Origin of the sequence: Aeromonas sp. s10, assembly GCF_040907975.1 — a bacterium.
Classification (GTDB): Bacteria; Pseudomonadota; Gammaproteobacteria; order Enterobacterales; family Aeromonadaceae; genus Aeromonas; species Aeromonas caviae.
Genome location: NZ_JBFOCV010000011.1, coordinates 1 through 178442 on the forward strand (window position 1 = coordinate 1; position 178442 = coordinate 178442).

Sequence of the window (178442 nt, forward strand, 5' to 3'; positions counted from 1 at the left end):
CCATCGCCCGAGCCAAGGCCAAGAAAGCCGCCCTGGCGCAAGGTGACGCACCGCTGGACGCGGATAAGACATCCGTGAACACAACCGATAACGCCATTGAGGCCCCGGCTGCCGCATCCGAGCCCGCCGCAGAGGTGGACCCCAAGAAGGCGGCCATCGCCGCCGCCATCGCCCGGGCCAAAGCCAAGAAGCTGGCGGCCGAGGCTGCCTCCTCCCCTTCGACCGACAAGAGCCACTGATCCATGTTCAATATCGCGAGTGCGCCTTTTGCCCACAACCGCAAACAGACCCAGACCCTGATGGTGCTGGTGATCCTGGCCTGCCTGCCCGGCTTCCTGGCACAGACCTGGTTCTTCGGCTGGGGGACCCTGATCCAGATCCTGCTGGCGCTGGTCACGGCCCTGGGTTCGGAGGCCCTGGTCCTTCGCCTGCGTGGCCGCCCCGTCAAACCGGCCCTGCTGGATGGTAGCGCGGCGCTCACCGCCGTGCTCATCGGTCTCTCCCTGCCCCCCCTGCTGCCCTGGTGGATGCTGGTGCTGGGCACGGCGTTCGCCATCATCATCGCCAAGCATCTCTATGGCGGGCTCGGTCAGAACCTGTTCAATCCTGCCATGGTGGCCTATGTGCTGCTGCTGGTCTCCTTCCCGGTCCAGATGACCAGCTGGCTGCCCCCCTCCAGCATCGCCGCCTACGACATCGGCTTCGCCGATGCGGCCTCGGTGATCTTCACCGGCTTCAGCCTCGACGGCTACAGCATGCTGCAGCTCAAGCAGGGGGTGGATGGCCTGACCATGGCCACGCCGCTGGATACCTTAAAGACCGGGCTGACCCAGGGGCTGACCGCCACCGAAGTGATGACCCACAAGGTCTTCGAGGGCTGGGGTGGCATCGGCTGGAGCTGGGTCAACCTCGGCTACCTGCTGGGAGGCCTCTTCCTGCTCCAGCAGAAAGTGATCAACTGGCGCATTCCGACTGCCGTGCTGGGCGCATTGCTGCTCGCTGCCACCCTGGGCTATCTGGCCACCCCGGATGCCACCGCCACCCCCATGCTGCACCTGTTCAGCGGTGCCACCATGCTCGGGGCCTTCTTCATCGCCACCGATCCGGTGAGTGCCAGCACCACCGCAAAGGGGCGCCTCGTCTACGGTGTGCTCATCGGCGTGCTGGTCTATGTCATCCGCCGTTTTGGCGGCTATCCGGATGCCTTCGCCTTCGCCGTGTTGCTGGCCAACCTGTGCGTTCCCCTGATTGACAGTCTGACCCGCCCCAAGGTCTATGGAGCCCGTCGCAAATGAACCCCCATCTGAATTGTCGCAGACGCGAGACAGGGAGCCTCCCATGTTGAAAAGCATGCGCAAGAATGGCCTGACCCTGGCCCTCTTTGCCCTCGGCTGCACCGCCATGGTGGTGCTGACCAACGAACTGACCCGGGATCGCATCGCCCACCAGCAAGAGCTTGAGAAGCTGCGCACCCTGCAGGCCCTGCTGCCCGAGGGGAGTTATGACAACGATCTGGTGGCCAGTTGCAAGCTGGTCAGCAGCCGGGAATACCTGGGCAGCGATGAGCCCATGCCCCTCTATACCGCCACCCTCAAGGGGGTGCATACCGGCTACGCGCTGGAAACCGTTGCCCCCGATGGTTACAGTGGAGCCATTCGCATGGTGGTCGGCACCGATGCCAAGGGGGCCGTTAGCGCGGTCAGGGTGCTGGCCCACAAGGAAACCCCGGGGCTTGGTGACAAGATAGAGCTGAAGAAATCCAGCTGGATCGAAAGCTTCACCGGCAAGTCCCTCACGGCCGACAACGACGCCACCTGGGCGGTAAAGAAGGATGGCGGCGAATTCGACGCCTTCACCGGAGCCACCATCACCCCGCGGGCCGTGGTCAAGGCGGTTAAAAATTTGCTGAGGCTGCAACAGGAGCACCCCGAACTGCTGCACGATGCCCCCTCCTGCCATACCAACCCCTAACGCCGGAGCACACGCTATGGAACAAGTCGACGTGATTGACACGGCCAGCCAACCCGCCGGGGAAAGTGGCCGCCGCGAAGAGCTCAAGGAGCTGATACTGCAGGGACTGTGGAAGAACAACCCCTCCCTGGTGCAGGTGCTGGGACTCTGCCCCACCCTGGCGGTCTCCTCCACCTTTACCAATGCGTTGGGGCTCGGCCTTGCCACCATGGTGGTACTGGTCTGCTCCAACCTCGCCGTCTCCCTGGTGCGCAACTGGGTGCCCAAGGATATCCGCATCCCGGTCTACGTGATGATTATCGCGGCCCTGGTGACCAGCGTGCAGCTGTTGATGAACGCCTACACCTACGGCCTCTATCAGGCGCTCGGCATCTTCATCGCTCTCATCGTCACCAACTGCGTCATCATCGGCCGCGCCGAAGCCTATGCCTCCAAGAACCCGCCCCTGCTTGCCGCCCTCGACGGCTTCATGATGGGGCTGGGCTTTACCCTGGTGCTGCTGGTACTGGGGGGCCTTCGCGAGATCATCGGCATGGGCACCCTGTTTGACGGTGCCGAGCTGCTGCTGGGTGACTGGGCCAAGTCATTGCGCGTCGAGCTGTTCCACGCCGACGCCAGCCTGCTGCTGGCGATCCTGCCCCCCGGCGGCTTCATCGGCCTCGGTTTGATGATCGCCGGCAAAAACGCCATCAACGACTGGATGGGCCGCAAGCAGAGTGCCGAGAAGGCCCACTGCACCGTGCCGGCGGCGGGCGCCCGCACTACCCAGCTCTGAGACAAGAGAGAGCCATGAACAACCAGAAACGCAGGCTGATCCTGGAGCGGTTGCGCGATGACAACCCCCATCCCACCACAGAGCTCAACTTCACCACGCCGTTCGAGCTGCTCATCGCCGTGCTGCTCTCGGCCCAGGCCACCGACGTGAGCGTCAACAAGGCCACCGACAAGCTCTATCCGGTGGCCAACACCCCCCAGGCCATGCTGGATCTGGGGGTGGACGGGGTCAAGGAGTACATCAAGACCATCGGCCTCTTCAACACCAAGGCCGAGAACGTCATCAAGACCTGCGCCATTCTGCTGGAGCGCCACGGCGGCGAGGTGCCGGAGAATCGCGAGGCCCTCGAGGCCCTGCCCGGCGTCGGCCGCAAGACGGCCAACGTGGTGCTCAACACCGCCTTCGGCTGGCCCACCATCGCCGTCGACACCCATATCTTCCGGGTCTCCAACCGCACCGGCTTTGCCGTGGGCAAGAACGTCGATCAGGTGGAGGAGAAGCTGCTCAAGGTGGTCCCCGCCGAGTTCAAGCTGGACGTGCACCACTGGCTCATCCTGCACGGGCGTTACACCTGTCTCGCCCGCAAGCCCCGCTGCGGCTCCTGCATCATCGAAGATTTGTGCGAATACAAAGAGAAGGTCTATCCCGAGAGTTGATCTGCAGGCCTCTGCGGATCCGGTCTCGGGCCATGGATTCAAGGCAGTACCAATCCACCAACCCGGAGAATTGAGCAATGAGAATTCTGCATACCATGTTGCGCGTCGGCGATCTGCAACGTTCCATCGACTTCTACACCCGAGTGCTGGGCATGACACTGCTGCGCAAGAGCGAGAACAGCGAATACAAATACACCCTGGCCTTCGTCGGCTACGGCGACGAGAAGGATGAATCCGTCATCGAGCTCACCTACAACTGGGGCGTGAGCGAATACGAGCTCGGTTCCGCCTATGGTCACATCGCCCTGGAAGCGGACGACATCTATGCCACCTGCGAGGCGCTGCGCGCCGCCGGCGCCAAGATCACCCGCGAACCGGGCCCTGTGAAGGGCGGCACCACCGTCATCGCCTTCGTGGAAGACCCGGACGGCTACAAGATTGAGCTGATTGCCAAGAAAGACGCAGGTACCGGCCTGGGCGCCTGAGCCCACGCCGCCTGGCGGTGAGAAAAACAACGGGGCCCAGGGCCCCGTTTTCATTGGCTGCGGCCACCGTCAGGCCAGGCGGAAGCGCCCCATGCTCTGGCGCAGACCCGCCGCCAGCTGGCTCAGCTCCAGACAGGCTTTGGCGGTGTGATCCGCGCCGGTCGCGACCTCGTTGGAGGAGTCGTTGATGCGCGCCACGTTGCGGCCCAGCTCATCGGAGACCGCATCCTGCTCGCCACAGGCACTGGCAATCTGGATCGCCATGTCGGCTATCTGGGCCACCGCCTCTTCAATCTGACGAATGCCCGCGCTGGTGCGTTCGCTCTGGCTCACGCACTGGCGGATCATCTCGCAACTCTGGCCGGTCACCGACTTCGCCCGGTTGGCACGGGCCTGCAGGGTCTCGATGATGGCGACGATTTCGCCGGTGGAGGCCTGGGTACGCCCCGCCAGGGTGCGCACCTCGTCGGCCACCACCGCAAAGCCGCGCCCCTGCTCACCGGCACGGGCCGCCTCGATGGCGGCATTGAGTGCCAGCAGGTTGGTCTGGTCGGCAATGCCGCGAATGACATCCACCACCAGGTTGATCTGGGCGGACTCTTTCTCCAGTTCACTCACCAGGTTGCCCGCCTGCTCCATCTCACCAGCCACCCGGGTGATGGCATCCAGGGCCCCCTGCACATCCTGACTGCCGCGACGAGCCAGGGCATTGGCAGAGCTTGCCGACTCCGAGGCCACCTCGGTGTTGCCCGCCACATCTGCTACCGTTGCCTTCATCTGGGCCATGGCGGTGGCGACCAGGGCTATCTCCTGCTGCTGGCTCTGGATCCCCTGGGATGATTGCTCCGAGACCGCGCTCACCTCCTCGATGGCGGCCCCCAGCTGGGTCACGGCGGCGGCCACCTCCTCGATGAGCCCACGCAGGTTGTCCTGCATCTTGAGGGAGGCGCTGGCCAGCATCCCCAGTTCGTCCTGCCCGATGTGCTGGCGATCCAGCCGATGGGTCAGATCCCCCAGGGCGATGGCATTGGCCTGGGCCACCACGGCTTGCAGGGGCAGGCAGATCTGGCGGGTGAGGAACCAGGTCATGACCCCCATAAAGATCAGCAGGGTCGCGATGCTCACCACGGCAAAGGTCATCACCATGGTGACGCTGCCAAGCAGGCTGCCACGGTTCTCTTCCACAAAGCCAAGATTCACCTTCACCAGGGCACGCACCGCCAGCTCCAGCTCGGTGTAGAGCCCGTTCGAGCGAAACAGCGCCTCCCTGGCCTCATCCCTGCTGCCCTGGAACAACAGGGCATCCACCTGGTTGACTGCCCCCAGATATTGCAGCCACTGCTGCTTGACGCGGTTGAAGGCCTGGCGTTCATGCTCGGCCCCCACGGTTGCCTCGTAGGCATCCATGACCTGCTGCACCTTGCCCAGGCTCTCCTGGATGCGGGCGCGGCGAACCTGCCTGTCGACGGCATCTTCCACCATCAGCAGGGCAAACTGGGCACGGCGCACATAGGAGACGTCGTAGAGCAGGTTGTCCACCGAGAGCACGCTTGGCAGGGTGGAGTCGGTGAAGTTCAATACCCGATCCCGAATGTCCCGCAGTTCGGTGGCGAGAAACAGGCCGAAGACGGCGTTGATGACGGCAATGACCGCAAAGACGGCGGCAATCTTCTTGCCGATGGAGAGATGCTTGTAAGACATGTTGGCTGGTGATCCTCGACTGCAGATGTGCAGTGACACAATGATCACATCCGTGTTAGCGGTGACCCGAGACTCCTGACGGGAAATGACGATGGGAGCGAAGAGAGGGGATCCCTTGCTTCCCGCTCGCCCCACGCCGGGCCTTGTGCCCGCCACGAGGCTGCCAGCACAGGAGCGACCAGCTCGACGCAAAACTTGAGCCGATTGCCACAATCGGTCCGCCGTCATGGACAAAGCAGGGGCCAGGTTATGTAATGGCCGCTCGTCTCTCCCCATTCCTGTCTTCAGAGGCCCCATGGACAACGTATCGACCCTCTCCCCTTCCTGGTCTGTCCAACTGCGCGAGCAGATAGCGGATCGCCCCCTCATCGCCCTGGGGCTGCTGCTCGCCCTGGTCGCCGTGCTGCTGCTCCTGGTGCAGAGTCTCGTCATGCTGGCCGCAGGGGAGATAACGCCCGGGGTACGCTATGGCCTCATCGGCGGCGCTGCGGGTTTTGCCGCCACGGCGCTGGGCGCCCTGCCTGCCCTGTTCCTGCGCGCCGTTCCCCAACGGGTGGAAGATGCCATGCTGGGGTTCGCCGCCGGCATGATGCTGGCGGCGAGCGCCTTCTCCCTGCTGCTGCCGGGGCTCGAGGCCGCCGAGGGGATCACGGGTGACGGCTTCCTCGCCGCCGCCGTGGTGGTGGCCGGTATGACCCTCGGGGTGCTGCTGATGCTGGGACTGGATCAATTCACCCCTCACGAGCACGACAAGACCGGCCCCTGTGGTCCCGGCCATGAGAGCTGCTCACGGGTCTGGCTGTTCGTCTTCGCCATCGCCCTGCACAACCTGCCCGAAGGCATGGCCATCGGGGTCAGCTTCTCCCAGGGGGACATGACGGTGGGACTGCCCCTCACGACCGCCATTGCCCTGCAGGACATTCCCGAAGGACTGGCTGTAGCGCTGGCCATGTGCGCAGCCGGTTTTCGCCCGCCGGTGGCCGTGCTGGTCGCCATCGGCAGCGGCCTGCTGGAACCGCTCGGCGCCCTGCTCGGGGTAGGACTCGCCAGCGGCATGGCCATCGCCTACCCCATCGGCCTCGGGCTCGCGGCTGGTGCCATGCTGTTTGTGGTCTCCCACGAGGTGATCCCGGAAACCCATCGCAACGGCCACCAGACCCACGCCACCCTGGGTCTCATGGCGGGCTTCGCCCTGATGATGACGCTGGATACAGCCCTGGGGTGAGACGCCGATGCCCCATGCAACCCGTGGTCTCCCACGAAGTGATCCCGGAAACCCATCGTAACGGCCACCAGACCCACGCCACCCTGGGGCTCATGGCAGGCTTCGCTCTGATGATGACACTGGATACAGCCCTGGGATGAAACGCCGATGCCCCATGCAACTCGTGGTCTCCCACGAGGTGACCCCGGACACCCATCGCAACGGCCACCAGACCCACGCCACCCTGGGCCTGATGGCAGGCTTCGCTCTGATGATGACCCTCGACACCGCACTCGGCTGATCACCCCCCTCAAGCCCCGTGCGCCTAGTGACGACAGCGCGAACCCCTTGAAATAAGAGGGGGAAATCGCCTAATGTTGAGCCCCCGGCGCCCTTTGACTGGTTGATGTACGGCGCCTGAATCCCATCGGAAGCCTGCCCGGATGACCCTCAGGATAATCCTGCTGCTGTGTCTGCTTGTCCTCACCGCCAGGGCCATTGGCGCCACCGAGGTCTTTCATACGGCCGCGCAGCAGGCGTCGTCCCCCAAGTACGTGACGCTCCCCGACGGGCATGTCGGCGGGATCTGCGTCGATCTCTTCCGGCTCATGGAAGCAAGGGAGCCAGCCCTTCGCATTGAGGGAGATCAGCGCTTCCTGCCGCTGCGACGGCTGGAAAAGAAGGTGCAGCACGGTCAGCTGGACTTCATCTGCGGCGTGGGGGAGAGCCCGGCCAGGCGGGATCACTTCATCGTCCTGACTCCCGCCATCTTCACGGTGCGCTACCACCTGGCGGTGCGCCGTGACGATCCCGTCGAGATACGCAGCTGGCAGGATGTCAGGGCCCTCGGCCAGGCGGGCATCATCCTCATCAACCATGGCAGCGGCGCCATCGCCCGGCTCCAGGATATCGGCGGCCTCATCATCGACAGCGGCGGGATCAGCAACCAGGCCAACTACGAGAAGTTGTTGATGAAGCGCGGCCGTTTCGTCTACTACCGCTCCCCGGGGTTTGAGTCCGACTTGCGCGAACAGGGGCTGGCCGACAAGATCCGCATCCTCCCCACCGTGATGGAAGAGACTCCCTTCTACATCCTGTTCCATCGCCACAGTGCCCCCGAGCGCCTGACCCTGTTCGCCAACACCCTGCAACGGCTCGCAGACAGTGGTGAACTGGCCGCCCTGGCCAGACGCTACCCCTGACCCCCCATCCGCGCCATCGCAATGCTCGGCGCCACCGCCAAGTTTTGCTATCATCCACGCCAACTTTTTCGGCCCAGCGGCCATCGAGACGAGGTAGATGATGAAAGTAGGTATTATCGGCGCCATGGAGCAGGAAGTAGCCCTCCTGCGCAGCCAGCTGAGCGAGCCCACCACCCTGCAACTGGGCGGCTGCGAGTTCTATCAGGGCAAGCTGGCCGGTAAAGAGGTGATCCTGACCCGCTCCGGCATCGGCAAGGTCGCCGCCAGCGTCGCCACCAGCCTGCTGCTGGAGAAGTTCGCTCCCGATTGCGTCATCAACACCGGTTCCGCCGGCGGCTTCGCCCAGGATCTGCACATCGGTGACGTGGTCATCGCGAGCGAGATGCGCTTCCACGACGTGGACGTGACCGCCTTCGGTTACGAGATGGGCCAGATGGCCCAGCAGCCCGCCGCCTTCCCCTGCGACGAAAGACTCATCGCCCTGGCACAAGCCTGCATTGCCGAGCAAGGCAAGCACCAGACCAAGGTCGGGCTCATCTGCACCGGCGATCAGTTCATGTGCAAGCCGGACGCCATCGCGAAAGCCCGTGCCGACTTCCCGCAGATGCTGGCGGTGGAGATGGAAGGGGCCGCCATCGGCCAGGTATGCCACATGTTCAAAGTGCCCTATTTGGTGGTACGGGCCATGTCGGACATCGCCGGCAAGGAGCAGGTGGAATCCTTCGATGCCTTCATCGAGGTGGCGGGTCAACACTCCGCCGAAGTGATCATCGCGCTGCTCGGCAAGCTGTGATCAACGCCCCCTCCTGGGATGTCCTGATGACCGCCCTCGCCTCCACGACGGCGGGCATCATGGTGGGGGCCGCCCTGCTGGAGGCCCTGCTGCCCTGGCCCGCACGCTTTCGACCCGGCGCAGCAGTGCCTCTGCTCACCCGCCTCGGCCAGAAGGTCTATCGCCCCGACGGCACGCCACGCCAGCAGAGCCAGGCCGGGCTCCTTGCCCTGCTGGTGGTCTGGGTGCCCTGCGCTGCCGGTCTCTGGGCGGTGCGCAATCTCTCCCTTTCCGAGCCCCTGTTCGACCTCCTGTTCCTGCTGCTGATGCTCGAATCCCGCCCCTTGCGGGAACTCGCCCGGGGGAGCCGCGCTCTGGCAACCCAGGAGACGCTGGTCGTGGCGAGGCTGCAGGTCGCCCCCTGGCTCAAGCGGGAGACCGGCAAGCTCTCGGTGATGGGGTTGAACAAGGCGGTGAGCGAGACCTGCGTACTGCGCCTCGTCGGTCAGTGGGCCGCCCCCCTGCTGGGCTTCGCCCTGGCCGGGGTACAAGGTGCCCTGCTGGTGCGGCTCGCCCAGTTGACCCATCTGGCGTGGAACCCCAAGCAAAGCGCGTTCGTCCACTTCGGCCGCCCGGCTGCGGCGCTCTATCAGGGTTTCTGCGCCCCCGCCATCCTGCTGCTGGCGCTCCCCCTGTGCCTGACCCAGGTGCGCGGGCTGGGCAACAGAGTTCGGCCTGCGCTGCATTGGCCCCATCCCGCCATGGGGGTCCTGCTCGCGCTGCTGGCCCGGGCGACGGGCAGCCGACTCGGCGGCCCCCGCTACTATCAGGGCCAGCTGGTGCGCTTTCCGGTATTTGATGAGGGGAGCGAACCCGATGCCAACCTGCCCCTGCGCCTGCTGCAGCGTCTGCAACTGACCGGCTGGGGCTGGCTCGGGCTCTCGCAGCTCCTGACATGGATGGCGCTCAATCATGGCTGATCGCGTTTCCCTTCGTGCCCTGGGCCTGTTTGTCTGCCTGCTGGGCACCTCACTGTGCGCCATGGCCACCCCGCCGCAGCGCATCGTGAGCCTCACTCCCCATCTGACGGAACTGCTGTTCGATATCGGCGCCGGGGATCGCGTGGTCGCCACCGACGATGCCTCCGATTACCCCGCCGAGGTGGCCAACCTCCCCCGGGTGGCCAACTATCGCAGCATCAACCTCGAGGCGCTGCTGGCCCAGAAGCCGGATCTGGTAGTGGCCTGGCGCTCCGCCCAGGCCCTCATGCTGGGCCCGGTCGAGCGCCTCGGCATCCCCGTCTTCTACTCGGAGCCCACCGACTTTGCCTCCCTGGCCACCGAGATGCGCAGCCTGGGGCACCTGCTCGGGCTCACGCCCAGAGCCGACGAGCAAGCCCGCGCCTATCTGACCCGGCTCGACGCCCTGGCGGCGCGCTACGGCGAGCCCAAGCCCCTGTCTGTCTTCTATCAGCTCTGGTACCCGCCGCTCACCAGCGTCAATAATTCGACCTGGCCGGGGCAGGCCATCACCCTCTGCGGCGGACGCAACATCATGGCGAATACGGGAGCAGCCTACCCCCAGGTCGGGCTGGAGCAGGTGATCAAGGCCAATCCCGGGCTCATCCTGGCTGGCGGCCGGGATCCTTCCGTGCTGGATCACTGGCGGCAGTGGCCCATGCTGGACGCCGTCAAACACCAGCGGCTCGCCCTTATCAACGCCGATGAACTGCACCGCTTCACCCCCCGCGCCCTCAACGCGGTGGAGCAGATATGCGAGGCGATCGAGATTAAAGGCATCAGAGACCTCCAACAGCATCCCCAAAAAGACCTGATATTTATACCGCAGGACAGACGCTCTAAAGAAACAGAAACAAAGCACCATCTTGGTCAGTGACAGGTGATTACTGTATTACTAAAGCGGTTTAAACGCTTTTGCAGACGACACTTTATTTTTTGAATAGTACAATAACTTCATTGTCTATCATATCGACACTATCGAGAGCTCTTGGATACATTTTTTTTGCTTCAGCTAAAAACTCTAGCCATAAGTCAATTGCTGGCTTCATAAAATGTAGAGCTTTGTCTTCGTCTTCAATCGAATAAAGAATTGTACTAAGTAAGGTAAACACATAATTCATAGAGCCGATCATGACTTGTGATATGTGCCGCTGATTGGTAGAGGAAATTTGCGAAAGATAATTAAAATTGCGCAACATCAATTGATTTATTTGATTGCGGGACGAGAATACTTCTTGCCACTCCCCCATGATTTTATCTACAAAATAGTTAAAATAGTCAACATCTATAAGAGGTTCAAAATTTTGTTTTGACAACGGGATGGGGGAAAACAATCTAGTTATTTCATCAAGTATGATGTGTTTATTAATAGGATGAAATAATTTCACCTCACTGGCTGGCAATGCTTTAGCCCCTTCAATTTTCACACCGTCACTACAGTTGAAACATTGTACATTTTCATTTGTAGAAAGAACCTGTTCGACAACCCTACGAGAGGTATCAAACATAATATTACTAATTATCTCACCACCAAAATTCCCCTCACGAGACCACTGTTTATCACTATACATTAGATTACCAAGAGCCTTAGCATTATCTTCATTGTTATAGTATGAACTATATCTAGAATGATGATGCCCTTTATTTTTATAACCATTATCTAAACCAAACAGATAAAGGTTTGTAAAACCAAGATAAATTGGCGCACTAACTCCAATATTTCCTACCAGAGGATTCACTCCACCAATTACAGCGTAGTGAGGTAATGTAGGGAAATTGGTTTGATAGACAGAAGACCCGGGCTCACCGGCTTTAAAAATCAAAGCCGATTGCTTAAACAAGGTAGAGCAATCTGGATGAATAACATCAGTACTCAAGAAAATAATATCATGAAGATATTCTGGGTCGTTTAGATTAAGTAAAAAGTCATAAACTATCTTTGTGCGCTCTGTCGCAACATATATATCTGGCTTTATACCTATTTTGTGTAAAGCTGAAATTGCACTACCACAAGCGACCAATATGGCATTATCTTTGTGTTCCTTTATTACATCCAATGCCTCATCTAAAGAAGGTCCATTTCCAATAACAAAGACAGGGGCCCTCTGATATTTCGAGGAGATCTTCTCTCCTTTTCGTAAGAAAGGAACCGAACGCTCAATATTGGTAATGCTATGGGATAAGGCTATCAGGTTATCATCAAAAAAACCCCAGCCCATCACCAATAAATAATACTCTTGTTGTACTTTTTCGATCAAAGCCCTTATCTTGTCATTTTGGTAGCCCCACATAATAAAGGAGTTAGCTGCCAAAAATGATCCTCGTCTATGAATCGCTGACGAAAAATCCTTCACTATTGTTTGTTCATCCTGCCCCAATAGAATATGAACACCTAGGTTTTCTTGATGCAGGTAATCAAGTAAAGGCGCCCAATCGAAGCAATATAATGAGGCGTAAAATAGGTCCAGGTCCGGCTCGAAGAGGAACAGAGTCCCAATCTTGCACCTTTCATAGAGATAACCAAGGTGGTATCCGAGACCAACGCCAAACACGAGGGCACTGGGGACCTCACTGGGGACATACCCAAGCAACGTCTCATTTTCACATATCTCGTCAAGATAAATATTCAATTTATTTAGATACTCAACGTGCATAAAGCCAAGAGGATTTGTCTCTTGGCTAAATGACAACTTTGATAGAGCACCCTTTTCTATAAACTCCTTCACCAACGTTTCACAAATAAGATAGGGTTCAGCACCATAAACGGCAACACTCTCATCAACCCACATCAGGTTGGGTTGACCATTTTCAGTACAAAATATTTTGAAAGGACGGGTAGGCTGATAAGCCTCATAGATGTCTGCAATATTGGGGATATATTGACGAAAGGCCCCCATATTCTGTTCAAAGCGCAATGGTAGTGCTATCGCCATGGCAGCTTCCTGCTCAGCTTGCTGTTGCAGTCGCTGCGCATCATGCTCGGCTTTACTCAAAGCTACATCTATATTGAGTGACATCAGTACTCCTTGCTATTCACACGATAGGCTTGGCCAGCTTTACTGGCTCTTCCAAACAGGGCCAATTGTTCGAAAATGGCATGATGATGAGTGGCGGCCAAGTTTCTCATGGCCTCTTCCTGAACGGACAATCTGACGGCCATAACTGCAGCAGCCTGTTGCTGTGCATCATCGCTACTAGCCAGCACAACCAGCTTCTCAATCAAGACAAGCCTGTCATCCATACATTGCAAGGCATCATCATATTGCTGCTGCTGCAACAACATTTCTATGAGACCAGCATTCTCGTTCAGTGCATTTTCGAGCTCGGCAAGCCTAGTGCTCATAGCTCACCCAACTGCTGTCTCATCTGATAGCCTTGGTTTTTTTCGGTCTCAGGCAGTTGATCCCAGCCTGACTTGATGGTCAGCATGAGTGTCATCACCTCTTCAAGAGGCTCCGTATCCCGATTCAAGCTGGCATCCCAGACACGCTCATCCATATAGGCATAAAGCCCATACAGATCCTCCGCCATGCGTCCCTGGCTCATGTCCAACGCATCCTGCAAACCATGAAGCAACCCTTGGGCCTTGGAGATTGCGATGGATTTTGCCTCCATATCGTTGCGCTCTATAGCACCCTTGGCTTGGGCCAAACGTTCCAAGCAGCCCTGCATCATTAGCTGAATAACGCGATGGGGGTCTGCAGTGGCCAGATCGGCCGCCAAATTACCCGCTGTATATGCTTTGATATTGCGCTTGTACATAATTTAACACTCTCGATCTATCAAGACTTCTGATAACTCGTCTGCAATGTTGCCAATGCAGAAGCAGAACTGTTCATCTTGACCAACAAGGCATCTAGACTGCCGTACTGGGCGCGCAATGCCGCTTCATACTTCGTCAACTGGGCATTGGCCGTCGCCGTTTTTTGGGTCAGCGCACGCAAATCCGAATTCAGGACATCTTCTCGTTGCGCAAGCATGCCGCCGCTCTTGGTATATTCTTTCAGGCCGGAATTAAGGGTAGATGCCAGCCCCTTCTCTCCCCCAAACAGGGCCACCACCTGATCGAAGTTCTTGTCGACAGCTTCCCCGAACTTCGTCTTGTCGAGGGACAGTTTTCCCTTGTTGTCCATCTTGATGCCAATCTCAAAGACGGTGGAATAAGTACCGCTGTTCTGAGAAGGGCTGACCAGCAGGTTGCTCATGAAAGACTCGATCGCTCGGGTGGTGGAATCCCCGGCCAGAGCCCCGCCATCGTCCTGCTTCACACCACCCACGAAGGTGTTGCGTTTGCCCAGGGAATTCATCTTGTCTTGCAGAGTGTTGTAACCATCCACGAACTGCTGGACAAGCTCCTGAATGGAGGTCTTATCGGTCGTGATATCGACCTTGTTTGCCTTGAGATCCCCCGCACTGTCTTTATCCGAAACGCGAAGTACCGTCACCTTGAGATCCTGAATGGAATCATCAAAGGTGTTTGTATCACTCTTGAGGACGTTGCCATCCACGTTAATCTCGGCACTGCTGGCTGCCCGGGTCTGGCTCATCACACCGCCACCGGCTTCGAAGACCCCTAGCTCGGCGTTATCGCCGGTGATGGTCAAATCCTTGCCGTCTCCCGAGATACCGGAGTCGATCACCAGCTTGGCCTTGCCATCAGCCGTGTTTACGATGTTGACACTCAGGCCGAAGTTATCGCCATTGCTGTTGATGCTTTTACGGATATCTTGCAGGGTGTCCCCAGCCTTCACATCAACCTTGAACGTCTTGTCACCCGCCTTGAAGGTCAGTTGCCCATCCTGAGTCGCCAGAGGGGTGGTCGAACTGTCGAAGATCCCCTCCTGGCGGCTCGTTTCCGCCAACTTATTGACGATGATGTTGTATTGACCGTTGGAAGCACCAGACTTGCCCTCCACCTTCAAAATGGGGTCATCTTTGCTCTGGGTGATGTTGATGGCGCGTTTGTTGAACGCACCTGGCGCACTCAATTTATCAAGAATGTCGGTAAAGGCAGAGATGGAGGATTTCAGCTGACCGATGCCGGACAAGGTGATCTGGGTGCTGTTCTGCTTGGTGATGATCGGCTGTTGCAACTGGGCCTTCTTGGCTGACACACTCGCCGAAATCACACTCTCAAGATCGATTCCAGACCCTGCTCCCGCTGAAGTAATTGCCATCACATCCTCCTGTCTATCGACTTAACATATCAGGTCACACTAGGCCATCGAACAACAACCCGGAGAGACTTGGCAAGTTGTTCCCAGCTTGTTCCATTGCCTGCAACCTCTTGTTCATCAAGAGCATTTCTTCACTCGGGATCTGTCGAATAACCTGCTTGGTATCCACATCAATGACCTTGATGACCGGCTGCTCCAGCTCGGGAACCAAGCTGAAGTTGATCGTCCATCCCTTCATCTTGCTCAGGTTGTCCAATCGTTCTTGCAATTCTTGGGCCTGTTTTTCTATATAGGCCTTATCAATGCTCGGCTCGGCTGCCCTGATGTGTGCTAGTGGTTCCTGCGATGCCTTGGCTGCCGACTCGACGCCTTTCTGTTCGACTACATCATATCCATCCGCAACGGATACGGATGAAGAAGCGGACATGGCGGCCTGAAGGCCGCCATGTTGAGTTAGCGTCGAAGTAACAGAAGGCATGGCTATCATTTCATTGGCCATCTGCTGCTCCTCATATCAATGATGTTGACGTTAAGGCCCGCTTAACCCAGCAGCTGCAGTGCAGACTGGGGACGCTGGTTGGCCTGGGCCAGGATGCTGGAAGCCGCCTGTTGCAGGATGTTCTGCTTGGTCATGTTGGCGGTTTCTGTCGCAAAGTCTGCATCGCGGATACGGGAACGTGCTGCGCTCACGTTTTCCGAGATATTGGCCTGGTTGCGAATGGTTGAGTCCAGACGGTTCTGCACCGCCCCCAGCTCAGCACGCTTGCCATCAACTACTTCCAACATAGCATCAGCTGCGGCCAGAACGGCTTGGGCCTTGCTCTGAGTACTAATACTGATGCCACCTGCACTACCGCTAACGAAGATTAGAGATATACCAGTCGCAGTTGTCACACTACCTGCAGGGCCAGATACGATATCAATCGTAGTCCCCGCAGCTTTTGCAATCCCAGAAATGCTGAACCCTCCGGCTTGAGACAAGCTAAACCCAATGGTCTGATTGGCATCAGCCCCGACTTGGAATTTACCGCTGTAGTTACCATCCAGCAGCTTGGTGCCGGCGAAGGTGGTGTCCTTGGAGATACGGTTGATTTCGGCCCCGAGCTGGTTTACTTCCTTCTGCAATGCAGCTCTGTCCTTATCAGAGTTGGAACCGTTGGCTGATTGTTGTGCCAAGGTACGCATACGCTGCAGCATACCGGTCACTTCATCCATAGCCCCTTCTGCAGTCTGCGCCAGGGAGATACCGTCGTTGGCGTTGCGGTTGCCCTGGTCCAGACCGTTGATTTGGGAGGTCAGACGGTTGGAGATCTGCAAACCCGCGGCATCATCTTTAGCGCTATTGATACGCAGGCCAGAAGCCAGACGAGTGTAGGAAGTATCCATCGACTTGCTGGTATTCATCAAATTACGCTGAGCGTTCAGTGATGAAGTATTGGTATTGATATACATGGCCATAAAAAATTTCTCCTGATGAACAAGAAACTGCGGGCCCTGCAGATGTCATAGACAACTAGGTTCCCACCGTTCAGATGGACAGCTTGAACGAGTCTGCCTCATCTGGCGGGCCCTCTGTTTGAACAGACACAGGACCCGCAGTTGCGCAAATGCTGGATTTCCGAACACCCCTCAATTTGCTTCATACTCTGTAACGGCATTCCCACCAGAAGCTTTAGGAAATTTATTGCCGCCTTCATAGATAAAGAGGCAAGAGCTCTCCGCTTACAAGAAAGTTGCTATAGAACGAAAGAGCATAGCCTCCTTTATGACACTGTTTAGTGCCGTAGCTATGTGTGAAATACCAAAACTGCAGAAAGTTGGCACAACCTGTGCTAAGTATGAAGTGACGTCGCTTCTCTGACGCCCATAAAAAAGGCCGACAATGTCGGCCAAAGAAGAGCTTACGCTCAGGAGAACAACCTCGAGGGTGACAGAGTGAACGATCTGCGCAACACTCGAGGGGTATACCAATAAGAGAACTTCTCTTTCGATAGAACAAGGCGTAAATCCGAACACCCCATTGTTCCATCTTGTTTACCAGGGCGGCCTGAACAACCGCCCTTTTCTTTTTCTCGGCTTCAGAACCTTAGTTCTGCAGCAGGGAGAGCGCAGACTGCGGACGCTGATTGGCCTGGGCCAGGATGCTGGAAGCGGCCTGTTGCAGGATATTCTGCTTGGTCATATTGGCGGTCTCGGTTGCAAAATCTGCATCGCGGATACGAGAACGGGCTGCGCTTACGTTTTCCGAGATATTGGCCTGGTTGCGAATGGTGGAATCCAGACGGTTCTGCACCGCACCCAGTTCTGCTCGCTTGCTATCTACGACTTCCAACATAGCATCAGCAGCAGCCAAAACGGCTTGGGCCTTACTCTGAGTGCTAATACTGATCCCACCTGCACTGCCGCCAGTGAAAATAAGGGAGATACCGGTCGCTGTTGTTACACTCCCTGCTGGACCAGACACAATATCAATCGTAGTTCCTGCAGCTTTTGCGATCCCAGAGATACTAAACCCCCCTGTTTGCGCCAAACTAAACCCGATTGTTTGGTTGGCATCAGCACCTACTTGGAAAGTACCGCTAAATGAACCATCAAGCAGCTTGGTCCCTGCAAAGGTGGTTGCAGTGGAGATACGGTTGATCTCGGCACCCAGCTGATCCACTTCTTTTTGCAGGGCTTCACGATCCTTGGCGGAGTTGGAACCGTTGGCGGATTGTTGAGCCAGGGTACGCATGCGTTGCAGCATACCGGTCACTTCATCCATCGCCCCTTCAGCAGTCTGAGCAAGGGAGATGCCGTCGTTGGCGTTGCGGTTGCCCTGGTCCAGACCGTTGATCTGAGAGGTCAGACGGTTGGAAATCTGCAGACCTGCCGCATCGTCCTTGGCGCTGTTGATGCGCAGGCCGGAGGCCAGACGGGTGTAGGAGGTATCCAGGGATTTGGTGCTGTTCATCATGTTACGCTGAGCGTTGAGCGATGAAACGTTGGTATTGATATACAGACTCATGATTTTTCTCCTAAGCTATTAAAATTTAACTTTAATTCACTCAGGCTTTATTGTGTTTTGTGCCTGATATGTTTAGTTAACGGCGCCTTTTCACAAGACTTTAATTTCTTTTTTCTGCCTTTCTGGCAGTAATCGCCGCCTAACCTATATATCGGCCTCTATTCCTCACCCTTGAGAAAAAAATCGGGATTTTTTGTCACCTGACAGCCCGCCCCCCGGGCCATAGTGGCCACAGCCCGCATCAGACAAGGCGGGAGCGTGATCTTCACCCAGCCTTCAGAAACCGGCGCTGGCTCCCACTTTTGCACGCCAGCATTGCTCATCCCCACACCTTGCCCCTAAAATCGCCGCCCCATCATCTATTGGACGTGAGTTGTTCTCCATGCAGACACTGGTTGAGCAGATTGTTTACATCAGCGACATGTTTGGTACTGCGGTATTCGCGTTTTCGGGCGTACTGGTGGCCGGCCGTCTCAGGATGGACGGTTTCGGTGTCATGGTGCTGGCGGCAGTCACCGCCATCGGGGGTGGCACCATCCGCGACATGATCCTGGGGGCCACCCCCGTCTTCTGGGTGCGCGACCCCCTCTATATCTGGGTGGTCATTGCCACGGCGCTCATCGGCATGTGGATGGTCAAACTGCCCCGCCGCATGCCCTGGTATGTGCTGCCGGTGGCGGACGCCTTCGGGTTGGCGCTCTTTACCGTGATCGGGGCACAAAAAGCCCTCAACTTTGGTACATCGGGGCTTATCGCCGTATTGATGGGCACCATGACGGGGGTTGCGGGCGGCATGATCCGTGACGTGCTGGCCCGGGAAGTGCCCATGGTGCTGCAAAAGGAGATCTACGCCACCGCCTGCATTCTGGGCGGCATCCTCTATACCTTGTCGCTGGAGGTCGGGGTGGACAGGGTCAGCGCCATGCTCATCAGCATGCTCGGGGTATTTGGTCTGCGGGTGGCGGCCATCTACTGGCACCTCTCCCTGCCCACCTTCTCGCTGCAGCGCAACTGAGAAGCCTCAGAGTGGGCGAGATCCCATCCCGGCAGGGACAAGATTGAACCAAGCCGGCTTTTCTGTTGTCATACAGGGGTCGTTTCAAGCCGGAAAACCTCATGCAAAAACTTGGGCTCATTACCACACTTGTTCTGATGATGGTGGCAGCGGCTCATGCGGGGGCACAGGCCCTGTTCGGGCGTCTGGCATCCACCCCAGTGCAGCAGTTCAACCAGCAGATCCGTCAGGCGAGCAGCAGTCAGCAAGGCTGGGTCAACGACTATCGCGAAGTGGCTCGCCGCTTCGTCGGCCATAAAGATGTACCCACCCGTATCCATGCTCAACAGCTGGACAACGATCTGGTGCTCTCGGTGGCCCTTGATGGCCAGCGTAGCGACATGCTCTACATCCTGACCCTGTTTCGCAGCAACAACCTGTGGCAGATGCGTCAGGCCGAGATGGGCTGGCGCTGTCAGGGTCAGGAAACCTTCACCCCGGTCCCCTGCCCCTGAGCATCTACCTTCATCCGAGTGAAATAAAAAATCCGGCGCCTTGGCCGGATTTTTTATACGCGTCTTGCCGTCACATCACGGACGGTAGACCTTGACGTTGGCAAAGCCCTTCTCTTTCAGGTAAAGCGCCTGCAGCTTGCTCATCACGCCGCGATCGCAATAGAGCAGGTAGGTCTTCTCTTTCGGCAGATCACCAAAGGCGGTGGCCAGCTTGAAGAAGGGGATATGCATGATCTCGCGCCCTTCCACCACCAGCGGCTTGTCGTCATGCTCCTCCATGGAGCGAATGTCCAGGATCACCTCGTCGTCACCGCTCTCGGCGGTGGTCTCCACCTCCTGCACCTCGGCGGCGGTCTCTTCACCGATGCGACGAATGTCGAGGTAACGGGCCTCGGCCACCACCTTGTCCAGAATGGCAAAGTCGAAGTTCTCCTCTTCCGCCTCGATGCGGGAGAGCTCGGCCTTCACGGTCGGCTTCTTGGAAATCACGCCGCAATACTCCGGCATGGTCTCCGCGAACTCCAGGGTGCCGATGCGGCGGGCTTCGCTGATGATGTCCGGCTTGTCCCAGGTGATGAGCGGGCGCAGGATCACCTTGTCGGTCACCCGGTCGATGACGTTCAGATTGGTGAGGGTCTGGCTGGAAACCTGGCCAACGCACTCGCCGGTCACCAGGGCCGGGATCTGGAACTCGTCGGCCACCTTGGCAGCGGCACGCATCATCATCCGCTTGAGCACCACCCCCATCTGGCCGTTGTCGATTTTCTCGAGGATCTCGGCCACCACGGGCTCGAAGTCCACCGCGGTGAAGCGCACCCGGTGGGAGGAGCCGAAACGGTTCCACAGGTGATAGGCCACCTGCTTGACGCCGATCTCGTGAGCCGCCCCACCCAGATTGAAGAAGCAGTAGTGCACCCGGCAGCCGCGCTTGATGAACTGGAAGGAGGCGACACCCGAGTCAAACCCGCCGGAGAGCAAGCTCAGCACATCTTCCTGGGTGGCGATGGGCATGCCACTCAGCCCTTGGTGGATGGCGCTGACGATGAAGAGCTCCTCGCCATCGATCTCGAGGTTGATCTTCACATCCGGGTTCTTGAGGCGCACGCCGTTGCTCACGCAGTGCTGGTTCAGACCGCCGCCCACGTAGCGTTCAATCTCCAGCGAGGAGAATTCGTGCTTGCCGTGGCGCTTGGCACGCACGCAGAAGGTCTTGCCCTGGAGCTGATCACCCCAGACGGCTTTCACCTGCTCGAAGATGTCGTGCAGGTCGGTAAACTTGCTGGCCTGCACCTCGAGGAAGGCCTGAATGCCGGGGATGCAGGCCAGGGCTTCGATGGCTTGCTCGCGGAACTGGTCATTGCGGGAGCTCACGATCAGCTTGTCCCAATCCATCCGCACCCGGGCATCGTCGTCGAAGCGGCGCAGGACATTGCGGATATTGCCCTGCAGGATCTTGATGAAGCGCTGGCGAACCGACTTGCTCTTGATGGTGATTTCAGGGAACAGCTTGATAATGAACTTCATGGTAATGACTCGGGTGGCCTTGATTTAAGGGCGCGAATTATATCAGAACTTTGTGAGCAGCGCCTACTGCATGAGCGGCCGCTCACATTCCCCCACGCAAAGTTTGCCGCATCCGGGCAATCATGCGTATATTCCCACCCCTGCATCCTGGCAACACAGCATTCATGAAAACCCATATCTACTACCCCGGCATGGAGGTACGCGACGAGCTCTGGCTCAAGTTTGCCCTGCTCTATCTGGAACGGCTCGCCTTCGTCTTCACCGTTAGTGAGAAGAGCGGTCTCACCGCCCTGCTGGAGACCCTGCGCCAGCAAACCGACCTGCTGGCCGAGCCGCCACAACCCGCCTTCTTCGCCCATATCACGCCCCAGGTCGAGAGCCAGATTGCCGGCCTGGTCGCCCCCGATTTTGTCCGCCACAAGGTGTTTGGCAACAGGGAGCTCATCGCCCGCTGGCGTTCAGCCCCCAACCACGACTGCTTCTGCCCGGCTCAGGCGGGACTGGAGCGGCTACACGGGTTTTGTCTGACCCACGGCTTTGCGACGCAGGATGAAGGGGGGATCAGAATGGCGCGCCGCTTTGCCAACCTGCTCTCCATGCGCCTCGCCCGTGAGTGGGCACTCGCCAATGACGGGGCGCTGATTACCGATCACGACTATCTCGACCGCCTGCTTCACCTGCTCGAATCCCGCTACCACAATCGCGGCGGTCAGGATTGCTTCCACCTCGAGATCCCGCTGCAAGTGCCCACTCACCTGGCCGACATCCCGTTTGCAGAGCTCATTGCCCTGCGGGGGCGAAGCGGCTTTCGTCAGCAGCTCGCCGAGTTCCATCAGGCCCTCGATGCCCTGCTCGCCATGCTGGGCAGCGGCTACGCCGAACCCGCCGTGTTGACCCGCTTCGAGCAGGCCCAGCAGGGGTTCACACCCTTGCTGGGACCCGAGACCGTCACCCTGCCGCTCACCACGCTCGTCAGTACTGGCTTACCGGCCATGGCGATGATCCACCACCTCAAGGGGAGTCACCCACAGAGCGACCTGGTGTTTCATCCCATCAAGAAGAGCCACTTCCACCAGCGCAAGAGCCGGCATTTCTTCACCCGGCTGGGGCAGGTCAAGCCCTGACTCCCCGCCTCTGCCGGGGAATCGACAATCAACTGACGGCATCGGGACCATCACCGATGCCGTCAATATTCTGGCGCTCACCACGCCCTCAGGAGGGGTTTTCCAGCCGAAACTCGATGCGATCGCTGTTTCCCGCCTCATCCACCACCACCAGCTGATAGCGGCCCGCCTTGCTCACTACTTGATCCCCGTCCCAGCGCAGCCGCTGGCCGTTGAGAAACCAGGCCGGCTTGCCGACACCGCCCAGCACCCTGGGCTGCAACCGATAGCGTTGACTGCGGATAAGGTTGCCCTCCCCCAGCGCCAGGATGCGGATGGGGGCCTGCTGCTCGGCGCTCAGCCCCTCCCCCGCGCAGCCCCTGGCAAGCAGCGCCTGACGCCGCTCGCCCGGTGAGCGCCACGGCTCCAGCGACAGCGGCCAGAGCGCTCTAAAAGCGGATTGTGCCGCATCGTGGCAGCGGGTCAGCGTCGGCTTGCCGTCGACAGTGAGCGCAACCTGGCGCAGCGGCGAGGGCCAGTCCATGGGGTCCGGCAAGGTGGGAGGATCGCGCCCTTCCAGCAACCAGGCGCTCTGATGCTGCAAACAGGCCTCTGGCAGGGTCGCGCTCCCCTTGCGCCCCAAGGGCCAGCAGATCTCCGCTTCGCTCACCGTGTTGGGTTGTGCTGGCAGAGGGCTGTTGTCCGAGAGCCGCGAGTAGACCGAAAGCAGCAGCGGCACCGCCGCGCTCTGGCCGTAAAAGCCGGGCATGGGGGTGCCGTCGGGGCGCCCCAGCCAGACGCCGATGGTCCAGCGACCGGAGACCCCCATGGCCCAGCTGTCGCGATAGCCATAGCTGGTGCCGGTCTTCCAGGCCAGTCGGTTGACCCGGCCGGTCGCCTCACTGGCAAAAGGTTGATCTGCCCGTCCCTGGGCACTCAAAATTTGCCAGATGATCCAGGCCGCTCCCTGGCTCAGCAAGGGGCGTGACACCGCCTGCTGCCCCGCCAGCCAGACCGGCATCGCCACCTGCCCCTGCCGGGTCAGCGAGCTGTAGAGCGCCACCAGCTGCTCAAGCCGAATGCCCGCCGCCCCCAGCGCGATGGCCGGATTGGGTTTGTCGGAAAGGGCCAGCCTCACCCCGGCGTTGTCGAGACGGCTGACCAGTTTGTCGGCCCCGAGCGCCTCCAGCACCTGCACCGCCGGCACGTTGAGGGATTGCTGCAGCGCCTGGGTCAGGGTTACCGGCCCCTGAAAGGCACCGGAGAAATTGGCGGGGCGATAGTCCGAGCCCAGCCTTGGCGCATCGGAGAGCAGAGAGGCCGAGTGCACCAGCCCCTCGTCCATCGCCAGACCGTAGATGAAGGGCTTCAGCGTAGAGCCGGGAGAGCGGATCGCCTGCACCATGTCGAGGTAACCGTGGCGGCGCAAATTGCCATACTCGGCACTTCCCACGTAGGCGCGCACCGCCATGGTCCTGTTGTCGACCAGGAGCAACGCCGCTGAGGTCTGCTCGGGGAAGCGGCGGATATAGCTCGCCACCCGCCCCTCCAGCCAACGCTGCAGATCGCCGTCGATGGTGGTATGCACCAGGGCCCCGGCCTGATGGTCGGCGGCGAGGCGGGCAAACAGCGGCGCCTCCATCGGCGTGAAGTGACCGCGAGCCAGCACCGGCTCGATACGCCCCTCCAGCCATACCTGTTCGGGCCAGACGCCTTGCGCTACCAGCCGCTGCATCACCTTGTCACGGGCGGTGCGGGCCCGTTCGGGATGCCTGTCCGGCCGGTTGCGGCTGGGAGCCTGCGGCAACACCGCCAACAACGCCGCCTCGGCATAGGTCAACTTGGCCGCACTCTTGCCGAGATAGGCAAAACTTGCCGCCTGCACCCCCTCCAGGTTGCCGCCAAACGGCGCCCGATTGAGGTAGACGGTGAGCAGGGTGCGCTTGTCGTAGTGCCACTCCAGCTGCAGCGCACGGGCCATCTGGCGCAGCTTGCCGGGCACGCTCCTGTGGTAGGGCTCGATAAGGCGCGCCACCTGCATGGTGAGGGTCGAGCCCCCCGACACGGCGCGCCCATAGCGCAGCCACTGCCAGACCCCGCGCACCATGGCCACCGGATTGACTCCGGGATGACGCCAGAAGTAGCGATCCTCGTAGCCCAGCAGCGCCTCGATATAGCGGGGGGAGACCTGCTCCAGGGTCACGGGGTAGCGCCACACGCCGCTGGTATCGGCAAAGGCGCGCAGCGGTCGCCCCTTCATGTCGAGCACCACCCGTGCGTAGGCAGGGTCGAGCGGTGGCGGCGGGAATAGTCGATCCAGCGCCAGCAATGACAGGAGCAGTGCTACAACGCCCAGCACCGAAAAGCGCAGCCAGCGTGGCAAACGACCAAGCCAGCTCCAGCCAGCGCGGCCAGTGCGACCCAGGCTCAGCCAGCCACGCTGCCAGAAAGTGAGCGGGCGAACCCGCTCAAGGGAGGGTTTGTTACTCAGAGATACGCACCTCGTGGATATCCTCACCCACAGCCCGGATCTCGGGTCGGTACATATCCTCCACCTGGGTCGGCGGCACCTGATAGCGACCCGGCGTCACCGCCCGCATCAGGTAGACCAGTTGCTGGTTGCTCCCCTCGCTCAGATCCAGCGCTGCCGTGTAGCGGTCATCGCGAAACTCCTGATGCTTGAGATAGTCGTTCCATTCGCTCTGCCACGCCGGTTTCCCCTCGATGGAGAGCTCTTCGAGCTTGATGCTGTTGCCAAGGGCCGGGTTCTCCAGCTCGAAGCCGGCGGGCACCATCTCCACCAGCAGGGCATCGGGCACCGCCGATTCACTGCTGACATTGAGCCGCACCACCACCAGATCGCCGACCTTCACCTTGGCGGGATCAAACGGCTGACCGTCGCTGTTGAACCAGCTGCGGGTCACGCTCATCCCCTTGCTGATCCGTGCAGGTGCCTGTTCGGGGTAACCGACCAGAGTGCGCTGCACATAGAGGGATCCCTTGCCCTCGTTGGTGACGGAGCTCACGGCCAGTGCCTCGGGGGTGCCCTGCTGCAGCGGAGCCGAACCGCTCAGGGATCCACTGCCAAGAGAGGAAGTTACCCTGGCCTGCCAGTCGACGGCCGGATCGAAGCGGGCCAGTCGCAGCAGGGCGAGCCGCTCCTGAGTGCTGAGCCACTGACGGTGAGCCAGGGTATCGGCCACCTTGGCACTGAGGGCCGGCCAGCGCTCCACAGCCAGCTTGTGCTGGCGCAGCAAGGAGAGCTCAAGAGCTTCATCGCGCAGCGGTGAGCCGTAATCCCCCAGATAGTCATCACCGCGCTCGGTCGCCAATGCCCGGCTGAGGGCCTTGGCGGCGTTCTGCTCATCCCCCATGGCCGAGAGGGCCAGCGAGAGGTGGAGCAGCGGCAAACCGGAACGGGCGTGATCGGCCTGCTGCTCCCAGATAAGACGCAGGGTAGCGAGCGGTGCCTTGCCAACCCGGGCCAGCACATAGGCACTGTAGGCCTGATAGGCCAGCCGGCTGTGCTCGGGGGCACTGCTCCAGCGCTCGCCGTACTGACTGTCGGTGAGATAGCTTTGCAGCCGGTTCAAAGCCTGATTGAGCATCGCCTCCGGCACGGCATCGCCCGCCTCCTTGCGCGCCAGCAGATAGTCAGCGGCATAGGCGGTGAGCCACTGCTCCTCGTCGGAGCGAGCATCCCAGAGGCCAAAGCCACCGCTTGGCAGTTGCAACCGCTGCAGCCGTTGCAGCAGGGCGCGCTGCACGTCTGCCTCGCTCGCCGCTTTCTTGCCCTCTGCGGGTTTGCTCCAGAAAGCCCGCTCATCGGCCGTGGTCAGCAAGTAGGGCCAGGCACGGGACAAGGTCTGCTCCAGACAGGCGTAGGGGTAGTCGGCCAGCGCCTGCCACTGGGCTGCCGGATCCCAGGGGGGAGTGCCGGAGAGGCTGAGCAGCCCCTGCAGATTGGCACGATCCAGCCCGGCCAGCTCAGCTGGCGCAAAGCTCATCTCTTGGCCGGGAGCCAGCATCTGGTAGCGCTGGCGAGTCTCGGCCGGCCAGGGGGATCGCAGCGGCAAAGTCCAGTCGCGGCTGATGGCAAAATCCTTGCCGCTGGCCGCCAACTGCAGGCTTGCCACACCGCTCGCCCCGGTCACGGTGAGCGGCAGGGTCAGCCACTGCTCCTCGCCATTTTTAAGGGAAAGGGTGCCGGGCAGCTCGCCGTTTGCTTTCAGCCCGCCGTTGAGGGTCCAGACAAGGGAGAGGGTCTGATCCTCGCCGCTCATGTTGCGCAGCTGCACCAACGCCCGGGTCTCATCCCCTCTGGCGCCAAAGCGCGGCCAGCCGATCTCGGCCACCAGGGGCGCCACTACCTTGACGGCGCGCTCGGCCTCCCCGACTTGCTGTTCGTTCCAGGCCAGCGCCATCAGCGCCAGCTCGCCGTTGAAGTTGGGCAGATCGAGCGGGATCACCGCCTTGCCCTGCTCGTCAAAACTCACCTCGCCGCTCCAGAGCGCAGCTATCTCGACCCGGCTCTCCAGCGCGCCGCCCTTTTTCAGCGGCGCCCGGTCACCCCCGTAGTTGAGGCGGGCCAGCTTGCCATCCTGTGGCGGGATCACCTGACCGTAGTTGTCGAACAAATCTTGGGCGAAGCGCTTGCGACCAAAGAAGATCTCGAACGGGTCGAGGGGCTGATAATCGCTGATGTTGAGCACGCCCCGATCCACCGCCGCCAGCACCACCCGCCCCTGACTGTTGGGGGTAGAGGTGGCGGTCACCTCCAGCCGGGTAAGCGGCACCGCTTTGTCCGGCGCGCTCAGGGTAAGCGGAAGACGGCGCGCTTCCCGATCCAGGGTGAGCGGCACCAGACCGACCGAGCGCAGGCTCTGCACACTCTTTTGGCTCACCGGCTTTGAGTCACTGTCTGGCGCGGCGATCTGGGCCGAGATATGCAGGTCATGGCGCTGCCACTCGGGGCTGACCGGGATCTCGAACTCGCCGCGGGCATCCTTGGCATCGCCGCCGGCGCCCTTGAGCTCGATGCGCTGCCACCAGCGCAGGCCGTCGCCATCTTCCACCAGCAGCAACCCCTTGCCGGGGCGCGGGGCCACCAGGGTCACTTTGGCCTTCTCCCCGGCCTGATAGGCGCGCTTGTCGAGGGTGATGGCGATCTTGTCAGGCCGTGCCTGCTCGCCACCACCGCCCCAGGCGTAGCTGCCTATCTCCACCCGCAGGCTCGATTGATGGCCCTGACTGTTCTCCACTTCCAATCGATACCAGCCCGCCGCCAGTTGCAGCGTGAGCGGGGTCGGCCCCTTGCCATCCAGCTGCAGGGTCTGCTCCTGTTCCAGATAGGGCTGGCTGTTGAATTCGTACTTCCACCCCTCCCCATCGGCGTAGTGCCAGTAGTAGTCGCGGTACTCGTTGATAAGGCGCACCTTCACCGCCCCCGCCACCGGATGACCCTTGTCATCGAGGTTGAGGATCTGGAAGGGGAGCGGCTTGCCCCCTTCTACCCGATCGACCACGAAGTCGGCCTTGAGCGCCGGCCACTGGCTGCCCGCGGGCCAGCCATACTGGGTGCGGCTGCGATTGACTGCGCGGCCACCGGGCTCGGCGAGCGACACCCGATAGGCCACCTCCAGCGGCCCGAGGGCGCGCACCCCATCGAGCTCATCAGCCAGCGAAAAAGTCCCCTGCCCCTGCGCATCCAGGGTGAGATTCAGCGCCTCGAGATCCTTGGCCTGCTCGGCGAGCAGCACATCACCCAGAGTGAACTCCTGCCACTGGGTAAAGGGCATGGTGGCGCGGCTTAACTTCACCTCCGCCTTGGCCTTGGTGGCGCTCGCTGGCGCACCGTAGAGATAGTCCCCTTGCAGTGGCAGCGTCAGGGCGGCGTCCAGATCCATGACTTCCCCATCCTGCCCCTTGCCAAGCTGCAGTTTCAGCCGCTCCGGCAGAAACTCCTCCACCAGGAAAGGCCACTCGAAGCGGCTACCGGCAGCGGTCTTGAGATTGATGGTCCAGCGCCCGAGCGGCGCATCGTCCGGCAGACGCAAGCCGTAGTGGGCCGCGCCCAAATTGTCCGGCAGCAGGCGCTTTTGTTCGAGCAGCTGGCCGTCCGGCTGTTTCACCTCCAGATCCACCGCCATGCCCGGCAGCAGCTGACCATCTTGTCCTTTAAGCAGGATTTCGCTGTCGAGCCGCTCGCCGGGGCGATAGAGGTCGCGTCCGCTGAACAGATAGAGCTGCTGGGCCTGCCAGGGCTGGGTGCCGAGATCGAAGGTGGAGAGATCGAGGGCCGCGCCATCGAGGCGCAGCACCGCCAGATGCTTGCCCTGCTCGGCCAGCAGCAGGCGAGCACCCTGCACCTGATCGAAGCGGCGATGACCTTGGGGGTCGGTGGTTTGCACCTGCAGCCGGTTGCCCTTCTCGTCGAGCAAGGAGAGCTGCACATCCTTGAGGGGGTCGGCGCTGGCCAGGGAGCTCACGAACACCTCCAGCTCATCGCGGTAACGGCGGGCACTGAGCCCCATGTCGCTCACCGCAAAGTAGGTGGTCTCCTTGCGCCAGTCGTAGTTGCCAAGGGGGGACATTACCGCAAAGTAGACGCCAGCCTCCGCCAGCTGCGGCTCCTTCACATTGATGAGGCGGGTCTCGCGCCGGTTGGCATCGAGCTCCAGCGCGTAACGGCCGCTGAACACCCGCTTGGCCCGCTTGGTGATCTGCTCAAGCTCCCAGTTGCCCATGCCGGCACCGGGGCGATACTCGGCCAGGAAACGGGGCAGATACTCCGCATCGACCCGGAAGAAGTCGATATTGATCTCGTCCACGTTGACCGCGCTGATGGGCAGGCGCAGCTCGTCGCGCAGCGGCAACACCATGCCGCTCGCGGTAAACGACGCCCCCGCCTCCAGCGGCCGGGTCTTGAGGGTCCAGCGCTGGGGGGATGGGCCCAGCCCCGCCTTGAGGCTCACCTCGTAGCTTTTGTCGGGTTGCACGTTCGGGAAATAGAGGGTGCGACCATCGTCGGCCAGGATCCACTCCCCCTGCACCTGCTTGCCCCCTTCACTCACAGAAAGCCAGCTCTGCCAGTTTGCTTTGGGCGCCACTGGGCCGGAGAAGACCAGCGCCAGCGCCGGGGCATCCCGATATTGACGGGCATTGGCCTGCACTACAGAAGTTGGCGCCCCGGCCTCCTGCCGGGCCATCGGGTCAGTCGTCGGCACCTGGCTGGCAGGTTTGTCGGGGCCGCAACCGGCCAGCAGCAGCGCCGCCAGCCAGGCCACACGGGGAAGACGAGTCACGGGGCAGGAGAGAGAGAGGAGCATGGTGTTCATCCCGGGTTGGATCGCCGCAGCGCAGGAGCCAATAGAATAAAGCGTCGCTCCCGGGAACACCAACTGCCATGTCGGGCGGCATCGGCCAACAGAGATGCCTACATCGCCACGGACGCGGGCACGACGCCCTGTGAAGCGCGAGGTTTATTCGAGGCCCCGTATGCGATCTCCTGTTCCAGGAAAGGGGATTGTCGTGATTTTCTGAACCCGGGCTAAACCGGGCACCACTGTTCACTTGTGCGCGATCGGGCCATTCATTATGCTCGGCCCCGCTCAACGCAGGCCTTCCAATCAACGACATATCAAGCAGATAAATATTTCTTAAGCCTTGAACACCTGTGCCATACATAACGTGCAGGTGCGCTCGATGTATGCCTCAACCATTGAAAACAGACTTGTCAATTGCCCATCGACCAGAATGCCGACCTTGAGTTCACACGGGGTCAGCGGGGTCGTGCATCCATCCCTCGCTGGAGTCATATCAGAATGGAAAATAACGATCTGTCCCTCGTTGAAAAGAGAGTGGTCGCCAGATTTCTGGACATGTTCATCAAATTTGGCCTTATTCTGGCGCTAGGCTCGTTCTGCTTCACCGTCTTCTCCCCCTTCATGAACATGATGCTGTGGGCCCTGATCCTAGCGGTCACCCTCTACCCCCTCCATCAGCGCCTCGCCGCCCGTCTCGGGGGGAAACAGGGGCGTGCCGCCACTCTGCTGATCCTGCTGAGCATCCTGCTCATCGTGGCCCCCACCGCCGCCATGCTGGGCTCCCTGGGCGACAGCGTCAGCGCCCTGGTCGACAAGGTGGAGAACCACACCCTGGTGATCCCGCCCCCCTCCGCCGGGATTGCCGACATCCCCCTCGTTGGTACCAAGATCCATGGCCTCTGGATGAAGGCATCGGTGGACTTGCCCGGCCTCCTCATCAGCTACAAGCCGCAGCTCGGCGACATGGCCAAGCAGACTGTCGCCATGCTCGCCAGCATGGGGGGAGGCCTGCTGGGCTTCGTCGCCTCCTTCATCGTGGCCGGCATCATCATGGCCTGGGGGGAGCCGGGCGCCATCAGCGCCGATCGCATCGCCATACGCATCACCGATGAGCGCAAGGGCCTAGCCCTGACCAAGCTGTGCACCAGCACCATCCGGGCCGTGGCCATGGGGGTTATCGGGGTCGCCTTCATCCAGGCCCTGCTGGCCGGGGTCATCATGTCCCTCGCCGGGATCCCGGCGGTCGGCATCTTCTTCGTCCTGGCGCTGATCCTGGGCATCGCCCAGATCCCTGTCATCCTGGTCACGGGACCGGCCATCGCCTTCATGTGGATGGCGGGGGATCACGGCACCCTGCTCAACGTGCTCTATACCGTGCTGCTGATCGTGGCCGGCATGGCCGACAACGTGCTCAAGCCCCTGCTGCTGGGCCGTGGTGTCGATGCCCCCATGCCGGTAGTGCTGCTGGGGGCCCTGGGCGGCATGGCTACCAACGGCATCCTCGGCATGTTCATCGGGGCGACCCTGCTCTCCATCGGCTATCGCATCTTCATGGCATGGGTCGACGACGGTCTGGCCAACGCGGAAAAATAACCCCATGGCCGACGCACTTTCTCTCCTTCGCCCCCTGTTTGCAGGGGGCACCTGCCTGCTGCTCGGTGCCTGTACTCTGCTCGGGCCAGATTATCAGGCCCCCGGTGTCGAGGAGATGACCAACTGGCACAGCGCCAGCGAGGGTAAGCAGGCGGTGACGGTGACCGACTACCGACGATGGTGGGACAACTTGCACGATCCCGTGCTGAGCGCCCTGGTGGAGGAGGCCTTCCTCAATAATCCGGACGTGCGGATCGCCGGCCTGCGGATCCTCGAGGCCCAGGCCCAGCTTGGCATCGCCGAGAGCCTGCTCGGCCCCCAGGCGACGGTGGGAACGGCAGAATTCCTCCAGGCAGGTCAGACCCGGGGCGGCCACAGCAGCGCGGGCAGCAGCTACGGCGCCGGCTTCAACCTCGGCTGGGAACTCGACTTCTGGGGCAAGTTCCAGCGCGGAGTCGAGGCGGCGGATGCCAGCTATTTCTCGACCCTGGCCCAGTATGACGACATCCAGGTGTTAATGGCCGCCCAGGTGGCCCAGCTCTATGTGAGCATCCGTACCCTGGAGGCCAGGCTCCAGATCGCCCGGGAGAATGCCCGCATCCAGCGGCGCAGCCTGGAGATCACCGAGCGACTGTTCAAGAGCGGCAACAGCGCCGAGCTGGACGTGCAGCAGGCCAGGACCCAGTACCTGGGCACCCTGTCCGGCATTCCCCAGCTCGAGACCAGCCTGCGCCAAAGCCAGAACGCCCTCTCCACCCTGCTCGCCCGCGCCCCGGGTCCCCTGCCCGAGATGACCACCAACACCGGCAGGATCCCCCAGGGCGAGCTGGCCCTGGTCACCGAGATGCCCGCGGATCTGCTGCGCCGCCGTCCTGACGTGCGGGTGGCCGAGCGTCAGCTGGCCGCCCAGTCGGCCCTCATAGGGGTGGCCGAGAGCGAGCTCTACCCCTCCATCACCCTGCTCGGCACCCTGGGAGTCAATGCCAGCGGCGGGGAAAGTGGCACCTTCTCCTGGGGCGTCGGGCCGTCGCTGAGCTGGAACCTGCTGGATCAGGGACGGCTCGGCAACCAGATCCTGGTGCAGGACGCCCGCTTCCAGCAGCTTCACGAACGCTATCGCGACAGCGTGTTCAAGGCGGCCCGCGAGGTGGATGACGCGGCCGTGGCCTATGCCAACGGCCAGGAGGAGATCGCCCTGCTGACCCAGACCGGCGAAGCCGCCCGCCGCTCCCTCGAAATCGCCAACACCCAGTACCGCGAGGGGATGGCGGACTTCCAGCGGGTGCTCGACTCCCAGCGTGCCCTGTTCAACCAGCAGGAGCGCCTGGTCAACAGCCGTGGTGCGCGGATGCGCGACCTCATCACCCTCTACAAGGCACTGGGTGGCGGTTGGGAACAGGGGCGCGAACGTCCCCTGGTGACCCCCAAGGTGGAGGCTCAACTGCGCACGCGCGCCGACTGGGCCCCCCTGCTCGACGCAGCCCACTCCCCCATGACACAGAAGGCAAACTCCCATGACTGACACAGCCTCTCCCGGCCAGGCCAGCCGCCGCGCCACCCTCGGGCTGCTGGCCGCGATCCTCCTCCTGCTCATCTGGTATCTGCTGGCGGACAGGTTGACCCCCTACAGCTCCCAGGCCCGGGTGCAGGCCTTCGTGGTCCCCGTCGCCGCCGAGGTGGCAGGCCAGATCAAGCGGGTCTATGTCCACGACAATCAGGACGTGGAGGCTGGCGCCCCCCTGTTCGAGATCGATCCCGAGCCTTATGACATCGCCCTGGCCAAGGCCAGATCCGACTACCAGACGGTGCTGAGCGGCGTCAAGGCGAATACCGAAGGGGTCAAGGCGGCCGAGGCTTCCCTGATGGCCATGCGCGCTGCCTACGACAACGCGGCCAAGGATGCTGAGCGCCAGGAGCGGCTCTATCGGGAAGATCCGGGGGCCATTTCGGTGCGTCGCCTGGAGGTGGCCCAGGCCAGCCGCGAGACCGCCAAGAGTCAGGTGGCGGCAGCCGAAGCCGACGTTCGCCGCACCATCGAGGCCGCCGGGGCGAGCGGCGATGACAACTCCCAGCTGCTCAGTGCCCGCTCGGCGGTGCACAAGGCCGAGCTGGATCGCCAGAACACCCGCGTGGTGGCGCCGGGTCGGGGGCTCATCACCGACCTCAGCACGGATGCAGGCCAGTTCATCGGGGCAGGTGCACCGGCCATGACCCTGATCGCCATCCACGACGTCTGGGTATCGGCGGATCTGACGGAGAACAACCTCGGCAACATTCGACCAGGGGACAAGGTCGCCATCCTGCTCGACAGCCTGCCTGGACAGCTGTTCGAGGGGAAGATCCGCAGCGTCGGCTACGGGGTGGGCGATGGCAAGAACCAGCCCGCCGGTACCCTTCCCACGGTGGACAACAACCGCGACTGGCTGCGCCAGGCCCAGCGTTTCCCGGTCAAGGTCGCCTTCAAGGGCGACGACTTTCCACCGGTCGAGGCGCTGCGGATCGGTGGTCAGGCCGACGTGCTGGTCTACACCGGCGAGAGCGGGGTGATGCACCTCCTGGGGACGCTCTATATCCGCCTGATGAGCCTCTTCTCCTTCCTCTATTGAGACGCCAGATGCATAACGCCGACAGGGCTGTACTGCGCATTGGCACGGGCATCGGGCTCGCGACGGGGATCTGTTACGGCCTGGCGCTACCCATGCCCCACCTCGGGGTCATCATGGCCTGGGTGGTGTTGTGCCGACCCGGCGAGCCGCTCAGCCTTGGCAAAGGGTTGCTGGGTGGCGCTCTGCTGCTGGCCATGATGGTCGGCGGCGTGCTGCTGGTGCCCCTGCTGACCCACTATGCCCTGGCGGCCGTGCTGCTCGTCGCCCTGCTGCTCTACCTGCTGATGCAGCAGGCGATGGCCGGCAAGGGGGCCGCCGCCATGCTGCTCATCATGGCCATCACGGTGATCCCAGTGGCCGGTCTCATCGAGCAGTCCCTTGCCATCGCCCTTGCCCAGATGATGGGACTGGGGATCCTGATAGGCACCCTGGTCAACCGCCTGGCCCACGCGCTCTTCCCTCCCCTGCCGGTGGCCGGGGCGGCGGCAAGGCCCGTGCCATTGCCCCCCGAACACCCCGAGCGGCTGGCGCTGCGCGCCGTCGCCATGGTGCTGCCGGTGTGGCTGATGGCCCTCGGCAATCCGGCGTTCTACATTCCGGCGGTGATGAAGACGGTGACCCTGGCCCAGCAGAGTACCTCCCTCAACGCCAGACAGGCGGGCCAGGAGCTGGTGCTCTCGACCCTGATGGGCGCCCTGCTGGCGTTCGCACTCTGGCTCGGGCTCAGCCTCTGGCCCTCGCTCCTGATGCTGGTGCTGATGCTGGCCCTGATGACCCTCTGGCTGGCGCGGCGCCTGGTGCGGCTGGTGGCGGGGCGTTTCCCGCCATCCTTCTGGAGCAACGCCTGGATCACGGCGCTCATCCTGTTTGGCCCGGCCATCGAGGACAGCGCCACCGGCAAGGATGTGTGGTTGGCGGCCGCCATGCGTTGCGGCCTCTATCTGGTGGTGGCCGGCTATGGCTGGCTCTGTATCTTGCTGCTCGAACAGTGGTGGCCAGTCGGCCGCCCACTGGCAGAAGCCAAGCTAGGAGATTGATATGTTAACGATTTTTTTGGTCGGCATCCCGGTGATCCTGGTCAACATGCTGCTGCAATCCCTGGTATCCGTCTGGTGCATCCGCTTCTACGTCAAGCGATTCAATCGACGCGAGGGGGCCCTGGCCGGCATGCTGGCTTTGTTTGGCATCATCACTCTGGTGATGCTGGGCAACCTGGCCCAGATCGGCGTCTGGGGCGGGCTCTTCCTGTGGCTCGGGGAGTTCGATACCCTGCAGGAGGCCGTCTATCACTCCGGGGTCAACTTCGCCACTCTGGGCTATGGCGACATCGTCATGAGCCCGCAGTGGAAGCTGCTCGGCCCCCTGGAGGCGGTCAACGGTGCCCTGATGATAGGCCTCTCCGGCGCCTCCATGCTCGCGGTCTTGCAGCACCACATTCGCAATCAGCTCGCTGACAGCCCCCCCTGAGAGCGAGGGGCCACCTGCGGCAACCCCGTTTGCATACAGAGTGATCAATCGGGCCATTTCAGCCACAGGATCTACTCGGCGATCACCGTCTGCCAGGTCTTGAAACCGCCGGAGAGGTTCTTGACCCGAAAACCGTGCTGGCTCAGCAGGCGGCAGGCCACGTGACCCCGCAGTCCCACCTGGCAGCTGATGAGCAGCTCTTTATCCTTGGGCAACTCATCAAGACGGCTGCGCAGCTCGTCCAGAGGAATGTGCAGCGCCCCCGGAATGCGCCCCAGCTTGTCGAGTTCGGGGCCGTTTCGCACATCCACCACCTGCTGATGGGGGTGGCGAGCCTGCACCTCGGCTGCGTGGCAGAGGATGCTGTCCCCCTTCAAGTGGTTGCTCGCCACGAAGCCCGCCATGTTGATCACATCCTTGGCCGAGCCGAAGGGCGGCGCATAGGTAAGCTCCAGATCCTGCAGATCAAAGACGGTGAGACCGGCGCGCTGGGCCACCGCCAGCACGTCGATGCGCTTGTCGATACCATCCTTGCCGATGGCCTGGGCGCCGTAGATCTTGCCATCGGGGGCAAACAGCAGCTTGAGGCTGACCGGGTGGGCACCGGGGTAGTAGCCGGCGTGGCTGCCCGGGTGGACATAGACCTTCTCGAACGGCAGCCCCAGCTGCACCAGCCGCTTCTCGTTCAGCCCCGTGCTCGCCACCGCCAGATCGAACAGCTTGCAGATGGCGGTCCCTTGCGTCTTCTTGTAGGTTTCGCTTCGCCCCAGCATGTTGTCGGCGGCAATGCGCCCCTGCCGGTTGGCCGGGCCCGCCAGGGGAATGAGCACGGATTCGCCGGTGACGAAGTCGGTCTCCTCCACCGCGTCCCCCACCGCGAAGATGAAGGGATCCGAGGTGCGCATGCCCGCATCCACCTTGATGCCGCCCCGCGGTCCCAGCACCAGCCCCGCCTTGGCGGCGAGCAGAGTCTCGGGCTTGACGCCGATGGCGAGGATCAGCAGGCCGGTGTCGAGATGAGAGCCGTCGCTCAGGGTCAGGCGCAGTCCACCCCGCTGGGCGGTCGCCACGGCGGCGGTCTTCTCGGCAGGCACCTCCAGGCTTTCGATGGCAGCAAGGCCGGTACGCAGGCGAAGATCGACCCCCTCCTCCCGGATGCGGGCGTGGAGCAGGTTGGCCATCTCCTTGTCCACCGGCGCCATCACCTGATCGGAGAGCTCAAGCAGGGTGACATCCAGCTTGCGCTGGTGCAGCGCCTCCATCATCTCCAGCCCGATGAAACCGCCCCCCACCACGGTGACGTGGCGGGGCTTGTCGTGCGCCAGCGCCGCCAGGATGCGATCCATGTCGGGAATGCTCCGCAGGGTGTGTACCCCCGGGCTCTCGATGCCGGGGAAGGGAGGCCGGATGGGGGCGGCGCCCGGGCTCAGCAGTAGCACGTCGTAGGCTTCGCGCCGCTCTTCGCCGGTCAGCAGGTTGCGCACCAGCAGGCTCTTGCCGGCCCTGTCTATCTCGATGACGTCGTGAAACACCCGCACATCCACGTTGAAGCGGCGCTTGAAGCTTTGCGGTGTCTGCAGCAGCAGGGCATCCCGATCCGGGATATCCCCCCCGATGTGATAAGGCAGACCGCAATTGGCGAAGCTCACGAACTCGCCCCGCTCGAACATCACGATCTCCGCCTCTTCGCTCAAACGGCGGGCACGGGCGGCGGCGGACGCCCCCCCGGCCACACCACCCACAATCAGGATCCGTTTCATCTGCAAGACTCCACTCAACAGGAAATGACCAATAAATTAGACTTGTCTAATTTAGAATTCAATGAAATTTTGTTTGCCACGGATTTGCAGTATTCTTGCCCTCCGACAATTGCTCAACAGGATAGTGTCAGTTCATGTCGTCTACCGCGCTCAGCCATCTTCCGACCGCCAGCCAGGCGCCCCTGTTTTTCCGCCTGGATACCCGTAGTCAACGGCTGGTCGCCCTGACCGATGTGATGCAGACGCCGCTCCACTGGCTCGACGAGCCCCGCAGTGCCTGGCCGGCCCAATTGCCGGACGCCCTGCGCCAGCCCATCGAGCAGCGGCTGGCCAGCGGCAAGGGGGGCAAGCTGGTGCTGCGCTTTGACGCCCTCCTCTGGCACATTTCCCTCTCCCACGAGCAGGACGCCTTCTGGCTCATCTGCCTGCAGACCCAGTCCCAGGAGAGCGCCGCCAGCCTGTCCCTGCAACTGCCGCGCCTGAGCCAGATGGCCAGCCAGCAGCAGTATGACGCCATGCTGGAGAGCCTCAAGGAGTGCCTGGGGGCCGATCGCCTGATCCTCTGGCACTACCAGGCCCATGGCGCCCTTGGCGGCGAGCAGCTGACCCCGGTGTTCACCCTGGGGGTGGACGCGCTCGGTGCCATTCGCGGAGACAGCCGCTACATCCGAGCCCTGCGTGCCCGGGGCGCCCTGAGCTTCTCGGAGGCGGCCCACCAGCCCATGTTGAGCCAGCACTACTACCTGGCCGATGCCAATGTCTGCTCCCGCCTGGACGGCGCCTTGCTGGAGCAGGAGAAGCTCATCGGCGTGCTCAGCCTGGAGTATGCCGAGAGCACCCTCATCAGCGATGACACCCTGCAACTGGTGCGTCATTGCGCCCGTTTGCTCGGCCACTGGCAGCCGGACCCCGTGGCGACCGACACCCCGGACCTCGCGCCTCCCCCGGGGCTGGCCAACCTGACCGGCAACGATTACTGCCGCGCCCTGCTGCGCTGGGCCATGGGCCTGAGTGGTGCCCACAGGGGCTGGATCGGCGAGTTTCAGCCTCGCGGCCAGGATCTCTGGCTCATTCCCCGCTGCGTGGTGGAGGGGGATGCCTTCGCCGTCGTCAAACCCATGCCCATGGACATCGGCCCTGGCCGGGAGATCTTCCAGCACGGGCAGAGTCTCTACGTGGAAGATCTGGCCCTGCGCTATCCCCAGTCCAGCCAGCTGCTGGCCCTCGACGCCAAGGCCTATGTCGGCATCCCCTTCCCGGGGCCAAACGGTCTCCCCCTGGGGCAGCTCACCCTGCTGCTCGCCACCCCTCTGGCCGATCCCGCGCCCCTGCTGGACGTCCTCTACGAACAGCGCGAGCGGGCCGCCAGCGAGTTGCAGCGCCTGGCCAATGACGATGCCCTGCGCCTGGCCGAAGTGGCCTTCAACACCCACGACGGCCTGCTGGTGATGGATCACGGGGGCATCATCCTCAAGGTCAATGCCTCCTTCAGCCGCATCACCGGCTTTGCCAGCGAGGAGATGCTGGGCCTGCACATCGACGCCCTGAGGCCCACTTACTATGGCGACACCCTCAAGGAGGAGGTGATCGCGGCGGTCAACCGGCAGGGATACTGGCTCGGGGAGGAACAATGCCTGCACAGGGAAGGACACCTCTTCCCGGTGCGGCTCATGGTGAGCGGGGTCAAGGACGAGGAGGAGGAGATCAGCCACTTCGTCTGCAGCTTCCACGACATCACCCAGGAGAAGGAGACCGCCCGCCACATCGAGCGCCTCGCCTACTACGACGACCTGTGCGATCTCTACAACAGGCGCAGCCTGACCGACATCATGCAGCGCACCCTGCAGACCCCGAGCGGCCAGTGGGGGGCCCTGCTGCTGCTGGATCTGGACAACTTCAAATCCATCAACGACTCCCTTGGTCACGCCTGCGGCGATCTGCTGCTCCAGGCCGTGGTGGTGCGACTCAAGTCCCTGCCCCAGGAGAACCTGGTGCTCGCCCGCACCTCGGGTGACGAATTTGCCCTGCTCTTCACGGCACTGGGCCAGGGCTATATCACCGCCAAGATCCTGGCGGAGCACTTTGCCCGGGAGCTGATGGGGATCTTCCGTGCCCCCTTCGACATCGGCGATCACAAGCTGCACTGCAGCGCCTCCGTGGGGATCAGCCTGTTCAGCGATGACGACAAGGATCACCTTGTCCTGATGCAGCAGGCCGATACCGCCGTCCACATGGCCAAGCGCGCGGGCCAGGGCAACCATATCTTCTTCAGTGAAGCCATGGCGGAAAAAGAGAAGAGCAAGCTTTCTCTCAACAACCAGCTGCGCGATGCCCTGCGCAACAACGAGCTGGTGCTGCACTACCAGCCCCAATACCGGGTCGACAACGGCACGCTCTCGGGCATAGAGGCGCTGCTGCGCTGGCAGAAGGCCGACGGCACCATGGTGCCACCCGGGGAGTTCATCCCCATCGCCGAGGAGACCACCCTGATCCAGGAGATCGGCTACTGGGTGATGAAGACCGCCTGCGCCCAGTACAGCTTCTGGCTCAACAACGGCCTCGCCATCCCCCATCTGTCGGTCAACGTCAGCGCCCGCCAGTTCCACACCGCCGGTTTCGTGCAGCAGGTGGAGTACATTCTGCGGGACACCGGGGTGCCCCCGTCGCGCCTGCTGCTGGAGATCACCGAGTCCGTGGTGCTGGAAAACCGGCTGGAGAGTATCGCCAGGATCCGCCAGCTCAAGGCCCTCGGCCTGCTCATCTCCATCGACGACTTCGGCACGGGCTACTCGTCCCTGGCCTATCTGCGGGATCTGCCCGCCGACGAGGTGAAGCTCGACAGAAGCTTCATCCAGACCCTGGTCCACAGCGAACAGGACAAGGCCATCGTCAAGGCCATCCTGGATCTCGCCCGGGTGTTTCGTTTCACCGTCACCGCAGAAGGGGTGGAGGAAGAGGAGCAGCTCGCCGTGCTCAAGGCCCTGGGATGCCAGCATTATCAAGGCTTCCTCACCAGCCGGCCGCTCCCCGTCAAGGCACTGGAGAGCCTGCTGGGTGCCACCCCTGCGGGCTAAACTGGTAGGATTTATAGGGCTTTCTGTCATAAAATAACGACCGCTCGAACCTTGTCCGCACCATTGGAGTCGTCTATGTCAGTCATTAACCGGATCCCCGCCGTTGAATCCAAGGGACCTGCCACCCCCGGCACGCAGCGGATCCCGACCGTTGAAGCCAGCGACACCGGCACTACCGACATCATTGGCCGGATCCACTCCGTCGAGACCTGCGGGACCGTCGACGGCCCCGGCATCCGCTTCATCGTGTTCATGCAGGGCTGCCTGATGCGCTGCAAGTATTGTCACAACCGGGACACCTGGGACACCCAGGGCGGCCGCGAGGTCACCGTGCCCGAGCTGATGAAGGATCTCACCAGCTATCGCCACTTCATGAATGCCTCCGGCGGTGGCGTGACCGCCTCCGGCGGCGAGGCCATGCTGCAGCAGGAGTTCATCGCCGAACTGTTCACCGCCTGCAAGGCCCAGGGGATCCACACCTGCCTCGACACCAACGGTTTCGTGCGTCACTACGACGAGCTGCTCGACCGGGTGCTGGACAACACCGATCTGGTGCTGCTCGACATCAAGCAGATCAACGACGAGAAGCACATTCCCCTCACCCACGTCAGTAACAAGTACACCCTGGAGTTCGCCCGCTACCTGGCCTCCCGCGGTCAGACCATGTGGATCCGCTACGTGGTGGTACCCACCTGGTCCGACGATGACGAAAGCGCAGAAGGACTCGGCCAGTTCATCGCCGAGCTGGGGGAGTGCGTCGAGAAGGTGGAGCTGCTGCCCTACCACGAACTTGGCAAGCACAAGTGGGACGTGCTGGGAGATACCTATGATCTGGTCGGCATCAAGCCCCCCAGCAAGGAGACCATGGACAGGGTCCAGGGCATCCTTGGCAAGTATCACCCCAACGTGAAGTATTGAGACAGGAGGCCGCCCGGCAGAGGGCGGCCTCTTTTCACTGCGCCGGCGTTCGCCACGGCGCCATCACCGACAGCCGCATCCGGGGGAACCGCTCATGAGTGAAGGACAAGTTGCCGCCCTCCTGCTCTGGCTGGTGCTGCTCGCCTTCAGTCTGAACGCCTCCCTGCTGCGCACCCTTGGCGCCCACCCGCTCTATCAGCATCTTTGCCTCGGCGGCGCCATCGTGCTGGTACCGCTGTGGACCTTGCGGGCCGGGTTGCACGAGGGGCTCGAGATCCACTTTCTCGGCCTCACCAGCCTGACCCTGTTGCTGGGCTGGCGCCTCGCCCTGCTCGCCCCCTGCCTCACCCTGCTGCTCCTCGCTTACTTCGGGGTCATCCCCCTGGCCGACATCGGCTGGCAGGCCCTCATCGGCGTTGCCCTGCCGGTGGCCACCAGCTGGCTGCTGTTTCTGGGGAGCTGGGCCTGGCTGCCTCGCCACCTCTTCGTCTACCTGTTCGTGGCGGCATTTCTCGGGGGGGCGCTGAGCATCTCGGCCAAGGTGCTCGCCAGCGCCCTGCTGATGGGGGTGAGCGGCACCTACTCCTGGCACACCATCAGCGCCGACTACCTCTCCATCTGGCCGCTGCTGCTCTTCCCCGAGGCGCTCCTCAACGGCATGACCATGACCCTGCTCGCCGTCTATCGCCCCCACTGGGTCAACACCTTCTTCGACAGGGAGTACCTGGGGCGCTGAACCTGCCCGTAGTCCATAAAAAAAGCCCGCAGTTGCGGGCTTTTTCTCTGCTGGCAGTCAGACGCTGCGCGGGCGCAGGTGGGCATGCCAGCGGGCTTCCCACTTCTTGAACAACCAGACGATGACGAAGGTGAGCAGCATGTAGAGCAGACCTGCGGTCAGGAACGCCTCGAACGGGCTGTAGTAGCGGGAGTTGATGATCCGCGCGGCCCCCGTCAGATCGACGATGGTGATGATGCCTGCCACCGCCGACCCCTGCAGCATGAAGATCACCTCGTTGCTGTAGGCCGGCAGCGCACGGCGAAACGAGTTGGGCAGGATGATGCGGGTGAGGGTCTGCCAGCGGGTCATGCCAAAGGCGCTTGCCGCTTCTATCTGCCCCTTGGGCATGTTCATCACGGCGCCGCGCACTATCTCGGCGGTGTAGGCACCGGTGTTGAGAGTGAACGCCAGCAGGGCACAGAACCAGGCTTCCGAGAAGAGGGACCAGGCCGCACTGTTCTTGAGCCACTCCCACTGGGCGGCACCGTAGTAGATGATGAAAAGCTGCACCAGAAGCGGGGTGCCACGGAAGAAGTAGATATAGGCCCAGATTGGCCCCTTTATCAACCAGTTGCGGCTGTTGCGCAGTATGCCCATGGGCACCGCCAGCATGAGCCCCAGCATGAGCGAGGCGGCCACCAGCCAGATGGTGGTATAGAGACCCTCCCAGTAGGTGGGCCACTCCTTGAGAATGATCGAGAAATCCATGGCTTACCTCGTCTTGATGGCGTAGTGACGCTCGGCCCACTTGAGCGCCGAGGTAGAGACTGCGGTGAAGACCAGGAAGATCAGCGCCACCGCCATGTAGAAGGTGAAAGGCTGCTGGGTCGAGCCCGCCGCGAGCGACGCCTTTCGCACCATGTCATCGAGCCCGATGATGGAGACCAGGGCCGTGGTTTTCAGCAGCACCAGCCAGTTGTTGCCAAACCCGGGCAGGGCGTGGCGCATCATCTGGGGAAAGAGGATCCGCACAAAGACCTGGCTTGCCCGCATGCCGAAGGCACGGGCCGCCTCGAGCTCCCCCTTGTCCACCGCCAGGATGGCGCCGCGGAAGGTCTCGGTCATGTAGGCGCCGAAGATGAAGCCGATGGTGGCGACCCCGGCCGCAAACGGGCTGATGTCGATGTAATCGGGCAGCAGGGAGACCCACTCCTGGTTCGGGTTGCTCGCCAGCAGGTGGTTGTTGTAGGCCTCGTTGACCCAGGTACAGATCCCGTTGATGAGCACCTGGCCGCCGAAGAAGAGCAGCATCATCAGCACCAGATCCGGGATGCCGCGAATGACGGTGGTGTAGGCCGCCGCGATGCCGCGTGCCCACTTGTAGGGAGAGAGCTTGGCCAGGGCCCCCAGCATGCCGAGCACCAGGGCCAGCAGCAGGGAGGCGAGCGCCACCTCCAGGGTGATCCAGGCCCCCTCCAGCAGAGAGGTTTCGTATCCTTTCAAATCAAACATATGCAATGCAGCTCCATCGCAATCGGGCCCGTCACTCCCAGCGGAAGGCAACGGGCCCGATGACTACTGACGGGATCAACCTGTCGTTGTTCGCCTGACGTCGGCTTACTCGCCGTACACGTCGAAGTCGAAGTACTTGTCGTTGATTTCCTTGTACTTGCCATTGGCACGCAGGGCCAGGATGGCGGCATTGAATTTCTCTTTCAGATCCTTGTCGGCCTTGCGCACCGCGATGCCGGCACCCTCGCCAAACCACTTGGGATCGGTCAGTTTCGGGCCGATGAACTCGAAGGCATCGCCCCCTTCCTTCTTCAGCAGGCCGTCGCTGATGGCGGCGGAGTCGGCCATCACGTAGTCGACACGGCCGGATTTCAGATCGAGGTAGGCTTCATCCGCAGTGCCGTAGCGCTTGATGGTGGCGTTGGGGAAGTTGTCGGTGATGTAGGTGTCCATGGAGGTGGCACGCTGCACGGCGATGGTCTTGCCGTCCATGAAGGCCTTGTCGAGCTGGATTTCGGTCCCTTTCTTGGCGGCGAAGCGCGCCGGGATGTGCTGGTACTTCTGGGTGAAGTCCACCTTCTTCTTGCGCTCTTCGGTGATGTCCATGGTGGCGATGATGGCGTCATACTTGCGCGACAGCAGCGCCGGAATGATGCCGTCCCAGTCCTGCTTGATCAGGGTGCACTTCACCTTCATCTCTTCGCACAGGGCGTTGGCGATGTCGATGTCGAAGCCTTTCACCTCGCCGCTCGGCTCGGTCCAGGAGAAGGGGGGATAGGCCCCTTCCACCCCGATCCGGACCTCTTTCCACTCCTTGGCCATCAGGCTACCGGAACACAGGGCCGTCATCACGGCAGTCGCCAGCATCAGCTTGTTCATGTATCTCTCCTTGATAAACACGTCGATCGTTGAAAGTACGGATGGTTGAAATTGAATCCCGTCCATCAATAGATGGACGAGATGAATTGCTTGAATCGCTCCGACTTGGGATGGGCGAAGATCTCCTTGGGATTGCCCTCCTCCTCCACGCGCCCCTGGTGCAGGAACATCACCTTGTTCGACACGTCGCGGGCGAAGGACATCTCGTGGGTCACCACCATCATGGTACGCCCCTCTTCCGCCAGCTCGCGCATCAGGCCAAGGACCTCCCCCACCAGTTCAGGGTCGAGGGCCGAGGTAGGCTCGTCAAACAGCATCACCTCGGGTTCCACCGCCAGCGCCCGGGCGATGGCGGCCCGCTGCTGCTGACCGCCGGAGAGGTGACCGGGATAATAGTCGCGACGCTCCCACAGCCCCACCCGGTTGAGCAGGTGCTCCGCCTTGGCGATGGCCTCGGCACGGGGCACCTTGAGTACCTGGATGGGCACTTCGATGATGTTCTGCATGATGGTCATGTGGGACCAGAGATTGAAGCTTTGAAACACCATGGCCAGTCGGCTGCGGATACGCTCCACCTGGCGCATGTCTTCCGGCAGGCGTTCGCCGGAACGGCTGGTTTTCATCCGGATCAGCTCCCCATGGAGGGAGACGCTGCCCGATGAGGGGGTTTCAAGCAGATTGATACAGCGTAGAAAGGTCGACTTCCCCGAACCCGAGGAGCCGATGAGGGAGATCACATCCCCCTTGTGGGCCGTCATATCGATGCCCTTGAGCACTTCGTGGGTGCCAAAATACTTGTGCAGATCACGAACTTCCAGTGCGGCAACGTCGCTCATCCATTACAACCTTGTCTGTCCCTAGACGCCGCTTCGGCGTGACTCCACCATCGTCCATTTAACAAAACGTTAACCGATGGCAACCTTCAGCGAAAATATCATTGAGGTAGTGAAAAAACAATACAGAACCGAGGTATTTGGTGTTTTATCTGTATTTTTATTGGCCTATTGAGTATTTTTCAGCACTTTGTCTGCATAAAATCCATTTTTTGTCGCACCTTCCCTACCGCTCTTTTATACCCGCAGCTCACTGGTAGCAAGCATATTTCACCATATCCGCCAGATGTCACCCAAAAGGACTTTATTCACCCGGGCAGATTCCCCTTCTCTCGTCATTTCATGGGGATGAAATTGATTTTTCAGGTGATGTGGCCCTCTTTCCCCGTTTGCGTACAGAGCCGACTGTCATCAAAAAACACAACAATATGATAAAAAAGTCCCGTATGGGCCATGCTGATGCACAGATCCGTGACACAGGTGCAACAAGTCGTGATAAGGTGCCGTTTTTCCACGTTTTGTGATCGAGGCCCCGATGTTGCTCAATGTGTTGCTGATCCTGCTGCCGCTCGTGATCGGCTATCTGGTTCCCCTCTCTTCCGCCCGTCTGATCAAGCTGGTCAACCAGTCCCTGGGCAAGATGGTCTACCTCATCCTGTTCCTGATGGGGCTGGGACTGGCCTATGTGGAGAACCTGGGCAGCAACCTGGCAGTGATCTTCAAGGTGGCAGGGGTGATGCTCGCCGCCATTACCCTCTGCAACCTGCTGGCCCTGTGGTGGCTGGACAAACGCAGCCCCCCCACCCACGAGGCCAGCGACGGCAAGATGCCGAGCAAGCTGCACCTGTTGTGGGAATCCCTCCAGCTCTGTTTCGTGGTGCTGGGGGGCGTCTTGCTGGGGCTGGTGGTGGACCTGCGCGCCCTGCCCATCGACAAGTGGAGCGAGTGGGCCCTGATGCTGCTGCTCTTGCTCATCGGCATCCAGATGCGCAACTCCGGCATGCGCCTGCGCCAGATCCTGCTCAACCCCTGGGGCATGAAGATCGCGCTCACCGTCATCCTCAGCAGCTGGCTCGGCAGCCTGCTGGCCGCCCAGCTGCTCGGCATGCCCTTTGCCCATGGCCTCGCGATGAGCTCCAGTTTTGGCTGGTATTCGCTCTCCGGCATCCTGGTAGCGGACAAGCTGGGCCCGGTGCTGGGCTCCGCCGCCTTCATCAACGATCTGGGGCGCGAGCTTATCGCCATCCTCATCATCCCCGTGCTGATGCGCCGCCACCCCAGCGCCGCCATCGGCTACGGCGGCGCGACGGCGCTTGACTTCACCCTGCCTGTCATCCAGAAATCCGGCGGCATCCAGGTGGTGCCGGTGGCCATCGTCTCCGGCTTTATCCTGAGCCTGCTCGGCCCCATTCTGATCCTGGGGTTTCTCGCCATCTGAACCCCATGGCACGACAAAGCCCGGCACTGCTGCCGGGCTTTTTGTTGATGAACTGAGCGGGCTGGATGACAGACGCCGGTATTCAGGTGCGCCACCGGCCCCCACTCATCACCCGCTCGATAGCGAACGTATCAGGATCGATCAGCAGCAGATCCGCATCCTGCCCTACCCCCAGGGTACCCTTGCTCGCAAGCCCCAGCGCCCTGGCCGGATTGGCCGTCACTACCGCCAGAGCCGTCTCCAGTGCCACCCCCTTGCCGCAGGCCGCCACCACCTCCTGCCACAGGCTCCCTATCTGGCCACAGCGCAGCTCGATGAGACGCCCCTCGCCGTCAAAGCGCGGCAGACTGGCGTTGGCGTCCGAGCTGAAGCTGATGCGATCCACGGGCACGCCGGCCGCCAGCAACGCCACCAGGGCGTCGGCCGCGAGCCGCTCCCCGTCATCCAGCAGGTCCGGGAAGCTCGACGTGGTGAGGTCGACCCAGCCGCCTGCCCGACCCCACTCGATGGCCTCGGCAAAGAGCCAGGGATTGCGGTTGCAGTGAGTGGGGTAGAGCTGGCGAAGCGGGATGTCGGTGTCATCGCGCAGGGCCCGCAGGGGCGCCAGCGCCCCGCGGCCATCTCCCAGGTGAAAGAAGCTGACGCCACTTTTGCCCGACAACAGCCCGGCCACCCGCGCCTCGCTCGCCAGGCGCGCCAGCTCGTCGTGGGTGGGGGCGCTGGACCTGTGATCGCTGATGGCCACCTCCCCCACCCCCAGCACTTCGGGGATCAGCATGATGTCCGACTCCACCGTGCCGGTGAGGGTCTTGACCGGCAGGTGGTAGGAGCCGGTGTACATGAAGGCGCTCACCCCGGCGGCGCGAAACTCGCGTACCTTGCCGAGCACCTGGGCCGGGCTGCGGGTCAGGCTGTCGGTGCCGAGCGCCGCCACGAGTGTGGTGACCCCCGCCGCCAGAGCTTCCCTTGCCGAGAGCTCCGGCGTGCGAAAGCCGAAGCCTCCCTCGCCGCCCCCTCCCGTGATATGGGCGAGCGGGTCTACCAGTCCGGGCACCAGATAGCGGCCGCCAGCGTCCACCCGCGTCAGTGGCCAGTCGGCCGGAACCGTCAGTCCCTTGCCCATCCAGGCGATGCGGCCATCCGCCACCAGCAGGTCCTGCTGGCCGAGCGGGGCCGGACTATGGATCTGCGCACCCTCGATCAGGGTCAACATGGGGTCTCTCCTTGCTGCATGAAAAAGGAGGGAGCAGGCTCCCTCCGACTGTTACCCATCAACCGCCATAGATATCGTACTTGAAGTACTTCCGGTTGATCTCCTGATACTTGCCGTTGGCGCGCAGGGCCTTGATGGCGTCGTTCAGCCTGGCCCTGAGATCCTGATCCCCCTTGCGCACCGCGATCCCCATGCCGTCGCCAAACCATTGACGGTCGGTCAGGGCCGGCCCCACATAGTCGAACTTGTCGCCCCCTTCCTTGCCAAGCAACCCCTGTTCGATGGCCGAGGCGTCTGCCAGCAGGGCCAGCACCCGTCCCGCCTTCAGGTCGAGGTAGGCTTCATCGGCACTGCCGTAACGCACTATGGTGACGCTGGAGCCGAAGTTGTCGGTCAGGTACTTGTCGTGGGTGGTGGCCCGCTGCACGCCGATGCGCTTGCCCGCCATCCCTTCCGGCGTCAGCGTCAGTTCGGTGCCCCTGGCCGCCACGAAGCGGTTGGGAATGTGGGCATATTTCTCGGTGAAGTCGACCTTCTTGCGCCGCTCGTCGGTGATCGACATGGCGGCGATGATGGCGTCGTACTTGCGCGACAGCAGGGCCGGGATCATGCCGTCCCAATCCTGGGCCACCAGTTCGCACCTGACGGCCATCTGCTGGCACAGGGCGTTGGCAAGATCGATGTCAAATCCCTTGATCTCTCCGGACGCATCGGTCCATGAGAAGGGTGGATAGGCCCCCTCCACGCCAAAGCGTACCGTCTTCCACTCCTTGGCGGTGACGGGGGCGGCGAGCAGACAGGCAGCAACAAGGGCTGACAGGGTCAGTGTGGTCTTCATCGTGAGTACTCCATTACATAAAAAGCGCACAGGCGCGGTCAAGGCATCGCAGGCAGAGGCAAGCGATGGCCAACAAACGGCAAATTGCAGATGAGCGGGATTACGCCGCCATGGGCGTCAATGAACTGCTCCGGGGCCTCGACCTATTCGTCGAACCACTCGGAGAGATAGAAAGGCTTGAAGTAGAAGGCCAGAAAAAAGCCTCTGGCTTTGCGCATCATGGTGATTTGTCGCGTCCTGTGACAAAGATGGCAATCACCTTACCACGCCTCAAATTTGCCCGGCAAGGGGACTTGGGGATGAAACATCCTGCCCATGGTCAATCCGGCCACGATTCGTTAGGCTCGGATCACCCGTTCACGCCCAGGCACGCGAGCCCCATCCCATGAATTTTCTCGCCCACCTCCATCTGGCGGCCCATACCGGCAGCTCCCTCACCGGCAACCTGCTGGGGGACTTCATCAAGGGCCCGCTGCCGACGGGTCTGGCTGACCACTTCGACGAGGGGATCTGGCTGCACCGCAAGATAGACGCCTTCACCGATGCCCACCCGGCCCATCGGGCCGCCGTGGCGAGCTTCGAGGCCCCCTGGCGCCGATTCGGCGGCATTGTGGTGGACATGCTCTACGATCACTGGCTCAGCCAGCACTGGCAGAGGTTCAGCGCAGCCCCCCTGCCCCGCTTTCTGGCGCAGAGCTATGGTCAACTTCTCCTGGATCATCACAGCCTGCCACAGGGCCTGCCGATGGCCCTGCGGCACATGGCCGAGCAGGACTGGCTGGCCTCCTACCTGTACCGGGAAGGGGTGGGAGCGGCCCTCAACGGCATCGGTCGTCGGCTGCGCCGCCCCGTGCCGCTCGGGGAGGCGCTCCACGCCCTGGATCAGGCTCGCTGGACTGAGGCCGAGCACGCCTTCCTGCACTTCTACCCGGAGCTGATGCGCTTTTGCGAGGCGCAGATCGCCGCCCACCGCACGGCCACCTCATCCCCACCATAAAAAAACGCCCCGAGCGGGGCGTTGTCATCGGGGGAATGCTCAGGCCTTGGGGCTGGCCGGCAGGAAGCGAAACGCCTTGGCCGGGACGAATTTCTCCGCCGTCTCCCCCGCATAGAGCTGCTGCTCGGTCAGGGGCAACTTGCGCACCGGGGCCCCCGCGGTGAGATCCAGCTTGTCCATGCTCACCCAGAAGGTGTTGGGCAGATGGGTCAGCTCGAAGAAATAGCGGCGATGCTGCTGATCCGCCACGCTGCGCCACAGGGTGGTGGAGATGTTGGGCTGATCCGGGGTGCTGATCCCCATGGGTACCGAGACGTTGCGCATCACGCTCATCACCCCGGCCACCGCCTCGTTGGCCTGGTCGGTCTTTGGCAGGGTCTTGATGTAGAAGGAGGCGCGGGCAAAACGGTCCGCCGAGCGGTTGGTGCCGGGCAGCATGGTGAGACCGCCAATCTCCTCCCAGTAGTCGTTGAGAGCCAGTTGCTTGTCAAAGGTCGGCGAGTTGGTCATCACCTGATAACTGCGGTCGTGGTAGATCTGCAGCTTGCCCCCCACGTACTGGAAGATGGCGGAATCGCCGCTCGCATCGGAGAGGGAGAGGTGCAGCTGGCCCGGCTTGCCATCCGGGGTCAGGGTGGTCACCACATAGAACTCGTCCTTCGACAGGGCGGCGACCGCATCGGCCACGGTGGCGAAGTTGTCCAGCGCGTACTGGGCCCAGAGCGAGATGGAGAGAGTCTTGCGCGGATCCTTGTCGCTCGGGGTCACATACTCGGACTCGGTCAGATAGAGGAGGTTGGCCACCAGCCCCTTCTCGTTCATGCCGTCGGCGGTGCCCGCATCGAAACCTGCCGCCACCACGGAGCCGTAGCGCGACGTCCACGTCATGGAGTGCGCACCAGCCTCCCCTTCCCGCGCGATGCCACGGGGCAGCGCCCAGAGATTGGTCGGCATGGCGCTGCGCCAGTCCATGGTACGACCGGTCACCACCAGCGCTCCCTCCCCCTGATAGACGGCGCGGGTACAGGCATCGGCGAGGGAACTGACGGAGAGGGAGACGGTCAGGGCCAGCAGGGTCTTGTGCAACAGGGGGGAACGCAGGATTTTCATATGGATCACTCGAGTCTGGTGAAAACACAAGCATACCCCTTTTTGCATAACAGGGGCTGACTGAGGCTGGCAAACCAGGTGGCAGATCTGTCAACAGAGGTACTGCCCTGCCAATCAGCGATCAATATCCATAAATTAATCAAAGAGATAAGCAAGCCACTTCGGGGCGATACCGCCAGATGCCATTCGCTGGCTTGCGTCGGTTTCAGACACATTCCCTGCCCGCCAGCAGGCGGACAGGGAGGGGCTCAGCCTTCCTTCTTGCGGATACTCAGCCCCAGCTCGCGGCCGCGCAGGCGGGCATAATAGATGGTGCCCACAAACGCCAGGGTGGTGAGCACCAGCTCCACCACCGCCAACCACCGCTCCCCCTCATCCGTGGTGATCAGGGTCAGGGCGTGCAGGAAGTAGGGCATCAGCACGAAGTTGCCCCAGGCGTGGGTGTAGGGATTGCCCTGCACTATGCCCTTGAGGGGGAAGAGCAGCGGCACCGTCCAGATCACCGGCAACAGCCAGGGGGCGAGATCCGGGTGGGGCGAGAGCCACAGATGCCAGAGCAGCACCCAGGCCAGCAGGCCGAAAAAACCGGCCAGGGTCAGCAGGCGGGCGAAGCGGGTGGTCACTTGAGGATCTCCAGCACCTGCTCGGGCGGACGACCGATGCGGGCCTGCCCGTTCTTGATGACGATGGGGCGCTCGATGAGCTTGGGGTGCTGGTGCATGGCACGAATGAGATCATCGCCGCTCACCTCGCCGAGCCCCAGCTCCTTGTAGAGATCTTCCTTGGTGCGCATCAGCTGTCGGGGATCCGTGAAGCCAAGCTGACTCAGGAGGGTGCGGATCTGTGCCTCGCTCGGTGCCTGCTCCAGATAGAGCACCACCTCGGGGGCGACCCCGTGCTGTTCCAGCAAGGCCAGGGTTTCACGGCTCTTGGAGCAGCGCGGATTGTGGTAGATTTGGGTCTCGCTCATGATAACTCCCTGATTAATCGCAAGATGGGACAAGAAATGGCGCTATTGTAGGGGAAACGGATGGTCAGGGTAAGCGGGAAGGCTATGGAAATGAAACGGATCTGTTGGCTGATTGTGGCAACCCTGCTGGGGGCCTGCAGCCCGGCACCCGACTTCACCGACGGCGCGGGAAAGAAGGTCAGCCTCGCGGATCTCGGTGGCAAACCGCTGCTGGTCAACTACTTCGCTCCCTGGTGCGCCCCCTGCCTGCGGGAGATGCCCCTGCTGGCAACATTGCACCAGGAAGGTCAGATCCGGGTGATCGCCATCAACTATGATCCCGCCTCCCCCGCCGAACTGACCGAGCTGGCAAGGCGCCACGCCATCAGGGTTCCCCTGATGATCCCGGATGACGACGCCCGCCTCCCGTTCCCAAGGCCCGGGGCGCTGCCCACCAGCTATCTGCTCGATGCCAGGGGCACGCTGCTGGAGACCCTGGTGGGGGAGCTGGACGAGCAGAAGATAGGCGAGATAAAACGCCGCGTGGCGAGCGCCCCATAGCAGAGCCATCCATCATTCTCATTTCTTCATCATCAAGATGCGCTGAAACCGATGAAAGGCCCTATTTTAGCCTGCAAAACAAGGCGGGGTGCCCCCAAAGGAGCACCCCGCCTGCCATCAACCCGCTCCGGACTCAGCCCTTGAGGCTGTCCAGATCCTTCTTGGCCCGCTCCAGCTGGGTGATGCGCGCCTCGATGCGGGCCAGGGTCAGCTTGTCACTGGTGGTGCCCCGGGCCACGATCAGTTCGTCGATGGCCGCCTGATAGTCCCCGCGCAGGGAGAGGGTCTCCGCCCGCGCCATGTGCAGGTCCGTCATCCTGCCCGCCTTGCGGTAGGCGTCCGACAGCAGGCTCCAGGCCAGGCTGTTCTCGTCGTGCTCACGGGCATAAGGGTCCAGGATGGCGATGGACTTCTTGTAGTTGCCCCCCTCCAGATAGGCGTTGCCGAGGTTCACCACCACCACCTCGTTGTCCGGCATCCGGGTGCGGAAGCGCTCCAGTCTGGCGATGGCCTGGGCGCTGCGCCCCTTGGCGAGATCGATGTCGGTCAGGGCATCCACCACGAAGAGATCCTCCGGGTGACGGGTCGCCAGCTCCTGCATCAGGGTATCGGCCTCGTCGGTGCGCTTGAGCTGCAACAGGGCCAGCGCCTTGCCATAGATGGCGGCATCCTTGAGGGGGTAATCTCCCTTCTGCAGGCGGCTGTCGAAGTAGGTGAGCAGCGCCTGGGGCGTCTCGGTGCCATAGCGCACCTGGATGCGTACCTTGGCCAGCCAGAAGTCCAGGCTCGGCGGCAGGGCGCGCGCGCCATAGCTCCCTGCCCGGGCTCGGGCTTCGCTGATCCGGGTCTCCGGCAGGGGGTGAGTCAGCAGCATCTCCGGCGGCTTGCTGGCATAGCGGTACTCCGCCGCCAGCTTCTGGAAGAAGTTGGCCATGCCCATGGGATCGAATCCGGCGTCATACAGCGTCTTCATGCCGATGCGATCCGCCTCGTATTCGTTGTCCCGGGTGTAGTTGATGGCCGACTGCATCGACAAGCCAAGCGTGGTCTGCAAGGCCGCGATGCCGGCGGTGGGGTTGATCACCGCGAGTGCAATGGAGCCCACCAGGCCGGCCAGGGTCATGGCGGAGCTGCTCGCCTGTGCCTCCATGTAACGGGCAATGTGACGCTGGGTCACGTGGGTGATTTCGTGGGCCAGTACCGAGGCCAGCTCGCTCTCGCTCTCGGCGTAGAGGAAGAGGCCGGTGTGCACCTTGACCCGGCCACCGAGGAAGGCCGCCGCGTTGATACTGGGATCGTTGATGAGGAAGAAGGTGAACGGGAAGCGCACCCCGTCGGCATTGGTCAGCAGCCGCTGGCCCAGATCGTCGATGTATTCGTTGAGCACGGGGTCATCGATGATAGGCAGGCCCGCCCGGGCAAAACGCATGAAGGCGTTGCCGTAGCGCACCTCCTGCTCGATGGGCAGTGCGGCGACCCCGGCGGTACCGATGTCGGGCAACTGGTTGCTCCCCTGGGCGTGGAAGGTCGCCCCCATCAGGGTGACCAACAGGGGAAGCGATGCTATCAGGGGGGAAAAACGTGCCACGTTATCTCTATCTCCAATCAGACCCCAGCGGGCATCGGCAGAATACCCTTGCCATTCAAGGCCCACAAGCGTTGTTTCATCCTCTCATCACGGCCATAATGACCGCCACGCACGCGATGGAGTTCTCATGGAACAGCTCGACCTGACCCCCTGGCGTTGTCCCGAGCCCCTCATCCGGCTCAAGCTCTGGTTGCGCCAGGCCCGGCCCGGTCAATCCGTGTGCATCCAGCTCGGGGATGCTGGCTCCCGGCAGGATATTCCCGCCTATCTGCGCCGTCAGGGTCACCATGTCCAGACCCGGGAAGAGTCAGCTGCCCGCCTCTCCCTGCTGCTCGTCGTTGCCCGTCCCCCCCGGGACGCCCTGCTCGCCCCCGAGCCCATGCCACCCACCCCGTGAGCCGCCATTCAAGGAAGCCTCGATGTTAGATGTATTGAAGCGCTGGTATCAGACCCGTTTTTCCGACCCCGATGCCGTCACCCTCTTCCTGCTGCTGGTCTTCTGCTTTGCCGTGCTCTGGCTGTTTGGGGATCTGCTGGCACCGCTGCTGGTGGCCCTGGTGATGGCCTATCTGCTGGAGTGGCCGGTGAGTCGCCTGCAACGGGGCGGCCTCTCTCGCACCGTCGCTACCAGCCTGATCCTGCTGTTGTTCATCACGGTGACGACCCTGATGCTGCTGGGCCTCATCCCGACGCTGGTGAGCCAGGGGGTCAACCTGGCCAAGGAGGCCCCCGCCATGCTGGCCCATGCCCAGGACTATGTGCGCACCCTGCCGGAAAAATACCCCGAGATCATCGACGTCAGCCTGGTGGAAACCATCATCGACAACATTCGCCAGCGCATCCTGACCGGCGGCGAACAACTGGTGAGCGCCTCTTTGAGCTCCCTCATCAACGTGGTGGCCATCCTCATCTACGCCATCCTGGTGCCCCTGATGGTCTTCTTCATGCTCAAGGACAAACAGGTGCTGATGGGCGGCCTGCGCCGCTTCCTGCCCCGCAACCGCACCCTGGTGAACCGGGTCTGGGTGGAGATGAACGACCAGATCATCAACTACATCCGCGGCAAAGTGATCGAGATCGTCATCGTCGGCATCGCCACCTATGTGCCCTTCGCCCTGATGGGATTGCGCTACTCCGCCCTGCTGGCGGTGGCGGTCGGCTTCTCGGTGCTGATCCCCTACATAGGCGCCGCCGCGGTGACCGTGCCGGTGGCCATGGTGGCCCTGTTCCAGTGGGGGCTGACCCCCGACTTCGCCTGGCTGATGGTGGCCTATTTCGTGATCCAGGCCCTCGACGGCAACCTGCTGGTCCCCCTGCTCTTCTCCGAGGCGGTCAACCTGCACCCGGTGGCCATCATCATCGCCGTGCTGGTGTTTGGCGGTTTGTGGGGCTTTTGGGGCGTCTTCTTCGCCATTCCCCTCGCCACACTGGTCAAAGCGGTGCTCAACGCCTGGCCCAAGCGGGAAGATCTCCCCCGCCCCGCCCCCTGACCCTGGCAAGGGGCGAGGCCGGGTCTCGCCCCTTCCAGATATCGGCCACCAGCAGCACCTCCGTGACGCTGGCTCATGCTTGCCTTGTCGGGTTTAATTGAAAACCGACATCCGTTTGACTTGCTACGCCGGTCTGATTCGTTCCCACTGCCCACCCACCGACAAGGATCTGTCATGTCCCCAGTCCCTGCCCTGCGCCATGCCTCTTTGGGTGCCTTTCTGGCACTGCTGTTCTGTTCTCCCGTCCGGGCAGACCTCGATATCGGGGCCCTCAGCGCCTTCTCCAGCGACAGCCCTGACAGCCCCATTCCCAAGGGGCTGGTGCTGGGCGGGGCCGTCATCGGCGGTCAGGCCCGTTACCAGCACCAGGACGATACCCTGATGCCCATCCCGGGAGCCCTCTATTTTGGTGACAACCTGATGTATCTGGGGGATCGGGCCCGCTACTACCTGAGCCGCAATGGCAACCTCTCGACCTATGCCTTCGGCCGGATGCGCTTTGGCAACCTGGACCCGGACGACGATCCCTTCCTCCATGGCATGGAGAAGCGCAAGGGGCAGTTCGAAGCGGGGTTCGGGGCCGATCTCATCACTCCCTACGCCCTCTGGAGCGTGCGGGCCACCACGGATGTGACCGGCACCAGCAACGGTCAGGAGCTGATGCTGTGGGCCAACTTCCCCATCATCCGCGGTCCCCTGCTGCTGATGCCGGGAGCCGGCGTCATGCTGCGCAGCCACAACCTCGCCAACTACTACTTCGGCGGTGTCTCGCAAGACGAAGCGAGGGCGGACAGGCCGGCGTGGAACACGGGCACCACCCTCTCCCCCATGGTCTCCCTCATCGGCAGCTATCGCTTCAGCGCCAACTGGATTGGCGGCTTTGGCATCAACTACGAGCGCTACGACGACGACATCGCGGACAGCCCCATCGTCCAGCATCAGGGAGAACTCTATGCAGGCTTCGGGGTGGGCTACATCTGGTAGCCCCATCCGGGCTCGACAACAAAAAAGGAGCCCATGGCTCCTTTTTTACCGCTATCCGGCGCAGCGTCACCCTGCCACTTCGGCGAGAAATTCGGCGAGCGCCCGGTTGATGAACGCGGGGTTCTCCAAGGTCGAGATGTGACCGGCCCCCGGGATCTCCCTGAACGGGCACCCCAGCACCTCGGCCATCAGATACCCCTCCAGCACAGGGCGAGCCTTGTCCTCGCACCCCGTCATCACCAGTGCGGGCAGCCTCATCTCTTCGAGCCAGTCGATGCGATCCTCCCGGGTCACGAAGCTGCGCCCCACCGCCACCAGGCTCGCCACCTTGTCGGCGGGCCATTGGGCCAGCCGTGCCTTGAAACCGGCCATCAGGGCCGCGTCCGGTTGATGGGCGAAGAAGAGCGGCGCCACCTGATCGGCGATGGGCGCAGGCACGGCGCCGACCTGTTCGATCATCGCCAGCATGCCGAGATAGCGCTCGCAGGTGATCTGGGGTTCAAGGCCGACGAAGCTGTCCATCAGCACCAGGCCCTTGAGGCGAGCAGGCGCCATGCGCGCCAGCTCCACGCCCCACATGCCACCGATGGAGAGCCCCACCAGCACGCACTCGTCGATGCCGAGGGCATCGAGCAGCGCCAGGTGATCCCGGGCCAGGGTCGCCAGGGTGCAGGGCCCCTCGGGCAGCACATCGGAATCCCCGTGCCCCCAAAGCTCGGGCACGATGCAGCGATACTGCTCCTTGAGGGCCTCGATTTGCGGTGCCCACATGGCACTGTCCCACAGGTAGCTGTGGCCAAAGAGCAGTGCCGGACCCTGCCCCTCGTCCAGATAGGCCATGCGGCGACCCGCTATCTCCATAAACTGCTTCATGTTTTCTCCTGTTGCCAGCGGCGATGAAACTGGCTTTCCTATTTTTCTATTGCCAGCGGCTGATGAGGCGGCAGTGTAACACGCCACCCTTGGCAGGGGTGCCCGCCTGGTGCAAGCTGGAGAGACTCACATCGAGGAGTCACCAAGGAGAGGATGATGGCCAAGGAAAAGAGCAAGAAACGCCCCCGTCTGGACAAGAAGACCTACGAACATCACCTGGCCCACCTGCAGGAGGAGCTGGTCAAGTTGCAGGAGTGGGTCAAGCAGGAGGGGCTCAAAGTGGTGGTGCTGTTCGAGGGGCGCGACGCCGCGGGCAAGGGGGGCGTCATCAAGGCGATCACCGAACCCCTCAACCCCCGGGTCTGCCGGGTCACCGCCCTGCCCGCCCCCTCGGATCGGGAGCGTACCCAGTGGTACTTCCAGCGCTACGTGGCGCACCTGCCCTCGGCGGGCGAGATGGTGCTGTTTGACCGCTCCTGGTACAACCGGGCCGGGGTCGAACGGGTGATGGGCTTTTGCAGCGACGACGAGTATCGCGAATTCCTGCGCGCCTGCCCCGAATTCGAGCGGATGTTGATCCGCTCCGGCATCACCCTCATCAAATACTGGTTCTCGGTCAGCGACGAAGAGCAGGAGAAACGCTTCAAGGAGCGCATCAACACTCCCATCAAGCGCTGGAAATTCAGCCCCATGGATCTGCAATCCCGCTCCCGCTGGGTCGAGTATTCCCGCGCCAAGGATGACATGTTCACCTACACGGATACCGAGGATTGCCCCTGGTTCGTGGTGGACGCCGACGACAAGCGCCGCGCCCGCCTCAACTGCATCTCCCACCTCCTTGGCAAGGTGCCCTACGAGGCGATCCACTACGAGCCCATCACCCTGCCTCCCATCAAGACCGAAGGGTATGAGCGCCCTCCGCTCACCAGCCAGCACTTCGTGCCGGACGTCACCGCCGCCCTCGAGTCAGACAAGCACGGGCAGTGACGGGCCCCGGCCAGCCGCACCCGCTGGCCGGAACCCGGGCTTCGGATGACGGGCAATAAAAAGCCGGTCTTGCGACCGGCAAAAGGCATTGAACGTATAGAAAGGAAAACCTGGCACTCTCGCCCTCTCAGGCGCGGATATATTTGGCCGTGCGCGGGAACGCCTGCTCTTTGGCATCGAACAGGTAGCAGGCTTCGGCCGGGATGCCGATGCTGTACTCCTGGCCGGTGGCCACGTCGATGTCGGAGCTCGCCTTGACGGTGAAGTCATGACCATCCACGTCCATGTAGACGAAGGACTCGGCCCCCAGGTGTTCGGCTACCTGCACCACGCCGCTCACGCGGCTGTCGGCATGGGCATGACCCAGCGGCACCAGGTGCTCGGGGCGAATGCCCAGCTCCACCTTGTCGCCCACCGCGCCGCGACGGGCATCCACCCGGGCACGCACGGTATCGCCGGAGGTGAGCTTGACCACGCACTCCTGCTCGCCGATCTCCACCAGTTCGCCCGCCAGGAAGTTCATCTTGGGGGAGCCAATGAAGCCCGCCACGAACTTGTTGTCCGGGTTGTGGTAGAGCTCGAGGGGGGTGCCGAACTGCTCCAGGTTGGTGGCCGCCTCGCCCTTGAGCGGGCTCAGCACCACGATGCGGTTGGCCAGCGTCATGGCCTCCACCTGGTCGTGGGTCACGTAGATGATGGTGGAGTTGAGCTCCTTGTGCAGCTTGGCGATCTCGATGCGCATCTTGACCCGCAGGGCGGCGTCGAGGTTCGACAGGGGTTCGTCAAACAGGAACACCTGCGGCTGCTGCACGATGGAGCGGCCGATGGCCACCCGCTGACGCTGACCGCCAGAAAGGGCCTTGGGCTTTCTGTCCAGCAAAGGCTCGAGACCCAGGATCTCGGCGGCGCGCATCACCCGCTTGTGGATGTTCTCCTTGTCCATCTTCTTGAGCTTGAGGCCAAAAGCCATGTTCTCGTAGATGTTCATGTGCGGGTAGAGGGCGTAGGACTGGAACACCATGCCCACGTTGCGCTCCACCGGCGGCACGTCGTTCATGTAGCGCCCGCCGATGGTCAGCTCGCCGCTGGTGATGTCTTCCAGACCCGCGATCATCCGAAGCAGGGTGGACTTGCCGCAGCCGGACGGGCCGACGAAGACGATGAACTCCCCTTCCTTGATGTCGAGGTTGATGCTGCGCAGGGTGTCCTTGTGGACAGCCGGGTCGTAATTTTTGCGAACGTTGTTGAGTACTACTTCAGCCATGTCGAGCTCCGCTCTTGAATCTTTGCAAATCGTGATGACGGGGGGAGCCAGCTCCCCCGGCCATGAACCGTTAACCTTTCACGCCGCCTGCGGTCAGACCGCCCACCAGCCAGCGCTGGGCGAGCAGGAAGACGACCGTGATGGGGAAGCCTGACAGCACGGCGGCTGCGGCGAAGTCACCCCACAGGTAGTTCTGCGGATAGAGGTACTGCTGGGCCCCGACCGCCAGGGTCAGATTGTTCACATCCTGCAACAGGATGGAGGCCATGGGCACCTCGGTGATGGAGCCGATGAAGGCCAGGATGAACACCACCGCCAGAATAGGCACCGACAGGGGCAGCAGGATCAGGCGGAACGCCTGCCACGGAGTAGCGCCATCGATGGCCGCCGCCTCCTCCAGGGAGGAGTCGATGGTCTCGAAGTAGCCCTTGATGGTCCAGACGTGCAGGGCGATGCCCCCCATGTAGGCCAGGATCAGGCCGCCGTGGGTGTTGAGACCCAGCCAGGGGATGTAGTCACCGATCTTGTTGAAGAGCGCGTAGATGGCCACCAGTGCCAGCACCGCAGGGAACATCTGGAAGATCAGCATGCCCTGCAGGATGGTGGACTTGCCACGGAACCGCAGACGGGCGAAGGCGTAGGCACAGGTGGTGGAGAGCACCACTATCATCAGGGCGGTGATGCCCGCCACCTTGATGGAGTTCCACAGCCAGGTCAGCACCGGGAACGGCGGCGGCGTGATGCTGCCGTCGGCGTTGGTGATGGACATGCCGAGCGCCAGCTTCCAGTGATCCAGGGTCGGATTGGTGGGGATGATCTCCCCCACCGAGAAGTTGCCGTTACGGAACGAGATGGCGATGACCATGATCAGCGGGAAGATGATCAGTGCCAGGAAGCCCCACATCACCAGGTGGGTTGCCCACACCCGGTATTTGACTGATTTGGGTTGTACGATTGCCATGTTGAAGCCTCCTTACAGTTGCTTGTCGGCTTTGGACAATTTCAGGTTGAGCAAGGCCAGCGCACCCACGATGAGGAAGATGGCGGTGGCGATGGCACTGGCCAGACCGTAGTCCTGACCACCCGAGCCCTGGAACGCGATCCGGTAGGTGTAGCTCACCAGCAAGTCGGTGGTCCCGGCCGGCGTGGTGGCCCCGATGATGTCCGGCGCCCCGTTCGTCAACAACTGGATAAGCACGAAGTTGTTGAAGTTGAAGGCAAAGGATGCAATCAACAGCGGTGTCAGCGGCTTCATCAAGAGCGGTACGGTGATCTTGAAGAAGTTCTGTACCGGCCCCGCCCCATCCATGGCAGACGCCTCGTAGAGATCTTCCGGAATGGCCTTGAGCAGGCCCATGCAGAGGATCATCATGTAGGGGTAACCGAGCCAGGTGTTGACGATGAGGATCATCACCTTGGCCAGGAAGGGATTGGTGTACCAGTCCGGCTTGATGCCGAAGGCCGCCTCCAGGAACAGGTTGATTTCACCGAAGTTCTGGTTGAACAAGCCCTTGAACACCAGGATGGAGATGAACGCCGGTATCGCATAGGGCAGGATCAGCATGACCCGGTAGAAACCACGCCCCCTGAGCTGCTCCCACTGCACCAGACACGCCAGCACCATGCCGATCGCCAGGGTGAACGCCACCGAACAGGCGGAGAAGATCACGGTCCAGACGAAGATCTGCATGAAGGGACTCTGGATACCCGGGTCCGTCATGATGCGCATGAAGTTTTTCCAACCCACGCTCACCACGAAACCGGGGGCAACGCCCTTGCCGACGAAGTGACCTTCCGCATCGATGTACTGGTAGAAGCCGGTGTCACCGTTGGGCAGCATCAGCTCGCCGCTCTGGTTGTCACGTAGCAGGTTGCTGTCCTTGATCATGACGCCGGACTTGAGCACGGCGCCGTCGACCAGCTGGGTATAGAGCTGTTTCTGGGCGGCGAACTTGCGCAGGCTGCTCAGGGTCAGATGGATATTGCCTTCCGGCAGTACCACATCCAGGGCACTCAGGTGGGTGCGGTGATCGACGATGGCACGAATGGGTGCCGCCTCGCCGACCGTGGCCCCGCCCAGAGGCTGCAACTGAACAACCTGGGGCTCGTCACGGACCCGTCCTTCACGGACGGCCAGGGTACGCGCCTTGTTGTTCAGCAAGGTAAGGGGTTGACTGATAAAGGATTGGTCGTCCTGTTTCAGCAGCAGCTGAAACTGATTGTTCTCACCACCCAGGAGGGTGAAATCGAATTCACCGCCGGTCACCTTGTAGGTTTTTTTCAGATGGTAATCCCGAGCCTGCTCAAGGGAGAGCAAGTTGGATCCCGAATAGTTGGTGAAGGCGATGCCGATCGTGTAGGCAAGAGGGAAGATGATAAAAACAACCATGCCTGCCACACCGGGGAAAATATAACGGTGGGCATAGGTCTTCTTGTTCATGAAGACATAGAGACCGACGGATACGACCACCAGATCGAGCAGGGCAAATACCCACTCGCCGCTGGCATACATCATCACGGCCGCATAACCATTAAGCACTGCGATCAGTGCCGCCATGGTCCATTTCAGCCAGACGTACTTGTCTTTCTTCGGACCGGCATAGGATTCGATAGAAGGTACTACTTCCATGCCAATTAACCTTTATTGCGCCAAGAGAGATTGAGAGAGTGGGAGGCCCGAAGGCCTCCCGGGTAGTGCATGCTTACTGGACGATACGCTTGGCAGCGGTATCCAGGGCTTCGTCAACACCCTGACGGCCAGAGGTGACGTTCTTGAGGGCGGTTTCGAAGGAGGACCAGAAACGGCTCATCTCGGGCACGGACGGCATCGGTTCGCCGTTCTGGGCGTTCAGCATGGTGGCCTTGATGTTGGGGTCGGCTTCCAGGGTCTTCTGGAAGGACTTCAGGGCCACGGCACCCAGCGGCTTGTCGGCGTTCATCGGCGCCAGACCGGCATCGGTCAGCAGGTAGTTCTCGAGGAACTCGATGGCCAGATCCTTGTTCGGGCTGGCGGCGTTGATGGTGGCACCCAGTACGCCAACGAAGGCCTTGGCCGGCTTGCCTTTCAGGGTCGGCAGCTGGGCTACGCCATACTTGATGCCGCTCTTGTCCAGGTTGCTCCAGGCCCAGGGGCCGTTGATCATCATGGCCACTTCGCCCTTGTTGAACTTGGCGTCCATCACACCGTAGTCGATGCCCTTCTCCAGGTGACCGGATTTGATCATCTCGGAGATGTAGCCGACGCCGGCCTTGGCACCTGCGTTGTTCACGCCGGTGTCTTTGACGTCATAGCCGGTGGCGGTCTTCTTGAAGGCATAACCACCGTTGGCAGCCACCAGGGGGTAGCTGAAGTAGGGGGTGTCATAGGCCCACATGATGGCGCGCTTGCCATTTTTCTTCAGGTCTTCGTCGATCTTGGCGATCTCTTCGAAGGTCTTCGGCGGGTTGGGCAACAGATCCTTGTTGTAAATCAGGCTGACGGCTTCTACCGCGACCGGGTAGCCGTAGGTCTTGCCATCGACGGTCATGGCATCCCAGGCGAATTGCTCGAACTTGGCCTTGGTGGCGGCATTCGGGGTCACGGGAACCAGCAGACCGGACTTGACCCACTCACCGTAACGGTCGTGAGCCCAGAAGAAGATGTCCGGGCCGTTGCCGGTGGCGGCGGCTTGCTGGAATTTGACTTCCACCTGATCCGGGTGGGCGACGGTGACCTTGATGCCGGTTTCGGCTTCAAACTTCTTGCCGACTTCGGCCAGGCCGTTGTAGCCCTTGTCACCGTTGATCCAGATGGTCAGCTGACCTTCATCAATGGCAGCAGTGGCAGAGCAGGCCACGCCCAGGGTAGCCAGACCGATCAGGGATGACAGCAATTTCTTTTTCATGAGCCTTTCCTTGTATTAGTTCCGCGCTGTAAGAGCATTGTGTGCAGATGAATATTATCCCAAGCAGTCAATGCCTCACATGACACGCCTCGCATTTTTGAAATGCAATTACGTATTTTCTTCCAGAAAGTTATGAAAACATTTTCTTATTTCAGCGGCTTAGGAAGGGATATCCCCATATTTTTGCCAAGATATGGAAATTAAATTACAGAAAGGAAATTAATTTACGTCATTGAAAGGGATTTCACCCCACTGAAAACCCTTTCATTCCCGATATTTTGTTCAATGTGTTAACAAAAGTACTGAGGTGGTTTCCATCTACATCACCCCCTTAAATAAAAAGGCACCGGAGCGGACTCCGGTGCCTTTTTGCAAGAAATGACGGCTGGATCACATTACGACTGGCGCAGCAATTGATCCTTGAGATTGGGCGGGACTCCCCTGATGGTCAGGGTGTCGGTCTGGGGATCGTAAAAGACCCGGCTGTTGAGCAGCTTCTGCTCGAAGCTCAGAGTCAGGCCGCCACCGGAGCCCACAAACTTGGTCAAGCCCCGCAGGGTGGAACGGTCCGCCGGGAAGCGCTCCTCCAGCTCGTACTCCTGACCGATGAAGCTGTAAAAATCGAGGTCCCCATCACCGGGCAATTCCGCCGACAGCTCCTTGATCTCGATCTCCTCGCCGGCGCTGGCCTGCTCGGTGCAATATTTGAAGACCTGCTTCTTGTAGTCATTGCGCTCGGCCGGTTCGAGCTGGCGGCTGTCGCAATAATCGTCCACCGCTTGCAGCAACCCCTTGTTCTGGATCTTGGCATCCATACCCTCCCGGGCCCCCAGCAGATCCATGAAGAAATCCCCCAGCTTGCGACCGACCCGGCCCTTGCTGAAGGTGATATAACGACGCGAATCCCCCTGGGTTTTCCACTCGGTGAGATCGATGCGGGCCACCAGATTGAGTTTGCCGATATCCAGATACTGGATGTGGCGCAGCTCCAGCGCCTCGCTCACGGTGACGCTCTCCTTGCCTTCCAGCAGGGCGATCATCAGGTAATCCACCCCCACATAGTTGTACTTGGCAATCAGCAACACCCCCTGCTCGTCCAGGGCATGCTCCACCAGCTGCTTGACCAGCATCTGGGTCAGGTTGACGGAAAAGGGGACGAACTCGGTCTGCTCCGCCAGCAGCTGCTCCAGGGCGATGCGAAAGGCGGGGGAAGGCTGCTTGGGGGCGTCTTCCCCCTCCGCCAGCTCGGCGACGGCGGCCTCGGGATCGGCAAAGAAGCCAAAGCCCTTTCCCCCCTTGCCGTTGTAGATGCGATGCAGCTCCGCCATCAGCCCTTGTACCGCCTCGTCGGCAGGCAGGGTCTGGCTGCGGGTATCGGCGTGGGGCTGGCCATCGTTGCCCGCCCGCAGGGAGTGAAGAATGATCTTGTCGATATCGAGACTCATGTCACAAAGCCATAGTGTTAGCCGAAAGGGTGAAGTATTATAAGGCGCTTTGAACCGAGGTGAACCCAAGATTATGCCCATCGTATCAAAGTACAATAACGAGCAGTTTGACGCCCTGATGAACGACCTGATCACCGCCCTGGAGAAACACAAGGCACCGGTGGATCTCAGTCTGATGGTCCTTGGCAACCTGACCACCAACATCATCAACGGCATGGCCCCGGCCCAGCGCCAGGCGATCACCGAGAAGTTCATCCAGGCACTCACCGCCTCGGTGGGCCATCGCCACGATGCGCACTGAGTTTCTTCGCATTCTTTGATGTTTTTCAAGCAGATGGATCATTATGGTCGAAACCGGCAACCCCTATCGCGATAATGTCTCTCGCCTGATCACCTGGGGGCATTGGTTCTCCTTCTTCAACATCATCCTGGCCATGCTGATCTCGACCCGTTACCTGGGCGCCATCAGCTGGCCGTCGACCACGCTCGGCGTGACCTATCTCGTCATCAGCTGGATAGGTCATTTCTCGTTCCTGAGCTTCGTCACCTATCTGCTGACCATCTTCCCCTTGAGCTTCATCCTGCCCAGGGAGAAGCCGCTGCGCTTCATTTCATCCATCATCGCCACCCTGGCGCTGGTGCTGCTGCTTATCGACACCCAGGTGTTCCAGCTGTTCAAGTTCCACTTGAATGGCCAGGTGTGGCAACTGCTGCTGGATCAGGCGCAGACCGAAGAGGGCTCTATCTGGAGCATCATCTTCGTGGCGGTGCCCGCCATCTTCCTGCTGCAACTGCTGCTGTCGGCCTATGTGTGGCGCAAGATCAACAAGCGCAAACGCCGCCAGTACGGCAATCAGGTGGGACTGGCCCTGCTGGTCTGCTTCATCCTGACCCATCTGGTCAACAGCTGGGCGGATGCGACCCTGTATCAACCCATCACCATGCAGCGGGCCAACTTCCCCCTCTCCTACCCCATGACCGCCAGGAGCTTCCTGGCCAAGCATGGCTGGCTCGACCTCGAGCAGTATGAGAAGAAGGCCGAAGATCAGGGAAGCGCTGAGCACCGTCTGCTCTATCCCTTGCGCCCCCTCAGCGTGAGCGCACCCAGCGATCACAAGAACCTGCTGGTGGTGGTGGTCGACTCCCTGCGAGCCGACATGCTCAACAACATCAACATGCCCAATCTGCAACGCTACGCGGACAACCACTTCAATTTCCGCCAGCACATGAGTGGTGGCAATGATGAAGCCATGGGGATGTTCAGCCTCTTCTACGGGCTGCCCGGCCACTATTACGGGGACATCCGAGCCGACAAGCGCCCCCCCGTGCTGTTCGACGAGATGCTGCGTCAGGACTACCAGTTCGGCCTATTCGGTGCACTGGAAGATGCAAAACAGTATCGCCAGAGTCTGCTTGCGGGTCTGCGCAAGCAGGTCTTCGTCTCCCGCCAGACCGATGACCGCAGGCTCATCGACGACTGGCAGCAGTGGCTTGGCACGCGCACCGCGGACAGACCCTGGTTCTCTCTGGTCTATCTCTCTAGCCCGGGGGATTATCAGGTGCCCGCCAGCATCAAGGGCCCCTTCCAGCCCGAGTTGACCCGCTTCAACCCGGCCACTGCCTATCGGCCCGAGAACCTGCAGAAGCTGGAGAACCGCTACAAGAACGCGGTCTTCTATACCGATCAACTGCTGGAGCAGATGCTGACCCAACTGCAATTGCAGGGGCTTGATGATCAGACCATCGTCGTGATCACCTCCAACCACGGTCAGGAGTTCAACGAGACCCAGAGCAACAGCTGGGGCTATGGCAGCAATTACTCGACCTATCAGGTGCAGGTCCCTCTGGTGCTGGCCTGGCCTGGTGCCGAACCTGCGCCCCAGGCGCAGGCGAGCAGCCACCTGGATCTGGTACCGACCCTGATGAAGAACATGCTGGGTGTACGCAACCCCTATCGTGACTACAGCACGGGGCGCAACCTGTTCGAAGCCAGTACACGCACCTGGCTGCTGGCGGGGGATCAGAATGACTTCGCCATCTATCAGGGCAACACCATCACCCAGTTCAACAAGCAGGGGGACTTCGAGCTGCTGGACCGCGACACCTATCGCCCCATCAAGCACGGCACCCCGGACATGGGCACCCTGATCCAGGTGATGAACGAGCTCAATCGCTTCTATCGCGCCCCCTGATCAGCGCCAGCCCACCTCCTTGAGCCCGCCCCTATGGCGGGCTTTTTCTTGCCCGCACCCCACCCGTCCTCCCGTTTCTCATGGCGTCATTCGCAAACGTATGCCACCACCTTACTGACTTATCTCTCAAAAAATTCAATTCGATCAATATCATAAAAACAAAATGATAATGATTGTCATTTATTGATCTGCTTGACTCCCTCTGCAATAATCCGCGCCCTTCAGGTTTAAATAATAATTATTCTCAAATATGAAAATTCGACTTCTTCACTACTGGCCCATGCTGCTGTCCGGTACGGCGCTGGCTGCCAGCGATCCCACCGGGGTCGACACAACGGACATGCCCCCCGAACTCAAGGGGCGGGAAACCATCGTGGTCAAGGGACAGCGTATCGAGCAGAAGCTCTCCGACGTGTCGGGTTCCATCACCGTCATCACGGAGGAGGATCTGGATCGCCAGGTTGCCACCGAGCTCACCGATGTGTTCAAGAACGAACCCGGCGTCTCGGTGACCGGCTCCGCCGGCCGCCCCCAGAACATCATCATCCGCGGCATGGGCGGCAACCGGGTGCTCATCATCAAGGACGGGGTGCGGGTCAGCGACGGCTTTGGCGCCGACGACCTCAACGACAAGGTGGGCCGCTTCAGCTTCGATCTCGACGACGTCAAACAGATAGAGGTGGCCAAGGGAGCCGGTTCCTCCCTCCATGGCTCCGATGCCATCGGCGGCACCATCGTCATCAGCACCAAGCAGCCGGAAGATTACCTTCAGGGCCAGGATGCCTATCTCAGCAGCAAGGTGCTGCACGATGGCAGCAGTGACAAGCAGAAGCTGAGCGCCACCGGCGCCGCCCGGATACGGGATACCGAACACCTGCTGCGCCTCTCCGGCTGGCAGGGACATGAGACCGCCAACTACGACGAGAGCCGCATCCCGGCGGATCTGGATGGCCTCAGCGCCTCCACCAGCTCTCGCATCCAGCTGAACGAACATCATCTGCTGCGCCTCGAACTCGACTACTTCGAGGACAACGCCGAGCGGGATCAGGGGCCGCGCGAAGTACCCCAGCCCGATGGCAAGTGGCAGGTGCGCCAGTACCACGAGCAGGGCAGCCAACGCACCCAGGGGGGCAAGCTGGCCTGGGAGGCGAGCAACCTCGACACAATACTGGCCGACAGTCTCACCTGGAGTGCCTACGGCAATCACTCGAAAAACACCGCCAACAAGCGCAGCCTGCTGCAAAACGATCTGCTGAGCGGTTATCCGCGCTATCGCAGCGAACGGGAGCTCGCCACCTTCACCGAAGACAGGATCGGTACCGAGCTGGATGTGCGCCGGGATCTCGCCACCGGCCATCTCGCCCATCAACTCAGTTACGGCATTGAGCTGGAGCGCACCACCCACGAGCGGCCGGTGGAGAAGCTGAGTCTGGAGGCCGGCATTCCCCAACCCGGCCAGTCCGCCCCCTTCAGCCGCGCCCGTACCGACAGGGCCGGAGTCTGGCTCGGCGACGTGGCCAGCCTGGGCCAGTGGCAGTTCACCCCCACCCTGCGCATGGATCACCAGTGGCTCACGCCGCTGGACGGCAGCCACGACAGCAACCACAGCTGGCACCTCTCCCCGAGCCTGGCCACCAGCTACCGCTTCAACGACCAGTGGCGCAGCTGGCTCAGCTATGCCAACGGGTTCCGGGCGCCTTCCTACGACAAGGTGTACGGCAACATCCCCCACTACTTCGCCCTGCCGCCCTTCGAGATCATCGCCAACACAGGGCTCAAGGAGGAAACCAGCCACAGCATAGAGTGGGGGCTGAGTGGCGAGGGGGACAACTGGAGCATCAAGCCAGCGCTCTTCTACAACCGCTACTACAACTTCATCGACTGGCGCGAGGTGGGGCTGCGCCTGAGCGATGGCGTCATCCTGCGCCAATATCGCAACGTCGCCAAGGCCGAAACCTGGGGGGCCGAACTCGCCGCCAGCTACTGGCTGACCCAGGAGTGGGAGCTCGCCACCAAGCTCGGCTGGGTCGATGGCGAGGACAACAAAGGTGAAGCGCTGCGCACCCTGACGCCTCTCGAGGGCAACACCCGTCTGAGCTATCAGGCCAATGAGTGGAGTCTGGGTATTCAGGCGGACTATGCCGCCGCCATGAGCCGGGTGCCCACCTGCGGCAACAGCCTGACCGGCCGCCAGGGGGACTGCCTCGAAAGTGCCGGCTGGCTCAGTTTCGCCCTGACGGCCGACTGGCTGGTCACCGACGCCCTCAAGGTCAACCTCAAGCTCGACAACCTGTTCGACACCCGCTACACCCGCTATCAGGATGTGGCCGGGCTGGAAGCAGGGACCGATGCTTCCCTCTTCACCCAGAGCGGCCGCACCCTGAGTGCCAGCCTGCGCTACACCTTCGTGGGGATCTGATGCACAGCTTACTGATCCTGGCCAGCCTGCTGGCCACGCCGGCCCCCGCCTCTCCCCTGCCTGAGGCAACCCTGGAGGCCGAGCCCCTCATCCCCGAACGCCCGCAACTGATGAAGGGGGAGATAGCCCGTCTAGATCCCTATGGTGGCTGGCGTGATGACAGCCGCCAGGATCCCGCCCTCCTGACGCTGCTGCGCGAGCAGAACCGCTGGACCGAGCAGCAGCTCGCCGGCCAGGCGCCACTGGTGCAGCGCCTGCAGACGGAGTGGCAGGGCCGGGAGCGGGGCGAACCAGTGCCGGACGACTGGCTGAGCCAGGCTGGCAGCCAGTGGCGCATGGAGGCGGACGGCAGCCTGTGGCAACGCCGCGACGCCAATGACGCTCCCCGAAAGCGGCTGGCTCCCCGCCAACCTGCCGAGGGGTATTACGAGCTCGCCGCCTGGGCCCTGCACCCGGACGGGCACCTGCTTGCCCTGGCCGAAGACCGCAGGGGAGATCGGGACTACCGCATCACCCTGCTGGATCTGGCGAGTGGCGAGACTCTGGCCTCTTTGCCTCACCGCGCCGGCGATCTGCTCTGGAGTCTGGATGGCAAGACCCTCTACACCCTCACCAACGAGCGCCAGACCCTGCGCCCCTGGCAACTGCTGGCCTGGCAGAATGGCAAGGAGACCCTGGTGTATGAGGAGCGCGATCCCGCCTGGCTGCTCGGCCTCTATCGCACCACAGATCGCCGCCACCTGGTGCTGCAAAGCAACAACCACGACAGCTCCGAGCAATACCTGCTGGACGCGGGTCGGGCCGACCTGCTCAAGGGGCGCGAGCGCGGCCTCGAGTACTACCTGGATACCCAGGGGGACAGGGTGCTGCTCAAGAGCAACCGGGACGGCGCCCTCGGCCTCTATCAGGTGGCCGACTTGAGCCTGGTGGCGAAGGGAGAGTGGCAACGGCTCTGGTCCGGCGAGGGCCGGGAACTCGAGAAGTGGCGCCTCTTTGCCCGGCACACCGTGCTGCAATACCGCAAGGAAGGGGATGACTGGCTCGATGTGCTGGATGCCAAGGGTGCGTTGACCCACAGCCTGCCGCTCACCGATGGCGCAGGCACGGCCTGGATCCAGGGCAGCCAGCAACCGGCCAGCGACAAGGTGCTCATTCGCCGCCAGGGTATGGCCGAGCCACCTCACCAGCGCTGGCTGGATCTCGCCTCCGGCGCCTGGGAGGGGATACCCGAGACCAGGGACACCTCCCCCTATCAGAGCGAGCGACGCTGGATCGCGGGCAAGGATGGGGTCAAGGTGCCTGTCTCCCTGGTCTGGCGCAAGGGCATTACCCACCCCAGGGCACTGCTGCTCTACGGCTATGGGGCTTACGGCACCCCCATGCGTCCCTACTACCAGCCCCGGGTGCTGAGCCTGCTGGATCGCGGCTTTGTCTACGCCATCGCCCATGTGCGCGGGGGCGGTCTGCTCGGCGAATCCTGGTACCGGGAGGGTCGTGGCCGGGACAAACAGCACAGCGTGGATGATTTTCTCGCCGTGGCCGATGCCCTGGCACGGGATCCCGCCATCGATCCCGCCCGGCTGTTTGCCATGGGCGGCAGCGCCGGCGGCCTGCTGGTGGCAGCGGCACTCAACCAGGCGCCCACCCGTTTCGCCGGGGCCGTGCTGCAAGTTCCCTTCGTCGACCTGCTGGGCACCATGCAGGATCCCGAGCTGCCCCTCACCCGGCAGGAGTACGCCGAGTGGGGCAATCCGGCCATCCCGGGTGACTATGCCGCGATGCGCCGCCTGAGCCCCTACGACAACCTGCACAAGGCCCCTTATCCCCCCGTCTATGTGACGGGCGGCCTGCACGACAGTCAGGTGCCCTACTGGGAACCCCTCAAGTGGATAGCCCGCCTGCGATCCCATAGCACGGGAACAGGCCCCTATCTGCTGCGCACCGAACTCGACGGCGGCCACCTGGGCGCCCCCCGAACGGCGGCGCTGCGTGCGGCGCAGGAGTTTGCCTTCCTGCTCACCCTGGCGGGCGTCAACCACTGACCCCTTGTCCTCTTTTTCTGGAGTGAACCATGAAACCCTCTTCCCTGGCCCTCTGGCTGGCGGCAACCCTGATCTCATCGCCACTGCTGGCGGCCGATCTGCAGTTTGTCGATGAACCACCCCTGACCACGACGCCGAAGCGCTGGCTCGAGCAGCGCCTCGGTGTGCTCCTCGCCCCCGATTACGACAGGGCCAGCCTGCTCGGCCACCATTACAGCTTTCGCCAGCTGGTGAACGGCCTGCCGGTGGCCGCCACCCAGGCCGCCGTCAGTGTCGACGGGGACGGCCGCCCCTGGCGCCTCTACCACAACCTGCGCCCCTTGCAGAGCACAGCGCCCGGCTGCGATGCCAGCGGCACCCTGGATCCCCTGCTCGCCACCCTGCGCACCGACGGCAACCAGATAGAGACGCTGGGGCCGGTCGAAGCCTGGTACTGGCGAGACGGCGATACCCTGGTGCCTGCCCTGCGCCAGCGGGTGCGCGAGCACAAGGCAGGCAATGCCAAGGCAAGCCAGGTGCAGCTGTTTGCCCGTTGCGACGGGGAGCAGGAGCTTGGCCGTCTCGGGGATCAGGCAACTACCCGCCCTCTGCATGTCGCCGACGCAGGCGATATGCAGGTTCAGGCCCGGGTGTTCGACCCCGATCCCCGCACCCGCCTGCAGGACGCCAGCCTGGTCTGGCACGATGAGCTGGTACTGGCAGAGGCCGCCTACCAGGATCCGGTTCCCCTGCCGGTGAGCCTGCAAGCCGGGCAGTATCGCCTGAGCGGCCCCCATGCCAGGGTGGTGGATGTCATGGCCCCCGAATCGGCCCCCTACAGCAGCAGTGACGTGCAGGGTTTTCGCCTGACCCGGGACGATCGCGGCTTTGCGGACATCAACGCCTACTACCATCTGGATCTCGCCCAGCGCCACCTCAAGGCGCTCGGCTTCACCGATCTCATCCCCGGGGCGCTCGACATCGACACGGACGCGGGCTATCAGGACAACTCCCTCTACGATCCGTTCGAACGCAGGCTGGAGCTGGGTCGCAGCGGCGTGCCCGATGCCGAGGATCCCATGGTCATCTGGCACGAGTTCGGCCACGGGGTGCAGCACCACATCCTGCCGGATCTCGGGGAAGAGGGAGACTGGGGGGCCATTGGCGAGGGCTTTGGCGACTACCTAGCCGCCAGTCATCGCCAGCGCAGCGAAGCCAGTCGCCAGTTCGAACCCGCCATGGTGTTCAACTGGGATGCCCGCTTCACCGACCGCACCCCGCGCCAGCTCGACGATCTGCGCGCCCGCTACCATCCGGACTACCGCTACCCCGCCCACCGCACCATCAACGGCAGCAACGGGGATCAGCTCTGGGGCACCCCGCTGTTCCAGGCCCTGCTGACGGCGGTGGCCGAGCACGGTGAGGCAGCCAGGGACGAGTTTGATCGCGTCATCATCGAATCCCACTTCGGCCTGGGGCCGGCCATTCGCATGCCGCAACTGGCCCGGATCACCGTGGATACCGCCGCCCGTCTCTATCCGACGCGAGCCTATGCCCGTCTGCTGGAGCAGGCATTTCGCCAGCACGGGCTGCTGCAAGCTCCCGTCAATATCGCCCTCGCCGAGGGGAGCGCCATCCCGCTGGGGCAGCGCCAGTCGGTGCAGCTGACTCTCAGCAACCCGGGCAAAGGGGAAGTGACCCTCAACGAGCTGGCCCTCACCCTGCCAACCGGGTTGCAGGCCGATCCTGACAACTGGCAACCAGCGACCCTGGCCGCCGGTGCCAGCATGACCACCACCCTGCGCATGCTGGCCCAGAGCCCGCTCGCCTGCGGCGACGAGGCGAGCCTCTCGGTGAATCTCGCCATGAGCGGTACCAGCCCCACCGAGCGCCAGTGGCAGCAATCCCTGACCCTGCCCATCGGCACCCCCGTCATCAGCCGGGCCAGTGGTCGGTCGCAGCGACTGAACGATGCCCAGAGCGAGGAGGTGCGCGGCCTGAGCGAAACCAGCCTGCTGCTGGAGAAGAGCGATGCCCGTGTGAGCGACAGGCTGCAACTGAGCCTGGATCTGCAGCACGAGGCGCTGGATGAGCTGGAGATCTGGCTCAGCTCCCCCGCCGGCACCCGGGTCCAGATCTGGGACAAGGGTTACAGCCCCCTGCCGAGCCTGAAAGGGGTCTTCCCCACCGAGTTGCAGTCTCTGCAACCCTTCAGCGCCTTCGAAGGAGAACCCCTGGCCGGTCGCTGGACCCTGGAGGTGGTGGACAGCAAACCGGGCAATCAGGGTCTCCTGAACGGGTGGAGCATCAGTCAGCGTACCGGCGCCCAGTGCGGCAACACCGTGCCCGTGCCGGATGACGGCATCATCCGCTTCGATACCTCGGACAGCAGTGGTGGGGGGGCCTTCCCCCTGCTCTGGCTGCTGCCGCTGGCCCTGTGGCGCCGTCTGCGTCGCCTCTGACTCTCCCTATATAAAGAAGAGAGGGGCCAAGGCCCCTCCAAGGACACACCATGACCATGAGAATGACCCCGATCGTCTGCCTGCTGGCCCCCCTGCTCAGCGCCTGTGGCGGCGGTTCGGACGAGGCTCCCCTGACCGCGCCGGACTACCGCCTGACGGTCAGCCTGCCCGCTGCGGGCACCCTGTGCATCAACCTGAACCAGAACGACGGCTGCGAAGCCAATGAGCCCGCCGTCAGCGGCAAGGCCGGTGCCCACTCCCTGACCCGGCGCCACCCTGATCTGCTCACCACTCCTCTGCTGTTCATTCCGGCGGATTCCGCCGCCCTGCCCCTGGCCCACCCGGCGGCGCGCCAGGACAACCAGCACCTCACCCCCAGCCCCCTCAGCACCCTGCTGCAAACGCGTATCTCGGACGGGCTGCCACCGGCTCAGGCCCTGACGGACGTGCTGCTCGCCCTGGCGCCCCTTCACCCCAGCCCAGATCTGGCGGCACTGGCGCAGCTGGGCGACTTCAACCGCGCCCTCGCCGAGCTGGCCCTCACCGCCTTCGATGACGAGGCCACCCTGCCCACCTTTGCCGCCAGCGAACGCCGCCTGCAGATCTGGCAGGGGCTGGTCACCCTGCTGCCCGAGCTCGCCCGGCACTTTGCCGCCAGCCCCGAGCTCCTGAGCCAGCAGGACAGACTCGCCGCCGTGCTGATGCAGCAGCAACCCCGGGCCTTGGTGACCGCCAGCGGCGTCACCACCTACACGGACGGGGTGGATTACCTGCTGACCCAGGAGCCTGCGGATCACCCGGGCCAGGAGGCGAGCCTGGGCCTGGCGCCCCTGCGCTATCGCAAGCTGGACGGCAAGGGGCAACCCCTGGCGGACAATGCCGACGAGTGGGAGTGCGTGGAGGATCTCAATACCGGCCTCGTCTGGGAGAAGAAGCTGGCGGATCCGGACAGTCCGAGGGATCTGCACCGCACCTTCGCCTGGGAGTTCGACAACTATCACCCGACCCAGGAGGAGCGGGATTACGCCTGCCCCGAAGGGGAGGCCATCTGCACCACGGAGCAGTACCGTCAGTGGCTCAATGCACAGCAACTGTGCGGCATCACCCACTGGCGCCTGCCCCACGCCCGTGAGCTGATGAATTTGCAGCACTACGGATCCCTCGCCCGCCAGGATGGCCAGCTCGTCACCCTGGATGTGCGCTACTTCCCCGATGTCGGTACCACCACCACAGACTTCAGCGGCTACTACTGGAGCCAGACCCTGACCCCGTCCCGTCGGCTGGAGAGCGCGCCTCTGAGCGCCATCGCCCACATCTTCCTCGGCGAGGACGCCGGTGCCGACTATCCCACCCCAGTTCAAAACAGCAATGACGCCAACGGTCTGCAACTGCGCCTGGTGGCCGAGGTAACCCGATGAACAAGTATCTTCTGACCCTGCTGCTCACCCTGTGCAGCCCCCTGGCACTGGCCATCGCCATCTGCGACGACGCCCTGCCCCGTACCAGCCCCACCGCCCGTTTCCAGGATCACGGCAACGGCACCGTCACCGACAGGGGCACCGGTCTGACCTGGATGCGCTGCCAGCTCGGCCAGACCTGGCGCAACCAGAGCTGCGAGGGGGAGCCCACCCGCCTCTACTGGCAACAGGCACTGCAGACGGCGGAACGGATCCGCACCGAACCGAGCCATGCCCTGTATGGCTTTGGTGGTCATCACGACTGGCGCCTGCCCACCATCAAGGAGCTCGCCAGCATTCTGGAGTCCGCCTGTTACAAACCGGCATTGAACGAAACCATCTTCCCCCGCGCCATGGCCGGGGATGGCAAGGAGGTGAACGACGGCTATGTCTATCTCTGGTCTTCTACCCCGGTGCCGGCCCTTCAGGGCGTCGCTTACCTGGACATCACCAGCGGCTCCGTCGCCCAACGCGCCCCCCGCTCTTGGGCGAAACAGGTTCTGCTGGTGAGGTGACAGCCTGGCCATGGGGGCCACCCGGCCCCCTGTTTGACACGAGGCAAGAAGCGCCAGGGTGACCCTGGCCGTCAAAAAAGCATCAAATTGCGTCATGTGATGCCTGTTCAGGGCGGTTTTGCACGCCGCAGCGCTGGCATGAAACCGGCAGAGCGGTTAGTCTAGCGGCGTTGAACCAATCCCAAGAGGTACAGATGAAAACCGTGTTGCGTTTTAGCCTGCTGGGCGCCTTGTTATTGGGTGGCCATGCCTTCGCCGCCGAACCGAAAAAATTTGATATCAGCATGTTCCCCGCCGCCGAAGTGAACCAGGAACGTGTCGTGATCCGTCTGCCGGAAGTCGAGAACGAAGCCGACATGATGGTCGAGCTGCAAGTCGGCAAGAAGATGCTGGTCGACTGCAACCTGCCCCGCTTTGCGGGCAATCTGGAACAGCACAGCGTCAAGGGCTGGGGTTACAACTACCTGACCCTGGGCCAGGTCACCGGCCCCGTCAGCACCCTGATGGCCTGTCCGGACGGCCAGAAAAAGGAGAGTTTCGTCCAGATCTACGGTCAGGGCTTCTTCGTGAACTACAACTCCAAGCTGCCCTTCGTCATCTATGTGCCCCAGGAGTACGAGGTGCGCTATCGTCTGTGGCGTGCCGACAACCTGGCACAGCCCGCCATGATTGAGTGAGTGCCGCGCACTCGGGTTCAGCTCAGTCATGATGACAAAAAGGCGCCATACGGCGCCTTATTTTTAGCTTCCGAGCCCGTTTTTGAGCGGTTTTTCCTGTACAAAATCTGACATAACTCCACTATTTTTCAGGCTTTTTTGTGCAGCGCACCGCAAAATGCCCCCTCGGGATGCGACAAACCCTGTTCGATAAAAGATATTTATTAACATAGTAAGAAAATTGATTTTGCACTCTGCGACGGCCTGATGATACTTGCCCGCAAAGGTCAAACTAACCAGAACAAGAGCACTATGAGCTTCGAATCAGACAAGCGTTTCAACGACTTCAAACATTTTCCCCGTGGCCTGCGTCGCAGTGGCGAATTCACCGTGGCCGAAGCGGACAGTCTGGAAAAATATGGCACCGTGATGCTGGCGCTCTATCAGGGCAACCTGGCCCCGCGCGATGACGTAGAAAGTGCCTTTATCGAACAGGTCAAATCCGGCGCAGCCGGCAACAACCCCCACGCCAAGGTGTGGTTCAAATACCTGAAGGTGATTGGTCCCAAGCGCGTGCACCGTCTGTGCACCGTCGCTGGCGGCGCCAATGAAGATGCTGGTGGCAGCTTTGAAGGCGGCGGTGGCGGCAGCGACGAGTCCCTCGATTAATGGATACCGAGCTGCTTCGGACCTTCATCGAGGTCAGCAAGACCCGGCACTTTGGCCGGGCGGCTGAAAATCTCTACCTGACCCAGTCGGCGGTGAGCTTCCGGATCCGCCAGCTCGAGCAGCAACTCGGGGTCAGCCTGTTTGCCCGTCATCGCAACAACATCCGCCTGACTGCCTCCGGTGAGCGTCTGCTGCCCTACGCAGACGCCATTCTGCATACTTTGGGGCGCGCCAAGCAGGACGTGGCCCTCTCCCCCGGTTTCAGCCAGCAGCTTGCCATCGGCGCACCCGCCGTCTTCTGGGAGCTCGACTTCAACGACTGGCTGAACCATGTCTATGCCCTGGCCCCCGGCCTCGCGGTGCGCCTCGAAACGGCCTCCCGCGAGCACCTCTGTCGCCAGTTGCTGGAGCGCTCCCTCGATCTCGCCCTGCTCTCCGAGCCGACCAAGATCGACGAGATTGCCCTGCACCCCATCGGCGAGCTGGTGTTCGAACTGGTGAGCCGGGAGCCGGCCGCAAACGCCGACAGCCTGATGCAGATGCCCCACATTCATCTCGACTGGGGCACCAGCTTCGAACCGCCATCGAGCCGGTTGCAGAGCCTGCAGAAGACCCCAGTTCTGCATTCAAGCTCCGCCAGCATGGCCCTGCAATTCGTGCTGGCCAACGGCGGCGCCGCCTACCTGCCAAGGCGCATGGTGAGCCCCTTCCTGGAGCAGGGGCAGCTTCATCTGGTGGAAGGGGGCCAATCCCTTAGCCGCCCGCTCTACCTCGCCTATCTGGAGAAATCCGACCGCCGGGAGCTGATCGATCAGCTGCTCACCCTGCCGCTGGGCTGGCATGACGCCGACTTGCGTCAACCGCCTGCCGAATGAAAGAGGGCGATTTCACGCCCAGACCTGTGTTTTCATCTACCGTGGTTATCGGTGCAGCACAAACAACATGAAAAAGGGGCCATCAGGCCCCTTTTGTATGGATGTCTTTGTGCATCAGCCATGATGGCGACGGTCGTTGGCCTGAGCCAGCAGGGTACGGCTCTCGCGCAGGAACTCCTCCGCCCGCTCGCCGAAGAAGCCGGAAACCTGGCTGAAGGCCTCGATGAAGCCCTCTCTGTCGCCCCGCTCCAGCAACCCAAGCGCCTCGCCGAAGTTCTGGTAGTAGCGGCGGATCATCGCGAGGTTCTGGGGCGACGACAATATGATGTCGGCGTAGAGATGGGGATCCTGGGCAAACAGCCGTCCCACCATGGCCAGCTCCAGCCGGTAGATGGGAGAGCTTAAGGCAAGCAGGCGGTCGATGTTGGCCTGCTCGCGGGAGAGGTGCCAGCCGTAGGCGAAGGTGGCAAAGTGGCGCAGCGCCTGAATGAAGGTCATTGCCTCGTCGTGGGCCCTGGCCTCCACCTGCTGCAAACGCGCCCCCCAGATGGTCATCTGCTCCAGCAGCCACTGGCTGGCGGCGGGCTCGCGCCCCTGACAGCAGACGATCACCTGCTTGGCGAGGCTCGCCACGTCCGGCCCGAACATGGGGTGCAGCCCCAGCACCGGCCCCTGGTGTACCGCCAGCATATGGGCAAGCGGTTCACTCTTGACGCTGGTCACGTCCACCAGCAGGCAGTCCGCCGGCAGGTTGCTGAGCCGGTCGATCACCTGGCAGGTGACGTCGATGGGCACCGCCACCATCACCAGCCCGGCGCCGTGCAGGATCTCGTCGGCGCGCGGCCAATCGGCCTGACCCAGGGTTTCGACCCGGTAGCCAGAGAGGCTGAACAGGTTGCCGAACAGGCGCCCAAGCTGCCCCTGGCCACCGATGATCACCACCTTGCCGAGCTCAGGCTTCATGCACTTGAAATGGTGCTCCTTGTCGCTGGCGGACTCCAGAATATAGGACTCGCGCATCACCCGGCGCAGCACATCCTCGATAAGGTCCCCCGGCACCCCCAGTACCTCGGCCTCGGCGCGGCGGCGGGCCAGCATGCTCGCCTCCCGATCCGGCGCATAGATGGGCAAGCCGTGCCGGCTCTTCACTTCCCCCACTTCCCCCACCAGGGCGAGACGGGCAGCCAGCAGATCAATCAGCTGCTTGTCCACCGCATCGATTTTGTCCCTGAGGGCATTCAACTCTTCCGCCATGTCCAGTCCCTGCTGGCGCCGCCCGCAGCGACGCCCTGTCATTCAAGAGGCAACAAGGTATCACTGCGTGGGCAGTGATACCTCGATGGTTCAATCAGTTACAACAAGATACCACGGCTTATGCCGATGTTCTGGCCAAAAGTGGTGCCGCCAGCTGGCTGTGGCAGCGGGCCAGCAGCGCATCCGTAGTCTCCCAGTCGATGCAGGCATCGGTGATGGAGACGCCGTAGCGCATCTCGCACTTGGGCTGCTCGCTGGACTGGTTGCCTTCGAACAGGTTGGATTCGAGCATCACCCCGATGATGGAACGGTTGCCCTCCTGGATCTGGTGGATCACGTTGTCGGCCACCTTGGGCTGCAGCCGGTGATCCTTGCTGGAGTTGCCATGGCTGCAATCCACCACCAGACCGGGCAGCAGACCCGCCTTCTCCAGCGCCTCTTCCGCCAGCGACACATTGACGGAATCGTAATTCGGGTGCTTGCCGCCGCGCAGGATCACGTGGCCGTCCGGGTTGCCCTGGGTCTGCAGCAGCGCGACCTGACCCTGCTGGTTGATCCCCATGAAGGCGTGGGGGCTGGAAGCGGCCTGCAGCGCATTGATGGCGGTGCCGAGGTTGCCGTCGGTGCCGTTCTTGAAGCCGACCGGCATGGAGAGGCCGGAGGCCATCTCCCTGTGGGTCTGGGATTCGGTGGTGCGGGCACCGATGGCCGACCAGGAGAAGAGCTCCGCCAGGTACTGCGGGCTGATGGGGTCGAGCGCCTCGGTCGCCAGCGGCAACTCCAGCTCGGCCAGCCAGCAGAGCAGCTCGCGGGCGCGGTGCAGACCCAGTTCCACGTCAAAGGTGCCGTCCAGGTTCGGATCGTTGATAAAGCCCTTCCAGCCGACCGTGGTGCGCGGCTTCTCAAAGTAGACCCGCATGACAATGTAGAGAGAGTCCTGATAGGCGTCATGAAGCGCTTTGAGTCTGGTTGCGTACTCTTTGGCAGCGTCCATGTCGTGGATGGAGCAGGGACCACAGATCACCAGCAAGCGGTGATCGCGACGGTGGATGATGTCGGCGATGGTATTGCGGGCCCCTTGCACGAATGCCAGCGCGCGATCGGAGATGGGCAGTTTCTCCTTGAGCTGGGCAGGCGTGATCATCACTTGTTCGGACTGGATATGGATGTTGTTCAGGGGATCTCTTTGCATCTTCTCATTCTCTCTACTGTTTCAAGCCAAGGGCACTGACCGTTCACTTTTGTTTACACAAGTCAGTACTTTGTTACGCAACCGCCCCCACCTTACCAAGGAAAAACAAACAATCAAGTGAAACTAGCGTATTTGCACGCTGACAGATGGATAAATGACCAAGAATGCAGAGTGAAACAACTCAAAAGTAGCGACACGCGAGGCCAAATCAGCCCCAAATCGTAAACATTTTATTACACTCATCCATTTCAATATCATCTCTCTGCCCCCTCTCATGACCCCTTATCCGGCCCCTCATCCCGGCGATAATGCCGGGCACAAAAAAGCGGGGCACCTGGCCCCGCTTGCATTCCCGTGTTGCTCTTCTTTTATTATTTGCCGTGGGCCTTGATAGCCTCGACCGCCTTGTCGGGGAAGTCGCTGAATACCCCATCCACATCGGCCTGGTAGAGGAAGATGTTGAGCAGGTCGGTGAAGTCTTTCGCATAGGCCGGGATCTGCCCCTCATCCTGACGGAAGGTATAAGGATGCACCTTGAGACCGGCCGCGTGGGCCTCTTTCACCATGCCGGTGAAGACCGGCTTGCCGGGAGTGCCCGGCTCGGTCACAACCATGGGTTTCCAGGGACCGATCCCCTCGGCATAGGTGGCGATGGTCTTCATGGCCCCCGGCTTGAACATCCAGTCATAGCTGTAGGGGGTCGCCTTGCCCTTGGCATCGTAGACCATGGTCTCGTTCCAGTCGGTCTCAGCCATCAGCTGCACCAACTTCAAGTCCATACCCATGGCGGGCATCAGTTCGCTGTTGATGCGCTTGAGCTCGTTGGCATCGAAACACTGCAGATAGACCTTGTCGTTCTTGCTGGTGTAGCCGTACTCCTTCAGTACCTTGAGCACCGCCCTGGAGATGTCCTTGCCTTCGTGGCGGAACAGCCAGGGAGCCTTTATCTCCGGGTAGATACCGATGTGCTTGCCGGTGCTCTTGTTGAGCCCCTGGATCATCTCGATCTCTTCCTGGAAGGTGTGGATCCTGAAGCTGGACTTCCACAACGGGAAGCGCGCCGGATAGACCGGCACCTGCTTGCCGTCCACCAGTTGGAACGGCTCGGTCATGCGCAGGGAACGCACCTCGTCCAGGGTGAAATCCACCACATAGTAGCGACCGTCCGGGCGGGCCCGGCCGGGGAAGCGCTCGGCCACGTCCGTGATGCCATCGAGGAAGTGATCGTGCATCACCACCAGCTGGTCATCCTTGGTCATCACCAGGTCCTGCTCCAGATAGTCGGCGCCCATGCCATAGGCCAGGGCCTTGGATTCCAGGGTGTGTTCCGGCAGGTAACCCGAGGCACCACGGTGGGCGATCACGATTTTGCCTTCGTCGGCCGCCAGTGCGGGCAGCGCCAGGGCAGCCCCGAGGCCAAGGGCTATCAGGGTACGGTGAGGTTGCTTCATCAAGAGGTCTCGTTGTTATGGTGTGTAGGATGCAGGTAATTGTTATAGCAGGGGTTTATTGCAGTTTGACGGCGGACGGCAAAGGCCGCCCGCCATGGGTCATCAGCAGGCTTCGGGCAGGGCGTGGTGGTGCTCGAGCAGCCAGGCACCGAGCTGCTGCTGTTCGGATTCCGACAGGCGCAGCCCCAGCTTGCTGCGGCGCCACAGGATGTCTTCCAGGGAGTGGGCCCATTCGCGCGCGATGAGATAGCGTACTTCGGATTCATACAGCCCGGCGCCAAAGTGCTGGCCGCGCTCCTCCTTCAGCCAGAGGCGGGCATGGGCGCCATAGGATTCGGCGATGCGCAGGGCGCTGCGATCGTCGAGCCAGTCGAATTCCAGCGCAAAGGCACGCGCCAGTTCACGCACCGAGCAGTCGAACTCGCCACCGGGCAGCCGGCAGGAAGCGGTCCAGTCCTCTCCCATCTGGCTGAACCAGGGCTTGAGCTTGTTGCAGGCGGCCTGGGCCAGCTTGCGATAGGTGGTGAGCTTGCCGCCAAACACCGACAACAGCGGCGCGCCGTCGGATTCACCACTGAGCTCGAGCGTGTAGTCCCGGGTCACCGCCTGGGGTGAATCGGACTCGTCGTCACACAGGGGGCGCACCCCGGCATAGGTCCACACCACGTCTGCCGGGCTTATCTGCCTTGTGAAGTGGGCATTGACCACCTTGCACAGATAGTTGATCTCGGCATCGCTGATCTTGGCTTCGCGCGGGCTGCCTTTGTGCTCCACGTCCGTGGTGCCGATGAGGGAATAGTCCTGCTGGTAGGGGATGACGAAGACGATGCGGTTGTCCTCGTTTTGCAGGATGTAGGCCTCTTCGCGCTCATGGATGCGCGGCACTATCATGTGGCTCCCCTTGATGAGGCGAATGCCGCGGGGGGATTTCTCGCTCAGGCTCTCGTCATAGAAGGTCTTGACCCAGGGGCCCGCCGCATTGACCAGACCACGGCAGCTGACGGTGAATTGCTCGCCCCCTTCCCGCTCCAGCGTCAGGGTCCAGTGCTTGGATCCGCGCACCGCCTTGACGCAGCGGGTACGGGTCTGCACGTCAGCGCCCTTGTCCCGCGCCAGCATGGCATTGAGCACCACCAGCCGGGCGTCGTCGACCCAGGCGTCCGAGTATTCAAAGCCCTTGTTGATGCCGCTCTTGAGACCGTCCTGTGGCAGGAAGCGCAGACCGCAACTCCCCTTGAGCTTGTCCCGCTTGGCCAGGTTGTCATAAAGGAAGAGACCGGCTCGGATCATCCAGGCCGGACGCAGGTGCGGGCGATGGGGCAGACGAAAACGCATGGGACGGGCGATGTGGGGAGCCATGCCGAGCAGGACCTCCCGCTCCGCCAGCGCCTCTTTCACCAGCCGGAATTCGTAATGTTCGAGGTAGCGCAGGCCGCCGTGGATCAGCTTGCTGGAGTTGGACGAGGTGGCAGAGGCGAGATCGCTCGCCTCGAACAGCGCCACCTTCAGCCCCCGCCCCGCCGCATCTGCCGCGATGCCGACCCCGTTGATGCCGCCGCCGACGACGACCAGATCATAATGTTCGCTCATGTTCACCTACTTTCTTATTTTGTGTTTGCCATGACAGCAATGTTTGATTTCGCTCATATTAGAACATGAAAAACCAATAAACGAACATTTCGTGAGAGAAATGTGATCGCGATTGTTTTCACAATGCTAAAAATGCTGCCAGTCGGTGACGGCCTGGCAAGGCTAAGGTCTGCCGGAAACAACCATTTCGGGCAGGGAGGAGAGCAAAGAGTCACGGATGGGGAGGCCATGAGGCAAGGCGGTGAGCGCGATGGCGTGAATCCCTCGCAGGCGCCTAGCGTCGGTGCAAACCTGGCGCCCGAGTGCGGGGGCAACATCAGGGGATCAAAGAAAGAGTATCAGCGCCAGGAACTGGCCTCTTAGGCGCCGCAAGGGAGATGCCGCAGGCCTGGAGGGGGCAGGAAAAAAAGCGGCCGCCCCGAGGCGGCCTGATGCCTGTGCGGGGAAGCTCAGCAGATATGGCAGGCGATCTGATGCTGGGACATCAGTCGCATCAGCTTCTCCGGCGGCTCCTGATCCGTGAACAGGGCGTGGATCTGGTTGAGGTTGCCGAGGTTGACCATGGCGTTGCGGCCAAACTTGGTGTGGTCGGCGGCCAGGAACACCTGGCGGGAGTGGGCGATGATGGCCTGGGCGATCTTCACCTCGTGATAGTCGAAATCGAGCAGGGAGCCGTCGCTGTCGATGCCCGAGATGCCGATGACGCCGTAGTCCATGCGAAACTGGCCGATGAAGTCGCGGGTCGCCTCCCCGACGATGCCGCCATCCCGGTTGCGAATTTCGCCGCCGGCGATGATGACGGTGAAGTCATCCTTGGCGGTCAGGATGCTGGCGACGTTCAGGTTGTTGGTGACCACACGCAGCTCCCGGTGGTCGAGCAGGGCCCGGGCGATGGCCTCGGTGGTGGTGCCGATGTCGATAAAGAGCGACGAGCCGTCGGGGATGTTGGCGGCCACTTCCCGGGCGATGCGCTCCTTCTCCTTGAGCTGCATCACCTTGCGGGCACTGTAGGCGGTGTTGACGGTGCTCGAATGCAGTGAGGCCCCGCCGTGATGGCGCCGGATCTTGTTCTGTTCGGCGAGATCGTTGAGATCCCGGCGAATGGTCTGGGGGCTGACGTCAAAATGGGTCACCAGATCGTCGGTCGAGACGAAACCCTGCCGGGTCAGGACGTCCAGGATCTCCAGATGTCGTTGGGTTTGCTTCACGCTTGCACTCCGCAGATGAGACGAAAAAAGGCCCCGGCAGGTGCGGGGCCTTTGGCAGTGTACCTGATCCCTTTTCCAATCGATAAGGGCAGGATCACGTTTTATGCCTTATGGGCAGCCGCCTTGGCGGCAATCGACTCGTTCTCGTGCTTGAGGGTCATGGCCAGCAGGATGATGGAGAGCACGCAGGAGACGGTGAGCACCATGAAGCCGCCGTCCCAGCCGAAGTGGTCAACGGTGTAGCCCAGCATGGCGTTGGCCGCGACCGCGCCACCCAGATAACCGAACAGGCCGGTGAAGCCCGCCGCGGTACCGGCCGCCTTCTTGGGCGCCAGCTCCAGGGCGTAGAGGCCGATCAGCATGACGGGGCCATAGATGAGGAAGCCGATGGCGACCAGGGCCATCATGTCGATGGTCGGGTTGCCCGCCGGGTTGAACCAGTAGACCAGCACGGAGAGGGTCACCAGCACCATGAACAGGATGCCTGCCGGGGCACGGCGGCCGTTGAACATCTTGTCGGAGATCCAGCCGCACAGCAGGGTGCCCGGGATCCCCGCCCACTCATAGAGGAAGTAGGCCCAGGAGGAGTGATCCACGCTGAAGTCCTTGGCCTCTTTCAGATAGGTGGGCGCCCAGTCCAGCACGCCGTAACGGATGAGGTAGACGAAGGCGTTGGCGATGGCGATGTACCAGAGCAGCTTGTTGTGCAGCACGTACTTCATGAAGATCTCCTTGGCGGAGAACTCCTGCTCGTGGCTTTCGTTGTAATCCTTCGGATAGTCGTTCTTGTACTCCTCGATGGGGGGCAGACCGACCGATTGCGGGGTATCGCGCATCACGAAGAAGGCGATCACCGCGATGGCCGCCGCCGCCGCCGCAGGCACATAGAAGGCGCTGCGCCAGTCGTTGAACCAGCCCATGCCGAGGATGAACAGGGGGCCTATCATGCCGCCGCCCACGTTGTGGGCCACGTTCCAGACCGAGACGATCTCACCCCGCTCCTTCTGCGACCACCAGTGCACCATGGTGCGACCGCAGGGGGGCCAGCCCATGCCCTGTGCCCAGCCGTTCAGGAACAGGAGCACGAACATGATGCCAATGCTGGAGGTAGCCCAGTGCATGGTCCCCATCATGAACATGATGCCTGCCGAGAGCAGCAGACCGGCGGAGAGGAAGTAGCGCGCGTTGGATCTGTCCGACACGTTCCCCATCAGGAATTTGGAGAGACCGTAGGCGATGGAGACGCCGGAGAGGGCCAGACCCAGATCCCCGCGGGAGAAGCCCTGCTCGATGAGGTAGGGCATCGCCAGACTGAAGTTTTTCCGTACCAGGTAGTAACCCGCATACCCGAAGAAGATCCCGAAGAACACCTGCCAACGCATGCGTTTGTAGAAGGGATCCACCTTGTCGGCCGGCAGCCGGTCGATATGGGGTGCAGGCCTGAAGAGACTAAGCATGTTCTGCTTCCTTTTATTGTTGTTCTGGGCGGTTGAGGACGCCCCGCTCATGCCGGCGATCAGACGCGTCTTGATTCGCAAGCGAGCCTATTGTGCTCATTTGTGAACATTTAATCTGTGATGAGCGCTAAATTATTGCAGTTTTATTACAAAAATTGTGACGCAGTGAGTGAACGCGCATCCAGGGTCAGCCCACGCATGGCGTGGCTTTTGGCTACTCACTAAGGAGTAATATGGCCGACAACTGTTGCTTTTCGTCACATTTTCTTAGCAATGAATGGGATCTTGCCCACATTTCCGGTGGCGGGGGTATGGTGAATTGACGCAGAAGGTTTATTTTCTCTCTCGTCCAAGAACGAGCGCAAACGAGCATAACGTTTGCGCAAGCTCAAAAAACAAGAAGAAACGTTTTCGGGCGCAATGAATGGGAATGAAAGATAACAAAACGGAACATCAAACCTACTGTGGGTGGATATAAGGAATAACAACTATGAGCATACAAAGACCCAATACCCTGCTTGGCGAGTGCCTCGCCGAGTTTATCGGCACCGGCCTGCTGATCTTCTTCGGCGTCGGCTGTGTGGCCGCCCTGGTGCTGGCTGGCGCCAACTTCGGGCAATGGGAAATCTCCATTACCTGGGGCCTGGGTGTCGCCATCGCCATCTATGTCACCGGTGGCATCTCCGGTGCCCACCTCAACCCTGCCGTGACCCTGGCGCTGATGACCTTCTGCGGCTTTGACAAGCGCAAGGTGGTGCCCTTCATCATCGCCCAGATAGCCGGGGCATTCGCCTCCGCCGCCCTGGTCTACGCCCTCTACAGCAACCTGTTCACCCAGTGGGAGCTGACCCACAACGTGGTGCGCGGCAGCGTCGAGAGCCTCGGCACCGCAGGCATCTTCTCCACCTACCCCAATGCCCTGCTCTCCAACATGCAGGCTTTCGCAGTCGAGATGGTGATCACCGCCGTCCTGATGCTGGGCATCATGGCACTGGGTGACAACAACAACGGCGCCCCCAAAGGCTTCGCCGCCGCCCTGCTCATCGGCATCCTGATCGCGGTGATCGGCGCCTCACTCGGCCCCTTGACCGGCTTTGCCATGAACCCGGCCCGTGATTTCGGCCCCAAACTGTTCGCCTTCGTGGCTGGCTGGGGTGACGTGGCCCTGACCGGTGGTCGTGACAACCCCTACTTCTGGGTCCCCATCCTTGGCCCCATCGTCGGCGCCCAGATCGGTACCGCCCTGTATGTGAAAGTGCTGGCTCCCTGCGTCCCGGGCAACCGCGTCGCCACCGAAGAAGCCGCCAAGCTGTCTAACAAAGAAGAGGCCGCCGCCTGAGAGCGGCCCTCCCCAACGTGTAACAACGTGGAAAAATAAAAACGTGGAGAACATCATGTCTGCTGAAAAGAAATTTGTCGTTGCGCTGGACCAGGGTACCACCTCCTCCCGTGCCATTGTCTTCGATCAGGACGCCAACATCGTCGCGACCTCCCAGCGCGAATTCACCCAGCACTACCCGAAAGCGGGCTGGGTCGAGCACGACCCCATGGAGATCTGGGCGACCCAGTCCTCCGTCTTCACCGAAGTGCTGGCCAAGAGCGGCCTGCACAGCGAGCAGATCGCCGCCATCGGCATCACCAACCAGCGTGAAACCACCGTCGTCTGGGAAAAGGCCACCGGCAAGCCCATCTACAACGCCATCGTCTGGCAGTGCCGCCGCACCGCGGCCATCTGCGAAGAGCTCAAGGCCCGGGGCCTTGAAGAGTACGTTCGCGAAAACACCGGCCTGGTGCTGGACGCCTACTTCTCCGGCACCAAGGTGAAGTGGATCCTGGACAACGTGGAAGGGGCCCGGGAGAAGGCGATGAACGGCGAGCTGCTGTTTGGCACCATCGACACCTGGCTGGTGTGGAAGATGACCAACGGCGAGGTGCACGTCACCGACCCGACCAACGCCTCGCGCACCATGCTCTACAACATCCGCGACCTGAAGTGGGATGAGCGCATGCTGGACGAGCTGGGCATCCCCGCCTCCATGCTGCCGCAAGTCAAACCCTCCTCCGAGGTCTATGGCTACACAACCCGTGGCGGCGGCGCCCGCATCCCCATCGCCGGTATCGCCGGTGACCAGCAGTCCGCCCTGTTCGGCCAGCTCTGCTTCGAAAAAGGGATGGCCAAGAACACCTACGGTACCGGCTGCTTCATGCTGATGAACACCGGCACCGAGCCGGTTCGCTCCAGCAACGGCCTGCTGACCACGGTCGCCATCGGCCCGAAAGGGGAAGTGAATTATGCCCTCGAGGGTGCGGTATTTATGGGCGGCGCCACCATCCAGTGGCTGCGCGATGAGCTCAAGATCATCCACGATGCCCGCGATACCGACTACTTCGCGAGCAAGGTGGGCGACACCAACGGCGTCTACCTGGTACCGGCCTTCGTGGGCCTGGGCGCCCCCTACTGGGATCCGTATGCTCGCGGCACCATGGTCGGCCTGACCCGTGGCGCCAACCGCAACCACATCATCCGTGCAGCGCTCGAATCCATCGCCTACCAGAGCCGCGACGTGCTGGATGCCATGCAGCAGGACTCCGGCATCAAGCTGGCAGCCCTGAAGGTGGATGGCGGCGCCGTGGCCAACGACTTCCTGATGCAGTTCCAGGCCGACATGATGCACACCCCTGTGGTGCGTCCGACCCGCATCGAGACCACCGCCATGGGTGCCGCCTTCCTGGCCGGCCTCGCCGTGGGCTTCTGGAAGAGCTCTGAAGAGCTGGAAGACAAGTTCAGCGTGGACCGCGAGTTCATTCCGCAGATGGACCGTGACGATCGCGCCAAGCGCTACAGCGGCTGGAAGAAGGCGGTGGAACGTTCACGCCGCTGGGCCGAAGAGGAGTGATGGGGTAACCGACGCGTCCTTGAGATGAAAAAAGCAAAGAGGCCGACAGCGATGTCGGCCTCTTTTTATTGGCGAGCACGACTGTTCTGACCGCCCCCTACCCCAACCCTTCCCTTGCCAAGGGGTGGGAGAAAATGCCCCCTCCCCCTCATGGAGGGGGAGGCCGGGTGGGGGTTGGAACTGTCGGCATACCCTCTACAACGCTTCAGCGCCGAGCTGCTCTTTCAGGAAATCGAGCCAGACCCGCAGCCGGATGTCCCGCTGGGCATCGGAGTAGAAGACCGCATGGATGGGGCGCGAGGCACCGCTGTTGCTGCGGGCCAGCACCTCCACCAGGGCGCCGCTCGCCCTGTCATCCCCCGTCATGAAGTCCGACAGGCAGACGATCCCCTGCCCCGCCAGCGCCAGCTGACGCAAGGTTTCCCCGCTGCTGGCCCGCAGGGTCGGGGTGATGGCGAACCTGTCCCCCTGCTCCTCGCTCAATAGGGGCCAATGATTGAGGTGATCGGGGTGCAAAAAACCGAGCAGCTCGTGGCCAGCCAGCAAGTCAGCCGGCTGGCGCGGGGTACCGCGTGCCTTCAGATAGTCGGGGGAGGCCAGCAGCCGCAGCCTGGAGCGGCCCAGCGGCAGGGCCCGCAGGGAGGAGTCCGTCAGCTCGCCGATGCGAATGGCCATGTCCACCCGCCGCTCCATCAGGTTGATGAAGCCCTCGGAGCTGTGCAGTTGCAGCTCGATGGCGGGGTAGCGGCGGCGAAACTCACCGATGATGGGCACCAATCTATGCAGGATGAAGGGGGTGGCGGCGTCCACCCGCAATATGCCCTCCGGCTGCTCCCGGCGCATCAGCAGCAACCCTTCCGCCTCGCTCATCTCGGTCAGGATCTTCACCGCCCGCTGATAGAACCAGCTCCCCTCCTCGGTCAGGCTGACCCGGCGGGTGGTGCGGTTGAGGAGCACGGTGGCGAGCTTCTCTTCGAGACGCTTGATGCCGCGGCTCACCACGGAATTATCCATGCCGAGATTCTCCGCCGCCTGGCGAAAGCTGCCCGCCTCCACCACCGCCACAAACAGGGTCAATTCATCGGAATGGGTCTTCATTGCTGTCATCCTGGCAAGAGTAATGGGTCTTTATAGGTGCAATGGCCGGGAGTTGGCAAGACAGGCGTCGCTTCGTATCGTGACGCACCACCTGTTTTATCTGCGCCCTTGCCAGTACAATGCCGCCAACCGGCACCGTATGGCGCCACACTATGACAGGGACGATCCATGACATTCGACAACAGGCTGGCCGCCGCCCATCGGGAGCTGGCCGAGAAGGGCGTGCAAACGCTCAACTACAACCCGCCGATCATCTGGCTGCTGCGAAAGGCGGGGTTCACCATCAGGCCGCCCCACTACGAACGCTTTATGATCAACGTTCTTGCCCTGGGACTCCCCATCGGCGCTATCTGGGGGGTGTTGATGTGGTGCCTCGGCTGGCAGGATGAGGTGAGCCCGGGGTTTGCCCTGCGCCAGAGCCTGCTCTTTGGCATCGGGCTCGGTCTGCTGATGGGGACCTGGTTCTGGTTTCGGCGCAAGCAGCTCAAGCTGACCCCCTGGGACGCCTTGCCCCACTCCACGAGCCGCACGCAAAAGCGCTGGCAACCGAAATAACCACCGATGTCGACAAGGAGCGCCTTATGACCAGGGCCCATGAAAAACTGAACTATGTGGAGTTTGCGGCCAGGGATATTGCCGCCACCAAAGCCTTCTTTCAGGCCGCTTTCGGCTGGCAGTTCGCCGACTACGGCCCCGATTATTGCGCCTTCGAGGGAGAAGGGCTGGATGGCGGCTTCTACCGCGCCGAACTGTGCAGCCAGAGTGCTCAGGGCGGGGCGCTCCTGGTGTTCTACAGCGCCGATATCGAGGCGACCCAGAGCAAGGTAGCCGGCGCAGGGGGCACCATAGTGCGCCCCCTGTTCGATTTTCCCGGTGGCCGCCGTTTCCACTTTGTCGAGCCCAGCGGCAATGAATTTGCGGTCTGGTCCGAACCGGCCAGCGCTTGATAATACTCCGCCCTCCCCTGGGCCACCTGCACCACGACCAGCCATGGGGAGGCCACATTGCTGCACTCACCTCAATAGTGTTTTGCGACTGCTGCCCTGTATCCCCCAGTCAGGGGCGGGCATACTGACTCCCGTCTTAACGAGGAGGTTCAGATGCCATCCCCCCTGATTGTGATTGCCCAGCTTGACGCCAAACCCGAATTCGCCGCCCAGTTTCGCGCTGCCCTCGAGCCGCTGATCGCCGCGACCCTGCAAGAGCCGGGGTGCCTTCGCTACCAGTTGCACCAGAGCCTGGAGAGCCCCCATAGCTGGATGCTGTACGAGGAGTGGGAGAGTGAAGCCGCCCTACTCGCCCACCAGCAGCAGCCCCACTACATCGCCTTTGCCAACCTCGCCTCCCCCTGGTTTGCCAACCGGGTCGTGAGCCGCTACCGGCGCGCCTGACTGCCTCCGCCCTCGGCGCAGGCAAAACCCATCATTTGAGCGTAGAAACACTAACCTGAGGAATTTGATGATGAAGATGCCCAACCTGGGTCTTGGAACCTTCCGCCTGAAAGATCAGCCCCTTCGCGACTCCCTGCTCCAGGGGCTGGAACTTGGCTACCGCCATATCGATACCGCCCAGATCTATGACAACGAGGCCGACGTCGGCCAGTTGATGAGCGAGAGTGGCGTGCCCCGCCAGGATATTTACCTGACCACCAAGGTGTGGACCAGCGAGTTCGGTCCGGGCAAGGTGATCCCGAGCCTGGAAGTGAGCCTGGAAAAACTCGGCACCGACTATCTGGACCTGGCGCTCATTCACTGGCCCTCCCCCCAGGATGAGGTGCCGATGGCGGTCTATCTGGAGCAGCTCGCCGAGGCCAAAGCCCGGGGCCTGACCCGGGAGATCGGGGTCTCCAACTTCACCGTGGCCCAGCTTAAACAGGCCATCGACATTCTGGGGCCGGGCGCCATCGCCCACCAGCAGGTGGAGATCCACCCCCTGCTGCAAAACCGCAAGGTGGTCGAATTCTGCCAGGAGCACGGTATCGCCATCACCGCCTATATGCCGCTCGCCTATGGCAAGGTGCTCGCCGAGCCGCTCTTGATGGAGATCGGCCAGCGCCACGGCGTCTCGGCGGCCCAGGTGTCGCTGGCCTGGCTGCTGGCCCAGGGCATGACGGTGATCCCGAGCTCTACCAAGCGGGAGAATCTGGCCGCCAACCTGGCCGCGCTGAAGGTACAACTCAGTCGCGATGAAATGGCCGCCATTGCCACCCTGGATCGGGGTGAGCGCTGCGCCAACCCGGACTTTGCGCCGGATTGGGATTGATCCCCCTCATCCCCAGCCCTTCTCCCGCCAGGGGAGAAGGGAGCAAATAAGGCTCAATGACATTCTTCAGCACCAGCGGGAGGCACAATGCCTCCCGCTTTTTTTGTCCCCAATACCGCGCGTCACTGCCACCCGCGCCGCTGGCCCCCTCCCCTGCATCCTTCCGCTGCCCTTCCCTCTTTATTCCCAGTTCGGTCTGTACGCTTTGCCTCTGCACTCAACTCGCGCTGTACGGCCCACTCTTGTCTCTGCAACCTCAGCCACTCCCACTTCCACGGCCCCATTGCTGCTGATTTGGCAAAAGTAATTTGACGTTGCCGTCATTTTTACCAACAAACACCCTCGGCATACTGGCGCCATTCTCCCGTCGGGAGTCCCAATCCAAGGAGTTGTTATGCCACTGGCGTTATTTGCCCTCACCTTAAGTGCCTTTGCTATAGGCACCACCGAATTCGTGATCGTGGGGCTCATCCCCACCATCGCCGAGCAGCTCAATGTCTCGCTCCCCTCGGCGGGCCTGCTGGTCAGCCTCTATGCCCTTGGGGTGGCCATCGGCGCCCCCGTGCTCACGGCGCTTACCGGCAAGCTGCCGCGCAAGTGGCTGCTGGTGGGGCTGATGGCCCTCTTCACCGTCGGCAACCTGCTGGCCTGGCAGGCCCCCGGGTACGAGAGCCTGATTGTGGCCCGCATCCTCACCGGGCTGGCCCACGGGGTCTTCTTCTCGGTAGGCAGCACCATCGCCACGGGTCTCGTGGCCAAAGAGAAGGCGGCCAGCGCCATCGCCATCATGTTCAGCGGCCTCACGGTCGCCCTGGTGACCGGCGTCCCGCTTGGCACCTGGATTGGTCAGGTCTTTGGCTGGCGCGAGACCTTCCTGGTGGTGAGCCTGCTCGGCCTCGTCGCCATGGTGGGCAGCCTGCTGCTGGTACCGGGGAACCTGCCGAAGGGGGCCGCCTCCAGCGTTCGCGAGCAGCTCTCGGTGCTCACCAAGAAACCGCTGCTGCTGGTCTACGCCAAGACGGCGCTCGGTTACGGCGGTGCCTTCACGGCGTTTACCTTCCTCGCCCCCATCCTGCAACAGGTGAGCGGCTTTAGCGCCGGCGCGGTGAGCCTCATTCTGCTGGTGTACGGGGTATCGGTCGCCGTCGGCAATATCTGGGGCGGCAAGCTCGCCGACCGGATGGGCCCGCTGCCTGCGCTGAAGCTGCTGTTTGCCGGGCTCGCCGTGGTGCTGCTGGTGCTCACCTTCACCGCACCGCACCCGGTGCTGGCGGTACTGACCGTGCTGGTGTGGGGCGCCTTCGCCTTTGGCAACGTGCCGGGTCTTCAGGTACTGGTGGTGAAACAGGCCGAGCGCCACACCCCCAATGCCGTGGATGTGGCCTCCGGCCTCAATATCGCCGCCTTCAACGTCGGCATTGCGCTGGGCTCCGTGGTCGGCGGTTTCGTGGTGGAGCACCTCGGCCTGATGCACACCCCCTGGATTGGCGCCCTCATCGTGCTGCTGGCCTACGGCCTCACCCATGTCAGCGAAGCGGGCGAGCGCCGCGCCGTCCTTGCCTGACCCCCGGGCAAGCAAAAGGCCGACACCCTGTGTCGGCCTTTTTTTCATGGGCAAGATGCGAGGCTCAGGGCTCCTTGAGATCCTCATCGGCAGCCCAGCGCGCCTCCAGCCAGAGCAGGTTGACCAGCCCGCAGAGCAAGGCGAACCCCAGCCCCAGCAACCAGGTGAAATACCACATATCGCGTTGATCCTTGTGTTGAAGCGGATTAGTAGAGGCTGTGGCCGTGCTGGCGCACCTGCTCGGCGCTGACCCTGCCGCGCACCACCCGGTAGACCCAGAGGGTGTAGCCGATGTTGACCGGCATCAGTACTCCGACGATCCCCAGCATGATAAGCAGGGTGCGCTCGCTGGAGGTGCTGTCCCACAGGGTCAGGCTGCTGGCCGGATCCAGGGACGAGGGCAGCACGAACGGGAAGAGCGCGATGGCCACGGTCAGCATCATGGCGGCGCAGGCACCGCCGCTGGCCACGAGAGCCAGCCCGGACTTGCCGAGGCGGCTTGCCAGCGCGCACACCAGGGGCAGCAGGAGCCCGAGCACAGGCACGGCCCAGAGCACCGGATGGGCGACAAAGTTGCCAAGCCAGCCCGCCGGCACCGCCACCACCTCTTTCATCAGCGGAGTGAGGGCGCCGTTGAGATCGCCGATGGCCGTGATGCGATACCCCGCCATCTCCCCAAGCCAGACGCCGCCAAGGGCAAAGAGGGCGCTCGCCAGGGGGCCGAGCCAGAGGGCGAGGCGGGCGCTGCGCGCCGCTATGGCTCCCTGGGTCTTGCACTGCAGGAAGCTGGCACCGTGCAGCAAGAGCAGCGCCAGCGCCGTCCCCATGGCGGTCAACAGCAGCGGCCAGTGGAACGCAAAGGCGCCATAGTGGATGCGAAGGGCCGCATCGAAGCGAAACGGCAGCCCTTGCAGCACGAGGCCAAGGGTGGCACCAAACACCAGGGTCGGCAGCAGGCCGCCCACCACCAGGGCGCGATCCCACCAGCGGCGCCAGACCGGGTCCGGCAGCTTGCTGCGATAGTCAAAGCCCACCGGGCGCAAAAAGAGGCCGAACAGCAGGGACATGAAGGGCACGTAAAGCGCCGAGAAGGCGGCGGCATAGACCAGGGGCCAGGCGGCAAACAGGGTGCCGGCACCGGCGATGAGCCACACCTGGTTGCCCTCCCACACCGGCCCCACGCTGTTGAGCAGCACCCGCCGCTCGTCATCCGTCTTGCCGACCACGGGCAGCAGCATGCCGACCCCGAGATCGAAGCCATCCATCACCACGAAGCCGACCAGCAGGAAGAGCACCAGCCCCCACCAGATCACTTTCAGGGTTTCGTAATCCATCAGGCAGGACTCCCGTTTTGCAACACTTCACCTTGATAACGACCCGTCTGCAGGCTGGCAGGCCCTTTGCGGATCACATGACGCAACAAGAACAGCTCCACCACCAGCAGGCTGCTGTAGATGAGGAAGATGGCGATGAGGCTGAACCAGAGCTGCCCCGGTTGCAGCAGGGAGACGGAGGCCGACACCGGCAGCACGTCGCTGATGGTCCAGGGCTGGCGACCGAACTCCGCCACGAACCAGCCCGCCTCGATGGCAATCCAGGGCAGCGGAATAGACCAGAGCAGGGCCCTGAGCAGCCGCGGGGATTGCACCAGCCTGCCCCGGCACAGCTGCAGGAAGGCGGCGGCAAAGAGCGCCAGCAGCGCCACGCCGATGCCCACCATCAGGCGAAAGCTCCAGAACAGCGGCGCCACCTGGGGGATGGAGTCCTCCACCGCCTTGGCGATGGCCCCCTCGTCCGCCTTGCCAATCTCCTTGGCATAGGGGGTGAGCAAGAGGCCGTAGCCCAGATCGCTGCGGTGGCGCTCGAAGGTGGCGCGGGCCGCCTGGTTGCTGCCATCTGCCCGCATCGCTTCGAGCGCCTCGTGGGCCAGCATACCGCTGCGAATACGCGCCTCGTGCTGCGCTTTCAGATCTTTGAGGCCCGTCACCTGCTCATCCAGGGAGCGGGTGGCGATGATGCCCATCAGATAGGGTATCTTGATGGCCGCGTGGGTGGTCTCGGCACGCTGATCCGGCAGGCCGAACAGGGTGAAGGAAGCCGGGGCGGGCTCCGTCTCCCACTCCGCCTCGATGGCGGCGAGCTTGACCTTCTGCACCTCCCCCGAGCGATAGCCCGACTCGTCCCCGAGCACGATGACCGAGAGGATGGCCGCGAGGCCAAAACCCGAGGCGATGGCAAAGGATCGCAGGGCGAAGCGCACCTCCATGCCGCGCAGCAGATACCAGCTGCTCACCCCCATCACGAACAGGGAGGCCGCCACATAGCCCGCTGCCACCGTGTGGACGAACTTGACCTGGGCCACCGGGTTGAAGATGACCGCGGCCACGTCCACCAGCTCCATGCGCATGGTCATGGGGTTGAACTCGGCGCCGACCGGGTTTTGCATCCAGCCGTTGGCGATGAGGATCCAGAGGGCGGAGAGGTTGGAGCCGAGCGCCACCAGCATGGTCACCAGCAGGTGCTGACCGCGGGAGAGCTTGTCCCAGCCGAAGAAGAAGAGGCCCACCAATGTGGACTCGAGGAAGAAGGCCATCAGCCCCTCCACCGCCAGCGGCGTGCCGAAGATATCGCCGACATAGTGGGAGTAATAGGCCCAGTTGGTCCCGAACTGGAACTCCAGGGTGATCCCGGTGGTCACCCCCATCACGAAGTTGATGCCAAACAGCTTGCCCCAGAAGCGGGTGATGTCCTTGTAAATCACCTTGCCGGTCATCACGTAGGCCGACTCGGCGATCACCAGGATCCAGGACAGCCCCAGGGTGAGGGGCACAAACAGAAAGTGGAACATCGCCGTCGCCCCGAACTGTATTCGGGAGAGGCTGACCACATCATCCAGGCTTATCATGCATGACTCTCTATGTTGCATTTAACGGACAGGTTTTCGCCCGCCAAGTACACCATGGTCCATGACACCTATAACAGATGCAGTTATAGTGAAAAACACCTATAACAGTTTGAGCCCACCATGTCCCGCTACGGCCAGTTGGCAGACCAGCTGCAACAGCAGATCACGAGCGGCCTCTGGCAGCCGGGGGAGCGCATCCCCTCCATCCGCCAGAGCTGCAAGACCCACGGCCTCAGCCCCATGACGGTGCTCCAGGCCTATCAGTTGCTCGAAAGCCGGGGCCTCATCCTGGCGCGGCCCCAGTCCGGCTACTACGTCAAGGCCGCGAGCACGGCCCGGCGGGAGAGTCAGCCCCAGCAGGCCCGCTACAGCGGCTCGGTGGACATCAACGATCTGGTGTTCGAGGTGCTGCAGGCGAGCAAGTCACGGGAGCTGGTGCCCCTTGGCATGGCGGTGGCGGACCCGACACTCTTCCCTCACCCCCAACTCGGTCGGGCCCTCGGCAGTTGCATGCGCCGCCTCGATCCCTTCAGCACGGTGGCAGATCTGCCCCCCGGCAACGAGGCACTGCGCCGCGCCATCGCCCGGCGCTACGCCGGCGAGGGGATGGCGGTGGATCCCCAGCAGATCATCATCACCACGGGGGCCATGGAGGCGCTCTCCCTCAGTCTTCAGGTGCTGACCGAGCCCGGGGACTGGGTGGTGGTGGAGTCCCCCACCTTCTACGGCGCCCTGCAGGCCATCGAGCGGCTCAAGCTCAAGGTGGTGGAAATCCCGGTGATCCCCGGGGTGGGGATCGATCTCGCCCTGCTGGAGGAGGCCCTCGCCCAGCGCCCCGTCAAGGCGTGCTGGCTGATGGGCAATGTGCAGCACCCCCTCGGCCACACCATGCCGGATGAGCACAAGCAGGCGCTGATGGGGCTGCTCAACCGCCATCAGGTCCCCCTGGTGGAGGATGACGTCTATGCGGAGCTCTATGTCGGGCGCGAGCGGCCAAGGCCCATCACCCATTGGGATGCACGGGGAGAGAGCCTGCTGTGCGGCTCCTGGACCAAGTGTCTGGCGCCGGGCTTTCGGGTCGGCTGGGTGGTGGCGAAGCACCACGCCGAGCGCATCCAGCGGCTGCAACTGATGTCGACGCTCTCGACCAATGTGCCCAGTCAGCTGGCGCTGGCCGACATGCTGCGCCAGGGCGGGGTGGACGCCCACTTTCGCCGCCTGCGCCACACCCTGGCCCAGCGCCAGCAGCAGATGCGGGCAGCCCTGATGCGCCTCTTCCCCGAGGCGCGTATCTCCAACCCCGATGGTGGCTACTTTCTCTGGCTCGAATTTGACGCCCGCCTCGATGGCCGGGCGCTCTATGCCAGCGCCATCGAACAGGGCGTCTCCATCGCCCCCGGGGCCCTCTTCTCCAGCCAGGGCCAGCACAACCACTGCCTGCGCCTCAACAGCTCCCATCCCTGGAGCCTGCAGCTGGACGCGGCGCTCAACCGGCTTGCGGACCTCATCGCCCGGCAACGGGAAACCTGGCAGAACCCCCCTGACGCCTCACACGACAAGGGCCCGTAACGGGCCCTTTTGCAAGCGAGTGCGCCTTATTCTGGCCATGGTCTGTGACTGGGCCTTGAAGCCCAGTTGCTCGTAGAGGGCCCTGGCCCGCTCGTTGAAAGCCATCACCTCCAGGCGCAGCTGGCTTGCACCCCGTGCCTTGCCCCACTGGTCCCCGTGGGCGATCAGCGCCCGGCCGATGCCCCGGGAGCGCAGCCCCTCATCCACCACCACGGTCGTGATGCGGCAGACGGGCAGCTTGCTGAGAAAGGGGACGCTCTCGTTGAGGTCGATGCGGGCGGTGAGAAAGCCCGCCACCTCTCCCGCCACCACCGCCACGCAGAAAAGACGCGCCTCGTCGGCAATGGCGCCGAGCAAGAAGGCCCTGTCCTCCGGGGACGGGGGGCAGAACACCTCGGGCACCTGCTCGAAGTGGAGCTGACCTATCTGCCGGTTCAGGGCCAGAATGGCGTCGATATCCTGTTCAGTTGCCTTGCGAATGTCCACCTGATGCTCCTTGCAGTGAGGGTCGCCAGCGAGGAAAGAGGCTCGGCGGTCACCCTTTGGAACCCGCATCTTATCGGCTCGTCACGACAATCAACAGCCCCCCGGCAACGACAAGGCCCCATGACGGGGCCTTGTGGACAATCCTGATGGCAATGCGGGCTCAGCCCGGCGCCCCCAGTTGGGCCACCTGGCGCTCTATGCTCCCCTTGAGGTTGTCATCCAGCTTCAAGGCCCGCGCCAGCTCGTCCAGATAGCCGCGCTCCATGAAGTGATCCACCTCGATGGTGAGGAGAGAGGCGAGGTAGACCTCGGTCGCCAGCTCCATGTCGGTCACCTCTCGCGCCAGGACATGGGGGTCGAGGGGACGGGAGAGCTCGGCGTCAATCCAGCGGGCCGCATCCCGCTCCCCCTGTTCGGTCAAGTACTCCTGGATCTTCTGGCGCTCGGCGGCATCGATGTGGCCGTCGGCCCGGGCTGCCGCCACCATGGCGCGCACCAGCAGGTTGGCGCGGGCATCCAGGGCCTTGCCCTCCAGGGTGTCAAGGGGCTGGGTCGGCTGGGCCGGGGTGGACTGCTGTGTCTGCCAGTCCTGATAGAGCTTGTAGGCCAGCCCCCCGAGGGCTGCCGCCCCCCCCACCGCCGCCACCTTGGTGCCATATTTGCGCATCTTCTTGTTGCCAAGCAGCAGCGCCATGGCCCCGGCGGCCAATCCCCCCTGCGCCATGCCCTTCATCTGGGCCTTGCGCGTGTCACCACCGTCGTTGAGCCAGCCCTTGCCAGCTCCCATCAATTGCTCCAGCATCTGTTTCATGGGGCCTCCTCCCTCGCGTGATGAGTCATGCTGGGCCGCCTGCGCTGAACTCAAGGTGAATGACGGCGCAGACAAGAGGAGGCGCTGGTTGGATCAGTGTCGGCCCCGCCCGCTGCTATTGTCCCCGGGGGACAGCCAAGGAGTCCCCCCTTGCCTCGACATAAGGAAGTACCATGAGCGCCCGTGAACTGACCCTGCAATTTCTCGCCGAACCCGCCGACGTCAACTTTGGCGGCAAAGTCCATGGCGGCATGGTGATGAAGTGGATTGACCAGGCCGGCTACGCCTGCGCCGCCGGTTGGTGTGGCGGCTATGCCGTCACCGTCTATGTGGGGGGCATCCGCTTCTTGCGCCCCATCCAGATAGGCCAGTTGGTGGAGGTGCACGCCAAGGTGATCCACACCGGTACCACCAGCATGCACCTGGCGGTGGATGTCTACAGCCGCCACCCCACCGACCCGGAGCGGCGCAAGACCACCCACTGCATCATCATCTTCGTGGCCATGGACGAGCATGGCAAACCCACCCCGGTGCCCCAGTGGCAGCCGGTGAGCGAGAGCGATCTGCAGTTGCAGCAGTACGCCAAAAAGCTGATGGCCCTGCGCGAGGAGCTGGACAAGGAGATGCGCCAGCACATGTGACCCGTCCCGCCCCGGGCAGCCGGGGCGTGTCTTCGCGCCGCCGGGCGCTATAATGGCGACCCCCCTTGCTTTTGAGAACCCAAGATGTCCCTGGAAAATGCCCCCCCCGAGGTCCAGCTCGCGGTGGATCTGATTGAACTGCTGGAAACCAACCACATCGCCCCCGCGCTGGCCCTGGCGGCACTCGCCATCGTTCGCCGGGATTATGAGCGCAAGCTCGAGGAAGGTCGGGAGGCCTGAGCGCCCCCGCAGGAGGCACCATGTCAGCCCCCATTCGCATCGAACAAGGCTGCGCCATGCTCCTCGGGGGGCTGCGCCGTCACCACCCCTTCGAGCAGGGGGACTTCGCCGGCCAGTGGCGCGACCTCAGCGCCCTGCTTCCCCTGCCGGGGCAGCTCGGGGAGCACGCCTATGGCGTCATCTGCGCCGCCACCGACACCCACTGCGAATACCTCTGCGGGGTGGAGGTCGCCGCCCTGGAGGTGCTGCCTCCCGGGCTTGGCCGCATGCGCATCGCCCCCCAGACCTACGCCATCTTCTTGCATCAGGGGCATGTCGCGACCCTGCCGCACACCTGGCGCCAGGCCCTGGCTTGGCTCGCGCAATCGGACTATCAATCTGCCCAGCAGCCGGATTTCGAGCGCTACGGCGCCCGCTTTGACGCCGCCACCGGCAGCGGCGAAGTGGAAATCTGGCTCGCCGTGGTACCAAAACAGGCCCTGGCCTGACCCCTGGCCGCCCGGGCTACCTCGGCCCCATCACCTCGTCACAGAGCGCGATCAGCGCCTCCCCCAGCCGGGCGAGGGGCTCGCTCGTGCCCGGCCCCTGGTGCAGAGCCAGCTCCACCGAGCGCACTGCAGGCCAATGGGCCAGCACCACCTGATCCGGTTGCAGCAGGCGCGCCGGCAGCAGGCTGACCCCGATCCCCGCGCTCACCGCCCCTTGCAGGCTGGCGAGACTGCCGCTCACGTAGGCGATGCGCCAGGGGATCCCCTCGGCATCCAGGGCGTCGGTCATCTGGCGCCGGTAGAGCCCCTCGCTTGGAAACACCACCAGAGGCAGGGGGTCGCGCCCGGCGGCGGGCCACTCCCGGCTGTCAACCCAGGCCAGGGGCTCGCGCCATCGGGCGATGGGCTCCCCCTGGCCGCGCCCCTGCTTGATGAGGGCCAGATCCAGCTCTCCCCCTTCGAACGCCTGCCACAGGGCATGGCTGAGATCGCTTTGCACCTCCAGCCGCACCTGCGGGTGCGCGCGGGCGAAGGCGGCCAGCACCGGGGTCATGGCCCCTGCGGCAAAATCCTCCGGCACCCCGAGGCGCAGGGGGTGGCTCGCCTCGCTCACCCGCTCCCCCGCCCGGGCCAGCAGCCCCAGGATGCGGCGCGCCAGCCCGAGCAGGGTCTCCCCCTGGGCCGTGGTCACCACCTGGCGGCCGGATCGATCGAGCAGGGTGCAGCCCAGCTGCTGCTCCAGGCGGCGCATCTGCTGGCTCAGGGTGGACTGGGTGAGGTGGATACGCTCGGCGGCGCGGGTAAAGCTGCCGGTTTCGACGATGGCGACGAAGCTCTGCAGCAATTGGGGGTCCAGCAGGGGGCGCTCCATGGGCAATCTCCATTTATAAAACCACTGGAAGTCATTTTATCATTTAATTTCCAAATGATGCGGTGACCCTCTAGGCTGCTGTCCTCCCCCTTTTTGCCAGGATATGACCATGCCACCCCCTTCCCAGTCCGGTGCCCGCCTCCTCAACTCCCTCACCGCCGCCTCGGCCCCCAGCCATCAGGAGTGGCTGGAGCAGGCCCTGCACCTGGCCCTGACCCATCGCCAGCAAGGGGGGCGCCCCTTCGCCGCCCTGCTGGTGAGGGAGAACCGGCTGGTGGCGAGCGCCGTCAACCGCATGCTGGAGGCGGGGGACCCCACCCGTCACGCGGAGCTGGAAGCGCTGCGGGAAGGGAGTCGCCAGGGGCCGCTGGCCGGGGCCATCGTCTATGCCAGCGGGCACCCCTGCCCTATGTGCCTGTCGGCCTTGGTGATGAACGGCATCCAGGCGGTCTACTACGCCTTTGACAACGACGATGCCGCCCCCTTCGGCTATGACAGCCGCGCGGCCTACGCGGCCCTGCGACTGCCCCTGTGCCCGCCGCCCCTGCCCCTCATCAAGCTGGCGAGCCCCATCGCGGCCGAAACCCTCTACGGTCCCCTGCCCCATGCATAAGCGCCTCCTCCCCCCGGGCAGCGGCGCCTTGCTGGTGCTGGTGATCCTCATCGCCCTCAACCTGCGCCCCTTCCTCACCGCCATCGGCCCCCTGGCCCCTCGCATCGACGCGAGGCTGGCCCTGGGGGTGGATACCCTGGCCTGGGTCACCCTGCTGCCCCTCTGGCTTATCGGGGTCGGCGTGCTGCTCACCCCGGCGCTCCTGGGTCGCACGGGCCCGCGCCCCCTGCTCGGGACGGCCCTGCTGCTGCTTGCCCTTGGCAGCGCCCTGCGCGTCGATCTGGCGAGCGGCGCCCTGCTCATCGCCAGCGCCGCCCTGTGCGGGCTGGGCTCAGCCCTGGTGCAGGGGGTGCTGCCCGGCCTCATCAAGGAGGGGTTCGCCCAAAAGGTGCCTCTGGTGATGGGGATCTTCTCCGCCTGCATGATGGGGGGCGGGGCGCTCGGGGCCGTGCTCACCCCGCGCCTTGCCGAGTATCTGGACTGGTCTCGGGCGCTGGCGCTCTGGGGCCTGCCGGTGCTGCTGGCCCTCGGCTGGCTGGCCTGGCGGGTGCCCCTGCCCGCCCCGGCCAGCACGCCCGCCCCCACCGGGGAGCAGCGGCTGCTCCCCCTGCCCCGTACCTGGCTGCTCATCGCCTGTTTTGGCATCATCAACAGCGGCTACGGCATCGTCGTGGCCTGGTTGGCCCCGGCCTACATGGCGGCGGGCTGGAGCGCCCAGCAAGGGGGCGAGCTGGTGGCCTGGCTCGCCCTGGCCCAGACCGCGAGCGGCCTTGGCCTGCCTCTGCTGGCAGCCGGTCGGCTGGACCGCCGCCCCTGGATGGCGCTGGCCATCGCCATGCAGCTGGCGGGCTTTGGCGGCCTCTGGCTCGCTCCCCAGACCGCCCCCCTGCTCTGGTGTTTGCTGTGCGGCGCCGGGCTTGGGGGGAGCTTCTCCCTCATCATGGTGATTGCGCTGGATCACCTGCCCGACCCGCGCCGGGCGGGCGCCCTCTGCGCCCTGATGCAGGGGGTCGGCTTCATGGTGGCGGCTACCGGCCCCTGGGTGGCGGCCCGCCTGCACCATGCAAGCGGTGACTTCGCCGCCGCCTGGCAGTGGCAGCTCGGCGCCCTGGTCCTGATGAGCCTGCTGGTGGTGCGTCTCAACCCGCGCCACTACCCAAGGGCCATGGGCCTGCCCCCGGAGCAGGCCATGGCTGTGCAGACGGCAGGCCACAAGCCTGCCTGATCCGGCGAGCACCGGCCTTGGGGGCCAGAAAGCGCAACACCGGCCTTGGCCGGTGTTGTTCATCAGGGTGCGGGAAGGCCTGGCGCTCAGCGCCCCTTCTTCTGGCGCCCGCCCTGCCCTGGCCGCGGTTTGCCCGGGGCGGGTTTGCCCCCCTTGCCGGGCGCGCTTTTACCTGCCCCCCCTTTGCTGGCAGCCCCTTTGCCCGCCCCGCCCTTGCCTGCGGGGCTCTTCTTCTCGAAGGCCTCGGGACCCGGCACATTGGGCCGCCCGCCAATCTCGTGATCGTCGCTGCGCCGCGGCTTCTTGCCCTGGGCCGGGGTGCCGGCCGCAGACGCCTTGGGCTTGGCAACCTGAGCCCCCTTGGCCGGTTTCGCCTCGGAGGAGGAGTCCTCAATCAGCTTGAACAGCTCGATCAGCTCGTCGTCGGTGAGATCGCGCCACTCCCCCACCGGCAGCCCCTTGAGGCTGACGTTCATGATGCGGATGCGCTCGAGCTTGGTCACCTCGAAGCCGAAGTGCTCGCACATGCGGCGGATCTGGCGGTTGAGCCCCTGCACCAGGGTGATGCGAAACACGAAGGGCGCCTCTCGCTTCACCTTGCACTTCTTGGTGACGGTGCCGAGGATGGGCACCCCTGCCGCCATGCCCCGGACGAACTCGTCGGTCACCGGCTTGTCCACGGTCACCAGGTACTCTTTCTCGTGATCGTTGCCCGCCCGCAGGATCTTGTTCACCAGATCCCCGTGGTTGGTGAGGAAGATGAGCCCCTGGGAGTCCTTGTCGAGGCGCCCTATGGGGAAGATGCGGGTGCTGTGGTTGACGAAGTCGACGATGTTGTCCTTCTCCCCCGCCTCCGTGGTGCTGACGATGCCCACCGGCTTGTTGAGGGCGATGAAGACCAGGCTGTCGGCTTCGCGCGGCTCGATCACCTGGCCGTTGACCTTGACCAGATCCCCGGCAAACACCTGATCCCCCACTCCGGCCCGCTTGCCGTTGATGAAGACGTTGCCCTGCTCGATGAAACGATCGGCCTCACGACGGGAGCAGATGCCGCTCTCGCTGATGTATTTGTTCAGGCGCATGGATTCATCGGCCAGCATGGGTCACCTCCCGGGTCGGATGGGCCTTGAGAATGGCTGGCTGGATCAGCCGCGCTGTGGTCGGGTTCGTCTGCATACAACTCCATGAAATAAGGGCCTGCGCCCTGCATGTTCGGCAAAAAACGCCGCTACAGTAGCACATTGCACGGGCCCGCGCCCGGCCCCGTCGCACCCTGGCCGCGGGCTCACAGGGGGTGCAGCCCCTGATGCAGCAGCAGGCCCCCCATTATCCAGCGTGCGGTGACGCCGCGGCCCTGATTGGGCTGCACCGCGCACTCCCCGCCTCTTTTCACTTCATGGTGCTCACTTCATGGGCCGGGCCCCCGCCGCCGAAGATAGGGTGCGGCCTTCGGCAGATAGCCAGATGATCTAACGCTTGATATTTATCCAGCAAAAATGCATAAAAAGATTTTGGTCATCGCGAATTATCTGCTCTGACCCGCCGACGACGGGAAATGACACCCCCATCGGGGCGCAACAACGGGCCCCTGGAGCCCCGCGAACCCTGAAGACGGGCATGATCCCCTCTCTGGCAGGACGCCACTTTCATCATTCACGACAGGAGTTAAAGATGAGTCATTCCCTCTCCCAGGAGGCCTTCCTGGCCCAGGTCGCCAGCCGCAACCCTCACCAGCCCGAGTTCATCCAGGCCGTGAGCGAGGTGATCGCCTCCATCTGGCCCTATGTGGAGCGCCACCCCCGTTACCTGCAACACGGCCTGCTGGAGCGACTGGTGGAACCCGAGCGCCTGGTGCAGTTTCGGGTGAGCTGGGTGGATGACCAGGGTCGGGTGCAGGTGAATCGCGGCTACCGGGTGCAGCACAGCTCCGCCATCGGCCCCTTCAAGGGTGGCATGCGCTTCCACCCCTCGGTGGATCTCTCTGTGCTGAAATTCCTCGCCTTCGAGCAGACCTTCAAGAACGCCCTCACCACCCTGCCCATGGGCGGCGGCAAGGGGGGCAGCGATTTCGATCCCAAGGGCAAGAGCGAAGGAGAAGTGATGCGCTTCTGCCAGGCCCTGATGCTGGAGCTCTATCGCCACCTGGGGGCCAACACCGACGTGCCGGCAGGCGACATCGGGGTGGGCGGGCGCGAGGTGAGCTACATGGCGGGCATGATGAAGAAGCTCACCAACAGCGCCGAGTGCGTCTTCACCGGCAAGGGACTCTCCTTTGGCGGCAGCCTCATTCGTCCGGAAGCCACCGGCTACGGCCTGCTCTACTTTGTCGAAGCCATGCTGGCCCATCGCGGCCAGTCCCTCGATGGCCTGCGGGTCTCGGTGTCGGGCTCGGGCAACGTGGCCCAATACGCCATCGAGAAGGCGATGGCCCTCGGCGCCCGCGTCATCACCGCCTCCGACTCCGGCGGCACCGTCTATGATCCGGACGGCTTCACCCCCGAGAAACTGGTCCGCCTGATGGCGCTTAAAAACGAGCAGCGCAAGCGGGTCGCCGATTACGCCCATGAGCTCGGGCTCGAGTTCTTCAGCGGCCGCACCCCCTGGCACCTGGCGACCGACGTCGCCCTCCCCTGCGCCACCCAGAACGAGCTGGATGCCGAAGATGCGGCGCAGCTTATTGCCAACGGCGTGCAGCTGGTGGCCGAGGGGGCCAACATGCCCTCCAGCGCCGCCGCCATCCGTCTCTTCCACGAAGCAAAGGTGCTGTTCGCCCCGGGCAAGGCGGCCAACGCCGGCGGGGTTGCCACCTCGGGCCTCGAGATGAGCCAGAATGCCCAGCGCCTCTCCTGGACCAGGGAAGAGGTGGACGCCCGCCTCAAGGGGATCATGACCAGCATCCACGCCACCTGTGTCCGTTACGGTCAGGATGCTGACCATGTGAACTACGAAAGCGGCGCCAATATTGCCGGCTTCGTCAAGGTGGCCGACGCCATGCTGGCGCAAGGGGTCTGCTGAGCGCCTTGGCCCGGAGCTTCACCCTCAACACAACGGCAGCCCTCGGGCTGCCGTTGTGTTTGGTGCCTGGCGCGACTTCACACTCTCTTCACCCAGGCATGAAAGTCTCCCATCCGTTCCATCTCGCTGACGAGGATAACAAGATGACGATGAAAATAGGTGCCCTGCTGATCCTGGCCGGGCTCGGCTGTTTTGTGGCATTCAACCTGCTGGGCTCCACCCTCGATGCCCAGGGCTTCCTGCACGAGCCCTTTGCCCTGCTTCCCCTGGGCTATCTGCTGCTCTTCACCGGCATGGTGCTCACCGTGATCCCTCTGCTGCGCAAGGGGCGCTCCAGGGAACAATGACACAAACCGCAAGGTACCAGGAGCTCAGCAATAACGGCTGATCTCGATGAGGTTCTGATCCGGGTCCAGACAATAGACCGATTCGATGGGGCCACAGGCACCGCTTTTCATCACAGGCCCCTCCACTATCTCGACTCCTTGGCTCGCCAGTTGGGCCATCACCTGATCCAGGGGCCAGCGGGTGATGAGGCAGAGATCCCCCGACCCCACCTGCGCCCGGTTGCGCACCTCCTCCCCCAGCAACTGCAAATTGATCTTCTGGTTGCCAAAGCGCAGCGCCCGGCGTCCCGCCCCGAAGGTGATGGGCTCCATCTTGAAGGCGCCGCTGTAAAACGCCACCGTCCGCTCAATGTCGCTGACCGTCAATACCAGATGGTCGATATGGCTGATCATGGTCTCTCCCTGTCATGGTGATTGCCGCACCATCATACCCGCCCGCCTCAATAGAAACTGTGGCATGGTGCACAGGGGGGATAACCACTTATTTTGACTAGGTAAATACCTTAACGCACGGCGGCGCACGCCTTGTCACGCTGGGCCAGCAGGGCTTCGTCGTCGCTCTCCATGGCCGCCAGAATGGCCTGATTGCAGGCCCGCTCCGCGAGCTTACCCGGGCTCTGCTGGGCATCGGCGATCTCCGCGATCATGGGGCGATAGCCGATGGCGGCCGAGCAGTACATGGTGCGGTACTTGGGAAGCTGCCAACTGCTGTCGTCTTGCCGTGTCAGGTCATCGCACAGTTTGCCAAACAGTGCCTGCGCCTTGACTGTGCACTGACTGAAGCGCCGCACATCTTGCTCGTAGGGACGGCAGACACTTTGCTGTTTTATCTGCCAGAGCTGGAAAGAGAAGGGAACCTGCTCTCCCTCATAGGGCACTACCAGCGTTTTTAGCTCGGTGCCATAGATATCCGTCACCTGCTGCTGCACCAGATTGAGATAAGCCGAAAAAAGATAAGATATTGGATCCATCACTACCTCCCTGTGGTTCGCCTTCTCTATCTTCGCCGCCCATGGCTAGATAGATCTTCAAATGGGCAAAATTAGATAACAGCTTACTGATTTAGCTAAAAAAAATGATACCCTGCCTACTCCCCTTATGCACAAGATTCAAGGTCAGTCACCATGCAGCAATGTGGTATTTATGAACAACTCATCACACAACTGTTGGCATCAAGACTAGATCGATCGCATTTCTACATCGGGGAACGACAACTGGAGTCTGCGGAGGCCGCAGTCTGGTTATCACGATTCCTAACTCGTGTGTTGGAATATGCAGTAGGCTCGGTCACTGGCGATGACCCATTACAACGGCAGATTGAGCTGGCTAACCAGTTATTGCTTTGGCTAAAAGATCGCATACAAGACCCAGACTTTATTGGCGAGAACCTTATCGACAGTCAGGGAAAAATACTGACCGCGCTCTACCAGTTGGATAACCCCATCTCTGCCAATTTAAAGCAATATGCCGAAGATATTTTTCCTCTGACCGGTCTAACGCAAAGTGAGCTGTTCTGCGGCAGCAATGCGGGTTTGTCGATGGAGTCAGAGATTAAACGGGAGATATTATCGGCAGATAGCATCTGCTGGCTGGTTTCATTTATCAAGTGGGCAGGCATCCGTATTTTCCGTCATGAGCTGGAAGAGTTCACTCGCAGCGGCCGCCGATTAAAAATAATTACCACCTCTTATATGGGGGCGACCGACGCTAAGGCAGTTGAATTTTTAGCCAGCCTCCCAAATACCGAAGTCAAACTCAGCTATAACACCCAGCGCGAGCGGTTGCATGCCAAGAGTTATCTCTTTTGCCGAAATACCGGCTTTCATACCGGCTATATAGGTTCATCCAATCTCTCTCATTCTGCCCTCACCAGTGGCTTGGAGTGGAACCTAAAAATCACCTCACAAGAGATCCCTCATATTATCGAGAAATCCCTGAGTACCTTTGAAACCTATTGGGAATCCGATGATTTTGAGCTGTTTGATGGCAAGCTCGAAAGCCGTACAAAATTGCAGCATGCACTGCAAGAGGCCCGTGGGGATGGGGACAGAAATAACCCGGCCTATTTCTTTGATATCGCGCCGTTTCCCCATCAACTGGAGATCCTTGAACAATTGGCGATGGAGCGCACTTTACACCAGCGCTTTCGTAACTTGGTGGTTGCGGCCACCGGTACAGGGAAAACCCTGATCTCCGCCTTTGATTTTGCGCGTTTTCTGAAAACCAAACCCGATGCCAAGTTTCTGTTTGTCGCCCACAAAGAGGAGATCTTGCGCCAAGCATTAGCCTCGTACCGCGGAGTGCTCAAGCAATCCAATTTTGGCGAACTCTTGGTCGGCGGCGCCGTGCCAACCCACTACCGTCAGCTGTTTGCCTCGGTGCAATCCTTGAATAACCAGCTGGCTAATTTACGTCTTAGCCAAGACTATTTCGATTACATCGTCATTGATGAGGTTCATCATATTGCGGCGGCCAGTTATCGCGGTCTGCTCTCCGCCTTTGAACCTCAGGTTCTGTTGGGATTAACCGCAACGCCAGAGCGCCATGATGGCGGTGATATTCTTGCCGACTTTTGTGGTGTCATCGCAGCAGAAATCCGCTTGCCCGAGGCCATCAATCGTCGCCATCTCTGTCCATTCCAATATTTTGGTATTGATGATGATACTGACTTGCGCCAAGTGACTTGGAAAAATGGCCGTTATGACATCACTGAGCTCACCAATATCTATACCCACAATCAGCAGCGGGTACAGAAGATAGTCCAGAGCCTCAATGAGATCGTCACCGATATTACCAAGATCAAAGCACTGGCATTTTGTGTGAGCCGTGAACATGCCGACTTTATGTGCAAAGCATTTTTATTGAAGGGCATCAAGGCTGACATCCTCACTAGCGATAACCAAGACGAGCGACATAGTAAGCAACAAGATTTGCGTACCGGCGTTATCAATATTCTCTGCGTGGTGGACATCTTCAACGAAGGGGTTGATATCCCGGAAGTCGATACCTTGCTGTTTTTACGACCAACGGAAAGCCTCACCATCTTCTTGCAGCAATTGGGACGTGGCCTGCGGCTGGCGAGCGATAAAGAGTGCTGCACCGTATTGGACTTTGTTGGGAATGCCCGTGCGGAGTATGACTTTGCCCAGAAATTCCGGGCACTGGTGGGTAAAACCAATAAGGCGATCAGCCACGAGATCAAGCAGGGCTTCCCTCACGCCCCCTTGGGCTGCCGCATCGAGCTCTCAAAACAGACCCAAGAGTTAATTCTGAGCAATATCAAAAAGGCGACTCTCAATACCTCGCGCCTCATGGGCCTGATCCGCCGTTTCTCACAGGATTGCGATTTACCGCTGACACTGGCGAATTTTCTGAAGTTCTACCCTCATATCAGCCTTGAGGAGATCTACAAGCGCGGCAATTGGAGCGCCTTGGTCAAACAGGCCCACAACCATACCGTTTCTGAAATGAGCGATGAGAAGCTGTCGACCCTCTACACCCGGGCCATCAAAACCCGGCTATTGGGCTGCGATGCGCTCCATTACTTGAACTTCTTACAAACCTTGGTGGAAAGCGCCTTTACCTTAACGGCTGAACACGATGAGCGGATGGCCTTAATGTGCCATTACGACTTCTGGCAACAGAGCGGCCCCAACGCAGGCTTTAGAACGTTGGCGCACAGCCTGAAACAACTCAATCAACCTGAGTTGAGGGCCGAGCTGGCAGATCTGTTGCCCATGCTGATCAACCGGGTGCAACACGAGCAACTGGCCATGCCTGACCTTCCCGGCAATCCACTGCAACTGCATGCCCGTTATGCCAGAGAGCAGGTGCTGGTTGGCTTTGGGGCAACCACCTTCACGCAACAGCCCTCGGCTCGCGAAGGGGTATATGTCATCGCAGAGCACAATATCGAGTTGCTGTTCGTGACCTTGAACAAAACGGAGCAGCACTTCTCCCCCACCACCCGTTATCACGACTACGCCATCAACGAGTCGCTGTTCCATTGGCAGAGCCAAAACAGCGCTCGCCCAGAGCGAGGTAAGGGGCTGAGTTACATAAACCACAGAGCAGAAGGTAAGCGTTTGTTTCTGTTCGTTCGTGAGCAGAGCAAAGATGAATTTGGCCGCACCCTTGGCTTTGTGAACTTCGGTGAGGTGGAGTACATCTCCCACAGCGGTAGCCAACCGATGAACATTAAATGGCGTCTCACTACTCCGATGCCGCCTTTTATGTGGAAAGAAGCGGCCAAATTGGCAGTTGGCTGAGCGACCTATCACAACAAGGCCCACCCACGGCGGGCCGCCTTCGTGTGGTCAGCAGGCAATCCGCTCTATGCGGCCACCGCTCAGTTTGAAGAAGGCATCCTGCGGCAGCTCCTGAAGCCAGGTGGTGGTGTAGTCCAGATCCACATAGGCACCGCGCAGCATGGCGCCAAAGAGACCGTGAGAAACCACGATGGCCTGCTCGGCAATGTGCTCGTCCTCAAGCCATTGCCGGGCCCGGCGCTGAATGCCTTCAAAACTCTCGCCATGGGGGGCCCGCAGATACCAGTCCGGCTCCTCCAGATCCAGCTCGGGGTGGGCCGCCAGCAGCTCGGGTACCCGGCGACCCTCCCACTCCCCCATCCCCAGCTCCACCAGCCGCTCGTCCCAGATGATGCGCTCCTGGTCCAAGCCAAGCTGCTGACACACCCGCTCCGCCGTCTGCCGTGCCCGGCCGAGGGGGCTAGCGTAGATCGTCCAGTCGGTGGGCTCGGTCAGGAGGTCGGCCAGGCGGGCCCCCATGGCGAGGGCCTGGGCTTCGCCCCTGTGGGTCAGCTCGGAGTTGCACCGCCCCTGCAACCGCAATTCGGCGTTGTAACGGGTCTGGCCGTGGCGCAGCAAATAAAGGGTTCGAGACATGGTTTCTCCAGCAGAGTCAACGAGATAAGAAAACAGGGGGAAGATGATAACAGATGTACCGGGTCAACCAAGACCCGGAGGATGCAGACTTGTGCTGACTCCTTGAGCGCCTGGTCTGCGGCGATCGTGAAAGGACGACAGGGGCTGCGAGCCTTTATCGCACAGGCGCCTTGTGCGCATACCACACGCCTTCGCCACGGGCCCGCCAGCGCCGTGGCAAGCGCCCCATGCCCCCTATCTTGTTGTTCAGACAGGATAAAATGAGGATGTGCCGGTTTATCGGTCACAGGATGGCGGCCAATGCCAGAAAAGACAGAGTTTTTGCTCTGATCCGGGGGCCATTTTGGTACGTATCTCTGGCTCACGACAGGGACGCCTGGTGTACAATCTGCCACCCGATTTCCCCTGACCCGGCCCAGGCTCAGGCCATGATGTACCCCAGAGTAAATGAACGTGACCCCAACCCACCCCATGCTCGACAGTTATTACAGCCAGGATCTGGTGTTCTTCTCCATCCTGGTGGCGGTGCTCGCCTCCTACACGGCGCTGACCATGACCAGCCGGGTGAGCCAGAGTCGGGGACGGGCCGCCGTGCTCTGGCTAGCGGGGGGAGCCTTCGCCATGGGGCTCGGCATCTGGTCCATGCATTTTATCGGCATGCTCGCCTTCAACCTGCCCATTGCGCTGGGATACGATCTGACCCTCACCGGTCTCTCCCTGGTGGCGGCCATCGGCTCCTCGGCCTTTGCGCTCTGGCTGGTGAGTCGTCCCCAGCTCCCCTGGCACCAGATCCTGTTCGGGGCCGTGCTGATGGGTGCCGGCATCGCCACCATGCACTACATCGGCATGGCGGCCATGAAGATAACGCCCGGCATCCACTACCTGCCTGGGCTCTTCATCCTCTCCATCCTCATCGCGGTATTCGCCTCGGGTGCCGCGCTCTGGATAGCGTTTCGCCTGCGCAACAGCTCGCCTCGCGCCTTCTTCAGCAAGGCCCTCGCCTCCCTGGTGATGGGGGCGGCCATCATCGGCATGCACTACACCGGCATGGCGGCGGCCCAGTTCCCCGCAGAGAGCCTGTGCGGGGCCCTCTACACCGGCCTCAATACCCAGTGGCTGGCAACCGTGGTCATCATAGTGACCCTGGCGGTGTTCGCCATCGCCTTCGTGCTCTCCATGCTGGATGCCCACGCCGCCAGGCTCTCCACCTCCCTGCATCAGGCCCACGACGAGCTGCTCAAGCTGGCGCTCCATGACAGCCTGACCCGGCTGCCGAACCGGCTGCTGTTTGCCGACCGGCTGGAGCAGCGCATCCAGGAGTGTCAGCACAGCCAGCGCAGCTTCTCCCTGCTGTTTCTCGATCTCGACGGCTTCAAGATCATCAACGATGCCCACGGCCACCACACCGGGGATCTGCTGCTGGCCGAGGTGGCCCAGCGCATCACCGGCCTGCTCGGTGCCAGCGACACCGCCTCGCGCTTTGGCGGGGACGAGTTCGTGCTGGCACTGGCGCCGGGGGATGTGAGCCAGACCACGGCCTTTGCCGAGCGGCTGCTGGCCACCCTGGCCCAGCCCTATGAGTGGGAGCACCACAGCCTGCACATCACCGCCAGCATCGGCATTGCCGTCTATCCCCAGGATGGCACCAGCCTGCATGAGCTGACCCTCAACGCCGATGCCGCCATGTATTACGCCAAGGAGCAGGGGCGCAACGACTACTACTACTTCGACAGCGCCATGAACGCCAACGCCCACCAGCAGTTCCTGCTGCACAAGGAGTTGCAACACGCCCTGGAGCGGGGGGAGCTGGCCCTGCACTACCAGCCCAAATACTGTGCCCGCAGCGGCCAGGTGGTCGGCGCCGAGGCCCTGCTGCGCTGGCAGCACCCGATGCATGGTGCCGTCTCGCCGGCCAGCTTCCTGCCGCTGGCGGAGAAGAGCAGGCTCATCATCCCCATCGGCAACTGGGTCATCGACGAGGCGTGCCGCCAGATGAGCGCCTGGCGGGCGGCGGGTCATCACGACTGGAGCGTGGCGGTCAATCTCTCCACCATCCAGCTCGCCAGCCCCGGGTTGCTGGAGGAGGTGCAGGGCGCCCTCGCCCGCCATCGGCTCGAGGCCCGTCACCTGACCCTGGAGATCACCGAATCCACCGCCATGCAGAAGGCCGAGGAGAGCCTCGCCATCCTCAACCGTCTGGCCGAGCTCGGCCTTGGCATCTCCATCGACGACTTCGGCACCGGCTACTCCAGCCTGCTCTACCTCAAGCGCTTCCCCGCCAACGAGCTCAAGATTGACCGGGGCTTTGTCACCACCCTGGAGCGGGGAGGCGACGATGCCACCATCATCGCCGCCATCATCGCCCTGGGTCAGGCCCTGGAGATGCGCATCGTGGCAGAGGGGGTGGAAACCCCGGAGCAGCGCGACCTGCTGACCGAGCTGGGCTGCGACACCTTGCAGGGCTACCTGCTCGGACGCCCCATGACCGGGGAGCAACTGCTTGTCCACTGCGCTCCCGAGACTCCCCAACGGGTGCTGGAAGGTGTGCTTGCCTGACAAGCAGGTGAGGCGCGGCGCCCGTGTCGCCAGGGTCATCACCAGCCCGATTGCGTCCCTTCACGACTCAAGGTAGTCTGCTGCAAGACTCGAATGCTCCTTTATCTTGCCGGGCGCATCGAGCGACCCCCATGGCAGATCACCCGTTCAAAGGAGCCACATCCATGGCCAGATACCAGTTCTTCAGCGTCCCCGCCTCCCGCCGTCAGCAATATACCTATGTCGACATGGCCTCCCCCACCTTCCTCACGGAGAAGGAGGCGCTGCTGACGCAAGGGTTCGAGGTGGAAGAGGATTTCATCGACGCGGCCACTCCCCGCGAGGCGGTGGAGAAGTACAGATCCGGCTTTCTCTACGTGGCTGACGAGATAGGCAAGTCAGACGAGACCTATGCGGCGGCAACGGCCTTGCTGGAGATGGGCAAGAAGATCCTGGGCCGCAAGGCGGGCTGAGCAAGGCGGGACGCCGGGACGATACCCCCGATGGCCCGCGGGCAGTCAGCGTTGGGGGTGCTGGCGGAGCATCTCCACCAGCTCCTCTTCACTGCCGGGTTCATGGGCAAGCTGCAGGCTGGGGGCGGCGCCCCCCATCAGCATATAAACGTGAGTGCTGCAGTGATCGTAGTGATACCACTTACCGTCGATACAGACGTCGGTATAGCATCTCGGGTCCCTCTTGAGTTCCATACGCACATCCTTATGTGTCATTCACCAACCTCACCCTTGACCGTAAAATAAGCGGCCCGAGTCCCCCTTGACCTGGATCAAGGGTGGTGACGGGCAGAAGCGGGCAGTGGCCGGATCTGGCCGGGGCGGGATGTCGCCAGCCCGGATGACAGAGCCCACCAACCGGCCCCAGCCAGGCAACAGCGCAACAAAAACGGCGCCCGAAGGCGCCGTTTTTCATGTCCGTCATTTGACCGACGGGGAACAAGCCGCTGGCTTATTCGTCTTCCAGGTAGGCGTAGCCTTGCAGACCCAGCTCCAGCTCGTCGAGCAGGGCCTTGCGGGTCTCTTCGTCCAGCGCCGGGTGGGAGACGATGCGCTGGTAGTTCTCGCGGATCACGGACGGGTCGATGTTGACGTAACGCAGCAGCTGGTCGACGGTGTCGCCACGCACCACGTTGCGGATGTCCATCTTGCCTTCTTCATCCAGCCACACTTCCGCGCAGTGGGTGTCACCGAACAGGTTGTGCAGATCCCCCAGGATCTCCTGATAGGCACCCACCAGGAAGAAGCCGACATGGCACTCTTCGCCTTCACCGTAGACCGGCATCGGCAGGGTGCTTTCCACACCCAGACCGTCGACGTAGTGCTCCACCTGACCGTCGGAGTCACAGGTGATGTCCATCAGGATGCCGCGGCGGGTGAGCGGACGATCAAGACCGGCCAGCGGCATCACCGGGAACACCTGACCGATACCCCAGGCATCCGGCAGGGACTGGAACAGGGAGAAGTTGGCAAAGCACTTGTCCGCCAGTTTCTCGGAGAGCTCGTCGGCCAGGGCGCGGTGGTTGCGGTTGACTGGGTTCAGCAGCTCCTTGAGCGCCAGACAGGTGTTCTGGTGCAGCATCTCGGCCCAGGCGCGTTGCTCCAGGTTCAAGAGGCCCATGGTGTACTGGGCGTTGACGTCACCGAGATCCGCCACGGAGTCGTGGAAGATCTCCAGCAGGGAGGGATCTTCCCCGCGCAGGTCCAGCCAGCCTTTCCACATGTTCTGCAAAATGGTGGGCGCGTCTTCGTCCGGGGCGCTGATGTCGTTCACCTCCACCCCTTCGGCACCAATGATGTTGGTGACCAGCACGGCGTGGTGCGCAGTCAGGGCACGGCCAGACTCGCTGATGATGGTCGGGTGCGGCAGATCGAACTCGCGGCACACATCGCCGATGCCCCAGACCACGTTGTTGGCGTACTCGGAGAGGCTGTAGTTCGCGGAGCAGTGGCTCTGGGAACGGGTGCCCTCGTAGTCCACACCCAGGCCGCCGCCCACGTCCACCACCTCGACCTTGGCGCCAAGACGGCACAGCTCGGCGTAGAAGCGGCCGCACTCGCGGATGCCGCCCTGGATGTCGCGGATGTTGGCGATCTGGGAGCCCAGGTGGAAGTGCAGCAGTTGCAGGCAGTCCAGCTTGCCGAGGCTGCGCAGACGCTCCACCAGCGCCAGGATCTGGGAGGCGGAGAGGCCGAACTTGGACATGGAACCGCCGCTCGATTCCCACATGCCGGAGCCGGTGGACGCCAGACGGGCGCGTACCCCGATGTTGGGCTTGATGTTGAGACGAGCTGACTCGTCGAGCACCATTTCCAGCTCGGAGGGCTTCTCCACCACGATGTAGACCTTGTGGCCCATCAGGTTGCCCAGGAGGGCGTGGCGGATGTATTCGCGGTCCTTGTAACCGTTGCAGACGATCACGGACCCTTGCTCATGATGATGGGACAGCACGGCCAGCAACTCGGGCTTGGAGCCCGCTTCCAGCCCAAGCCTCGGCTTGTCGCTGTAGGACTGACTGATGGTCTCGATGACGCGGCGCTGCTGGTTTACCTTGATCGGGTAAACGCACAGGTAATCCCCTTCATAGCCTGACTTTTCGATGGCCTGACCGAAGGCGTTGAACAGCGCATCGACCCGGCTCTTGAGGATGTCGGGGAAACGCAGCAACACCGGCGTGGTCAGCCCGGACTGGCGCAGTTGCTCGATGGCCTCGGACAGCACGATCTGAGCCTCGGGGCGAGACTTGTCGGGAGAGACGGTCACATGACCGGCGTCATTGATATTGAAAAAACCCGCACCCCAGTAGGGAACGTTGTAGACCTTCAAGGAGTCCTTGCTGGACCAGTTAGTCATGGGCTATGCCTCGCAAATGAGCGGCCGTGGGCCGCCTTCGTTACCCTCAATCACATCCAGACCATTGATTGCAAAATGCGGCAAGCCAGAGCGGCCTGCTGACGTTGGACCCGCAACGGAGCATGCTCCGCCACATCCTGTTCATTGCACATCGCGGCAAGCCAAGGCTGCCTGGTGGATCTTGGGAAGTAACGAGTCTTGATGTGGGGCTGGTGGCTTTACATCAAGCTCAACGGTATGCGGTAACACCTTGCAGGCGTACCGCGGTACTTTGATGACAATCGGCATCAGCCACGCCGTTTGTTCATCATTCGGCAGCCATCCCGACGGACAGGAGAGGGTTTCAAGGAAGAGAAGGGAAGACGTCAGCACGCATCGTGTTGATGGACGACAACCACTACGACCCGCTCAACGCCAGTGACCGCCCATGACAAGGGAGATGATGAGCCCGAAGCCCACTCGGTCAGCTGAAAGATGAGAGTCCGTTGTTCTCCCTGATACCGGAGCCTAACCGGTATTAAAGAAACCATTCCCCAGCAGTGTCTGTCGTTTCTGCGTGCCTCGCCCTATAGGCGTCATGATCCTGCGGGTCTGGCGGACACGGCCTGCGCAGGGTTGCCCTCGGATCGGCGCGGAGTGTACACACTTACCGCAGCCAGTGACAATAAAAAATCGTGTTAAAAAACGGGTTTTCATCGGGGGGCAAAATCTCGCTGCCAGCAAGGCGGGCTCTGGGATGGCGGGGGATGGGTGTGCGTGGGCGAGGCGATGAAAATAACCAACACGTCACGCTTTTTGGGTCACCCCTTGCCAGCGCTGGGCCGAGGGGAAATTCAGCTTTTTCGCAATTGCTTAACCAGTTTTTATTTTGGAATTCTTATGCAAACTGCCGAGCGATGATCCCTGCCCCTCCCCCTCGATGGCCCTCCTCTCTCCCACAAAATCATCAAAAACTGCGCTGACGCAATAAGCGGCGCCGCCGTCTTGGCCACAATGACTCCTCTTTCGTGACCCGAGGCTTGCCCATGAACACCCTGCTTTCGCGCTTTCTCCACTACCTCACCTTTCATACCCGTTCCGATGCGACCAATCCTGCCTGCCCCAGCAGCGAGGGACAGCGCCTCTTCGCCCGGGCCCTGCGCGACGAAATGACGCGGATGGGGCTGAGCCAGGTCACCCTGGACGAGCATGGCTACCTCACCGCCTGCCTGCCGGGCAACCAGCCGGATGCCCCCGCCATCGGGCTCATCGCCCACATGGACACCGCCGATTACGAGGCCGAGTGCGTCGTTCCCCAGATAGTCGAGAACTATCAGGGGGGCGATATCTGCCTTGGCAAGGGGGACGAGGTGCTGGCCATCCGCCAGTACCGCTTCCTGAAAAACTACCTGGGGCAGGATCTCATCACCACCGACGGCACCACCCTGCTGGGGGCCGACGACAAGGCGGGCATCGCCGAGATCCTCACCGCCGTGGAATACCTGCAGGCTCACCCCGAGATCCCCCGTGGCGATGTCTGGGTCGGCTTTACCCCGGACGAGGAGATAGGGCGCGGTGCCGACCGCTTCCCGCTGGACCGCTTCCCGGCCAAGTGGGCCTACACGGTGGATGGCGGCGAACTCGGCGAGCTCGAATGCGAGAACTTCAACGCCGCCAGCGCCACGGTGCGCATCACAGGCAACAACGTCCACCCCGGCACCGCCAAGGGCAGCATGATCAACAGCCAGACCCTGGCCGCCCGCTTCCATGCCGCCATGCCCGCCGAGCAGACCCCGGAGTGCACTCAGGGGTATGAGGGCTTCTTCCACCTGGCCCGGATGGAGGGCACGGTGGAGGAGACCACCCTGCACTACCTCATCCGCGACTTCGACGATGACTGCTTCGCCGCCCGCAAGGCCCAGCTCAAGGAGCGGGTCGCCTCCCTGCAGCTGGACGCCCCCAGGGCGCGCATCACCCTGGAGATAGCGGACAACTACCGCAACATGCGCAGCCAGATAGCGCCCCATCCCCACATCGTCGAGCTGGCCAAAGCCGCCATGGAGGCCGCCGACGTGGTGCCCAAGATCAAACCCATTCGCGGCGGCACCGATGGCGCCCGGCTCTCCTTCATGGGGCTGCCCTGCCCGAACCTGTTCACCGGCGGCCACAACTTCCACGGCAAGCACGAGTTCATCCCCCTGCAATCCATGGAAAAAGCGGTCGCCACCCTGGTGGCGCTGGTGCGCCTCACCTCTGCCTGGCGGGCAGAGTAAGGGGGCAAGGACGGGGCTCGCCCCGTCATCAAACCGTCACCCAACCGACACACGAAAGGCACGCAGGGGCGTCAAGCTGGGGCAAAATTCAGCGGAGCCTTGCCCATGTTCGACGTCGATACCCTGCTGGGGCAGCACCTGCCCCGCCTCGCCAGCCAGCCCCTCCTCCGTCCCCTGATGAGGCAGGGGCTGAGCTGGTTGCTGCACGAGGAGGCCTTCACCCGCTTTGCCGCGCGCCATCCCCACCTGCGCGGTCTGGACTTCGTCGAGCAGGCCCTCACCGAGCTCCACTTCGACTACCGGGTGAGCGAGGCCGAGCTCGAGCACATTCCCGCCAGCGGCCGGGTCATTCTTGTCGCCAATCACCCCATCGGCTCCCTGGACGGGCTGGCCCTGCTGCGCCTCATCGGGCGCATCCGCCCCGACGTCAAAATAGTGGCCAACCAGGTGCTGGCCCAGCTCGCACCGCTGCGCCCTTTGCTGCTGCCGGTGGACAACCTGGGGGGCAAGACCGACAGGCAGGCCATCCTCGCCATGAACGAACACCTTGCCGCCGACGGGGCCCTGGTTATCTTCCCCGCAGGCGAGGTCTCCCGCCTCGGCCCCAAGGGGGTAAAGGATGGCCCCTGGCAGGCCGGCTTCATCAAGCTGGCCCAGCGCAGCCGAACGACCCTGGTGCCCATTCACCTGGGAGGGCGCAACAGCCTCTGGTTCTATCTCGCCTCCTGGCTCAACAAGCCCGCCTCCGCCCTGCTGCTGGTACGCCAGCTGTTTCGCCAGCAGGGGCGGACGCTCCCGGTCACCATAGGGGCGCGCATTCCCCTCGCCAGTTTTCAGGAGCTGCCGGCCAAGACGGCGGCCCGGCTGGTGCGCGGCCACCTCTACCGAATCGCTCGGGGCAAGGCGGGACGGTTGCAGACCGAGGCCCCCATCGCCCTGCCGGAGGATCGCCGTCTGCTGAAACAGGCCATCGACGGGTGCGAGCTGCTCGGCCAGACCCCGGACGGCCAGCGCATCCTGCTCTATCGCCGCCACGAGCAGAGCCACTCGGTGATCCTGCGTGAGCTGGGGCGCCTGCGGGAGATTGCCTTTCGGGCGGTGGGGGAAGGCTCGGGCAAGCGGCGGGATCTCGATGCCTTCGACGATGACTACCACCACCTCATCCTCTGGGATCCCGCCCGCCTCGACATCATCGGCGCTTACCGTTTCGCCCCGGTGGCCGAACGGCTGGCCAGCAAGGGGCTGGATGGCCTCTACAGCCACACCCTGTTCGGCTTCGAAGAGAAGCTGCTGCCCCGGCTGGAACAGGCCATCGAGCTTGGCCGCAGCTTCATCCAGCCCGCCTACTGGGGCAAGCGGGGGCTCGATTACCTCTGGTTCGGCATCGGGGCCTATCTGGCCCGCTATCCCCAATACCGCTACCTGTTCGGGCCCGTCACCCTCTCCGGCAGCCTGCCGCCGGCGGCCAAGGATCTGCTGGTGAGCTTCTATCGCCAGCACTTCGCCCCCACCCTTGCCCTCGCCCCTTCCCGCCGCCCCTATCCCGCCACGCCGACGCTGTTCGAGGGGCGCGATTACGGGGACGACCTCAAGGTGCTCAAGGCCGGGCTCGACAACCTGGGCTGCGCCATTCCCACCCTCTACAAGCAGTACGCCGAGCTGTGCGAGCCGGGGGGCGTGCAGTTCATGGACTTTGGCATCGACCCGGACTTCAACCACTGCATCGACGGCCTGGTGTGGGTGGACGTGAGCCGCATCAAGCCCCACAAGCGGGCCCGCTATATTGGCCTCCCCGCCGGGGAAGCGCCGGCCACATCTGGCGACCGTTGACCGGGCGCTGCAACGAAAGAGGGAGGCCTGCGCCTCCCTCTTTCACATCATGGGTGATGCCGCCTACTCGGCTGCGGGTTTGCGATCCGCATGGCCGAGATCCCGCTCCGGGGCGATGACATCCCGCACCCGCTGCTTGATCTCCTTGGCCTCGGGGAAGCCCTCGTCGGCCACCCTGTCCCACACCAGCACCCCGTCCACCAGGATGCGAAACTCCCCCTTGCTGGCGGGCACCAGGGCCACCTCTCCCAGTTCGCCGTCGAAGGTGGAGAGCAGCTCCTGGGCGAGCCAGGCGGCCCGCAGCATCCAGCGGCAGAGGGTGCAGTAACGGATTTCGATGCGCGGTTTCGCGAGGGGCAAATGGGTGTCTGTCATGGGGTGACTCCGTGAAAATCGGTCAACCAGTGGCGAGCGATGCGCTGCATGGTGGCCTGGGGCAGTTCGTGAAGGCCCGGGGTGGATGCCTGATGGGCCAGTTGGTGCACCCCTTCGATGATCTCTGCCAGCACGAGGTAGACATATTCGCCGATGACGGCGCCGTGGACGAAGTTGACCGCCTCCCCCCGGTTGAGCAAAAAGATGGTGCTGCCGTCCGGCCGGGTCAGGGCCAGCACATGGGGACACACCTCCTCGCTCGGCCAGGGCAGCTGGGCGAGGCTGAAGGCGAATTCGTCGTCGGCGGAGGTGACCGAGGCCAGCATGGCGCCGGGGCGCAGGGCCTGCAGATCGGTGATGTCGAGGGAGCCGTTGCCGGTGGAGCAGATCACCAGCTCGGCGCGGCCCAGGGCCTCGGCCTTGTTCACCAGCTTGAAGCCGTGGGAGAGCGCCTCCACCTGGCGCAGGGCATCCGTCTCCACCAGCTCCAGATGCAGGTTGCGACAGCGCAGTTCCCGGGCGATGCTGCGCCCCACCTTGCCATAGCCGAACAGGGCGGCCTGGCAGACATTGAAGGTACGCCTCAGGGTACGCGCGAGGGACTCCGCGGAGTAGACCACGCTCAGGCCGATCTGGATATCTTCCGCCTGCTTGAGGGGGCTGCGGGCCACCGAGATGACGGGGGCCGCCAGGGACTCCTGTTCGTAGCGCTGATGGCCGTTCTCGGTCATCTCCACCACCCCGATGAAGCGGGCGCCAAAGTGCTCGGCCAGTACCGCCTGGCTCTTGGCAAAGTAGCCGCCGATGTCGAGGATGATGAGCCGCTCGTGAGACATCACCAGAGGGGCAATCTGGGCGATCACCTCACCGGGATCCGAGGTCCAGTGGCGATTGAGGGGCAGCACGGGGTAGTGCTGCTGGGCCCAGGCCAGCGTCGGCCCGTGCACGGACTTGGGTTTGGGCAGGATGGCACCGACCCGGCCCACCCGATCGAGCACCTGGATGAAGTCGGGTCTGTCGGGAAGCAGGTGGGTCACCAGCAGGATGCAGAGATCCCCAAGACATCCCTGTTCGGTGAAATGGCGAAAAAACAGATGCTCAGATCCCTGACTGTGCAACTGTGGCCTCCTTAGCGTGCCGCGGGAAAGCAGGCAAACAGAACCCGGCATAGCCGGGTTCTGTGTGTATCCAGATAATTGAAAATCCTTTTTATCCGAAAGCACCATGGGTCTCAATCTTTATCTGTCCAGACTTTGACAAGCCCATCAATTTCTAAGGTAATAGCCTGTTTTTCATGCAGAAATCAGTAAAGTGACGCCTCTGGCCATACCCACCACAGACTCACTCCGGCACCGACGGCCGCCACCAGGATCAAGACCCCCCAGCGAGAGAGTCCCGGGCGCCCGTGCAGGGCACGTTCCAGCAGCGGCAACAGCCAGACCGGCAGCAGCACCAGCAGGGGCACTTCCACGTACTGCCAGGCGAGCATCTGCACGAAGGCGAGTGAAAGCCCCAGGGCAGCCGGGGTCACCTTGACCCCTGCAAAGGCGCCGAGCAGGGCACGGAATCCGGCAAACGCGGCCAGGGCCCCCGTCAGCTGGGCGATGAGCAGGCTGCCATCGATGCCGATGACCAGCGCCAGCCAGATGAAGGCCAGGGCGAAGCCGAGCCCCTCCTCGCTGTCACCACGCCAGCTCGTCCAGCCAGACCAGAGGATGGCGGGCAGCAGGGCCAGCCAGATCCCGGGCTCGCTCGCCAGCACGGAGGCCAGCCCCTGCCACCACACCAGGGCGCCCAGCACCCCGAACAGCGCGAGGGCGATCCCCTTGCTGGTACCCTGGGTCAGGGCGGGTACCAGCAGGGTCAGCGGCAGCCACTGCCACGCCTTGACCGGCAGGCCATAGGCACCGCCCAGCAGGCAACCCACCAGCCAGATCCCCAGGGCGCCCCACAGATAGCCCAGCCGCGGCCAGCGCCACGACAGCAAAGCGGCCCCTAAAGGAGCCGCCAGGGTTTGAAGCAGGAGTGCTGCGCCCATTACTTGCGCACGCCTTCAACGAACAGGTTGATGGTCATCTCGTCAGGGATGTTCGGCACCATGTAGTTCACGCCGAACTCGCTGCGCTTGATGGTGGTGGTGGCGTTGAAGCCGCTGCGGTAGCCGCCCCAGGGATCCTTGCCTTCGCCGATGTGGACCAGGTCGAAGGCCACGTCCTTGGACACGCCGTGCAGGGTCAGGGTGCCCTTGAGTACGCCTTTGTCCTTGGTGCCTTCATAGCCGGTGCTGACGAAGGTCATCTTGGGGTACTGCTTCACGTCCAGGAAGTCGGGGCTGCGCAGGTGCTTGTCGCGGGCCTCGTGGTTGGAATCCACGCTGGCGGCATCGATTTCGAAGCTCGCCTTGGCCGCCGCCGGGTTGGCGTCGTCCATGCTGAAGGTGCCACTGAAGGTGTTGAACCGGCCGACCAGCTCGGAGAAGCCGAGGTGGCCCACCTTGAACTGGACTGTGGTGTGCGCTGCATCGACATCGTAATCGGCAGCCATCAGGGGAGCCGCCATAAACAGGCAAGAGGCCAGCAGGGCCTTGGTCATTTTCATTCCGATCGTTCCTTCATTGGGGGTTCACAACGGTGTCCAAAATGCTAACCTCCTATCGAGAATAGATAATCATCGATTTATTAAAATAATTATCAACCGAGAGTGGAATATGGATCAGATAGCCGCCATGCGCACCTTCATCAAGGTGGTGGAGTGCCAGAGCTTCACCAAGGCCGCCCATCAGCTCGGGATCTCGGTCGCCATGACCTCCAAGCTGATGCAGCAGCTCGAGGAGTCCCTCTCCACCCGGCTGCTGTCGCGCACCACCCGCCAGGTCAACCCCACCGAGGCGGGCCAGTTCTACTACCAGCGCTCCCTGGCCCTGCTGGCGGAGCTGGAAGAGACCCACAGCCAGCTCACCCACAACAACCAGCAGCCCCAGGGCACCCTCAAGCTCTCGGTGCCCATGGATTTCGGCTACCTGCACCTCTCCCCCGCCCTGCCCCTGTTTCGCGAGCGCTACCCGGACTTGAAGCTCGAGATTGAGTACAGCGACCGGCGGGTGGCCCTGGTGGAGGAGGGGTTCGATCTGGCGCTGCGCATCGGCAACCTGCCGGACTCCTCCCTGGTGGCCAAGCCGCTCGCCATGATGAAGATGGTGGTGTGCGCCAGCCCCGACTACCTGGCCCGCCGGGGCAGGCCGAAGACCCCGGAGGATCTCAAGCAGCACGACTGCCTCATCTACACCCTGACCCAGCCGGACTGGGTCTTCAAACGGGATGGAGAGGAGCACAGCATCCGCCCCCAGGGGCCCCTTCGCGCCAACAACGGGGTGGCCCTGACCCGGGCCGCCTGCGACCACCAGGGCATCATCTTGCAGCCCACCTTCATCGTGGGGGATGCGCTGCGCTCGGGGGCGCTGGTCCCCTTGTTGCTGGAGTGGGAGAAGGGGCAGGTGGGGCTCTATGCCCTCTATCCGCACCGCCGTTTCGTGTCGGCCAAGGTGCGCTGCTTCATCGAATTCGTGCAGGAGCGCTATCTGGCGCCCCACTACTGGGACAGGGAGACCTGAGCCCGGGCTCAGGGGGTGGGCATCAGCTCGGCCACCAGCAGGTGATCCTGCTGGCTCATCTGCCAGCGTGGCAGGCGCTGGCGCAAGGCGGCGAGTTCGGCCTCCCCCAGCGCATAGGGCAGGGTGACGTGCAGGCAGTGGCAATCCAGCATGGCCGCCAACTGCATCATCAGGGCGAGGTTCGCCTCGTCGCTCTTGTGCTTGTTGATGCGCTTGCCGAGCTCGTGGCGAAAGTGGGTCTCGGGATCCTGGGTCATCGCCTGCCAGCCGTAACCAAAGAGCGGGATGAAGGCGCTGACGATGCCAAGGGCGGTGAGGGGCCGTTTGGGCGGATGATAGAGGGCGTTGAGATCCAGCAGGATGGGGCTTTGATGGGGCTCACGACTGCCGGATAAAATAGTATTGCTCATTGGATTGCCCTGTTGATTCCTCTAGACTTCGCCGCATATTTGACCTGACATGCCAACGAGGTGCTGATGCTAAGCGATATCGAGATCTCCCGCCAGTCCCCCCGCCTGCCCATCGCCGAGGTGGCAGCACAGCTCGGCATAGCGGCCGCCCATCTCCACCCCCACGGCCATTACAAGGGCAAACTCGACCTCGCGCTGCTCCATCACGCCCCCGCCCGCGAGCCCGGCAAGCTGGTGCTGGTGAGCGCCATCACGCCCACCCCCCTTGGGGAGGGCAAGACGGTCACCACGATCGGCCTCTCCATGGGGCTCAATCACATCGGCCAGCCCAGCATCGCCACCATTCGCCAACCGAGCCTCGGCCCCGTCTTCGGGGTCAAGGGGGGCGCCGCCGGGGGCGGCATGGCCCAGGTGGTGCCGATGGAGGAGATGAACCTGCACCTCACCGGGGATTTTCACGCCCTCACCGCCGCCCACAACCTGGCCTCTGCCGCCCTCGATGCCCGCCTGTTCCATGAACGCAAACTTGGTGACCAGTTCAGCGCCAGAACCGGTCTGGCGCGGCTCGATATCGACCCGGCCAACATCCTCTGGCCCCGCACCCTGGACATGAACGACCGGGCGCTTCGCCACCTCACCCTCGGCCAGGGCGGTGCTGCCGATGGTGTCGAGCGCCCCGATCGCTTCGTCATCACCGCCGCCTCCGAGCTGATGGCCATTCTGGCGCTGGCCAGGGATCTCAAGGACTTGCGCGCGCGTATCGGCCGCATCCAGCTCGCCCTCGACCATCGCGGCAAGCCCATCACCGCCGAGCAGCTGGAAGTGGCGGGGGCCATGACGGTGCTGCTCAAAGACGCCCTCAAGCCCACCCTGATGCAGACCACGGAGCAGACCCCTGTGCTGGTCCACGCCGGCCCCTTTGCCAACATCGCCCACGGCAACTCCTCCGTCATCGCCGATCGCATGGCGCTGGGTCTTGCCGACTATGTGGTGACCGAGGCGGGTTTTGGCTCCGACATGGGGCTGGAGAAGTTCTTCAACATCAAGTATCGCCAGTCCGGCCTCGCCCCCGCCTGCGTGGTGCTGGTGGCCACGGTGCGCGGCCTCAAGGCCAACAGCGGCCTGCTCGACATCCGGCCGGGCCAGCCGCTGCCGGCCAGCCTGCAAGGGGAAGATCTGCCCACCCTGACAGCGGGGTGCGCCAACCTCGCCTGGCATATTCACAACGCCCGCCGTTACGGGGTGCCCGTGGTGGTCGCCATCAACCGCTTCCCCACCGACAGCGATGCCGAGCTGGCCCTGCTGGAGGCGGCGGCGCGCCAGGCCGGTGCCTGTGGCGTCGCCCTCTCCCGGGCCTTCACTGACGGTGGCGCGGGTGCGGCGGATCTGGCTCACGCCGTGGTGGCGGCCTGCAAGCAGCCCAGTGAGGTCAGGCTGCTCTACCCCGATGAGATGAGCCTTGCCGCCAAGCTCGCCACCCTGGTGGAGTGCGGCTATGGCGGCCGGGGCATCACCCTCTCGGACAAGGCGCGCCAGCAACTGGCCAGACTCTCGGCAGAGGGCCAGGATCACCTGCCCGTCTGCATGGCCAAGACGCCGCTCTCCATCAGCCATGACCCGGCCCTCAAGGGCGTGCCGACGGACTTCGAGGTGCCCATCGAGGAGGTGAAACTCTGCGCGGGGGCAGGCTTCGTCTATTCCCTGGCCGGCCCCATCATGACCATGCCGGGCCTGGGCAGTCTGCCGGCCTATCGCCATATAGACATCAACGATGACGGGGAGATTGTCGGCCTGAGCTGACGCGCAGGCTGGCAGCCTGCCCTCCCTGAGCGCCTATGGACATCGACGACGATGGTGAGATAGTCGGGTTGCGCTACATGATCGGATAAGCAGTCTGCCGTCGGCCGATTACGCGGCGCTAATCGGCCCTGACATCAACAGACCCGCCATAAACAACAAGGCCCCGCCAATCGGCGGGGCCTTCTGCGCTGTGCCGGGTGACAGCAAGACTCAGAGGGTGAAGCGCTGGGTCATATGGTGCAGCGAGGTGGCCAGCCTGCTCAGCTCGACGCAGGCCTGGGCGGTCTGCTGCGCCCCCTGGGCATTCTCGTCGGCGGCGGTGTGGATCTTGACGATGCTGCGATTGAGCTCCTCGGTGACCGCGTTCTGCTGCTCGGTGGCGGTGGCGATCAGGGTGTTCATGTCGGTGATCTGGGTGACGGCACCGTTGATGCTGTCGATGCTGCTCCCCGCCTCCCGCGCCAGCTCCACGCTCTCCTGCATCTGCTGACGGCTCAGCTGCATGGCGCTGCCCGCCTCGGCGGTGCGCTCCTGAAGCACCTCGATCATCTTGCTGATCTCGGCGGTGGATGCCTGGGTACGCTGGGCCAGACTGCGCACCTCGTCTGCCACCACCGCAAAGCCACGCCCCTGCTCGCCGGCCCGGGCCGCTTCGATGGCCGCGTTGAGGGCCAGCAGGTTGGTCTGCTCGGCGATGCCGCGAATCACGTCCAGCACCATGCTGATGCTGGCGCTGTCGGTCTCAAGTTGCTGCACCACGCTCCCGGCCTGCTCTATCTGGCGGGAAACCTGCTCTATGCTGCCGATGGCGCTGCGCACCACCTGGTTGCCCTGGGTGGAGGTGCGGGAAGCCTGCTTGGCCGCCCCCATGGCGTCCGTGGTGTTGCGAGCCACCTCATTGACGGTGGACTGCATCTCGTTCATGGCGGTGGCGACCTGAGAGACCTCTCCCTGCTGGCTTGCCATGCCTTTGGCGGACTGCTCGGAGATGGCGCTCACCTCCTCTACCGCGCTGCTGAGCTGACTCACCGAACCGGAGATTTCACTCACCAGCTCCGCCAGAGCCCCCTGCATCCGGTCGATGGCCGACCCCAGCTGGCCCAGCTCGTCGCGGTTGAAGCGGTTGCCGCGGATCCACTCCTGCAGCTCGCCCCGACCGAGATCGCCGCTCGCAATGCGCTGGGCCTGACGGGCCAGCATGATGAGCGGGTCACGGATCTGGCGGGTCAGCACCACGGAGAGGGCGACAACCAGGGCCAGGCCGATCACCAGGGCCAGGGTCACACTCAGCTTGGCGCTGTCAAAGGCGGCGATCACCTCGGCGCGGGAGCCCACGGAGTAGCCGTGGTTGATGCGGATGAGATCCCCCACCGACTTGCTCAGGGTGGTGTAGAGGGTGACCCCCTCCCCCATGAAGAGGTGCCGGGCTTCGGCCATCTGTCCCGAGTCCTGCATCTGCCGGATGCGCTGGTGCAGGGCGACATATCGCTCCCAGTCCGCCTTGACGATGTCAAAGGCGCGGCGCTCCTCCCGATCCTCCGCCCAGATGGTGCCATCGTGGGCCACTATCTGGCGCGCAGCCTCTTGCAGGCTCTTCTCGCTCTCGTTGCGATAGCGGGCCTTCTGCTGGGCATCGTCCGCCACCAGGAAGACATCCAGTTCGTAGCGGCGCAGGGCATTGATGGTCTCGCCGAGGGTGCTGGTGCGCACGACGGCGGGCAGGATACTGTCGGTAAAGCCGATGGCGGCGCGGTTCATCTTGCTGAATTCAAACAGCGAGAAGCCGCCGATAAAGGCCATCATCAGGCCGAGTACGGCAAAGCCGGCGGTAAGTTTTTTGCCTATCGTCATGGTGTTCATGGCATGTCCTGCATGGGGAAAACAAGTGGCATTGCTGGGCGCAGGCCTGGCCTGCGCCTTCACTACCCTCCTTGGCAGCACATCTCGTCCCTGTTGGCGCGCACAAGGGCGGGCCCGGGGGTGTCGGCGTCAACCAGACCGTCCGACAACACGGAGAGCCATAGCGACCGGCACGGTCACAACTTTAGGTATTTTTCAAAAAAAGTGAGGGAAAGGAGACGGGGCCTGTCGGCGACAGGCCCCGGGAGCACTACCCTTTCAGACCACCGAGGAACTCGGCGCGGGTGTCGGGCTGGGTCTTGAAGACGCCGCCCAGGGAGGTGGTGGTGGTGTAGGAGGTGGAGTCCATCACGCCACGGGCCTTCACGCAGAAGTGGGTCGCCTTGATGCTGATGGCCACGTCCCTGGTGCCAAGCAGGGTCTGCAACGCCAGCAGGATCTGCTGGGTCAGCCGCTCCTGTACCTGGGGACGGCGGGCGAAGAACTGCACGATGCGGTTGATCTTTGACAGGCCAATCACCTTGCCGCGGGGAATGTAGGCCACGTGGGCAAAGCCGTCTATGGTGACGAAGTGGTGCTCGCAGGTGCTGGTGAGGCTGATGTCCCGCACCATGATCATCTCGTCCACCTTCATCTTGTTCTCGATCACCGTCACCTTGGGGAAGGTGGCATAGTCGAGGCCGGAGAAGATCTCGTTCACGTACATCTTGGCAATGCGGTGCGGGGTCTCGGCCAGACTGTCGTCGGCCAGATCCAGTCCCAGCGTCTCCATGATGGCGCGCATATGACCTTCGATTTTTTCCTTTTTCTGCTGGCCGCTCAATTCATTGGCCACCAGAGGTGTCTCAAGGCCCTCGGCCTCGAGCGCCGCCCTGACCAACAGGGCTTCCTGGCTTAAGCTCGTCATCGTGTTTCTCTCCCACGCTCAGGGACTGTGCTGGCCTGCGGCATGGTGCCGCGGCGCAATCTTACAGGGCGATTATTGTCATAATTCTGTCTAACTCAAGCCCGGTGCCCGACTTTATGCCAAACCACCCCGTTTTGTCCGCACCGGCCTGCCCATTCGGGGGCAAGGCCATGCCGCCTCTTCCCCAGCCACCATCTCGCACAAGCCTCGCTCTGGTTACCCATCAGGAGGTAATTCAACGGGATAGCGCCCCATAATCCGATCACTCCGGGGCATCTGCCCCCCATTACCGCACCTTCGGCCTGCCCATCGGAGCGGATTTTTGGGATAATCCGCCCCCTACACACCAGAGAGGTCATGATGATGGGATTCGATACCGGTGCACTCCTCCCCTTGGACAAGGCCCTGCAAGGGATGCTGGAACAACTCACCTGCTGCTGCGAGACGGAGCAGTTGCCCCTGCCCCAGGCGCTGGATCGGATCCTGGCCGAGGAGATAAGCTCCCCTCTGTTCGTCCCCCCCTTCGACAACGCCGCCATGGACGGCTATGCCGTGCGCCTGGCGGATCTCGCCGCCGGGGTGCCGCTCCCCGTGGCGGGCAAGGCCTTTGCGGGCCAGCCCTATGAGGGGGAGTGGCCCGCCGGCCACTGCATCCGCATCATGACCGGGGCCCCTGTGCCCCCGGGTGCAGACGCTGTGGTGATGCAGGAAGAAACGCAAGCCGGCGACAACGGGATCACTTTCCTGACCCGCCCCGTTGCTGGCCAGAACATCCGTCGCCGCGGCGAGGATCTGGCGCAGGGCGCCAGGGTGCTCGAGAGCGGCCTGCGCCTGAGCCCCAGGGAGCTTCCGCTGCTCGCCTCCCTTGGCATCGCGAACGTCACGGTGCGCCGTCCCCTCAAGGTCGCCATCTTCAGCACAGGGGACGAGCTCAAGCCTCTGGGCACCCCGCTCCAGCACGGGGACATCTACGACTCCAACCGCTACGGGGTCAAGGCGATGCTCAGCCGCATGGGCTGTGAGTGCCTGGACCTTGGCATCATTCCCGATGATCCGGCGGCCCTGCGCGCCGCCTTCTTGCAGGCCGACCGCGAGGCCGATGCCCTGATCACCACCGGGGGAGTCTCGGTGGGGGAAGCGGACTTCACCAAGCAACTGCTCGAAGAGCTCGGGGAAATTGGCTTCTGGAAGCTCGCCATCAAGCCGGGCAAACCCTTCGCCTTTGGCCGGTTGCCAAACGCCTGGTTCTTCGGTCTGCCGGGCAACCCGGTCTCCGCCATGGTCACCTTCGATCAACTGGTGCAACCGGCTCTGGCCAGGCTGGCCGGTCAGCAGTTTGCACGCCCGCACCCCCTCCAGGCCCTGGCGACAGCGCCGCTCAAGAAGAGCCCGGGGCGCCAGGACTTCCAGCGCGGCATATTGAGTGTGGGCCCGAATGGTCTCGAGGTACGCAGCACCGGCTCCCAGGACTCCGGGGTGTTCAGCTCCCTCTCCCGGGCCAACTGCTACATCGTGCTCGAACAGGAGCGCGGCAAGGTAGCCGCCGGTGAGACGGTCACCGTCGAGCCCTTCTCGGGGCTGCTGCTGTGAGCGAGATCCTGAGCGACGCAGAACTCCTTCGCTACAACCGCCAGATCGTGCTCAAATCCTTCGACTTCGAGGGGCAGGAGGCGCTCAAGCAATCCCGCGTGCTGGTCATCGGCGCCGGGGGCCTAGGCTGCGCCGCCAGCCAGTATCTGGCGGTGGCCGGGGTCGGCCACCTCACCCTGGTGGATTTCGATCGGGTGGAGCTCTCCAATTTGCAGCGCCAGGTGCTGCACAGCGACGAGCGCATCGGCCAGCTCAAGGTGGAGTCCGCGGCGACGTCCCTGCGCGCCCTCACCCCCTGGCTCGAGGTGGAGACCCACGCCGCCCTCGCCGACGAGGCGCTGCTCGATGCCCTGCTGCCAGGCCATCAGCTGGTGCTCGACTGCACCGACAACGTCGCCATCCGTAACCTCCTCAACCAGCGTGCCCGCCAGCACAAGGTGCCCCTGGTCAGCGGCGCCGCCATCCGGCTGGAAGGGCAGCTCTGCAGCTTCACCTGGCAGGACGATGAACCCTGCTACGCCTGTCTCAGCGCCCTCTTTGGCGATCAGGCCCTCACCTGTGTCGAGGCGGGGGTGCTGGCCCCCGTGGTGGGGCTGGTGGGCAGCCTGCAGGCGCTCGAGGCCATCAAGCTGCTGGCGGGCATGGGCAAAAGCTACAGCGGCCGCCTGCTGATGATCGACGGTCTGGGTGGCAGCTTTCGCGAGCTGAAACTGCCCAAGCGCCCCGACTGCCCGGTCTGCTCAAGGCCCTGAGCAGCGCCCACAAAAAAGCCGAACCCCGGGGTTCGGCTTTTTTCATTGGGCTGCGGGTCGTCACAAAGGGCCTAGAAGATCCCCTTCGCCTTGACCTTCTTCATGCTCGCCACCTGGTTCGAGAGATCTTCGATGAGGGGCTCGGCCAGCTCGGACGAGCCAGCCCCCCGGGCGGGCTGGCTGGCCAGGCGCTGGATCAGGCGGTGCTGCTCGCGAATGAGCCGGGACTGCTCCTCCAACTGGCGGGAGAGCAGCTGGATGCTGCCCGCAAGGGGGGCAAGATCCGCCTCTCCCCCCGCCGTCGGCAGCTTGCCCGCGATGGCCTCTGCCAGCAGATCGTGATCGAGCGGGGCCGGCAACCCCTGCTTCAGCTCGTCCCAGAGCCCGGTGGGCTGCTGCTCGCCGATGCGGCTCACAATCTCGTCCACCAGGCTGTCCGGAAGTGGCGCCGCCGCCTGCTGACCCAGACGCTGAACAATTTCATCCGCCAGCCCCTGGTTGTCCCCCTGCCCCAGCTGGGGAGCCAGCCTGGCCACGATTTCATCGATCAGGGTATCGGTCGCCACGGGCGCACTCCCTTCCCCCAGATCGAAGCCGCAACTGGCGAAGACATGGCGCAGGGTCGAGAGGTTCACCTGCTCCGGGCCGAAGGCATTGGCCATCCCCTTGCACAGGCTCGGTGCCAGCACATACAGGAACATGCCGCTGAGGTAGATGTCCTTGTGAAAACGGCTCTTGGAGAAGTCGAACTCCTCCACGTCGTCCTGGATCTTGCGCGCCCGCTGATACCAGCTTTGCAAGATCCCGGCCGCATAGCGATCAGACTCCAGCGCACCCGGATCCATGAAGATGGAGAAGGTCATGCGCTTGAGTTGACTACTCATCGCCGACCTCGGCCATCACGGGCGCCTCACGGTACACCTCTTCCTCTTCCGTGGTGTAGAGGCAGATCTCCCGCGCCAGGGCGGACTGGGCATCGTCCAGCAGCTCCACCCGCTCCCCCAGGGTCGGATAGGCAGCCTTGATGGCATCGACGATCAGGGACGCGCCGCCACCGACCAGATAGATCCGGTTCGGGTTCTTGGCGAACTTTTTCGCCTCGTGGGCCACCTGGGAGCCGAGCTCGTCGATCTTGTTCTGCATCTTCTCGAGGATCTTCGGGATCTGGCTCTCGTCGTTCACCACGTCCCGCACGAAGCTCATGTCGTGGCGGCGCTTGATGAATTCGTTGGCCACCAGATAGCTCGAATCGCTGTCTGCCGCCGCCAGCGCCTTGCGGGTCGCGTCGGTTACCATGGAGACGCCGATCTCGTTGTTGCCATACACATCGGAAACGTCGTCAAACTCGCCGACGATGATCCCCATGTCCAGGGTGGTGCCACCGCAGTCGATCACCAGCGTCTTGGTGAACTCGTTGCAGCCCGAGCCAATCAGGCGGGAGAGCGCCGCCGGCAGGCTTTCCGGCATCACCTCCACGCTGACGATGTTGAACAGCTCACCCTTGTTGAGGCTGATGGCTCGCATCAGGTTGCGGCGCTTCTTCTCGATCTTCTCCTCGTTGCGCTGGCAGTCATCCGGGTTGTAGAACTCAGTGATGGGCAGGGTCACGGTGATGGCCACATCGCAGGGGGTCACGCCGGTCTGCAACAGGGCATGGTGCACGGAGAGCAGGTTGAGATCGTCGTACTGGTACTCCACGTGGGTGGTGGCCAGGGACTTGTCGGAGGTGGCGTCGTAGGTGTACTTGGTGTTGCCTATCTCGTAGTTGTAGATCTTCTTGTCCTTGCGCAAGGCGGCACTCTTCCAATCCTTGCGAAAGGAGTTGGGGGAGATGATGGTCTTGAGCACCTTGTTCTCAATCCAGCTCACCTTGACGTTGGTTGAACCATCGTCGATGGCCATTTTCATTACTTCAGACATGAGGAAATACCTGTTCAATAGGGCAAGATGGGTCCGATTGCCTTGCCATCTGCCACTGGCAAGGCGATCGGACCAATACATACACGGGGGATCAAGGTCAAAAGGCGACAAGTCTAATGGGTTTCTAAAATCCGGTGAAGCAAATGATTGAACCCGGCGGGATCTTCCGCCGGCCAGGCGTGGTGACCATCCGGGGTGTGGATGGTGGCATTGGGCAGGGAGGCGAACTGCTCCACCCGCCGCGCCAGGGGCAGATAGTCGTGACTGGTGGAGATGATGGCCACCGGCTGCCAGAGGGTGCCGAGACGAGCCCGCACCGACCAGCCGGGCAGCGCCTCCAGCAGCGCCTTGTAGGTCTTCTTTTTGTTGCGCACGAAGCGCCCCCGGAAGGTGTGGCGCACCTGGGCGAGATCGGGGCCGGGAAAGAGCTCGCGACCGAGCCACCACGCCAGCGGCCGCATGCCGAACCAGCGCAGCCACTTGAGGCGCATGGCATAGCGCTCCTGCTCCTTTGGCGTCTCCAGCAGAAATTCGCTGAAGCCGTTGACCAGCACCAGCCCCTGCACCTTGTGGGGCAGTTGCAGCGCCAGCTCCAGCGCCACCATGGCACCGAGCGACAACCCCACTACCCAGGCAGGCTCGGGCTGCTCGTCGAGCCAGCGGGCCACATCCGCCGCCAGGGTGGGCACGTCAAAGGGCCCCTCCTGCATGCTCTGGCCGTGGCCGCGCAAGTCGATGGCCACCACCCGGTAGCGCTCGGAAAAACGCTCGATCTGCGCCTGCCAGTCGAGGCTGGAAGAGCCCAGCCCGTGCAGCAAGAGCAGCAAGGGCCCCTCCCCCGCACTGCGCAGGGCCAAGCCATGGGATTTCATTACCTGATTGCGACGCACCCGTCCCCCCTTTCTCGACGCCATGCCGGCCACTCATGGCCAGCCAATTCGTACTCCGGTCCCCCGTCTACCCCTCTCCCACCAGGCTCACCGCCTTGATGTAGGCGTAGAGGCGCATGGCCGGCGTCAGGGCGAGCCGCTGCGCGGAGCGGCTGGTGATCCGGGCCAGCAGTATCTGCTGCCCCAGCGCCAACTGCAACAGGGTCTGCCCCGGTCGCACCTCCCGCACCTCCAGCAGCCGGGTCTCGAGGCAGTTGGAGAGGCTGGAGTGCACGATGGGCTCGGTGGCGATCACCAGATCCCGCGCCGCCACCTTGATCTGCAAGGGGCCTGCTTCATCGGGGGCATGCTCCATGGTCACCATCAGGGTCTGCTCCCCGAGTCGCAGGGTCGCCATCTGCTCGTGCTCGTCGTAGTGGGACAGGGTCGCCGAGAGCATGACCCCGACGTCGTCGCGACTGGCCAGCGACAGGTCGGTGCGGGCGAAGATCTCCTCGGGGGGGCCCTGGGCCTCCACCCGTCCCTCTACCAGCAGCACCAGTCCATCGCAGAGCAGGCTCACCTCCTCCATGGCGTGGCTGACGAAGATCATGGGGATGCCGCTCTCCTGCTGCAAGCCCTTGAGCACGTGGGCCTGATGGATGCGGCTGCGCCTGTCCAGCGCCGAGAAGGGTTCATCCAGCAGCAGCAGATCAGGCTCGGCCAGCAAGGCCCTGGCCAGTGCCACCCGCTGACGCTGACCGCCGGAGAGGCCGTGGGCCGGTTGCCCCAGCAGCTCGGCAAAGCCGAGGCGCGCAGCCAGATCCTCTGGCTGCCAGCGCCCCCTCCCCTTGCGAGCCGCCAGTTGCAGGTTGCCGAGCACGCTCAGGTGGGGGAAGAGACGAGCATCCTGAAACACCAGCCCGATGCGCCGCGCCTCGGGGGGCTGGGCTGCAAGCTCGCGCCCCTGCCAGCGCAGGGCATCGCCCGGGGTCCTGTCGAGCCCGGCGATGATGCGCAGCAGGGTGCTCTTGCCACAGCCCGAAGGACCGAACAGGCCGAGGATGCGGCTGGGGGGCAGTGCCAGATCGCACACCAGGGTGAAGGGGCCGAAATCACGTCTGGCCTTGAGGTAGAGGCTCATCCGAACAGCCTCCGTTGTCGGCGTTGCAGCACGCCGTAGACCAGCACCAGCATCACCAGGGAGAAGCCCATCAGGCAGCCTGCCAGAATATGGGCATTCTGGTAATCCATCGCCTCCACGTGATCAAACAGGGCGATGGAGAGCACCTGGGTCTCCCCGGGAATGTTGCCGCCAATCATCAGCACCACCCCGAACTCCCCCAGGGTGTGGGCAAAGCCCAGCGCTGCCGCCATCACGAAGCTGGGCAACGTCATGGGCAGGATGATGTGAAAGAAGCGCTCAAACGGGCCCATCCCCAGGGTGGCGGCAGCCTCCAGCTCCTTGTTGCCCATGTTGACGAAGGCGGAGGTGAGGGGCTGTACCACGAAGGGGAGCGAATAGATGACGGAGGCGATGAGCAGGCCGAGGAAACTGAAGGCGAGCGGGGCCCCGAAGGTCTCCCGCCACCAGCCACCGAGGCCGTACTCCGGGGAGAAGGCCAGCAGCAGATAGAAACCGAGCACGGTGGGCGGCAGCACCAGCGGCAGGGCCACCATGGCTTCCACCAGAGGGCGCAGCCGGTGCTGGCTGCGAGACAGCCACCAGGCGAGCGGCGGCGACAGCAGCAGCAGGATGGCAGTGGTGCTGGCCGCCAGTTTCAGGGTCAGCCAGACCGCCAGCAGATCCCCTTCACTCATAGGATCCCCTCTCGGGTGTCGATAAAAAACAGGGCGCCGTCATGACGGGCGCCGCCTTGGGACACGTCAGGCACCGGATCTGGCCAGCACGGAGCTGGCCTGCAGACGCCGGGCGCTTACTGCGGCAGGGCGTAACCCGCCGCCTTGATCTGCGCCTGTCCCGGCCCCTTGAGCCAGGCGACCAGGGCATCCACCGCCGCCCCTTTCTTCAGCACCAGGGCCTGCTGCTCGATGGGGGGATAGAAGCTGGCCGGCACCGCCCAGGCTTCGCCGGTCTTGCCCGCCTCCACCAGGTTGGCCCAGGCGACGAAGCCCAGCTTCGCATTGCCGGTGTCGACGAACTGCCAGGTCTGGCTGATGTTGGTGCCGGTCAGCACCCGATACTGCTTGGGATCGATCTTGAGATGAGCCAGGGTCGCCATGGCGGCGGCGCCATAGGGCGCTGTCTTGGGATTGGCGATGGCCAGCTCCCCCTGCCAGTGGCGCAAGGTGGCCTCGTCAGGAGCAGGTCCCCCCTTCTGCCAGAGGCCGAGCTGACCGATGGCATAGGTGAAGCGTTCGCTCCCCTTGCCTTCCGACTCCAGCTTTTGAGGGGTCGCCACGTCGGCCGAGAGGAAGAGATCGAAGGGCGCACCGTGGGTGATCTGGGTATAGAGCACGCCGGTGGCCGCCGAACTGATGACGACGCTGTGGCCGGTCTTGGCGGTGAACTCCTTGCCGATGCGCTCTATGGTGCCCTTGAAGTTGGCCGCCACCGCCACCTTGACCTCGTCAGCCAGCACAGCACCGCTGTACATGGCGCCGGCGCCCAGCACCAACACGGATACCCATCTCTTCATTCCGTTGCTCCTTATGTTCCGGCACGGCCGGATCGATTGACGCGAGCCCGAGGCTCACTCCCCTTGTTGCCAGCGGGCCAGGGCGGCGTCATCGCTCGCCCTGGCCTCGACCCAGCGTTGCACCCCGTCGGCGGTCAGCTCTTTTTTCCAGAACGGCGCCCGGGTCTTCAAGAAATCCATGATGAAGTGGCAGGCCTCGAAAGCCGCCTCGCGGTGGGCGCTGCTCACCACCACCAGCACGATCTGATCCCCGAGCAGCAGCTCGCCGATGCGGTGAATGAGGGTGCACTCCTGCAGCGGCCAGCGGCTGCGGGCCTCGGCCACTATGTTCGTCAGCGCCTTCTCGGTCATGCCGGGGTAGTGCTCGAGGGCCAGCCCCTTCACATGCTCTCCCTGATTGAAGTCGCGCACCTTGCCGACAAAGCTGACAATCGCGCCGGTGTCCTGCCGGGCAGCGAGGCGGGCATATTCGTCGGCCAGCGAGAAGTCATCCCGCTGCACCAGGATGCGATCGATCATGGTTGCCTCGCTCATCATCAGCCTCCGGTCACCGGCGGGAAGAAGGCGACCTCATCCCCGTCATGGAGGGGGGTATCCAGCGGCACCAGGGTCTGGTTGACCGCCACCAGGAGCTTGCCGGATTCGAGCGCCAGCGCCCACTTGTCACCTCGCTCGCTCAAGGCGGCGCGAAGGACATCGGCACTGACGTAGTCGCAAGGCAGGCTGAGCTCGTCGCAGCCGACCAGCTCACGCACCTGCGCAAAAAACAGAACCTTGATCATGCTTGCTCTCCTTTGGTCGCACCCAGTTGGAAATGACCGGACTTGCCGCCCTTTTTCTCCACCAGACGCACCTGCTCGATCACCATGTCCTTTTGCACCGCCTTGCACATGTCGTAGATGGTCAGGGCCGCCACCGAGGCGGCGGTGAGCGCTTCCATCTCCACCCCGGTCTTGCCCGAGAGCTTGCACAGGGTGCGGATATGGACCCGATTGTGCGCCGCCTGGGGTTCTATCTCTACCTCCACCCGGGTCAGGGCCAGGGGATGGCACAGGGGAATGAGGTCGGCGGTCTTCTTGGCCGCCATGATGCCGGCGATGCGGGCGGTGGCGAACACGTCCCCCTTGTGGTGCTGACCGCTCAGGATCAACGCCAGCGTCTCGGGGGCCATGGTCACGAAAGCCTCGGCGCGGGCCTCGCGTTCGGTCACCTGCTTGTCGGTGACATCCACCATGTGGGCCTCGCCGCTCTGGTTGAGATGGGTCAGGTTCATCTATGCCCCTATCGAAAAATAAGATGGATGATCCGGGTTTACTCCCGGGATCACAGATGGGTCACGAAGTTGCACGGCCGGGTACGGGCGTCGAGCTGATCCCGGATAAGCTGTTCCCAGCCCAGACGGCAGGCGCCGGTGGAGCCGGGCAGGCAGCAGATCAGGGTGCGATTGGCGAGCCCTGCCAGGGCACGGCTCTGCATGGCGGAGCCTTTTATCTCGGCAAACGAGAGCTGGCGGAACATCTCGCCAAAACCCTGCACCGTGCGCTCGAACAGCACGCCGACCGCCTCGGGCACCCGGTTCTGCTCGTTGAAGCCGGTGCCGCCGTTGATGAGCACCACCTGGACTCCCTCGTCGGCAATCCAGTCGCTCACCTGGGCGCGGATGCGAAACAGGTTGTCGGGGCAGAGCGCCCGGTCGGCCAGCACGTGGCCGCTCTGGGTCAGGGCCTCGACCAGATAGTCCCCCGAGCTGTCATCGGCAGCGGTGCGACTGTCGGAAACCGTCAGGACGGCGATCTTGAGAGGGATGAATTCGCTGTGTTTGGGTGCCATTGGGGCCATTCCTGTCAATCATTGACCACGAGAGGATGAGGTGAACGCGCCGCACCGTGGTGCCAGCCATGAAAGGAGCCGGTGGGCGCCGCGTTGCCGGGAAGGGATTCTATCAAAAGATGTCTGGCTGGGGGGCGTCATTGCCCATTAATCTCGAAGGCCGCCGGATCCCGAGGATCCGGCGGCCTTCCCATCAGAAGCCTGGCACCCCTTTCATGTCAGGCAGTTGGTGCGCAATCCCCTTGTGGCAGTCGATGCAGGTGTTGGCCCCGCTTGCCAGGTTGGTGGAGTGCATCTGGGCGGCCCGACGCCCTTGCAGGGAGAAGTCCATGTACTCGAAGTTGTGGCAGTTGCGGCACTCGCGCGAATCCGTCTCCTTCATCCGCTGCCACTCCCGCTCGGCCATCTCCCGCCGGTGGGATTCAAACTTCTCGCGGGTATCCACCTTGCCGGTGATCATGCCCCACAGCTCCTTGGAGGCCTGCACCTTGCGGATGATCTTGTAGGTCCACTCGTGGGGTACGTGGCAATCCGGGCAGCTGGCCCGCACGCCGGAGCGGTTGGCGTAGTGGATGGTGTCGCGGTACTCCACGAACACGTTGTCCTTCATCTCGTGGCAACCGGTGCAGAAGGCCTCGGTGTTGGACGCTTCCATGGCGGTGTTGAACCCGCCCCAGAAGATGACGCCACCGAAGAAGCCCATCAGCAGGATGACCCAGAGGGCCGCCTTCGACGGTGACTTGAAGGTGGTCCACAGACGCTTCACAAAGCCGGGTAATTTCATCTATGGGCTCCTCAGTTCAGCGCTTCAACCGGTTTGAAGGTATTGTTCACCAGCGGCTTGGCGTCCGCTTGCGGCACGTGGCACTGCAGACAGAAGTAGCGGCGCGGAGAGACTTCGCCCAGGGTCATGCCGTCGCGGGTCTCGAAGTGGGTGGGGCTTATCTTGGGGGCCTTCATGGCACTGGCGTTCTTGAAGCTGTGACAGGCCAGGCACTTGTTGACCTTGTTGTCCACTTCATAGTTGCGGGTGTCGTGGGGGATCAGCGGGGGCTGGTGCATGTACTGGCGATCGTAGAGGTCGCCATCCTTGCGAAAGTTCTTCAGAGGGGCCGCGTCGGCATCCGTCACCAGATCCGTGCTTCCCCGCTCCGACTTGATGCCCCCCGTGCTGTTGGTGATCTCGGGGACGGCCGCCATCAAGGAACCCGCCATCAGGCAGGCCAGCATTGCTCCAATCAGCTTCTTCATTATGTGTTCTCCGACGTTTTCTCTGCCTTGACGGCAAAACCTACAGTGATTTCAAAAACTTGCTCCGCGCAGACATCGATGCAACGGCCGCAGTTGGTACACTCCTGAGCCGCAATCAAGGGCCCGTGACCACGCCTGGCACCGTGAACGGGGCCGCGCAGGATGGGACGCTCCGGGCAGACCGTATAACAATCCATGCAGTTGCTGCACCGCTCGCGCCCCGAGGCTGCAATCTTGATGAACCCGACCCGGTTGACCAGGGCATAGAAGGCCCCCACCGGACAGAGGTGGCCGCACCAGCCCCGTTCCACCACAAAAAGGTCGAACAGGAACAGCACCGCCAGCAGGCCCCAGCCCGCCCCCATGCCAAACAGCAGGCCCCGCAGGGTGAGCGACACCGGGTTGACCAGCTCCCACACCAGCACGCCTGTGATGGCCGGCGCCACCAGCACCATGGCCAGCAGCCAGTAGCGGGTAGCGCGGTTGAACTGACCATTGCCCTTGAGCCCGAGCCGCCCCCTGAGCCAGGCGGCGGCATCGGTGACCAGGTTGACCGGACAGACCCAGGAGCAGAACACCCGCCCCCCGACCAGCCAGTAACCCGCGAGCACCAGCCCGGCCCCGAGCCACAGGGTGGGGATGGGCCACTGGCCCGCCGCCACCGACTGCAACAGGGTCAGGGGATCCGTGAGGGGCACCGTCTCCAGCAGCAGGGAGCTGGAGAGGTTGCCCTTGAGGATCCAGATGCCCGCGAGCGGCCCCAGCAGGAACAGCCCCAGCACCCCGAACTGGCAAAGCCGGCGCAGCAGCAGGAAGCGGTGGGCACGCCACCACCCCAGCCTGGCCGTGGCCTCGGCCCCTGGATACCGACTCATAGACCCTCCGGTTTGCGGGTCGGCAGGGTGAGCCTGTCGCCGATGAGCGATTTGCCCGCCTTCGCCTTCTCTTCCCAGCCGAGCCGGTAGTGGTGGCCAATCTCTCCCTTGGCGAGCTGGCGAGGCACCACCTTGATGGCCGCCGCCTCCAGCACGCAGGCGTGCTCGCACTTGCCGCAGCCGGTGCAGAGATCGCTGTGCACCGTGGGCAGGAACATGGCGTGCTTGCCGGTGCGCGGGTTATGTTGCAGCTCCAGGGTAATGGCCTTGTCGATGAGGGGACAGACCCGGTAGCAGACGTCGCAGCGCAGCCCCAGGTAGTTGAGGCAGGTCTCGTGATCGATGAGCACCGCCACTCCCATCCGCGCCTGATCGATGTCGGTCATGGCCCTATCCAGCGCCCCGCTCGGGCAGGCCACCACGCAGGGGATGTCGTCACACATCTCGCACGGGACGGCGCGCGCCTTGAAGTAGGGGGTGCCGGTGGTCACGGGTTCAAACAGCCGGGCGAGCTTGAGGGTGTCGTAGGGGCATGCCTCGACGCAGAGCCCGCAGCGCACGCAGGCGCCGAGAAACTCGGCCTCGTCGAGGGCGGCCGGCGGGCGCAGCGCCTGGGCAGGCAAAGCCTGCACCTGCTGGCGCGCCACGCCGCCGAGCCCCACGCCAAGCAGGCCCACACCGCAGGCCCCCTTGGCCATGTCGGCCAGAAACTGGCGCCGACTACGACTCATCTCGCGCTCCCCCGCCTCAGGCCTTCATGACCTTGACGGCGCACTTCTTGTAATCCGTCTCCTTGGAGAGCGGATCCGTGGCGTCCAGGGTCAGCTTGTTGACCAGCTGGCTCGCATCGAAGAAGGGCATGAACACCAGTCCCTTGGGCGGACGGTTGCGGCCGCGGGTCTCGACCCGGGTCTTCACCTCGCCCCGGCGGGAGGAGACGATCACCTCTTCACCACGGCGCACGCCACGGGCCTTGGCATCTTCCGGGTGCATGAACAGCACCGCATCCGGGAAGGCGCGATAGAGCTCGGGCACGCGACGGGTCATGGTGCCGGTGTGCCAGTGCTCCAGCACGCGACCGGTGGAGAGCCACATGTCGTACTCTTTGTCCGGAGCTTCGGCAGCCGGCTCATAGGGCAGCGCGAAGATCACCGCCTTGCCATCGGGCTTGCCGTAGAAGCGCACCCCCTCCCCCGCTTTCACGTAAGGGTCGAACCCTTCGCGATAGCGCCACAGGGTCTCCTTGCCGTCCACCACCGGCCAGCGCAGGCCACGGGCTTCGTGATACTGATCGAACGGCGCCAGGTCGTGGCCATGGCCGCGACCGAAGGAGGCGTACTCCTCGAACAGCCCCTTCTGGACGTAGAAACCAAAGTGCTCGGCCTCGTCGTTCAGGGCCCCCTTGCTCTGCTCTTTCGGGAACTGGTTCACCTGGCCGTTGGCATAGAGCACGTCGAACAGGGTCTTGCCCTTCACTTCCGGCATCTTGGCAATCAACTCAGCCGGCCACACCTCTTCCACGGTGAAGCGTTTGGAGAATTCCATCAGCTGCCACAGGTCGGACTTGGCCCCTTCCGGTGCCTTCACCTGCTGGTGCCAGAACTGGGTGCGACGTTCGGCGTTGCCATAGGCCCCCTCTTTCTCCACCCACATGGCGGTGGGCAGGATGAGGTCGGCCGCCTGGGCGGTCACGGTCGGATAAGGGTCGGAGACCACGATGAAGTTGGCCGGGTTGCGATAACCGGGCAGCGCCTCTTCGTTCATGTTCGGGCCGGCCTGCATGTTGTTGTTGCACATCACCCAATAGGCGTTGAGCTTGCCGTCTTTCAGCATGCGGTTTTGCAGCACGGCGTGGTAGCCCACCTGCTCCGGGATGGTGCCTTCCGGCAGCTTCCAGATCTTCTCGGCGATGGCGCGGTGTTTGGGATCCGTGACCACCATGTCGGCCGGCAGACGGTGGGCGAAGGTACCCACTTCACGGGCGGTACCACAGGCGGAGGGCTGGCCGGTCAGGGAGAAGGGGCCGGAGCCCGGCTGGGAGATCTTGCCGGTCAGCAGGTGGATGTTGTAGCAGAGGTTGTTGGCCCAGACGCCACGGGTGTGCTGGTTGAAGCCCATGGTCCAGTAGGAGACCACCTTCTTGTCTGGATCCGCATAGATCTGGGCCAGCTTCTCGAGCTTGTCCTTGGGCACGCCGGAGAGCTTGGAGACGGACTCCAGATCGTAATCCGCCACGAACTTGGCGAAGTCCTCGAAGCTCATGGGGGTGGAGTCGCCGCTGTCCGGGTTCTTGGCCTTTTGCTGCAGCGGGTTGGTGGGACGCAGGCCGTAGCCGATGTCGGTCACCCCTTTGCGGAACTGGGTGTGCTTGTTGACGAACTCCCAGTTCACCTTGTCGTTCTGGATGATGTAGTTGGCGATGTAGTTGAGGATCGCCAGATCGGTCTGGGGGGTGAACACCAGTCCGTTGTCCGCCAGCTCGAAGCTGCGGTGCTCGAAGGTTGAGAGCACGTGCACCTGCACATCCTGGTGGGACAGACGGCGATCGGAGATGCGCGACCAGAGGATGGGGTGCATCTCGGCCATGTTGGAGCCCCACAACACGAAGGCGTCGGCCTGCTCGATGTCGTCGTAGCAGCCCATGGGTTCATCCATGCCGAAGGTACGCATGAAGCCCACTACCGCGGAGGCCATGCAGTGACGGGCATTGGGATCCAGGTTGTTGGAGCGCAGGCCTGCCTTCATCAGCTTGGCGGCGGCATAGCCTTCCCAGACGGTCCACTGGCCGGAGCCGAACATGCCGACGGCGGTCGGGCCCTTCTCTTTCAGGGTCGCCTTGAACTTCTCGGCCATGATGTCGAAGGCCTGATCCCAACTGATGGGGGCGAAGTTGCCGTTCTTGTCGAACTTGCCGTTCGTCATGCGCAGCATGGGCTGGGTCAGGCGATCCTCCCCGTACATGATCTTGGAGAGGAAGTAGCCCTTGATGCAGTTCAGGCCACGGTTGACCGGTGCATCGGGATCCCCCTGGGTCGCCACGACGCGGCCAGCCTGGGAGCCCACCAGCACGGAGCAGCCGGTCCCGCAGAAGCGGCACGGCGCCTTGTCCCAGGTGATGGCGGTCTTGTCGGTACTGGTGATCAGGTTCGCCGCCAGAGTGGGGGCACTGACACCGGCCACGGCAGCGGCTGCCGCCACCGCATTGGCCTTCATAAAGTCGCGTCGACTCAGCTTCATGACATATCCTCGCATTGCTTAATCACATCAATGACAGCCATTGTGACGAGCCGCGCTGGCTCAGCTCCATGGCGCTTTATTCCTTTGCTCTGGGCTTTTCGTTCATCGAACGCAGACAACAGACCCGGCATCCCGTGTATTACTCGTGGCGGTCAGCGAACGACTCTTGCGCTTCTGCCACATGACGCCTTATTCCCCATCTTCGGCGTCCATTTCATCGAACTGGTGGTAGATCAGGGCCGCAGAGAGCACCCCGGGCAACCCCTGAATGGTGTCGATGGCCGCCATGATGGGGCGCTGGCTCGGCCCCTCCAGGGTCACCACCAGCTTGCCCTCCTCGCTGACGGCGTGGATCTCGGCCCCGTCCAGGGTCGCAATCCGCTCTGCCAGGGCGTGGCGCAGATCGGGCTGGGTCAGCACCACCAGGCTGGATACATGGAACTCTTCTCGCGTCATATCACCGTTTTCCAACTTGTTCGTCTCTTGGGTCATCGCGAAGCCTCGCCACGAGACAGACCGATGCTGATGCTGCCCACCGGGCAATCCGCCACGCAGGCCCCGCAGCCGTTGCACGACTCGGCATGGATGCTGGGGGTGGGTACGCGCCCCAGCCGGGGGGAAAAGCGGATGGCCTGCTGCTCGCAGCTGTCCTGACAGCGCTGGCAGAACACCTGGGCAGTGGCCAGACAGCCCGCCTCGATATGGGCCACATACTCCCAGGGTGTCTGGGTTGTCGGCCTGAACACCGGCGCCTGGCAGGCGCTGACGCACTCGGTGCAGAAGGTGCACTCGCCGCGGTGAAAATCCACCGTGGGGAAGCCTCCGTCCCCCTTGATCAGGATCTGCTCCGGACAGGCCGCCAGACAGTCGCCGCAACGGGTGCAGCCGGCCACGAACTCGTCCCAGGAGACGGACCAGGGCAACTGGATCCCGGCCTTGGGAGCGCTCAGGCGTCCCCGAAACAGGCCTCTGCGTGACAAGTTGACCCCGTCGGTCATATCGACTCCTCTTTTCGGGGACGGATGCCCCCGCGCGGATCCCGTGACTGGCATTTTCAATACCAATTATAAGCGTGGGTGTATATTGCGGCCCTGACAAGTCAGGGGATATACCACCAGGGAGATAAACAGGGGGGATTCTTGCGCTGGATCAAACCCTTGGCGCAATTAGACACAGCAGGGGCAAGGTAAATTACCCCTATGTGAGGATTGATAATTAATCGAAGGTTATTTGAGGTGCACGGCGGCTGTCAGCCGCCGATGGAGGCCAGGTGGGGGGTCATGCCTGCATTGCCTTCATGGAGGCGATGGGTGGCGGCCTTGCCGGTCAGCGCCTGGCGAATACGCCATTGCAGCGCCTCCTGCTGGCTGTCATCGGTGAGCAGATCCCGCAGTTCCACCCCGTTGTCGCCAAAGAGACACAGGTGCAGCTTGCCCTTGGAGGAGACCCGCAGCCGGTTGCAACCGGCGCAAAAATCCTTGCTGTAGGGCATGATGAGCCCCACCCCGCCCCTCGAGTCCGGATGCGTGAACACCTGGGCAGGGCCATCATCCAGGCCGCGCAGCTGCTGCACCCAGCCGCTCTCTTGCAGGCGCTGCTTGATGAGTTCACCGCTGGTATGGTGGTCGCGAAACAGGGCGTCCATCTCGCCGGTCTGCATCAGTTCGATGAAACGAAGCTCGATAGGTTTGTCCCGGATCCAGGCGAGGAATGTCTCGAGCTGATGATCATTGAGCCCCTTGAGCAGCACGGCGTTGATCTTGACCGACCGGAAACCTGCACTCAGGGCGGCGTCTATCCCCGCCATCACCTCCGCCAGCTTGTTCTCGCCGGTGATCTGGTGGAACTGGCGGGGATCCAGGCTGTCGACGCTGACGTTCAGGGCCGTCAGCCCCGCATCGAACCACTCGCGGGCACGCTCCTTGAGGCGATACCCGTTGGTGGTCATGGCCACCTTCTCGATGCCGGGAGTATTGGCCACGGTCTCGATGATGGCCGTGAAGTCGCGACGCAGGGAGGGCTCGCCTCCGGTCAGACGCACCTTGCGCGTCCCCATGGCCGCAAACCCGGAGACGACGCGACGGATCTCCTCCAGGGAGAGGAAGGACTGGCGCCCCTCACCATCTCCTTTCGGCGGGTGATAGCCGTCCGGCAGACAGTAGGTACAGCGGAAATTGCAGACGTCGGTGACCGACAGACGCAAATAGTAAAAGCGACGGGAAAAACCATCTTCAAGTGGCAACATAAACACCTTTCCAAATACGGGAGGCCAGGGCATTTCTTTCCTGACCCTTTCAGCTCGAACATCGGCTGACGGCGATCTCCCCCTATCTCAATGACTTAGGCAAAATCGCTCGGAGTTCATCTAGTTTTTCGATGCTAGCACAACTTGGAGTACACTCCCATGCTACTTTGTGGGGTCTTTGTGGGTGAAAAGGGAGCCGGTCGGCATGGGAAAATGGTTCAGAGTGCAGTCGGTCAGCAGCGCCATCGGTCGCTCCATGGTGCTGATCCTGTTCATGGCCAGCCTGATCGCCGTGGTGGCCATGGTCACCCTCTTCTATTCGGTTCCCGATGCCAAAGCCATCAACCTGTCGGGATCCCTGCGCATGCAGGCCTACCGCATGGCCTATGAAATCGAGAAGGATCAGGTCGTCCTCGGTCGGCTCGCCCAGTTTGAACAGACCCTTCATGCCCCCGAGCTGCAGGAGACCCAGCGCTGGATCACGCCCGCCTCCCTGCGCCGCACCTATGGTGAAGTCCTGCTGCAATGGCAAGTGATGCGCGAACACATCGAGAATGCCACCCCCAGCCGTTATACCGACAATACGGAACAGTTCGTCGCCGCCATCGATGACTTCGTCAACCAGATGCAGTACCACGTGGAGTTCAAGGTGCGCATGCTGGCCCTGGCAGAGGGGTTGGGTCTACTCGCCATCATCACCATCGCCTGGTGCACGGTGCGCTTCACCCGCCAGCAGGTGGTGGCCCCCCTCAACCAGCTGGTCTATTGCGCACGCCAGATCCAGCGTCAGGAGTTCGATCTCACCCTGCCCCCCCACTGTGAAAACGAGCTGGGAGAGTTGTCGGGGGCGTTCGCGACCATGGCCGACGAGCTTGGCAAACTCTACCGGGAGCTGGAGAGCAAGGTGGAGGAGAAAACGGCCAAACTACAACAGGCCAACGACACCCTCTCCTTCCTCTATTCCACCGCCCAGAAACTGCACGCGGCGCCCCTCAGCCGCCGTACCCTGCAAAAACTGCTGGAGCGGGCCGCCGCCCACCAGCACATCGAGTACATCCGCCTCACCCGCTTCGAGCACAATGCGATGCCGGTCTACATCACAGGGCGAAAGGGGTGGCCGGGGGATCTGGACGCCGTGGTGAGTTTCTACCTGCAGATGGATGACGAGGAGTACGGCCGGCTCGACATGATAAGCGGCCACCCCATCGACGAGCGGCTGATGAAGAACTTCTCCATGTTGCTGGCCCAGGTGCTGCACAAGGATCAGACCCTGCTGCAGCACCAGCGCCTGCTGCTGATGGAAGAGCGCGCCGTCATCGCCCGTGAACTGCACGACTCCCTCGCCCAGGCCCTCTCCTACCTGAAGATCCAGGCCACTCTGCTCAAGCGCTCCTTCGCCAAGGGGGACAGGGCCAAGACCGAGGCAGCCATGGAGCAGATCGACGAGGGACTCAGCAATGCCTATACCCAGTTGCGCGAACTGCTCGGCACCTTCCGCCTCAGCATCGGCGATGCCAACCTGGGTGAAGCCATCGCGGTCATGCTCGAGCAGCTCAAACCCCAGACGCACGCCGACATCAGGCTCCAGTACGGACTGACGGACACCGACCTTGAAGCGGGGCAGCACATCCACATCCTGCAGCTGATCCGTGAGGCAGTGCTCAATGCCATCAAGCATGCCAGCGCGCGGCACATTGACGTTAGCTGTGAGACCCTGGCTGATGGTAACATCCAGGTTCAGATTGCAGACGATGGTGTTGGAATAAGGGGCGCAAGCTCGGCGGTGAATCACTACGGTCTCAGCATCATGAATGAACGCGCCAGCAAATTGCGCGGCCAGTTGACCATCAGTGAACCGCCCTCCGGGGGCACCCGCATACACCTGACCTTTCCCACCAGCCTAACAAGAGACGCCTGATGGACGAGATGAAATACAGTGTTCTGGTCGTGGATGACCACCCCCTGATGCGCAAGGGAATTGTGCAACTGCTGGAGTTGGAAGATAACATCGACGTGGTTGGCGAGGCTTCCAACGGCACCGACGCCGTGGCCATGGCCAAGGAGTCCGAACCGGACCTCATCCTGCTCGACCTCAACATGAAGGGGTTGTCAGGTCTCGATACCCTCAAGGCGCTGCGGGCCGAAGAGGTGACTTCCCGCGTGGTGATCCTGACCGTCTCTGACGCCCGCCAGGATGTGGTTGCCCTGCTCAAGGCAGGCGCGGACGGCTATCTGCTCAAGGACACCGAGCCTGACATGCTGCTGGCCCAGCTGGCTGACGTGATGACCGGCAAGCAGATCCTGAGCGAGCCGCTACGTCCCTATCTCGAGAACATCTACGAGCTGGACCACCTGCAGCAGAAGCTGGAGAGCCTGACCCGACGCGAGATGCAGATCATGCGTGAAATCGCCAAGGGGTTGTCCAACAAGCAGGTCGCCTCCGTGCTCCATATCTCCGAGGGAACCGTCAAGGTCCACGTCAAGAGCCTGCTGAAAAAGCTCGAGGCCCAAAGCCGCGTCGAAGCAGCCGTCATGTACCTGGAACAGCGCAACTGAGGTCCCGGCCTCCTGCCAGCAAGGGGTCACCTTCCGAGCCTCCTTGCTGGCCCCCTCTTCTTTTCCCCAAATGGCGCGGAACCCGGTGCTCTATTGAGTAGATGGATTATTATTTTCATGACATCGCACGGGAAGGAAACATCGACATGACCTTTGAGCAGATAGAGCTGGTCCAGAAAGCCTGGGGCAGGGTGAGCGCCCTGAACAACAGCTATGTCCAGGAGGTGTATGAAGAGCTGTTCAGATTGTCTCCCGAACTCAGGGCCCTCTTCCCCCCACATCAGGAGCTGCCCGTTGCCAAGGTGTCGGACACCCTGAACACCGTCATCACCAGCCTCTCCCAGCTGGATGCACTGGGTTTCATCATTCGCGATCTCGGCAGGCGTCACCAGCGATTCAACGTTCAACCCCACCAATTTGCGCTGCTCAAACAGGCGCTGACCCAGGTACTGGCACGGCGTCTCGGCAGTGGTTTTACCCCGGCACTAGCACAGGCCTGGTCGCAGATGTATGACGAGATAGCCGCCCTGATGCTGGACGGCATGACACAGCACACCGAATTCACCACCTGATCCCCTGGCCTTGGCCTCCAATCGCTGAATGGGTCTGTAACAGGCATTTTGCATGAATCAAATTTGCAATATGCGAAAATAGACTCATTCTGCACACGGGGTATGTTCGGCGCCCTAACACCTCACCTGAATCCCTTTCGCACTACCTTGCCTGCGTTCGTGATACAAAATCACAATAGATTGATTTTAAATGGATATTAAAAATAACCACGGGAAATGGCTCACCCCTTCGCCACGCCACCTCTCTCTGGCACGGTCACTGCATTGTCACATTCAGCAATGACTGATTAGGAGGATGGAACATGAAACTTCAACAACTGGCACTGTTCCCCTTGCCGTCCCACATTCTGCCCGGTGGCAAGCTCCCCCTTCGCCTGTTCGAGCCGCGCCACCTGCAGATGCTCAAGGAGTCCTTCCTCGAGGATCGTGGCTTTGGCATCGTGATGGAAGAGACCACCAGCACGGGCACCTGCGGACGGATTCTCCCGGTCGGAACCCGCGTCAAGGTGACTGATTTTTATACCCTCAACGACGGTTTGCTCGGGATCACCGTGCTCGGCCTTGAACGCTTCTGCATCCACGAGATGGAAACGGATGACGCAGGCCTCAGGCACGCCCAGGTCGAGCCACTGCCCAACTGGCCGAGTGCGGATTCTGATGTCAGCGACAACCAGCTGGTCAGCCGATTGAGAGAGGTCTTTGCACAATACCCGGAACTGGATGAGCTCTACCCGGACAAGCAGTTCGACGATGCAGCCTGGCTCTGCCAACGCTGGCTCGAGATCCTGCCCATGCCGATCTATGAAAAACAGATGTTGATTGCCAAACAGAACAGTGAAGCGGCGCGCCAGTTCTTGCGCCGACTGATCGCACAGTGAGTCAAAGAGTGAGTCAAAGAGTGAGTCAACGGTTGGTTTGCAAAACGCGAATTCTCGGCACTGCATTCTTATAATGAAAAAATGAGAATTGCATTTTGCAATCACGGTAGCGATAAATAACACACAATTCAGCTACAGGCCGCAAATAACAGGTTTTGAAAAGTTGGCACGACTTTTTCATATAAAACCGTACAACCCGATTTATCCCGTGCTCTCTTCAGTATTTGCTGAAGAATTGGTCAACCACCAGGTTGACCATTTTTTTTACCCAAAAGCGGCCGGCATCACCTGCAATGGCGGAGCAGGCAGCTTCGCAGCCTGGCAAGACTGATGGGTTTGGCCAGAAAATCGTTCATGCCCTGGGCAAGGCAGCGGGCCCTGTCCTCCATCATGGCATTGGCCGTCAACGCGACGATGGGCACCTCGTACCCCATGTCCCGCAGGCGCCGGGTCGCCTCCAGCCCATCCATCTGCGGCATCCGCATATCCATCAGGACAAGGTCCGGCTGCTGCTTCGCCACCTGTGCCAGGGCCTCCAGCCCATTGCCTGCCAGCCTCACCCTGCACACCAGCTTCTGCAACATCAGGGATACCACCAGCTGATTGACCGGACTGTCTTCCACCACCAGCACATCCAGCTCCAGTCTGGCGCACTCTTCACTGCCGGGGGCGGCGGCCGGAGCACAGGGAGAGGCCATCCCGGGCAGCTCGAACCAGAAGCAGCTTCCCAGCCCAGGCGTGCTCTGCACGCAAATGTCTCCCCCCATCAGCTGCACCAGCCGCCTGCAGATGGCCAGCCCGAGCCCCGAGCCGGAGAAGCGGCGGGTTGCCGAACTGTCGACCTGATAGAAGGGTTCGAACAGCAACGCCTGATCCTCGGCGGAGATGCCGATCCCCGTGTCGCTGACCATGACCCCCAGCTTTTCCTCCTCCCAGGTCAATGCCAGACGCACGCTGCCGACGGAGGTGAACTTCACGGCATTGCCAAGCAGGTTGCCTATCACCTGGGAGAGGCGGACGGCATCCCCTTGAAGGCGTTCAGGGAGCGTCTCATCCAGATGCCAGTGCAGTGTGATGCCCTTGGCACAGGCCTGTGCCTGCAAGGGCTCCACCAGGGCACGGCACAGCTCGGCTGGCTGAAAGGGTTCACAGTGCAGGGTCAGGGTATGTGACTCTATTTTCGAGAAATCGAGCACGTCGTCGATGATGGTCTGCAACAGATGCGCAGAGTGGGTGGCATGGCCGATGAGGGTCTGTTGCGGAGTGTCGAGCCGGCCGTGCTGCAGCAGATCCAGCATCCCCAGCACGGCGTTCATGGGAGAGCGGATCTCGTGGGTCATCATGGCGAGGAACTGGGATTTGGCACGGTTGGCCGTCTCGGCATCGTCCCGCGCCCGCGCCAGCTCCTGCTCGCGGCGGATCTGGCTGCCTATCTCCCGCGCCGTGCCCCGATAGCCGAGGAAGCGGCCACCGGCATCATGGCAAGGCTCCGCATTGATCTCCATCCAGCAAGGCCCGCCCGCCAGCATCACCTGGGCCCGCATTCCCCGCACCGGCAGATGGTGGGCGATCAGGTGCCGGTAGTGACTCCAGGCCGGGTCCTGCTTGTCGTGGGCAAAATCATAGAGGCTTCTCCCCGTCTGGCGGGCCAGCACTTCCCCCTGATAGCCAGGTGCAGAGACATAGCTGAGCCTGTGCTGGGGGTCGGTCTCCCAGAACCAGTCGGAGGCCATGGCGGCAAAACTGCGAAAACGCTGTTCGCTGGCCTGCAGGGCCAGGGTCTTGAGGTCAACCTGTTCTTGCAGGCGAGCCCGATAGGCGATGTTGACCAGGGCCTGGGAGATGAGCGGGCGACAACGCTGCATCGCCGCCTTGCTCTTGAGATCGAAGGTGCCCGCCACGCCGTGCCGGCAGATGAGCACACCGGAAAACCCCGGTCCCTGCAAGCCTGTCATCATGACGCTGGCCCAGCCTGGCGCCCCCGCCAGCGGCGCCAGCTCAGGCAGTTGGGCGGGATCATAGATGACCAGGGTCTCCCCCTCGATGGCCCTGGAGAAGAGCGGTGTCAGCGACCAGGTCCGGCCTACCTCGTCCGGCTGGGTGCTCAGATGGGTGCTGCCCCCTACGGCCTCCCAGGCAACCACGTCCGCCTGTTCGAATCCGATAAAGGGCTTGAGAGCAAGAATGAGACTCTCCAGTACCTGCTCCAGACTCTGGGCCTGTGCCAGGGTCGCCACCCCGCACAGCAGGGCTTGGGACTCCTCCCGATATCTGGCCTCCCGCTCCCGGCAACGCATCAGCTCCACCAGCGTGGTTTGCAGTTTGTCACCCAGGGTTTCGAGTTCGCTATTGCCTATCATCTTGAATCCAGCACAGTGTCAGCTCTCGAGGAAGATTACGCTCGACACCATGAGGTTGCCGTGTGCCAGCTCACCATGGGGTAATCGTCCCTGTTCACCGAAGGTAAAGGGCGTGATGAAGGGGATCTCACCCAGCCTCTGACTGAATTGACTGACGATGTCCCCCAGCCTGTCCCCTAGTGCCAGCCGACAACCGGCACAAAACACCACCAGGGCGCCAAAGGGGCGCATATTGCTCGCCATGCCATATTCAGGCTCGATATTCACCGCATTCAGGCTGCGCTGCAACAACCCTTCCTGGCTGCTGTACATGAGCAGCAGCCGCTCTCCCAGTCGGGTCTCGGTAAAGAGGCGCAGCCCCTCCCGCGCCGTCACCGCCTCGGGATGGGAGAGCTTGTAGTAGGGCAGGTCATCGAGCATGCCGACCTGACGGGCCAGTGGCGAGAGCGTCGTCTCCCTGAGGATGGGGCCCACCGGCCAGGGCGTCGCACGCTCGGTCCAGCGACCATAGACCCGGGCCGCCGGCTCGTGATCGATGGTCAGCACCTCCCGCCCGTCTATCCCGGTAATGATGCCGCGACACTCGGTGGGTACATAGCCTGAATGAAACTGGAACGCCAGTTGGCAGTCCGGGTAAAGCACCGCCAACACGCACCCTTGTGATCCCTCCCCTTCGTCCCAGCACAGCTGCCACTGCCCGGCCACGCCGTCGTCTGCCGCCGACCCGCCGACGACGGGAACGGTCGCGCCAAACTCGGCGTCGATCCCCGCGAGCACAACCTCCTCCAGCCCCGGGCTGGTGTGCAGCAACACGAGCTGCGGCAGCTCTCCCGGTCGGCCACCATCGGCGATGGCGCGGCGCAGCAATGCCCGCACATCCGGTTGATCCCCCATCTGACCAGCCACGCCATAGGCCCCCTTGTCATCATAAAGGGCGGCGACCGACAGGCTCCAGCCATGCCGACCATGATGGCCATCCTGGGTCAGGATACCGCCGCAGGAGCTGCAACCGATCAGCCGGGTATCGGGAAAACGTGCCTTGAGCGCACGGCGCAGTTCCGCCGCCTCGTGTGCTTGGGTAAAATAGACCAGCAACAACGATGGAACATGGGATGACTGGGCATGCAACCGCTCTGTAACTTGTTGGGCGGCCAGTGGGGTCGTCTCGGCAAGCGAGTGAGCCGTCAGGAAGTTCAACATCGTCTCCTAGGGGTACGGGATGCTGGCATCAAGCAAAAATCATACCCTTATCAAACAATTACCTGGCCATGGAGACTAGAATGGTGCTCACTGGCCTCCCACGGGATCACTGCATGTGGCAGAAAAATATCAATGACTTCGACCGGGTTGTCGCCATCGGCGGCGGGCACGGTATGGGCCGGGTGCTCTCTTCCCTGTCGTTCTTGGGATCCCGGCTGACGGGCATCGTCACCACCACGGATGATGGCGGCTCCACCGGACGCCTGCGCAAAAGCCAGGAGTGCATCGCCTGGGGGGATCTGCGCAACTGCCTCAACCAGCTGGTGACCACCCCCAGCATCGGTAGCCAGCTGTTCGAGCACCGCTTTACCGGCCGCGGCGAGCTCGCGGGCCACAACCTCGGCAACCTGATGCTGCTGGCCCTCGACAACCTCTGCGTGCGCCCCCTGGATGCCATCCGGCTCATCAGCGACATGCTGGAAATTGAACCCAATCTGCTGCCCATGTCCGAGCATCCCACCGATCTGTGCGCCCACACCGTCTGTGGCGATCAGATCCTGGGGGAGGTCTCCATCGATCAGCTCACCACGCCGCCACGGGCCCTGAGCCTGAAACCGGTCGTGCCCGCCACGCGCGAAGCGGTCGAGGCGCTGAGCCAGGCCGACATGATCATCCTGGGGCCAGGCAGCTTCCTCACCTCCATCATGCCTCCTCTGCTACTGCGCGAGATTGCGGAGGCGATCCGCAGCAGCCGCGCCATCGTCGTGTTCATCAGCAATCTGGTGAACGAAGAGGGTCCGGCTGGCCAGTTGTCACTGTCCAGTCAGCATCGTTGGCTGGAAGAGCGGATAGGCAGCGGCCGGATCGATGCCATTCTGGCTCCCGAGGGCCCCCAGGTACCCGAGCTGCAGCACTGCCTCGTTCGGGCCGAGCTGGGTGAAGCGGCCCTCCCCCACCGCCACGACCGCCTCAAGCTGCGGCTGGCACTCGACACCGTGATCCTGAGCAGGCTTGGCGAGCGCGACATGGCGGGCTGATGCCCCTCTGGATCAGTGAAACTGGGCCAGATGGGTGAAGACCTGGGGCAGGGAGTGCTCCAGCTCAGCCAGCAGTCTGCCGGCCTCTTGCTCATCTTCCCGGCGACAGGCGGACTCCAGATCCATCACCTGCTGATAGCTGGGTTTGGCGCCATAGCTGCCACAGGACGATTTCATACTGTGGGCAAGACGCGCCAGGGCTGACCAGTCCCGCTGCTCAAAAAGCGGTCTTAATTGGGCCAACTGCTCGCCTACCTCTTCGACAAACACCGAGATGACGACCGGCATCATCTCGTGACCGATATCATCTGCCAGTTGTCGCAGCACTTTCTGATCCAGCCACTCCATCTTCTCTTCCCTATGATGGTATTCAAACAGACCACAATATAGCGGACCCACAGCCCCGCTGTCATCCGTCCTTCGGGCATGCCCGTATCGCTCCGGATGCTCTTGCGACACCAGAATGTGAGCAGCTTCAAGTTATCGGTATGTCAGCCAGAATGGAGAGAGATAAAGGTTGTCACAAAATTAACATTAAAGTAACAATGCAACCCATGAGAATGATGCGGCTCAGCAACACCTCTCTCATCCCTTTTTGCCTGTATGGCTGCTGCGAAGAACCAGGGTAGACATCTACCCTGGTATTTTTTTATTTCTGGTTCAACAAGTTGGCTGCATTGCCATATTCCAGCTCACCCAGCCTGAACAGGCAGAACTCCCCGGGCACCATCTTCACCCAATTCTCGTTGCCGGTGAGCGGCCGGGTGGCGATCAGGGTCACCACATCGTTCGGCGTGGTTTCACTCTGAAAGTCGATGGCCACATCCTCATCCAGCAGACGGGCTTCGCCAAAGGGAGCCCTGCGCGTCAACCAGTAAAGGTTGTTGCTGCAATAGGTCATCACGAACTCTCCGTCCGACAGCAGCATGTTGAACACCCCGAGCCCGCGCAGCTCGTCGCACAGGGTCGCGAGGTAACGGAACATGGCGGGGAAATTTGCCGGCCGTTTGGGGTACTTGTGCTCCAGCCTGTCGAGCAGCCAGCAGAAGGCGTGCTCGCTGTCGGTGTCGCCTACCGGGCGGTGCCGCCCCGTGGGCAGCCTCTTGTAACCGGTCAACTGGCCATTGTGGGCAAAGGTCCAGTAACGGCCCCACAGTTCGCGGGTAAAGGGGTGGGTGTTTTCCAGGGAGACACACCCCCGGTTCGCCTGCCGGATATGGCTGACCACGGCACGGCTTTTGATGGGCAGTGCCTGGACCAGCTTGGCGATGGGAGACTGGGCACTGGGTTCGGGATCCTTGAAGGTGCGAAAACCCCGCCCCTCATAGAAGGTGATCCCCCAGCCATCCTTGTGGGGACCTGTCTTGCCTCCCCGCAGCATCAGCCCGGTAAAGCTGAAGCAGATGTCGGTCGGCACATTGGCACTCATGCCGAGCAGTTCGCACATATACCATCCACTCCCTGAATATCTTGACTCTGGTTTCGTCAATCAACCGTCACTGCTGGATGAGAGGGGGGATGGTCGCCCATCCCCCCTCTCAATCCCGGATCGTTGATTACTTGGCCATCTCTTTTTCAACCAGCTGGATCAGGATGTGGATCACCTTGATGTGCACTTCCTGGATGCGGTCGGCATAACCGAAGTGCGGCACACGGATCTCCACATCGGCCAGACCAGCCATCTTGCCGCCGTCCTTGCCGGTCAGGGCAATCACCTTCATCCCTTTGGCACGGGCCGCCTCGATGGCTTTGAGGATGTTGCCGGAGTTGCCGCTGGTGGAGATGCCGAGCAGCACGTCACCACGGCGGCCGACGGCCTCCACATAGCGGGAGAAGACATAGTCATAGCCAAAGTCGTTGGAGACGCAGGAGAGGTGGCTGGGATCGGAGATGGCGATGCCGGCATAGCCTGGGCGGTTCTCGCGGTAACGACCGGTCAGCTCCTCGGCAAAGTGCATGGCATCGCAGTGGGAGCCGCCGTTGCCGCAGGAGAGTACCTTGCCTTCCTGCTTGAAGGAGTCGGCGAGCAGCCTGGCCGCCGCCTCGATGTTTTTCAGATTTTGCTCATCTGCCAGGAACGCCTGAAGCACGCTGGCAGCCTCGGTCAACTCGTTGCGGATCAGTTCTTGGTACATGGTTTTTGAAATCTCGTCGTCCAACATAGGGTGGCGGCATTGTCGCACAAGCCAGTCCAATCGTCGCCCCCCGCCCGCCAAGATGGGGCGGGCAGCGCGTTATGCCGATCACAGAGCCAAGGTAACAGGCTTGTAAACAGCTTGATAAGTTTGTGCGTATGAATTACAACAGGGGCCACATCCAACAGGTCAGACCTCTGGATCAGTTAACGCCAATTTCCCAACCTCGGCAATTCATGCAAGGAGCAAACAATGACGACGACCCTCACTCTGCTCGGGGTGATCCTGGTGATCGGCGCCATGGCCTATCGCCGTGCGTCCCTGTTCACCGCCACGCTTGCCACGGCCGCCGCCCTGGTCGCCGGCACCTTCTATGGCCATGTGCCCCTGTTGGTGTGGGCGCTGTTCGCGGTGATAGCCCTGCCCCTCAATCTGGTGGAGTTTCGCCGCAACCAGCTGACCAAGCCGCTGTTCAAGATCTACAAGTCCATCATGCCGAAGATGTCCCGAACCGAGAAGGAAGCCATCGAAGCGGGGACGACCTGGTGGGAAGCGGATCTGTTTGCCGGCAACCCGGACTGGAAGAAGCTGCACGCCATTCCGGTCAGCACGCTGTCTGCCGAAGAGCAGGCCTTCATGGACGGTCCGGTTGAAGAAGTGTGCCGCATGGTCAACGACTGGGAAGTGACCCACGAGCGTGCCGATCTCTCTCCCGAGGTGTGGCAATACCTGAAGGACAACAAGTTCTTCGCCATGATCATCAAGAAGAAATATGGCGGGCTGGAGTTCTCCGCCTACGCCCAGTCCTGCGTGCTGCAAAAGCTGTGCGGCGCCAGCGCCGTGCTCGCCTCCACCGTCGGCGTTCCCAACTCCTTAGGGCCGGGTGAATTGCTGCAACACTACGGTACTGACGAGCAGAAGGATTACTACCTGCCCCGTCTGGCTGTCGGCAAGGAGATCCCCTGTTTCGCCCTGACCAGCCCGGAAGCGGGTTCTGATGCGGGCTCGATTCCCGACTTCGGCATCGTCTGCAAAGGCGAGTGGGAAGGGGAAGAAGTGCTCGGCATGCGCCTGACCTGGAACAAGCGCTACATTACCCTGGCTCCCATCGCCACCGTACTCGGCCTCGCCTTCAAGCTGCGTGACCCTGACCACCTGCTGGGTGAGGAAGAAGAGCTCGGCATCACCTGCGCCCTCATTCCGACCCACATCAAGGGGGTCGACATCGGCCGTCGCCACTTCCCGCTCAACGTGCCGTTCCAGAACGGCCCGACCCACGGCAAGGACGTGTTCGTCCCGCTCGACTTCATCATCGGCGGTCCGGCCATGGCCGGTCAGGGCTGGCGTATGCTGGTGGAGTGTCTCTCCGTCGGTCGCGGCATCACCCTGCCTTCCAACAGCACGGGCGGCGTCAAGATGCTGGCCCTGGCCACCGGTGCCTACAGCCGCATCCGTCGCCAGTTCAAGCTGCCGATTGGCAAGATGGAAGGGATTGAAGAGCCGCTGGCACGCCTGGGTGGCAACGCCTACATCATGGGCGCCGCCGCCAAACTGACGGTCACCGGCATCGATCTCGGTGAAAAACCCTCGGTCATCTCCGCCATCGTCAAGTACCACCTCACCGACCGCGCCCAGAAGTGCATCATCGATGCAATGGACATCCATGGCGGCAAGGCCATCTGCATGGGGCCGAACAACTATCTGGCCCGTGGTTATCAGGGTGCGCCCATCGCCGTGACCGTCGAAGGAGCCAATATCCTGACCCGCAGCATGATCATTTACGGTCAGGGAGCCATCCGTTGCCACCCCTACGTGTTGCCGGAGATGCTGGCCGCCAGCCACCCCGACAAAGAGCAGGCGCTGAAAGATTTCGACAAGGCGATGTTCAGCCACGTGGGCTTTGCCATCAGCAACCTGGTGCGCAGCTTCTGGCTGGGGCTGACCGGTGCCCGCTTCGCCGCCGCGCCCTACAAGGATCAGACCAAGGGCTACTATCAGCAGCTCTCTCGCCTCTCCGCCAACCTGGCCTTCCTGTCAGACATGGCGATGGGCACCCTGGGTGGCGAGCTCAAGCGCAAAGAGCGGGTCTCTGCCCGCCTTGGCGATGTGCTGAGCCAGCTCTATCTGGCCTCCAGCGCCCTCAAACGCTATCAGGATGAAGGACGCCAGCAGGCCGACCTGCCGCTGCTGCACTGGGCACTGCAAGACGCCCTGTTCAAGGCTCAGGAAGCGATCGACGAGTTGCTGCGCAACTTCCCGAATCGCTGGATTGGTCTGGCCCTGCGCGCCATCGTGCTACCCCTTGGTCGCGACCTGAAGCGTCCCTCCGACAAGCTCGACAGCCAGGTGGCCCGCCTGCTCCAGGTGCCAAGTGCCACTCGCAGCCGTCTGGCCGAGGGTCAATATCTGACGCGCGAGGAGGGCAACCCCTTCGGGCTGCTGGAACAGGCGCTGGACGATGTGCTGACCGCAGAGCCGCTGTTTGACAAGGTGTGCAAAGCCGAAGGGAGCAAACGCCCCTTCACCCAGCTCGACAAGGTGGCAGAGGCGGGCCTGAGCCTCGGTGTCATCGACCAGGCCGAAGCGGACCTGCTGCGGAGCGCCGAGGAGAGTCGCCTTCGCATCATCAACGTCGATGACTTCGATCCCGTCGACCTGGTGGCCAACAAGGCACTGTTTGAAGCCTCCGCTTATCACAGGGCAGCTTGATGCCTCTGATGCCAGAACGCCTCCCTTGTGGAGGCGTTTTTCATGAAAGGGCTGGTGGATGGCATTCGATACGAAGAAAGAGAAACCGACTGGATCATATTTTGGATATCAATCCGTTTCCTATATTGAATGAAGCGGTTAAGGTAAGCACAGGATCACACACAGGATTGCATAATGGATGATCAAATCCTGATTATTGATGATGAAGATCTTCCCCAATCAGCACCGCGTCCCGCCGGCTGGAAGGTGATGATAGTGGACGATGAACCCGAAGTGCATCGCATCACCAAAATCACCCTGAACAAGTTTGAATTCGACGGCAAGCCGATCGATTTTCTGCACGCCTACTCTGCGGCTGAAGCCAAAGCCTTGCTCGCCCTCACCCCGGATGTCGCCCTGCTGCTGCTCGACGTCGTCATGGAGGTCGACCATGCCGGTCTCGAGGTGGTCAAGTTCGTGCGCGACGAGCTGCAAAACAAGATGGTGCGCATCGTGCTGCGAACCGGTCAGCCCGGCCAGGCCCCGGAAGATGACGTGGTGACCAACTACGACATCAACGACTACAAGGACAAGACCGAGCTCACCTCCCAGAAACTGCGCACCCTGCTACGCGCCAGCCTGCGCTCTTACCGGGACATCCGAACCCTTGAGAGCAATCGACAGGGGCTGGAGAAGGTCATCGAGGCGTCCAAGGGGATCTTCGAGCAGCGTGCCCTGCGCCAGTTCGTCGAAGGAGCCCAGACCCAGCTCAGCGCCCTGCTCAATCTGGAAGAGTCCCAGATTTACGATGTGAAGCACCTGGCGTATGAGGTGCGGGATCAGGTGCTCGAGCCTCTGCTCAGCGATGGTCCCATGCTGCGCCTCGTCGATGCGCCGGAGATCCTGCGTTGTGCCATGGCCAAGGGGGCCAATGTCTACGATGGCAACCAGATGGTGCTCTATTGCCAGAATGCCCGTCATCACCTGCTGTTCCACATCGAGACCACTCGCCCGCTCAGCCAGATGGATACCGGGCTGCTGAGCCTGTTCACCGAAAACATCATAGTGGCGCTGGAGAATATCCGGCTCAACGAGGTGATCGGTGACAACCAGCGAGAGATCATCTATCGCATCGGCGAACTGGTGGAGAGCCGCTCGAAGGAGTCCGGCTTGCACGTCAAGCGGGTGGCCCTCTACACCGAACTGTTCTGCAAGCTGCTCGGCATGAATGAGGACAGGTGCGAGCTCATCAAGCGGGCCTCTCCCCTGCACGACATCGGCAAGGTGGGGATCCCGGACGCCATCTTGCACAAACCGGGCAAACTCACTCCCGAGGAGTGGGAGATCATGAAAACCCACGCCCAGCTTGGGCAGGACATGCTCTCCGGCAGTGACCTGGCCCTGTTCCAGATAGGCGCCACCATCGCGGGCAACCATCACGAGAAGTGGAATGGCAGCGGCTATCCCCGCGGGTTGAAGGGAGAGGACATTCCGCTGGAAGGACGCATCGTCGCCCTGGCGGATGTGTTCGATGCTCTGGGCTCGGATCGTTGCTACAAGCAGGCCTGGCCGCTGGATCAGGTGCTGGCGCTGATCAAGGAGGAGAAAGGAGAGCACTTCGACCCCCTCCTGGTGGACCTGATGCTGGCCAATCTGGAGAAGTTCCTCGATATTCGCGAGCAGTACAAAGACATCTATATCGGCGCTCACTGATATCGGGTTCACCCCATCCACTTGCCACCATGAAGAAGCCGCCCATTGGGCGGCTTCTTTGCAATGTGCGCGGAATTATTGCTCCGGCAGATTGAGATCCAGTTTGGGGGTTGCTGGCGTCTCTTCAAGTTGCGCCTTCTGCGCCGCCATCGCCTTGTGCAGAGTACGGCGCTTTTGCAGCAGAATGAAACCACCGGCCCCCAGCAAGAGCAGCAACACGCCACCTCCCCCCAGCGCCCAGGGCAGCCAGACCGGACTCTCCCGCTCCTCGAACCGGTCGGGGGTGGCGGCGGATGCAGGCATGGCCGCAGAGGGTGCGGGAGGGGGGGGAGGCGGTGCTATGGTGAACGACTTGGCCGGCAATTGCAGTTGCACCTCGCGACCGAGCCGGGTTGTTCCAAAGAGGGTGGCCTCCACCTTGTACTGCCCTGCCGCCTTGAGGGCGGAGAGATCCACGCCAAAACGCGGCGCTGTCGCCACCTCGTTGAACGTCATGCTACTGCCGCTGCCGTCGATGGCCTTGCCCTGGATGACCACGGAGGCGGGATCCAGTTCATCCACATCGATGACCAGAGAGAGCTTGGCTCCCCCCTCCCCGGAGGGGGGATTCAGGGAATAGCTGACCGGCCAGGGGTAGAGCAGCACCTGCTGTGACTGGGCTCGTGAGAAGACCTCATTGCCGGTGCTGAAGAGGGCTCGGTATTTTCCCGCAGGGACGTCCAGTACCGCCTCGGCGGTCAAGATACCGTCCCCCGGCACTTCGTCCACCCCCTTGCCATCATCCATGTAGCGTCCCAGGGTCTCCTCGAACACGGGATCCCCGCTCTGGCTGGCATCGTTGAACTGCTGCAGCTTGACGGTCATGCCCAGATCGGTGAGGTAGTAACCCGCCCCAGGCGCCGCGCCATCGATCAGCAGACGGGATTGCAGTTTGACACGCTCACCCTGATAGAGGCGGGCCGGCAGCGGCTCGCTCTCGACCTGGATGTCGGTGAGCAGGCGCACCCGATTGTCGGGGTCCACCTCCCCGATCGCCTGCCAGGGGCCGGGCATGGGGTCGCGGATGGTGATGAGATCCTGATCCTTGAGGGGCAACCAGCCCACGTCGGGCGGCTTGACCTTGCCCACATAGAGCTTGCTGCCATCGGGTCGCACCAGGATCACCGAGGGCGTCCCCGGCTTGCGCTTGATGATGAAGGTGATCTCCTTCACGCCGTAATCGATGCGAAAGCGGTTGTCGAGCAGAGGAATGTCGGAAGGCGCAAACACCTCGTTGGCCGCGGCCGGGAGGGAGGCCAGCAGCAGCAGCCCCCAAAGCGATCTCATTGCCGCCACAGGCAGGCACCTCCTTTTTTCTGTACCAGATCCAGCCTCGCTTCATGGACAGCCGCCACCTCGTCGCTCGCGCGAACCACCCTGAGCGGTGGGCGATTGCTCTCCAGACGACGAATGCCGGTATCCTGGCTGGTCTCGCTCTCGCTGGTTTCGCTCGCCAGATTGAGTTTGGTCTGGCCACCCGTCATCAGGAGGTAGACGTCCGCCAGGATCTCCGCATCGAGCAAGGCACCGTGCAGGGTACGGTGAGAGTTGTCGATGCCGTAGCGATCGCACAACACGTCCAAGTTATTGCGCTTGCCCGGGAAGAGATCCCGCGCCATCGCCAGGGTATCCGTGATGCCGCAGATATCCGCCGTCTTGAAGTTCAGACCGAGCTTGCTGAACTCATAGTCCATGAAGCTCACGTCAAAGGGGGCGTTGTGGGCGATGAGCTCGGCGCCGCGAATGAACTCGATGAAATCGTCCGCTATCTGGCTAAAAGAGGGCTTGTCCGCCAGGAAGGCATCCGTGATGCCGTGCACGGCGATGGCCTCGGGGTCCACCAGCCGATCCGGCTTGATGTAGACGTGGAAATGGTTGCCGGTGAGTTTGCGGTTGATCACCTCCACACAGCCGATCTCGATGATGCGGTGCCCAAGATAGACAGGGCCGCCCGCGGTGTTCATGCCGGTGGTTTCGGTATCCAGAATGATCTGGCGATTCAGTTGGGGTGTGCTCATGATCAAATCCATGTCAAACTTCGGTTTTACTCGCTAGTTTACCCCAAGCCTCTCGCTAAAACAGATTGATTGCTCATGTTGAAACAGATTGATTTATTCACGGATGGCTCCTGCTTAGGCAACCCGGGCCCCGGCGGCTATGGTGCCGTCATGGTCTATGGCAAGCATCGCAAGGAGATCTCCGCCGGTTTTCGATTGACCACCAATAACCGGATGGAGCTGATGGCTGCCATCATGGGGCTGCGGACCCTGAACGAACCCTGCCAGGTGCGGCTCACCACCGACAGCCAGTATGTGCGCCAGGGGATCACCCAATGGATCATCGGCTGGAAGAAGAAGGGCTGGATGACCGCCAACCGTCAGCCGGTCAAGAACGTCGATCTCTGGCAGGCCCTGGATGCGGAAGTGGCCCGTCACCAGATCGAATGGCTCTGGGTAAAGGGACACTCGGGCCACCCGGAAAACGAACGCTGTGACGAGCTTGCCCGTGAGGCCGCCAGCGGCAAGCAGCTTGCCGAAGACAGCGGCTACCAGCCCTGATGCCCGCTAGCCGCCCTGGCGCGCCATTCCTGGCGCGGCCATCGACTCCGGCAGCCGCCAGCGGCGACGTACCGGTGTCACGGGGAAACGCCGCTTGCGGGCGGCAATCACGTAAACAGACGCCAGGGAGCGGCAATAGTCCCGCCCCAGACTCTCCCGCCACCAGCCGATCTTGCTCTGCCTGCCCATGAAGGAGAAACCGAACCGCTCGTCGAACATCACCTCACAGCCGAGCAATTGCAGCCAGTCGGTCACCCGTGCGGGCGTGAACATGCGGGCAGACCAGGGCAGATGCCGCCGCATGAAGGGCAGATAGTGACCCAGCCCCACCAGGCTGAGCGGGTTGTAACCGCTGACAATGAGCCAGCCATCGTCGGTCAGCACCCGTTCTGCCTCCCGCAGCACCTGATGAGGATCCGGCGAGAAATCGAGGCAGTGAGCCAGCAGGCAGGCATCCACGCTCCCCGATCGCACCGGCAAGGCGAGCGGATCCCCCTGGATGTCCAGCAGCCGTCCGCCGGGGGCGACACCGATTTGATGACGAATGGTGGAACAGCCGCAGGAGAGTTCGGCGCTCAGGGCTCCTATCTTGAGCAAGTGATAGCCAAAGAGGTGGGGGCACCAGTTGTCGAGGCGCTCCTGAAGCTCGGCGGCCACCCAGTCCCCCATGGGCAGTGCGGACCAACTGGTCGGAAGCGCGATCTGTTGTTCGGTACGTGCCAGTTGCATAATGGGACCAACTCGGGGGCGAATGCCATCCAGTTATATAAGATCCCTTCCTTAAAGAGAACACAAGAGACCTCGACCCATGTATACCGTCATCACAGTTCCCGCCTTCAGCGACAACTACATCTGGTTGATCCGTCATGAAAATCACTGCCTGGTCGTCGATCCGGGCGAGGCCGCTCCCGTGCTGGAACGGCTGGCTGCGCTGGATCTGGTGCTGGATGCCATCCTCCTGACCCATCACCACCGCGATCACGTCGGGGGCGTATCCGAGCTGCTGCAACACTTCCCCCACGCTCGCCTCTATGGTCCCAAGCATGACCCCATGCCGGACCATCACGGCCAGTGGCTCGATGACGGGGATCAGATCAACTGGCATGGCCTGAGTCTGGATGTCCTCCATGTGCCCGGTCACACCCTGGGGCATATCGCCTATTACGGCCAGGGCATGCTGTTTTGTGGCGATACCCTCTTCAGCGCCGGTTGCGGCCGTCTGTTCGAAGGGACCCCGGCACAGATGCACACTTCCCTGCAACGGCTCGCGGCACTGCCCGATGAGACCCTCCTTTATTGTGCCCATGAATACACGCTCTCCAACCTGCGTTTCGCCCATGCGGTCGAGCCCGACAACCTGGCGATCCAGCGGCAGATCGGCGTGATCAGCAAACTGCGTCAGCAGGGCCTCCCGAGTCTCCCCTCCCGGCTGGGAGATGAGCGGAATTTCAATGTTTTTCTGCGCTGCGAGCAGGACTCGGTAAAATTTTCTGCTGAGAAATACGCCCTTAAATGCTTGGAAAATCCAGAGGATACCTTCGCTGTTCTGCGGGCCTGGAAGGACGTTTTTTGAACAAACCTTGATCAGGGGGGCATTGCCCCTTATGATGCGAGCTGTTTTTCCACAGATGACCTGAGCGAGATGAAGCTACGAACGGCCTTATTGGCAGCGCTGTTTCTCAGCGGCTGTCAAAACCTGAGCCATCAGGATGACCGGGCGGTAACGGCAATCGAGCCGATCAAATCCCCCCAAGTCAGCAAGAAAACGTACAAAAAACACTCTTCGCGGATGCTGTTCGGCGACGAACAGATAGAAGAGCTGGATGACACTGATAACCTGTGGGTGCGTATCAGCGATGATATGCAGCTGGACTCGCACGATAATGCCCGGGTTCGCCAACAGCGTGATTGGTTGTTGCGCAATGATAAGCATATGGCGACCATTGCCAGCCGGGCTGAGCCCTACCTGTATCTGATGGTAGAGGAAATCGAACGGCGTGAGCTGCCAATGGAGCTTATTACCATCCCCATGATCGAGAGCATGTTCGATCCCAATGCCCGCTCCCGCAGCAATGCGGTCGGTCTTTGGCAGTTCGTTCCTGCAACCGGCAAGAATTTCGGCCTGCGCCACGACAACTGGTATGACGGTCGACGCGATGTCCTGGCATCCACCAATGCCGCACTGGATTACCTGGAGTACCTGAACCGGTTCTTCGACGGTGACTGGCTGCAGACCCTGGCCGCTTACAATGCCGGTGAAGGTCGGGTGCGCAACGCCATCACCCGCAACGAACGGGCTGGTCGACCGACCGACTACTGGTCGCTGGACCTGCCCCGCGAAACCCGGATGTATGTGCCCAAGATCCTGGCCATGGCCGACATGATCCGCAATGCGGACAAATACAATGTCACCCTGCCGGTGCTGGCCAACAAGCCGCAATTGAGAACCATCAATACCGGTGGCCAGATTGATTTGAACGTGGCCGCCCAGCTGGCTGGCGTTTCCGCCTCCCAGCTCAAGGCGCTCAATCCTGCGCTCAAGCGTGGCATGACCTCGCCGCAGGGCCCTTACAACCTGCTGGTCCCCGTCGAGTACGCCGATACCCTGGAGCTGGCCCTGGCCGATCTGCCCCAGCGTGAACGTACCCGTGGCGTACGCTCCTATCAGGTCACCAGTGGTGATACGCTGTCACGGATCGCCCAGAATCACGGGGTGACCGTGCAACAGCTCAAGCTGGCCAACAACATGCGCGGCAACAACCTGCGCCGTGGCCAGAGCCTGATCATCCCCAATGGCGGGCGCGCAACCCAGGTTGCCCAGAGCAAGCCACAGCAGCTCGCCAGCCGCAGTGGTGGCAAGGTGAACTATCAGGTGCGCTCCGGTGACAACCTGTGGAGCATCAGCCAGGCACACGGGGTCACCCACGCCGACCTGGCCAAGTGGAACGGCCTGAACGCAAAGTCAGCCCTCAAGCCTGGCATGAAGCTGGTGGTCTGGCCCAAGCAGGGCAAGAGCAGCAACAAGTCCATGGTCTATCAGGTGCGCCGCGGTGATTCCCTCTCCTCCATCGCAGCCCGCTTCCAGGTCGCCGTCAACGATGTGATGCGCTGGAACCAGCTCGGCAAGAGTGACTATCTCAAGCCGGGTCAGGAGTTGACTCTGTTCGTGAAGAACAACAGCTGATCGCTCGTCGCAATCCAAAAAATACCCCGCTTGATGCGGGGTATTTTTTGTCTGCATGAACCAGCGGCGACGCCGCTCTCCCCTGAGGGATGACTCAGGGAGTGATGGCCTGGGCCGCAAAGCGCGCCAGAATGGGGTTGTGGTCAGAGGCATCGGTAGCCGGTGAACTCACCTCCACCAGATCCAGATTGCGATAGTAGAGGTGATCCAGCGGGCGGCCAAAAGCGGTGCGACGCAGATCAGGCACAGGTATGGCCTCCTGCAGGCCAAGCTCGCCCACCAGCTTGTTCAACCAGAACGCGCGCTTGTCGCTCCAGGTGTTGAAATCGCCGCCCAGGATGACCGGCCCCTGGTGGCGATGGATCAACGCAGTCAGATCGTTGAGCTGCTCGCGGAAGGTCGCCATGCCCAGTTCGAAATTGACCGCATGGATATTCACCACCAGCACGCCGTCAGGATCCCCCTGCAAGGGATAGAGACTGACCAGACCTGACTTGGGGATACGCAGCAGGGGTTCGGGGGAACGGACGCCACAGACAAACGCCTGCGGCGTTTTCGCCACTGTCATCACGCCAAAGGAGACACCTCCCTGGGTGAAGGCCTGCAACTGCTGCCATTGGAAATCGCCTCTCTTCAGCCAGTCCAGCATCTCGGGCCGGGTCGCCGACTCTTGCAGCAGCACCAGATCCTGGGACTTGGCATACTCATCCAGCCCTTCCCGCCAGTTCTTGCGTTGTCCCTTGTAGAGGTTCCAGACGGTGATGCCAAATTCCCTCGGCAAGGCCGTGGAGGCGAGCGCCACCAGAGGTGGTCTGTCACAGCTTGCGCCAGGTATGATACCTGCCGCAGTCACCAGATGATCTTGATCCGGTACCTCGAAGCAACCGACCAGCCCCAACGTCAGCAGGGACGTTCCCAGAATCCGATAACTATTTTTCATTGGCTAACAATCACCTGCCTCTGCAAGACGACATGGCCCTCACACAGGCCACGGTCGCCGACTAGTCTCATTATTCGTGTCCGGCCCGACTCATCCAGAAGGAATTCAACGATGGCGAGACAGCACCAGTACCGCGTGACATTTTACGATCAACAGGGAACCTGTCATCAAGTGGAGCTTTCCACCGTCTATCAAATCAGGCGGGATCCCCAATGTGATCTCTGTCTGTTCGACACCCGGCAGTGCGTGGGGTCGGAAGAGATGCTGGAGCGCATGATACGGCAAAAAACCGGGCTTGAGCAGGAAATATCCATCATCAATGCCCGGCTCATCTGAGCAGACTCAGACCGGGACGGGGCGGGATTTGCCATGATCGTCGATGGCCACATAGGTGAAGACACCCTCGGTCACGCAGTACCGCTGGGCTTCGTTCTCCCGCAATACCGGCTTGACCCAGACCTCAAGCTTGAGTCGCATGGAGCTGCGACCAATCTTGAGGCAGCGACCGTAACAGCACACCACGTCACCCACCTTGACCGGGCTGTGGAAGGTCATCCCCTCCACCGAGACGGTACAGATGCGCCCTTTTGCCAGCTCCTTGGCCATGATGCCCCCACCTATATCCATCTGGGACATGATCCACCCGCCGAAGATATCGCCATTGGGGTTGGTATCGGCTGGCATTGCCAGGGTTCTCAGCAACAGCTCCCCATCGGGGTGGCGCTTGGTCTCTTCCATCATTACCGCTCTCTTTATCATGGATGGCGGCATGATAGGGGGCGATCCCCCCCTTGGCAAACCTCAATTGTCCCGGAGCGCGCGCCGTATCTGGTTTGCACGCCAGATGACCGACTCCGGGGCCCGGATGGCGACGACCCGTTCAACCCTTCAAGGCCGCCCCGTCCGTAAACCAGTGGGCCGGATCCGGCCAGTGATAGACGAAACCAAGCTGCTGGCAGATGCGTTGACCTTCGATGGGAGCAAACTCCCCCGCCGGCTCAACGAACTGCGGCGGCACCAGCCCGAGCAGGCGGCTCGCGAAGGGGTAGAGCTGCTCCCGGCGCGGGTGGACGGGGGCACTCAGATTGTAGGCATCCCCATCCTGCCCCCGGGCCAGCATCAGCTCACAGGCGGCCACCACGTCGTCCAGATGCACCAGGTTCACAGCCTGGCCTCCCCCGGCCAGCGTCTTGCCCGCCAGAAAACGGCCGGGGTGACGGTCAGGACCATAGAGTCCGGCCGGGCGCAAGATCATGGCGCAGTCAACATGTCCTTCCAGCACGGCAAGCTCGGCCGCCCGCATCCGCAAGCCTCTGTCATGGGCTGGAGCGGGCGTATCCTCCTCCCCCTGTCCGGCCCCCCAGACCGAAGTCGCGCTGATAAACAGAACCCTCTGAACACCCGCCTCCCTCGCCTGTCGGCACAGGCTGGCCACGGATGCCGGGTAATCCCCGGTCTTGCTGGGAGGCACGCAGATCACCAGGTCATGACAGCGAAAAGGCAGTGATCCCATGTCAGGGGTGAGCAACAGCGGCCAGGCGGCGATGCCCTCCCCCCGCAGCCGTTCAGCCTTTTCGGCCGTACTGACCGTCACCGCGACAGATTGCCCCTGCTCTTGCAATGCCCTGGCCAGGGGCAACCCCAGCCAGCCGGCGCCCACGATACCCGTCTGATACTCAAATTCGTTCGTCATACCCGGATCCTGACAAAAAAAAACGGCCATCCAATGATGACCGTCGAAAGTAACGAAGGAAATAGCCGGATTAACCGGTTACCTCCCACAGCGGGAAAATCGGGAGCGCACGCTCCTAATTCGTGGGCCTATCCTAGTGGCAGCGCGGTCAAAAAGCTTTGAAGCGGATCACAGTTGAAAAGGATTTCTGAAAGCGCTTTCACTGTTTTACAAAAAAGTCGACCCGCACGGGGCCAACTTCATGACTCAGGCCACAGATTCCCGCCGTACCAGTTCGGCTTCGAATTTGAGCGCCAGCCCCTCTACCGGCTTGTGATCCAGCAGCCTCAGGGCCAGCTCAGCGGCCCGCTCTCCCATCTCCTCGATGGGGTAACGTACCGTGGTGAGCTTGGGATAGATGTATCGGGCATAGGGGATGTCATCAAAACCGACCACAGAGACCTGCTGGGGTATTTTGTAACCCCGCTCCAGCAGACAGGAGATGGCCCCCGCCACCATGGCATCGTTGAAACCCAGCACAGCGCTGAACTCGACGCCGCGCGCCAGCAGCTCGCTCATGGCCACATAGCCACCTTTTTCATCGGCATAGGCACGGCCGATGAGGGCAGGATCCAGCTCGACACCTGCCCGTTGCAGGGCGAAGCGATAACCGGCCATCCGCTGCTGACCATCCACAAACTCCTCGTCATCGGAGGTGACGAAGGCAATCTTGCTATGTCCCGCGTCCAGCAGATGCTGGCAAGCCGTGGTGATGCCGGCCTGGTTGTCCAGCCAGACGCAGCGATCCTCGCAGCCTGGCACCTGACGGTTGATGAAGACGATGGGGGTCGTGCCCGACGCCAGCTCGCTGAGCTCTTCGTCAGGCAGCGCCTTGCTGTGCAGGATCAGGGCATCGCACTGGCGCTGCAGCAGCGCCTGGATGGCGTGCCGCTCACGGGTCGCGTCGTGGTTGCCGGACACCACGATGGTGAACTTGTTCGCCTTGTCGACCATGCTTTCGATGCCGCGCATCATCTGGGCGAAGAAGGGGCCGCCACACAGATCCCCCACCAGCACACCGATACAGTTGGAGCGTTTGCTCACCAGGGCCTGGGCGAAGCTGTTTGGACGAAAGCTGAGCTCCTTCATGGCCGCGAGGACAGCCTCGCGCTTCTCGGGCGCCACCTGCGCCGTGTTGTTGATCACTCGAGACACTGTCGAAATGGAGACATTCGCCAGCTGAGACACATCTTTGATCGTTGCCACTCTCGATTCCTTTGTTGGAAAAGCCTGTCAGTGATGATCGGGCATTGTATCGAACCTGACAGACCAAGACGCGGCGCCCGATCACCTGACAGGTTTCCTTTTGTAACAAAGCTTAAGGGATGATAACCATTCTGGGGCAAGAATGGGAGGCAGCCGCGACAACGACTGCCCCCGAACTCAATAGGCGTGATTCAGCTCGCGTTCCGACATGAAACGCAAGGGCTGCTGCAGCTTGTGTTGATAGATGAGATCGAAAGAGAGCACGTTCTGGACATAGTTGCGCGTCTCCCGATAGGGGATGCTCTCCACCCAGACATCCATTGGCTTGTTGTCGCTCTGCTCTCGCCAACGCTTGACCCGGCCAGGACCCGCATTGTAAGCCGCCGCCGCCAGGATCCGGTTGCCGTCATACACATCCAGCAGGCGCTTGAGGTAGGCGCTGCCAAGACGAATGTTCATGGCCGGGTCGAACAGTTGCTGCTCGTTGCGATAGGGCACCCCAAGCTTGCCGGCCGTCTCTTTCGCGGTGGCAGGCATCAGCTGCATCAACCCCCGCGCCCCGACCGGTGACTGGGCCAGGGGATAGAGTGCGCTCTCCTGACGGGAGATGGCGTAGAGCAGACTGGTGTTCATGGTGCGCTCTTGTGCCATCTGGGAGAAGGTGCGCTTGAGGGGCAGCGGGAAGCGCAGATCCAGCGCATCCCAGGCCTCGGCACGGATGCTGGAGAGGATCGCCAGCTCGTGCCAGCCCTGGTTGAGGGCGATGTGACCAAACTCCAGGCGCTGGGCCACGCTGTTGCGATCCATGTTGTGGATCCACTCAGAGCGGGCCGCCGTGATCTCGTTCATCGCCAGCAGTTCACGCACCCGCAGCAGGAAGGGCCAGCGGCGGCTGGCACTTTGCCAGTCCGGCACCTTGTGCGCCACGCTCTGGTTCTTCATGCGATAGGGCACACCGGTGCGCTGGGCCGCCATGAAGCCGTAGAAGCCGCGCAGGTTCGCAGTCTCGAGATAGAGGTCCCGCGCCGGTTTCTGCCGCCCCTGTTTCTCCAGCGAGCGCGCCATCCAGTAACGCCAGCGATCCTCTTTTTGCAGCCCCATGGGCATCCGCTTGACCCAGCCTTCGAGACCGCGCCAATCCTGCTCCCAGATGGCAAGACGGGCCCGCAGCTCCACCAGCTCCGGATCCTTGAGCCGCACCAGGGCCGTATCCAGCCAGGCGCGCTGGTCAGAAGAGCGGTCCAGTAACAGGCGGCGGGCGGCCGCCTTCTCCACCCGACTCACCTCGGCATGGTTCAGGCCGAAGCGACGGGTCATCTCCCCCAGCTGGCGCAGAACCGCGTCGGGCTCCTGGTTGGCGTAGCGGGCCAGCCCCAGGGAGAGCAGATGGCGCGACGGAGGCGCCGCCGTGAAGTTGGCCGGATTCATCGCCCGCACGGGTTGGTCATACAGGGCGATCATCTGATCGCCATACCCCTTCATGCCGCTGCCGAGCTGGGCACCGAGGTGGCGAATGAGGTTGGGGTTCTGGGCCTCGAAAGCCAGGTTCATGCGCTCCCAGATCTTCTCCTGAGTACGCAGACCCGCCTGCTGCCAGAGCTGGAACAGAGGATCGCAGGCATCGGGCCTGGATTGACCGCTCAACCAGAGCTTGCCTGCCTCCTGCAGGGCTTCACTCTGGTGCCCCGTGTAGTAGCGGGCCTGATAGTGCTGACAGAGCAGATCGGTGGAGCTTGGCTTGGCCGGATAGAAGCGCAGGAACTGGGACCACTGCTGGCTCTGGGCAAGATAGGTGAGATAGCTGCGCTCGAGCCGGTTGGACTGGGGGGTGTCCCCGTGCTGGCGGATGAAGCGGGTCACATCGTTGTAGTCTGCCGCCCCGGGACGGAACGCAAGCTGGTAGTAATCCAGATAGGGCAGCAGTGGATAGTGGATCAGGCGTGCCCGAAGCTGGCTGAATTTGACCTGATCATTGGCACGCACGGCCTCATGGGCCTGGCGATAGAGAGACTGCTCCATGGTCTGCGCGAAGGCAGGAGCCAACAGCCCCGGCATCCAGAGCGCAGACAAGATGATTCCCTGCACGACTTTCACGAATGGCATTCTCCCCTTGAAGACATAACCACCGCCAAAGTGCGGTGGTGACATACCTTCATTCTACCCGCTAAGCACGGGGGCTACGCCACACTATTTTTATCGGTGCAGACGGGGCGATCACCGCGTACCTGGCGGCTGACATAGCGTTCAAGGTAGGGAACAGGTAGCGGCTTGGAGGCGAGGTATCCCTGGAAGAAATGGCAGCCCTGCGCCTGCAGAAACTCCAGCTGCTGGCGGGACTCCACCCCCTCCGCCGTCACGTTGAACCCCATGTGGCGGGCCATGGCGATCACTGCCTCGACGATGGCCATGTTGTCACCATCCTTCGGAATGTCCTGGATGAAAGAGCGGTCGATCTTGAGCTCGTCCGCCGGCAGCCGCTTGAGGTAGCTCAGGGAAGAGTACCCCGCCCCGAAGTCATCGATGGCAAAGCTGATGCCCAGGGTCTTGAGTTCCGCCATCTTGCTGATGGTGTCTTCCGCATGACCCAGCACCACCGACTCGGTGATCTCCAGGTTGAGGCAGGCGGGATCCATGCCGGTGGCCGCCAGCACGTCGTGAATGCGATCGACAAAGTCGGGAGCATGGAACTGTTTGGCGCTCACGTTGACCGACAGCTGGGGGACGTGGATCCCGTTCTCCTCCCAGGAGACGTACTGGGTACAGGCTTCGTGCAATACCCAGTTGCCGATGTCGACAATGAGATCCGTCTCCTCGGCAATGGGGATGAACTCGGCAGGCGACACCAGGGCACGTCCGGGGGGTTGCCAGCGGATCAGCGCCTCGACACCGATGATCTCCCCCCCCGCCACCATGTGCTGGGGCTGGTAGTGGAGAGTCAGCTCCCCATTGTCGAGGGCACTGCGCAGCTCGTTGTGGATGTGCAGACGCCGGTCGGCCTGCAACTGCATGGAGGCATCGAAGAAGCGCCGGGTCTTGCGGCCCGCCGATTTCGCCTGATACATGGCGGTGTCAGCCTGCTTGAGCAGATCCCCCGCCTCCTGCTCCCGACCGGGGAAGAGGGTGATGCCGACACTGGCGCCGATGTGCAGCACCTGGCCTCTGAAATCATAGGGGGCGGCGATCTCCCCGATGAGCCGCTCCGCGATGAGGTCGGCCTGCATCTCCGCCTGGGGCGGGCTGATGGAGAGCGCTGGCAGTAACAACACGAACTCGTCGCCGCCGAGACGGGCCAGACAATCCCCCTGGCGCACCAGCCGCTTGAGACGGCTGGCCACCTCCTTGAGCAGCCAGTCTCCGGTGGCGTGACCCAGGGAATCATTGATGGTCTTGAAGTGGTCGAGATCGATGAACAGCAGGGCCCCGATGAGGTGACTGCGATTTGCATCGGTGAACGCCTGGGTCAGGGTTTCGTGCAGCTGACGACGATTGGGCAGGCCGGTCAGCTCGTCATAGAAGGCGAGATCCTGAATGCGGCGCTCCGCCGCCTTGCGCTCGGAAATATCCTCGAAGAAGATGACATAGTGGCTGATCCCCCCCTTCTCATCCTGCACCGGCGTGACGATCTCCCACTGGGGATAGGCGTGACCGTCGGCGTGCAGGCGCAGGGTTTCCCCCTGCCATCGATCCAGGGCGTTGAGCTCGTAACCCAGCCCTCCCAACCCCGACCAGAGATCGTTGCCAAGATGCAGACCAATCACCCCCTGGTTGTCAAAACCGGTGATCTGGCTGAAGGCGTAATTGACCCGCAGGATCTTGAACTCGGGATCCGTGATGATGATCCCTTCGTGAGTTTCAAAGGCCACCGCAGACAGCCGCATCAGGGCATCGCTTTGCAGGCGCTCCAACTCGGCCACCATGCGCACCGAGAAGATGGTCAGGACAGAGTCCAGATCCGTGGTCCGGGTCTGGCTTGGGAACAGCAGGGCGAGATGGCCCAGGATCTGACCGTTGCGATCGAGCAGCGGCTGGGCGTAATAGTGCTGGCCCGGGGGCAGGTCAGGATACCCGGTCAGGGGTTCACTCACGGGGACAGCGCAGGAGGCCCCCTGGCGATAGAGCTGCTGGCAGGGCATGTCACAGAGAGCATACTCCTTGACGTCGATGCCGTGGCTCGCCAGCACCCTGAGCCTGTCGAGACCGACCCGCTCCGTCAGCCAGACGGCAGTGGCTCCCAGGATATGGGCCAGCTCGTTGACCAGGGTCTGGCAAAAATCGAGCCCCGTCTTGGCGGAGAGCGCCTGCGCCAGCTTGGCCAGCAAGGGGGCCTGCAACATGGGAAGCGGCGGTGTCACGCCTGCGGGGGAGTTGGCGCGATCCATCTCGCGATGCATCATTTCGAGGGGGGCAAGCCAGCCACAACAGAGCCCCTGTGCAGGCACATACTGACCGTACCAGAGCGCATGGTGTACCTTGCCGTCCTCATCGCGCAGGTGACCGATGAACTGGCCAGGCTGGCCGGAATCGTGGAGTCTTGCAAGAAAATCGGCGAAACCCGCTTCATCTTCCCGCTCAAGTTGGGTGGCCCAGGGGTGGGCTCCCTCCCCTGCCCAGGGTTCACAAGAGACATGATCAGACAGGCTCCATTGCCCATGCTGCCGATCATAAAACCACATCATCTGGGTGGCTTGCTGCTTCATCTACGACTCCAACCACTACAACCACGTTATCCACCCCGACTCCTGCAGAAAAGCATATCCGTTTGCGCGCATATCTCCACCGGCGCATGGCAATGATTTTGCGATGCGATGAGGCGATGTGGGTGGAGAAAATTCGAGACTATGCGGCAAAAACCAAACATCGGGTCGACACAAGGCGCTGCCGAGGGGGGACAGAAACGATCCTATTTGCTGATACTGCCTGCCTGTTTCACTGAGCTCAAGCGGTTTTTGGCATGAAACGGGAAAAGCTCACAATTTATGGACAGCGGGATTCCCAAGGGTATTTTTCGTGACGCAGATCACATTTTGATTTGGCGACATGGGTAATCTGGAGGTGAAGACACAAGCAAGACGACCCGAAGGGGGCCATTATGAAAATCGAAATGACCAGTAAAATCATCGACATCACCCCAGCCATCCGCGAGCGCATTGAATCCCGTTTTGAAAAGCTCGAGCGTCTTCAGGTGCCTCTTATCACACCCCATGTGATCATCTCCAAAGAGCGTTTGATGTATATCGTCGAAGCCACTATCGGCATTCCCAACGGCAAACTGTTTGCGCAGGCAGAGCACGAGGATCTCTATGCCGCCATCACGGACCTGGGCCAGAAGCTGGAACGCCAGCTCAACCGTCACACGGAAAAACCCATCGCCCGTCGTGCCGCCGGCAAGGAAGTGCCCCAACCGGACGAAGCAGACGCCTGACAAGGTTCACCACTCATAAAGCAAAAGGCGGGTTATCCCGCCTTTTTGCATTCTACCGTGCCGTCACCCCAGCCAGCGCAGCCTGGCATCCACCCCTTGCGCAAGCTCATCGAGCAGCGGCAGCATCATCAGCGGAGCCTCCTCCCTGGGGTCAGCGCCCATAGGTCGGGCCTGCCATCGCTCGCGACCCAGTGCCGAGAGGTTGTCGTACACCGCGGGATCCAGCGCGGGCGTTCGGCTCACCAGTGGCGGGGAGCGCAGCGCCAGCCAGAGTCTCACATCCGTCATGCACCCGCCCTGTTGCAGACGCTCGTTGAGGCTGGTGGCATCGCTCTCTTCCACCCCGCCTTGCAGGGACGCCCGGGGCATCAGACCGAAACGGGAGCGCCAATCCATCTCACCCGACGCAGGCTTGGGCGGGGCATCAAACCAGGGCTGCTCTTCCACTGCATCAGTCAGCAGCGCCAGATGCAGCCTGAAGTCGGCACGGTCCCCCGAACGGAGATCCTGGTTGAGCCGTTGGCCCAACTGGGCCTCATCCACGAGCAAGCGGTCACGAATCGCACTGGGCAGCATGAGATAAATCTTGGAAATGAAGGTTTCATTGCTTATCGGCCATCAACCCGATCCTTTAAGCATTAAAAATCCCGGCAGAGGGGTTCACAAGCGCGACAGATCTGTTAGTATGCGCCTCGCACTTGGGGAGGGGTTCCCGAGCGGCCAAAGGGATCAGACTGTAAATCTGACGGCTCTGCCTTCGAAGGTTCGAATCCTTCTCCCTCCA

General features: G+C 62.3%; 164 protein-coding genes, 1 tRNA gene, 2 pseudogenes and 1 riboswitch. Of the genes and pseudogenes, 79 read left to right on the plus strand and 88 right to left on the minus strand.

What is annotated here, in order from left to right; all coding sequences use genetic code 11:
- The 6 genes from AB5Y59_RS02900 to gloA all read left to right on the plus strand — a co-directional run.
- Positions 1-239 (plus strand): hypothetical protein (locus AB5Y59_RS02900; protein ID WP_368211468.1); only part of this gene is annotated, 239 nt, incomplete at its 5' end.
- A gap of 3 nt (positions 240-242) precedes the next feature.
- Entirely contained in the window at positions 243-1295 is a 1053-nt protein-coding gene (gene rsxD / locus AB5Y59_RS02905; RefSeq protein WP_010674314.1) for an electron transport complex subunit RsxD, read from the plus strand.
- A 43-nt stretch (positions 1296-1338) separates the two neighbouring features.
- Positions 1339-1971 (plus strand): electron transport complex subunit RsxG, encoded by a 633-nt coding sequence (rsxG, locus tag AB5Y59_RS02910; protein WP_201972213.1) that lies wholly within the window; start codon positions 1339-1341, stop codon positions 1969-1971.
- 16 nt (positions 1972-1987) lie between these two features.
- The gene (locus AB5Y59_RS02915; RefSeq protein WP_368211469.1) at positions 1988-2746 is read left to right on the plus strand and encodes an electron transport complex subunit E; all 759 of its coding nucleotides are present in this window, start codon (positions 1988-1990) and stop codon (positions 2744-2746) included.
- A gap of 14 nt (positions 2747-2760) precedes the next feature.
- Positions 2761-3402: an endonuclease III gene (gene nth / locus AB5Y59_RS02920; RefSeq protein ID WP_005302279.1), complete on the plus strand. Its 642-nt coding sequence runs from the start codon at positions 2761-2763 to the stop codon at positions 3400-3402.
- A 77-nt stretch (positions 3403-3479) separates the two neighbouring features.
- Entirely contained in the window at positions 3480-3887 is a 408-nt protein-coding gene (gene gloA / locus AB5Y59_RS02925; RefSeq protein ID WP_342040797.1) for a lactoylglutathione lyase, read from the plus strand.
- 69 nt (positions 3888-3956) lie between these two features.
- Here gloA and AB5Y59_RS02930 read toward each other — a convergent pair whose 3' ends face one another.
- On the minus strand, positions 3957-5588 hold the full coding sequence (locus AB5Y59_RS02930; protein ID WP_319910633.1) for a methyl-accepting chemotaxis protein: 1632 nt from the start codon (positions 5586-5588) through the stop codon (positions 3957-3959).
- A gap of 295 nt (positions 5589-5883) precedes the next feature.
- Here AB5Y59_RS02930 and AB5Y59_RS02935 point away from each other — a divergent pair, with 295 nt between their 5' ends.
- The 7 genes and pseudogenes from AB5Y59_RS02935 to AB5Y59_RS02965 all read left to right on the plus strand — a co-directional run bounded on the left by AB5Y59_RS02935 (position 5884) and on the right by AB5Y59_RS02965 (position 10662).
- Positions 5884-6813, plus strand: a complete 930-nt coding sequence (locus tag AB5Y59_RS02935) for a ZIP family metal transporter (protein WP_039038671.1) — start codon at positions 5884-5886, stop codon at positions 6811-6813.
- A gap of 23 nt (positions 6814-6836) precedes the next feature.
- Positions 6837-6953: pseudogene (locus tag AB5Y59_RS02940) on the plus strand (ZIP family metal transporter); the annotation flags it as partial.
- A 23-nt stretch (positions 6954-6976) separates the two neighbouring features.
- Positions 6977-7093: pseudogene (locus tag AB5Y59_RS02945) on the plus strand (ZIP family metal transporter); the annotation flags it as partial.
- A 142-nt stretch (positions 7094-7235) separates the two neighbouring features.
- Positions 7236-7994: an ABC transporter substrate-binding protein gene (locus tag AB5Y59_RS02950; protein ID WP_010674307.1), complete on the plus strand. Its 759-nt coding sequence runs from the start codon at positions 7236-7238 to the stop codon at positions 7992-7994.
- Positions 7995-8094: 100 nt separating this feature from the next.
- A complete protein-coding gene (gene mtnN / locus AB5Y59_RS02955; RefSeq protein ID WP_139736560.1) occupies positions 8095-8787 on the plus strand; it encodes a 5'-methylthioadenosine/S-adenosylhomocysteine nucleosidase in 693 nt (230 codons plus the stop codon).
- Positions 8788-8813: 26 nt separating this feature from the next.
- Positions 8814-9746 (plus strand): cobalamin biosynthesis protein, encoded by a 933-nt coding sequence (locus tag AB5Y59_RS02960; RefSeq protein WP_139736561.1) that lies wholly within the window; start codon positions 8814-8816, stop codon positions 9744-9746.
- A gap of 61 nt (positions 9747-9807) precedes the next feature.
- On the plus strand, positions 9808-10662 hold the full coding sequence (locus tag AB5Y59_RS02965; protein ID WP_368211498.1) for a cobalamin-binding protein: 855 nt from the start codon (positions 9808-9810) through the stop codon (positions 10660-10662).
- Positions 10663-10714: 52 nt separating this feature from the next.
- On the opposite strand, the gene AB5Y59_RS02970 is transcribed toward AB5Y59_RS02965, so the two are convergent.
- The 7 genes from AB5Y59_RS02970 to AB5Y59_RS03000 form a co-directional block, all read right to left on the minus strand.
- The gene (locus tag AB5Y59_RS02970; protein WP_368211470.1) at positions 10715-12802 is read right to left on the minus strand and encodes a 6-hydroxymethylpterin diphosphokinase MptE-like protein; all 2088 of its coding nucleotides are present in this window, start codon (positions 12800-12802) and stop codon (positions 10715-10717) included.
- Positions 12802-13128, minus strand: a complete 327-nt coding sequence (locus tag AB5Y59_RS02975) for a hypothetical protein (protein WP_233462864.1) — start codon at positions 13126-13128, stop codon at positions 12802-12804. The genes AB5Y59_RS02970 and AB5Y59_RS02975 overlap by 1 nt, the downstream gene beginning before the upstream one ends.
- The gene (fliS, locus tag AB5Y59_RS02980) at positions 13125-13547 is read right to left on the minus strand and encodes a flagellar export chaperone FliS (protein WP_139736563.1); all 423 of its coding nucleotides are present in this window, start codon (positions 13545-13547) and stop codon (positions 13125-13127) included. The genes AB5Y59_RS02975 and fliS overlap by 4 nt, the downstream gene beginning before the upstream one ends.
- A gap of 20 nt (positions 13548-13567) precedes the next feature.
- Complete coding sequence (gene fliD, locus AB5Y59_RS02985; protein ID WP_180344770.1) at positions 13568-14965, minus strand: flagellar filament capping protein FliD; 1398 nt, start codon at positions 14963-14965, stop codon at positions 13568-13570.
- 31 nt (positions 14966-14996) lie between these two features.
- Positions 14997-15461: a flagellar protein FlaG gene (locus AB5Y59_RS02990; RefSeq protein WP_235671645.1), complete on the minus strand. Its 465-nt coding sequence runs from the start codon at positions 15459-15461 to the stop codon at positions 14997-14999.
- 41 nt (positions 15462-15502) lie between these two features.
- Positions 15503-16420 (minus strand): flagellin, encoded by a 918-nt coding sequence (locus AB5Y59_RS02995; RefSeq protein WP_139736565.1) that lies wholly within the window; start codon positions 16418-16420, stop codon positions 15503-15505.
- 628 nt (positions 16421-17048) lie between these two features.
- Positions 17049-17969 carry a flagellin gene (locus AB5Y59_RS03000; protein ID WP_139736566.1) on the minus strand — a complete coding sequence of 307 codons (921 nt, stop codon included), beginning with the start codon at positions 17967-17969 and terminating at the stop codon, positions 17049-17051.
- Positions 17970-18351: 382 nt separating this feature from the next.
- On the opposite strand from AB5Y59_RS03000, the gene AB5Y59_RS03005 reads away from it, so the two are divergent.
- Positions 18352-18984 (plus strand): trimeric intracellular cation channel family protein, encoded by a 633-nt coding sequence (locus AB5Y59_RS03005; protein ID WP_041212810.1) that lies wholly within the window; start codon positions 18352-18354, stop codon positions 18982-18984.
- Positions 18985-19085: 101 nt separating this feature from the next.
- Positions 19086-19478 carry a hypothetical protein gene (locus AB5Y59_RS03010; protein WP_039038657.1) on the plus strand — a complete coding sequence of 131 codons (393 nt, stop codon included), beginning with the start codon at positions 19086-19088 and terminating at the stop codon, positions 19476-19478.
- A gap of 75 nt (positions 19479-19553) precedes the next feature.
- Here the strand turns inward: AB5Y59_RS03010 and thiI are convergent, their stop codons facing one another.
- Entirely contained in the window at positions 19554-21002 is a 1449-nt protein-coding gene (gene thiI, locus AB5Y59_RS03015) for a tRNA uracil 4-sulfurtransferase ThiI (protein ID WP_128271894.1), read from the minus strand.
- 164 nt (positions 21003-21166) lie between these two features.
- Between thiI and AB5Y59_RS03020 the strand changes: the two genes are divergently transcribed.
- The gene (locus tag AB5Y59_RS03020) at positions 21167-22126 is read left to right on the plus strand and encodes a hypothetical protein (RefSeq protein WP_128343392.1); all 960 of its coding nucleotides are present in this window, start codon (positions 21167-21169) and stop codon (positions 22124-22126) included.
- An 88-nt stretch (positions 22127-22214) separates the two neighbouring features.
- Here the strand turns inward: AB5Y59_RS03020 and pbpC are convergent, their stop codons facing one another.
- Complete coding sequence (gene pbpC, locus AB5Y59_RS03025) at positions 22215-24623, minus strand: penicillin-binding protein 1C (protein ID WP_368211471.1); 2409 nt, start codon at positions 24621-24623, stop codon at positions 22215-22217.
- Positions 24589-29433, minus strand: a complete 4845-nt coding sequence (locus AB5Y59_RS03030; RefSeq protein ID WP_368211499.1) for an alpha-2-macroglobulin — start codon at positions 29431-29433, stop codon at positions 24589-24591. The genes pbpC and AB5Y59_RS03030 overlap by 35 nt, the downstream gene beginning before the upstream one ends.
- Positions 29434-29985: 552 nt before the next feature.
- Here AB5Y59_RS03030 and AB5Y59_RS03035 point away from each other — a divergent pair.
- From AB5Y59_RS03035 to AB5Y59_RS03055, 5 genes are read left to right on the plus strand one after another with little or no spacing between them, the layout of a single operon-like run.
- The gene (locus AB5Y59_RS03035) at positions 29986-31023 is read left to right on the plus strand and encodes an AI-2E family transporter (protein ID WP_368211472.1); all 1038 of its coding nucleotides are present in this window, start codon (positions 29986-29988) and stop codon (positions 31021-31023) included.
- Between the two features lie 4 nt (positions 31024-31027).
- Positions 31028-32545 (plus strand): efflux transporter outer membrane subunit, encoded by a 1518-nt coding sequence (locus AB5Y59_RS03040; protein WP_139736571.1) that lies wholly within the window; start codon positions 31028-31030, stop codon positions 32543-32545.
- Entirely contained in the window at positions 32538-33629 is a 1092-nt protein-coding gene (locus AB5Y59_RS03045) for an HlyD family secretion protein (RefSeq protein ID WP_266109801.1), read from the plus strand. Before AB5Y59_RS03040 ends, AB5Y59_RS03045 begins: the two co-directional genes overlap by 8 nt.
- 8 nt (positions 33630-33637) lie before the next feature.
- Entirely contained in the window at positions 33638-34666 is a 1029-nt protein-coding gene (locus tag AB5Y59_RS03050) for a hypothetical protein (RefSeq protein WP_268452019.1), read from the plus strand.
- A gap of 1 nt (position 34667) precedes the next feature.
- Positions 34668-35096 (plus strand): ion channel, encoded by a 429-nt coding sequence (locus AB5Y59_RS03055; protein WP_029314329.1) that lies wholly within the window; start codon positions 34668-34670, stop codon positions 35094-35096.
- Positions 35097-35167: 71 nt separating this feature from the next.
- Here the strand turns inward: AB5Y59_RS03055 and AB5Y59_RS03060 are convergent, their stop codons facing one another.
- Positions 35168-36856 carry an FAD-dependent oxidoreductase gene (locus AB5Y59_RS03060; protein WP_368211473.1) on the minus strand — a complete coding sequence of 563 codons (1689 nt, stop codon included), beginning with the start codon at positions 36854-36856 and terminating at the stop codon, positions 35168-35170.
- Between the two features lie 134 nt (positions 36857-36990).
- On the opposite strand from AB5Y59_RS03060, the gene AB5Y59_RS03065 reads away from it, so the two are divergent.
- The 3 genes from AB5Y59_RS03065 (at position 36991) to AB5Y59_RS03075 (ending at position 41584) form a co-directional block, all read left to right on the plus strand.
- Positions 36991-39930, plus strand: a complete 2940-nt coding sequence (locus AB5Y59_RS03065; protein ID WP_201887711.1) for a GGDEF and EAL domain-containing protein — start codon at positions 36991-36993, stop codon at positions 39928-39930.
- A gap of 75 nt (positions 39931-40005) precedes the next feature.
- Positions 40006-40848 (plus strand): pyruvate formate lyase 1-activating protein, encoded by an 843-nt coding sequence (gene pflA, locus AB5Y59_RS03070; RefSeq protein WP_010674272.1) that lies wholly within the window; start codon positions 40006-40008, stop codon positions 40846-40848.
- Positions 40849-40942: 94 nt separating this feature from the next.
- The gene (locus AB5Y59_RS03075) at positions 40943-41584 is read left to right on the plus strand and encodes an energy-coupling factor ABC transporter permease (protein ID WP_053288556.1); all 642 of its coding nucleotides are present in this window, start codon (positions 40943-40945) and stop codon (positions 41582-41584) included.
- A 57-nt stretch (positions 41585-41641) separates the two neighbouring features.
- Here the strand turns inward: AB5Y59_RS03075 and AB5Y59_RS03080 are convergent, their stop codons facing one another.
- The 4 genes from AB5Y59_RS03080 to AB5Y59_RS03095 form a co-directional block, all read right to left on the minus strand.
- The gene (locus AB5Y59_RS03080) at positions 41642-42334 is read right to left on the minus strand and encodes an ABC transporter permease (RefSeq protein ID WP_010674270.1); all 693 of its coding nucleotides are present in this window, start codon (positions 42332-42334) and stop codon (positions 41642-41644) included.
- Positions 42335-42337: 3 nt separating this feature from the next.
- Positions 42338-43078, minus strand: coding sequence for an ABC transporter permease (locus AB5Y59_RS03085; protein WP_010674269.1), 741 nt, complete (start codon positions 43076-43078; stop codon positions 42338-42340).
- 105 nt (positions 43079-43183) lie between these two features.
- Positions 43184-43957, minus strand: coding sequence for an ABC transporter substrate-binding protein (locus AB5Y59_RS03090; protein ID WP_010674268.1), 774 nt, complete (start codon positions 43955-43957; stop codon positions 43184-43186).
- Positions 43958-44022: 65 nt separating this feature from the next.
- Positions 44023-44793, minus strand: coding sequence for an ABC transporter ATP-binding protein (locus tag AB5Y59_RS03095; protein WP_010674267.1), 771 nt, complete (start codon positions 44791-44793; stop codon positions 44023-44025).
- A gap of 532 nt (positions 44794-45325) precedes the next feature.
- Here AB5Y59_RS03095 and AB5Y59_RS03100 point away from each other — a divergent pair.
- Positions 45326-46228, plus strand: coding sequence for a lysine exporter LysO family protein (locus AB5Y59_RS03100; RefSeq protein WP_113725220.1), 903 nt, complete (start codon positions 45326-45328; stop codon positions 46226-46228).
- Between the two features lie 82 nt (positions 46229-46310).
- Here AB5Y59_RS03100 and iadA read toward each other — a convergent pair whose 3' ends face one another.
- Together iadA and AB5Y59_RS03110 are read right to left on the minus strand one after the other, a co-directional pair.
- Complete coding sequence (gene iadA / locus AB5Y59_RS03105; protein WP_103243375.1) at positions 46311-47441, minus strand: beta-aspartyl-peptidase; 1131 nt, start codon at positions 47439-47441, stop codon at positions 46311-46313.
- Between the two features lie 58 nt (positions 47442-47499).
- Entirely contained in the window at positions 47500-48279 is a 780-nt protein-coding gene (locus tag AB5Y59_RS03110; protein ID WP_049637107.1) for an ABC transporter substrate-binding protein, read from the minus strand.
- Between the two features lie 65 nt (positions 48280-48344).
- Between AB5Y59_RS03110 and AB5Y59_RS03115 the strand changes: the two genes are divergently transcribed.
- Both AB5Y59_RS03115 and AB5Y59_RS03120 read left to right on the plus strand, forming a co-directional pair.
- The gene (locus AB5Y59_RS03115) at positions 48345-48668 is read left to right on the plus strand and encodes a hypothetical protein (protein WP_342040804.1); all 324 of its coding nucleotides are present in this window, start codon (positions 48345-48347) and stop codon (positions 48666-48668) included.
- Positions 48665-49276: an ACP phosphodiesterase gene (locus tag AB5Y59_RS03120; protein WP_342040805.1), complete on the plus strand. Its 612-nt coding sequence runs from the start codon at positions 48665-48667 to the stop codon at positions 49274-49276. Before AB5Y59_RS03115 ends, AB5Y59_RS03120 begins: the two co-directional genes overlap by 4 nt.
- Before the next feature lie 39 nt (positions 49277-49315).
- On the opposite strand, the gene AB5Y59_RS03125 is transcribed toward AB5Y59_RS03120, so the two are convergent.
- The 3 genes from AB5Y59_RS03125 to arsC all read right to left on the minus strand — a co-directional run bounded on the left by AB5Y59_RS03125 (position 49316) and on the right by arsC (position 51356).
- Positions 49316-50386, minus strand: coding sequence for a linear amide C-N hydrolase (locus AB5Y59_RS03125; protein WP_342040806.1), 1071 nt, complete (start codon positions 50384-50386; stop codon positions 49316-49318).
- Between the two features lie 248 nt (positions 50387-50634).
- Entirely contained in the window at positions 50635-51009 is a 375-nt protein-coding gene (locus AB5Y59_RS03130; protein WP_069785092.1) for a DUF2069 domain-containing protein, read from the minus strand.
- The gene (arsC, locus tag AB5Y59_RS03135; RefSeq protein ID WP_010674260.1) at positions 51006-51356 is read right to left on the minus strand and encodes an arsenate reductase (glutaredoxin); all 351 of its coding nucleotides are present in this window, start codon (positions 51354-51356) and stop codon (positions 51006-51008) included. Before arsC ends, AB5Y59_RS03130 begins: the two co-directional genes overlap by 4 nt.
- A 60-nt stretch (positions 51357-51416) precedes the next feature.
- On the opposite strand from arsC, the gene AB5Y59_RS03140 reads away from it, so the two are divergent.
- Positions 51417-51896, plus strand: coding sequence for a TlpA disulfide reductase family protein (locus AB5Y59_RS03140; protein WP_342040807.1), 480 nt, complete (start codon positions 51417-51419; stop codon positions 51894-51896).
- 133 nt (positions 51897-52029) lie between these two features.
- On the opposite strand, the gene AB5Y59_RS03145 is transcribed toward AB5Y59_RS03140, so the two are convergent.
- Positions 52030-53484 (minus strand): M48 family metalloprotease, encoded by a 1455-nt coding sequence (locus tag AB5Y59_RS03145; RefSeq protein WP_223918331.1) that lies wholly within the window; start codon positions 53482-53484, stop codon positions 52030-52032.
- A gap of 127 nt (positions 53485-53611) precedes the next feature.
- On the opposite strand from AB5Y59_RS03145, the gene AB5Y59_RS03150 reads away from it, so the two are divergent.
- The 3 genes from AB5Y59_RS03150 to AB5Y59_RS03160 all read left to right on the plus strand — a co-directional run bounded on the left by AB5Y59_RS03150 (position 53612) and on the right by AB5Y59_RS03160 (position 55958).
- Entirely contained in the window at positions 53612-53881 is a 270-nt protein-coding gene (locus AB5Y59_RS03150) for a sulfurtransferase TusA family protein (protein ID WP_042880621.1), read from the plus strand.
- 22 nt (positions 53882-53903) lie between these two features.
- Positions 53904-54974: an AI-2E family transporter gene (locus AB5Y59_RS03155; RefSeq protein WP_139737166.1), complete on the plus strand. Its 1071-nt coding sequence runs from the start codon at positions 53904-53906 to the stop codon at positions 54972-54974.
- Between the two features lie 174 nt (positions 54975-55148).
- On the plus strand, positions 55149-55958 hold the full coding sequence (locus AB5Y59_RS03160; protein WP_263308507.1) for a MipA/OmpV family protein: 810 nt from the start codon (positions 55149-55151) through the stop codon (positions 55956-55958).
- Between the two features lie 66 nt (positions 55959-56024).
- On the opposite strand, the gene AB5Y59_RS03165 is transcribed toward AB5Y59_RS03160, so the two are convergent.
- Positions 56025-56831 carry an alpha/beta fold hydrolase gene (locus tag AB5Y59_RS03165; protein ID WP_323908705.1) on the minus strand — a complete coding sequence of 269 codons (807 nt, stop codon included), beginning with the start codon at positions 56829-56831 and terminating at the stop codon, positions 56025-56027.
- Between the two features lie 156 nt (positions 56832-56987).
- Here AB5Y59_RS03165 and ppk2 point away from each other — a divergent pair, with 156 nt between their 5' ends.
- Positions 56988-57818 carry a polyphosphate kinase 2 gene (gene ppk2, locus AB5Y59_RS03170; protein WP_010674253.1) on the plus strand — a complete coding sequence of 277 codons (831 nt, stop codon included), beginning with the start codon at positions 56988-56990 and terminating at the stop codon, positions 57816-57818.
- Positions 57819-57945: 127 nt separating this feature from the next.
- On the opposite strand, the gene AB5Y59_RS03175 is transcribed toward ppk2, so the two are convergent.
- The 5 genes from AB5Y59_RS03175 to yejK all read right to left on the minus strand — a co-directional run bounded on the left by AB5Y59_RS03175 (position 57946) and on the right by yejK (position 64411).
- A complete protein-coding gene (locus tag AB5Y59_RS03175; RefSeq protein ID WP_041212788.1) occupies positions 57946-59082 on the minus strand; it encodes an ABC transporter ATP-binding protein in 1137 nt (378 codons plus the stop codon).
- Between the two features lie 70 nt (positions 59083-59152).
- Positions 59153-60043 (minus strand): maltose ABC transporter permease MalG, encoded by an 891-nt coding sequence (malG, locus tag AB5Y59_RS03180; RefSeq protein WP_010674251.1) that lies wholly within the window; start codon positions 60041-60043, stop codon positions 59153-59155.
- A gap of 12 nt (positions 60044-60055) precedes the next feature.
- Positions 60056-61711 (minus strand): maltose ABC transporter permease MalF, encoded by a 1656-nt coding sequence (malF, locus tag AB5Y59_RS03185; protein WP_368211474.1) that lies wholly within the window; start codon positions 61709-61711, stop codon positions 60056-60058.
- 73 nt (positions 61712-61784) lie between these two features.
- The gene (gene malE, locus AB5Y59_RS03190; RefSeq protein ID WP_010674249.1) at positions 61785-62966 is read right to left on the minus strand and encodes a maltose/maltodextrin ABC transporter substrate-binding protein MalE; all 1182 of its coding nucleotides are present in this window, start codon (positions 62964-62966) and stop codon (positions 61785-61787) included.
- A gap of 395 nt (positions 62967-63361) precedes the next feature.
- Complete coding sequence (yejK, locus tag AB5Y59_RS03195; protein ID WP_039038628.1) at positions 63362-64411, minus strand: nucleoid-associated protein YejK; 1050 nt, start codon at positions 64409-64411, stop codon at positions 63362-63364.
- Positions 64412-64484: 73 nt separating this feature from the next.
- Here yejK and AB5Y59_RS03200 point away from each other — a divergent pair, with 73 nt between their 5' ends.
- From AB5Y59_RS03200 to hdfR, 10 genes are all read left to right on the plus strand, one after another.
- On the plus strand, positions 64485-64712 hold the full coding sequence (locus AB5Y59_RS03200) for a YejL family protein (protein WP_039038627.1): 228 nt from the start codon (positions 64485-64487) through the stop codon (positions 64710-64712).
- A gap of 43 nt (positions 64713-64755) precedes the next feature.
- Positions 64756-66603 carry a DUF3413 domain-containing protein gene (locus tag AB5Y59_RS03205; protein ID WP_042015924.1) on the plus strand — a complete coding sequence of 616 codons (1848 nt, stop codon included), beginning with the start codon at positions 64756-64758 and terminating at the stop codon, positions 66601-66603.
- A gap of 250 nt (positions 66604-66853) precedes the next feature.
- The gene (locus AB5Y59_RS03210; protein ID WP_368211475.1) at positions 66854-69022 is read left to right on the plus strand and encodes a TonB-dependent hemoglobin/transferrin/lactoferrin family receptor; all 2169 of its coding nucleotides are present in this window, start codon (positions 66854-66856) and stop codon (positions 69020-69022) included.
- On the plus strand, positions 69022-71064 hold the full coding sequence (locus tag AB5Y59_RS03215) for a prolyl oligopeptidase family serine peptidase (RefSeq protein ID WP_368211476.1): 2043 nt from the start codon (positions 69022-69024) through the stop codon (positions 71062-71064). Before AB5Y59_RS03210 ends, AB5Y59_RS03215 begins: the two co-directional genes overlap by 1 nt.
- Before the next feature lie 29 nt (positions 71065-71093).
- Complete coding sequence (locus AB5Y59_RS03220; protein WP_368211477.1) at positions 71094-73505, plus strand: proprotein convertase P-domain-containing protein; 2412 nt, start codon at positions 71094-71096, stop codon at positions 73503-73505.
- 50 nt (positions 73506-73555) lie between these two features.
- Positions 73556-74923, plus strand: a complete 1368-nt coding sequence (locus AB5Y59_RS03225; protein WP_368211478.1) for a DUF1566 domain-containing protein — start codon at positions 73556-73558, stop codon at positions 74921-74923.
- Positions 74920-75477, plus strand: a complete 558-nt coding sequence (locus tag AB5Y59_RS03230; protein ID WP_010674241.1) for a DUF1566 domain-containing protein — start codon at positions 74920-74922, stop codon at positions 75475-75477. Before AB5Y59_RS03225 ends, AB5Y59_RS03230 begins: the two co-directional genes overlap by 4 nt.
- Before the next feature lie 194 nt (positions 75478-75671).
- The gene (gene eco, locus AB5Y59_RS03235; protein WP_010674240.1) at positions 75672-76154 is read left to right on the plus strand and encodes a serine protease inhibitor ecotin; all 483 of its coding nucleotides are present in this window, start codon (positions 75672-75674) and stop codon (positions 76152-76154) included.
- Between the two features lie 291 nt (positions 76155-76445).
- Complete coding sequence (locus tag AB5Y59_RS03240; RefSeq protein ID WP_010674239.1) at positions 76446-76802, plus strand: DUF413 domain-containing protein; 357 nt, start codon at positions 76446-76448, stop codon at positions 76800-76802.
- The gene (gene hdfR / locus AB5Y59_RS03245) at positions 76802-77677 is read left to right on the plus strand and encodes an HTH-type transcriptional regulator HdfR (protein ID WP_039038620.1); all 876 of its coding nucleotides are present in this window, start codon (positions 76802-76804) and stop codon (positions 77675-77677) included. The genes AB5Y59_RS03240 and hdfR overlap by 1 nt, the downstream gene beginning before the upstream one ends.
- Before the next feature lie 114 nt (positions 77678-77791).
- Here the strand turns inward: hdfR and tyrA are convergent, their stop codons facing one another.
- From tyrA to glpT, 6 genes are all read right to left on the minus strand, one after another.
- Positions 77792-78931 carry a bifunctional chorismate mutase/prephenate dehydrogenase gene (gene tyrA / locus AB5Y59_RS03250; protein ID WP_368211479.1) on the minus strand — a complete coding sequence of 380 codons (1140 nt, stop codon included), beginning with the start codon at positions 78929-78931 and terminating at the stop codon, positions 77792-77794.
- Positions 78932-79049: 118 nt separating this feature from the next.
- A complete protein-coding gene (locus AB5Y59_RS03255) occupies positions 79050-80123 on the minus strand; it encodes a 3-deoxy-7-phosphoheptulonate synthase (protein ID WP_010674236.1) in 1074 nt (357 codons plus the stop codon).
- Between the two features lie 371 nt (positions 80124-80494).
- Entirely contained in the window at positions 80495-81574 is a 1080-nt protein-coding gene (gene glpQ / locus AB5Y59_RS03260) for a glycerophosphodiester phosphodiesterase (RefSeq protein ID WP_114522612.1), read from the minus strand.
- 102 nt (positions 81575-81676) lie between these two features.
- Positions 81677-83164, minus strand: coding sequence for a glycerol-3-phosphate dehydrogenase (gene glpD, locus AB5Y59_RS03265; RefSeq protein ID WP_049636196.1), 1488 nt, complete (start codon positions 83162-83164; stop codon positions 81677-81679).
- Between the two features lie 449 nt (positions 83165-83613).
- Positions 83614-84372 (minus strand): DeoR/GlpR family transcriptional regulator, encoded by a 759-nt coding sequence (locus tag AB5Y59_RS03270; RefSeq protein WP_010674233.1) that lies wholly within the window; start codon positions 84370-84372, stop codon positions 83614-83616.
- A gap of 101 nt (positions 84373-84473) precedes the next feature.
- Complete coding sequence (gene glpT, locus AB5Y59_RS03275; RefSeq protein WP_010674232.1) at positions 84474-85829, minus strand: glycerol-3-phosphate transporter; 1356 nt, start codon at positions 85827-85829, stop codon at positions 84474-84476.
- A 490-nt stretch (positions 85830-86319) separates the two neighbouring features.
- Between glpT and AB5Y59_RS03280 the strand changes: the two genes are divergently transcribed.
- Both AB5Y59_RS03280 and glpK read left to right on the plus strand, forming a co-directional pair.
- Positions 86320-87168, plus strand: coding sequence for an MIP/aquaporin family protein (locus tag AB5Y59_RS03280; protein WP_039038615.1), 849 nt, complete (start codon positions 86320-86322; stop codon positions 87166-87168).
- A 55-nt stretch (positions 87169-87223) separates the two neighbouring features.
- Positions 87224-88726, plus strand: coding sequence for a glycerol kinase GlpK (glpK, locus tag AB5Y59_RS03285; protein ID WP_010674229.1), 1503 nt, complete (start codon positions 87224-87226; stop codon positions 88724-88726).
- 195 nt (positions 88727-88921) lie between these two features.
- Here the strand turns inward: glpK and AB5Y59_RS03290 are convergent, their stop codons facing one another.
- The gene (locus AB5Y59_RS03290) at positions 88922-89824 is read right to left on the minus strand and encodes a LysR family transcriptional regulator (protein ID WP_041212776.1); all 903 of its coding nucleotides are present in this window, start codon (positions 89822-89824) and stop codon (positions 88922-88924) included.
- 168 nt (positions 89825-89992) lie between these two features.
- On the opposite strand from AB5Y59_RS03290, the gene AB5Y59_RS03295 reads away from it, so the two are divergent.
- The 5 genes from AB5Y59_RS03295 (at position 89993) to AB5Y59_RS03315 (ending at position 93650) form a co-directional block, all read left to right on the plus strand.
- Positions 89993-90379: a DUF6404 family protein gene (locus tag AB5Y59_RS03295; protein ID WP_114522610.1), complete on the plus strand. Its 387-nt coding sequence runs from the start codon at positions 89993-89995 to the stop codon at positions 90377-90379.
- Positions 90380-90405: 26 nt separating this feature from the next.
- Positions 90406-90771, plus strand: a complete 366-nt coding sequence (locus AB5Y59_RS03300; protein ID WP_323950782.1) for a VOC family protein — start codon at positions 90406-90408, stop codon at positions 90769-90771.
- 153 nt (positions 90772-90924) lie between these two features.
- On the plus strand, positions 90925-91215 hold the full coding sequence (locus AB5Y59_RS03305; protein WP_368211480.1) for a putative quinol monooxygenase: 291 nt from the start codon (positions 90925-90927) through the stop codon (positions 91213-91215).
- A gap of 67 nt (positions 91216-91282) precedes the next feature.
- Positions 91283-92086 (plus strand): 2,5-didehydrogluconate reductase DkgB, encoded by an 804-nt coding sequence (gene dkgB / locus AB5Y59_RS03310; protein WP_368211481.1) that lies wholly within the window; start codon positions 91283-91285, stop codon positions 92084-92086.
- 394 nt (positions 92087-92480) lie between these two features.
- Positions 92481-93650 (plus strand): MFS transporter, encoded by a 1170-nt coding sequence (locus AB5Y59_RS03315; protein WP_368211482.1) that lies wholly within the window; start codon positions 92481-92483, stop codon positions 93648-93650.
- A gap of 64 nt (positions 93651-93714) precedes the next feature.
- Here the strand turns inward: AB5Y59_RS03315 and AB5Y59_RS03320 are convergent, their stop codons facing one another.
- From AB5Y59_RS03320 to AB5Y59_RS03330, 3 genes are read right to left on the minus strand one after another with little or no spacing between them, the layout of a single operon-like run.
- Positions 93715-93828 carry a CydX/CbdX family cytochrome bd oxidase small subunit gene (locus AB5Y59_RS03320; protein ID WP_010674207.1) on the minus strand — a complete coding sequence of 38 codons (114 nt, stop codon included), beginning with the start codon at positions 93826-93828 and terminating at the stop codon, positions 93715-93717.
- Between the two features lie 28 nt (positions 93829-93856).
- Positions 93857-94984 (minus strand): cytochrome d ubiquinol oxidase subunit II, encoded by a 1128-nt coding sequence (gene cydB / locus AB5Y59_RS03325; RefSeq protein ID WP_368211483.1) that lies wholly within the window; start codon positions 94982-94984, stop codon positions 93857-93859.
- A complete protein-coding gene (locus tag AB5Y59_RS03330) occupies positions 94984-96555 on the minus strand; it encodes a cytochrome ubiquinol oxidase subunit I (protein ID WP_048207353.1) in 1572 nt (523 codons plus the stop codon). Before AB5Y59_RS03330 ends, cydB begins: the two co-directional genes overlap by 1 nt.
- A gap of 120 nt (positions 96556-96675) precedes the next feature.
- Here AB5Y59_RS03330 and AB5Y59_RS03335 point away from each other — a divergent pair, with 120 nt between their 5' ends.
- Positions 96676-98124, plus strand: coding sequence for a PLP-dependent aminotransferase family protein (locus AB5Y59_RS03335; protein WP_368211484.1), 1449 nt, complete (start codon positions 96676-96678; stop codon positions 98122-98124).
- Here AB5Y59_RS03335 and AB5Y59_RS03340 read toward each other — a convergent pair.
- Together AB5Y59_RS03340 and AB5Y59_RS03345 are read right to left on the minus strand one after the other, a co-directional pair.
- Positions 98104-98610: an N-acetyltransferase family protein gene (locus AB5Y59_RS03340; protein ID WP_368211485.1), complete on the minus strand. Its 507-nt coding sequence runs from the start codon at positions 98608-98610 to the stop codon at positions 98104-98106. The two genes, AB5Y59_RS03335 and AB5Y59_RS03340, sit on opposite strands and share 21 nt — an antisense overlap.
- A 160-nt stretch (positions 98611-98770) precedes the next feature.
- On the minus strand, positions 98771-99421 hold the full coding sequence (locus tag AB5Y59_RS03345) for a tellurite resistance TerB family protein (RefSeq protein ID WP_042015902.1): 651 nt from the start codon (positions 99419-99421) through the stop codon (positions 98771-98773).
- 173 nt (positions 99422-99594) lie between these two features.
- On the opposite strand from AB5Y59_RS03345, the gene AB5Y59_RS03350 reads away from it, so the two are divergent.
- From AB5Y59_RS03350 to AB5Y59_RS03360, 3 genes are all read left to right on the plus strand, one after another.
- Positions 99595-100062 (plus strand): acyl-CoA thioesterase, encoded by a 468-nt coding sequence (locus AB5Y59_RS03350; RefSeq protein WP_010674201.1) that lies wholly within the window; start codon positions 99595-99597, stop codon positions 100060-100062.
- A gap of 84 nt (positions 100063-100146) precedes the next feature.
- Positions 100147-100302 (plus strand): pleiotropic regulatory protein RsmS, encoded by a 156-nt coding sequence (rsmS, locus tag AB5Y59_RS03355; protein WP_010674200.1) that lies wholly within the window; start codon positions 100147-100149, stop codon positions 100300-100302.
- Positions 100303-100322: 20 nt separating this feature from the next.
- Positions 100323-100790, plus strand: coding sequence for a GyrI-like domain-containing protein (locus AB5Y59_RS03360; RefSeq protein WP_368211486.1), 468 nt, complete (start codon positions 100323-100325; stop codon positions 100788-100790).
- Positions 100791-100806: 16 nt separating this feature from the next.
- On the opposite strand, the gene AB5Y59_RS03365 is transcribed toward AB5Y59_RS03360, so the two are convergent.
- Complete coding sequence (locus tag AB5Y59_RS03365; protein ID WP_029314296.1) at positions 100807-101649, minus strand: LysR family transcriptional regulator; 843 nt, start codon at positions 101647-101649, stop codon at positions 100807-100809.
- A 115-nt stretch (positions 101650-101764) separates the two neighbouring features.
- Here AB5Y59_RS03365 and AB5Y59_RS03370 point away from each other — a divergent pair, with 115 nt between their 5' ends.
- Together AB5Y59_RS03370 and AB5Y59_RS03375 are read left to right on the plus strand one after the other, a co-directional pair.
- Positions 101765-102274, plus strand: a complete 510-nt coding sequence (locus AB5Y59_RS03370; protein ID WP_041212766.1) for a nucleoside deaminase — start codon at positions 101765-101767, stop codon at positions 102272-102274.
- Entirely contained in the window at positions 102267-103499 is a 1233-nt protein-coding gene (locus AB5Y59_RS03375) for an MFS transporter (RefSeq protein ID WP_103243403.1), read from the plus strand. The genes AB5Y59_RS03370 and AB5Y59_RS03375 overlap by 8 nt, the downstream gene beginning before the upstream one ends.
- An 86-nt stretch (positions 103500-103585) precedes the next feature.
- Here AB5Y59_RS03375 and rluF read toward each other — a convergent pair whose 3' ends face one another.
- On the minus strand, positions 103586-104599 hold the full coding sequence (gene rluF, locus AB5Y59_RS03380; protein ID WP_268451955.1) for a 23S rRNA pseudouridine(2604) synthase RluF: 1014 nt from the start codon (positions 104597-104599) through the stop codon (positions 103586-103588).
- 571 nt (positions 104600-105170) lie between these two features.
- Between rluF and gdhA the strand changes: the two genes are divergently transcribed.
- On the plus strand, positions 105171-106514 hold the full coding sequence (gdhA, locus tag AB5Y59_RS03385) for an NADP-specific glutamate dehydrogenase (RefSeq protein WP_368211487.1): 1344 nt from the start codon (positions 105171-105173) through the stop codon (positions 106512-106514).
- Between the two features lie 143 nt (positions 106515-106657).
- Positions 106658-106861 carry a DUF3955 domain-containing protein gene (locus AB5Y59_RS03390; protein WP_270833626.1) on the plus strand — a complete coding sequence of 68 codons (204 nt, stop codon included), beginning with the start codon at positions 106658-106660 and terminating at the stop codon, positions 106859-106861.
- Between the two features lie 24 nt (positions 106862-106885).
- On the opposite strand, the gene AB5Y59_RS03395 is transcribed toward AB5Y59_RS03390, so the two are convergent.
- A complete protein-coding gene (locus tag AB5Y59_RS03395; RefSeq protein WP_323939660.1) occupies positions 106886-107254 on the minus strand; it encodes a VOC family protein in 369 nt (122 codons plus the stop codon).
- A 110-nt stretch (positions 107255-107364) separates the two neighbouring features.
- The gene (locus tag AB5Y59_RS03400; RefSeq protein ID WP_109422411.1) at positions 107365-107832 is read right to left on the minus strand and encodes a hypothetical protein; all 468 of its coding nucleotides are present in this window, start codon (positions 107830-107832) and stop codon (positions 107365-107367) included.
- Positions 107833-107985: 153 nt separating this feature from the next.
- Between AB5Y59_RS03400 and AB5Y59_RS03405 the strand changes: the two genes are divergently transcribed.
- Complete coding sequence (locus tag AB5Y59_RS03405) at positions 107986-111129, plus strand: DUF3427 domain-containing protein (RefSeq protein ID WP_368211488.1); 3144 nt, start codon at positions 107986-107988, stop codon at positions 111127-111129.
- 48 nt (positions 111130-111177) lie between these two features.
- Here the strand turns inward: AB5Y59_RS03405 and AB5Y59_RS03410 are convergent, their stop codons facing one another.
- Positions 111178-111765 (minus strand): histidine phosphatase family protein, encoded by a 588-nt coding sequence (locus AB5Y59_RS03410; protein ID WP_042877879.1) that lies wholly within the window; start codon positions 111763-111765, stop codon positions 111178-111180.
- Between the two features lie 447 nt (positions 111766-112212).
- Here AB5Y59_RS03410 and AB5Y59_RS03415 point away from each other — a divergent pair, with 447 nt between their 5' ends.
- Positions 112213-114321 (plus strand): bifunctional diguanylate cyclase/phosphodiesterase, encoded by a 2109-nt coding sequence (locus tag AB5Y59_RS03415; protein ID WP_236276547.1) that lies wholly within the window; start codon positions 112213-112215, stop codon positions 114319-114321.
- A gap of 164 nt (positions 114322-114485) precedes the next feature.
- On the plus strand, positions 114486-114773 hold the full coding sequence (locus AB5Y59_RS03420; RefSeq protein ID WP_042882535.1) for a hypothetical protein: 288 nt from the start codon (positions 114486-114488) through the stop codon (positions 114771-114773).
- 45 nt (positions 114774-114818) lie between these two features.
- Here AB5Y59_RS03420 and AB5Y59_RS03425 read toward each other — a convergent pair whose 3' ends face one another.
- Positions 114819-115007 carry a hypothetical protein gene (locus AB5Y59_RS03425; RefSeq protein WP_010674183.1) on the minus strand — a complete coding sequence of 63 codons (189 nt, stop codon included), beginning with the start codon at positions 115005-115007 and terminating at the stop codon, positions 114819-114821.
- Between the two features lie 256 nt (positions 115008-115263).
- Complete coding sequence (gene speA, locus AB5Y59_RS03430; protein ID WP_183148704.1) at positions 115264-117165, minus strand: biosynthetic arginine decarboxylase; 1902 nt, start codon at positions 117163-117165, stop codon at positions 115264-115266.
- Positions 117166-118190: 1025 nt separating this feature from the next.
- On the opposite strand from speA, the gene pepT reads away from it, so the two are divergent.
- Both pepT and AB5Y59_RS03440 read left to right on the plus strand, forming a co-directional pair.
- On the plus strand, positions 118191-119417 hold the full coding sequence (pepT, locus tag AB5Y59_RS03435) for a peptidase T (RefSeq protein WP_316286618.1): 1227 nt from the start codon (positions 118191-118193) through the stop codon (positions 119415-119417).
- A 105-nt stretch (positions 119418-119522) separates the two neighbouring features.
- Complete coding sequence (locus AB5Y59_RS03440) at positions 119523-121247, plus strand: lysophospholipid acyltransferase family protein (RefSeq protein WP_368211489.1); 1725 nt, start codon at positions 119523-119525, stop codon at positions 121245-121247.
- Between the two features lie 63 nt (positions 121248-121310).
- Here AB5Y59_RS03440 and AB5Y59_RS03445 read toward each other — a convergent pair whose 3' ends face one another.
- The 4 genes from AB5Y59_RS03445 to AB5Y59_RS03460 all read right to left on the minus strand — a co-directional run bounded on the left by AB5Y59_RS03445 (position 121311) and on the right by AB5Y59_RS03460 (position 124220).
- Positions 121311-121622 (minus strand): SelT/SelW/SelH family protein, encoded by a 312-nt coding sequence (locus AB5Y59_RS03445; RefSeq protein WP_010674179.1) that lies wholly within the window; start codon positions 121620-121622, stop codon positions 121311-121313.
- Positions 121619-122740 (minus strand): adenosylhomocysteinase, encoded by a 1122-nt coding sequence (locus AB5Y59_RS03450; RefSeq protein WP_103259839.1) that lies wholly within the window; start codon positions 122738-122740, stop codon positions 121619-121621. Before AB5Y59_RS03450 ends, AB5Y59_RS03445 begins: the two co-directional genes overlap by 4 nt.
- Positions 122741-122925: 185 nt before the next feature.
- Positions 122926-123660, minus strand: coding sequence for a hypothetical protein (locus AB5Y59_RS03455; RefSeq protein ID WP_161653365.1), 735 nt, complete (start codon positions 123658-123660; stop codon positions 122926-122928).
- Positions 123660-124220, minus strand: coding sequence for a YceI family protein (locus tag AB5Y59_RS03460; protein WP_010674176.1), 561 nt, complete (start codon positions 124218-124220; stop codon positions 123660-123662). The genes AB5Y59_RS03455 and AB5Y59_RS03460 overlap by 1 nt, the downstream gene beginning before the upstream one ends.
- A 109-nt stretch (positions 124221-124329) precedes the next feature.
- Between AB5Y59_RS03460 and AB5Y59_RS03465 the strand changes: the two genes are divergently transcribed.
- Positions 124330-125232 (plus strand): LysR family transcriptional regulator, encoded by a 903-nt coding sequence (locus tag AB5Y59_RS03465; RefSeq protein WP_039038856.1) that lies wholly within the window; start codon positions 124330-124332, stop codon positions 125230-125232.
- Between the two features lie 8 nt (positions 125233-125240).
- Here AB5Y59_RS03465 and AB5Y59_RS03470 read toward each other — a convergent pair whose 3' ends face one another.
- Positions 125241-125642: a hypothetical protein gene (locus tag AB5Y59_RS03470; RefSeq protein ID WP_010674174.1), complete on the minus strand. Its 402-nt coding sequence runs from the start codon at positions 125640-125642 to the stop codon at positions 125241-125243.
- Positions 125643-125708: 66 nt separating this feature from the next.
- Between AB5Y59_RS03470 and AB5Y59_RS03475 the strand changes: the two genes are divergently transcribed.
- Positions 125709-127442, plus strand: a complete 1734-nt coding sequence (locus tag AB5Y59_RS03475; protein WP_368211490.1) for a formate--tetrahydrofolate ligase — start codon at positions 125709-125711, stop codon at positions 127440-127442.
- Between the two features lie 210 nt (positions 127443-127652).
- Here the strand turns inward: AB5Y59_RS03475 and AB5Y59_RS03480 are convergent, their stop codons facing one another.
- Both AB5Y59_RS03480 and folE read right to left on the minus strand, forming a co-directional pair.
- On the minus strand, positions 127653-129302 hold the full coding sequence (locus AB5Y59_RS03480) for a methyl-accepting chemotaxis protein (protein WP_202043949.1): 1650 nt from the start codon (positions 129300-129302) through the stop codon (positions 127653-127655).
- A gap of 250 nt (positions 129303-129552) precedes the next feature.
- A complete protein-coding gene (gene folE / locus AB5Y59_RS03485; protein WP_010674171.1) occupies positions 129553-130209 on the minus strand; it encodes a GTP cyclohydrolase I FolE in 657 nt (218 codons plus the stop codon).
- Between the two features lie 363 nt (positions 130210-130572).
- Here folE and moeA point away from each other — a divergent pair, with 363 nt between their 5' ends.
- Positions 130573-131799, plus strand: a complete 1227-nt coding sequence (gene moeA / locus AB5Y59_RS03490; protein ID WP_368211500.1) for a molybdopterin molybdotransferase MoeA — start codon at positions 130573-130575, stop codon at positions 131797-131799.
- Complete coding sequence (gene moeB, locus AB5Y59_RS03495) at positions 131796-132551, plus strand: molybdopterin-synthase adenylyltransferase MoeB (protein ID WP_368211491.1); 756 nt, start codon at positions 131796-131798, stop codon at positions 132549-132551. Before moeA ends, moeB begins: the two co-directional genes overlap by 4 nt.
- Before the next feature lie 71 nt (positions 132552-132622).
- Here moeB and AB5Y59_RS03500 read toward each other — a convergent pair whose 3' ends face one another.
- The 18 genes from AB5Y59_RS03500 to moaA form a co-directional block, all read right to left on the minus strand.
- Complete coding sequence (locus AB5Y59_RS03500) at positions 132623-133435, minus strand: hypothetical protein (RefSeq protein ID WP_368211492.1); 813 nt, start codon at positions 133433-133435, stop codon at positions 132623-132625.
- A complete protein-coding gene (parM, locus tag AB5Y59_RS03505) occupies positions 133428-134471 on the minus strand; it encodes a plasmid segregation protein ParM domain-containing protein (protein ID WP_223302530.1) in 1044 nt (347 codons plus the stop codon). Before parM ends, AB5Y59_RS03500 begins: the two co-directional genes overlap by 8 nt.
- A 113-nt stretch (positions 134472-134584) precedes the next feature.
- Positions 134585-135361, minus strand: a complete 777-nt coding sequence (locus AB5Y59_RS03510; RefSeq protein WP_042017457.1) for an alpha/beta fold hydrolase — start codon at positions 135359-135361, stop codon at positions 134585-134587.
- A 67-nt stretch (positions 135362-135428) separates the two neighbouring features.
- The gene (modC, locus tag AB5Y59_RS03515) at positions 135429-136484 is read right to left on the minus strand and encodes a molybdenum ABC transporter ATP-binding protein (protein WP_368211493.1); all 1056 of its coding nucleotides are present in this window, start codon (positions 136482-136484) and stop codon (positions 135429-135431) included.
- The gene (gene modB, locus AB5Y59_RS03520) at positions 136481-137161 is read right to left on the minus strand and encodes a molybdate ABC transporter permease subunit (protein WP_268451916.1); all 681 of its coding nucleotides are present in this window, start codon (positions 137159-137161) and stop codon (positions 136481-136483) included. The genes modC and modB overlap by 4 nt, the downstream gene beginning before the upstream one ends.
- Positions 137162-137277: 116 nt before the next feature.
- Entirely contained in the window at positions 137278-138000 is a 723-nt protein-coding gene (gene modA / locus AB5Y59_RS03525; RefSeq protein ID WP_010674164.1) for a molybdate ABC transporter substrate-binding protein, read from the minus strand.
- Between the two features lie 54 nt (positions 138001-138054).
- Entirely contained in the window at positions 138055-138534 is a 480-nt protein-coding gene (gene moaE, locus AB5Y59_RS03530; protein WP_134997092.1) for a molybdopterin synthase catalytic subunit MoaE, read from the minus strand.
- Positions 138535-138536: 2 nt separating this feature from the next.
- Positions 138537-138782, minus strand: a complete 246-nt coding sequence (moaD, locus tag AB5Y59_RS03535; protein WP_041215509.1) for a molybdopterin synthase sulfur carrier subunit — start codon at positions 138780-138782, stop codon at positions 138537-138539.
- Entirely contained in the window at positions 138779-139273 is a 495-nt protein-coding gene (gene moaC / locus AB5Y59_RS03540) for a cyclic pyranopterin monophosphate synthase MoaC (RefSeq protein ID WP_124244892.1), read from the minus strand. Before moaC ends, moaD begins: the two co-directional genes overlap by 4 nt.
- A gap of 50 nt (positions 139274-139323) precedes the next feature.
- Complete coding sequence (moaB, locus tag AB5Y59_RS03545; RefSeq protein WP_010674160.1) at positions 139324-139830, minus strand: molybdenum cofactor biosynthesis protein B; 507 nt, start codon at positions 139828-139830, stop codon at positions 139324-139326.
- A gap of 193 nt (positions 139831-140023) precedes the next feature.
- On the minus strand, positions 140024-140614 hold the full coding sequence (locus AB5Y59_RS03550; RefSeq protein ID WP_010674159.1) for a cytochrome c3 family protein: 591 nt from the start codon (positions 140612-140614) through the stop codon (positions 140024-140026).
- Between the two features lie 11 nt (positions 140615-140625).
- Positions 140626-141081, minus strand: coding sequence for a nitrate reductase cytochrome c-type subunit (locus AB5Y59_RS03555; protein ID WP_041212738.1), 456 nt, complete (start codon positions 141079-141081; stop codon positions 140626-140628).
- Entirely contained in the window at positions 141081-141956 is an 876-nt protein-coding gene (napH, locus tag AB5Y59_RS03560) for a quinol dehydrogenase ferredoxin subunit NapH (protein ID WP_368211494.1), read from the minus strand. The genes AB5Y59_RS03555 and napH overlap by 1 nt, the downstream gene beginning before the upstream one ends.
- Complete coding sequence (gene napG / locus AB5Y59_RS03565) at positions 141953-142687, minus strand: ferredoxin-type protein NapG (RefSeq protein WP_368211495.1); 735 nt, start codon at positions 142685-142687, stop codon at positions 141953-141955. The genes napH and napG overlap by 4 nt, the downstream gene beginning before the upstream one ends.
- A 16-nt stretch (positions 142688-142703) precedes the next feature.
- On the minus strand, positions 142704-145193 hold the full coding sequence (napA, locus tag AB5Y59_RS03570; protein WP_010674155.1) for a nitrate reductase catalytic subunit NapA: 2490 nt from the start codon (positions 145191-145193) through the stop codon (positions 142704-142706).
- Between the two features lie 189 nt (positions 145194-145382).
- Entirely contained in the window at positions 145383-145685 is a 303-nt protein-coding gene (locus tag AB5Y59_RS03575) for a chaperone NapD (RefSeq protein ID WP_010674154.1), read from the minus strand.
- Positions 145682-146191: a ferredoxin-type protein NapF gene (gene napF / locus AB5Y59_RS03580; protein ID WP_010674153.1), complete on the minus strand. Its 510-nt coding sequence runs from the start codon at positions 146189-146191 to the stop codon at positions 145682-145684. The genes AB5Y59_RS03575 and napF overlap by 4 nt, the downstream gene beginning before the upstream one ends.
- 251 nt (positions 146192-146442) lie before the next feature.
- Entirely contained in the window at positions 146443-147438 is a 996-nt protein-coding gene (gene moaA / locus AB5Y59_RS03585; RefSeq protein WP_010674152.1) for a GTP 3',8-cyclase MoaA, read from the minus strand.
- A riboswitch (molybdenum cofactor riboswitch) is annotated at positions 147426-147565 on the minus strand. (Overlaps the previous gene by 13 nt.)
- 78 nt (positions 147566-147643) lie before the next feature.
- Between moaA and narQ the strand changes: the two genes are divergently transcribed.
- From narQ to AB5Y59_RS03605, 4 genes are all read left to right on the plus strand, one after another.
- Complete coding sequence (narQ, locus tag AB5Y59_RS03590) at positions 147644-149356, plus strand: nitrate/nitrite two-component system sensor histidine kinase NarQ (RefSeq protein WP_042882582.1); 1713 nt, start codon at positions 147644-147646, stop codon at positions 149354-149356.
- Complete coding sequence (narL, locus tag AB5Y59_RS03595) at positions 149356-149994, plus strand: two-component system response regulator NarL (protein ID WP_039038841.1); 639 nt, start codon at positions 149356-149358, stop codon at positions 149992-149994. The genes narQ and narL overlap by 1 nt, the downstream gene beginning before the upstream one ends.
- 146 nt (positions 149995-150140) lie before the next feature.
- Positions 150141-150566, plus strand: a complete 426-nt coding sequence (locus AB5Y59_RS03600) for a globin domain-containing protein (protein WP_039038868.1) — start codon at positions 150141-150143, stop codon at positions 150564-150566.
- A 302-nt stretch (positions 150567-150868) separates the two neighbouring features.
- Entirely contained in the window at positions 150869-151444 is a 576-nt protein-coding gene (locus AB5Y59_RS03605; protein ID WP_210538175.1) for an LON peptidase substrate-binding domain-containing protein, read from the plus strand.
- Between the two features lie 284 nt (positions 151445-151728).
- Here the strand turns inward: AB5Y59_RS03605 and AB5Y59_RS03610 are convergent, their stop codons facing one another.
- Both AB5Y59_RS03610 and AB5Y59_RS03615 read right to left on the minus strand, forming a co-directional pair.
- Entirely contained in the window at positions 151729-153804 is a 2076-nt protein-coding gene (locus AB5Y59_RS03610; protein ID WP_368211496.1) for a response regulator, read from the minus strand.
- A gap of 18 nt (positions 153805-153822) precedes the next feature.
- Entirely contained in the window at positions 153823-155004 is a 1182-nt protein-coding gene (locus AB5Y59_RS03615; RefSeq protein WP_041201554.1) for an FIST signal transduction protein, read from the minus strand.
- A gap of 113 nt (positions 155005-155117) precedes the next feature.
- Here AB5Y59_RS03615 and yvcK point away from each other — a divergent pair, with 113 nt between their 5' ends.
- Complete coding sequence (yvcK, locus tag AB5Y59_RS03620; RefSeq protein ID WP_268452129.1) at positions 155118-156041, plus strand: uridine diphosphate-N-acetylglucosamine-binding protein YvcK; 924 nt, start codon at positions 155118-155120, stop codon at positions 156039-156041.
- A 12-nt stretch (positions 156042-156053) separates the two neighbouring features.
- On the opposite strand, the gene AB5Y59_RS03625 is transcribed toward yvcK, so the two are convergent.
- From AB5Y59_RS03625 to lpcA, 3 genes are all read right to left on the minus strand, one after another.
- Positions 156054-156389: an Hpt domain-containing protein gene (locus AB5Y59_RS03625; RefSeq protein ID WP_010674144.1), complete on the minus strand. Its 336-nt coding sequence runs from the start codon at positions 156387-156389 to the stop codon at positions 156054-156056.
- Positions 156390-156690: 301 nt separating this feature from the next.
- Positions 156691-157488, minus strand: a complete 798-nt coding sequence (locus AB5Y59_RS03630) for a class II glutamine amidotransferase (RefSeq protein ID WP_010674143.1) — start codon at positions 157486-157488, stop codon at positions 156691-156693.
- 109 nt (positions 157489-157597) lie between these two features.
- Positions 157598-158176, minus strand: a complete 579-nt coding sequence (gene lpcA, locus AB5Y59_RS03635; RefSeq protein WP_010674142.1) for a D-sedoheptulose 7-phosphate isomerase — start codon at positions 158174-158176, stop codon at positions 157598-157600.
- A gap of 252 nt (positions 158177-158428) precedes the next feature.
- Between lpcA and fadE the strand changes: the two genes are divergently transcribed.
- Both fadE and AB5Y59_RS03645 read left to right on the plus strand, forming a co-directional pair.
- Positions 158429-160885, plus strand: coding sequence for an acyl-CoA dehydrogenase FadE (gene fadE / locus AB5Y59_RS03640; RefSeq protein ID WP_368211497.1), 2457 nt, complete (start codon positions 158429-158431; stop codon positions 160883-160885).
- 174 nt (positions 160886-161059) lie between these two features.
- On the plus strand, positions 161060-162577 hold the full coding sequence (locus AB5Y59_RS03645) for an HD domain-containing phosphohydrolase (RefSeq protein ID WP_039038835.1): 1518 nt from the start codon (positions 161060-161062) through the stop codon (positions 162575-162577).
- A gap of 75 nt (positions 162578-162652) precedes the next feature.
- Here the strand turns inward: AB5Y59_RS03645 and AB5Y59_RS03650 are convergent, their stop codons facing one another.
- Together AB5Y59_RS03650 and dnaQ are read right to left on the minus strand one after the other, a co-directional pair.
- A complete protein-coding gene (locus AB5Y59_RS03650) occupies positions 162653-163903 on the minus strand; it encodes a TIGR03503 family protein (protein WP_171864876.1) in 1251 nt (416 codons plus the stop codon).
- On the minus strand, positions 163900-164634 hold the full coding sequence (dnaQ, locus tag AB5Y59_RS03655; RefSeq protein ID WP_041212726.1) for a DNA polymerase III subunit epsilon: 735 nt from the start codon (positions 164632-164634) through the stop codon (positions 163900-163902). Before dnaQ ends, AB5Y59_RS03650 begins: the two co-directional genes overlap by 4 nt.
- A gap of 75 nt (positions 164635-164709) precedes the next feature.
- Here dnaQ and rnhA point away from each other — a divergent pair, with 75 nt between their 5' ends.
- A complete protein-coding gene (rnhA, locus tag AB5Y59_RS03660) occupies positions 164710-165174 on the plus strand; it encodes a ribonuclease HI (RefSeq protein ID WP_010674138.1) in 465 nt (154 codons plus the stop codon).
- A gap of 6 nt (positions 165175-165180) precedes the next feature.
- Here the strand turns inward: rnhA and AB5Y59_RS03665 are convergent, their stop codons facing one another.
- Positions 165181-165903 (minus strand): class I SAM-dependent methyltransferase, encoded by a 723-nt coding sequence (locus tag AB5Y59_RS03665; protein ID WP_010674137.1) that lies wholly within the window; start codon positions 165901-165903, stop codon positions 165181-165183.
- 79 nt (positions 165904-165982) lie between these two features.
- On the opposite strand from AB5Y59_RS03665, the gene gloB reads away from it, so the two are divergent.
- Entirely contained in the window at positions 165983-166747 is a 765-nt protein-coding gene (gloB, locus tag AB5Y59_RS03670; RefSeq protein WP_039038832.1) for a hydroxyacylglutathione hydrolase, read from the plus strand.
- Between the two features lie 87 nt (positions 166748-166834).
- Here gloB and AB5Y59_RS03675 read toward each other — a convergent pair whose 3' ends face one another.
- Positions 166835-167107: a hypothetical protein gene (locus AB5Y59_RS03675; RefSeq protein WP_010674135.1), complete on the minus strand. Its 273-nt coding sequence runs from the start codon at positions 167105-167107 to the stop codon at positions 166835-166837.
- Here AB5Y59_RS03675 and AB5Y59_RS03680 point away from each other — a divergent pair.
- Complete coding sequence (locus AB5Y59_RS03680) at positions 167036-168358, plus strand: LysM peptidoglycan-binding domain-containing protein (RefSeq protein ID WP_223302529.1); 1323 nt, start codon at positions 167036-167038, stop codon at positions 168356-168358. The genes AB5Y59_RS03675 and AB5Y59_RS03680 overlap by 72 nt on opposite strands.
- Positions 168359-168452: 94 nt before the next feature.
- Here AB5Y59_RS03680 and AB5Y59_RS03685 read toward each other — a convergent pair whose 3' ends face one another.
- Positions 168453-169298, minus strand: a complete 846-nt coding sequence (locus tag AB5Y59_RS03685; RefSeq protein ID WP_139737013.1) for an endonuclease/exonuclease/phosphatase family protein — start codon at positions 169296-169298, stop codon at positions 168453-168455.
- A gap of 111 nt (positions 169299-169409) precedes the next feature.
- Here AB5Y59_RS03685 and AB5Y59_RS03690 point away from each other — a divergent pair, with 111 nt between their 5' ends.
- The gene (locus AB5Y59_RS03690) at positions 169410-169634 is read left to right on the plus strand and encodes a hypothetical protein (protein ID WP_010674132.1); all 225 of its coding nucleotides are present in this window, start codon (positions 169410-169412) and stop codon (positions 169632-169634) included.
- A gap of 6 nt (positions 169635-169640) precedes the next feature.
- Here AB5Y59_RS03690 and yciA read toward each other — a convergent pair whose 3' ends face one another.
- From yciA to AB5Y59_RS03715, 5 genes are all read right to left on the minus strand, one after another.
- A complete protein-coding gene (yciA, locus tag AB5Y59_RS03695) occupies positions 169641-170039 on the minus strand; it encodes an acyl-CoA thioester hydrolase YciA (RefSeq protein WP_139737012.1) in 399 nt (132 codons plus the stop codon).
- A 139-nt stretch (positions 170040-170178) separates the two neighbouring features.
- Complete coding sequence (locus AB5Y59_RS03700) at positions 170179-170991, minus strand: NAD-dependent epimerase/dehydratase family protein (protein WP_342040833.1); 813 nt, start codon at positions 170989-170991, stop codon at positions 170179-170181.
- A 246-nt stretch (positions 170992-171237) separates the two neighbouring features.
- Entirely contained in the window at positions 171238-172236 is a 999-nt protein-coding gene (locus AB5Y59_RS03705; RefSeq protein WP_139737010.1) for a LacI family DNA-binding transcriptional regulator, read from the minus strand.
- Between the two features lie 177 nt (positions 172237-172413).
- Positions 172414-174330 (minus strand): transglycosylase SLT domain-containing protein, encoded by a 1917-nt coding sequence (locus tag AB5Y59_RS03710; protein ID WP_039038867.1) that lies wholly within the window; start codon positions 174328-174330, stop codon positions 172414-172416.
- Positions 174331-174413: 83 nt separating this feature from the next.
- Positions 174414-176933: an EAL domain-containing protein gene (locus AB5Y59_RS03715; protein ID WP_214004564.1), complete on the minus strand. Its 2520-nt coding sequence runs from the start codon at positions 176931-176933 to the stop codon at positions 174414-174416.
- Positions 176934-177325: 392 nt separating this feature from the next.
- On the opposite strand from AB5Y59_RS03715, the gene raiA reads away from it, so the two are divergent.
- Positions 177326-177658 carry a ribosome-associated translation inhibitor RaiA gene (gene raiA / locus AB5Y59_RS03720; RefSeq protein ID WP_010674126.1) on the plus strand — a complete coding sequence of 111 codons (333 nt, stop codon included), beginning with the start codon at positions 177326-177328 and terminating at the stop codon, positions 177656-177658.
- 63 nt (positions 177659-177721) lie between these two features.
- Here the strand turns inward: raiA and AB5Y59_RS03725 are convergent, their stop codons facing one another.
- Positions 177722-178234, minus strand: coding sequence for a VC2046/SO_2500 family protein (locus AB5Y59_RS03725; protein ID WP_139737008.1), 513 nt, complete (start codon positions 178232-178234; stop codon positions 177722-177724).
- A gap of 126 nt (positions 178235-178360) precedes the next feature.
- Here AB5Y59_RS03725 and AB5Y59_RS03730 point away from each other — a divergent pair.
- Positions 178361-178442 (plus strand) — tRNA-Tyr (locus AB5Y59_RS03730).

Bases quoted from the DNA above. Each gene is read 5' to 3' on its own strand.
- rsxD (WP_010674314.1), top strand. From the start codon at position 243: ATGTTCAATATCGCGAGTGCGCCTTTTGCCCACAACCGCAAACAGACC.
- rsxG (WP_201972213.1), top strand. From the start codon at position 1,339: ATGTTGAAAAGCATGCGCAAGAATGGCCTGACCCTGGCCCTCTTTGCC.
- AB5Y59_RS02915 (WP_368211469.1), top strand. From the start codon at position 1,988: ATGGAACAAGTCGACGTGATTGACACGGCCAGCCAACCCGCCGGGGAA.
- nth (WP_005302279.1), top strand. From the start codon at position 2,761: ATGAACAACCAGAAACGCAGGCTGATCCTGGAGCGGTTGCGCGATGAC.
- gloA (WP_342040797.1), top strand. From the start codon at position 3,480: ATGAGAATTCTGCATACCATGTTGCGCGTCGGCGATCTGCAACGTTCC.
- AB5Y59_RS02930 (WP_319910633.1), bottom strand. From the start codon at position 5,588: ATGTCTTACAAGCATCTCTCCATCGGCAAGAAGATTGCCGCCGTCTTT.
- AB5Y59_RS02935 (WP_039038671.1), top strand. From the start codon at position 5,884: ATGGACAACGTATCGACCCTCTCCCCTTCCTGGTCTGTCCAACTGCGC.
- AB5Y59_RS02950 (WP_010674307.1), top strand. From the start codon at position 7,236: ATGACCCTCAGGATAATCCTGCTGCTGTGTCTGCTTGTCCTCACCGCC.
- mtnN (WP_139736560.1), top strand. From the start codon at position 8,095: ATGAAAGTAGGTATTATCGGCGCCATGGAGCAGGAAGTAGCCCTCCTG.
- AB5Y59_RS02960 (WP_139736561.1), top strand. From the start codon at position 8,814: ATGACCGCCCTCGCCTCCACGACGGCGGGCATCATGGTGGGGGCCGCC.
- AB5Y59_RS02965 (WP_368211498.1), top strand. From the start codon at position 9,808: ATGGCCACCCCGCCGCAGCGCATCGTGAGCCTCACTCCCCATCTGACG.
- AB5Y59_RS02970 (WP_368211470.1), bottom strand. From the start codon at position 12,802: ATGTCACTCAATATAGATGTAGCTTTGAGTAAAGCCGAGCATGATGCG.
- AB5Y59_RS02975 (WP_233462864.1), bottom strand. From the start codon at position 13,128: ATGAGCACTAGGCTTGCCGAGCTCGAAAATGCACTGAACGAGAATGCT.
- fliS (WP_139736563.1), bottom strand. From the start codon at position 13,547: ATGTACAAGCGCAATATCAAAGCATATACAGCGGGTAATTTGGCGGCC.
- AB5Y59_RS02990 (WP_235671645.1), bottom strand. From the start codon at position 15,461: ATGGCCAATGAAATGATAGCCATGCCTTCTGTTACTTCGACGCTAACT.
- AB5Y59_RS02995 (WP_139736565.1), bottom strand. From the start codon at position 16,420: ATGGCCATGTATATCAATACCAATACTTCATCACTGAACGCTCAGCGT.
- AB5Y59_RS03000 (WP_139736566.1), bottom strand. From the start codon at position 17,969: ATGAGTCTGTATATCAATACCAACGTTTCATCGCTCAACGCTCAGCGT.
- AB5Y59_RS03005 (WP_041212810.1), top strand. From the start codon at position 18,352: ATGCAGACACTGGTTGAGCAGATTGTTTACATCAGCGACATGTTTGGT.
- AB5Y59_RS03010 (WP_039038657.1), top strand. From the start codon at position 19,086: ATGCAAAAACTTGGGCTCATTACCACACTTGTTCTGATGATGGTGGCA.
- thiI (WP_128271894.1), bottom strand. From the start codon at position 21,002: ATGAAGTTCATTATCAAGCTGTTCCCTGAAATCACCATCAAGAGCAAG.
- AB5Y59_RS03020 (WP_128343392.1), top strand. From the start codon at position 21,167: ATGAAAACCCATATCTACTACCCCGGCATGGAGGTACGCGACGAGCTC.
- AB5Y59_RS03030 (WP_368211499.1), bottom strand. From the start codon at position 29,433: ATGCTCCTCTCTCTCTCCTGCCCCGTGACTCGTCTTCCCCGTGTGGCC.
- AB5Y59_RS03035 (WP_368211472.1), top strand. From the start codon at position 29,986: ATGTTCATCAAATTTGGCCTTATTCTGGCGCTAGGCTCGTTCTGCTTC.
- AB5Y59_RS03040 (WP_139736571.1), top strand. From the start codon at position 31,028: ATGGCCGACGCACTTTCTCTCCTTCGCCCCCTGTTTGCAGGGGGCACC.
- AB5Y59_RS03045 (WP_266109801.1), top strand. From the start codon at position 32,538: ATGACTGACACAGCCTCTCCCGGCCAGGCCAGCCGCCGCGCCACCCTC.
- AB5Y59_RS03050 (WP_268452019.1), top strand. From the start codon at position 33,638: ATGCATAACGCCGACAGGGCTGTACTGCGCATTGGCACGGGCATCGGG.
- AB5Y59_RS03055 (WP_029314329.1), top strand. From the start codon at position 34,668: ATGTTAACGATTTTTTTGGTCGGCATCCCGGTGATCCTGGTCAACATG.
- AB5Y59_RS03060 (WP_368211473.1), bottom strand. From the start codon at position 36,856: ATGAAACGGATCCTGATTGTGGGTGGTGTGGCCGGGGGGGCGTCCGCC.
- AB5Y59_RS03065 (WP_201887711.1), top strand. From the start codon at position 36,991: ATGTCGTCTACCGCGCTCAGCCATCTTCCGACCGCCAGCCAGGCGCCC.
- pflA (WP_010674272.1), top strand. From the start codon at position 40,006: ATGTCAGTCATTAACCGGATCCCCGCCGTTGAATCCAAGGGACCTGCC.
- AB5Y59_RS03075 (WP_053288556.1), top strand. From the start codon at position 40,943: ATGAGTGAAGGACAAGTTGCCGCCCTCCTGCTCTGGCTGGTGCTGCTC.
- AB5Y59_RS03080 (WP_010674270.1), bottom strand. From the start codon at position 42,334: ATGGATTTCTCGATCATTCTCAAGGAGTGGCCCACCTACTGGGAGGGT.
- AB5Y59_RS03085 (WP_010674269.1), bottom strand. From the start codon at position 43,078: ATGTTTGATTTGAAAGGATACGAAACCTCTCTGCTGGAGGGGGCCTGG.
- AB5Y59_RS03090 (WP_010674268.1), bottom strand. From the start codon at position 43,957: ATGAACAAGCTGATGCTGGCGACTGCCGTGATGACGGCCCTGTGTTCC.
- AB5Y59_RS03095 (WP_010674267.1), bottom strand. From the start codon at position 44,793: ATGAGCGACGTTGCCGCACTGGAAGTTCGTGATCTGCACAAGTATTTT.
- AB5Y59_RS03100 (WP_113725220.1), top strand. From the start codon at position 45,326: ATGTTGCTCAATGTGTTGCTGATCCTGCTGCCGCTCGTGATCGGCTAT.
- iadA (WP_103243375.1), bottom strand. From the start codon at position 47,441: ATGTTGACCCTGATCGAGGGTGCGCAGATCCATAGTCCGGCCCCGCTC.
- AB5Y59_RS03110 (WP_049637107.1), bottom strand. From the start codon at position 48,279: ATGAAGACCACACTGACCCTGTCAGCCCTTGTTGCTGCCTGTCTGCTC.
- AB5Y59_RS03115 (WP_342040804.1), top strand. From the start codon at position 48,345: ATGGCCAACAAACGGCAAATTGCAGATGAGCGGGATTACGCCGCCATG.
- AB5Y59_RS03120 (WP_342040805.1), top strand. From the start codon at position 48,665: ATGAATTTTCTCGCCCACCTCCATCTGGCGGCCCATACCGGCAGCTCC.
- AB5Y59_RS03125 (WP_342040806.1), bottom strand. From the start codon at position 50,386: ATGAAAATCCTGCGTTCCCCCCTGTTGCACAAGACCCTGCTGGCCCTG.
- arsC (WP_010674260.1), bottom strand. From the start codon at position 51,356: ATGAGCGAGACCCAAATCTACCACAATCCGCGCTGCTCCAAGAGCCGT.
- AB5Y59_RS03140 (WP_342040807.1), top strand. From the start codon at position 51,417: ATGGTCAGGGTAAGCGGGAAGGCTATGGAAATGAAACGGATCTGTTGG.
- AB5Y59_RS03150 (WP_042880621.1), top strand. From the start codon at position 53,612: ATGGAACAGCTCGACCTGACCCCCTGGCGTTGTCCCGAGCCCCTCATC.
- AB5Y59_RS03155 (WP_139737166.1), top strand. From the start codon at position 53,904: ATGTTAGATGTATTGAAGCGCTGGTATCAGACCCGTTTTTCCGACCCC.
- AB5Y59_RS03160 (WP_263308507.1), top strand. From the start codon at position 55,149: ATGTCCCCAGTCCCTGCCCTGCGCCATGCCTCTTTGGGTGCCTTTCTG.
- AB5Y59_RS03165 (WP_323908705.1), bottom strand. From the start codon at position 56,831: ATGAAGCAGTTTATGGAGATAGCGGGTCGCCGCATGGCCTATCTGGAC.
- ppk2 (WP_010674253.1), top strand. From the start codon at position 56,988: ATGGCCAAGGAAAAGAGCAAGAAACGCCCCCGTCTGGACAAGAAGACC.
- AB5Y59_RS03175 (WP_041212788.1), bottom strand. From the start codon at position 59,082: ATGGCTGAAGTAGTACTCAACAACGTTCGCAAAAATTACGACCCGGCT.
- malG (WP_010674251.1), bottom strand. From the start codon at position 60,043: ATGGCAATCGTACAACCCAAATCAGTCAAATACCGGGTGTGGGCAACC.
- malF (WP_368211474.1), bottom strand. From the start codon at position 61,711: ATGGAAGTAGTACCTTCTATCGAATCCTATGCCGGTCCGAAGAAAGAC.
- malE (WP_010674249.1), bottom strand. From the start codon at position 62,966: ATGAAAAAGAAATTGCTGTCATCCCTGATCGGTCTGGCTACCCTGGGC.
- yejK (WP_039038628.1), bottom strand. From the start codon at position 64,411: ATGAGTCTCGATATCGACAAGATCATTCTTCACTCCCTGCGGGCGGGC.
- AB5Y59_RS03200 (WP_039038627.1), top strand. From the start codon at position 64,485: ATGCCCATCGTATCAAAGTACAATAACGAGCAGTTTGACGCCCTGATG.
- AB5Y59_RS03205 (WP_042015924.1), top strand. From the start codon at position 64,756: ATGGTCGAAACCGGCAACCCCTATCGCGATAATGTCTCTCGCCTGATC.
- AB5Y59_RS03210 (WP_368211475.1), top strand. From the start codon at position 66,854: ATGAAAATTCGACTTCTTCACTACTGGCCCATGCTGCTGTCCGGTACG.
- AB5Y59_RS03215 (WP_368211476.1), top strand. From the start codon at position 69,022: ATGCACAGCTTACTGATCCTGGCCAGCCTGCTGGCCACGCCGGCCCCC.
- AB5Y59_RS03220 (WP_368211477.1), top strand. From the start codon at position 71,094: ATGAAACCCTCTTCCCTGGCCCTCTGGCTGGCGGCAACCCTGATCTCA.
- AB5Y59_RS03225 (WP_368211478.1), top strand. From the start codon at position 73,556: ATGACCATGAGAATGACCCCGATCGTCTGCCTGCTGGCCCCCCTGCTC.
- AB5Y59_RS03230 (WP_010674241.1), top strand. From the start codon at position 74,920: ATGAACAAGTATCTTCTGACCCTGCTGCTCACCCTGTGCAGCCCCCTG.
- eco (WP_010674240.1), top strand. From the start codon at position 75,672: ATGAAAACCGTGTTGCGTTTTAGCCTGCTGGGCGCCTTGTTATTGGGT.
- AB5Y59_RS03240 (WP_010674239.1), top strand. From the start codon at position 76,446: ATGAGCTTCGAATCAGACAAGCGTTTCAACGACTTCAAACATTTTCCC.
- hdfR (WP_039038620.1), top strand. From the start codon at position 76,802: ATGGATACCGAGCTGCTTCGGACCTTCATCGAGGTCAGCAAGACCCGG.
- tyrA (WP_368211479.1), bottom strand. From the start codon at position 78,931: ATGGCGGAAGAGTTGAATGCCCTCAGGGACAAAATCGATGCGGTGGAC.
- AB5Y59_RS03255 (WP_010674236.1), bottom strand. From the start codon at position 80,123: ATGCAAAGAGATCCCCTGAACAACATCCATATCCAGTCCGAACAAGTG.
- glpQ (WP_114522612.1), bottom strand. From the start codon at position 81,574: ATGAAGCAACCTCACCGTACCCTGATAGCCCTTGGCCTCGGGGCTGCC.
- glpD (WP_049636196.1), bottom strand. From the start codon at position 83,164: ATGAGCGAACATTATGATCTGGTCGTCGTCGGCGGCGGCATCAACGGG.
- glpT (WP_010674232.1), bottom strand. From the start codon at position 85,829: ATGCTTAGTCTCTTCAGGCCTGCACCCCATATCGACCGGCTGCCGGCC.
- AB5Y59_RS03280 (WP_039038615.1), top strand. From the start codon at position 86,320: ATGAGCATACAAAGACCCAATACCCTGCTTGGCGAGTGCCTCGCCGAG.
- glpK (WP_010674229.1), top strand. From the start codon at position 87,224: ATGTCTGCTGAAAAGAAATTTGTCGTTGCGCTGGACCAGGGTACCACC.
- AB5Y59_RS03290 (WP_041212776.1), bottom strand. From the start codon at position 89,824: ATGAAGACCCATTCCGATGAATTGACCCTGTTTGTGGCGGTGGTGGAG.
- AB5Y59_RS03295 (WP_114522610.1), top strand. From the start codon at position 89,993: ATGACATTCGACAACAGGCTGGCCGCCGCCCATCGGGAGCTGGCCGAG.
- AB5Y59_RS03300 (WP_323950782.1), top strand. From the start codon at position 90,406: ATGACCAGGGCCCATGAAAAACTGAACTATGTGGAGTTTGCGGCCAGG.
- AB5Y59_RS03305 (WP_368211480.1), top strand. From the start codon at position 90,925: ATGCCATCCCCCCTGATTGTGATTGCCCAGCTTGACGCCAAACCCGAA.
- dkgB (WP_368211481.1), top strand. From the start codon at position 91,283: ATGATGAAGATGCCCAACCTGGGTCTTGGAACCTTCCGCCTGAAAGAT.
- AB5Y59_RS03315 (WP_368211482.1), top strand. From the start codon at position 92,481: ATGCCACTGGCGTTATTTGCCCTCACCTTAAGTGCCTTTGCTATAGGC.
- AB5Y59_RS03320 (WP_010674207.1), bottom strand. From the start codon at position 93,828: ATGTGGTATTTCACCTGGTTGCTGGGGCTGGGGTTCGCCTTGCTCTGC.
- cydB (WP_368211483.1), bottom strand. From the start codon at position 94,984: ATGGATTACGAAACCCTGAAAGTGATCTGGTGGGGGCTGGTGCTCTTC.
- AB5Y59_RS03330 (WP_048207353.1), bottom strand. From the start codon at position 96,555: ATGATAAGCCTGGATGATGTGGTCAGCCTCTCCCGAATACAGTTCGGG.
- AB5Y59_RS03335 (WP_368211484.1), top strand. From the start codon at position 96,676: ATGTCCCGCTACGGCCAGTTGGCAGACCAGCTGCAACAGCAGATCACG.
- AB5Y59_RS03345 (WP_042015902.1), bottom strand. From the start codon at position 99,421: ATGAAACAGATGCTGGAGCAATTGATGGGAGCTGGCAAGGGCTGGCTC.
- AB5Y59_RS03350 (WP_010674201.1), top strand. From the start codon at position 99,595: ATGAGCGCCCGTGAACTGACCCTGCAATTTCTCGCCGAACCCGCCGAC.
- rsmS (WP_010674200.1), top strand. From the start codon at position 100,147: ATGTCCCTGGAAAATGCCCCCCCCGAGGTCCAGCTCGCGGTGGATCTG.
- AB5Y59_RS03360 (WP_368211486.1), top strand. From the start codon at position 100,323: ATGTCAGCCCCCATTCGCATCGAACAAGGCTGCGCCATGCTCCTCGGG.
- AB5Y59_RS03370 (WP_041212766.1), top strand. From the start codon at position 101,765: ATGACCATGCCACCCCCTTCCCAGTCCGGTGCCCGCCTCCTCAACTCC.
- AB5Y59_RS03375 (WP_103243403.1), top strand. From the start codon at position 102,267: ATGCATAAGCGCCTCCTCCCCCCGGGCAGCGGCGCCTTGCTGGTGCTG.
- rluF (WP_268451955.1), bottom strand. From the start codon at position 104,599: ATGCTGGCCGATGAATCCATGCGCCTGAACAAATACATCAGCGAGAGC.
- gdhA (WP_368211487.1), top strand. From the start codon at position 105,171: ATGAGTCATTCCCTCTCCCAGGAGGCCTTCCTGGCCCAGGTCGCCAGC.
- AB5Y59_RS03390 (WP_270833626.1), top strand. From the start codon at position 106,658: ATGACGATGAAAATAGGTGCCCTGCTGATCCTGGCCGGGCTCGGCTGT.
- AB5Y59_RS03395 (WP_323939660.1), bottom strand. From the start codon at position 107,254: ATGATCAGCCATATCGACCATCTGGTATTGACGGTCAGCGACATTGAG.
- AB5Y59_RS03400 (WP_109422411.1), bottom strand. From the start codon at position 107,832: ATGGATCCAATATCTTATCTTTTTTCGGCTTATCTCAATCTGGTGCAG.
- AB5Y59_RS03405 (WP_368211488.1), top strand. From the start codon at position 107,986: ATGCAGCAATGTGGTATTTATGAACAACTCATCACACAACTGTTGGCA.
- AB5Y59_RS03410 (WP_042877879.1), bottom strand. From the start codon at position 111,765: ATGTCTCGAACCCTTTATTTGCTGCGCCACGGCCAGACCCGTTACAAC.
- AB5Y59_RS03415 (WP_236276547.1), top strand. From the start codon at position 112,213: ATGAACGTGACCCCAACCCACCCCATGCTCGACAGTTATTACAGCCAG.
- AB5Y59_RS03420 (WP_042882535.1), top strand. From the start codon at position 114,486: ATGGCCAGATACCAGTTCTTCAGCGTCCCCGCCTCCCGCCGTCAGCAA.
- AB5Y59_RS03425 (WP_010674183.1), bottom strand. From the start codon at position 115,007: ATGGAACTCAAGAGGGACCCGAGATGCTATACCGACGTCTGTATCGAC.
- speA (WP_183148704.1), bottom strand. From the start codon at position 117,165: ATGACTAACTGGTCCAGCAAGGACTCCTTGAAGGTCTACAACGTTCCC.
- pepT (WP_316286618.1), top strand. From the start codon at position 118,191: ATGAACACCCTGCTTTCGCGCTTTCTCCACTACCTCACCTTTCATACC.
- AB5Y59_RS03440 (WP_368211489.1), top strand. From the start codon at position 119,523: ATGTTCGACGTCGATACCCTGCTGGGGCAGCACCTGCCCCGCCTCGCC.
- AB5Y59_RS03445 (WP_010674179.1), bottom strand. From the start codon at position 121,622: ATGACAGACACCCATTTGCCCCTCGCGAAACCGCGCATCGAAATCCGT.
- AB5Y59_RS03455 (WP_161653365.1), bottom strand. From the start codon at position 123,660: ATGGGCGCAGCACTCCTGCTTCAAACCCTGGCGGCTCCTTTAGGGGCC.
- AB5Y59_RS03460 (WP_010674176.1), bottom strand. From the start codon at position 124,220: ATGAAAATGACCAAGGCCCTGCTGGCCTCTTGCCTGTTTATGGCGGCT.
- AB5Y59_RS03465 (WP_039038856.1), top strand. From the start codon at position 124,330: ATGGATCAGATAGCCGCCATGCGCACCTTCATCAAGGTGGTGGAGTGC.
- AB5Y59_RS03470 (WP_010674174.1), bottom strand. From the start codon at position 125,642: ATGAGCAATACTATTTTATCCGGCAGTCGTGAGCCCCATCAAAGCCCC.
- AB5Y59_RS03475 (WP_368211490.1), top strand. From the start codon at position 125,709: ATGCTAAGCGATATCGAGATCTCCCGCCAGTCCCCCCGCCTGCCCATC.
- AB5Y59_RS03480 (WP_202043949.1), bottom strand. From the start codon at position 129,302: ATGAACACCATGACGATAGGCAAAAAACTTACCGCCGGCTTTGCCGTA.
- folE (WP_010674171.1), bottom strand. From the start codon at position 130,209: ATGACGAGCTTAAGCCAGGAAGCCCTGTTGGTCAGGGCGGCGCTCGAG.
- moeA (WP_368211500.1), top strand. From the start codon at position 130,573: ATGGGATTCGATACCGGTGCACTCCTCCCCTTGGACAAGGCCCTGCAA.
- AB5Y59_RS03500 (WP_368211492.1), bottom strand. From the start codon at position 133,435: ATGAGTAGTCAACTCAAGCGCATGACCTTCTCCATCTTCATGGATCCG.
- parM (WP_223302530.1), bottom strand. From the start codon at position 134,471: ATGTCTGAAGTAATGAAAATGGCCATCGACGATGGTTCAACCAACGTC.
- modC (WP_368211493.1), bottom strand. From the start codon at position 136,484: ATGAGCCTCTACCTCAAGGCCAGACGTGATTTCGGCCCCTTCACCCTG.
- modB (WP_268451916.1), bottom strand. From the start codon at position 137,161: ATGAGTGAAGGGGATCTGCTGGCGGTCTGGCTGACCCTGAAACTGGCG.
- modA (WP_010674164.1), bottom strand. From the start codon at position 138,000: ATGAAGAGATGGGTATCCGTGTTGGTGCTGGGCGCCGGCGCCATGTAC.
- moaE (WP_134997092.1), bottom strand. From the start codon at position 138,534: ATGAGCGAGGCAACCATGATCGATCGCATCCTGGTGCAGCGGGATGAC.
- moaD (WP_041215509.1), bottom strand. From the start codon at position 138,782: ATGATCAAGGTTCTGTTTTTTGCGCAGGTGCGTGAGCTGGTCGGCTGC.
- moaC (WP_124244892.1), bottom strand. From the start codon at position 139,273: ATGAACCTGACCCATCTCAACCAGAGCGGCGAGGCCCACATGGTGGAT.
- moaB (WP_010674160.1), bottom strand. From the start codon at position 139,830: ATGGCACCCAAACACAGCGAATTCATCCCTCTCAAGATCGCCGTCCTG.
- AB5Y59_RS03550 (WP_010674159.1), bottom strand. From the start codon at position 140,614: ATGAAATTACCCGGCTTTGTGAAGCGTCTGTGGACCACCTTCAAGTCA.
- AB5Y59_RS03555 (WP_041212738.1), bottom strand. From the start codon at position 141,081: ATGAAGAAGCTGATTGGAGCAATGCTGGCCTGCCTGATGGCGGGTTCC.
- napH (WP_368211494.1), bottom strand. From the start codon at position 141,956: ATGAGTCGGTATCCAGGGGCCGAGGCCACGGCCAGGCTGGGGTGGTGG.
- napG (WP_368211495.1), bottom strand. From the start codon at position 142,687: ATGAGTCGTAGTCGGCGCCAGTTTCTGGCCGACATGGCCAAGGGGGCC.
- napA (WP_010674155.1), bottom strand. From the start codon at position 145,193: ATGAAGCTGAGTCGACGCGACTTTATGAAGGCCAATGCGGTGGCGGCA.
- AB5Y59_RS03575 (WP_010674154.1), bottom strand. From the start codon at position 145,685: ATGACCCAAGAGACGAACAAGTTGGAAAACGGTGATATGACGCGAGAA.
- napF (WP_010674153.1), bottom strand. From the start codon at position 146,191: ATGACCGACGGGGTCAACTTGTCACGCAGAGGCCTGTTTCGGGGACGC.
- moaA (WP_010674152.1), bottom strand. From the start codon at position 147,438: ATGTTGCCACTTGAAGATGGTTTTTCCCGTCGCTTTTACTATTTGCGT.
- narQ (WP_042882582.1), top strand. From the start codon at position 147,644: ATGGGAAAATGGTTCAGAGTGCAGTCGGTCAGCAGCGCCATCGGTCGC.
- narL (WP_039038841.1), top strand. From the start codon at position 149,356: ATGGACGAGATGAAATACAGTGTTCTGGTCGTGGATGACCACCCCCTG.
- AB5Y59_RS03600 (WP_039038868.1), top strand. From the start codon at position 150,141: ATGACCTTTGAGCAGATAGAGCTGGTCCAGAAAGCCTGGGGCAGGGTG.
- AB5Y59_RS03605 (WP_210538175.1), top strand. From the start codon at position 150,869: ATGAAACTTCAACAACTGGCACTGTTCCCCTTGCCGTCCCACATTCTG.
- AB5Y59_RS03610 (WP_368211496.1), bottom strand. From the start codon at position 153,804: ATGATAGGCAATAGCGAACTCGAAACCCTGGGTGACAAACTGCAAACC.
- AB5Y59_RS03615 (WP_041201554.1), bottom strand. From the start codon at position 155,004: ATGTTGAACTTCCTGACGGCTCACTCGCTTGCCGAGACGACCCCACTG.
- yvcK (WP_268452129.1), top strand. From the start codon at position 155,118: ATGTGGCAGAAAAATATCAATGACTTCGACCGGGTTGTCGCCATCGGC.
- AB5Y59_RS03625 (WP_010674144.1), bottom strand. From the start codon at position 156,389: ATGGAGTGGCTGGATCAGAAAGTGCTGCGACAACTGGCAGATGATATC.
- AB5Y59_RS03630 (WP_010674143.1), bottom strand. From the start codon at position 157,488: ATGTGCGAACTGCTCGGCATGAGTGCCAATGTGCCGACCGACATCTGC.
- lpcA (WP_010674142.1), bottom strand. From the start codon at position 158,176: ATGTACCAAGAACTGATCCGCAACGAGTTGACCGAGGCTGCCAGCGTG.
- fadE (WP_368211497.1), top strand. From the start codon at position 158,429: ATGACGACGACCCTCACTCTGCTCGGGGTGATCCTGGTGATCGGCGCC.
- AB5Y59_RS03645 (WP_039038835.1), top strand. From the start codon at position 161,060: ATGGATGATCAAATCCTGATTATTGATGATGAAGATCTTCCCCAATCA.
- AB5Y59_RS03650 (WP_171864876.1), bottom strand. From the start codon at position 163,903: ATGAGATCGCTTTGGGGGCTGCTGCTGCTGGCCTCCCTCCCGGCCGCG.
- dnaQ (WP_041212726.1), bottom strand. From the start codon at position 164,634: ATGAGCACACCCCAACTGAATCGCCAGATCATTCTGGATACCGAAACC.
- rnhA (WP_010674138.1), top strand. From the start codon at position 164,710: ATGTTGAAACAGATTGATTTATTCACGGATGGCTCCTGCTTAGGCAAC.
- AB5Y59_RS03665 (WP_010674137.1), bottom strand. From the start codon at position 165,903: ATGCAACTGGCACGTACCGAACAACAGATCGCGCTTCCGACCAGTTGG.
- gloB (WP_039038832.1), top strand. From the start codon at position 165,983: ATGTATACCGTCATCACAGTTCCCGCCTTCAGCGACAACTACATCTGG.
- AB5Y59_RS03680 (WP_223302529.1), top strand. From the start codon at position 167,036: ATGCAGCTGGACTCGCACGATAATGCCCGGGTTCGCCAACAGCGTGAT.
- AB5Y59_RS03675 (WP_010674135.1), bottom strand. From the start codon at position 167,107: ATGCTTATCATTGCGCAACAACCAATCACGCTGTTGGCGAACCCGGGC.
- AB5Y59_RS03685 (WP_139737013.1), bottom strand. From the start codon at position 169,298: ATGAAAAATAGTTATCGGATTCTGGGAACGTCCCTGCTGACGTTGGGG.
- AB5Y59_RS03690 (WP_010674132.1), top strand. From the start codon at position 169,410: ATGGCGAGACAGCACCAGTACCGCGTGACATTTTACGATCAACAGGGA.
- yciA (WP_139737012.1), bottom strand. From the start codon at position 170,039: ATGATGGAAGAGACCAAGCGCCACCCCGATGGGGAGCTGTTGCTGAGA.
- AB5Y59_RS03700 (WP_342040833.1), bottom strand. From the start codon at position 170,991: ATGACGAACGAATTTGAGTATCAGACGGGTATCGTGGGCGCCGGCTGG.
- AB5Y59_RS03715 (WP_214004564.1), bottom strand. From the start codon at position 176,933: ATGAAGCAGCAAGCCACCCAGATGATGTGGTTTTATGATCGGCAGCAT.
- raiA (WP_010674126.1), top strand. From the start codon at position 177,326: ATGAAAATCGAAATGACCAGTAAAATCATCGACATCACCCCAGCCATC.
- AB5Y59_RS03725 (WP_139737008.1), bottom strand. From the start codon at position 178,234: ATGCTGCCCAGTGCGATTCGTGACCGCTTGCTCGTGGATGAGGCCCAG.